Here is a 173964-nt window from a genome sequence, read left to right on the forward strand (position 1 = left end):
GAACACAGAAGTTAAGCTCACTTGTGCCGAAGATAGTTGGCTGGACACGGCCTGTGAAAATAGGTAGATGCCGGCTTCTCTCAAAACAAGACCCCTGAGGCGTATGCCTTGGGGGTTTTTGTGCTGCAAATCATTCACCTGGGGCGGGGGCGCAGTCCGGTTTCCGGAACGAGTAGTTCCGGCCGGCGGTGCCGCGGAGGCGGGCCTGATAGAGGACACCGTCCCGGGCGTGCAGCAGGGGAGCCAGGCGGTCCAGCCGGCGGGCCAGGGTCTGGCCGGTATCCACCGGGCAGCTGCCGCAGGCGGCCTTGCAGGCGTCCAGAAAACCCTTGGCGTTGGTCTGCCATTTGCCGCCGCCGGCCTCGAGCTGCTGCAAAATGGTCTTTACCAGAGGGTCGTTGGCGTAGTCTGCGGCCAGGACGGCTTCTTCCGCCTCATCCGGGGCGCCCAGACTGTGCCAGCGGCAGCTTGCCTTGTCAAAGCGAAGCACCAGCCGCTGTTCCTCCACATCCCGGCCGGCCAGGTCCAGGATGGTGCGCGGGTCCTCCCGCTTGGCCCTTGTCAGCACCAGCGCCGCATCCGCCGCGCCAAAGATGCCGTTGGAGCCCGCGATGCGGTTGAACGGGTCGGTCTCATCGCTCATCTTGCGCAGATGATGCACCAGCACCAGACACAGCCCGAACCGGTCGGCAAAGGCTTTCAGATGCCCCATGTCGGTGTAGTCCGACGCGTAGAGGCTGCTGCTGTTTTCGCCGCTGCCGCGTACTTTTTGCAGGGTATCGATGACCACCAGCCTGCAATCGGGGTGCTGGGACAGAAAGCCCTCCAGGTAGAGCAGCAGACCCTCGCCCAGGGTGATGGCGCGGGTCTCGAAGTAAAGGCTGCGGTTCTGGAGCTGCTGGTCGTCCAGGCGGGCCAGGCGCTTTTGCAGCCGCTGTTTGCCGTCCTCCAAAGCCAGATACAGGCAGGTGGACGGATGGCAGGGCATCCCCAGAAAGGGCTCCCCCTGGCTGACCGCCAGACACAGCTGGAGCGCCAGCCAGCTTTTGCCGTATTTGGGGGGCGAGGCCAGCACCACCAGGCCCTGGGGCAGAAAGCCTTCCACGACGTAGTACAGCTCCGGCAGGGTCTGGGCCATCAGGCAGGCCGCCGAGAACCAGCTGCCGCTCTCGAGGTTTTGCTCCAGAAAGGCGGTGGGGTCCTCTTTCCAGGCGGCGCGGCAGGCCGTCCAGGCCGCTTTGAAGCGTTCCGCGTCGAGGGCAAAGCCGCCCGACCCCAGCGGGTCCACCGCCAGATGGTAAAGCTTTTGGTCCCGCCTGCGGCGTTCGTCCAGGTCGGGGGTATCCCAGCACAGGGCGAAGGAGCGGGGCAGCAGGGCCTTGTCGGGCGACAGCACCCGCATCTCCTGGTCAAAATATTCGTTTGTGGTCATGTCGTTCTCCTTTCGGTGTTCCTTTGCCACTACAATAACACCTCTGCGCGCCCCGGGACAGTGCGTCCTTTTGGGGCTTCTTTTTTGTGCTTTGCCGCGAAGGTTTTTGTTCGATGTCTTACAAAGTGAATGATTTGAATGAAATGAATGGTTTGAATGATTTCTCGGGCCTGAGAAAATGAATCCTCTTGCGCTTAGCCGATTTTTGCGGCGCGGGTCGGAGCCCGCTTGCAAAAACCGGAGCGCGGCGCCACTCACGGCTCCCTGTTTCGTCCGCAGGACGCGGTCGCTGTTCGTGTAAATCATTCAAATCATGCAGTTGGTACGGTATCAAACAATAGACATGGCTTGTCAAGAGGGGAAAAAGCGCTAAAAAGCGTCGCAGCACAGGATGCAAAAAGTCCCGACCGGACGATATGCGTACAGTCGGGACAGCGATTCGTGCGGCGCTTTTTGCGGCACGCTTTAGTATTCCTTCTTGTTCAGGATCGCGCAGGCGATACGGCCAAGGGCGGCGCCGGCCGCCAGGGCGACGAGGGGGGAGGCGCAGAACAGGGCGACCGCCAGCTCGTCGGTGAGGGTCACGCCGGCGGCCGACAGGATGCCGCCCACCGCCAGGATCAGCATGACCGGGATCATGAAGGCTCCCACCAGGATGATCCGGGCCTTCTCGGCCCCGAACCGCAGCAGCAGCGGGATGGACGCGCTGCCGGTGAGGTAGGCCAGCGCCCAGCCGAACAGCAGCAGCGCCGCCATCTCACCCAGCGGCGGCAGCGGCTGGCCCAGCAGCACCATCACCAGCGCGCCGGCTGCGCCGCCCAGCAGGTCGCCGACGGTGCAGAAGATGGCCAGGACCAGGTACTTGGCCCAGACGATCTCCCGCCGGCTGACCGGCAGCACCAGGGCGTAGCTCATCCAGCCCGCCATATCGTCAAAGCTGAAGGTGGTCACCACCATCATGGCGCACATCAGCGCGCAGGTGGTCTGGTAGCCCGTCAAGCCGGTGGTGGGGGCCAGACACACCCCCAGCACCACCAGGACCAACAGCATGGTCCTGGCGTTGTGGCCGATGTTGTACAGGTCCTTCAAAATCAGGCCCTTCATTGCACACACTCTCCTTTCACATACAGCAGCATGATCTCGTCGATGGTGGCATCGTCCACCACAGCGCCGGGGTGGGCGCGGCGTGCCTGCTCTTTGTCGGGCACCAGGACGTCCCATTGGTAGTCCTCCCGCCGCCAGGCCAGCATTTCCTGGGGCTTCAGCTGGCCGAACAGCGCTGCGCCGCACCGCAGCACCCCCCACTGATACCGCAGTTCATCCTTGGCCCTGGTGAACAGCACCCGGCCGGCATGGATGAAGGTGATATAATCCGCCACCTTTTCCAGGTCGGCGCTGATGTGGGAGGACATCAGGATGCTGTGCTCCTCGTCCTGTACGAAATCCAGGAACACGTCCAGGATATCGTCCCGCATCACCGGGTCCAGGCCGCTGGTGGCTTCGTCCAAAATCAGCAGCCGGGGCCGGTGGCTGAGGGCTGCCGCAATGGACAGCTTGGCTTTCATCCCCTTGGACAGCCCCTTGATCTCCTTTTGGGCCGGCACGGCGAACCGCTCCAGGTAGGACCGGTACAGCCCATCGTCCCACTGGCTGTACGTATGGCGCAGGATGCTGCCCACCTGGGCGGGGGTCAGGGTCTCATAAAAGCTCCCCCCGTCGAACACCACGCCCAGGTCCTCTTTCAGCCGGGGCGCGGCGGCCAGGTCCTGCCCCCAGAAGGCCGCGCTGCCCTCGTCGGGGCGCACCAGGCCCAGCAGGGCCTTGATGGTGGTGCTTTTGCCCGCGCCGTTCTCGCCGATCAGCCCCATGATGCTGCCCCCCGGCACCGAGAAAGAGACATGGTCCAGGGTGAACCCGGGGTAGTGCTTGGTCAGACCGCTCACTGTGAGGATGGTATCCATATCATTCGCCCTCCTGATAGAATAAGGTCAGCACATCCACCAGCGTTTGCAGCGCAATGCCGCTGGCGCGTGCGATATCGGCGGCAGCCTGCAGGTGTTCTTCGGCCCGCCGCTGCTGTTCTTCCTGATAGAACTCCTTGTTCCGGGCCGCCACAAAGCTGCCCCGCCCCACCGTCGTCTCGATGAAACCATCCCGCTGCAGGTCCTCATAGGCCTTCTGCACCGTGATGACGCTGACGTGGATGGACTTGGCCAGCGCCCGCATGGACGGGATGGGGTCGCCTGTCTTGAGCTCCCCGCTCATGATCATGGCCTTGATCTGGCTGGTGATCTGCTCGTAGATCGGCTTGCCGGTGTTGGAGCTGATGATGATCTCCACGTGCTCCCTCCTTTGTGCTTGAGTGTACTTATTAACTAAGTACATTATAGTCAATCAGTACGGCTTTGTCAAGCTTAAATGCATGATTTGAATGATTTGCATGAACGGCGACCGCGTCCTGCGGACGAAACAGGGAGCCGTGAGTGGCGCCGCGCTCCGGTTTTTGCAAGCGGGTGCCATCCCGCGCCGCAAAAATCGGCTAAGCGCAAGAGGATTCATTTTCTCAGGGTAGGGAAATCATTCACTTTGTACGACGCCAAATAAAAAAGCCCCCGGCGACCGAGCCGGAGGCGATGGCGGGAAACGGGGAAGGCGGGGCTTATACGCCGGTGCTGTCCCGGCCCCAGACCTCAAACTGGGTCAGGGCGGGGAAGGGAGAGGGGTCGTCGGCCTGGATCAGCTGGCCCAGCCGGATCCAGGTGATCCCCTTGCGGGCGATGGACAGACGGTGGGGCTCATAGCTCTTTTCCAGGCTGACGGTCTGGCTGGTGCCGTCCGAGAAGGTGAGGGTGACCTGGGTCCACCAGTTGTCGTGGGGGAAGTCGGCGCGGGTGTACAGCACGATGGTGTCAAAGTCCACCGGCCGGCCAAAGTGCAGGGTCCATTCGGCGTCGTCCTGCTGGTTGATGCCCCAGGAGGAGAAGGGCCACTTGCCGTGGGAGCGGTTGGCCAGCAGGCCGTCGATGGCGTTGCGGGCGGCGAAAACGCTTTCGCCCCGGGTCTCCACATTGGCGGTGGCGTGGGGGTAGCAGCCCTCCACGTCGTGCTGGTCGGCGGGATTGAGAGCCAGATTGCGGTAACCCAGCTCCCAGGGCCAGGCGGGGCGCACCATCAGATAGTGGCGGTCGCCGGCAAAGGCCTTGGGATTGTGGGCGAGTTTCTTTTCATCGAACAGGACCGGATACCGCAGGGTGGTGCCGGTCAGATAGACCAGGGCCTCGTCGATGCAGTCATCCACCCGCACCTTGTAATAGCCGGGCTTCGATACCGTAAAGACGATCACGTCCCCCGGGGCGTATTCGCCGTATTTCCAGCCCAGGACCACTTCGCCGCTGCCGCTCAGCTCGGCTTTGGTCTGGCCGTCGGCGTCCAGAATGCAGATCTTGTTTTCCATATCGTTCCCTCCCGGTGATCAGGTTTTCAGGCGGATGCGCTCCAGCAGGGCGCCGTCGGCGTCCCGGTGCAGCACCACCGCCTTGCCATAGACGGGTATATCGTGGCAGAGGTACATTTTGCCGCCCCGGAAGGTCTCCCGGTGCCAGAGCAGGGCGGTCCAGGTGGTGCCGTCCGGCATCCGGAAATCCCAGGCGGTGAGACAGTCGGGGCTGACCGGCTGCGGTTTGCCGAACTGGAACACCGGGGCGCAGCTGGCCTCGATGCCTTCGGCGGTCAGCAGGGCGGCCCAGGTCTGACGGCCGTCCATCACGCCCCGCTTGCGCAGCACCGGCGCGTCGGTCTTTTCGTTGTAGCGCTTGGAGTGGACGGCGGTGCCCAGGGTGAGGGGCGCGTCCGAGAACAGGTTCAGCCGGACGCCGCCGTTTTGCAGGGTGAAGGTCCGGTCTTTGCCCGTGACCTGTACGGCCTCGTCCAGATGGAAGGATTCCTCCAGGACATGGGCTCCGGCGCAGCTGACATCCTGCACCGACAGCCATACGCCCCCCGGCAGGACCAGCACCTTGCGGACGATCAGATAGGGCGTGCCGTCGGCCAGGGTCCCGCGCAGGGGCATTTCGGCATAGGATGCGGCGCCCCGGGTGCAGGTGTAGCTCTTGAGCACCTCGCCGCAGGCGTCGTTGGTCCAGGAGCTGTCCGCGTGGCCCCCCGACTGGCCGTCGATGACGCAGACCGAGTGGGCCTGGGGATCTTTCAGGGCCATCCGCAGGGGATCGTCCTCCCGGTAGGTGTAGCGGCCGCTGTCCACCAGGAAGGGCCGGCCCTTGTGGTACAGGCAGAGCTGGGTCTGGTCCAGATGACCGTGACCGCTGCCCAGGGTGCTGTTTTTGAGCCAGGTGAAGTCGGCGTCCTCCTCCCAGCTGCTGCGCCAGAAGAAGTTGCCCGCATGGTCGCAGTCCCATTGCAGATGGCCGGGGACGCAGGGGGCGCGGTCCAGAAAGCGCTGCCGGCCCGACGCGCCCAGCAGCCAGGCGCTGTCCATGTCCAGACGGCTGCCGGCGGCAAAGCGGTAGATGCCGCCGCCGTCCAGCAGCGCGGCCGACCGTGCCAGCACGTCCCGCACGTCGGTGACGTCGCTGTCGCACTGGGGCAGCTGTAAATGGGCCGGGTCGGCGGTGTAGAGCACATGGCGACTGAGCACCCGCACGGCGCCCCACAGCCAGCCGGGCTGGCCCCGGTCATAGCCCTGCCCGGGGGCTGCGGCGGCTTCCTCCGCGTCGGTCCACAGGTGGGCCCCGGCCAGGGCGCGCCGGGCCCGGGAACACAGCGGCTGGCCGGCGGCCTGCGCGTAGAGCAGGTGGGCCAGCAGCTTCACGCAGGTGTTGAGCACCTCCACATGGTACATGGCCGACTGCTCCCAGTGGGCGCCGTCCTCCAGGATCTGCAGCTCCAGTTCCTGCTCCAGCTCGTCCCAGGCCCACGCCTCCAGCCCGTCGGGCAAAAAGTCCCCGAACCAGGCATAGCCGGCGCAGATGGCGGTGGTCTGCAGCACGCCCCAGTTGCTCAGGGTGTATTTGCCGATGTACCGCGCCCGCATATTTTCAAACTGCCGGGCCATGCAGTCCAGCAGCCGGCCGGCCTGCCCGTCATCCAGGACGTTCCGGGCCAGCAGAGGCAGCAGCAGTCCGCACCAGTTCATGCAGCGGATGCCGGTGTCGATGGTGCGGGTGGCGTCGGTGCCCGCAAGGGTGATGGGGTTTCGCTCCGCCCAGTCCAGCAGGTAATCCCGCAGCGACGCCAGATACCGCTCCTCGCCGGTGAGCTGGGCGGCCTGCCAGAGCTTGAGCAGCAGGTCGTGGCGGTTGAGCATAAAGACCCACTCGGGGTCCCCGTTGGGACTGTACAGCCATTGGCCGGGCTCCAGGGTGTAGGGGGTGGGGCAGGGCTCCATGTCCCATTTGTCCTGGAACCGGAAGGTATGGGCCAGCAGCTGGTCGGCCTGGCGCAGCAGCCCGGCGGCCTCGTCGGGACAGTGGCTGCGGATGTAGCGGGCGGTGCCGGCGGGGTCATAGCACTGGACAAAGCGCTGGCAAAGGGCCCGCAGGGCGGTGAGATCCGGTCGTTCCATGATGTTCCCTCCATAGAAAAAGACGGGGATGCACAGCGCATCCCCGCCCAAAGGTTGGTTTGCAGAGGTCAGGCCAGGATGCCCAGCACCGACAGCAGGACGCCCACGATGATGGTCAGGATGACCAGCTTGTAGGTGGTCCACTTCTTCTTCTTGATGAGATAGAACATCAGAGCGGTGTACAGCACGGGCAGCAGCTTGGGCGCAATGGCGTCCATCATGCTCTGGATCGATACCACCGACTGCTCGCCGGTGGGCATGGTGGAGACGTATTGCAGCGCACAGTTGATCTTGACGAAGTTGACCGCCAGACCCGAGATGACGGCGACGCCGATCATGCTGGCCACGTTGGAGATCTGGGCCATCTTCTCGGACAGGGTGGAAATGACGCTGGTGCCCAGCTTATAGCCCAGATTGCCGGTGAGGAGCTTGATGATCAGCAGGGTGATGTTCATGCCCAGCCAGAAGAACAGGGGTCCCAGCATCAGACCGTCGGCGGCCAGAGACGCGCCGATGGTGCCGAACAGGGGAGCCAGGCAGAACTGGGACAGAGAGTCGCCGATGCCGGCCAGAGGGCCCATCAGGGCCATCTTGATGTTGCGGATCTCAGCGCCGGGGGTCTTGTTCTGCAGCATCACCAGGTGCAGCGAGGTGATGAAGGGGGTGAAGTGGATGTTCGAGTTGAAGAACTCGATGTTGTCCTTCAGGGCAGCCTGCAGAGCGTCATCGTCGTCCTTGTACATCTTGCGCAGGGTGGGGTAGAGCATATTGGCGTAGCCCAGGCCCTGGTAGTTGCCGTAGTTGAAGCCGTTCTGCAAAAAGTAGGAGCGCAGCGACGTTTTGACGATGTCGCCCTTGGTGATCTGATAATTAGATGCCATCTTCGAATTCAACCTCCGATTCTTCCTCTTTGTTGGAGCTGCCGCTGTGCCAGAAAACGATCAGCGCAACGCAGGCGGCCAGGAACGTGACGCCCATGGTGGGCAGGCCCAGGTATGCAATGGCGATGTAGCCCAGCAGCACGAAGGGGATCAGCTCCTTCTTGGCCATGACGTTCAGGATCATGGCAAAGCCGATGGCGGGCAGCATCTGACCGGCGACGCTCAGGCCGGCGTTCAGCCAGTCGGGGATCAGGGCGATGACGGCGCTCAGGCCTTCCGAGCTGAACGCGGCGGCAAAGCCGATGATGAAGCCCACGATGGCAAAGACCGCCACGGTGGCGTTGGCGGCAATGCGGAACAGGGTGAAATTCTTGTTGTCCAGCGCCTTGATGGCGGTGCCGGTCAGGGTGGTGGCAAAGGTGTAAGTAGCGGTGATGACGAACTGGAAGGCCACGGCGAAGGGGATGCTCAGAGCCAGCGCGGTGTTGACGTCAACGCCGGCGGTGATGCACATGATGGCGCCCACGATGCCAGGGCCCATGTGGTTGGGGGGCACCGAGCCTCCCTGGGAGACGCCGTAGCCCATGAAGGCCAGCTCACCCACGGCGCCCATGGCCAGGCCGTTGATGGGGTCGCCCAGGATGATGCCCACGCCGGTGGCCATCACCAGGCAGCGGTTGGTGTAGATGCCCAGCAGGTTGCCGGCCAGGCAGACGGCGGTCCACAGACCGATCAAAAGACATTGTACAATGCTGATTTCCACAAAAGGTTCCTCCCTTACAGATACTGGTTCAGATCGACCTGCTTGCCGCCGTCGTCGCCGGCCGCGGTGGTCTGGGTATTGAAGGTGATGCCGTACTGGTCACGCAGCGTCCGCAGGGCTTCCTTGTCCTCGGGACCCAGAGCGATGTACTTGCTGATCTCCTCCTTGCCGGGCGCGTGGTGGATGTTGCCCACGTTGATCTCCTTGGCAGGCACGCCGCCGGCCACCAGCTTCAGAGCATCCGCAGGGCTCTTGCAGACCAGGAAGATGACCTGTTTGGGCGAAGCCTTGTGGATGATGTCGCAGGTGTGCTGGATCGAGAAGAAGCGCATGGCGATGGTCTTGGGGACCACGGCCTTCATCAGCTGCTGCTGCATCGGATCTGCCGCGGCAGAATCGTTTGCAACGATCACGGTGTTGCAGCCAAGGGCTTTGATCCAAAGCTGCCCCTGCCCGTGGATCAGGCGCTCGTCGATACGGAATGCGACAATGTTGGGTGTCATGACGATTGTTCCTCCTTCATCATAAATCTATTTATACCGGGGACCGCACAGCGGCTCACCAGTACAAATCCCAATCCTTCCAGAACCGGACCAGGGCTTCCATATAATAGTAGTCGCCCCAGATGTTGCCCTCGTCCACGCCCTTGCCGCTGTGCCAGGAGTAAACGCCGTGGTACAGCACAGGGCTGCCGGGGGCAGCCTCATGGCCCTGGTAATTCTGGATCAGAGAGCGCAGGATGCGGTGGGCGGCGTGCTTGTAGGTGTCCTTTTCGGGGTCCACCTCAGGCAGGTATTTGCCCATCTCGTGCATCCCGCATACCGCGATGGCGGCGGCGGAAGAATCCCGCGACTGTCCCGAGCCGTCGCCGAAGATCAGGTCCCAATAGCAGACGTCGTCCTCCGGCAGGCGGTTGAGGAAATAGTTGGTCATCCCCTCGTACAGGTTGATGGATGCGGGGTTGTGGTTCTGGATGTAGTTGAGGGGGATGCCGTAGATGCCCCAGGCCTGTCCGCGGGCCCAGGCGGAATCGTCGCTGTACCCCTGCCGGGTGGCGCCCCGCAGCGGCTCGCCGGTCTTGGCGTCAAAGTAATAGGTGTGGAACGCCGACGCATCGTCCCGGATGACGTAGTTGGCCGCCTTTTCAAAGTGCTTGTCGGCCGCCTGGGCGTACTTGGCATCGCCGGTGATCCGGGTGGCCCAGTACAGCAGAGGGATGTTCATAAAGCAGTCGATGATCAGACGGTAGTTGTCCTGGGCGCCCACAGCGCCCCAGGCCTGGATGAAGCCGTCCCGGGGGTTGTAGCGCTCCATCAGCTTGTCCGCAGCCAGGATGCCGGCCCGCTTGCCCTTTTCCGAGCCCACCAGCTTGTAGCCGGCCACACAGGAGGGCGAATACAAAAAGCCCAGGTCGTGGTGGTCCAGCTCGATGCGGTTCTCCACCCGGTGCAGGAAGGAGTCGATGTTCTCCTCGGCCCGCACCCGGAACGCCTCGTCCCCGGTGTATTCATAGCACAGCCACAGCAGGCCGGTCCAGAAGCCGTCGGTCCACTCGATGTTCTCGATGATGGGGTATTTCAGGCCCTTGGTGGCCGACCAGGGGAACTTTTTGCCAAAGTATTCCATGTTGGCCCGGGTCTGCCGGACCACATAGTCCATGGCCTGCTCCACCTCCGCTTTGGTCAGCAGGGGGGTGGACAGGTACTTGTCACGGAACCGGATGGGTTCCACAGCGATCTTTTTGATCATGATGTTCTCCTTTGTGCACAGGGCGTCAGATGCCGTCCTCGAACCCGGCGGTTTCGGCCTCCTCCTCCCCGGCGCCCAGAGCGTCCAGGTCCACAAAGCCCTCGGTGCCGGTCTGGATCACGTCGGCGGTCAGCTCGTCCAGGTCCATGTCGCCGCTGGAGAAAGCGGCCTCCACCACGGCGGGCATATTGGCGCCTGCCACCACCCGCATCCGCTTGCCGGTATACACGGCTTTGATCTCGGCAGCCGTGCGGAAGGGGGTGCCCCCGGCCAGGTCGGTCAGGACCAGGATCTCCTCCTGCTCCATCCCGTCCAGGGCCGCAAGCATCTTGGCCTTCAGCTCGTCGGTGCTCATGCCCTCCACAAAGTCTACGGCGGTCACGTTGCCGGGATTGCCGGCCACCAGGTTGACCGCGCTGAGCACGCCGCTGGGAAAGCCGCCGTGCCCTGCAATCAAGATTCCTACCATGTTATTTCTCCTTCTCCATACTTATTTCCACCTGCGGCCGTCCGGGGCCTGGACCCCGCCCGTCCACAGGAGGTAAAACGCTTTCGAAAAAAGAACAACCACGCGACGGTTTTTCTTTTGGACACAGATTGTTTACAGATCATACAAATCTGATCCATCACAACTATAATTATGCACAGTTTTTTTCTGGTTTTCAATAGGTTTTGAGCGTTTGTTACAAATTCGGCGATTTATACAAGAAAACCGAGGGGATTGTAGAATAAATGGAAAAGTGCCACAAGCCGGCCTAGACCGCTTTCGCGTGATTTTGGCTTGTATGCACAAATGGAGACGGAACTTTTGACGGAAATGCCAAAACGCCCCCGCCCTTCCTTTTATAAAAGGTTCGCGCCGCCCCCCGCTTTTTTCTCCCCGCACGAATATTCCGCCCGCAAGTGTCAAAACTAAGCACAACACCCGTACACAGGTTACCGAAGGAGAAACAAGAGCATGGAGCATATCAGGAATTTTTTGCGGGGCAAGGGCTTTGCGCTGGCCCTGCTGGCCTGCGTGGCGGCGGCTGCGGCCGTCGGCGTGTGGGCCGTGCGGACCGTCCGCGACCAGATGGCAAGGGACCTGGGGCAGGACCCCGGGCAGAGCGTCACCGGGGAGGAGAGCTACCCGGGCGTGGAAGAAGGAATGGACAAGGAGGAAGCGATATGGCAGCAGCAGGCGGCGGACGCAGCCCGGGCGGCGGAGGATGTGCCCGAGCCTGGCGGATCCAAAGGATCTTCTGGTGCGCCGTCTGGGTCTGGTTCGGTGTCCGAACCCTCCGAACTGCAAACCGGATCGCCCGCTGCCAGCGCCTCGGCCGGGCCGGGCTATACGCGGCCTGTCTCTGGACGGGTGCTGGCGGTGTGGACCGGGGACGAACTGGTCTACCATGAGACCCTGGGGGACTGGCGCACCCACAACGGCGTGGATTACGCCTGCGAGGAAGGGGAGGACATCCTCTGCCCGGTGAGCGGCACGGTGGAGAGTCTGGCCGCCGAGGGCAACTGGGGGGTGGTGGCCTCCATCCGTGACGCCGAAGGCCGGCTGTGGCGGATCGCGGCGGTGGAGGACCCGGCCGTCCGGCAGGGCGAGCAGGTGACGTCGGGCCAGCGCCTGGGCCGGGCCGGCTCCATCACCGGCGAGAGCGCCCAGGACCCCCATATCCACCTGGAGGTGCTGGACCAGGACCAATATCTGGACCCGGTCAAGCTGATCGGCAGCTGACAGGGAAGGGCGCGGCGCGCATCCGGGGCGCCGTGCCTTTGTTTTTGTCCCGCCCAAACGGCAGAGCGGGACTTTTTTGCGTCCCGGGGCGGCGGGGGCCGATTTTTCATAATTGCTTTTGCCGCGGGATTCTGGTATTATTAAAAAGTACGGAATCTGACGAAAAAGGGAGTGTCGCCGATGGCGCAAATCGTGATCGTGGGTGCGGGGGCCGCCGGGCTGATGGCTGCGGGCGCCGCTGTCCGCCGGGGACATACCGTCACGCTGCTGGAACACGCCCCCCGGCCCGCCCAGAAGATCCTGGTCACCGGCAAGGGGCGCTGCAACCTGACCAATGCCTGCGGCGAGGAGGAATTTCTGCGCCATGTGCGCACCAATCCCCGGTTTTTGTATTCTTCCCTCCACGCTTTCCCGCCGTCCGCGACCATGGACCTGTTCGAGTCCCTGGGGGTGGCGCTGAAGGTGGAGCGGGGCCGCCGGGTGTTCCCGGTGTCGGACAAGGCCGCCGAGGTCCGCCAGGCCCTGCTGGACTACGCCGCCGGGGCCGAGCTCGTGTACGACGGGGCCGCCTCGCTGCTGCTCGAACCGCTGGAAACGGAGCCGCCGCCGGGGAAAAAGAAAGGCCCCGCCTGCCGCTGTGTGGGGGTTCGGGGGGACTCGGGCCGGCGGTATCCGGCCGACTGCGTCCTGGTGGCCACCGGCGGGGTCAGCTACCCGGGGACCGGGTCCACCGGAGACGGCTACAAGCTGGCCCGGCAGGCCGGCCATACCATCGTGGAGCCGGTGCCCAGCCTGGTCAGCCTGGTCAGCAGCGACCCGGACTGCAAAAAGATGATGGGCCTGGCCCTGAAAAACGTGGTCCTCACCCTCTATGAGGACGGCAGGGCCATCTTTTCCGAGCAGGGGGAGATGCTGTTCACCCACTTTGGCATCAGCGGCCCCCTGACCCTCAGCGCGTCAAGCCATCTGGGGGATATGGACCGGCACCGCTACCGGGTGGAGATCGACCTGAAACCGGCCCTCAGCGAGCCCCAGCTGTACGACCGGATCACCCGGGACTTCGCCCTGCTGTCCAACCATGCGGCCCAGGGCGCCCTCGTCAAGCTGCTGCCCGCCAGTATGCAGCCGGTGATGGTCCAGCGGTGGGGCATCGACCCCGCCACCCGCGCCAACCAGATCACCCGGGAACAAAAGCGGGAGCTGGTGCGGCTGTGCAAGCACTGGGCGGTGCCCATCGACGCACGGGGCGACCTGGCCCACGCCGTCATCACGGCGGGGGGCGTGCCGGTGCGGGAGGTGGACCCCCGGACCATGGCCAGCAAAAAGGCCGCAGGGCTGTATTTTGCCGGGGAGGTGCTGGATGTGGACGCCTACACCGGCGGCTACAATCTGCAGATCGCCTTCTGCACGGCCCAGGCGTTCGCGGCCCATCTGGAACAGGATACCAAAGGAGGAAATGCTGTATGATCGTTACCACTACCCCCTCCATCGAGGGAATGCGCATCACCGAATACAAGGGCGTCGTCTGCGGCGAGGTCATCTCGGGGGTCAACTTTGTCCGGGATATCGCCGCGTCTTTCACCAACTTCCTGGGCGGGCGCTCGGGCAGCTACGAGGATGAGCTGATCGGCGCCCGGCAGAGCGCGATGGAGGAGATGCAGCAGCGGGCCGCCGCGATGGGGGCCAACGCCGTGGTGGGCGTGGACATCGACTATGAGGTCCTGGGCGCCGACAACGGGATGCTGATGGTCACCGTCAGCGGCACCGCCGTGGTGGCGGAATAAAAAGGAAAGTGCGGGCGGGCAGGCCCTCTCTGCCCGTCAAAAGGAGAAATGGGAATATGATATCGGTTGCGATCGACGGCCCCGCCGGGGCGGGCAAATCCACTCTGGCCAGGCAGCTGGCCAGGGATCTGGGCTACATCTATGTGGATACCGGCGCCATGTACCGGGCGGTGGGGCTGTACGCCCTGCGGGCCGGCATCGACCCGGCGGACCAGGCCGGGGTGGAGGCCCTGCTGCCGGGCATCCGCCTGCGTCTGGCGGTTCTGGACGGCCAGCAGCATATCTATTTAAATGAGGAGGACGTCAGCGGCCTCATCCGCACCGAACAGGTGGGGATGGCGGCGTCCGCCGTGGGGGCAAACCCCGCCGTCCGCGCCTTCCTGCTGGACCTGCAGCGGGACATGGCCCGCACCGGCAACGTCCTGATGGACGGGCGGGACATCGGCACGGTGATCCTGCCCGACGCCACCGTCAAGATCTTTCTGACGGCCAGCCCCGAGGCCCGGGCCCGCCGCCGCTGGCTGGAATACCAGGCCGCAGGCCGCCCCGACCGCTACGAAGCGGTGCTGGCCGACGTCAAGCAGCGGGACGAGCAGGACAGCGGCCGGGCCGCCGCCCCCCTCCGCCGCGCCGCGGACGCGGTCCTGCTGGATACTTCTGCCATGGACCTGGCCCAGAGCCTGGCCGCCATGAAGCAGATCATCAAAGAGCGTGTGGGGGAATAATCATGTTGTATCCTGTTATCATTGCCGGTGCCTGGCTGATCTGGCACATCCTGTTCCGCATCCAGGTGATCGGGAAGGAGAACCTGAAAAAGATCCAGTCGCCGGGGTTCATCCTGGCCCCCACCCATATCTCGGCCATCGACCCGGTGTTCATCGCCATCGCGCGCTTTTGGGGCAAGCGGATGGTGGTCTTCGGCAAAAAGGAGCTGTTCGAGATCAACCCCGTCGTCACCTGGTTTTTGGGCCAGTGCGGCTGCGTGATGGTCCGGGGGACCAAGGATGAGATGGAGACCCTCAACCACACCATCGAGGAGTGCAAAAAGGGCCGCGGGCTGCTGCTGTTCCCCGAGGGCACCCGGGAAAAGGAGGGCAAACTGCTCCCCCCCAAGAGCGGGCTGTTCGTGGTGGCGGCGGGGGCCGGCACCGACGTCATCCCCTGCCGGGTGCTGTACGATACCCCCGACGGCCGGATGAAGCTGTTCTGCCGGGTGCGGGTCATCTTCGGGGAGCCCATGCCGGCGGCCCAGTTCCAGATGGAAAGCCGGCGGGACATCAAGAAGCTCAAGGCCAACAAGCAGGCCCTCACCGCCGCGTGGGTCGATCTGGGCGAGCGCTACGGCTTTGAGGGCCGCACCGCCAGCGCTTAAAACTGCACCAAACAGGAGGGGAACTTTATGGAGATACGTTTGGCCCGCACCGCCGGCTTCTGCTTCGGGGTGGACCGGGCCGTCCAGCTCACCCGCAGCCTGCTGGACCAGGGCGAGAAGGTGGCCACCCTCGGCCCCCTCATCCACAACCCCCAGGTGGTGGCGGACCTGGCCCGGCGGGGCGCGTTGGTGGCCGACAGCCCGCAGCAGGTGCCCCCCGGCTACAAGGTGGTCATCCGCAGCCACGGGGTGCCCCGCAGCGTCTACGACCAGCTGCAAGCGCTAAACCTGCCCTGGCAGGACGCCACCTGCCCCTTCGTGGCCAAGATCCACGCCATCGCCCGGCGGGCCGAACAGGAGGGCGCGTGCCTGGCCGTGGCCGGGGACAGCGCCCATCCCGAGGTCCAGGGGATCGTGGGACATACCCGCGGGGAGTCCTTCGTCTTTGCCGATCTGGCCCAGCTGCGGGCCTGGAAAGGGCCTGAAAATCCCGAAAAACGGATGTTTGTGGTTGCTCAGACCACATTTCAAGCAACAAAATGGCAAGAATGTTCGGAGTTTCTGAAAAAAGCCTATACAAACGCCGAAATTTTTGATACAATATGTAATGCGACGTGGGCGAGGCAACAGGAAGCGGAAGACCTCAGCCGGCAGTGCGATCTCGTGGTCGTGATTGGCGGTCATCATTCTTCCAATACCCAGAAGCTGGTCGCAGTCGCCGCAAAACATACGCGGGCCGTTACGGTTGAAACAGCAAGCGAGCTTCAGCCCGAGTGGTTTGCAGATGTGAGGACGGCGGGCGTGACAGCAGGGGCTTCAACGCCATCGTCTATTATTGAGGAGGTACTTAACAGTATGACAGAAATCAATGACAGCATGAGCTTCGAGGAGATGCTGAACGCATCCGAGGAAAAACGTGTTCATGCAGGCAGTATTGTGAAAGGAGTCGTGACCAGCATTTCCGCCAACGAGATCCAGGTCGACATCGGCGCCAAGCAGACCGGCGTTGTCCGTCTGAGCGAGCTGACCGACGATTCCTCCGCAAAGGTCGAGGATCTGGTCAAGGTTGGCGATGAGCTGGACCTCATCGTCGAGAAGGTTATGGATCAGGACGGCATCATCCAGCTCTCCCGCAAGAAGCTCGCCTCGCGCAAGGGCATGGAGGAGATCGCCAAGGCCGCTGAGTCCGGCGAGGTCGTCGAGGGCGACGTCACCGAGTACAACAAGGGCGGCGTCGTTGTGAACGTCAAGGGCGTCAAGGTGTTCGTCCCCCGTTCCCAGGCCACCATGCGCCGTGACGAGGATTACACCGCCCTGGTGGGCAAGCACGTCCGTCTGGTCGTCACCGAGTGCTCCGGCCGCAAGATCGTGGGCAGCATCAACAAGGTCACCGCGGAGGAGAACAAGGTCCGCCGCGAGGAGTTCTGGTCCAACGTCGAGGTCGGCAAGACCTACACCGGCGTGGTCAAGAGCCTGACTTCCTACGGCGCCTTTGTGGACATCGGCGGCGTGGACGGCCTGTGCCACATCAGCGAGCTGAGCTGGAACCGCATCAAGCATCCCTCCGAGGTGGTCAGCGTGGGCGACACCATCGAGGTGTATGTGAAGGATATCGACCGCGACAACCACAAGGTCTCTCTGGGCTACAAGAAGAGCGAGGACAACCCCTGGGAGCAGCTGCGCAGCAGCTACCCCGTGGGCAGCGTCTTCCACGCTCCCGTGGTGTCCCTGACCAAGTTTGGCGCCTTCGTCCGCATCCTGCCGGGTGTGGATGGCCTGGTGCACATCAGCGAGATCAGCAACGAGCGCGTTGAGAAGGTCTCGGATGTGCTGAAGGTGGGCGACATGGTGGACGTCAAGCTGCTGGATGTGGACTTCGACAAGAAGCGCATCAGCCTGTCCATGAAGGCCCTGCTGAAGGATAAGGACAACGAGGAGTAAGCTCCTTGTCCTGACTGTTCAAGGAAAAGACTGCCCCGTTGCCGGTAAAAGGCGGCGGGGCGTTTTTGTTCCATTCCCCCGGCCGCCGGCAGGGAGGATGGGGATCGGGTGCTGTATGTCTGCTGTCAAGAAAGTATGGGCCGGGGCCCGGGCCCACGGCGAGGCGCTGCGCTATCTGGTGTTCGGCGTCCTGACCACCCTGCTGAATATGGTCCTGTACGGGCTGTTCCAGGCCCTGTTCGGCTACCGTGCCGCCAACAGCTGGGGCAATGTGCTGGACAACATCCTGTGCATCCTCTTTGCCTATGCCACCAACCGGCGGTTCGTCTTTGGCAGCCATACCCGCGGCCGGGCCGCCGCCGTGGAGTTCGGCCGCTTTGTGGGCTGCCGCCTGGGCACCATGCTGCTGGATACCGTGCTGATGGCGGCGGTGGGCAACGGCCTGGCCCTGTGGGGGCAGGCTGCGGTGCAGACGGTGCTGGACGGCCTGTTCGGCGGGGCGCTGTGGGGGGCCGTGGCCCTGTGGCAGGGCGGCGGCGCCGCCTTGGATCACCCGGCCGCCGCGCTGGCGCTGTGGGGCCTGGGCGTCAAGGCGTTTTCCAATGTGCTGGTCATCGTGCTGAACTACCTGTTCAGCAAGCTGTTGATCTTCAGGGACCCCGCCCGTCGGGGCCCGCAATGAACGGAGGTAACGAGTATGGTTCACAAGTTGAAAGGTTTTGGCTTTCTGGTGTCGGGCCTGGTGCTGGGCATCATCGGGGCGCTGGCGTCCATCGTCGCCATCGTGCTCAGCGGCGTGGGCATCGGCCTGGTGAAGAAGGCCAAAAAGCAGCATTAACGGAGGTTGAACAATGGATCACAAGGAAATCCTGTCCCACGTGGACCACACCCTGCTCAAGCCCGAGGCGACCTGGCCCCAGGTGCAGGCGCTGTGCGATGAGGCGGTGGCCTACGGCACCGCTTCGGTCTGCATCAATACCTGCTACGTCCGGCAGGCCGCGGCGTATCTGGCAGGCCGCTGCAAGGTCTGCTGCGTGGTGGGCTTCCCTCTGGGCGCCATGGACACCGCGTCCAAGGCCTTTGAGGCCCGCACCGCCATTGCCAACGGCGCCGACGAGGTGGATATGGTCATCAACATCGGCCGGCTGAAAAACGGCGAGTACGACGCCGTGCGGGAGGACATCCGGGCCGTCAAGGAGGCGGTGGGGGACAAGGTCCTCAAGGTCATCATCGAGACCTGCCTGCTGACCGACGAGGAAAAGCGCAGGATGTGCGACATCGTCTGCGAGGCCGGGGCCGACTATATCAAGACCAGCACCGGCTTTTCCACCGGCGGGGCTACCTTTGAGGACGTGGCCCTCATGGTCAAGGGGGTGGCGGGCCGCTGCAAGGTCAAGGCCGCCGGCGGCATCTCCACCATCCAGGATATGGAAAAATTCCTCGAGCTGGGCGCAGACCGCCTGGGCACCAGCCGCGCCGTCAAGCTGATCCGGGGCGAGCAGGCCAGGGGCTACTGAGCCTTTTGGCCGCAGCGCCGCTTTGCGCTTGACAATCGGACGAAGGGATGCTATACTACTCTTTGCAACAAATTGAATACCGTGCTTATCAAGAGCGGCTGAGGGGACAGGCCCTGTGAAGCCCGACAACCTGCGCGCAAGCGTAAGGTGCCAAATCCTGCGGGAAACCGAAAGATAAGAGTGGGACACTCGGAGCCTTCCGGTTCCGGGTGTCTTTTTGTTTGGAACCGTTTGCGATATACCTGTAAGAGAGGAGCATACTATGGCAAGACATCTGTTTACATCCGAATCCGTCACCGAGGGGCATCCCGACAAGATCTGCGATCAGATCTCGGACGCCGTCCTGGACGCCATCCTGGAGCAGGACCCCGGCGCCCGGGTGGCCTGTGAGACCTGCGTGTCCACCGGCCTGGTCCACATCATGGGGGAGATCACCACCAGCTGCTATGTGGACTTCCAGAAGCTGGTGCGGGAGGTGGTGGCCGACATCGGCTACACCCGCGCCAAGTACGGCTTTGACGCCGACACCTGCGCCGTCATCTCCAACATCGACGGCCAGAGCCCCGACATCGCCCTGGGCACCAACGACCAGGTGGGCGGCGCCGGCGACCAGGGCATGATGTTCGGCTATGCCTGCGACGAGACCCCCGAGCGGATGCCCCTGCCCATCAGCCTGGCCCACAAGCTGGCCCGCCGCCTGACCGAGGTGCGCAAGAGCGGCCTGCTGGATTACCTGCGCCCCGACGGCAAGAGCCAGGTGACGGTGGAGTACGAGGGCGACCGCCCCGTCCGTGTGGACACGGTGGTGGTCTCCACCCAGCACCGGGAGGACGTGGATATGGAGACCCTGCGGGCCGATGTGATGGAGCAGGTGATCCGGGCCGTCATCCCCGCCGATCTGCTGGACGAGAACACCAAGTATTTCATCAACCCCACCGGCCGGTTCGTCATCGGCGGGCCCCAGGGCGACAGCGGCCTGACCGGGCGCAAGATCATCGTGGATACCTACGGCGGCTACGCCCGCCACGGCGGCGGCGCCTTCTCGGGCAAGGACCCCAGCAAGGTGGACCGCAGCGCCGCCTACGCCGCCCGCTGGGTGGCCAAGAATGTGGTGGCCGCCGGCCTGGCACGCCGCTGCGAGGTGCAGCTGGCCTATGCCATCGGCGTGGCCCAGCCGGTGTCCATCATGGTGGATACCTTCGGCACCGGCACGGTGGAGGACGACAAGATCGAGCAGGCCGTGGAACAGGTCTTTGACCTGACCCCCGCCGCCATCATCCGGGACCTGGATCTGCGCAAGCCCATCTACCGGAAACTGGCGGCCTACGGCCACATGGGCCGCGAGGATCTGGGGGTGCGCTGGGAAAACACCGACCGCGTGGAACAGCTGAAAGCCGCTGTGGCCAGCTTGTGAGAACAACTTTGTGAAAACCGGCCTGCCGGGATTTGTCAATAACGAACAGACCTGGGCGAATTTTGGTATAACTGCTGTGCAAGGCGCAGAAATTTGAAAATCCTGCTGGCAGCAGGGCCAAAATGTGATAAAATGAAAATGGCATGATCCTTTTCGTATGAAATAGGCATAACACTGGTAAAGAGGAATTAAAGGAGCCGTAAAAATGTCCAATGTGATCGAAGCCAAGGATATCTTCGTCCAGGGCGGCAGCGTTGCAGACCTGCGCCTGCTGTGCTGCCCCGGTGCGGAGGAGCTGACCAACCTGATCGACCGCCACCTGATGCGGTGGGCTGCACAAAGCGGCATGGAGCAGGGCAGTTTCATCATCCCCTGCGAGTGCCCCCGCTTCCAGAGCGGCGACGCAAAAGGTCTGGTCAAGGATTCGGTGCGGGGCGATGACATCTTCATCGTGGTTGACCCGGGCAACTACAGCGTCACCTACAAGCTGTTCGGGTATGAGAACCATATGTCCCCGGACGACCACTTCTCCAACCTCAAGCGTCTGATCCAGGCCGTGGCAGGCAAGGCACACCGCGTGTCGGTGATCATGCCCAGCCTGTACGGCGGCCGTCAGCATCGCCGTGAGGTCCGGGAGAGCCTTGACTGCGCTGTGGCCCTGCAGGAGCTGCAGAATATGGGCGTGAAGAACATCATCACCTTTGACGCCCACGACCCCCGCGTCCAGAACGCCGTCCCCCTGCTCAGCTTTGACAACGCCATGCCCACCTATCAGGTGCTCAAGAGCCTGCTGCAGAAGATGCCCGGCCTGTCGTTCGACAAGAACGATTTCATGGTGGTCAGCCCCGACGAAGGCGCCATGAACCGGAATATGTACTTCTCCAGCGTGCTGGGCTGCAACCTGGGTATGTTCTACAAGCGCCGCGACTACACCACGGTGGTCAACGGCCGCAACCCCATCGTGGCCCACGAGTATCTGGGTGAATCGGTGGAAGGCAAGACGGTGTTCGTGGCCGACGATATCGTCGCATCGGGCGACAGTATGCTGGAAGTGGCCCGCGAGCTGAAGAAGCGCGGCGCCGCCCACATCATCGCCGACGCCACCTTCCCCCTGTTCACCGCCGGCCTTGGCAAGTTCGACGCCGCCGTGGAGGAGGGCGCACTGGACTTTGTGGTGGGCACCAACCTGACCTACCGCAAGCCCGAGCTGCTCCAGCGCGACTGGTATCTGGACGTGGACGTCTCGAAGTACGCGGCTTACTTCGTGCTGGCTCTGAACCACGACGTGTCGGTCTCGGCCATCGCGGACCCCATCCGCAAGATCGAGGCCCTGCTGGCCAAGCATCGCGCCGAACAGGCCCAGTAACCTGTTCCCCCGGCCTTATAGGATGCAAAAACGCCCCCGTCTCTCTCACAGCGAGAAAGGCGGGGGCGACATTTTTTGCTTTTACAGACGGCTGCGCTTACTGGGGCTGCTTGCCGATGTAAGCCAGGATGCCGCCGTCCACATACAGGATGTGGCCGTTGACAAAGTCGGAAGCCTCGGAGGCCAGGAAGACGGCGGGGCCGCCCAGGTCCTCGGCGTTGCCCCAGCGGCCGGCCGGGGTCTTGGAGACGATGAACTGGTCGAAGGGATGACGGCTGCCGTCGGGCTGACGCTCACGCAGGGGAGCGGTCTGCGGGGTGGCGATGTAGCCGGGTCCGATGCCGTTGCACTGGATGTTGTACTCGCCGTACTCGGAGGCGATGTTCTTGGTCAGCATCTTCAGGCCGCCCTTGGCTGCGGCGTAGGCCGACACGGTCTCGCGGCCCAGCTCGCTCATCATCGAGCAGATGTTGATGATCTTGCCGCCGCCCTGCTGGATCATGTCGGGGATGACCGCCTTGGAGACGATGAAGGGGGCGTTCAGGTCCACGTCGATGACCTGGCGGAACTGGGCTGCGGTCATCTCGCACATGGGGATGCGCTTGATGATGCCGGCGTTGTTGACCAGGATGTTGATGTGGCCCACTTCCTCGGTGACCTGCTTGATGAAGGCGTTGACGGCGTCCTCGTCGGTGACGTCGCAGACATAGCCGTGGGCGTCGATGCCGGCCTCTTTGTAGGCGGCCAGGCCCTTGTCCACCAGCTCCTGCTTGATGTCGTTGAAGACGATGGTGGCGCCGCAGTTTGCCATGGCGGTGGCGATGGCAAAGCCGATGCCGTAAGAAGCGCCGGTGATCAGGGCGATCTTGCCGGTCAGATCAAAGGATTTCGGGGTGCAGACAGACATTGATATTTACCTCCTGTCATGCCCAGGGCCAAACAGGCGCCTGTGCAAGTCGATGTTGCAGCGCTCGGAGCGCCGCTCTTATTTGTATGATACAGCCCCGCCGGCTGGATGTCAAGGCAAAAACGGCACCTTGTACACTAAGTGCACAAACTGCTGGAAAAAAGACAAAAGCCGCCGGCAAAAAAGCCCTGCACTGCGGCAAAGCAAACACAGTGCAGGGCGGCGATCGCGTTGGGTTTGGAGGGATCAGCGGGCGGAAACGTACTTGTGGAGGGTCTTGCGGACGGCGCCGGGGCCGGCATACAGCTCGGCTGCCATCCCCTCGATCTTCTCACCCAGGCCGGCTTCGTACAGGTCCAGGCCAAAGACGTCCTTGCGGGTGTACAGCTGTTTCAGGCAGCTGAAATCCTGCGGGCCTTCCTTGACCTCCAGGGGCGCCACGATGGCGCTCAGCTCGGCCAGCAGCGGGTCGGGAGAGGGCTCGAACGCCTTGCCCGCGTCGTCGATGCCCTTCAGGTAGCGGGCATAGCCTGCCAGCACCAGCGGGATGAGGACCAGCTCATGCAGATCCAGACCCTGGGCGATGTAGGCCTTGATGGTCTCGCCAAAGCGGATGGACAGCTTCTGGGAGGTGTCGGTGGCGATGCGCTGGGGCGCGTCGGGCATGAAGGGATTGGGCAGGCGGCGGTTGAGCACGGCGCCGATGAAGTCGGCGGGTTTCAGCACGCCGGGGTCCACCACCACGGGCATGGCCTCGATGTAGCCCATCTTGGTGATCAGGCCGCGGATATCCTCGTCGGCCATCTCGGCGCTGATGAGGGTGTAGTCCAGCAGGCAGCCGTAGATGGACATGGCGGTGTGCAGGGGGTTCAGGCAGGTGCAGACCTTCATCTTCTCCACCTTGTCCACCGTCTCGCGGTCGGCGTACATGACGCCGCCCAGCTCCAGCGGGGGACGGCCGTTGGTGTACTTGTCCTCGATGACCAGATACTCGGTCTCCTCGGCGTTGACGAAGGGCGCGGTGAAGGTGTGGCGCTCGGTGACGATGGTGTAGTTGTCCTCGAAGCCGTCCTCCTCCAGCCTCTTCTGGACCTTGGCGTCGGGGCGCGGGGTGATCTTGTCGATCATGCTCCAGGGATAGGAGATCTTGCTCTCGTCCTTGACGTAGTCCACAAAGCCGGCGGGGACGATCCCCATTTCGGCCCACTTCTCGGCATAGGCCCAGACGCCGGCCTTGACCTTGTCGCCGTTGTGGGAGCAGTTGTCCATGCTCTGCAGCGTCAGAGGCATGGCGCCCGCCTTGTAGCGCTCATACAGCAGGGCGGTGATCTTGCCCATGGCGAACTGTGCGCCCATCCCCTTTTCCAGGTCGGCAGGGGAGAAGCCGTAGCCCTTCTCGGTGATGGTGAAGGACACCATCTCCAGGCTGGGCGCGCAGAATACCTCCACCAGCCGGGCCCAGTCCTCCGCGAACTGGGGGTCGGCCTTGAGGCTCTCGGTCACCGAGGCGATGACCTTTTTCTGGATGCTGCCGTCCGACTGCAGGCAGACCAGCAGGCTCAGGTTGTCGTAGGGACGGTAGGCCTTGTCGATGATCTCGTAGTCAAAGCTCTCGGCCACGATGACGCCCCGGTCGTACTTGCCCGAATCCAGCACCTGCTGCAGAATGGCCGCAGGGAAGGCGCGGAAAATGTTGCCTGCGCCAAAGTGGACCCAGGTGGGCTGGGCCGCGGTCTTGGCCTTGACGGCCTCCCGGTCGAATTGGGGCAGCTGATAACCCTTTTCCTCCCACACGGGGCTGATGGGGCCGTGTTCGATGTCAGTCAGTTTCATGGATCATACGCTCCCTTTCCTAGTGTGCGGGTGTGCGGACATGGCTCAGTCCTTGCCGGCCTTTTCGGCGTCGAGCTTGTCCAGCATATCCCAGATGCCCCACATATACATGATGCCCAGGGCACGGTCGTACAGGCCATAGCCGGGCCGGACGGTGCCGGGACCTTCGCCCCACAGATGACGGCCGTGGTCGGGGCGGATGTAGCCCTCGTAGCGGCAGTCGTGGTAGGCCTTGAGGATGTCCAGGATGTGGGTGTCGCCGTCGCAGTCCCGATGGCTGGCTTCCGAGAAGTCGCCGTTGGGGAAATGCTTGACGTTGCGGATGTGCGCGAACGCGATGCGGTCGCAGTGCTTGTAGATGATGTCGGCCACGTTGTTGTTGGGGTCGGCGTTCAGGCTGCCCGAGCACAAAGTCAGGCAGTTGTAGGGATCGTCCACCATGGACAGGAACCGGTCGATGTTCTCGGCGCTGGTCAGCAGGCGGGGCAGGCCGAAGATGTCCCAGGGGGGATCGTCCATGTGGATGGCCATCTTGATGTCGCACTCGTGGCAGACCGGCATCAGGGCCTCCAGGAAGTACTTGAGGTTCTCCCACAGCTTTTCCTTGGTGACCGGCTTGTATGCCTTGAACAGCTCGTCGAGCTTGGCCATCCGCTCAGGCTCCCAGCCGGGGAAGGTCATGTTGTACTTCTCGGTGAAGCTCATGATGTACTCGGCCATGGCGTTGTAGTCGTCCTGGATCATGTCCTTCTGGTAATACAGCGCTGTGGAGCCGTCCCCCACCGGGTGGAACAGGTCGGTGCGGGTCCAGTCGAAGATGGGCATGAAGTTGTAGCAGATGACCTTCACCCCGAACTTGGACAGGTTGCGGATGGTCTGGATGTAGTTCTGGATGTACTTGTCCCGGGTGGGCAGGCCGATCTTGATGTCGTCGTGGACATTGACCGACTCCACCACGTCCATGTTGAAGCCATAGGGCTCGAGCTGCTTTTGCACCTCGGCGATCTCATCCACCTCCCACACTTCGCCGGGCATCTTGCTGTGGAGCGCCCACACGATGCTTGTCACGCCGGGGATCTGCTTGATGTCGGACAGGGTGATCTTGTCGTTGCCTTCGCCGTACCAACGGAAACCCATTTGCATTGGCATAGTCTTCTCTCCTTTGTGTCTGGATTTGCAAACGCCGCGCCCTGGCCGGGACGCCGCCGGCAAGCGCGGCTTTGCAGCCGCTCCGGACTGCCCGGGGCACAGAGGGACATTCTTGATTGATTTCATTCTAGTATATCAATCCCTTTTTGACAAGTGGTAAACCCTCCATTCTTTTTCCGAGGTTTTTGTGGAACCTTTCCAAAAAAGAAAAACCGTGAGAAAAATTTTATGTTTCTCACGGTTTATTTTACTATTTTGGCCTGATATTTTAAAAAATGCAGGTCTCAGCCCTCGATGAAATAATCGGGATGGGCCTTGCGGGCCTGCTGCACCGACAGCTTGTAGCGGTCCAGATGTTCCCGCAGCGCCTGGGCCAGCTGCCCGGCGGTGCCGTGTTCGAGGGCTTCCACGATCTGGCGGTGCTGGCTGGGCACCGACTCGTTTTCGCCCAGCATCAGGCTGAACAGGCGCAGCCGCTCGATGTGCTTGAAGGTGGAGATCATATGGTCGAAATGGTCCTCCATGCCGCAGAACGTGAAAGCCAGCCGGTGGAACTGGTTGTCCACTTCCAGCATACGGCTGTTTTTCTGGGGGCCCCGGGAGGCGGCCGCCTTTTCATAGGCCCGGATGTTGGCCTGGTAGGCTTCGATGTAGGCGGGCTGGCAGTGGTCATAGACTTGCAGCAGCATCTCCTTTTCGAGGGTGAAGCGCGCGAACTGCTCCAGCCGCATCAGCTTCAGATCCATGGGGGCCACATAGGTGCCGCTCTGGGGCTTGATCACCACCATGTGGGCGATGTTCAGCATGATCAGGGCTTCCCGCACGGGGGTGCGGCTGATGCCCATTTCCTCAGCCAGCTGCCGGTCGTTGAGCGGGTCCCCGGGCTTCAATTCCATGGTGACGATCCGGTTCCATAGGGTCTGATAGGCGGCCTCCCGCGCACTGGATGATGCGGCCATAGGGCGCGTCTCCTTTCTTGTTTCCGCCGTGCGGAAGCTTTCTTGAACTTGCCTCTATTGTAGACTGATATTCCAGCTGCGTCAATGGGCCATTTGTTCAAACTTTGACAATGAAATTTTACATTTTGGGGGCTGCGGCGGTTTTCCGGCGGCCGTAGAGGGGGTAATACCACACGGCCACCAGAGCCAGCCCGCAGACGACGTCGATGACCGAGTGCTGCTTGGTAAAAACGGTGGAGATGCAGATGAGCGCCGCCCAGCCGTAAGCCAGCGCCTTGCGCCAGGGACGGCCCGCGGCCAGCTTGCTCTTGGCGAAGGCCAGGGCCATGCAGCCCGAGCTCTGGCAGTGGATGGAGGGGCAGACGTTGTTGGAGGCGTCGGCCCGCCAGATCAGCTGCATCAGGTCCATGGCGATGTTGTCCCGGCCCACCTGTTCGGCGGTGGGGCGCAGGTCCACCCCGTTGGGCAGCAGCATATAGAGGATAAGGCAGAAGGTCATGCCCGAGAACATCATCAGGCACAGCTTGTCGTAGGCGGGGGTATCGTACCACCACAGCAGGGCCGTCACCGCGGCTAGCAGCACAAACCAGCTGCAATAGGGGAAGATGAACCACTCGCAGAAGGGGATCCGGTCGTCGAGGGGGCTGTGGATGATATAGGCAGGGTCGGTGATGGTCCAGTCCAGGGTGAAAAACCATACCAGGTAGATCACCCAGTACAGCTGGAACCAGAGATGGGGCCGAAGCCGGCATAGTTTCAGCATGGCGTACTCCTTACAATAAAAACACGGTGGCGCGCCCGGTCCGGCGGGCGCGGGTACCGTATCATTCTACCACATCCGCCGCCCTTGCGCAAACGGAGAAAGTACAGTAAAATAGTGGGGAGCGCCCCGCTTGCTCTGGGACGGCGCGCAAGGCGCCCCGGCGGCCTGTCTGCCGGGAACACAAAAACCATTGGGAAAATCGAGGCTTTTTATGGATACTTCACCCATTCGTCTGATCGCGGTGGACCTGGACGGCACCGTCCTGGACGACCGCAAACAGCTCACTCCGCGCACCCTCGAGGCCCTGCGGGCGGCCGGGAGGCAGGGGGTGCTGATCGTGCCCGCCACCGGCCGCACCCACGCCGGCCTGCCCCCCGAGCTGCTGGCACTGCCGGGGGTGCGCTACGCCATCACATCCAACGGGGCCCGTGTCATGGACCTGGCCGCCGGCAAGGCCCTGCGGGAACTGTACATCCCCCGGGGCACCGCCCTGGCCGCCTACGACGCCCTGTCCGCCTTTGACTGCATGACCGACCTGTTCCAGGACGGCCAGGGCTACACCACCCCCGCCAACCGGGCCGCTTCCTACCGCTTTGTGCCCGATAACCTCCGGGACTATGTCCTGAATACCCGCATCGCGCTGCCCGGCCTGCACAGCTTCATCGCCGGCCAGAAGCGGGGCATCGAAAAGCTGACCCTGTTCTTTCTGGAGGAGGCCGAGCGCCGGCGCGCCTGGACCGCCATGGAGGACCTGGGCCTGGAGGTGGTGTCCAGCCTGCCCCTCAACATGGAGCTGAACGCCCGCGGCGTCAACAAGGGCGCCGGGCTGCTGGCCCTGGCCGATGCGCTGGGCCTGCCGGTCTCGTCCCTGATGGCCTGCGGGGACGGCGGCAACGACACCGCCATGGTGCGGGCCGCAGGGCTGGGGGTGGCCATGGCCAACGCCTTCCCCGAGGTAAAGGAGGCCGCCGACTACATCACCGCATCCAACAACCAGGACGGCGTGGGCCGTGCCGTGGAAAAATTTGTGCTGGGCATGGAGGAGGAAACGCTATGAACACACCTGCCATCCAACTGGCCGCCCTGGACCTGGACGGCACCCTGCTGGACCGCACCAGCCGGATCACCCCCCGCACCCTGGACGCCATCGGCCAGGCGGTCCGCCGGGGGGTGGTGGTGCTGCCTGCCACCGGCCGGGGCCTGTCCGCCCTGCCCCGGGTGGCCGCCGCCCTCCCCGGGGTCCGCTACGCCATCACATCCAACGGCGCGGCGGTGTGGGACATGGGGGACGACCCCGCCGCCGCCATCCGCAGCTGCTACGGCGACCCCGGCCCCGAGCCGGTCAAGCAGCCGGTCTGCCTCCATTACAGCCCGCTGGCCCCCGCTACCGCCCGGGCCGTCTACGACCTGTTGGAGCGCTGCCAGGGGGAACTGAGCTATTTTGCGCACGGACGCACCTTCAAGACCCCCGCGGGCATGGCCTGGAGCAAGGCCCGGATGGCCCGGCTGCTCTCCACCGAGGCCAAGCAGGCGGATGACGGCCGGTTCACCGTCCTGCCCGACCTGCGCACCTATTTTGAGGCGCACGCCGGGGAGATCGAAAAGTTCTGCATGTTCTTTGATTCCCCGGCCGCCGCCCGGCAGATGCTGCCCCTGCTGGAGGCCATCCCCGGGGTGGAGGCCACCCAGGGCTCCCCCGACAACGTGGAGGCCACCGCCGCCGGCGTGAACAAGGGCTCCGCCCTGCTGGCCCTGGCCCGCAGCCTCGGCATCCCCCGGGAAGGGGTGCTGGCCGTCGGGGACAGCGAGAACGACCGCCGGATGCTGGAAGCCGCCGGGGTGGCCGCCGTCATGGCCAACGGGATGCCGTCCATCAAGGCCCTGGCCGACATCGTTTCCGACCGGGACTGCGACCACGACGGGGTGGCCGAGCTGTTTGACCGGCTGGGCCTGACGGGGATGTAAAGGCCGGTCCTCGTGCAGTTTTATGCAATGTATACAAGATGTGTTTACAAACATTGTGCTATGTGAGTATTACCAAACGGGCGTCCTTGGTTTATACTAGTAATATACAACAGTGTGCCTGGACAAGCCATGCCCATGGCTCCAGGGCGCTCCCGAAGGCCCCCTGCGGCGTTCCCGGGCGTCCTGGTCATACTGCGCAAGCCTGAAAGTAAAGGAGAATGCGTTTATGTTTACGAATCCTACCCTGGAGCGTGTTTACGAGATCGGCATTATCCCCGTCATCGCCTTCAACAGCGTGGACGAGGCCCTGCCCCTGTGCAAGGCCCTGTCGGACGGCGGCCTGCCCGCCGCCGAGGTCACCTTCCGCACCGCCTGCGCCGAGGAGTGCATCCGCCTGATCCACAAGGAGATGCCCGAGATGCTGCTGGGCGCCGGCACCGTGCTGACCAAGGAGCAGGTGGACCGCGCCATCGATGCGGGCGCCTCCTTCATCGTCGCTCCCGGCTTCGATCCCAACATCACCCAGTATGTCATTGACAAGGGCTGCCTGGCCATGCCCGGCACCGCCACCGCAGGCGAGATGCAGCAGGCCATGAACATGGGCTGCGAGGCCCTCAAGTTCTTCCCCGCCGAGGCCAACGGCGGCGTGGGGATGCTGAAGAACATCGGCGGCGCCCTCAAGACCGCCAAGTGGATGTGCACCGGCGGCGTCAACGCCAAGAACGTCAACGATTACCTGAACTACGACCAGATCTTTGCCGTGGGCGGCACCTGGATGTGCAAGAGCGACGTGATCAAGGCCGGCGAGTGGGACAAGATCACCTCGATGTGCAAAGAGGCCGTCGATACCATGCTGGGCCTCAAGCTGGTGCACGTGGGCATCAACACCGCCAACGAGGAGGAGGCCAAGTCCACCGCCAACGCCCTGGCCGCCCTGCTGAACATGAAGGTCACCCCGGGCAACTCCAGCATCTTTGTGGGCAACAAGGAGTTTGAGATCATGAAGAAGCCCGGCCGCGGCACCAACGGCCACATCGCCATCGGCACCAACAACGTGGACCGCGCCATCTACCACCTGAGCCGCCGCGGCGTCAAGTTCGACCTCGAGTCCAAGGGCGTCAAGAACGGCAAGACCATGTCCTGCTACATGGCAGACGAGATCGGCGGCTTTGCCATCCACCTGGTCAAGGTCTGATCCGTCCCCCTTTCCGCATTCTCCCGCCGGGGCCCGCGCCCTGCGGCGGGTCGTTTGAAGTCCATCCACAAACCATAGATTGAAGGAGAACAGTACAATGAAAGTCGTTACCTTTGGCGAACTGATGGTCCGTCTGCAGCCGTACAACTACGAGCGCTTCGTCCAGGCAAGCACCCTCGAGTTTACCTTTGGCGGCGGTGAGGCAAACGTTGCCGTTTCGCTGGCCAACTACGGCGTGGACGCCGCCTTCGTCACCAAGCTCCCCGCTCACGCCATTGGCCAGTGCGCCATCAACAGCCTGCGCCGCTACGGCGTGGATACCAGCATGATCGTCCGCGGCGGCGACCGTGTGGGCATCTACTACAACGAGAAGGGCGCTTCCCAGCGCGGCTCGGTCTGCATCTACGACCGCGCCAACAGCGCCATCCAGCTGGCCCAGCCCTCCGATTTCGACTGGGAGAAGATCTTTGAGGGCGTGGACTGGTTCCACTTCACCGGCATCACCCCGGCTCTGGGCGAGAACGTGGTGGAGATCTGCCGTCAGGCCTGCAAGGCCGCCAAGAAGGCCGGGGTCAAGATCAGCTGCGACCTGAACTACCGCGGCAAGCTGTGGACCCGTGAGCAGGCCCGCGCCGCCATGACCGACCTGTGCCAGTATGTGGATGTGTGCATCTCCAACGAGGAGGACGCCAAGGACGTGTTCGGCATCGAGGCCGAGGCCACCGATATCTACGGCGGCACCCTGAACCACGAGGGCTACAAGAGCGTGGCCAAGCAGCTGGCCGACAAGTTCCACTTCGAGAAGGTGGCCATCACCCTGCGTGAGAGCCACAGCGCCTCGGACAACGGCTGGAGCGCCATGCTGTACGATGCAGCCACCAACGAGTACTGCTTCTCCAAGAAATATGAGCTGCGCATCATCGACCGCGTGGGCGGCGGCGACAGCTTCGGCGGCGGTCTGATCTACGCTCTGCTGAACGGCAAGAGCACCCAGGATGCCGTGGAGTTCGCCGTGGCGGCTTCCGCCCTGAAGCACTCCATCGAGGGCGACTACAACATGGTCACCGTCTCCGAGGTGGAGAAGCTGGCCGGCGGCGACGGCTCCGGCCGGATCCAGCGCTGAGCTGCGTTCCACAGGAGGCAGAAGATGGAGATCCGTTATTCCTGCAACCAGAAGGACTTCAAGCGCTACACCACCGAGGAAATGCGGGACGAAATGCTCATCACCGGCCTGTACAAGGCGGATGAGGTGGTGGCCGTTTACAGCCATGTGGACCGGATGGTCACCCTGGGCTGTATGCCGGTGCACGAGGTGGTGCCCATCGACAAGGGCATCGACGTGTGGGCCAATTTCGGCACCCACTATTTCCTGGAGCGCCGCGAGATCGGTATGTTCAACATCGGCAAGGGTTCCACCGGCATCGTGATGGTGGACGGCGTCCGGTACGAGCTGGGCTACAAGGACTGCCTGTACATCACCCAGGGCACCCGGGAGGTCACCTTTGCGTCGGCCGACCCCGCCTGCCCCGCCAAGTTCTACATGGTGTCGGCCCCGGCCCACTGTGCCTATGAGACCCGCCTGATCAAGATGGCGGACGCCAACCACCGGCCGCTGGGCAGCACCGAGACCTGCAACAAGCGCACCATCAACCAGTTCATCCACCCCGACGTGCTCAGGACCTGCCAGCTGAGCATGGGTATGACCGAGCTGGAGCCCGGCTCCAACTGGAATACCATGCCCAGCCACACCCACGAGCGCCGGATGGAGATCTACACCTATTTTGAGCTGCCCGAGGGGCAGGTGGTCTTCCATATGTGCGGCGAGCCCACCCAGACCCGCCACATCGTCATGCACAACGAGGACGCTGTCATCAGCCCCTCCTGGAGCATCCACAGCGGCGTGGGCACCTCGAACTACACCTTCATCTGGGCTATGGGCGGCGAGAACATGGAGTTCGACGACATGGACAACATCGCCACCACCGACCTGCGCTGAGCCCCGGCGCCGGACAGGCCGTAACTTTGGATGACAAGGCCCCGCATCTGGTCCACTGGGCCGGGGGCGGGGCCTTTTGTTCAGGCTGTAACTAGGATACAACATAGGATACATCTGTGCATCGGATAGAAAGGAGCTTCCCATGGAACTTTCTGCATTTGACCTCCACGGCAAGGTCGCCCTGATCACCGGCGGCGCCCACGGCATCGGCTTTTCCATCGCGGAGGGGATGGCCCGCTGCGGGGCCAAGGTCTGCTTCAACTGCTCGTCCCAGTCCAGCTATGAGAAAGGCGTGGCCGCCTACCAGGCCGCCGGCATCGACGCCCACGGCTACATCGCAGACGTCACCGACTGGGCGGCGGTGCAGGCCATGGTGGCCCGGATCAAGCAGGATGTGGGCCCGGTGGATATCCTGGTGAACAACGCCGGCATCATCCAGCGCAAGCCCATGCTGGAGACCGACACCGAGGATTTCAGGAAGGTGCTGGACGTCCACATCGTGGGCGCGTTCAACTGCTCCAAGGCGGTGCTGCCCGACATGATCCAGAAGCGGGCGGGCAAGATCATCAACATCTGCTCGATGATGAGCGAGCTGGGCCGCGAGACCGTCTCGGGCTATGCGGCGGCCAAGGGCGGCCTGAAGATGCTGACCAAGAACATCGCCTCGGAGTTCGGCGGGTACAACATCCAGTGCAACGGCATGGGCCCCGGCTACATCGCCACCCCCCAGACCGCGCCTTTGCGTGAGCGCCAGCCCGACGGCAGCCGCAGCCCCTTCGACGCCTTCATCATCTCCAAGACCCCGGCCGGCCGCTGGGGCGAGGCCGAGGATATGGTGGGCCCCTGCGTCTTTTTGGCGTCGGACGCCTCCAACTTCGTCAACGGCCAGATCCTCTATGCCGACGGCGGCATCCTGGCCTACCTGGGCCATCAGCCCCAGTAAACCATACCCGTAAAAAGCAAAGCCCCCGTCTCTCTTTGAGGAGAGGCGGGGGTTTTTGCGCCGGCTGGTCAGAATTCGCCGTCCTTCATGAGACGCGCCAGCAGGGGCAGCTCGTAGATCAGCATACAGACCCAGCCCACGGCGTAGCTCCAGGGCAGGGCCTCGATGTCCATATGGAATACAAAGACGAACAGGGCCGCCGCAGCCACCCGTCCGCCCATGTTCAGCAGGCTGCTGTTGAGGGTGACCTGCAGCCGCTCCACCCCGCGGAAGCCGCCCTGGATGCCGTTGGTGGCCGAGGGCAGCAGATAGAACAGGGACACCAGCCGCAAAAAGCGCACCCCCAGCCCGATCACTTCGGGCTCGTCCACAAAGAGGCGCATGATGGGCTCGGCCCCCAAAAAGCAGACTGCCATGATGAGCAGGCCGTACACCGCCTCGATGCGCATCCCGGCAAAGAAGCCCTGCCGGACCCGGTCCCGCTGGCCGGCGCCCCGGTTCTGGGCCATCAGAGTGGTCATGGCGTGGCCGATGTTCTGTTGGGGGGTATAGGCAAAGTCGTCCACCCGGCTGGCCGCCGTGAAGGCCGCCATGGCGCTGACCCCCATGGTGTTCACCACAGCCTGGATGGTGATCTTCCCCAGCTGGACGGTGGCCTGCTGCATGGCGCTGGTCCAGCCGTACCGGACGGTCTGGCGCAGCATGGAAGGCTCGAACACCAGCCACTTGCGCCCCAGACAGAGCACCGGCACCCGGCGCCGGATGTAGACGGCGCAGCACAGGCAGCACAGCGCCTCACTGAGGACGGTGGACAGGGCCGCGCCCCGCACCCCCCAGTCCAGGACCGCCACGCACAGCAGGTCTCCAAAGACGTTGAGCAGGGCGCTGAGCATCAGGAAATACAGGGCGCTTTTGCTGTCGCCCAGGGCCCGCAGGGTGGCCGCCAGGAAGTTGTAAAAGAAGGTGAAGATCAGCCCTGCGAACACCACCTGCAAATAGGCCACCGCGATGGGGAGCACTTCGTCGGGCACCTGCATCAGCCGCAGCAGAGGGGTGGCCAGCAGGATGCACAACAGCGAGAAGGCCAGGGAGAAGGCCCCGCCTGCAATGGCGGTGGTGGATACCTGCTTTTCCAGCCGGTCGGTGTCCTGGGCGCCAAAGGCGTTGCTCACCAGGATGCCCGCCCCCAGGCACATCCCGTTGATAAAGAGGATGGCCAGGGTCATCAGGGGGTTGGAGGTGCCTACGGCGGCCAGGGCGTCCTCGCCCACAAAGCGCCCCACGATGACGCTGTCGGCGGCGTTGTAGGTGAGCTGGAACAGGTTGCCCAGCACCAGGGGGATGGTGAATCGGACCAGCAGCGGGGTGATGGGCCCGCTGGTCATGTTGTGGGTCATGCAAAACGCTTCTTTCTGTTTGGATTTGGCAGGTTCAGGCGAGAAGGCCGGTCCGGCCGGGAATCAGGCAGAGGGCGGCCCGGCTGCGGCCCTGGGCCAGGAACCGTGCCGCCGCCGCGATGGCAGCCCCGCCGCTGGGCGAGGCGGGCACGGCGTCGGTCAGCAGGACGGTGCGGGCGGCCCGGGCGGCCTCGGCGCTGGTGACGGCGGCGATCTTGTCCACGACGTAGGGGTTGTAGTTGTCGGGCACCAGGCCAAAGCCCATGTCGGGGATGCCGTGCTGCCCGATGAAACCGCCCCCCAGGGCCTGGCATTCATAGGGCTCCACCGCGATGATCTGTACGTCGTTGGTCCAGGCCTTGATGCATTCGCCCACCCCGGTGATGGTCCCGCCGCTGCCCACGCTGACCGCAATGGCGTCCACCAGGCTTTCCCCCTCCCGCACGATGGCCTGGGCAATGGCCGGGCCGGTCACGCGGCGGTGGTATTCGGGGTTGTCGTCGCAGGCCAGCCAGTCCGTGTAGTACCAGCCCCGCTTTCCGGCCCAGGTGCGCGCCAGGTCCCGTGCGCCTGCCGGCCCCTCCCGCGCCGGGGAAAAGAGCAGCTGCGCCCCCAGCTCCGACAGCAGTTCCTGGCGGCCGGCGGGGGTGTTGTCGGGCATGGCCAGACAGACCGGGTGGCCGCTGGTCCGGCCCGCCAGGGCCAGGGCGGTCGCAAAGGCGCCGCTGCCCGCTTCGATCAGGGTCTGGCCGGGCGCCAGTACCCCGCGCTGGGCGGCCAGGGCCAGCATCCCTTCGGCCAGGCCGTCCCGGGCGGTGCCGGTGGGGCCGCTGTAATCCAGGCAGGCATACAGCTTGCCGGGCAGCTTGCAGGCGCAGGCGTAGCCCCGCAGCTCCACGATGGGCCCGGGGGCGATGCTCTGGTAGATGTTGGGGTAGACGGTCATGGCTGCGGCTCCTTTCTGTGAGGGATACATCATGCGGGATCTACCTTATCCTAACGCAAAGCGGGCCGCCCGTCAAGCGGGCAGGGGAAGGGGGAACCATGTGCACAAAAATCAGAGCAAAAAATCTCTTTCTTCCACAAAAAAGATGTCCCTTTCCGGTTGACAGCCGGCCGCAAGTCTGGTATAATCATCTGCGTCCGTAAAGCAAAATGCCTTTACAAAGACGCTGGAGGGAGAGCGGTGGCGTCAAAGAATCTGGAGATGGGCTACCTGCTGGACTTTTACGGCGAGGTGCTGACAGACAAACAGCGGGAGATGATGTCCCAGTATTACCACGACGATCTGTCGCTGAGCGAGATCGGGGAGAACTTTGGCATCACCCGCCAGGGCGCCCGGGACGCCATCAAGCACGGGGAGAGCGCCCTGCTGGAGCTGGAGCAGAAAGTCGGGTTCGCGGCCCGCTACCGCCGGGTGCAGCAGACGCTGGAGCAGCTGGAACAGCTGGTCATCGACGCCCGGTTCGAGTGCACCGGCCCCCACGCCCGCCTGACCACCAGCGAGTATGTCAAGACCCTCAACAAGATCCTGGCCCTGCTGCGGTCGATCGATGAGGTGAACGAGAGCTGAACCGGGCCGCGGCCTGCGGACCTGGTAGAAAGGACAGCCGAACATGGCATTTCAATCCCTATCCGAGCGCCTTGCCGGCGTGTTCAAAAAGCTGAAAGGACACGGCAAGCTCACCGAGGCCGACATCAAGGCCGCCATGCGGGAAGTGCGCATGGCCCTGCTGGAGGCCGACGTCAACTATAAGGTGGCCCGGGACTTCTGCAACAAGGTGTCCGAGCGCGCCATGGGCCAGGAGGTCATGGAGAGCCTGACCCCGGCCCAGCAGGTGGTCAAGATCGTCAACGAGGAGCTGACCGCTCTGATGGGCGGCGAGGAAGCCCCCCGCCTGAACATCAAGAACAAGGGCCAGACCGTCCTGATGCTGTGCGGCCTGCAGGGCAACGGCAAGACCACCCACGCCGCCAAGCTGGCCAAGTACTACATCAAGCAGGGCCGCCGGCCTCTGCTGGTGGCCTGCGACATCTACCGCCCCGCTGCCATCGAGCAGCTGAAGGTGGTGGGCGGCCAGGCCGGCGCCCAGGTGTTCACCCTGGAGGGAGCCAAGCCCCCCGAGATCGCCCGCAAAGCCCTGGCCCACGCCCGCGACTATGGCAACGACATCGTCATCCTGGATACGGCCGGCCGCCTGCAGATCGACGAAGTGCTGATGGACGAGCTGGTGGACATCAAGAAGGCGGTCCCGGTGGACGAGACGCTGCTGGTGGTGGACGCCATGGCCGGCCAGGACGCGGTGAACGTGGCCCAGACCTTCAATGAGAAGGTCGGGGTGGACGGGATCATCCTCACCAAGACCGACGGCGATACCCGGGGCGGCGCAGCCCTGTCGGTGCTGGCTGTCACCGGCAAGCCCATCAAGTTCCAGGGCACCGGCGAAAAGCTGGACGACCTGGAACCCTTCCATCCCTCCCGGATGGCCAGCCGCATTTTGGGCATGGGCGATGTGCTGAGCCTGATCGAAAAGGCCCAGGAGGCCGCCGACGAGAAGGTCGCAGAGGAGACCGCCCGCCGGATGATGGAAAACAAGTTCGATATGAACGACCTGCTGGCCCAGTTCGCCCAGATCCGCAAGATGGGCGGCGCCTCGGCCATGCTGAGTATGCTGCCCGGCGGGGCCAACATCGACCCCAGCCAGGTGGACGAGAAGGGCTTTGCCCAGATCGAGGCCATCATCTACTCGATGACCAAGGAGGAGCGGGAAAAGCCCTCCATCATCAACCCCAAGCGCAAGCGCCGCATCGCGGCAGGCAGCGGCACCCGGGTGGAAGACGTCAACCGGCTGCTGCGCCAGTATGAGACCATGCAGAAGCTGATGAAGCAGATGCGCAAAAGCCCCAAGGGCTTTGCCCGGAGGCTGGGCGGCATGCTGGGCGGCCTGCGCGGCTGAGAACGATCAAGGTACAAATCCAACCGCCCCGGCGGCATGGCTTTGGCATAGAATCACACGCCCCCGACCCGGGCGGCGTACAATCCAATGTTCAGGAGGAAAATTTATTATGGCAGTGAAGATCAGACTGCGCCGTATGGGCGCCAAGAAGTCCCCGTTCTACCGTGTGGTGGTGGCTGACAGCCGCTTCCCCCGCGACGGCCGTTTCATCGAGGAGATCGGCACCTACAACCCCATGCGTGACCCCGCCGAGATCAACATCGACGCCGAGAAGGCCAAGGCATGGATCGCCAACGGCGCCCAGCCCACCGATACCGTCCGCTACCTGCTCAAGAAGTCTGAGATTCTGTAAGCGGAGGGCGGTCACATGCAGGAGCTGTTGCTGACAGTAGCCCGCGGCCTGGTTGAGGACAAGGATGCCGTCACCGTAACGGTGGATCCCCCTCGTGAGGATGGCACCGTCGTCTACCACCTGCGGGTGGCAGAGGGTGACATGGGCCGCGTCATCGGCAAGCAGGGCCGGATCGCCAAGGCCATTCGCGTGGTCATGCGCGCCGCCGCCGTGCGGGTCGATGAGAAGATCCTTGTGGAGATCGACTGAACCGCTTTTCTGGGCCGTCCGCCGCTTTGGGCCGGGCGGCCCCTTTTTTGCAAAGGAGTAACTATGCAGCAGTATCTGGAAGCCGGCCGGGTGGTCACCACCCACGGCGTCAGGGGCGAAGTAAAGATGGAACTGTGGTGCGACGGGGTGGACTTCCTGCGGCCCGCAGGCAAGCTGTATCTGTCCCCGGCGGGAGGCCGCAGCCTGGCCATCGAGAGCATCCGCCCCCAGGGCCGGATGGCCCTGGTCAAGTTTGCGGGGGTGGATGACATGGACGCCGCCCGGGCGCTGCGGGGCCAGGCCTTCTATTTTGACCGGGACGATGTGCAGCTGGCCCCCGGCCGGTGGTATGTGGCCGACCTGATCGGCTGCGAGGTGCGGGATGCGGACACCGGCAAGGTATACGGCGTGGTCACCGGGGTGGACCGCCCGGGTCCCCAGGACATCTATACCGTCAAGGCGCCCAATGGCAAGGAGTATATGTTCCCCGGGGTGGATGCCTTTTTGAAGGAGCGCAACCCGCCCGAGGGCTATATCACGGTGACGCCCATCCCCGGCCTGCTGGATGACGGCACGGTGAGCGAGCGGGAGGACGGCTGACCATGGGGATGCGCGTGGACATTGCGACCCTGTTTCCCGAGATGTGCCAGCGGGTGCTGGATGAGAGCATTTTGGGCCGGGCCGCCCGGCGGGGGCACATCGAGACCCACTGTCACCAGATCCGGGATTACACCCTCAACCGTCAGAAACAGACCGACGACTATCCCTACGGGGGCGGCTGCGGGATGGTGCTGTACGCCCAGCCCATTGCCGACTGCATCCGGGAGATTCGGCGGCAGGTGGAACAGCAGGGCCGCCCCGCCCCGCATATCGTGTTTATGACGGCGGGAGGCCAGCGCTACACCGAGGAGCACGCCCGCCGCCTGGCCCAATACGACAGCCTGCTTTTGGTGTGCGGCCACTATGAGGGGATCGACGAGCGGGTGATCGAGGCGTTTGCCGACGAGGAGATCTCGATCGGGGACTATATCCTCACCGGCGGCGAGCTGGCCAGCCTGGTGGTGGCCGACAGCGTGCTGCGGCTGCAGCCGGGGGTGCTGGCCGAGCAGAAGGGCTACGAGGAGGAGAGCTACTGGAACGGCCTGCTGGAGTACCCCCAGTACACCCGGCCCGAGGTGTGGGAGGGCCGCGCTGTGCCTCCCATCCTCCTCAGCGGCAACCACAAGGCGGTGGACGACTGGCGGGCCGAACAGAGCCGCCAGCGCACCCGCCAGCGCCGGCCCGACCTGTGGGAAGCTTATCTGGCGGCCGGCGGCTGGGACGGCACCCCGCTGCCCAAAAAGCCCTCCCGCCGGCGCAGAAAGAAGCTTGCAGAAGAGCCTCTTTTGCCCGGAACGGACGGCGGACAGACCCCGCCCGACGCCCCGCAGAAAGAGGAATGAACCCCCTTGCCTGTCTGAACGTGTTGAAAACTTTTGTATGTACAACCAATAGCAATGGATATGTTTTATGAAAAGGGTACAAATTGTAAAAAATGTCCCTGTTTGGATTGGGAAAACCGCCAAAATTCCAAAAAAGGCTGTACAACCATGTCCCCTTGCGATAAAATAAGAAAAGACAGCAGGTGTTAATGCATTGCATCATTCCATTACGACAATAGATAGGAGCGTTTTACTATGTATGTAAAAGAAGTTACCGTTGAAAATCAGGTCGGTCTGCATGCACGCCCCGCCACCTTCTTTATCCAGAAGGCCAATGAGTTCAAGTCCTCAATCTGGGTCGAGAAGGAAGAGCGCCGTGTGAATGCAAAGAGCCTGCTGGGTGTGCTCTCGCTGGGCATCGTGGGTGGCACCACCATCCGCATCATTGCCGACGGCGCAGATGAGCAGGCCGCTGTGGAGGCTCTGATCAAGCTGGTGGAGTCCGGCTTTGCAGAGTAAGCGGCATTTTGCTGGATCGGATTTGAGGGACGATCGAAGGACCTCTATCTCGTTGGAGGGTTTTCAGATGCACCCTTGGGGCGGACGCAGGTTCCGCCCTTTTTGTTTGCCCGTACAGGAGGTGAGACGATGACCAAAGCGGAGCTGTACCAAAAGGCCTGTATGCTGCCTTTGCTGCCGGGGGTGTATATCATCCGGGACAAGGCCGATACCATCATCTACATCGGCAAGGCCAAGCGGCTGCGCACCCGGGTCAGCCAGTATTTCCGGGAGGGCGTGCCCCATGACAACAAGGTCAGCCAGATGATCGCCCATGCCTTCAGCTTTGACGTGATCGTCTGCCAGAGCGAGTTTGAAGCCCTGGTGCTGGAGGCCAGCCAGATCAAGGCCCATACCCCCAAATACAACATCCTGCTGAAGGATGACAAGGGCTATTCCTATATCAAGGTGACCAAAGAGGACTGGCCCCGGCTGTCCTTCACCCTGCAGAAAGAGGAGGACGGGGCCGAGTACATCGGGCCGTATACCTCCAGCTTTGCCGCCCGCGAGATGGCCGAGAGCGCCCAGGACGCCTTTCTGCTGCCCCGGTGCAGCCGCCGTTTCCCACAGGACATCGGCAAGGGGCGGCCCTGCCTCAACGCCCACATCGGCAAGTGCATGGGGGTGTGCAGCGGCAAGATCAGCTGTGAGGCGTACAACCAGGCGGTGAAAGGGGCGGTGCACCTGATCCGCTACGGCAAAAAGGACATCCTCAAGACGCTGACCCGCCGGATGGAGGAGGCCTCCGAGCGGCTGGAGTTCGAGACGGCCGCCCTGCTGCGGGACCAGATCGCCGCCATCACCAAGGTGACCGAAGGGCAGAAGGTGGTGGTGGACGAGGAACTGGAGATGGACGTGGTGGCCCTGGCAGGCACCCCGGACAGCGTCTGCGCGGCCGTGCTGCGCTACCGCCGCGGCCGCCTGACCGACAAGCGGGAATTTGTGTTCCACGACCGGTCGGACACCGACGGGGTGCGGGAGGAATTCCTGCCCCGCTATTACCTGGATGACGAGGAGATCCCGCGGATCATCGCGGTGGACGCCCTCCCCGCCGACGCCGACGCCCTGCGCCAGGTCCTGAGCCAGAAGCGGGGCAGCGAGGTGCAGCTGTACCAGCCCCAGCGGGGGGACAAGGCCCGCCTGGTGGAGATGGCCCACACCAACGCGGTGGAGCGGCTGGCCCGGGAACGGGGCCGCACCGCCCGGGAACAGAAGCTGCTGGACGAGCTTGCCCAGGTGCTGGGGCTGCCGGCTGCGCCCCGCCGCATCGAGAGCTACGACATCTCCAACTGGGGGGACGGCACCAGCGTCTGCGGCATGGTGGTGTTCCGGGACGGCAAGCCCAGCAAGGCCGATTACCGCCGGTTCCGGATGCGGACGGTGGCGGGCACCGACGACTACGCCTCCCTGGCCGAGACATTGAGCCGCCGGGCCGGGGAATACCAGACCCGCACCGGGGCAGGGGAGAGCACCGGCTTTGCCGAGAAGCCCGACCTGCTGCTGATGGACGGCGGCCGGGGCCAGGTGAACGCCGCCCGGGCGGCCCTGGCCGGCACTGCGCTGGCCGATGTGCCCCTCTACGGCATGGTCAAGGATGACCACCACCGCACCCGGGCCATCGTGGACGGGGATGGCCGGGAGATCGCCATCCAGATGAACCGGGGAACCTTCACCTTCATCACCTCCATCCAGGACGAGACCCACCGCTTTGCCAACGCCTACCGCAAGCAGCAGATGCGCCAAAAGAGCTACTCCTCCACCCTGGTGCAGATCCCGGGGGTGGGGCCCAAACTGGCCAAGGCGCTGATGACGCAGTTCGGCAGCGTGGGGGCGGTGCGCCAGGCCAGCTGCGAGGCCCTGGCCCAGACCCCCGGCGTGGGCCCCAGGCTGGCCGGGGAGATCTACGCCTGGTTCCGCCGGGAAGAAACCTGACAAACAAAAACCGCCCGGACGCATTGGCATCCGGGCGGGATCTTTTTGCGGGGTCAGTCGAACAGCTTGGACAGGGCGTCCTCCTCTTCCTCCAGGCTGCCGGCCAGGTCGGGCAGGGTGAGGGTCTCGTCCGAGTGGGGGCCGGCCTTGGCCTTTTGGGGGGCCTGCTGGGCCTTGCGGGTCAGCTCGCACACCTCGTCGCAGAGGGTGTAAATGGCCCCGCAGTCCCCGGGCATATCGGTCAGGTTGCGCCCGTAGTGGGTGAACAGGATGGCCCCTTCCTCCCCCAGCACCAGGGTCAGCGGGAGCAGCTGGGGGGCCTTGTGGTCGTAGCGCATCCCCTTGGCCTGGGCGCTGCGCAGGATGCGCTGGGCCTCAAAGCTCCAGTTCAGCAGGCCGGCGGTCTCCACCCCCATAAAGTTGTACAGCACCCCCGGCTGGTCGCAGATGAGGTCGAAGGGCAGCTGCCGGCCCTCCAGGGCCTGGGCCACCTGACGGGGCCCGCTGCGCACCACGCAGGCCAGCTTGACCCCTTTCAGGTCGTCCAGGGTCTTGAGGTAGCGGGAGATGTAGGTGCGGGTGATGGGATGGTCGAATGCGGGCAGGAAGATCATGGCCAGAGGCTTGTCCCCGGCGCACAGCCGGTAAAAGTCGTTGCCGGGGGACGAGGGGGTGTCGTAGGTGAAACGTGGGATGGAAGTCCCCACCAGGTGGTCTTCGGTCCGCATACTGCACACATCCTTTCCGGTTTTCGGGCCAGGATGCATCTGAAAACGACCGCCGTTCGGCAGGTCTTCCCCCTATGCTGCATTTTCAGATACACCCCGGCAAGGGGGGAAACAAAAAAGCCGGACCAAGAGTCCGGCTGTTATCATAAAAAAGATCCCGCCCGGTCGTCTGCGGATGAATCAAACCTACCCTTACGGACAGGTGGGTGCCCTGCCAATGGTTTCATGCTCCCGCATCGATCCTCCAGGGTGGACCCTGACGGGGCGGTCTGCAATCCCCCACCGGACTCCAGGCTCCCGATGGATGATTAGTAGGATCATATATTCCGCAACAAATCGTGCCGGGCAGGATACTGCCGGTTTGGGGGCCGGCCCGCAAAGGGTCAGCCGATGTCGAAGTTGTCGCTCAGCCGCTTTTCGAACAGAGCGCCCACTTCCATCAAGGTCTCGTCGTCATCGACCACGTCCAGGTACTCGCCTTCGGCGTCCTTGCCAACGCTCAGGATCACCAGCTGGGCGTCCTCGTCCAGGTCTTCTTCGTCCTCGACGTATTCGACGACGGCCAGATAATGCACGCCCTTGTGGTCCAGCGCGTCGATCACCTCAAAGGTGATCTCGTTGCCGTCCTCGTCCTGCAATGTCATCAGGTCGGGCTGGTATGCATTTTCTTCCTGAGGGATCTTGTTTTCGTCTGCCATCGGTATAACTCCAGTCTGTTTCACATCTGGGGGCCGGTGCAGGCCCTCGTCTTGCCTATAGTGTAGCGTTTTTTTGCCGCCTCGTCAAGATGCTAAATCAGGAAAAAGCGTTTTTTGCAGTTTTCACTTCTCTTCCCTCGCCTGGCGGGCGGTTCTGTGGTATACTGAACGGTGAACCCCATGCCCGCCCGGCGGGTATGGTATAGGATATGATACAAGGAGAAGCAATATGTCTGGTAAATTCAAACGGGCCGCGCTGGTCCTGGCGGCGGCCCTGGCCCTTGCGCTGGCCGGATGCCTGGGGGGCGGCGCGCCCTCCGGCGACGGTGTCAGCCGCCCCGAAGCGGTCCAGTCGGCCGAACTGCAGTTCACCCACCCTGCGGCGGGGGATACGGTGGCTGTGTTCGATACGTCGGCGGGGGTGTTCCGGGCGGTGCTGTTTCCCCAGCAGGCGCCCCAGGCCTGCGCCAACTTTGTGGGCCTGGCGCAGGCGGGCTATTACAACGGCCTGACCTTTACCCGGGTGGAACAGGGCTTTGTGGTGGAGGCCGGCCAGGCCGCCGACGGCAGCGCCACCACCATCTGGAACGGCAGCGGCTATCCCGCCGAGTATACCGACCAGCTGCACCACTATTCGGGCGCCCTGTGCGCCGCCATGAGCGAGGAGGGCCAGGGGGCCAGCGTCTTTTACGTCATGCAGACCGCCCCGGGCCTGGAACAGGAGCTGGCCGATCGGATGGCGGCCCAGGGCTGGCGGCAGGAGATCATCGACGCCTACGCCGCCGCCGGGGGCGCGCCTTATCTGGACTACACCGACACCGTCTTTGGCCAGGTGTACGAGGGGATGGACGTGGTGGACGCCATCGGCGCCGCCCAGGTGGACGAGGCCCTGGCGCCTGTGGAAGCCATCACCATCCACAGCGTCACCATCGAGACCTACCAGTGACCGGTCACTGTTCGCCGGGATGGTTTTTGCGCCAGGCCAGGTAATTTTCCAGGATCACCGAGGCGCTCACCGCATCCAGCATGGCCTTGCGCTTTTTGCCGAAGGTGCCGCTCTCGCTCAGAAAGCCTGCGGCGGTGATGGTGGTCTGCCGCTCGTCCCACATACGGACGGGCAGGCCGCTGGCCTGCTCCACCAGGGCGGCCAGCTTGCGGCTTTTCTGGGCGCGGGCCCCCTCGGTGCCGTCCATGTTCCGGGGCAGCCCCACCACGATCAGTTCGGCGCGGTTGTCCCGGGCGGCCTGGCAGATCCGGTCGGCCACCTTGGCCATGGCCTTTTCCTCGATCTGGGGCTTGAGAGGTGTGGCCAGGATCTCGCCGGGGTCGCACACCGCAAGACCGGTGCGGCTGTCGCCGTAATCCACTGCTAAGATTTTCATACAAACGCTCCTTTGCTTTTGCTTTACAGGCTCATTCTACCATATTCCCGGTCCAGAGCGCAATGGGGCGTATTTTTTCTGTACAAAGGAGGGAGTCGATCCATGCTGAAACTGGTCCTGGGAGGCTCCGGCAGCGGCAAGACCAGCTGGCTGTACGATCAGCTGGCCCAGCGGGCGGCCCAGGGGCAGCCCAGCATCCTGCTGGTGCCGGAGCAGTTCACCTCGTCCACCGAAGGGCGCATCTACCGCCAGCTGGGGGATCGGGGCTCGGGCTGGGTGGAGAGTTTTTCCTTCACCAGCCTGGCCGAACGGATCCTCTCGGAGGAGGGGGGCGCGGCCATCCAGACCCTCACCGACGCGGGGCGGGTGGCCCTGGTGCGCCGCGCCCTGGAGGAGCTGCAGGACAACGTCCGTTTTTATTACCGCCACCGGCATTCGGCCGCCTTCTGCCAGCTGGCCGCCGAGACCATCGACGAGCTCAAGAGCGCCGGCGTGACGGGGGAGGAGCTGGCCCGGCTGGCCGGAGGCTGCGGCCCCGAGAGCGGCCGCCTGTCCGAGCTGGCCATGATCTACCAGGGCTATGAGACCCTGCTGGCCCAGACCGGCATGGACCCCTCCGACCGGATCAAGCTGGCCGCCCAGCGGCTGGAAGCCGCCCTGGCCCAGGGGCGGGTGCCCGCTTTCCTGGAGGGCCGGGCGGTCTTTATCGACGAGTTCGATACCTTCAACGCCCCCAAACAGCAGCTGATGGGGGCCATGCTGGCCGCCCTGCCCCAGGTGACGGTGGCCCTGTGCGACGACGGCGCGCCCGCCCGGCCGGGGGATCTGGGGCTGTTCGCGGGGGCCAAGGCGGTGGGCGCCCAGCTGCGCCGTCTGGCCCGGAAAAACGGGGCCGAGGTGGCGGCGCCCCTGCTGCTGCGCCGGGACCTGCGCCATCGGGATGCCCCCGGGCTGGCCCGGCTGGAACAGCTTTTGGCCGCCGGCAGCTGCGACCCCGGCCCGGCGGCGGAGATCCGGCTGTACGCCGCCCCCAGCCGGGAGGAGGAAGCCCGGGCCGCCGCGGGCGCCATCCGCCGCCTGATGGCCCAGGGGGTGCGCTGCGGCAAGATCGCGGTGGTCTGCCGGGACCTGGACCACTACCGGGCCGCCGTCCGGTACGAGTTCCGGATGGCGGAGATCCCCCTCTGGTGCGATGAGGCCACCACCCCGGCGTTCAGCGCCCCGGCAGCGGCGGTCACCGCCCTGCTGGAACTGGTCCGGGGCGCGGACTACACCGAACAGCTGTCCGCCCTGGTCAAGACCGGCCTGACCGGCCTGACTGAGGCCCAGGTGTGCGCACTGGAGAACTACGCCTATACCTGGTCCCCCCGGGCCGCCGAGTGGCGGCAGCCCTTCACCAAGAGCCCCCGGGGCTTTGGGGGCGGCGAGCTGACCGAAGAAGAACGGCAGGCCCTGCACGACGCCGAGGAGGCCCGCGCTTTCCTGATGGGGCCGCTGGAGACCCTGCGCAGCCGCTGCCGGGAGGCCGGCGCGGAACAGATCAGCCGGGCGCTGTGGTTCTGCCTGGACGGGCTGGGGGCCGAACAGGCCCAGCAGGAGCAGGTGGAAGCCCTGCGCGCCGCCCGCGGCATCCCCGCCGCCGAGGAGGCCGCCCGGGAGTGGAACGTGGTGATGGACCTGCTGGACCAGATGGCCCGGCTGCTGGGGGACGAGACGGTCCCGCCCGCCGAATACGCCGAACTGTTCGGCCTGCTGCTGCGCTCGTCCGATCTGGGGCACATCCCCCAGACTCTGGACGCAGTGATGCTGGCCCCGGCGGGCAAGATGCGGCTGGACCAGCCCGACTACGTCTTTGTGCTGGGGGTGGCGGAAGGGGAATTCCCCGCCGCGCCGGGCCAGACCGGCCTGCTGACCCATGCCGACCGGGACGCCCTGATGCGCCAGCAGGTGGACCTGCCCGACTGCTTTGAGAACCGGGTGGTCCGGGAACAGGTCTGCTTTTACAAGGCCATGACCGCCCCCGCCAAAGGGCTGTGGATCAGCTGGCCCGAGGGGGCCGGACTGACGCTGTCGGCGGCGGCCCAGCCCATCGCCGACCTGCTGGCCCCGCCCCCGCCCGACCTGACGCTGCTGGATATGGCGGCCACCCCGGGCAGCGCGCTGGACTGTCTGGGGGGCGGCTGGACCCTCACCGGGACCCAGCGCTCCAGCCTGACCCGGGCTCTGGAGGGGGAGGGCGGACCGGGCCTGGCCCTGCTGGACCGGATGGCCCAAAACCCGCCCCACCATCTGGAGGACCTGGAGGCCCTGGGCAGCCTGCTGGGGCGGCAGCTGTGGATCTCGCCCAGCCAGATGGAAGCCTACGCCAACTGTCCGTATGGATATTTTCTGCGGTATGTGCTGGGGCTGCGGCCCCGCAAAAAGGCCCGTCTCACGGCGGACCAGAGCGGCACGCTGATGCACTGGGTGCTCCAGATGGCCCTGGACCCCGACCCCGGCCCCGACAACCCCTGCAAAGGGGTCATGCCGGCCCCCTTTGCCCGGCTGACCGACAGCCAGCTGGCCGCCCTGGCGGCCGGCCTGGTGGACGAGTACGCCCGGCGCTTCCTGCCCGAGAACACCGCCCGGCTGCGGTATCTGCTGTCCCGGCTGAAAAAGAGCATGGCCGCCCTGCTGTGCTATCTGCGGGACGAGCAGGCCCAGAGCAGCTTTGCTCCCGCCGCCTGTGAGCTGAAGATCGGCCCGGAGCCCGACGCGGTCCGGCCGCAGGTCTACCGCCTGTCGGATGGGCGCACCGTCCGGCTGGTCGGCACGGTGGACCGGGCCGACGAGTGGGTGGAGGACGACGGCACCCGCTGGGTGCGAGTGGTGGACTACAAGACCGGGACCAGGAAGCTGGACCTGAAAGAGGTCTATTGCGGGCTGGACTGCCAGATGCTGCTGTATCTGTTCAGCCTGACCCGGGACAGCAAAGGCCGCTTTGCCGGGGCGGAGCCGGCGGGGGTGCTGTACCTGCTGGCCGATCCCAACCCCGCCACCACCGCCCGGGCGGCGGCCGGGCAGGCGGCGCCCTGCCAGCTGGACGGCCTGGTGCGGGACGACGAAAAGCTCTTTGAGGCGATGGACCCGGGCAAGACCGGGCGGTATCTGCCCTTTGGCTGGGTGAACGGCAAGCCCAGCCCCTATCAGAAAAACCGCCGGGCCGACGCGGACAAGCTGGGCCGCATCCAGGCCCATCTGGACGGTCTGGTGACCGGCATGGGGGAGCGGCTGTGCCACGGCGCGATCGAGGCCGCCCCCCTGATCTCGGGGCGCACCCCCTGCCAGTGGTGCGACTACGGCTTTATCTGCTGCCACGAGGCGGGCAGCGGGGAGCGTCTGGTCCGGGAGCTGGCCCCCGAACGCCCCTTTGAGGCGGAACCGGAGACCAGCGGGAAGGAGGAACAGCCATGAGTACGACCAACTGGACCCCGGCCCAGCGGGCCGCCATCGAGGACCGGGGCGGAGGATTGCTGGTCAGCGCGGCGGCGGGCAGCGGCAAGACCGCCGTCCTCACCGAGCGGGCGGTGCGGCTCATCACCGACCCGGCAAAGCCGGTGGACGCCGACCGTCTGCTGATCGTTACCTTTACCAATGCGGCCGCCGCCGAACTGCGGGCCCGCATCGGGGAAAAACTGCTGCGCCTGAGCCGGGAGGACCCGTCCAACGGCTGGCTGCGCCGCCAGCGGGTGCTGCTGCAGCGCGCCCCCATCTGCACCATCGACGCATTCTGTCTGGACCTGCTGCGGCGCCACTTTGAAGCTCTGGACATCCCCCCCGACTTCATCCCGGCCGACGCGGGCAGCGTCCAGATGCTGCGGGAGGCCGCCCTGGCCGACACCCTGGAGTGCGCCTGCCAGGACCCGGACTTCTGCGCCTTTGCGGACCTGTACGGCAAGGGCCGCAGCGACGACGCGGCGGGCCGTGCCATCCTGCAGGTCTACGATTTCCTGCGGGCCCTGCCCGACTACGACCGGGAGATCGACCGGATGCTGGAGCCCTGGCAGCGGGAAAACAGTTTCCCCGCATCCCGGTGGCACGATCTGCTGCTGGAACAGGCGGCCCGGCGGGCGAAGGCAGCCTGCGGATTGCTGGATGCCGCCAGGACCGACTGCCAGCTGGACCTGGCGGAGGAGCGGGCCCGGGCGGAAGAAAGCAAAAAGACCGCCGCCGCACGGGCCGCGGCGGCAGCCAAGGTGAACGACCGGTTTGCCGAGCCTCTGGAGCGGCTGGAGACCGCCCTGACGCTGCTGCGGCGGGTGGAAGCGCTGGCCCGGGAAAGGGCCTGGGAGCCTCTGTACGACCTGCTGACCCCCTATGTGCTGGGGGCGGAGCCGATGCCCGGGTTCAAGGGGATGAAGGCGAGGCTGGCCGGCCCCCGCAAGTCGGCGGTCAGGACCCGGGCGGGGGAGGCTGCCGGCCTGTTTGAGGAGATCCTGGACCTGATCCCCTGCAGCGAGGCGGAAGCGGAGGCGGACCGGGCCCTGGCGGCCCCCCGGCTGGCCGCCCTCTTTCGGGCGGTGCGGGATTTCGACGCCCGCTTTGCCGCCAAAAAGAAGGAGCGCAAGCTGCTGGAGTTCAGCGATTTCGAGCACCTGGCCCTCAAGCTGCTGCGCGGGGCCGACGGCCGGCCTACTGCCCTGTGCCAGGGACTGCGGGCCGGCTTTGGGGCGGTGATGGTGGACGAATACCAGGACACCAACGCCTTGCAGGACGCCCTGTACTCCTGCCTGGCCGCCCCCGGCGGCAGCAACCTGTTCCTGGTGGGGGACCTCAAACAGAGCATCTACCGGTTCCGCCAGGCCGACCCGGCCATCTTCCGGGAAAAGCTGGAGAGCTGGCCCCCGCTGCCCGGCGGGCAGGCCCGGCCCGCGCTGCCGGACGGGAGCGCCGGGCAAAACGCCATGCTGGCCCTGGACGCCAACTTCCGCTCGGCCCCGGCGGTGGTGGAGGGGGTCAACTTCTTCTTTGAACAGCTGATGAGCCCCGATCTGGGGGACACCGCCTATGGACCGGGCCAGCGGCTGGTCTGCGGGGCCCCGGGTCAGTACCAGGGGGCGGTGGAAGCCTGCCTTCTGCCCGACGACGAGCAGGAGACGGACGCCGCCTGGATCGCCGCCCGGATCCAAGCTCTGGTGGCCGAAAAGGCCCCAGTGCGGGACAAGGACGGCACGCGCCCGGTGCAGTACGAGGACTGCTGCATCCTGCTGGCGGCCCGCACCAGCTTCCCGGTGTACACCCGGGCGCTGGCCCAGCGGGGCATCCCGGTGTACGCCGATGCCCGGGAGAACCTGTTTGAAGCGCCCCACATCCGGCCCCTGGTGGCGCTGCTCAAGATCATCGACAACCCTGCCCAGGACATCTGCCTGGCGGCGGCCATGCTGGGGCCGGTGTTTGGCTTCACCGACGACGAGCTGGTGCGGCTGCGGGCCCGCAGGAAAGGGGGCAGCCTGTACGGCGCGGTGGTGGCTGCCGCGTCGGAGGAGGGGGACGACCCCTTCACCGGCCGGGTGAAGCGGTTTTACACCCATCTGACCGAGCTGCGGCGGCTGGCCCGCAGCCTGCCCGCCGAGCGTCTGCTGGAGGAGATCTTTGCGTCCACCGGCTATCTGGCGGCCCTGGGCGCGATGGAAAACGGCCAGCGCCGCCGGGAGGACGCCCGCCGGTTTGCCATCTTCTGCGCCGGAGCGGGGGCCGGGGGCATCTCGGCCCTGGTGCGGGCCATCGACGCGGCCAGCGCCGCCGGGGGCGAGACAGGGGACACCACTCCCGGCGCGGCCCGGCCGGGGTGCGTCACCATCATGACCATCCACCGCTCCAAGGGCCTGCAGTTCCCGGTGGTGTTCCTGGCGGATACGGCACGCCGCTTCAATGCCGCCGACCTGCGGGAGCCGGTGCTGCTGCACCGGGTATGGGGCGCCGGGCTGCGGCTGCGCCAGGAAGGGGGAGAGCTGTACAAGACCGCCCCCTATACCGCCCTGGCCGCCGTCCATGAGCGGGAGATGCGCAGCGAGCAGATGCGCCTTTTGTATGTGGCCCTGACCCGGGCCCAGGACCGTCTGATCCTCACCATGCCGCTGGGCGTCAGCCGCACCTCCAACCCGCTGGAAAAGGCTGCGGCCTTTTTGGCGGCAGGGGCGGGGCAGGTGCTGTACAGCCAGTGCAATTCCTTCGGGGCGTGGCTGCGGGCGGCGCTGCTGGTCCATCCCAACGGCGGCCCGCTGCGGCGGCTGGCGGGGGACCTCCAGCTGCCCTTTGTCCGCACCGGGAGCACCCTGACCCTCTGTCTGCCCGACGCGGCCCAGCCGCCCGAAGCGATCGAACCGCCCGCTGCGGCCCCCGCCGACCCGGCGCTGGTGGAAGCCCTGCGGGCAAACTTTGCCTGGCAGTACCCGGCGGCGGGACTGGCGGAGGTGCCGGCCAAGGTCAGCGTCACCAGCATCGTCCACAAGGCGGGGGAAGTCACCCTGGAGCGGCCCGCCTTCCTGTCCAGGGACGGCCTGTCCGCCGCCGAGATGGGCTCTGCCCTGCACGCCTTTCTGGAGCACGCCGATTTTGCCGCACTGGCCGCCCCGGCCCGGCAGGGCGGCGCTGCCCTGGAACAGGCCCTGGCCGACGAACGGGACCGCCAGGCTGCCGCCCGCCTGACCACCCCCCAGATCGCCCAGAAGCTGGATCTGGGCCGGCTGGCCCGGTTCTTTGGAGGAGAGGCGTTCCGGCGGGTGCTGGGGGCCCGGCAGGTGCTGCGGGAATACGATTTCATCACGGCGCTGCCCGCCGCCGCCGTGCTGGCGGCCCAGGGACAAAGCCCCGAAGAAATGCCCCCCGCCGCCAAAGGGGAGCAGGTGCTGGTGCAGGGCATCGCCGATATCCTGCTGGTGTTTGAGGACCATCTGGAGCTGCTGGACTACAAGACCGACCGGGGCAAGACCGAGGCGGACTTCCTGGCGGCCTACCGGCCCCAGCTCAACCTCTATGCGCTGGCCATCGAAAAGCGCTTTGCCCCCAAAAAGGTCACCTACAAGGGGATCTATTCCTTCAGCCTGGGCAGGCTGATCGACGCGAACTGAAACAAAAAAGCCGCCCGCGGAGTGTTCCGCCGGCGGCTTTCTTTAGGGTGTATCTGAGAAGTCAAAAATGCTGAACCATTCGCCAGAAAGGTGTAGATGCAAGGCGCATGAGCGCTGCACTCCTTTGTGGAATGCAAGCGAATGCAACGCGGCAGATGCGCCTTTCTGGTAGAATTGGACAGTATTGAGGAGTTTTCAGATACACCCTAAGACAGATACGAAAAATTTCAGCTCTGGTGGGGCTGGGGGCGGAAGGTGATCTGGCCGGTGGCGGCGTCCATCGAATCCACGATGGCCAAAGATTCCAGCTGGATGCCCCGGGCGCGCACCAGGTCGCCGCCGTGCTGGAAGCCTTTTTCCACCGCGATGCCGATGCCCTCCACCGTGGCGCCGGCCCGGTCGGCCAGCTCCAGCAGGCCCATCAGGGCGCAGCCGTTGGCCAGGAAGTCGTCGATGATCAGCAGGTGGTCCTCAGGGCCGAGGAACTTCTTGGAGACGATGACGTTGTAGATCTTTTTGTGGGTGAAGGACTGGATCTGGGTCTCGTAGTTGTCGTAGTCCAGGTTGATGCTCATGGCCTTTTTGGCAAACACCACCGGCACGTCCCACTCGCTGGCCACGATGGCCGCAATGCCGATGCCGCTGGCCTCGATGGTCAGCACCTTGTTGATGGGCTTGCCTGCAAACAGGCGCTTCCACTCCCGGGCCATCTGACGGAACAGGGGGATGTCCATCTGGTGGTTGATAAAGCTGTCTACCTTCAGCACGCCGCCCTCGCGCACGATGCCGTCCTTGCGGATGCGATCTTCCAAAAGTTTCATGGCTGATTCCTTCCTCCGCCCTGGGGCGGCTCACAGATGTTATTATCAAACAGTATAGCGGCAGGGGCCGCCGTTGGCAATATCTTTGGGTCAAAAATTGTAAAAAGAAGGGGGAAGGAGACCGGGGCCGCGGACAGGTTTTTTCCTGTTTCCCCTTGTGCTTTTGCCGTTTTTTGATTATACTTTGTGGTACGGGGCCCGCAGGGGCGGGCAGCCACACCAGCCGCCGGGCGTGCCGGGCGGCCGTATACGAGCCGGCGGGCAGCACCGCCGCGACCGAGGGGGAGGGCAGATCATGAAAACCGGATTGATTTTGGAAGGCGGCGCCATGCGCGGGATGTTCACTGCGGGCGTCACCGACGTACTGATGGAACAGGGCGTGACCTTTGACGGTGCGGTGGGGGTCTCGGCAGGGGCCGTGTTTGGCTGCAATTACAAGTCCCACCAGCCGGGCCGGGCCATCCGCTACAACCTGGCGTACTGCAGCGACAAGCGGTATGCCAGCTTTCACAACCTGGTGCACACCGGCGATTTGTATGGCGAGCAGTTCTGCTACCACGACATCCCGGAAAAGCTGGACCCCTTCGACGCGGAGACTTTTGCGGCTTCGCCCATGGAGTTTTTTGTGGTCTGCACCGAGCTGCGCACCGGGGACCCGGTCTACCACAAGTGCCGCACCGGCGGCCCCGAAGACCTGAAATGGATGCAGGCTTCGGCCTCCATGCCCCTGGCAGCCAAGACCGTGCGGATCGGTCCCCACAGGCTGCTGGACGGAGGCATCGCGGACTCGATCCCGGTGCGCTTTCTGGAGTCCATCGGCTATAAGCGCAACCTGCTGATCCTGACCCAGCCCAGGGACTACCAGAAAAAGAAAAACAAGCTGCTGCCCCTCATCCGGGCCCGCTATGCCCGCTATCCCGCCTTTGTGGCGGCGGTGGCCGACCGGCATGAGCGGTACAACGAGACCCTGGCGTATATCTCGATGCTGGAGGAAGCGGGGGAAGCCTATGTGATCCGCCCGCCCATCCCCCTGGAGATCGGCGCCATGGAGCGGGACCCCCGGGAACTGCAGCGGGTATACGACACCGGCCGTGCGGTGGCGGAAAAGCAGCTGGACCAGATCCAGCGCTTTCTGGCCCAGGCGAAGGCCGAGGTCTGAACGACAGCCGGATCTATAAAAAAGCCGGCCTGTGCATGGAGCACGGGCCGGTTTTGTTTTGGTCAGAAGATGGTTCAGCGGTTGTTGGTCATCTTGCTCAGCAGCATGACCACCAGGATGATGACCGCGATGACCAGGAAGATGCCCACCATGCCGATCAGCATGATCGGCAGAGTCTGGGCCAGAGAAGCGATGTTCATAGCAAAGCCCTTTCTACACAGCAGTAAGGGTCCCATGGGGCGTTGTGCCCGCAGGAGGGACCGTTTGAAATAACGTCCAAAAGCAGGCCAGGCCGTGCGCTCAGGCGCCCATCAGGGTCAGCAGCAGGCCGCCCGCGATGACCGAGGCGATCTGGCCCGAGACGTTGACGCTGATGGAGTACATCAGCAGGAAGTTCTGGTTGTCCTCTGCCAGGCCCATCTGGTTGACCACGCGGCCGCTCATGGGGAAGGCCGAGATGCCGGCGGCGCCGATCATGGGGTTGAGCTTCTTGCCCTCGGGCAGGAACAGGTTGAGCAGCTTGGCAAACAGGACGCCGCCTGCGGTGTCGAACACGAAAGCGAACAGGCCCAGAGCCAGGATCAGGATGGTGTCGGGACGGACGAATTTGTCTGCGGTCATCTGGCTGGCGACGGTCATGCCCAGCATGATGGTGATCAGGTTGGCCAGCACGTTCTGGGCCGTCTCGCTCAGGGAGTTCAGCACGCCGCACTCACGCAGCAGGTTGCCGAACATCAGGAAACCGACCAGGGCCACGCTGGCAGGGGCCACCAGGCCCGCCACGATGGTGACCACGATGGGGAACAGGATGCGGGTGGTCTGGGTGACGCTGCCCTTCTGGTAGGCCATCCGGATCCGCCGCTCCTTCTTGGTGGTGATGGCGCGGATGACGGGGGGCTGCACGATGGGGACCAGGGCCATATAGCTGTAAGCCGCCACCATGATGGCGCCCAGATACTGGGAACCCAGGGTGTTGGCCACGAAGATGGCGGTGGGGCCGTCGGCGGCGCCGATGATGCCGATCGAAACGGCGTCGTTCAGGTCAAAGAAGATGCCCGCCAGGCAGACCGTGAAGAAGATGCCGAACTGGGCGGCTGCGCCGAACAGCATCAGCCAGGGCTTTTCCAGCAGGGGGCCAAAGTCGATCATGGCGCCGATGCCGATGAACAGCAGCAAGGGGAACAGCTCATTGGACATACCTGCCGCAAACAGTACGGACAGGGGCCCTTCGGTGTCCCCCTGGGTGATGGCGCCCGACAGGGGCAGGTTGACAAGGATGGCGCCGAAGCCCATGGGCAGCAGCAGGCTGGGCTCCATTTTCTTGGCGATGGCCAGATAGATCAGCAGTCCGCCTACGATCCACATGACCAGCATCTGCCAGGTCAGGTTCCCGAAGTTCGAGAACAGACTTGTAAATTGTCCGATGATATCCATGATTTGTAAAATACCTCCTTCACAGGTTTGGCCGGACCGCGGCCCGCAGATCCTGCCCGAAAGGTCCGCTGCGCTGTTGTCTGTGCCGCAAAGCAGCCGCTTTGGGACAAAAAGTCCAGCCGGACGGGTCGGATGGATCGGCCAGAGGCCGCTTGGCGAAGGCCGGGCCGGCGCACAAAAGCCCCTTGCCCCACCCGTGCCAATGTCACTATTATAAAATACAGCCTGAAAAAAGACAAGAGGAATAAAAAAATTTGTCACAGAACCACACTCTTGGCCGCAAAGCGAAAAGAATGGAAATTGGCCGTTGACAAAACCCCATCGGGATGATACAATAAGCAGGCGGTCGAGGCCAGGAGCCCGGCGGCACACAGCAGCCAGGCGGTGGCCGGCAGAAAAAAGCTTCCAAAAAATCCGAAAAACCGGTTGACAAACCCCGGACGCTGTGGTAAAATAAACAAGTCGCCAGCCGATACGGCCGGATGACAAAAACAAAATAAGGGCGTGTTCCCGAGTGGCCAATGGGGACAGACTGTAAATCTGCTGCTTAATGCTTCGGTGGTTCGAATCCACCCGCGCCCACCAAAAGGACCGGATCTTCCCAGTGGAAGGTCCGGTCCTTTTTTGTCTGCAAAAAGTGCGGCGCGCGGCACGAAGAAAACCGGACTTGCCCTGCGGCAGGTCCGGTTTTTGCAGGGGAGCGGCGGGGATCAGGCGCCGAAATAATCTGCGATCTGGCGCATCCGGGCCATCTGGTCCACATGGAAGGGACAGCGGCGGTTGCAGTGGCCGCAGGCCAGGCAGGCGGAAGCCTTGCCGCCCAGGTTGGCGTAGTGGTCCCGGGCCAGGGCGTCACCGGCCTGGGCCAGATCGTAATAGCGGCTGCATACGTTTTTTCTATGGGCCGCCGGTCACAGGGTGTGCAGATGCTCCGGGGCCAGGCGGCGCTGCAGCATGGCCCACAGGGCGTCGGCGCCCTCCCGCACCTGGCTGTGGGGCAGCAGGTAGGCATGGTCCCCTACATAGAGATAGGTGGTATCGCTGCGGCGGTAGACTTCGGTCACGTCGGTCCAGGGCACCAGGGTCGAGGTCTTGCCCAGGTCCTGGCTGACCTGGATGCCGTCCTCCTGAAAGACCAGGGTATAGACCCGGCGCGGGCTGCGCAGCAGCCCCATCCGTTTGGCCTGGGTGTGCAGGCTGTGCTCGTAGCTCAGATACCACACCAGCGGCATGCCCAGACCCAGCACCACCAGGACGGTGCCCAGCAGCAGCGCCCCCTCCTGGGGATAGCGGGAATAACACAGCACCGAGGAAAGGGTGAGGATGGCGGCGAACAGGACAGGCCGGCGCCACAGCTTCTGACGCCGGAAGGTGTCAAACAGGGCAAAGCTGCGGAATGCGGCCCCGTCCAGCTGCACCGGAACATAGATGGAAGCTTGTTTCATGGGGGTTCTCCTTACAGGCTGCGGCCCGCCGGCGCGCAGCGCAAGATGTATCTGTTTAAGAGTAAACGCAAACGGCAGAATTTGCAAGTCCGTTCCGGGAGAATTAGGGATGTATACAAAAATTGGCCATAAAATTGGTGAAAAAACTCAATAGTTTTGAACAAAGAAATGTGATATATTACTAGCAGAACACAGGGGCGGCAGTGCGGCCGCCTGCCTGAAAGGAAAAAAGTCCACTTTGTTGGAAAGAGAAGGAGGAACTTATCCTATGAAAAAGATCTCTCGTCGTTCGTTCCTGGCAGTTTCTGCAGCCTTGGGCGCAGCCGGCGTCCTGACTGCCTGCGGCGGCGGCACCTCGTCCAGCACCGCAGCCAGCACAGCCACCAGCACCGCTGGCAGTGCAGCCGCCGGCGACGCTGCATCCGACCCCAAGGTCACCCTGGTCTATGCCGAGGTCAACCCTCTGGACACCATCGTGGGCCAGACCGCCTCTTACTTTAAGGAGCAGGTGGAGTCCCTGTCCGGCGACTCGATCCTGATCGACCTGCAGGCTTCCGGCGTCCTGGGCTCCGAGAACGACGTCCTGGACAACATCCTGGCGGGCGGCGACACCATCGACCTGTCCCGTATCTCCGCATTCGCTTTGACCAGCTATGGCTGCAAGAAGTCCATGCTGCTGAGCCTGCCCTACACCTTCGTCACCCGTGAGCACTGGTGGAACTTCGCCAACAGCGACCTGGCTCCCGATTTCCTGAACGAGCCCCAGGAGCTGGGCCTGCCTGTCCGCGGCATCTTCTACGGCGAGGAGGGCTTCCGCCACTTCTTCACCGTTGAGCCGGTGTCCGGCATCGAGGACCTGGCCGGCATGAAGCTGCGCGTGTCCAACGACCCCGTCATGAACGGCCTGGTGGAAGGCCTGGGCGCCACCCCCACCGTCGTCTCGTTCAATGAGCTGTACAGCGCGCTGCAGACCGGCGTCGTGGACGGCGCCGAGCAGCCCATCGCCAACTACGCATCCAACGCCTTCCCCGAAGTGGCCAACAACCTGATCCTGGACGGCCACACCCTGGGCGCCGTGCAGGTGATCATCACCGACAACGCATGGGCCAAGCTGACCGCCAACCAGCAGAACGTCATCCTGGAGGCCGGCAAGGCCGCCCAGGAGTTCAACGCGGGCCTGTCGGAGGACGAGGAGAACCGCGTGCTGGAGGAGCTGAAGGCCGAGGGCTGCAACGTGGTGGATGTGCCCGACAAGACCGCATGGCAGGAAGCCTGCGCCCAGGTCATCACCGACAACACCGCCGGCCTGGAGGATCTGTACCAGCAGCTGGTGGATATGGCCTGAGGACCAGCCTGACGATCCGATGAGTGGGGCGGGGCAGCCCGCGGCGCTGCCCCGCCCATTTTGATAAAGGGGGGAATCCTGCATGAAAAACTTTTTTGCTACCATGGATAAGCTCCGCCCCATCTACGACGTGACGGATAAGATCGTGATGACCATCTGCAAGCTGCTGCTGATCGCGGATATCATCATCACCGGCTATTCGGTGCTGGGGCGCTATATCCCGTTCATCACCTCCCCGTCCTGGACGGAAGAAGTGGTGCTGACCCTGATGAGTTACATGGCCGTGCTTTCGGCGGCCATCGCCATCCGCCACAAGGAACATATCCGGATGGACGCCTTTGACCGCTACATCCCCAAGCCCATGCTCCATTTCCTGAACCTGCTGTCGAATGTGGCAGTGCTGGCTCTGGGCGTGGTCATGCTGGTGATCGGCCTGCAGTACGCTACCACCATCGGTGCGCGCGGCACCTACGTTTCGATGCCCAACGTCTCCCGTTTCTGGATGTACTTCCCGGTGCCTCTGGCCGGCCTGGCCATGATCGTCTTCGAGCTGGAGTGCATCTACGAGGAGATCCGTGATATTCTGTTGAAGGAGGATGTGTGATATGGTCATCAATACGCCTGCGATCCTGATCCTTCTGCTGTCGTTCCTGGCGATGATCCTTCTGCGTTTCCCCATCGCCTATTCGGTGGCCCTGTCCTCCATCTTCTGCCTGATGTACCAGGGTCTGAGCCTGGCGACCGTCTGCCAGCAGATGGTCAAAGGCATCAGCTCTTACAGCCTGATGGCCGTGCCCTTCTTCATCACCATGGGTATGCTGATGGGTTCGGGCGGCCTGTCTGACAAGCTGGTCGCCCTGGCCAACGCCTGCGTCGGCTGGATGCGGGGCGGCCTGGGCATGGTCAACGTGCTGGATTCCTACTTCTTCGGCGGCATTTCCGGTTCCGCCGCCGCCGATACCGCTTCGCTGGGCGCCATCCTGATCCCCATGATGGTGGACCAGGGCTACGACGCCGACTTCTCCACCGCCATCACCATCACCTCCTCGGTGGAGGGCATCCTGGTGCCCCCCAGCCACAACATGGTCATCTACGCCACCACAGCCGGCGGCATCTCGGTGGGCAGCCTGTTCCTGGCTGGCTACATCCCCGGCGGCGTCCTGGCGGTCAGCCTGATGGTGGGCGTGTACATCCTGTCCGTGAAAAACAACTATCCCCGCGGTGACAAGTTCAGCATCAAGAACCTGATCCGTCAGCTGGGCCAGTCCATCTGGGCCGCAGGCGCCATCATCATCGTGGTGGTGGGCGTGGCCGCCGGCTGGTTCACCGCGACCGAGTCGGCCGCCATCGCCGTCTTCTACTCCCTGTTCGTGGCACTGTTCGTCTACAAGGGCCTGGACCTGAAGGGCGTCTGGAAAGAGCTGGACAGCGCGGTCCACACCCTGTCCATCGTCCTGATCCTGATCGCCACCTCCAACGTGTTCGGCTACTGCATGACCGCCCTGCACGTGCCGGATCTGGCGGCCAACGCCATCACCAGCGTCACCGATAACCCCATCCTGCTGGCGCTGCTGATCAACCTGATCCTGCTGTTCCTGGGCTGCATCATGGATATGGCCCCCATCATCCTGATCGCCACCCCCATCCTGCTGCCCATCGCCACCTCCATCGGCATCGATCCCATCCAGTTCGGTATCATCGTCATGCTGAACTGTGGTATCGGCCTGCTGACCCCCCCGGTCGGCTCGGTGCTGTTCATCGGCGCTGCCGTTGCCAAGCGTCCCATGGGTTCCGTGGTCAAGGCTACCATGCCGTTCTATCTGTGCATGGTGCTGGCCCTGCTGCTCATCACCTTTATCCCCGACATCAGCCTGTTCATCCCCAAGATGTTCGGCTATGTCCCCCAGGTCACACCGGCATGGTTCTGACGTCATAACCCGCAGTCACACGACGCGGACGGGCAGGTCCCGTCCGCGTTTTTTAGTTCAGGAGGCATGATACGATGAAACTGACCGAGAAAAAGCAGCGCTGGGTCCCCCACCAGGAGGTCCAGCCCCAGAGCGGCGGCCCCGGCGTGACCCGGCGGGTGCTGGCCTACAACGACGGGCTGATGTGTGTGGAGAACACCTTTGAAAAGGGCGCGGTGGGCGCGCTGCACAGCCACCCCCATACCCAGATCACCTATGTGGTGTCGGGGGTGTTCCGCTTCACCATCGACGGCGAGACCCACACCGTCCGGGCAGGGGACACCATGCTCAAAGAGGACGGCGTGGTCCATGGATGCACCTGCCTGGAGGCCGGGGTGCTTCTGGATATCTTCACCCCCATGCGGGAGGATTTTGTGTAAAGTCCGGCCTTTTTAAAGGATTTGCGCGGCGCGCCGAACGGCGTGCCGCGTTTTGCGTTCTTGGGCAGACGGTTGCAGAAACGAAAAAACAACGCACGATTTGCACAAAGGAAGGGCCGAAATAACAAAAAATTCATCAGATGTACAAAAATTGTACATGATTTTGGTGAAGGTTTGCCTCTGGTTTTTGCGATACAAATGTGATATGTTACTTTTATAACATATGCGGCGGAAGGCAGGGCCGCCCGCATCCGGAAAATAAGGAGGAGAGAATGCTTATGAAGAAAATATCCCGCCGTTCGTTCCTGGCGGCAATGGCCGTGCTGGCAGCGGGCGGGCTGGCCGGCTGCGGCGCTGCGGACAACGGCTTGCAGATCATCCGCATCGGCCACAACCAGTCCACCAACCACCCCACCCACACCGGTCTGACGGCTTTTGAGACGTACATCGAGGAGCAGCTGGGGGACAAGTACGATGTCCAGATCTTCCCCAGCGAGCTGCTGGGCTCCCAGAATGAGATGGTGCAGCTGACCCAGACCGGCGCCATCACCTTCTGTGTGGCGTCCAACTCCCTGCTGGAGACGTTCTCTGAGAACTACACCCTGTTCAACCTGCCCTATCTGTTCTCCAGCGCCGAGGCCTACCATGCCTCGATGGACGACCCCGCCATCGTGGGCCCCATCTTTGAGTCCACCAAGCAGGCCGGTTTTGAGGCGGTCACCTGGCTGGACGCCGGCACCCGCAATTTCTATACGGTCAAGACCCCCATCAACACCCCCGCCGACCTGCGCGGCCTCAAGATCCGTGTGCAGCAGTCTCCCACCAACGTGCGGATGATGGAGCTGCTGGGCGGCTCGGCCACCCCCATGGGCTTCGGCGATGTGTATACCGCCCTCCAGGCCCAGATGCTGGACGGCGCCGAGAACAATGAGCTGGCCCTGACCGACAACGGCCACGGCGACGTGTGCAAATACTACTCCTATACCATGCACCAGATGATCCCCGATATCCTGATCGGCAATCTGGGCTTCATGGAAGGGCTGAGCGAGGAAGAGCGGGCCATCTTTGACGAGGGCTTCCAGATCCTGAACCAGACCCAGCGGGAAGCCTGGGGCACGGCGGTGGAGGAGGCCAAGGACCATGCCCAGAACGTCCAGGGCGTCAACTTCATCTATCCCGATATCGCCCCCTTCCAGGAGGCAGTGGCCCCCATGCACGAGGAGATGCTGGAGGATTACCCCGATCTGGCCCCCATCTATGAGCTGATCCAGGCGCACAATGCCGAGTATGCAGCCCAAGCGTGAGAAAGGAAGTGTGCAACGTTATGCAGTCCATCCGTAAGGTGCTTAACCATATCATGAACGTGCTGGCCGGTGTCAGCCTGATCGCCATGACGGCGCTGACGGTATGGCAGGTCTTTACCCGGTACGTCCTCAACAATCCCTCCACCTGGTCGGAGGAGCTGGTGGGCTATCTGTTTGCCTGGGCCAGCCTGTTCGGGGCCTCCCTCATCACCGGCGAGCGGGGGCACATGAACATCCCCGTGGTGGTGGAGATGATGCCCGCCGCCGCCCAGAAGTTCTTTGCCATCTTTGGCGAGCTGATCGCCATGGCCTTCTCGGCCATCATCCTGGTGTATGGCGGCTATGAGATCACCCAGCTGGCCATGGGCCAGATGACCTCCTCCCTGGGGGTGGCCGTGGGCGTGTTCTATGTCACCATGCCTGTGTGCGGCATCATCAATATCCTGTACACCGCGTTGAATATCTACGATATCTGCAAAGAAAAGAAGGAGGCAGCGTAAGTTATGGCCATGCAATCTCTTGGGATGATCATTGTCATCCTTGCGGTCCTGCTGGTGGTGGGGGTGCCTATTTCCTATTCCATCGGCATTGCCTCACTGTTCACCATCCTGCAGACCGTTCCTCTGGACATCTCGGTGGTCACCGGCGCCCAGCGCATCTTCGTGGGCATGAGCAAGTTCAGCCTGACCGCCATACCGTTCTTCATCCTGGCAGGCAACCTGATGAACCAGGGCGGCATCGCCAAGCGCCTGGTCAACTTCGTCATGGCCATCCTGGGCAAACTGCCCGGCGCCCTGCTGGTCACCAACGTGGGCGCCAACGCTCTGTTCGGCGCCATCTCCGGCTCGGCCTCCGCTGCGGCGGCCGCCGTCGGCTCGATGGTGCGGGAAGGCGAGGAGGAGCAGGGCTATGACGAGGCCCTGTGCGCCGCCACCAATGGCGCGTCGGCTCCCTCCGGCCTGCTGATCCCTCCCTCCAACGCATTGATCACCTACTCGCTGGCAGCGGGCGGCACCTCGGTGGCGGCCCTGTTTATGGCGGGTTACCTGCCCGGCATCATCTGGGCTGTCTGCTGCATGGTGGTGGCCATCCTCATCGCCAGGAAAAAGGGCTATAAGGGTACCCCGGGCAAGTTCAGCTGGGCCGACTTGGGCAAAGCCACCCTGCAGGCCCTTCCTTCCCTGTCCCTGATCATTGTGGTCATCGGCGGCATCATCGCCGGCGTGTTCAGCGCCACCGAGGGCTCGGCCATCGCTGTGGTCTATGCTCTGATATTGGGCATCTGCTACCGCAACATCACCTGGAAGAGCTTCTGGAACATCGTGGTGGACAGCGCAAAAATGAGCGGCATGGTGGTCTTTTTGATCGGCGTGTCCAACATCCTGGGCTGGGTCATGGCCTTTTTGCAGATCCCCCAGGCGGTGTCCGCTGCGCTGCTGGGCATCACCGACAACCCCGTCATCATCCTGCTGATCATGAACATCATCCTGCTGATCGCAGGCACCTTCATGGACGTCACCCCCGCGATCCTGATCTTCACCCCGCTGTTTTTGCCCATCGTCCAGACCTTTGGCATGGACCCCATCCACTTCGGTCTGGTGCTGGTGTATAACCTGTGCATCGGCAACATCACCCCGCCGGTGGGCAACACCCTGTTTGTGGCCATCAAAGTGGGCCGCACCACCCTGGCCAAGACCATGCCCTATATGCTGGCCTACTACGCAGCCATTCTGGTGGGCCTGCTGCTGGTCACTTACATCCCGGCCATCAGTATGATCCTGCCTCAGCTGGCTGGCCTGGCCTAACTTGTCCCGGACATAGAAAGAGCGGCGCGCCGTTTGGCGTGCCGCTTGCTTTTTGCAGATACGATCAGGTGTGCACCACCACTTCGCACCGCTGCTGGATCGAAAAAGCCTCAAAATACCGTTCTTCCAGGGGGATCCAGCGGGTGCGGAAATTCGCAAGGTTGGCGCCGGGCCGCCGGGCCAGCCGTTCCAGCCGGGTGTCCAGGGAAGCGGTGACAAAAATATGCAGGCCGTACCGGTCCCACAGGTCGGGGTGGCAGCTGTACGAACCCTCCACCAGAACCACCGGCCGGCAGGGCGCAGTCACCGGCTGCCGCATCTGGAAGGTATGGCAGTCAAAGGGGCGGTAGACGGCATCCCGGCCGGCCAGCAGGGGGGAGAGGACCTCGGACAGAAACCGCTCCCGGTCCACATTGCCCCCGGGCTGGGCCAGACGCTGGGGGGTGCGCTGCTGGGGCTGCAAAAAGAAGTCGTCCATGTGCACAAGGGTGCAGGGCAGCCGCTGGGCCAGATGTCCGGCCAGGGTGGTTTTGCCGCTGGCGCACCGGCCGTCGATGGCCAAAAAGGCCCTGCCGTCCCGCTCCAGCAGCGCCGAAGTCTGGCGGAGAATGGCCTCCAGGGCACAGTCCAGATCGTTATATTCCATATCTGATTTCCTTTCTGTGATAGGGCGAAATGACCCTCCTACCTTATTATATAGGGCGGTATCAAAACTGCAAGGGGATTGGTCGCTTTTGCAGCAGAAGATGGCGAAAAAGAAATTGATTTTCACCCCGCCATCGTGTATCTTTATAGCAGATACACCCTAAGGAAGGAGAGCATCCCATGAGCAAGATCTTATTCATTTCCCGCGGCGGGACCGATGGACAAACCGGGAGACATATGGTATTCTTATATACAAGAGGGCCCGGATCTTGGCAGGCTGCCGCAAGCCGGAGACGGGCTTTTTTCGAGCGCCCGGTCTTTGCGCAGGGGGCGGGCGCTGCAAGAAGGAAATTGTTTGGCATTGAGAGAAAGGAAAAGGATCGAAAATGAAAAAGATTTCCCGCAAAGGTTTCCTGAAGATCGCCGCTGCGGCCGCCATGAGCGGCGTCACCGCCGGTGCGCTGGCTGCCTGTGAGTCGGCTAGCTCGGCTGTGTCGGGGGCGGCTTCGGGGGCAGGATCGGCGGCGTCGGGCGCTGCCTACATCCCCGGCACCTATGAGGGCACGGCCCAGGGCATCTCCTCCACCGTCAAGGTCACCATGACCTTCTCGGAGACCGCCGTCACCGACGTGGTGGTGGATACTTCGGGCGAGACGGCTTCCTACGGCGCAGCCGCTGCCGAGGAGCTGCAGAAGCAGCTGCTGGAGGCCGGCTCCGCCGAGATCGACGGGGTGTCCGGCTCCACCATCACCTCGGATGCGGTCATGAAGGCGGCCCAGAGCTGCTATGCCCAGGCCCGGGGCGAGGCGGTGGTCACCTCGGTGCAGCTGCCCACCGGCGACGAGAACGACTGGCTGGGCACCGAGCCCGACATCGACGAGGCCGCCATCACCGACACCTGGGATACCGATATCCTGATCGTGGGCGCGGGCAACGGCGGCATGATGGCTGCGGCCTACGCCGCCAAAAACGGCCTGAACTTCCGGGTCATCGAGCAGAACGCCGGCGTGCAGGACACCCGCCACTGGGTGGGCGCCGTGGACGGCTTCGGCGCACAGGAAAACGGCGTGGTCACCGACAAGAAGAAGCTGCTGAGCGAGATCTCCCGCTATGCTTCGGGCAAGTGCGACCAGCGTGTGGTCAAGGTCTGGCTGGATGAGTCGGCCGAGGCCATCGGCTTCATCCGGGAGGTCATGGAGGACGAGTTCGGTGTCCCGATGGTCTACACCCACGGCGAGGAGGCCCGCTGGCCTGCCGAGAACGCCGAGGAGAACACCGATTACATCTACCCCGAGATCGAGTACACCTACGACCGCAGCACCGGCGCGGAGCGCAACAAGCTGTTCCAGGAGTACATCGAGAATCTGGGCTATTCCATCGACTTCAACACCGCCCTGGCCAAGCTGGAAAAGGACGATACCGGCCGCATCACCGGCGTCATCGCCCAGAGCAACGACGACGGCCACTTCATCCGGATCAACGCGGCCCAGGGCGTGCTGCTGGCCTGCGGCGGCTACCCCGGCAACCCCTACATGATGGAGCAGCTGGACCCTCTGGGCACCAGCGTCACCACCGCCTGCTCCTACTCTCCCGCAGACCGGGGCTATGGCATCCGCGCCGCCATCTGGGCGGGCGCCAACTTTGACAAGGAAGCCGCCCCCATGCTGTTTGACCGCGGCGTGGTGCCTCCGGGACAGGACGCCGGCTATGTGGACAGCCCCAGCGCCTTCGGCGGCAAGGCGTTCCCCGGCCCCATCCGCCAGTACAACCCCGGCACCCAGCCCTTCCTGAAGGTCAACCGCCACGGCCAGCGCTTTGCAAACGAGAGCTGCCCCTACAACGACATCGTCTATGCCGCTGCCCATCAGCCGGGCCGGGTCTACGCCCAGATCCACGATGACAACTGGTATGAGGACGTGCAGCGCTTCCACACCATCGGCTGCTCGGCCCAGACCCGTGCGGGCGGCCCCGACTATGTGCTGCCCAAGATGGAGGAGGCCGAGGCCGCAGGCTGCTTCTTCCGGGCGGATACCCTGGACGAGCTGGCCGACAAGCTGGGCTTCACCGGGACCGACAAGGAAAACTTCCTGGCCACGGTGGAGCGCTACAACGAGCTGTACGACGCCCAGGAGGATGTGGATTTCGGCAAGCCGGCCTACCGCCTGAGCGCCATCCGCCAGCCGCCCTTCTACGGCTGCTGGCTGGGCGCCTCCCTGCTGACCACCGAACAGGGCATCCCCATCAACGAAAAGGGCCAGGCTCTGGACACCAACAACGAGCCGATGCCCGGCCTGTATGTCACCGGCGATATGGCGGGCAGCTTCTTTGCCAACAACTATCCCTGCCTGATGGCCGGCGTGGCCATGGGCCGCACCGTCACCTTCGCCATGAAGGCCGTCAAGCAGATGGCCGGCCTGGAGTAAGGCGCGGTCGCCCCGGCACAGGGACAAGCTGACCGCAGAAGATAAAACGTCCTGTCCAGCCGACATGCGCGGATGGACAGGACAGGGAAAAGAGCCGTGGAGCGCAAAGCCCCACGGCTCTTTTGTGCGTCAGCGGATCTGGCCGTCCCCGCGGACGATGTATTTGTAGGTGCACAGCTCGGCCAGGCCCATGGGGCCACGGGCATGGAGCTTCTGGGTGGAGATGCCCATTTCGCAGCCCAGCCCGAACTCGCCCCCGTCGGTGAAGCGGGTGGAACAGTTGACGTACACCGCCGCGCTGTCCACCGCCGCACAGAACCGGTCGATGTGGGCCTGGGTCTGGCTGAGGATGGCGTCGCTGTGGCCGGTGGAATGCGCAGCGATGTGGGCGATGGCCTGCTGCACATCGTCCACCACCCCCACCGCCAGGATGTAATCCAGAAACTCGGTGTCAAAGTCCCGGGGCCCGGCGGGGGTGCCGGGGATGAGGGCGGCGGCCCGCTCGTCCAGGCGCAGCTCCACCGGGTGCAGGCCGCGGGCGGCGCGGTCGAGGCCCAGGCACTGGGCCAGCCGGGGCAGGAAAGCCGCCGCAATGTCCTTGTGGACCAGGCAGACTTCCTCGGCGTTGCACACGCTGGGACGGCTGGCCTTGGCGTTCTCGATGATGCGCAGGGCCTTGTCCTGGTCGGCGGTGTCGTCCACATAGATGTGGCAGATGCCGGTACCGGTCTGGATGCAGGGGACCTTGGCGTTTTCCACGCAGGCCCGGATCAGGCCGGCGCCGCCCCGGGGGATCAGCAGGTCCACATAGCCCACGGCGGTCATCAGCTGATTGGCCGAGGCATGGGTGGTGTCCTCGATCAGGTTGACGGCGGTCACCGGCAGGCCGGCGCCGGCCACGCCCCGGCGCAGGGCCTCCACAATGGCCCGGCTGGAGCGCCAGGCCTCCTTGCCGCAGCGCAGAACGCAGACGTTGCCGCTTTTCAGGGCCAGGGCGGCGGCGTCGCTGGTGACGTTGGGTCGGCTCTCGTAGATGATGGCGATGACGCCCATGGGTACGGCGGTCTTTTCGATCACAAGGCCGTTGGGCCGCTCGATCCGGCGCAGCACCGCGCCCACCGGGTCGGGCAGGGCGGCCACCTCCCGGATGCCCTGGGCCATCCCTGCCAGCCGCGCCTCATTCAGGGCCAGACGGTCCAGCATCACGTCCGAGATATGCCCCCGGGCGGCCTCCAGATCCTGGGCGTTGGCGGCCAGGATGGCCTGCTGGCCGGCGGGGTCCTCCAGAGCGGCGGCCATGCCCAGCAGGGCGCTGTTGCGCTGGCTGGCGGTGGCCAGGGCCAGGGCGCCTTTGGCGTCCCGGGCGGCGGTAAGGATCTCCTGTGTGGTCATGGTGCAAGCCTCCTTTTCATCCGTGGCGCCGGGGCTTGGCCGCAAAGCGGGTGCCTGCGGGCTGGCCCTCGGCGATTTGATACAGCAGTTCGGGGTGGGCGCCGTTGGCGATCACCATTTCCACCCCGTCGGCGGTGACCATCTGGGCCGCCCGCAGTTTGGTCGCCATGCCGCCGGTGCCCAGGGCCGACCCCGCGCCGTCGGACAGGCGCAGGATATCGGGGGTGACGTCCTCCACCAGGGGGATCAGCCTGGCGTCGGGATGGGTGCGGGGGTTGGCGGTGTACAGCCCGTCGATGTCGCTGAGCAGCACCAGCAGGTCGGCCCGGGCGCAGCAGGCCACGATGGCCGCCAGGGTGTCGTTGTCTCCGATGGAGGCGATCTCCATGGTGGAGACGGTGTCGTTTTCGTTGATGATGGGCAGGGCCCCCAGCTCCAGCAGACGGTACAGGGTGTTCTCAAAATTCTGGCGGCGCTCGGTGTGCTCCACGTCCACCCCGGTGAGCAGGATCTGCGCCACGGTGTGGTTGTAATCGGCAAAGAGGCGGTCGTAGGTGTACATCAGCTCGCACTGGCCCACGGCGGCGCAGGCCTGTTTGCCGGCCATATCGGCGGGGCGGGCGGACAGGGACAGCTTGCCCACCCCCATGCCGATGGCCCCCGAGGACACCAGCACCATCTCGTGGCCCGCGTTTTTCAGGTCGCTGAGCACCTTCACCAGTTCTTCGGCCCGGCGGATGTTCAGCCGCCCGGTGGGATAGGTGAGGGTGGAGGTGCCCACCTTGACAACGATGCGCATACCCTCAGCCCTCCCGGAGCTTGCAGGTCTTTTCGTAGGCGGCGATGACCGCGTCGGTCACAGCCCCCCGGAAGCCCCGCTCCTCCAACACGCGGACGCCCTGGATGGTGGTGCCTCCGGGGCTGCACACGGCGTCTTTCAGGGCGCCGGGGTGCCGGCCGGTGTCCAGCAGCATCTTGGCGCTGCCCAGCAGCATCTGGGCCGCATACTCGGTGGCCTTGGCCCGGGGCAGCCCGCAGGCCACGCCGCCGTCGGCCAGGGCCTCGATGAACTGGTACGCCCAGGCGGGGCCGCAGCCCGACACGCAGCTGGCCGCATCAATCAGGCTTTCGGGGATGCTGTCCACCCGGCCCGCGCCCGACAGGATGCGGACGCACTCGGCCTCCTCCTCGGGGGTGAGGCCGGCGGCGCAATAGGGGATCATCCCCTCGCCGGTGGAGGAGGGGATATTGGGGTTGATGCGGAACACCGGGTAATCCCCGCCGGCCATCTGGCGGATCTGGGCCATGCTCAGGCCCGCCGCCATGGTGCACAGGATAAAGCGGTCCTTCCGGGCGGCCAGCAGCGGCTGCAAGGGCGCCAGCATCGATGCCATCATCTGGGGCTTGACCGCCAGCATCACCAGATCGCAGAGGGCGGCGTTCTCATTCGAGCCGGTGCGGCAGCCCAGCTCGGCCGCCAGCGCCTCGGCCTTGGCGGGGGTGCGGTTGGCCAGCACCATATCCTGCGGGGACACCGTGCGGCACAGAGCCCGCGCCATGGCGCCGCCCATATTGCCGCAGCCAATAAATCCAACTGTTTTCATCCGGATTGCCTCCTTATTGATCCATAAACTCAGGATACCACCATATTACCCGGATTGGCCGGCAAAATCAAGCCCCAGAAGCCATCACAAGAGGGTGGGATGCAGGTTGACAAAACCTGCCTGGACGGTGTACAATAGACATGAAAATGGGTTCGTGCGCAGCATGAGCCTGGAAAGGGGGTATCATCCGTGCGCAAAAGAGGATATTGGCTTGTGATGCTTGCAGCAGGGCTGCTGCTTTTGCTTCTGAGCGGCTGCTCGCCGCAGCAGGTGCAGGCGAAGCAGCAGGAAGCCAGAACGCGGGAAATGTCCAGTACTGCTCAGCTGATCGCCTCGATTACCCCGGAGGTGGAAGTCAACACCGGAGACAGTGAGATCAGCAGCGGCACCGCAGCGGCGGCCAACAGTCTGATCTGGGGCAGCAAGCCAAACCTGGGACCCAACAGTGAGGACCTGGGCAAGCTGGCCGAGGAGCTGCGCCAGGTCTCGGACACCGAGCGTTACCGCCCCACCAGCGCACCCACCGTGCCGGGCGTCACCCGGATGGGCCGGCTGTACATCTACACCGGCGACTGTTCCGAGGACTTTGTGGCCCGGTGCGTGTCGGAGCAGATCGCGCAGATGGATTCGGAGCTCAGCGCCAAGTCCCGCCAGGTGGTCATCGACAGCTACTACACCTATACATACACCTATTCGGTCAGTGTCCGCCAGGCATACAGCGGCGACGATATGGTGTGGCTGGTGGGCGTCGGGGTGGATCAGACCGCCAAAGAAGAGCACAAGACGTGACCGAAACAAAAATTTTACAAGTAAAATGCGCAGGATTTTGCGGTTTTTTCTGCAAAAAGGGACCAAATTTCGCACTCCGGCGGGCCTTTTACTTTGGAAACAAAAGTCAAAACCAAACAAAGCGCACCTGCCGAAAGGCAAGGGCGCTTGTTTTTATGAAATGTAAATTTTTTGAGAATATGGCCTGCCGAAAAATGGTGTGATTGACAAATCGCGGAAGTTGTACTATTATATCCATAGACGGGGTAGGGGACGTCCTTATCCCGCAAAGGTCCAAGACTCGAAACAGGTAACCCCAAGGCAAATTTACTTCTAAAGGAGGTAATAGGTCCAAATGAAACTCAAGCGTATTCTTTCTCTCGCGCTGTCCGGCGTACTGGCAGTCAGCATGCTGACTGCTTGCGGAGGCGGTTCTGGCATCTTTGGTGCAGGTGACCAGAGTTCCAACTTCGCGAGTCTGCTGAACAGCAAGCTCGATGAAGCAGCAGCTGGTGTCATTGAGTATCGTTCTAATGACTCTGATTTGAAGTCTGCGGTTCGCACTATTGCGGATCTGGTGACTGAAGCAGATGCCAACGCTGCAGCTGGTGAGAATGTTCCTTCGAACTTTGTTACCACGGTGCAGACGCTGACTGGTTATGGGAATCTGAGCACTGGTAGTGCCTGGGATCCTGCAACTCAGAGCGGTACTTATGTCAAGGTCTTTATGTACAATGCAAATAATGACAACTATAACACCCTCGATGAGGTTGCTACTGCTGTCAATAAAGTGTTGGACACGATTAAGATTGAAGGTGCCACTGGTACGACCAATAGCTATAAGGGAAATGTTGCCGCTTACAAAGTGACGGTTCCTGCCGCTAACTCTGGTGATGACGACGCCCAGGCATGGGTTATTGGTGTTGCTATTGAGCAGACTGTTGCCAACGCGTAACAGGCTTTCCATTGACCCTAGTTCCTTTTCGTGAGGAGAAAGCCCCTGACGGTGCGACGTTGGGGGCTTTTTGGTGTCAGGGATAGGGAGAAAAAGCGACTTGGTTTCATAGCCTAACAAAAACTCGCCGCACGGGGAAGCCTGTGCGGCGGGTTTTTGCTTTTGCCGCGCCGCACCCCCTCAGCAGCGCGCAAAGGGGTGCTGGTTTGCTTTTTGGCCGGACCGGGTAAACTTTTGCCCGCGGCCCGCGGAAGGCGATCTGGGCCGCCCTGCGGGCGCGTTTGGCGTTTTCCACACAAGACGCCCCGCCTGGTGGAAAGCCGGCAAGCCCCGTCCGGTGCGCCCGCAAAGGGCGTTATAGACCTTATTACACAGAATCTTCACAAACGTCCAAAGTTTATATGCGGTGGTACGTTTTATTTTTCTAAAATTTTTCTTTTTCCTCACGATTTGCCTGTTCTGCCTTGACAAAGGAAATGCTGTTGTGATAAACTATGCACAAGGAACGGGGATGGTGACCTGTTCCCCAAAAATGTTTTGGTGCGAGTTACAAACAACAACAAGGAGGAAATTTCCAAATGAAACTGAATAAGGTTATGGCTCTGGCTCTGTCCGGCCTGATGGCCGTCAGCATGCTGGCTGGCTGCGCTGGTGATCCCTCGAATGGTGACGGGGGCAACACTGAGGTTACGCCTCCTGCTAGCAATGCTGTGAGTGTTATGAATGACGCTCAGAGTGTTGTTAAGTTTGGCGCGGATAATGATTTTGAGTCTGCTGTAGTTGCTGCTGCTAAAGATGCAAAGTACACTGATGTCAATAGTGCAAACTATACGGCCAGTGGTGTAAGCAACAGCGATAAGGTGTTTGCTTCGTTGGAAGACAAACTTCCGGTTGCAGATGGTATGTATGCATCTAATTCTGCCATTATGAGCTTTAAAGCTGCTGCTCCTGGTACTGTGACTACCAAGACTACTATTTACAAGGTCAAAAACGAAGGCCTTACTGAGGAAGCAGCTCTGAAACAGGTTGCAACTAAGATGGATATGGATGATACTTATCCTACTGTTGTTTCTCAGTGGAATGCTTCTACTAGTAAGAGTGATTACTATGAGGTGTCTTATACTGGTTCGGTGAGTATCGTTACTGTAAATACCGCTGATGAGGGTAAGACTGCTTCTGCTTATTACATTGCAGTTCAGGTTACTCAGAACGTTGCTCGCGACGCTATCGTAATTGGCTAATAGCTATCTAAGCTAAAATTTTTGTACGCAACCGTTTTATTCACAAATTTGATCGTATGATGTAGCACTGCGCGGGGCAGTGGGTGGCAGGCCATTCTTCATCATCTACTGTACATCCGCAAACCTGCGCATATACTAAGCGCTTAGTATAGCACCAAAGGTTTATTACAATTATTTGTAGTTTGCCGCACCAAAAAAGAACCAGCTGGGTGCAAACCCAGTTTCCGGGGCGGGCCGAAAGGCCCGTCCTTTTTTGCACCTGTAGGATCCGGCCCATGGTCCGAACCCGGCGCCGGCGCGCCGCATAGAATGATTCAGATGCCCGGCCCCGCCAGCTTGCGATTGATTTTTTTGGCCGGAAATGGTACACTTCCTCTATGTACGAAAGGATTGGTAAAAGCAGGGGGGCGGCTTCCGGGCGCGTCTCCCCAGAAATGAGGAAGCAATCATGGTTTCAATTTTGTTGTCGATCATAGGCCAGCGCGGGGTGGATGCGCTGGCGTTCCTGCTGGCGTTCGTGCTTACGGGGCTGCTTACCGGCCTGTTCCGCAGCCGCCTGCCCCAAGACCATGGCCGGGCCTACGCGGTGGACGGCGCCCTGTCCAAGGGCAAAGCCCGGGGCGCGGGCCTGATCTTTGTGCTGTGCATCGTGCTGGTTTCCCTGGCCTTTGTGCCGTTCCATCTGGAATACTGCATCTATATGGTGCTGCTCATTGCGTCCATGCTGTCGGGCTACCTGGACGATGCCTCCGACACCGCCTGGAACGAATACAAAAAGGGCCTGATCGATTTCATCATCGCGGCGGTGGCCGGCGTCACCTATCTGAATTTCAACGGCTGCGGCGTGCAGCTGCTGGGCTGGTATTTCCAGATCCCGTACCCCTTGTACCTGCTGCTCATCATCATTCTGATCTGGGCCAGCATCAATGTGGTCAACTGCACCGACGGTGTGGACGGCCTGTCGGCCAGCGTGGCGGTGGTCAGTATGGGCACCTTTGCGCTGCTGTACGGCCAGTACATGGGAGCTTATGTCACCGCCACGGCGGTGTTTGTGGGCGCGCTGCTGGCTTATCTGTGGGGCAATGCCAAGCCCTCCAGCGTCCTGATGGGGGATGCGGGCAGCCGCGCCATGGGCTTTTTCCTGGCCCTGCTGGCGCTGAAATCGGGGCATCCCTTCGCGTTCCTGCTGGCCGCGCTGGTGTTCATCGCGGACGGCAGCCTGGGGATCCTGAAGATCAGCTTCAAGCGCTTTCTGCACATCAGCATCCTGAAAAACACCCTGACCCCCCTCCACGACCACGCCCGCAAGCGTCTGGGCTGGAGCGACGAGCAGGTGGTGATCCGCTGGGTGGTGATGCAGTGCGTGGCATCGGCGGTCCTGGCGGCTCTGGCCGGCTTTGGCGCCTGACCGGTACGGCTCCCGTCTCCTTGGGGGACGGGGGCTTTTTTGCGCCTCTATGTTGACAAGTATACTTGTCCATGCTATACTGAAACTGTAAACAAAACTTGTCAGCCCCGGGAGGTGCGCACCATGAAAAAAGAGGATATCCTGCAAAAAGCCCGCAGCGAGGGCAACGGCGAATATGAGGAGCGGGTCCAGGGCCGCATCATGACCCGCAGCGCCCTGGCGGTGGTGGCGCTGTGCGCCTTCTTCTGGCTGGCGAGGGTGTTCCAGGCCGACCGGCTGGGCCTGGCTGAGGTGGGCGCCTGGGAGCTGCCCGCCATCGCCACCGGTTACGCCGCGTTTGTCCATCTGTGGATGTATGCGCGGTTGAAGACCCGGGCCAATCTGGTGGGCGGCCTGTGCTGTCTGGTGGGATTTCTGGCTTTTACCGTGCGGTTTTTGGTCGGGTTGTGAGGAGGTTACCATGAAGGCAGAGCTTGTGCTCAAAAACCGCCTGAAAGAGACGCGCATGGCGGCGGGGCTGTCCCAGGCACAGCTGGCGGCGATGGTGGGCGTGTCCCGCAACACCATCAGCTCGATCGAGACGGGGCAGTTCAACCCCACCGCCAAGCTGGCCCTCATCCTCTGCATTGCGCTGGACAAAAAATTCGAGGAGCTGTTCTACTTTGACGACTGAAGAAAACCTCGCCTGCGCCAAGGCCGCCCAGCGGCGGCAGGGCATCGCGGCGCGGCGGGCGCTCTCGCCCGAAGCCCGGCAGGCGGCCGATGCGGCCATCTGCGCCCGGGCGGCGGCCCTGCCCCAGTGGCAGAAGGCGGGCCGGGTGCTGGCCTACGCTGCCTTTGGCGGGGAACCGGACCTGTCCGCCCTGCTGGCGGGCTGCGGCAAGCAGGTGGCCTACCCCATCTGCGGGGAGGAATGCTCCATGCGGGCGGCCTGTCCCGCCCCGGTGGACGGCTGGACGCGGGGCGCCTATGGCATCCGGACGCCGGTGGAGGCCCGGGCCCGGATCCTGCCGCCCGAGGCCCTGGACCTGGTGCTGGTGCCCTGCACCGCCTTTGACATGGACTGCCGCCGCGTGGGGATGGGCAAAGGCTATTACGACCGGTATCTGCCGCAGTGTACCGGCGCGGCCTGGTTTGGCGTCGCCTATGAGGCGCAGAAGGTGGACGCCGCCGCGGCCGGGCCGCTGGACGTGCGGCTGGATGGTGTGATCACAGAAAGGGGGATCTATTTATGGAAATGATGCAGAAAAGCTGTGGGCTGTTTGTGGACGAGCTTGCCTCCAAGGCGGCGGTGCCGGGGGGCGGGGGCGCGTCGGCTCTGGTAGGGGCCGTCGGGATCGCCTTAGGCAATATGGTGGGCTGCCTGACCCTGGGCAAAGCCAAATATGCGGCGGTGGAGCCGGATATTTTGGCCCTGAACGAAAAGGCCAGCGCCCTGCGGGCCCGCCTGAAAAGCCTGGTGGAGGCGGACGCGGTGGCTTTTGCACCCCTGGCCAAGGCGTATTCCATCCCCAAAGATGACCCGGCCCGGGCCGCCGTCATGGAGAGCGCCCTGGACGCCGCGGCCGCCGTCCCGCTGGAGATCATGGCCTGCTGCTGCCAGGCCATTGCCCTGCTGGAGGAGTATGCGGCCAAGGGCAGCGTGCTGGCGCTGTCGGACGCGGGCTGCGGGGCTCTGTTCTGCGCGGCCGCCTTGCAGGCCGCCGGCCTGAACGTGACCGTCAATACCCGTCTGATGGCCGACCGGGCCAAGGCCGCCCGCCTGGACGCCCAGGTGGAGGAGATGCTGCGGGAATACCCGGCCCGCGCCAACGCTGTGTATGAGCGGGTCAGGGCCCGCCTGGGAGGGAAATGAAAATGGCAATGCTACTGAAAGGCGCGCAGGCTGCTGCCGCCATGAACGAAAAGACCGCCGCCCGTGTCGCCCGGCTGGAGGCGGCCGGGGTCCGGCCCACCCTGGCCGTGGTGCGGGTGGGGGAGCGCCCCGATGACCTCTCCTATGAAAAGGGCGTGATGAACCGCTGTTCAAAGCTGGGCATCCAGGTGCAGCTCGATGCGCTGCCCGCCGATGCGACTCAGGAGGAGCTGCTGGCCGTGCTGGACCGGATCAACCGGGACGCGGCAGTCCATGGCTGCCTGCTGTTCCGGCCTCTGCCGCCCCAGATGGAGGATGGTGCCATCCGTGCGGCCCTGGGCCCCGAAAAGGACGTGGACGGCATCACCGACGCGTCGCTGGCGGGGGTGTTCACCGGTAGCGGGGTGGGGTATCCGCCCTGCACCGCACAGGCCTGCGTCGAGATCCTGGAACACTACGGCATCTCGCTGGAGGGCAGGCGGGTGACGGTGGTGGGCCGCAGTCTGGTGGTGGGCAAGCCCGCGGCCATGCTGCTGGACCGCAAAAACGCCACCGTGACCATCTGCAATTCCCGCACGCAGGGTCTGGAGCAGCTGTGCCGTCAGGCCGATGTGCTGGTGGTGGCCATGGGCCGGCGCGGGGCCATTGGTTCCGGCTGCTTTGCCCCGGGGCAGGCGGTGGTGGATGTGGGCATCCACACCGACGAGGCCGGCAAACTCTGCGGCGACGTCCGCTTTGACGAGGCTGAGCCGGTGGTGGCTGCCATCACTCCGGTGCCGGGCGGCGTGGGCGCCATGACTACTTCGGTGCTGGCCGCCCATGTAGTGGAGGCCGCTGCCCGGGCTTCCGGCCTGTAAAGCACACATCTTCGCATAAAAATGCAAAAGCCCCCGGCCCATCAAAAAAGTCCCGTCCAGCCGACATGTGCGGATGGACGGGACACATACAGGGAAATTTAGTGCTGAGAGTGTGCGAGGCCGCAAGGCCGAGTGCGCGGTTCAGCGCTAAATTTTGTCCCCAGGGGGATACCAGGGGGAAGGAATTTCTGACGCGCGGCTGCGCGCAGAAATGGGTTCCCCCTGGAGCGTGGCGCTTTTGCGACACGCTAACCCCCGGTCACTGACCGGGGGCGCGTCCAAACCACAAAGAGCCGCTGGCATAACCAGCGGCTCTCTGTGTTAGGAGAAGCTTACGTCTCTATGATGAGGGGATCTATGACGGTGAGCCCTCCCGGCGTACCAGAGAAATTGGGGGGCAAGCTCGCAGCACGCCGGACAGGCCCATAGGTCAACACATTAGTTGAGGACAGTCAGCTCGGTGTCGATGTCGAAGACATGGACCTTGTGGGGATCGAAGGCAACGCGGACGGTATCGCCATGACGAGCCTTGGAGGTGGGAGAAACGCGGGCGGTCATCTTGTTGCCCTTGTAATCCAGGTACAGGTAGATCTCGGCGCCCATCATTTCGGAAACCTCGACCTGAGCATCCAGCTGGCAGTCGGGGTGCTTTGCCATGAACTCGGGCTCGTCGTCGATGTCCTCGGGACGGATGCCCATCTTGACCTTCTTGCCGACATAAGCGTCCAGCTTGCCGTCAGCGGTCTTTTCCTTGGGCAGGGGGATCATGTCGCCGCCCAGATCGATGGCGTACTGGTCGCCCTTCTTGGCCACGGTGCCGTCCAGGAAGTTCATCTGGGGGCTGCCGATGAAGCCTGCAACGAACATATTGCAGGGATAATCGTACAGGTTCTGCGGGGTATCGACCTGCTGGATGATGCCGTCCTTCATGACGACGATGCGGTCGCCCATGGTCATGGCCTCGGTCTGGTCGTGGGTAACGTAGATGAAGGTGGTAGCCAGCTTCTTGTGCAGCTTGATGATCTCAGTGCGCATGCTGGTACGCAGCTTGGCGTCCAGGTTGGACAGAGGCTCGTCCAGCAGGAAGACGGCCGGGTTACGGACCATGGCGCGGCCCAGGGCAACACGCTGGCGCTGGCCGCCCGACAGAGCCTTGGGCTTGCGGTCCAGCAGGTGCTCGATCTCCAGGATCTTGGCAGCCTCATGCACGCGCTTGTCGATCTCGTCCTTGGGAGTCTTGCGCAGCTCCAGGCCGAAAGCGATGTTCTTGTAAACGGTCATGTGGGGGTACAGAGCGTAGCTCTGGAAGACCATGGCGATATCACGATCTTTGGGGGGGACGTCGTTGATCAGACGGCCGCCGATGTACATCTCGCCCTTGGAGATCTCCTCCAGACCGGCGATCATGCGCAGGGTGGTGGACTTACCGCAGCCGGAGGGGCCGACGAAGATGATGAACTCTTTGTCCTTGATCTCCAGGTTGAAGTCGGTAACGGACGGAGCGGTAGCGCCCGGATAGATCTTGTAAATGTGCTGGCAGCTAATCGAAGCCATGTGTGTGCCTCCTACTATGTGTTGTGTGGTGTATGTGCGGGGATTTTGCTGACCCTTGACGGGTCCCTCACTTGCTGGTACTATAATAGCAGATATTTTTGTGTTATGGAATAGCATTTTATTGATTAGAGGTGTCGGATATTGATTTATCATTGGGAGGCCACCGCCGCACTGGCGTCGGTGCGGGACGAGCAGACCGCCCAGCCCTTCACGCTGACGGGGGAGGGGCTGTGGGTGTGCCTGCTTTCCAGCGGCAGCTGCACCGCCGCGCTGGGGGACGCCCCGGGCGCCCTGCCATCCCTGCCGCCCAAGGAAGTGGAGGCCGGCGGGCTGATCCTCAGCCGCAGCCCCCTGCAGCTGACCCCCGCGGGGGAGAGCCATATCCTGTGCCTGCTGCTCACCGGTTCGGCCCCGGCCCAGCTGCTGGCGGGACTGCCCATCCAGCCGTTCCCTGCACGGGGCGAGAGCTGCCCCGGCGCCGCCGAGCTGATGGACCGTCTGGCCGGCGGGGAGTTCAACGGCAGCCGGGCCCGCAGTCAGATGGTGTTTGCCCTGCTGTGCGAACTGGCCAACGCCGACAGCGCCGCCCCGCCCCTGCCGCCCCTGGCCGCCGCGGCCATTGAGGATATCCGGGCCAACTACGCCGGCCTGTATGGCGTGGAGGAGCTGAGCGAGCGTCTGGGGGTGTCCAAAAGCCACCTGATCCGCGTGTTTACGGCGGCAGTGGGGGTGCCCCCGGGGCGCTATTTGACCAGCGTGCGGATCGAGGCGGCCATGAAGCTGCTGCTCCACCGGGAGTACAGTTTGGATGTGGTGGCCAGCCTGTGCGGCTTCTCGGGGGCCAACTACCTGTGCCGGGTGTTCAAAAAGGAGACGGGCCAGACCCCCGCCCAGTGGCGCGCCGCGGCCGCCCGCACCGCCATGGCGGACCTGTCTGCCGACGAGCGTACCCGGGAGCAGGCGATGTATATATAAACCCCGCCTGCAAGCTTACAGGCGGGGCGATGCGCGGTGTTTGGAAATCTATACCTTTCCGGTTTGCGGTCAAATCGTCCCTTTTGCGGAAAAATGCTTGATTGACAGCCTTATTTACGGTATACTAAAATTGCATAAAGTGGCAAATCGAAGGTTTATTTGGGTATACTTTTTTGTGCAAAGGAGGTCAAGTCATGCGTATCAGACGGCCCATCGCTCTTATCCTGTCGGCGGCGCTGGCCGCCGGCGCTCTCACCGGGTGCAGCTGGGAGGAATTTTTGGAGTGGCTCAACAGCTCCTCCAGCAGTTCTTCTTCCAGCTCCTCCAGCCAGGCCAGCAGGCCCAATCACGACGACGCCCCTTCTTCCAGCCAGGGCGAGGCAGTTCATACGGTAAACATCAATGGTAACAATATAAATATCAAAATCAATACCATCGGCCAGCCTCAGACATTCAATTTAAATGACGGCAGTACATTGGAAGTAACGATCAAATCGGACGGCACTGTCTCCGGCTCGATCACGCCTACGGATGGTATGGCCATAAAGTCCATTGAAGTCGGTGGTCGGGCTATCACTATCGATGACCGGAATAATTACACATTTTCTTTCGAGAATGTTACTGAACTGTCCAGTCTTGGTGATGTAAACATCACTTTCGCAGCCTGGCAGACCGTCACTGTCAATGGGCCAGCCCAAGACCAAACTGGATGCAAAATCGAAGTGTCCGCAGTTCAAGTGATTGAAGGTGACAAATTGTCCGTCACAGTCACAGCCGGGCGCAGCCACGAAATCACAAGCGTTACGGTCGGCAGTGAAACGACTGAAAGTACCAACGAACAGAAAAGAGAAATGACCGTTGAATACAACGTCCCCGCCGCCAACAATGGCGTGGCCGCGCTGTTCTCATCGAGTAACACCACCATTGTAGTATCTGCCGCTTTTACGAGTAGACTCGATGAGGATGACCCCGATACATGGCCGCTTGATGACCAGAACAATCTGGTCGCACCCAATTCACTCACTACATTACCAATCAATATTGGCAGCTATATTACGGGTGACATTACCGGCATCGACCTGAGTGCCACAGAAATAAACGCCATTGAAGATTTTGCATTTTCCTCATGTGATAACTTGCAAAGCATCACCCTGCCGGAAGGTTTGACCACCATTGGCGACAGTGCGTTTTTTCTCTGTGGAAACTTGCAAACCGTCACCCTGCCCAGGACCGTGACAGAGATTGCCGATAGTGCATTTTGGTACTGCGACAACCTCACCTCGATCAACCTGGAGGATACCAATATAAACACCATTGCAACCCAGACATTTTCCCTCTGCACCAGTCTGAAAACCGTTATCCTGCCCGCCAATTTGAAAACAATTGGAGGCATCGCATTCCAGAGCACCGGCCTGACCGATCTATTTTTACGGGCGATGTTGTTCCGACCATTGTAGAGGAAGACTCCGATCATATGGGCGCATTTAGAAACGTCGATGCAAGTAAAAATAACCTCACCATTCATTACCCCAACTCGTGGGGAAATGATAACCTTCAAAAGCTCAAGGATGAAATCAAAGAAAGCGGCATGACAGGGAAACCAAACTATTCAGCTGACTCTCCCACCGTGACCCCGTCGCTGCTGGACGCCGCACGGCTCTTTGGGCTGTGACCCACCCTCAGAACAATACCCCCGCCTCTGCAATGAGGCGGGGGCGTTTTTGTGCCTTTTTACAGTCGCTGCACGCCGTCCTGGGTGACGATGGCGTAGATCAGGGGCAGCTCCGCGGGCCGGTCGGGACCGATGCGCAGTCCGGACCGGTAGCAGGCTTCGGCGGCGGCAAAGCGGCTGGCCTGGCCGCAGAAGGTGGCCAGGCTCTCGCCCCTGCGCACATAATCCCCGCGCTTTTTGTGCAGGATGATGCCGGCGGCGTAGTCGATGGGGTCGCCCTTCTTCTCCCGGCCGGCCCCCAGCAGAACGCTGGCGGTGCCGATCTTTTCGGCGTCGTTCTCCACAATGTAGCCCTCGGCGTCGGCCAGAAGCTCATAGCGGGCGGCGGGCTGGGCGAACAGGCTGTAATCCTCCAGGACCCGCACGTCGCCTCCCTGGGCGGCAAACATCTCCCTGCACTTGGCAAAGGCGCTGCCGTCCCGGATGGCCTGCTGGGCCATGGCGCGGCAGGCGCTGGGACTGCCCTTGCCCGCCAGCACCAGCATATAGCTTGCCAGCTGCAAACATACCTCGGTCAGGTCGGCGGGGCCGCGGCCTTTCAGCACCTCCATGCTCTCGATCACTTCCAGGCTGTTGCCGATGTTGTGGCCCAGGGGGGTGTCCATGTCGGTGATCATAGCGGCCACCTGCCGGCCGTGGTGGGCCCCGATGGACACCATCAGCCGGGCCAGCTGGATGCTCTCCTCCACCGTTTTCATAAAGGCGCCGGTGCCGGTGGTGACGTCCAGCAAAATGGCGTCCGAGCCCGAGGCCAGCTTTTTGGACATGATGCTGGAGGCGATGAGGGGGATGCAGCTGACGGTGGCGGTGACGTCCCGCAGGGCGTACATCTTTTTGTCCGCCACCGCGATGTTTTCACTTTGGCCGATCACCGAAATGCCGATGCGGTTCACCTGTGCGAAAAATTCTTCCTGGCTGAGGGCGGTGCGGGTGCCGGGCACGCTCTCCATCTTGTCGATGGTGCCGCCGGTGTGGCCCAGGCCGCGGCCGCTCATCTTGGCGATCTTGACCCCGCAGGCGGCTGCGATGGGCGCAATGACCAGGGTGGTCTTGTCGCCCACCCCGCCGGTGGAATGTTTGTCCACCTTGATGCCCTGGATGGGGGACAGGTCCACCATCTCGCCGCTGTGGGCCATGATGTCGGTCAAAACGGCGGTCTCCTGGTCGGTCATCCCCCGCAGATAGACCGCCATCATCCAGGCGGCCATCTGGTAATCAGGCACCTGGCCCGATACATAGCCGTTGATGAGGGTCTCCAGCTCGGCGCGGGTGTGGGTGCCGCCGTCCCGCTTTTTGGCGATGAGATCGTAGATACGCATATGGGTTCACTCCTGTCTGTGCGGTAGGTTTGGATGGTTCCAGTATAGTATGACTTTTGCCGAAAGGCAAGGCCCCGGCCCGAAAGTTGGCAGAAACTTCACAAATCTGCGCTTTTTTCCATTGCATAGTTGGCCAGGCGCACCCCCCGGCGCTCCACCTGCTGTGCCCGCAGCACCCGGTAGCCCCGCCTTGCAAAGAAGGGCCGCGCCGTCACGGAGGCGTGGGTGGTGACCGGGCCGGCCGCCGCCTGTTCCAGCGCGCCGCAAAGGGCGGTGGCAACGCCCCGGCCCTGGAAGTCCTTATGGACGTACAGCCGGTCCAGGTAGCCGCAGGCGGTGTCCATGTCCCCAAAGCCGGCCAGCTTCCCGTCCAGCTCGGCTATAAGGGTCAGGTGCGCCCGGAAGCTCTCGTCCCAGGCAGCGAGGTCCGGACCGCCGGCGGGCGCCCAGGCGTCCAGCTGCGCCGGGGTGTAATGGGCCGCGTTGACGGTGTGGACCGTCTGGTAAAAGAGGGCCGCCAGCGCGGGGCAGTCGTCGGGACGGTAGGGCCGGAGGGTCACGGCTAGCGCGTTGAGCCAGGCGTCCGCCTCGGCCCGGCTGTGAAAGGTGAAGATCTGCCGGCGGCCCCGGTAAGACTCCAGCATGGCGCGGATGGCGGGCATCTGGGTCTGTCCGAAGTCGAGGATGTATTGCAGGAACTCGGCGTCCAGCTCCTCCTCCACCCAGGGCATATCGGGGCGCAGGCAGCCGCGGCGGTTCTCCGCCCCCGCCAGGCAGACGTCCAGCGGGTAATCCAGGAGAAAGACGGTGTCGCAGGCCTCCAGACGGCCGGGCAGGGTGCGGCTGTAATTGCCGTCGATGATCCAGGCCGGCCGGGTCAGCAGGCCAGCCAGCGCGGCGTCAAAAGCTTCCCGGGTGACGTTGGTGCGGTCGGGGCGGTGCCACAGCCGGTCCAGATAATAGAGGGGCAGGCCGGTGATATCCCGCAGGCGGCGGGCAAAGGTGCTTTTGCCGGCGCCCGGGCAGCCGATGATCAGGACTTTCTGCATGGGTGACCTCCTTGGGAACAAAAACGGCGGCAAGCCGTGTGCCTGCCGCCGCCTGTCGGGTACGATCAACGGGAACCCTTGTCGTAGGGGATGCCCTCGGCCTTGGGCGCCATGCTGTTCTTGGACGTGAAAGCCAGAATGATCATGGACGCGATAAAGGGCATCATGTTGTAGATGTTGCTGGACCAGCCCAGGTTCGCCAGGAAGGTGGAGTCCGCGATGTTGGCCAGGCTCTTGAAGACGGCAAAGAACATGGCCGCCCCAAAGATGTGGAAGGGCTTCCACTGACCAAAGATCATGACGGCCAGGGCCAAAAAGCCGGCGCCTGCCACGCCCACCTCAAAGTTCCAGGTCTGGACCGGCGGCACGATGTAGGCCATGCCGCCGATGGCGCCCAGCGCCCCCGAGATCAGGACGCCGGCGTAGCGCATCTTGTACACGTTGATGCCCACCGAGTCGGCCGCCTGGGGATGCTCGCCGCAGGAGCGCAGCCGCAGGCCAAAGCGGGTCTTGTACATGACGATATAGCTGATGATCAGCAGGGCGATGCCCAGCGGCACAAAGACGCTCATCTCCAGCCCGCCGATGGAAAACAGGAAGGGGCGGTTGGAGTAGTTCAGCTTGGCGCTGCCGCTCTCGCTGAAGTATTTGGACAACACCACCGCCACGGCGGTGGCCAGCAGGTTCAGGGCGGTGCCGCCGATGGTCTGGTCCGCCTTGAGGTTGATGGAGGCAAAAGCCAGCAGCAGGGAATAGACCATGCCCGCCACGGCCGCGGCCAAAATCGAGATGACCACGATCATCCAGGCCGGAGTGCTGGCCGGCAGCAGGGTCAGGGTCAGGACGCCGGCCACGCCGCCGATGACCATGATGCCCTCCAGGGCGATGTTGATGATGCCCGAGTGCTCGCTGAACATACCGCCCAGGGCCACCAGCATCAGGACGATGCCATAAAGCAGGGTGTATTTGATCAGTAACAGCATAGCTTAGCCCTCCTTTTTGCTCTCGGCCGCGGCCTTTTCGGCGCGCTTGCCGCCGGCCAGCAGCTTGGCGATCCTGCCCCGGAACAGCATCGAGAAGGCGCACAGGTAGATGATGATGCCGCTGATCAGGTCGGCCACCTCAGTGGGGTAGTACCGGGTGGACAGGAACGAGCCGCCCACCGTGATGTGGGAGATGAACAGCGCCGAGAAGATGGTGCCGATGGGGTTGGAGCTGGCCAGCAGGGCCACCGAGATGCCGTTGAAACCCATGGCCGGCAGGGTGGTGGAGTTCAGGGGGTTCCACTCCGACACGCCGGACAGGTAGTACAGGCCGGCGCCGAAGCCGGCCAGGGCGCCTGCGATGACCATGGACAGGACCAGGTTCTTTTTCTCGTTGATGCCGGCGTAGCGGGCCGCGTTCTTGTTCAGGCCCACCGCTTTCAGCTCGTAGCCAAAGGTGGTCTTGTCCAGGACGACCCAGATCACGATGGCCACCACGATGGCCAGGAAGATGGCGATGGTGGTGCTGTTGGTCTGGAACATATCGTTCAGGCCGAAGTCGGGGATGGTGGTGCCTTCGGCGCCTTCCAGGCGGCGCAGGTTCCAGGTGCGGGTGTTGCGGGAATCGTACATGACGCCGGTGCCGTTGCCATAGATGATCTCGTTGACCAGGTACAGGCCGATCCAGTTGAACATGATGGAGGTGATGACCTCATTGATGTTCAGGTAGGCCTTGAACAGGCCGGGGATGGCGCCCCACAGCCCGCCCAGGATGGCGGAAGCCACCAGGCCCACATACCAGGGCAGATGCAGCACGATGGCGCAGTACAGCGCGCCGTAGGCGCCCAGGGTGTACTGCCCGGCGGCGCCGATGTTGAACAGGCCGGTCTTGAAAGCAAAGGCCACCGAAAGGCCGGTCATCACCAGGGGGGCGGCGTTGGCCAGGGTGCGGCCCACGCCGTAGGGGGCGTCATAGAAGCCGCCCTTCAAAATGCGGACGAAGCCGTCGGCCCAGGCGTGCTCGGCGTTGATGGCCAGCAGCACCAGGTAGCCGCACACCAGGCCGATCAGGATGCACAGCAGCGCCGCCAGCACGCTGACAAAGGCGGACCGGCCCTTGCCGCTGTGGGAAAGCATCTTTTTCTTGGAATCCATAAAGCCGATCATTCTCCTTTCCCTTGCTTGCGGGCGCCGGCCATATAGAGGCCCAGCTCCTGGACGGTGGTGGTCTTGGGATCGAATTCGCCCACGACCTCACCCTCGTACATGACCAGGATGCGGTCGGACAGGTTCATCACTTCGTCCAGCTCCAGGCTGACCAGCAGCACGGCCTTGCCGGCATCCCGCTGGGCCACGATCTGGCGGTGGATATACTCGATGGCGCCCACGTCCAGGCCGCGGGTAGGCTGCACAGCCACCAGCAGCTTGGGGTCGCGGTCGATCTCACGGGCGATGATGGCCTTCTGCTGGTTGCCGCCCGACATACTGCGGACGATGGTGGAGCTGCCCTGGCCGCTGCGCACGTCGTACTGCTCGATCAGCCGGTCCGAGTATTCCCGGACCTTGTCCTTGCGGATGAAGCCGTGGCTTTGGAAGTCGGGCTGCCAGTACCGCTGCAGGACCATGTTGTTCTCCAGGGTGTAGTCCAGCACCAGGCCATGCTTGTGACGGTCCTCCGGGATGTGGCTCATGCCCTCCTTGGAGCGCTCGCGGATGGAGGCGTGGGTGATGTCCTTGCCGCAGAAAGAGATGGAGCCGCTGCTCACCTTTTCCAGGCCGGTCAGGCCATAGACGAACTCGGTCTGGCCGTTGCCTTCGATGCCGGCCAGGCAGACGATCTCGCCCGCCCGCACCTGGAAGGACACGTCCTTGACGGCGTTCTTCTTGTGGGTGGAGCTGGGGATGGTGACGCCCTTCACGTCCAGGATCACCTCGCCGGGTTTGGCGGGGGCCTTCTCGATCTCCAGCTGGACATCGCGGCCCACCATCATGCGGGAGAGCTCTTCCTTGGTGGTGTGGGCGATGTCGGTGACGCCGACGTATTTGCCCTTGCGCAGGACGGTGCAGCGGTCTGCGACGGCCATGATCTCGTTGAGCTTGTGGGTGATGAACAGGATGCTCTTGCCCTCTTTCTTGAAGCCCCGCATGATCTCCATCAGCTCGTCGATCTCCTGGGGGGTCAGCACGGCGGTGGGCTCGTCAAAGATCAGGATCTCGTTGTCGCGGTACAGCATCTTGAGGATCTCCACACGCTGCTGCATACCCACCGAGATATCGCTGACCAGGGCGTCCGGGTCCACCCGCAGGCCGTACTTCTCACTGAGGGCCATGACCTTTTTGCGGGCTTCCGCTTTCTGCAAAAAGCCCAGTTTGTTGGGCTCCACACCCAGGATGATATTGTCCAGCACGGTGAAGCATTCCACCAGCTTGAAGTGCTGATGGACCATGCCGATCCCCAGCGCATTGGCATCGTTGGGGTTGCGGATCTGGACTTCCTTTCCGTTTTTGAGGATCTTGCCCTGCTCCGGCTGGTACAGGCCGAACAGCACGCTCATCAGCGTGCTCTTGCCGGCGCCGTTCTCACCCAGAAGCGCGTGGACCTCACCTCTGCGCAGTTGGAGGGTAATATCATCGTTTGCCTTGATCCCAGGGAATTCCTTGGTAATGTGGAGCATCTCGATCACATAATCCTCGGCCAATCTGCTCACTCTCCTTTCAGACGGTGGTGACGCATTCTTCTAACTCTACCCATTATAACGTATTTTGGTGATACTTTGCAAGGAAAAAAGGTCTAAAAATCCGGCATTTTGCAAAAAAGAAAAGGAATGTGCAGCGAATGCGCCCTGTGTGGGACGCACCATCGAAAAAATGTATTTTTACACAAAAAAGCAGGGCGCCTTTTGGGCACCCTGCCGGACGATATGGGATAATGCAGCAGACCGCAGTTTACTGGACGTAGGTGACAGTGACCAGGTCGCTGGTGGTGGGCTTGACGCTGTCCTCGCTGGAGTTGTCCACGACGATCTCGCCGGAAGCGATCTTCTCCTTGACCGCCTCGTACTCCTCCACGGTGAAGGTGCGGAAGTTCCAGCTGCCCTCAGCGGTGGGCAGGCCGACGTAGTCGCCCTCCTGCAGGCCGAAGTTGCCGTTGGTCGCAGCGATGTTGACCCACTCGCCGCCGTCGATGTCGCCCAGGGCGGCCTCAACGGCCACGGTCAGCTGCTTCATGGCAGAGGTGATGAAGGGGTTGTAGCTGTAGGTGCCGTCGGCCACGCCGTTGGCGCCGATGTAGTTCTGGTCCACGTCCACGCCGATGATGTAGCCGTTGGACTTGATGGCAGCCTCCAGAGCGGAGGTGTAGATGCCGCCGCCGCAGGCAAAGACCACTTCGGTGCCGCTGGTGTACCAGCCCTCCATACGGGAGGTGATGTTGGCGTCGCCGTAGAACTGGCCGCCGTAGAAGTAGTTGACCTCGACCGCATTGCCGGTCTCCTGAGCAGCTGCGTCGATGCCCTGGATGTAGCCGTAGCCGTAGCGGATGACGGCGGGAACAGCCATGCCGCCCAGGAAGCCCAGCTTGGTGAAGCCGTCCTTGGCGATGGCGTAGCCTGCCAGATAGCCTGCCTGCTCCTCCTTGAAGGTGATGCAGTAGCAGTTGGAGGGGATGGCGTCGGTGCCGATGTCGGCCTGGGTCACGTCGATGGCGATGAAGCGGATGTCGGGGTACTGCTCGGCAGCCCAGGCCAGGGAAGCGCCGTACAGGTAGCCCACGCAGACCACGGTGTCAGCGCCGTCGTTGACAGCCTGGCGGATCATGGTCTCGCGGTCCTCATCGGAAGCGTCTGCCTCGGGGATGTAGTACTGGCAGTTGTCGCCCATGTAGTTCTGGACAGCGGTCCAGCAGGCCTGGTTGAAGCTCTCGTCATCGATGGTGCCGGTGTCGCAGCACAGGGCCACATACGAGACGGTAGCGCCCTCGGCAGCCTCGGAAGCGGCGCTGGAAGCGCTGGAGGCAGCGGAAGAAGCGGTGCTGGTGGCGGTGCTGCTGGAAGAGCTGCCGCCGCAGGCGGACAGAACAGAAACGGCAGCGGCTGCGCCAGCCACGGCCATGAACTTACGACGGGAAATCATATTCATAAGAATTCTCTCCTTTTTCACAGTTGTCTGCAACCATTCACGGACAGATCGGGGACGCGGACACATAGGTCCACATTCTCTACTCTTTCAGTATAGCTGCAAATCGTGTACGGCGCAAGCGGGATAACATTACAAATTCTTTACAATATTTCCGTTAAATTGTCAAAAACCGACACAAGGCATCCACCTTGCGCCGGCTTTTTGGATGGTTTTATTCGATGTTCGCGGCGCCGAAGCCCAGCGGCAGCAGCTCGCCCAGGCTCATCTCGATGTAATCCTCGGGCGTTTTGGCCATGATGACGTTGAGGCCGGGCCCGCAGAACTCATACAGGGCCTGGCGGCATACGCCGCAGGGGGCGGTGACCAGCTTGTTCACCTCGCCCATCTTGGCGCCCACCACCGCAATGTCGGTGAAGCGGGTGACCCCCTGGCTGACAGCCGTAAAGAGAGCAGTGCGCTCGGCGCAGCTGGTGGGGGTGAAGGCGGCGTTCTCGATGTTGCAGCCGGTGAACACCTGGCCGTCGATGCTGCGCAGGGCCGCCCCCACCGCAAAGCGGCTGTACGGGGCCACGGCCCGGGTGCGGGCATCCAGGGCGGCGCGGATCAAGGCCTGCTTTTCCGCCTGCGAAAGGTCAGACATGGGGCGTCCTCCTCAGTAGTCGGCGCCCAGGGCCACCTTCATCATGTCGGTAAAGCTCTTCTGGCGCTGTTCGGCGGTGGTGATCTCGGGAGAGACGAAGCTGTCCGAGATGGTCAGCAGGCAGGCAGCGTGCTTGCCCAGCACCTGGGCGTTGGCAAACAGAGCGAAGCTCTCCATCTCCACGCAGACGCAGCCCTGCTCGTCCCGCAGCTTTTCCCAGTAGGTGGGTTTGGCGTCGGAGGGCTGGCGGTAGAACACGTCGGAGGAGTGGATGTTGCCCTCGATCAGGGGGATGCCCAGCTTCTGGGCCGAGGCGCGCAGCTTCTTGTTCAGCTCGCGGCTGGGGAAGGTGATGTGGCCCTCAAAGCCGCTCTGGGTCCTGGCGTAGCTGGACTCGCTGACGGCGCCGGCGGCCAGCACCACGTCGAACAGCTTGGCCTTGTCGGTGTAGCTGCCGGCCGAGCCGATGCGCACGATGTTTTCCACGCCGTAGAACTTGAACAGCTCGTAGGAATAGATGCCGATGGAGGGCATCCCCATGCCGCTGCCCATCACGCTGATGGGCCGGCCTTCATAGGTGCCGGTGAAGCCCAGCATCCCGCGGACGGCGGTCACCTGCCGGACATCCTGCAAAAAGGTGTCGGCGATGAACTGGGCCCGCAGGGGATCCCCGGGCATCAGGACGGTTTTGGCGAAATCGCCCGGCTGGGCGGCAATGTGCGGGGTGGACATGGTAAAAACCTCCTTCTGATGTGGATGCAAAAGGGCAGCGGGCGGCTGCCCGGGTCACCGGTTGAAGTAGTTCTGGGGGGGCAGGTAACGGCCGTTCTGGCGGATCTCGAAGTGGCAGTGGTTGCCGCTGGAGCGTCCGGTGGAGCCCACATAGCCGATCAGCTGGCCCTGGCTGACGGCTTGTCCGGCGCTGACGGTCAGGGACAGGCAGTGGGCGTACAGGGTACTGTAACCGTTGCCGTGGTTGATGATGAGGGAGTTGCCGTAGCCGCTGCCCGCGCCCGCCCGTTCATAGCCGGCCTTGGATACCACGCCGCTGGCCGACGCATAGATGGGGGTGCCGGCGGGGGCGCAGATGTCCACGCCCTTGTGGCTGCTGGAATACCAGCGGGAGCAGTAAGTATACTGGGGCACCGGCCAGATGAAGGTGCCGTTGCCCACCTGGGCCACGCTGCCGCTGGGCAGCCTGGTGCCCACCACGATCTCCCGGTCCACCGGCTCCTTGGTGATCTCGCTGCTCAGGATGGTCTGGTTGAGCAGGTTGCCGTCGGTGTCGTAGAGGTTCTGGGCGGTGATGGTACGCACGCCGTTCTCGCCCTCCTGGACGGTGCGGGTGGTGCCGAAGGCATACTCGCTGGACTGGGTCTGTTTGGTGGAGAAGGGGATCTCCTCGGTCCAGCTGACGGTGCGGGTGATCTGCACCTCCAGCATGGCCTCCTCCCGGGTGACGATCAGCTCGTCCCCGGGGAAGATGGCCGCATCGGGGGTGATGTTGTTCAGCTCGCACAGCTCGGCGGTGGTCAGGTTGTTCTTGGTGGCGATCAGGCTGATGCTGTCGCCGGCCACGACGGTGTATACCCGCTCCGCCTGGCGCACGCCGGACAAAAGGGACACGATATCGGCATAATCCTTGAAACTGTCGGTGAAGTAGAGGCCGTCCTCCAGGGTGACCTCCCGGCTGAAGCTGACCGAAACATTGGGGTCGCCGGGGTCCTCATAGGGCTCCAGCAGGCCGCTCAGGTAGAGCTGCAGCTGGTCGCCGTCGGCGCATACCGCCGTCAATTCCCCGTCCAGATAGAGGGCGGTGCCCTCGGAGATCTCGTCGCTGACCGCCGACAGGATGGCGTCGGCCATTTCGCTCTCGTTCAGCACGTCGCTGGAGATGGCCAGCCGGTAGGTGGGCTGGATGGACAGCTCGGTCTCCCCGGTGGTGCCCGCATAGCTGACGCGCTGCAGCACATCTTCCCGGGCCGAGTCGAATACGTCCTCGTTGGCCACGCACCCCACCGTCATGCCGTTGACCTCCACGGCCAGGGTATAGGGGCTGCCCATCATGGTCTGGACCACCGCCAGCAGGATGGCCAGCGCGCCCAGGGGCATCAGGTAGACCGCCATCCGGGGCAGCAGCCCCATATAGCGCACCACGCCCCGGCCTAAGTACTGCAGGTCGGCCACGATGCCGGCCCAGAAGCCCCTTTCCCGGCGCACCTGGCCGCCGTGGACCCAGATGTTCCGCACGCCGCGGCAGAATACGTACAGGGGACCGAAGAATTCCCGCAGCACCACCCGCGCCTCGGGGAAGGCGATGTCCGCGATGCTGTGCCATGCCCCCAGAAAGGCGGCTGCCAGCCAGAGGGCTGCCGACCGGACGGCGCGCCCGGCGCGGATCAGGGCGTATTCGCTCGAAAAGCCAAGGGAGTACAGCCAGTCGCCCACCTGTCCGACCAGGGGCAGGGTGCACACAAGGGCGCCCAGGCTGTCCATATGACGGCGGGTACGGCGCTGGAACCGGTGCCGGCGCAGCAGGCTGCTGCACTGGACGTGGGCCCAGGCGGCCCGCATCCGGCCTTTTATTGTCAGGGGAGGCGGGGCGGGGGAAAGCTCGTCCTGCGGCTCCTGGATCTTCTCGTCAATCAAAAGCGTGGTTCTCCTTCCGATAGAGTGTGGGTAGGTCTATCCAAAAAGCAGAGATGCTTGCAGGCATAAAAGAACGGCCCGGCCAGACCAGCGGCTGCCAGGCCCTTTGCATTCTCTTTAAATTATACACTCCCTGGGCCATGAGGCAAGGTTTTGCACAGAATTTGGATGAACCTTTCACCGACTTTTCACGAAAATAACGCAATCATGTCGGCGGGCAGGGGGCTTTCCACCGTCACCGGGACCAGCCGGAGAGGGGTGTCGAACCAGAAGCCGTCCGCCTCGGCCCGGCCTGCGGGGACCTGGAACTGCTGGCGCGCACAGTGCAGCGCCTGCCGGCCGATCCGGTCCCGGTGCCCGCCGTAGAGGTCGTCCCCGGCCAGGGGGCAGCCGATGGAGGCAAAGTGCACCCGGATCTGGTGGGTGCGCCCGGTGACCGGCACGCAGGCCGCCAGACTGAGGCCGTCCTGCGCTCTTATAATGGTATACTCGGTGCGGCTGGGCTTGCCCTCCGGGGTGACGCACCGGCCGATGATGCTGTCGGGCCGGCGGCCGATGGGGGCGTCGATGACGCCGGGGCCCAAAGGCAGCTCCCCCTCCACCACCGCGTAGTAGAGCTTTTCCACGTGCTGGGCCAGCAGGGGGGCGGCGTAGGGGTGCTGGGCCGCCAGCACCAGGCCGCTGGTGTCCTTGTCGATGCGGTTGACCGGGCGGAAAACGGTGCTGGCGCCGGAAGCCTGCCGCCAGGCCGCGTAGCCGTTGGCCAGGGTGCCCCCGGGATAGTTGAGGGTGGGGTGGACCGCAATGCCCGCCGGCTTGTCCAGCACCAGGGCGAAAAAGTCCTGATAGGCCACCCGGAAGGGGATGCCCTGCTGGGGCAGACAGCCCTCCCCTTCGGGGGGCAGGTCAAAGGAGACCACCTGACCGGGCATGACCCGGCGATCAGCCAGGATGGGGGCGCCGTCGGCGAAAAAGCCCCCGCTCTGGAACTTGACCGCCCGCATCAGGTCGGTGGAAAGCCGGCAGCTGCGCAAAAAGCTGCGCAGCACGACGCCCTCTGGTCCCGCCTGGGCCGGCACCGGGAAATACAGCCGCACGGCACGGCCCCCTTTCGCTGGATCGTAGTAACCAAATAAGTATACCAGAAAAGAGCCGCGCTTGCAAATTGTTTGCGGTTATGGTATCATGGACTGCGGAAAACGAGTGGAACATACGGCGGCGGGGCGGCCTGGTCCGCCCTGAGGAAAGTCCGGGCTTCACAGAGCACGGTAACTGCTAACGGCAGCCGGGGGTGACCCCAGGGAAAGTGCAACAGAAAGGAAACCGCCGCGCCCACGGCGCGGTAAGGATGAAAGGGCGAGGTAAGAGCTCACCAGCGGATGGGTGACCATCCGGCTTTGTAAACCCTACCGGAAGCAACGCCTATATGGGACATACAAACGCTGCTCGCGTGTCCTGAAGGCGGCACGAGCCCGTCAGCAATGGCGGGCCTAGACAGATCGTCGTTTAATACAGAACCCGGCTTACGGTCTATCTCGTTTTCCTCTTTTTGCAAAAACGCCGGCCGCGGCTTTGCCGGCCGGTATCTGTCCCGACTGTGCGCGTATGCCGCCCGGCCGGGGCTTTTTTGTGTCCCGGCCCGGGGGTAAATGTGCGGTTTTTACAAATTGTTTCTTTTCGTTTTGGGCACTCTGTGGTATACTGAAAAAGCTCTGACCGGCTCTGTATGCCCGCCCCATCGACAAAAAACGGGCCGGAGCCCGGGTTTAACCACTTTTTTGCTGAAATTGGACAGGATGTGTCTTGTATGAAGGATGGCTTTCTGAAAGCGGCCGCCCTGTCGCCCGCGCTGCGGGTGGCGGACTGTGCCTATAATGCCGGGCAGATGGTCTCGGCCCTCAACGACTGCGCCGCCCGGGGCGTCAAGCTGGCCGTGTTCCCCGAGCTGGCCCTGACCGGCTACACCTGCGGGGACCTGTTTTTCCAGCAGGCTTTGCAGCAGGCTGCTCTGGACGGCCTTGCGCAGATGCTGGCCGCCAGCGCCCCGCTGGATCTGGTGGGCCTGGTGGGCCTGCCGCTGCAGGTGGACGGCAAGCTGTACAACTGTGCCGCCGTATTCTGCCGGGGACGGCTGCTGGGCGTGGTGCCCAAGACCTTCCTGCCCAACTACGGCGAGTTCTACGAAAAACGGCACTTCACCCCCGGGCCCGGGGGCGCACGTACCATCCGCCTGTGCGGGCAGGAGACCCTGTTCGGCACCGGGCTGCTGTTCAGCTGCCGGGAGATGCCCTCCTTCGTGCTGGGGGTGGAGCTGTGCGAGGACCTGTGGAGCGCCCTGCCGCCCTCCACCTTCCATGCCCTGGCGGGGGCCACGGTGATCGCCAACCTGTCGGCCAGCGATGAGACGGTGGGCAAGGCGGAGTACCGCCGGGCCCTGGTGGAAAACCAGTCGGCCCGTCTGCTGTGCGGGTATCTGTACGCCTCGGCCGGCCATGGGGAGAGCACCCAGGACATGGTCTTTTCGGGCCACGACCTCATTGCGGAGAACGGCGCTTTGCTGGCCGAGGCCAAACCCTTTGCAGGGGGCAACGCCGAGACCGAGCTGGACTGCGCCCGGATGCAGGCCGAGCGGGCCCGCAACACCAGCTTTGTGCCCCGGGAGGAGGGATACCGGAGGGTGGAGTTCAGCCTGGAGCTGACCGTCACCCCGCTGACCCGCCGGGTGGACCCGGCCCCCTTTGTGCCGGGCGACCCCCGCCGCCGCGCCCAGCGGTGCGAGCTGATCCTGCGGATGCAGGCGGACGGCCTGGCCAAGCGCCTGGAGCACACCCACGCCAAAACGGCGGTGATCGGCATTTCGGGCGGGCTGGACAGCTGTCTGGCCCTGCTGGTGACGGCGCGGGCCATGGCTCAGCTGGGCCGCCCCGCCTCGGATGTGCTGGCGGTGACCATGCCCTGCTTCGGCACCACCCGGCGCACCCGCAGCAATGCCGAGATCCTCTGCCAGGAGCTGGGGGTCACCTTCCGGGAAGTGAACATCACCAACACGGTCCGCAGCCATTTTGCGGACATCGGCCACGACGGCCAGACCCCCGACGTCACCTTTGAAAACAGCCAGGCCCGGGTGCGCACCCTGGAGCTGATGGACATTGCCAACCTCCAGGGGGGCTTTGTGGTGGGCACCGGCGACCTGTCCGAGCTGGCGCTGGGCTGGGCCACCTACAACGGGGACCACATGAGCATGTACGGGGTCAATGCCGGTGTGCCCAAGACCCTGGTGCGCCATCTGGTGCGCTACGAGGCCGACACCGCCCCAAGGGACGCTTTGCGCCGGGTGCTGCTGGATATTTTGGATACCCCCGTCTCGCCTGAGCTGCTGCCCGCCAAGGACGGGGAGATCGCCCAGCGCACCGAGGAGCTGGTAGGCCCCTACGAGCTGCACGATTTTTACCTGTACTATGTGCTGCGGTTCGGCTTCGGGCCCCGCAAGATCTTCCGCCTGGCACAGGCCGCTTTTGCGGGCCGGCCCGAATACCCCGACGAGGTGCTGTACCGGTGGCTGCGCAGCTTCTACTGGCGGTTCTTTGCCCAGCAGTTCAAGCGCAGCTGCCTGCCCGACGGCCCCAAGGTGGGCAGCGTCACCCTGTCCCCCCGTGGAGACTGGCGTATGCCCAGCGACGCGGCGGCGGCAGCCTGGCTGGCAGAACTGGAGACCCTGAACGATGCGTGAGAAACGACCTGAAAGCCGCCGGAAATGGCTGGTCAACGTCCTGTTTGCGGCGGTGATCCTGGCGGTGGCGGGGGCGCTGGTGCTGCTGCGCGGCGCCGGCCGGGACGCTGAGGTCCCCCTGAAGGCCCAGCTGATCTACGGCGATCAGAACACCGTGCTGGACCTGCCCCTGGACGTCGACCGGACCTATGATGTGGATACCGGTTACCTGACCGTCCACATCCAGGTGGAGGACGGGGCGGCCCGCTTTGTGGATTCCCCCTGTCCCGACCATGTGTGCGAGAGCTTTGGCTGGCTGCGCATCGAGGACCAGACCGCCACCTGTCTGCCCGCCCGGGCCGTGCTGACCATCGCGCCCGATCAGTAACAGAGGAGATTGTCCTATGGATTTTGACTTTGAACCGGAGGAGCAGGCCCCGGCAGGGCATAAGCCCCAGCGGCCCCGGAAGATCCGGCGCAGCGACGATGCGCCGCCTGCCGGGCCGGTGCCGGTGGACGGGGCGGATTTTTTCCGGCCCAGCCATCAGGAACCGCCCCCTCCCCCTGCGCCGCCCTGCCATGAGGAGCCGGGGCGGCCCCAACATCCCATCCAACGAGGCTTGTTTATGCTGATCCTGCTTGTGCAGGCGGCTCTGAGCGCAGCGGCTGTCATCCAGCTGTACCGCACCCGGATGCTGCCCAACTATTACCTGGCCATCCTGGGGGCGCTGCTGGCCCTGGTGTGGCTGCTGTTCTTCAAATGCCAGCGGTATAAGGTGCGGGGCGCCTTGACCCGGCTGCTCTCCCTTGTGCTCAGCGCTGCCATGGCGGTGGGCTGCGTCTGGGCCCAGCAGGGCCTGGACGCCCTGGACAAGGTGACGATGGGGGACGAGGAGACTGACTATGAGGCCCAGGCCATCACCACCCAGCCCTTTGTGGTCTACCTCAGCGGGGTGGACAACCGGGGCGAGCTGACCGAGGATGCCCGCAGCGATGTGAACATCCTGGCGGTGGTCAACCCGGTGACCAAACGGGTGGCCCTGGTCAACACCCCCCGGGACTACTATGTGGACCTGGCCGGCACCGACAGCAAGGACAAGCTGACCCATGCCGGCCTGTATGGGGTGGAGACTTCCATGCAGACGCTGGGCGACCTCTACGGCATCCAGGTGGACGAGTATGTCCGGATCAACTTTGCGGGCTTCATCGACATCGTGGACGCTTTGGGCGGCATCGACGTCTACTCCGATACGGCCTTCACCTCGGTGGGCAGCCCCGGCTACTATGACCCCACCGACTTTGTGGAAGGGTGGAACCACCTGGACGGCGCGGCCGCCCTGGCCTTTGCCCGGGAACGGCACGCCTTTGCCACCGGCGATATCCAGCGGGGCATCAACCAGATGAAGGTGATCGACGCCATGCTGGAGAAGATCAAGAGCCCCGCCCTGCTGACCAATTACAGCCGGCTGCTGGAGGCGGTGTCCGACAACTTTGTCACCAGCCTGTCCTCGGGACAGATCGCGGCGCTGGTGCGGATGCAGCTGTCGGACTTCGCCGCCTGGGACATCGAGAACTGCAGCGTCACAGGCACCAGTTCTTCCAGCACCCACTGCTATTCGGCCCAGGGCCAGAAACTGTATGTCATGACGCCCGACGAGGCGTCGGTGGCCGCGGCCCAGGCGGTGATCCAGTCGGTGCTCAGCGGGGAGCCGGCCCCCGCCCCGGAGGACGCCGGCGCCTCCAGTGCCGGGAGCGGGTCCTCCCAGCCGGCCGCCTGACTTCTGAAAACCATGCGGATACCCAGGGCAGCACCTAAAGCGCTGCCCTGTTTTTGTGCCTTTTGCCGGTTTTAAGCCCCTAATCTTGTTGCATATTATAGAATTGACAGACCTGTCCCCAGAGCATAAACTATAAATAGAGTTCTGTAATATCCAAGGGGGGAATCTGCCCTCCCGCATATGAAAGCAAAGGTAAGGTGTTCACAATGTATCTGGATGAATACAAGCGCTGGATGGCGGCCGATCTGGAGGACGCCGATCTCAAGCCCGAGCTGGCAAAGATCGAGGGGAACGATGCGGAGATCAAGGACCGCTTTGCTGTTGCACTGAAGTTCGGTACCGCCGGCCTGCGGGGCGTGCTGGGTGCCGGCACCAACCGGATGAATATTTATGTGGTGCGTCAGGCCACCCAGGGCCTGGCCAACTGGGTCAAGACCCAGGGCGGCACCCAGACTGTGGCCATCAGCTACGACAGCCGCATCAAGAGCGACGTCTTTGCCAAGACGGCTGCCGGCGTCCTGGCGGCCAACGGCATCCAGGTGCGGATCTACGACGCCCTGATGCCCGTGCCGGCTCTGAGCTTCGCCACCCGGTACTATAACTGCAATGCGGGCATCATGGTGACCGCTTCCCACAACCCCGCCAAGTACAACGGCTACAAGGCCTACGGTCCCGACGGCTGCCAGATGACCGATGACGCCGCCGCCATCGTCTACGACGAGATCCAGAAGACCGACGTGCTCACCGGCGCCAAGTACATCTCCTTTGCCCAGGGCGTGGAGCAGGGTCTGATCCGCTTTGTGGGGGATGACTGCAAGCAGGCCCTCTACGAGGCCATCGAGGCCCGCCAGGTGCGGCCCGGCCTGTGCAAGACCGCCGGCCTCAAGCTGGTGTACAGCCCGCTGAACGGTTCCGGCCTGGTGCCCGTCACCCATGTGCTGAACGACATCGGCATCACCGATATCACCATCGTGCCCGAGCAGGAGTACCCCAACGGTTACTTCACCACCTGCTCCTACCCCAACCCCGAGATCTTCGAGGCCCTCAAGCTGGGCCTGGAGCTGGCCGAGAAGTCGGACGCAGACCTGATGCTGGCCACCGACCCCGACGCCGACCGCGTGGGCATCGCCATGAAGTGCCCCGACGGCAGCTATGAGCTGGTGACCGGCAACGAGATGGGCGCTCTGCTGCTGGATTATATCTGCGCGGGCCGCATCGAGAAGGGCACCATGCCCAAGAACCCGGTGGCGGTCAAGTCCATCGTCTCCACCCCCCTGGCGGATGCCATTGCCGCCCACTACGGCGTGGAGATGCGCAGCGTGCTGACCGGCTTCAAGTGGATCGGCGACCAGATCGCCGGCCTGGAGGCCGCCGGTGAAGTGGACCGCTTCATCTTTGGCTTTGAGGAGAGCTACGGCTATCTGGCCGGCCCCTATGTGCGGGACAAGGATGCGGTCATCGGCTCGATGCTGATCTGTGAGATGGCTGCCTACTACCGCAGCATCGGTTCTTCCATCAAGCAGCGCCTGGAGGAAATCTACGCCCAGTACGGCCGTTACCTGAACAAGGTGGACAGCTACGAATTCCCCGGCCTGACCGGCATGGACAAGATGGCCGGCATCATGAAGAGCCTGCGGGAGAATCCCCCGGCAGACTTTGCAGGCCACAAGGTGGTCAAGGTGACCGACTACGAGAAGCCCGAGGAGACCGGCCTGCCCGCAGCCAACGTGCTGATCTACACCCTGGAAGGCGGTGCCACCGTAGTGGTGCGTCCCTCCGGCACCGAGCCCAAGATCAAGACCTATTTCACCACGCTGGGCAAGGATCTGGCCGAAGCCCAGGCCCAGAAGGATGCCCTGGCGGCAGCCCTGAAGCCCCTGCTGGCCTGAGAGAAACGAGCCAACAAATGACCCCAAACTGAATTTGTTGCAGCGCCCCCGCAGCCGCGGGGGCGTTTTTCTTGTGTGGATGCGGTGAAATGGTTGCAGTTTACAGGGCGATGCGCTATAATAATAATCGGATTTTTGTAAGATATGCTGGGCCTTTGCCGCTTTGGGGCGGGGCAGGCGCAAGGATAGGAACAAGCAGATGAAAAAGAGAGCATCGGCAGTCATACTGGCGGCAGGCACATCCAGCCGGATGGGCTTTGATAAACTGGCCTTTGACCTGGGCGGGGAGACCGTGCTGGGCCGCAGCATCCGGGCCTTTGATACATGTCCCCAGATCGGGGAGATCATCCTGGTGACCGGGGAGGACTGTGCCCTGGCCCAAAAGGAAGCGGCCCGCTGCCGCAAGCCGGTCCATCTGGTGACGGGAGGCGCCACCCGCGCAGAGAGCGCCCGCAGGGGAGTGGCTGCGGCGTCGGGACAGATGGTGGCCATCCACGACGGGGCCCGGCCGTTTGTCAGCCATGCCGTCATCCAGGAGGCCCTTGCCGGGGCGGAGGAGTGGGGCGCGGCGATCCCGGCCGTACCGGTCAAGGATACGGTCAAACTCGGCGCCGCGGGGGATGGCCGGTCCGTCCCGCTCCAGTGCCTGGTCCACTATACCCCCAACCGCAGCACCCTGTACGCGGTGCAGACCCCCCAGTGCTTTGACCGTGACACGTATCTGCGGGTGTCGCAGCAGCTGGAGGAAGGGGAGGCCAGCCAGGTCACCGACGACGCCAGCCTGTTTGAGCTGGCGGGGCTGCCGGTGCTGCTGACCCAGGGGGACTACGCCAACTACAAGATCACCACCCGGGAGGACCTGCCCGCTTCGGCCCGCCCCAGACAAGGAGGAAACACCATGCGCATCGGTCACGGTTATGACGTCCACCGCCTGGTGGAGGGCCGGCCCCTGATTTTGGGCGGGGTGACGGTCCCGTTTGAGAAGGGCCTGCTGGGCCATTCGGACGCCGACGTGCTGACCCACGCGGTGATGGACGCGGTGCTGGGCGCCGCGGCCCTGGGGGACATCGGCCGGCACTTCCCCGACACCGACCCCGCCTATGCGGGGGCGGACAGCCTGGCGCTGGCCCGGCAGGTCCGCCGGATCCTGGCCCAGGCGGGCTGGCAGGTGGTCAACATCGACGCCACCATCCTCTGCCAGCGGCCCAAACTGGCCCCCTATATCCTCACCATGGGCCAGAACCTGGCCGACGCCTTTGGCCTGCCCGCAGGGGCGGTCAGCGTCAAGGCCACCACGGAGGAGCATCTGGGCTTTACGGGGGAGGGACTGGGCATTGCCGCTCACGCCGTCGCCCTGATCCGGCCCTATGGACAGGAGTGATATCCCATGAACTGGAGTTCCATCATAGCCAATTTTCAGACCTTCAATCTGGCAGACCTGCTGGATGTGCTGGTGGTGACCTTTGTGATCTACCAGATCTTCGGCATCGTCAGCCGCACCCGGGCGGGACAGGTGGCCCGGGGCGCGCTGGTGGTGGCCCTGATCTATTTGATCGCCACCACCGCCCATATGCGCACCGTCACCTGGATCATGAACTCGCTGCTGCAAGTGGGCCTGCTGACCCTGGTGGTCATCTTTCAGCCTGAGATCCGCCGGGCCCTGGAGCGGATGGGCCAGACCGACAAATGGTTTTTGAAGCTGTTCCGTGTGCGCCATGTGGACCCTGCCACGCGGGGCAGCTGGCGCAGCGCCATCATTGCCATCTGCGACGCGGCCGAACGCTTTTCGGAGACCAAGACCGGCGCGCTGATCGTGCTGGAACGGCGCACCGACCTGTCCGAGATCGAGCGCACCGGCACCCCGGTGGACTGTGAGGTCAATCCCGAGGTGCTGGGCACCATCTTCTATGAGGGCACCCCCCTGCATGACGGCGCGGCCATCATCGAGGACGGCCGCATCAAGGCGGCGGGGTGCGTGCTGCCCTTGTCCAACAACCTGGACCTGGGCAAGGATATGGGCACCCGGCACCGGGCCTGCCTGGGCATTGCGGAAAATTCGGACGCCATCGCCATCGTGGTCAGCGAGGAGACCGGCATCATCTCGATGGCCAAAAACGGCGTGCTGATCCGCCACTTTGACCGTCAGACCCTGTACACCCGCCTGGTGGATGAGATGATCCCCAAGGAAGCCGCCTCGGACAAGGGACGCAGCTTCGATACCTTCAAGGGTCAGGTGCTGTCCCTGATGGACTGGCGGAAAAAGGAGGGTGAAGGCAAATGAATCCCATCAAGAAAAAGACCTTCCGGCTGGAGAGCCTGCTCCAGAACCGCTCGATCCTGGAGGACCGCCGCGTGCGGCTGGTCCTGTCGGCTCTGCTGGCGGTGGCGCTGTGGGTGGTCATCACCACGGTGGTCCAGCCCGGCACCGCCATCACCCTCAGCGGGGTGCCGGTGGACTACAATTACGACGCCAGCGTCTACACATCCCGGGGCCTGAGCATCGTCCAGGCCCCCAGCAAGACGGTGAACCTGACCGTCTCGGGGGACGGCTATACCATCGGCCAGCTGCGGGCCGAGGACTTTGTGGTCTATCCCGACTGCTCGTCGGTGCGCTCCAGCGGCACCAAGACCCTGCAGCTGCGGGTCCGCTGCATCAACAGCGCGGTGGCGGGGAATATTTCGGTCTCGATCGCCAATACCGATAGTACGGTGGACATCGTTTTTGACGTTGTGGAGGAAAAGACCCTCCCGGTCCAGGTGAACACCCGCTATCTGACCATCGAGGATGGCTACATCCTGTACAGCACCGCGGCCTCCAATGAGACGGTCACCCTGACCGGCCCCTCCAGCGAACTGGCCGATGTGGCCTCCTGCACTGCGGAGGTCAGTTACAACGACCCGCTGAACGACAGCGTGACGGTGGATACCCACCTGCGCTTTTACAACGAGAGCGGCCATGAGCTCACCTTTGACTATGTCACCCTGGACCATGACACGGTGGAAGTCACCCTGACTGTATACAAAACGGCACAGCTGCCTGTCAATGTACGGTTTGTAAACACACCTCCCAACTTTGATGACTCGGTGCTGATCTACAGCCTGAGCCAGACCGAGCTGCGGGTGGCCGGCCCGGCGGATGTGGTGGACAACCTCTCGGAGCTGGCGGTGGGCACCATCGACCTGTCCACCTTTGCGCTGGACAAGGTGTATGAAATGCCCATCACCCTGCCTTCGGGCCTGGTGTCTTTGGACAATGTGGACACGGTGACGGTCAGCTTCAACTGCAGCGCCATGGCCACCAAGACCCTGAACATCCCGGCCGAGAACATCGAGGTGATCAACCTGCCCTCCACCTACCAGCTGACGGTGGAGAGCGACCGGCTGATGAACGTGACCCTCTGCGGCCCCGCCTCGGTGCTGGAGAGCCTGACCGCCGACCAGGTGGTGGCCCAGATCGACGCCGATGACTTTGCTGTGTCCCTGGGTCAGCAGAACATTGCGTGCAGCATCTATGTGCCCGCGGACGGGCGGATCTTTGTGCTGGGCAGCTACACGGTCCCCTGCCGGATCGAGAGCAACTGACGCCCCGTCCATCCATCACGACAGAAACGGAAAAAGAAAGAATGATCCTGGTCAGAGATATCCGTCTGCCCCTCTCCGCCGGGGAGGAGCAGGCTTTCGGGCAGGCTCTGCGCATCCTGCGCCTGCCCCTGGGCAAGGTCCGGCAGATGGGGGTGTCCCGCCTGTCGGTGGACGCCCGCCACGGCCGGCCCAAGCTGGTCTATACCATTGCGGTAACGCTGAAAAATGAGGGTGAGGAACCTGCTTTTGCGGGGGCCTCGCCCTGCGTTGCTCTACGTCAGGAGCCGCAGTTCTGCATCACGCCGGGCATCCGGCCCCTGGAAGGGCGCCCTGTGGTGTGCGGCCTGGGCCCTGCGGGCCTGTTCGCGGCCCTGGCTCTGGCCCAGCAGGGGTTTGCCCCCATCGTGCTGGAGCGCGGCCCCGCCCTGGAGGACCGGGTGCGGGCGGTGGAACACTTTTCCGCCACGGGAGAGCTGGACGAAAACGCCAACATCCAGTTTGGCGAGGGAGGCGCGGGCACCTTCTCGGACGGCAAGCTCACCACCCGGATTGGAGACTCCCTGTGCGGCTATGTGACCCGGGTGTTTTTGGCCCACGGGGCTCCGCCCGAGATCGCCTGGCAGCAAAAGCCCCATATGGGCACCGACCTGCTGCGGGGCGTGATCACCTCCATCCGGAAAGAGATCGAGGCGCTGGGGGGCCAGGTGCGGTTCAACACCGCCCTCGCCGGCCTCAAGGTGCAAAACGGCGCCCTGGCCGGCGTCAGCACCACCGCAGGGGACATCCCCTGCAAGGCTCTGGTGCTGGCGGTGGGGCATTCGGCGCGGGATACCTTCGAGGCCCTGATGGACGGGGGGCTGGCTTTCAGCTGCAAGCCCTTCAGCGTGGGATTCCGGGCCGAGCACCTGCAAAGCGAGATCGAAAAGAGCCTCTATCACGACGCCGCCGGCCATCCGGCCCTGCCCCGGGGGGAGTATCAGCTCTCCCAGCAGGTGGATGGGCGGGGGGTGTATACCTTCTGTATGTGTCCGGGAGGCCAGGTGGTGGCGGCGGCCAGCGAAGCGGGCCGGGTGGTCACCAACGGCATGAGCTACCACGCCCGGGATGGCAGGAACGCCAACGCCGCCGTGGTGGTAGGGGTGGGCTCCGAGGACTTCGGGGGCGACCCGCGGCGGGCCATCGCCTTCCAGCGGGAGCTGGAGGCCCGGGCGTTCCAGGCCGGGCGGGCCGGCGGGCTTTATGCGGCGCCGGCTGAAAATGTGACCAGCTTCCTGGAGGGAGAGGGCCGGCTCAGGATCGGCCGGGTGGAACCCACCTACGACCGCGGCGTGGTGCCTGCCGATCTGGGCAGCCTGCTGCCGGCCGGGCTGGCCGGAGCGCTGCGGGCCGGGCTGCGGGCCTTCGACCGCAAGCTGGCGGGATACGCTTCTCCCGAGGCCATCCTCACCGGCCTTGAGACCCGGACTTCCAGCCCGGTGCGGCTGGCCCGGGGAGAGACCTACGAATGTACCCAGCTGCCCGGCCTTTACCCCTGCGGCGAGGGGGCGGGCTACGCGGGCGGCATCATGAGCGCCGCCGTGGATGGTCTGCGGGTGGCAGCAGCGATAGCAAGCCGGTATTGCCCGGCGGGAGATTGAGGGGAAAAGGCATGGACGAACAGGATAAGAAGGACAAGCAGAATCAGAAAAGGGACACGGCTGCCGTCCAGGAGGAACTGGAGCAGCAGCTGCGGGACTTGGGAGTGGGCGTGAACGAGCTGAAGGACGCCGTCAACGACGCCTTTCGCCACGGCTTTGAGGGCCGGGGAGACGAACTGGGCCGCCATGTGAACCATGTGGCCAGCGATGTCACCGCCGTGCTGAACAGCGTGGTGGGGGAGGTGGCCGGCGCCTTTCAGGATGCCATGGACCTGGAGAGCGGGGCCGACAAGGAAGAACGGGCCGAACGCCGCCGCCAGCGGGAACACCGCCGGTGGCAGCAGCGGGAAGCCCGCCGCGCCGCCCGCCGGGACAGCCCGGAGAGTCAGGCCTACGACTATGCCCAGGACTGGCAGACCGGCTCCGGCAAGATCAGCTGGGGGCGCTGCCGCTCGGACGGAAAGCGCGGACAGAGCCCCGACCCCGGGGACAACTACGACCGCGCCATCCGCTGGAGCGCCAGAAAGCGCTGCGGCATCGGCCTGGCGCTGTCCATCACCTTCGGCATTCTGGCTTTCAGCTTTTTTGTGGGAGGGATCGCCTGCTTCATCAGCACCGAAGCGCTGGTGGTGAGCAGCATCCCCGTGGCGGAGGCGGCCCTGGCCTGGACCGGCATCGGCCTGATGGTGGGCGGCGGCCTGTGCACCGGCGGGGCCCTGTACGGGTGCGAACAGCTGGAAGCCTCCAGGCTGCTCAACCGCTGCGCCGACGCCTTTGCGGGGCTGGATGTGTCGGAGGGGGTGGACCTGGACGACCTGGCCGGCCTGCTGCAAATGAAAAAGAAAAAGCTGCGCAAGCAGCTGCGGGAACTGATCAACCGGGGCTGGCTGACCGGCTGGATGGATGAGCGCAGCAACCTGCTGTTTTTGAGCGCCGCCGACTACCGTGCGGCCCACAACATTGCGGCTCCCCAGCCCGCGCCGGAGCAGCCCAAGCCTCAGGAGGAAGAGGAGGCAAAGCCCCTCCATCTGGAGACGGCCCGGCGGTTTGCCCAGGTGCTGGCCAAGGAGCGCCGGCTGATGACCGACCCCACCGCGGCCGACGAACTGGAAAAGATGCAAAAGACCACCGAGGCCATCTGCGCCTGGCTGGAGAGCCACCCCGAGAGCGCGCCCCGGGCCCGGCGGTTTGCGGAATATTATATCCCCACCACCCTCAAGCTGCTGCACACCTACAACGATGTGCAGGGCCAGAAGGGGGACAACGCCGAGGCCATCCGGCGGGATATCGGCGGCATCCTTCACACCCTGAATACCGCCTATGAGAACCTGTACGACAACCTGCTCAGCGATGCGGCCCTGGATGTGTCCAGCGAGATCGCGGCCCTGGAAGGGATGCTGGCCAGCGATGGCCTGACCGGGGAGGGGCTGCTATGACGGGCCGTCCGTGGGAACTGCGCCCGCTGGACCGGGAAGCGGTGGCCGGACTGCAGGAGGCCATTGCCGAGGAACGCACCGACCAGCTGGAGATGGAGGCCGCCTATGAGGGGAACGAGTGGGACGACGCCAAGCACGACGCCGTCCTGAACGCCCAGCTGAAAGAAGCTTCCCTGCTGGCGGGGCTGCTGGCGGCCCGGGGCCTGACCCAGCCGGAGGAGGCTTTGTCCTTTCTGGCGGGGGAGGATACCCTCAGCGACCCCATGCTGATGCAGGATATGGACAAGGCCTGCGCCCGCATCCGCCAGGCTCTGGACAGCGGCGAGACCATCGTGGTGTATGGGGACTACGACGTGGACGGCGTCACCGCCACCTCTCTGCTGTACGAACAGCTGAAAGGGCTGGGCGGGACGGTCAAATGTATGCTGCCCAGCCGGGAAGGGGACGGCTACGGCCTGTCCAAGCGGGCCATCGACCGCATCCACAATAAGGGCTATACTCTGATCGTCACGGTGGACAACGGCATCTCGGCGGTGGAGGAGGCGTCCTATGCGGCCTCTCTGGGCATCGACGTGGTGATCACCGACCACCATGTGCCCCCCAGTGTGCTGCCCCAGGCGGTGGCCGTGGTGGACCCCAAGCGCCGGGATGACGAAAGCCCCTTCAAGGACCTGTGCGGCGCAGGAGTGGCCTTCAAGCTGTGCGCCGCTTTGGAGAACTGTATGCCCGAGGAGCTGCTGGAGTTTTGCAGCGACCTGGCCGCCATCGGCACGGTGGCCGATGTGATGCCCCTCACAGGGGAGAACCGCACCATCGTCAAGGCGGGACTGCAAAGCTTGCAGCACACCCAGCGGCCCGGCCTGTGCGCCCTGCTGGAGGAAACGGGGCTGGCGGGCAAGACGGTGAGCGCCGACAACGTCAGCTTTGGCATTGCGCCCCGGCTGAACGCGGCGGGCCGGATGGACAGCGCCGTCACGGCCCTGCAGCTGGTGCTCTGCCAGGACCCCGCCCGCGCCGCCGGCCTGGCCCGCCAGCTGAATGAGGTCAACGCCCAGCGTCAGGAGACCGAACAGAAGATCGAGCACGCGGTGGAGGAGATGCTGGCCGCCGACCCGGCCCGCACCGAGGACCGCATCATGCTGCTGTGGGGCCAGGGCTGGCACCAGGGAGTCATCGGCATCGTGGCGTCCCGGCTGGTGGAAAAATACGGCCGGCCGGTGATGGTGGTGTCGGTGGCCGAAAACGGCGAGGCCAAGGGCAGCGGGCGCAGCGTGCCCGGCTTTGACCTGCACGCCTGCATCACCGCCTGTGCCGACCTGCTGATCCGCTTTGGGGGCCACCCCATGGCGGCGGGGCTTCTGGTGCGGGAGGAGAACCTGCCCGAACTGCGCCGCCGGATGAACGAGTGGGCCGCCCGGGAATGCCCGGTGATCCATGTGCCGCCCCTGATCTGCGATCTGTCCCTCCGGCTTGGCCGGGTGACGGTGGAGGAGGTGCGGGCGGTGGAGCGGATGGCCCCCTTTGGGGCCGACAACCCCGCCCCGGTGTTCCTTTTGGAGAATGCGGTGGTGGAGGGCGTCTACCCCGTGTCCGACGGCAAGCACAGCCGGCTGCGGCTGAACCAGGGGGGCGCAGGACTGTATGCGGTCTGGTTCGGGATGTCCCCCGAGCGGGTGCCCTACCAGCCGGGGGATGCGGTGGACGCAGCCCTCAGCCTGTCGGTGTACGAAGGGGCCCGCGGGGCCCAGCTGTCCGGGCGGATCATCGACCTGCACCCGGCGGGTCTGGGTCCGGACGCGGCCCGGCAGGCGGCGTTGGTGGAAGCGCTGCGCCGCGGCGCGTCCCTGACGGCGGAGGAGCGGCAGCTGGTCCGCCCCACCCGTGAGGAGACGGCCGCCGTCTATCGTGAGCTGAAGACCCGGCGCTGGCACGCCGAGGATCTGCAGCCTCTGTATGCAAAAATGGGCACCGCCAACACAGGCAAGACCCTGGTGGCCCTCACCGCGCTGATGCAGGTGGGCCTTGTGGAAGTGGTCCACCGGGGGGACGTGCCCTTTCTGGAGCTGGTGCGGGTCAAGGAGAAGAAGAACCTGGCCGACGCGCCCATCCTGAGATGTCTGGAGGATTTGGAGGAGAAGTAATATGCCAGAGGGAAAGAAAACAGCAGTTCCTGCCCCTGCGCAGGATTCCTATACCGCCAAGAGCCATTTGCAGCATCAGGTGCGGGAGATCGGCACGGTGGCGGCCACAGCCCGCCCCGCCGAGGCGGTGGACTATATGGTCCCCTCCGAGGCCCGGCCCGAGATCATCACCTATGACAAGCTGATGGAGGCCATCCAGGCCAGCGGCCGGCCCTACAACATGGAGATGATCGAAAAGGCCTATCACACCGCCGACCAGGCCCATCAGAACGTCCGCCGCCGCAGCGGGGAACCCTATATCTGTCATCCTTTGGCGGTGGCCCGGCTGGTGCTGGATCTGGGCATGGACAGTGAGAGCGTCGCCGCCGCCCTGCTGCACGATGTGGTGGAGGATACCCCCATCACGGTGGACGAGATCAAGTCGTCCTTCGGGGCCGATGTGGCCCTTCTGGTGGACGGCGTCACCAAGCTGACCAAGATCCAGTTCTCCAGCATCGAGGAGCAGCAGGCCGAGAACCTGCGCAAAATGCTGTTGGCCATGAGCCAGGATGTGCGGGTCATGATCATCAAACTGTGCGACCGTCTGCACAATATGCGGACCGGGGACGCCTGGCCCGAACAGAAGCGCCGGGACAAGGCCCGGGAGACGATGGAGGTGTATGCCCCCATCGCCAACCGCCTGGGCATCCTGAACATCAAGGAGGAACTGGAGGACCGCAGCCTGCACTACCTGGACCCCGTGGGCTATGAGGAGATCAGCAAGCTGCTGAGCGAGAGAGCGGGGGAGGAGTTTTTGGCCGGGGTGTCCAGCCTGATCGAAAAGCGGCTGGAGGAAAGCGGCATCAAGGGCGCCGCCATGAAGCGCCGGGTCAAGAGCATCTATGGCATCTACCGCAAAATGTTCATCCAGAACAAGTCCTTTGACGAGATCTATGACATCTATGCGGTGCGGATCATCCTGGACACCATCACCGAGTGTTACAGTGCCCTGGGGCTGATCCACGATATGTACCATCCGCTGCCCAACCGGTTCAAGGACTATATCTCCACCCCCAAGCCCAACGGCTACCAGAGCCTGCATACCACCGTCATCGGGCATGAGGGCATCCCCTTTGAGGTGCAGATCCGTACCCGCCAGATGGATGAGCAGGCGGAATACGGCGTGGCGGCCCACTGGAAGTACAAGGAGGGCATCGGCGGCCATGACAAGCTGGACGAACGCCTGGCCTGGGTGCGCCAGCTGCTGGAGAACCAGCGGGTGTCGGAGGATTCGGGCAACCTGCTGCACGACCTCAAGAGCGACCTGCTGCCCGAGGAAGTGTTCGCCTTCACCCCCAAGGGGGATGTGATCAATCTGCCTGCGGGGGCTACCTGCATCGACTTTGCCTACGCCATCCATTCGGCGGTGGGCAACCGGATGGTGGGCTGCAAGGTGAACAACCGGATGGTTCCCATCGACCATGTGGTGGCCACCGGCGAGATCATCGAGGTGATCCTGGGCCCGGCCGACAAGGGCCCCAGCCGGGACTGGCTGAAGATCGTCAAGACCAGCGAGGCCAAGAGCAAGATCCGCAACTGGTTCAAAAAGATGCGCCGGGACGAGAATATCTCGGAGGGCCGGGACGCTTTGGCCAAGGAACTGCGCCGGGAGGGCATCCTGATCCCGGACGACAAGCTGGACGAGTTCGTGGGGGGCTGCTGCCGCCGGATGCGCCAGAACAGCGCCGAGGACCTGTACGCAGCCATCGGCTATGGGGGCATCACCATCGCCAACTGCATCCCCAAGTTCAAAGAGGAATACCAGAAGCTGCGGGCAGCCGAGAACCCGCCGGTGGAACTGCCCAAGGTGGACCTGCGCAAGGTGCATTCCACCGACGGGGTGGTGGTGGAGGGCTTTGACAATACCCCCATCAAATTTGCCAAGTGCTGCAACCCCCTGCCCGGGGACCCCATCGTCGGCTTCCTCACCCGGGGCTTCGGGGTGTCCATCCACAAGGCCAACTGCGTCAACGCGGTGGCCAGCCAGAAGGACCCCGCCAACGCCCCCCGCTGGGTCAAGGCCTACTGGGCCGACAGCGTCAAGGACAGCTATAAGGCGGGGCTGGAGATCGTGGCGCTGGACCGCAACGACCTGCTGAAGGACGTGCTGAACGCGCTGTCGGATATGCGGGTGCCCATCTACACCATGAACGCCCGCCAGACAGACAACTATGGCGTCGTCAACCTGACCATCGGCATCAACAACACCGATCATCTGGACCGGGTGGTGGCCAGGCTGGCCAAGATCAAGGACGTGCTGAAGGTGACCAGAGGCTGACAGAAAAAGGAGACAAGATGAGAGCAGTGATTCAGGCCGTATCCTCCGCCAGCGTGCGGGTGAACGGCGGAGACCCCCGGGCCATCGGCCCCGGGCTGGTGATCCTGTTTGGGGTCAAGGACACCGACACCCTGGATATGGTGCCCCGCTTTGCAGAAAAATGCGCCGGCCTGCGTATCTTCCACGATGCGGACGGCAAGCTCAACCGCAGCGCCAGGGACAACGGCTATTCGGCCCTGGTGGTGTCCCAGTTCACCCTGTACGGGGACACCAAGAAGGGGATGCGCCCCAGCTTCATCCGGGCGGCCAAGCCCCCGCTGTCGGTGCAGGCTTACGAGCTGTTTGTGGCCGAGATGGAAAAGCAGGGCCTGAAAGAGGTCAAGCACGGGGAGTTTGGGGCGGATATGCAGGTGGCCCTTGTGAACGAGGGCCCCTGCACCATCGTAATGGATACCGACGAGTGGAAGAAGGGAGACTGAGATGAAGGCATACCATGTTGTGGGGCAGGCCCCCATGTATACCAATACCTTCCTGCTGATCTCGGAGGCGGGCCATGGGGTGGTCATCGACCCGGCGGCGGCCGCAGCCGATTACGGCCAGCTGCTGCGCAAGGAGGGAGCCTCCCTCACCCATATCTTTTGCACCCACGGCCACTTTGACCATGTGGGCAGCGCCGCCGAACTCAAAGAGGAGTGGAACGCAAAGCTCTGGTGCGAGTCCGCCGACCTGGAAGGCGGGCAGTTCTACCCCCTGACCCAGGCCGACAGCGGCTACCAGGAGGGGGGCGTCATCCAGGTGGATGAGATGTCCTTCACGGTGTGGCACACCCCGGGGCACACCCCCGGCAGCGTCTGCCTGCTGTGCGGGGAATACCTGTTCACCGGGGACACCCTGTTTGCGGGCAGTGTGGGCCGCACCGACCTGCCCGGCGGCAGTACCCGCCAGCTGTCGGATTCGCTGCGCAAGCTCGCGGGGCTGCCCATCCCGCCCACGGCTCAGGTCCTGCCCGGCCACGGGGACCTGTCCACCTTTGGGGAAGAGCTGAAGAACAACTGGTATATCCGCAAGAGCGTATCCAGACAGGATTGGTAAACGTATGAAGATCTATATCACAGGGCTGCCCTCGGGCTACGATGTGGAGCATCTGGTCCGGCTGTTCTATCCGATGGCGCCCCTTACCCTGACCCCGCCTGCCGACGGGGAGGACTGCGTCTGGGCCAGCAAAGGGGAGGACGGCCTCTCGGTGCTGGTGCGGGAACAGGGCCGGAGCCGGACTGCCTCTGCCCCTCTGCCCCGGGACGATACCCCCGAGTTTGCCCTGGCCAGCCTGGCCTATGGGCTGCTGCGCAGCTGGACCGGCCTGCGGCCCCCCTGGGGCAAAATGACCGGGGTACGGCCGGTGCGGCTGATCCATGACAAGCGGGCCGCCGGCTGGACCGCAGAGCAGATCGACCGGTATTTTCTGGAGCGGTTCGACTGTTCCCCCGAAAAATACCAGATGGCCCGGGCCATTGCCGACTTGCAGGAACCCATCCTGCGCCGGGGCGCCGAGCCCCGGGCGTACAGCCTCTACATCGGCATCCCCTTCTGCCCCTCCCGGTGCAGCTATTGCAGCTTTGTCAGCTGCAACCTGGACCGGGACCGCAAGCTGGTGCAGCCCTATGTGGACTGCCTGTGCCGGGAACTGGAGGCCATCCGGGCCCAGGCGGATCAGGCCGGATTGCATTTGCAGACCATCTACATCGGCGGAGGCACCCCCACCAGCCTGTCGGCCGGGCAGCTGCGCCAGCTGATGGGCGCCGTGCGGGATCTCTTTCCCCTGGAAGGACTGGCGGAGTACACGGTGGAGGCGGGCCGCCCCGACTGCACCGACGCCGAAAAGCTGGCGGTCATCAAGGAGTACGGGGCCACCCGCATCTCCATCAATCCCCAGACCTTCTCGGACCAGGTGCTGGCCAACATCGGCCGCCGCCACACCGCCCGGGACATCCTGGACTGCTACGCGGCCGCCCGGGCGGCGGGGCACACCGACATCAATATGGACCTGATCGCCGGCCTGCCCGGGGACACGGTGGAGGGCTTTGCGCACAGCTTGCGCACCGCCATCGACCTGGACCCCGAAAACATCACGGTGCACACTTTGACCCTCAAACGGGCTTCCCGCATCGTGATGGAGGACCAGGAGGACAACCGCTACGCCGATGTGGCCGCCATGCTGGAGCGCTGCGGCCTGCTGGCCCAGGCGGGCTATCGGCCCTACTATCTCTACCGGCAGAAGAACACCCTGCAGAACCTGGAGAACGTGGGCTGGTGCAAGCCGGGCCGGGAAGGCTATTACAACATTTATATCATGGAGGAAGTGCAGACCATCCTTTCGGCCGGCGCGGGGGGCAGCACCAAGCTGGTGGATGCCGGCGGCCACAGGATGCAGCGCATCTTTAATTTCAAGTACCCCAATGAATACATCCAGCGCTTCGACCAGGTGTTGGAGCGCAAAAAAGGAGTGTCTGCGTTTTATGATCACGATTTGGGTACCTAAGCGCCTGGTGGAGATCGACCTGCTGAATGTGGCGGCCCGCAGCGGCCCCCAGCTGGTCCAGGTCTGCGAGGACAGCTATGCCCGGCGGCTGCAGTATGCCGCCCAGAAAGTGCGCCAGTCGGGGGCCAAGATCATCATGCTGACAGGTCCCTCGGCCAGCGGCAAGACCACCACCGCCCACAAGCTGGCGGCCGCCCTGACCGAGATGGGCACGCCGGCCCAGGTCATCAGCCTGGACAACTTCTTCCGCGGCTCCCAGTATTACCCCCGGATGCCGGACGGCACCCTGGACTACGAGCACCCCGACACTTTGGATATGCCCCTGATCCGCCAGTGCCTGCAGGAGCTGAGCCAGACCGACAAGACGGTGCTGCCCATCTATGACTTTGTGCGGGAAGAGCGGTCGGAGCAGACCGAGGCCATCGACCTGGCGGGAGGCGTCTGCATCGTGGAGGGCATCCACGCCCTCAATCCCATGCTGACCAGCCTGGTGCCCTCGGGCCATGTCTACCGCATCTATGCGGGCCTGCGGGAGGAATACTGCCAGGAGGGCCGCCGCCTGATCAACACCCAGAACATCCGGCTGTGCCGCCGGGTACTGCGGGACGCCGCCGCCCGGGGCCGCAGCCCCGAGCAGACCCTGGCCATGTGGGATCGGGTGCTGGACGGCGAGACCCGGTATATCAAGGGCTTCAAAAATACGGCCGACTTTTTGCTGGATACCGCTTTCAGCTACGAGCTGGGGATCATCGCGGGGCTGCTGCCCGAGGTGGGCCGCAGGATGTCCCCCGACAGCCGCTACACCGAAATGTGGGACGAGGCGGCCCGCCGCTTTGAGCATGTGCAGCCTCTGGACCGTCAGCTCATCCCCCCGGGAGCCATGCTGCGGGAGTTCTACGCCGGCGTGGGCGGGGATGGGAGCAAGGTGTAAAAATTTTTGGCTGGAAGGCCCATCAATTTGTAAAAGCTGCGGCCGGATTGTTGCATCATGCTGCAAAGTGCGGTATACTGAATCTATACCGGACCCGCTGCCCGGCGGGCAGAGGGCGCCGGAAACGATGGAGAAGCGAGGTGTCTCAATGATGGATGCAGAGAAATGGAAGGATACCATCCTGGCCAAGAGCCGTGAATACATGGAGATCGGCGTCAGCGTGGCCAGCGACCTGACCGAAAAGGGCAAGACCCAGGCCAAGATCCTGTCCAACCAGGCCAAGATCAGCCGGGCGCAGCGGCAGCTGGGCGCGCTGGTGTACAGCCTGGCCAAGGGCAACGAGGAAAACCAGCCCCTGGTCGATAAGTATATCGATATGATCGACTCGATCGAGCAGGAGAACCGTCAGCTGAAAGCAAAGCTGACCCCCACCGAGGCCGACGAGGTGGAGCACGTGGTCCAGACCGAGGCCGACCTGGCGGACGTCATGGCAGACCCCGCCGGGGAGGAACAGCCCGCCGATGAGCCGGCTGACGCGCAGGACGGCCAGGAGGCCGGACCCGCCAAAAAGTTCTGTCCCCAGTGCGGCGCCGAGGTGGCGCCCGACGCGCTGTTCTGCAACAAGTGCGGCGCGCAGCTGTAACAGGGCACAGGCAAGGGACCACGGGCGCTCCCGCACAGGGGGCGCCTTTTGCATCCCGTCCGGCCCGGCGGTGAAAATTGGGGAAAATCGGCGCAAACACTTGAAAATCCGCGCTGTATAAGGTACAATGATTTGGGATTTGCGCCGCAAAGCGGCGGGAAGGAGGGCGCCTGGATGACCGACTGGCCCGAGAAGGAACACTATACGGCAGAGGATCTGGTGCAGATCATCCGCATCCTGCGGGACCCGGAGCAGGGGTGCCCCTGGGATAAGGTGCAGACCCATCGGTCCATCCGCAAAAATTTCCTGGAGGAGACCTGCGAGGTGCTGGAAGCCATCGACGCGGATGACCCCGGGATGCTGCGGGAAGAACTGGGGGATGTGCTGATGCAGGTGGCCTTCCACGCGGTGCTGGAGGAAGAACAGGGCCGCAGTGACTTTTCGGACATCTGCCGGGAAGTGTGCCAAAAGCTCGTGTTCCGCCACCCCCATGTGTTTGCTTCCTCCGCGGCGCAGAATGCCGGAATAAACGGCTGGGACGCGCTCAAAAATAAGGAAAAGGGCCGCCGTACCCTGGCCGACGAGCTGGACACGGTACCGGCCACCCTGCCGGCGCTGATGCGCGCGCAGAAGATGCAAAAGCGGGCGGCAGCCCACGGCTGCGGCCCCGCAGGCCAGCAGGAAGCCCTGGACGCATTGGCCGGGGCCTGGGAGCGCTGGCAGGATGCCGCCCGTGCCCCCGCCGCAGAGGAGCAGCGGGCCCAGGCAGCAGGACAGCTGCTGTTTGCCGCGGTGGATTCCATCCGGCTGGCGGGCCTGGACGCCGAGGAGGCATTGACATTCACATCCAAAGCGTTCTGCCGCACCCTCGAGCAGGGGCAGGGCGCCGAGAAAGACAAATGAATCATTGGGAGGTACCATTATGACCAAGGCTGATCTGACCGCACAGGTTGCGGCAAATACCGACATGACCAAAAAGGACGCCGACAAGGCGGTCAACGCTGTCTTCGAGGCCCTCAGCCGGGCCCTGGCGAACGGCGAAAAGGTCACCATCTCGGGCTTTGGCACGTTTGAGGTCCGGGAGCGCGCCGAGCGGCAGGGCATCAACCCCCGCACCCAGGAGCCCATCACCATCGCTGCATCCCGCAGCATCGTTTTCAAGCAGGGCAAGGCGCTGAAGGATTCGCTGTGAGCCTGTTCTGACCATCACCGCTGCCGGAAGGGTCCGCCCTGTGCGGATGTGCCGGCAGCTTTTTTGTGCAAAGGAGCAATGTATGCGTCTGGATAAATACCTCAAGGTCTCCCGCCTCATCAAGCGGCGGACGGTGGCAAACGAAGTGGCCGACGCCGGCCGCATCCTGATCAACGGAAAAGTGGCCAAGGCCAGCGCCGCTGTGGCCCCCGGGGATGTGATCGAGATCACCTTCGGCAACCGGCCGGTCAAGGTACGGGTGCTGTCGGATGCCGAGCCCCGCACCAAGGACGTGGCCCGGGAGATGTACGAGATCGTTTCGGAAGGGGAATAAACCCGCCGCCCCGCCGCATACAACATAGCGGAGGGGATCACTATGTCAATGGAAAAACAGGCCGCCCGCCCCGCGGAAGCCGAGCCCCACACCCTGATCCTGGAGCAGCGGTCCAGCCTGACGGTGACGGGGGTGCGCCGGGTGATCCGGTGTGACCCGGACAGCGCGGCCCTGGAGACAGGGGACTGCGTGCTGAACCTTTCGGGGGCGCAGCTCAGTGTCACCGCTCTGGACCTGGACCGGGGCGAGGCCAGGCTTTCGGGGCGGATCGATGCGCTGGAATACACCGAGGCCCGGACCCCAGGCGGCTTTCTGCGCCGCCTGACCCGCTGATGGCCCCGGTCCTGGCCCCCTGGCAGGCTGGGTGGGATCTGGCCTGCTGCCTGTACCTGGGCGGCCTGGTGGGGGCTCTGCGCGCGGTGGCCCCCGGCCGGGGCAGGGGGGCTTTTCTGCCCGATATGGCCCTGGTGGGGATGCTGCTGCTGTTTTTGCAGAGCTATGCCGCCGGTTACAGCCAGGCGGGGAGCCTGCGCTGGTACATGGTGGCCGGAGGGGCTGCGGGAGCCCTGGCCGCCCAAAGCCTGCTGGGGCCTCTGGCCGCAAGGGTTTGGCGTGTGGTGCTGTGGCCCTGGCGGGCTGCGGTGAAGCGGACGCGGCCGGCGCTGCGGGCAGCCCGGGCCGCTCTGGCGGCCCGCCGCAAAACGAAACCGGCCCGCACAGCAAAAAATCCCAAAAAGAGCTTGCAAAATACCGCGCACCTGTTGTATAATTCAAACGTATAACGAATCGGTTGTACGCGGTTTTATCCATGGAACGGAGGCGGGCGAAATGGCGCGGACCCGTAAAAAGTCAAAGACCCTGTGGTGGGGCGTCACCAGGCTGTTTTTTGTGCTGCTGCTGTTGAGCATGCTGGCGGCTTACATTTCCAATCAGGTGACCATCAGCTCCAAACAGGCCGAGCTGGACGCACTGAACGATCAGATCGCCCAGCAGCAGGCCGAGAACGAGGAGCTGGAGCGGATCCTCAGCGGCGACCCCGACGAGGTGGCCGAGTGGATCGCCCGGGACTCTTACGGCTATGCGGCGCCCAACGAGCGGATCATCGTGGATATATCGGGCAACTGAGGCGACTGTTTGCGGCGGGCCGCTTTTGCGGGTTGCGGGCGGCCCGGAAGATTCCAGGGCAGAAGAAAGGGTATGAGCTTTGATAGAGGTTGGTAATATTTTCGAAGGCCGGGTCACCGGCATCAAGCCGTTTGGCGCTTTTGTGGCCCTTCCGGAAGGACGGGTGGGCATGGTGCACATTTCGGAGGTGTCCAATTCCTTTGTGCAGGATATCGCCGCAGTGCTGCATGAAGGGGAGACCGTCAAGGTCAAGGTGATCAACGTTTCCCCCGAGGGCAAGATCGCCCTGTCCATCAAGCAGCTGCTGCCTGCGCCCGAGCGCCCCGCCCGGGAAGGCGGCCGCGGCGGCCGGCCAGCAGGGTCCAAAGAAGGCCGGGGCGGTGGCCGCGGCCCCCGGCGTCCCAAAGAGGACGGACCCCGGGTATGGCAGCCCAAGCCGCCGGCCAGGAGCGATAACCTCTCCTTTGAGGATATGATGAGCCGCTTCAAGAGCCAGAGCGAGGCCAAGCTGGCCGACCTGGACCATGAGTCGGGCGGACGCCGGGGCGGGTATGCCTCCCGCGGGCGCCGGGGCGGCGGCCGCTGAGCGCCTTTTGGCCAGAACCGAACCAGGAAACACCGGGCCTGCCCCACAGTCAGGGGGCGGGCCTGTTTTGCTGTGATAAAAAGAAAGGATATGATTATGCCTGCAACCTTTGAATTGATCGCACCCTGCTTTTTCGGCTGCGAATCCACCGCCGGCTTTGAGCTGCGGCGGCTGGGCGCCGAAGACCTGCGGGTCACCGACGGGCGGCTGACCTTCCGGGGCGGCGCCGACCTGATCGCCGCAGCCAACCTCAATCTGCGCACGGTGGAACGGGTGCTGCTGCTGCTGGCCAGCTATCGGGCCGATACCTTTGACGAGCTGTTTGACGGGGTGTACGCCATCCCCTGGGAGGAGCTGCTGCCTGCCGACGCGGCCTTCCCGGTGAAGGGCTCCTCTTTGAACAGCAAGCTGTCCAGCGTGCCCGCCTGCCAGAGCATCATCAAAAAGGCCATCGTCAAGCGGCTGATGCGGGGCCACCGCACCTCGGTGCTGCCCGAGACAGGCAGCGAATACCGGGTGCAGTTTCTGCTGCGGAAGGACCAGTGTGAGATCATGCTGGATACCAGCGGCGAGGGCCTGCACAAGCGCGGTTACCGCCGCAACGCCATGGAGGCCCCGCTGCGGGAAACGCTGGCCGCTACCATCGCCGACCTGGGCCGGGTGCGCCGGGACAGCCTGGTGGAGGACCCCTTCTGCGGCAGCGGCACGCTGGTGATCGAGGCGGCCCAGAAGGCGCTGAACATTGCGCCGGGCCTGCACCGCCGGTTTGCGGCAGAGCATTACAGCTTTGTGCCCGCCCAGGTGTGGGCACGGCAGCGGCAGAAAGCCCTGGAGGAGATCAAGCAGGACGCGGCCTTTGAGGGGTACGGTTACGACATCGACCCCGCCGCCATCCAACTGGCCCAGGCCAATGCCCGTCTGGCCGGCGTGGACAAGCGCTGCCGCTTTGAGGTGGCGGATGTGGCCGGGTTTGCCCCCCGGCCCCAGGCCATCGTGCTGACCAACCCGCCCTATGGGGAGCGGATGAGCACCATCGACGGGGCGGCTCGCCTGGCCAGGACCTTTGGCCGCCAGATGGAAGCGAACCCCTGCGCCGGGGTGTATGTCATCACGGCGGATATGGAGTTCGAAGCCCACTATGGCCGCCGCGCCACCAAGCGCCGCAAGATGTACAACGGCATGATCCCCTGCCAGGTCTATATGTATTACGATGCACCCGCAGCCAAAACGGCCCGTCCCATGCCCAAAGAGGGCTTTGACGGCCGCCGGGCCCGCCCCAAAGGGCAGGAACAGGACCGCTGAGGGTACAGATGGGGGCGCTGCGGGCTGCAGACGCCCCCTTTTCTCACCGCAGGGCAGGCTTTCCGGGTGCGGGCCGTGCCGCTTTTTGAGAGAAAAGGGCCTTCCAGATACCTGTTTGAGAGAAATGATATTGAAAAACGCCTAACAATGAGCCAAGAAACTGATATGCAAGAGAATGACGTCCATACATCAAAAAGCGGGTCGTTTCAGCAGGCGGACGGAATCTTTTCAGGGACAAATGGAAAGAGTTTTCAAATAGGAATTGCATCTGAAGGCAAAATCGATTATACTAGGGACGATAAGCGGCTGCTGCGGCCCGCAGGACGCCGGCCCGGCGCCCGGCGGCCTGTTTTTTGGGACCTGCAGGGGCACAGCAGACAGACGGGGCCACAGCCCGCCCGGGAAAGAAAGGCGCGGCAGAAGCTTCAAATGCGCCCCGGGCGGGCATATAGTATAATGGAGGCGGTGGGCCATGATAACAGGTAGACTCCACCCATATCTGCCGGAGCTTTCCATCCGGGATTATAATACCTATCTGCGCTATTCGCGCGGCGTGAGCTATCAGCTGTATCTGGATTACGGCCTGTTTTCCTATGGGATACTGCCCCACAAAGGGAGCGGCGCGCTGGCGCTGCTGGCCGACAGTCTGGCGGGCCGGCAGGCCACCTGCCGCACCGTGCGGATGCCTGGCAGCCTGGCCCGGATGCCGGTGATGTGCCAGACCCGGGGCATCGCTCTGGCGGCCCAGATCGAGGTGCTGATGAGCTGGCACCGGCTGCAGGACCGCCGCAATGAGGAACTGCCCTTCCGTCAGCGGGTGCAGCGGATGGCCCAGAAGGTGATGCTGATCCGGGCTTACCGCAAAGCGGCGCTGGAAGAACCCGCCCTGGAGCGGATCTTCTGCCAGCAGAAAGCCCAGGCGGCCGCCCAGCAGCAGCTGCGGGGCCAGAACTATGCGGTGGCGTCGGAGCCCATGAGCAACGTATATGGCGCGCTGTTCTCGGTGCTGGCCCCCGACGACCCGGTCCAGCGCAAGAATATGCGGTACATCGGCAGCTGCATCGGCAAGGCGTTCTACCTGCTGGATAAGGCGGACCGCCACGACCAGGACCGGAAAGAGGACCGCTACAACGTTTTTCTGGCCAACGGGCTGAGCAGGGAGGCTGCCCAGGAGAATGCCCGCCGCCAGGCCATTGCAGCCATCAACGACCTGTCCCGCGTCTATACTTTAATGGATATCAAACTGAACCGCACCCTGCTGGACAACATCATGATCCTGGGGCTGCGGGACGTGGTAGACCCCCTGGAGCACGGGGCGTGGGACCTGAAATGGGAGCTGCCTTCCTCATGAAACAGAACAAGAATCCAAGCTGGGCGGTGGCTCTGTGCGGGATGGCGGTGGCCTTCTCGGTGGTGCTGATGCTCTTGGGCACCATCCTGCCGGTGGCTATGTTCATCGCCCCCGCCCTCGGGGGCATTTTGATCGCTGTGGTCCAGGCGGAGTGCGGCGCACGCCCGGCCTGGACAGCCTATGCAGCCGCCAGCGTGCTGGGGGTGCTGCTGGTGCCCGACAAGGAGACGGCCCTGTTCTTTGTGGCCCTGCTGGGCTATTATCCCCTGGTCAAGCCGTGGTTCGACCGGCTGCGGCCCGCTGTGCTGCGGGTGGGGGCCAAACTGCTGCTGTGCAATGGGGCGGTGGCGGTGCTGTATGGGGTGCTGCTGCTGTTGTTCCCCGTGGCGGAGTCGGAGGCGCTGGAGACCGCAGCCCTGGTGCTGGGCGCGGTGACCCTGCTGATCGGCAATGTGGCCTTTTTGCTGCTGGACCGGGCCCTGGCCAACCTGATGCGCGTGTATAAGCTGCTGTGGCAGCCCCGGCTGCACCGGATGCTGGGCCGCCGCTGAGCAGTTCCAAAGATGAGATCGAAAGGTGGGATGCCCGCTATATCGTTGACGCCAAGCGCCGGGCCACACGGGTGACAGCCGTGAGGGTGACGAGGAGAAGGATCATCGAAAGATTCGGCGGATGTTCTTCCGGCTGATGGCTCACCAGCCGATAGAGAAGGGCAAAAAACGGCAGTAATACCGCAACAGATCCCTTTAAAAGGAAGCCATGCTGTAAAAAGAAGTTCACCGGGCGGCCGTCTGTGCCGCCCCGCGAGGCTGAGCGGCCCTGCAAGAAGGCGCTGCCGGCATGGAGGTATTTTGCTTATGTGTGGAATCGTAGGCTATGTGGGCGCCCGCTGCGCCCAGGATGTGCTGCTGGACGGTCTGACCAAACTGGAGTACCGCGGATACGACTCGGCAGGGGTGGCCCTGGCCGCAGGGGACTCCATCCGGGTCATCAAGACCAAAGGGAGGCTGACCGCCCTCAGGGCCTGCCTGGAGCAGGCCACCGCCCAGGGATTGCCGGTCTGCCATTGCGGCATCGGGCATACCCGTTGGGCCACCCACGGGGAGCCCAGCGACGTGAACAGCCATCCCCACTCCACCCCCTATGTGAGCATCGTCCACAACGGCATCATTGAGAATTATGGGGCCCTGAAAGAGATGCTGCAGGCCAGGGGATACACCTTTGTCAGCGAGACCGATACCGAGGTGCTGGTCAAGCTGATCGACAGCTGCTACGAAGGGGAGCCCCTCAAGGCGCTGTCCCAGGCTTTGGCCCGGGTGCGGGGCAGCTATGCTCTGGCGGTGCTGTTCAAGGACTGGCCCGACACCCTGTTTGCGGTCCGCCGGGAAAGTCCCCTCATCGTGGGCTATGGGGAGGGGGAGAACTTCCTGGCATCGGATATCCCGGCCATCCTCAAGTATACCCGCAGTTACAGCGTGCTGGAGGAAGGGGACATGGCGGTGTGCCGGGCGGACGGCGTGGCCATCTATGACGAGTTCGGCCAGCCCGTCCAGCGGGAAAAGCTGACCGCCGATTGGGACATCGAGGCCGCAGAGAAGGGCGGCTATCCCCATTTTATGCTCAAGGAGATCCATGAGCAGCCCGCCGCCATCGCCGCCACCGTCAGCCCCCGGGTGGAGGCAGGGATGCCCGACCTGCGCATCCCGGACCTCAGCGACCAAAAGCTGGCCTCCATCCGGCGGGTGCACCTGGTGGGCTGCGGCACCGCCATGCATGCCGGCATGGTGGGGAAGGCCGCCATCGAAAAGCTGGCCCGCCTGCCCGCCGAGGTGGACATCGCCAGCGAGTTCCGCTACCGGGACCCCATCCTGAGCCCGGACGACCTGGTGATCATCATCAGTCAGTCGGGGGAGACCAGTGACACCCTGGCCGCCCTCAAGCTGGCCAGGAGCCGCGGGGTCCCGGTGCTGGCCATCGTCAATGTGGTGGGCAGCTCGATCGCCCGGGCGGCGGACTATGTGCTGTACACCTACGCCGGTCCCGAGATCGCGGTGGCGTCCACCAAGGCGTATATGGTGCAGATGTGCGTGCTGTATCTGTTTGCCCTGCGTCTGGCCTATGCCCGTGGCCGGCTGACCGAGGAACAGACCCGCAGCTATACCGCAAAATTGCAGCAGGCGCCCCAGATGGTGCGGGCCCGCCTGAATGACTGCGAGTATATCAAGTATCTGGCAAGCCTGTTTGTAAACACCCAGAGCTGCTTTTTCATTGGACGGGGGTTCGACTACGCCCTGTCCCTGGAGGGCAGCCTGAAACTGAAAGAGATCAGCTATGTCCACTCGGACGCCTACGCCGCCGGCGAGCTCAAGCACGGCACCATCAGCCTGGTGACCGACGGCGTGCCGGTCATCGCCCTGGCCACCCAGCGCAGCGTCTACGAAAAGACCCTCTCCAACGCCAAGGAGACCAAGAGCCGCGGGGCAAGGGTGATCCTGTTCACCACAAAGGATGCGACCGTGCCCGAGGGCATCGCCGACCATGTTGTCCGGCTGGAGGAGTATGAGGATGTCTTCATGCCCCTGCAGCTGATCGTCCCCTTGCAGCTGTTCGCCTACTATATGGCGGTGCTGCGGGGCTGCGACGTGGATAAACCCCGCAACCTGGCCAAGAGCGTGACGGTGGAATAAGCGTCCCGCAAAACGACAGCACAAAGGCCCGCCTCCTGTAAGGGAGACGGGCCTTTATGCGCAAAAGGGAAGGTAAGATTCTTTATTGGATGGCCTGCATCACCAGAACCAGTACCGTTTCTTTACCACGATGTACACCACCACGATGGCGACAAGCGCGGCCCCTGCGGCCAGCAGGGCGTAAACATTCATATGGATGAAGGTGAGGGTATCGTTGGTCAGCAGATAGCGGCCGGCGGTGTCGGTGGTGACCACCTCGCCGCTGTAACTGTTGAGGTACTGCCACTGACCGGTGGCCTCGTTGTAGAGGTACAGCCGGCTGTATCCGGCGTTGTCTCCGGTCAGGGTCAGGTCAACGGTGCAGGGCATGGCCCCGCCCTGGTTCAGGGTGAACTCCACCCCGTTCTCGGTGGCGCTGGGGGTGAAGGTGACCGCCGTATCGATGACGTTCTGGGTGTTGCGGATATCGCTGCCCGCCACCGTCAGGATGTAGCCATCGCCGGTGACACTCATGGTCTTGCCGGTGCGGCGCAGGGCGTTGAGCATCTCGGAGGTGATCACCGGGACGTCGGCCTGATGCAGGTTGACAAGCTCTCCCTGGGCGTCGTTGATCTGCTGGAGGATGGGGTCACCGGAAGCGTCCGGCTCGGGGGAAGAGCTGCCGGAGCCGCCCTGGGAACTGCTGCCTGAGCTGCTGCCCGAAGCGGAGCCCCGGTTGACGATGACCGTCACCATGCTGGAGGAATCCCCGTTGGAGACGATGATGGAGGTGGAGCCGGTGCCCACCGCCGTGACGGTGCCGCCGCCGCTGACGGTGGCTACACCGGTATCACTGGAGCGGAAAGTAAGGGCCTGGGGCGCCGTAGAAGGGGAGACGCTGCCCCGGATCTGGGCGGTCTCGCCGGGCTTGAGCACCAGGTAATTGGTGTTGAGGTGGATGCCGTCGGTGGGGATATAGACGGTGACGTCCACCGTGCGCACGATATCCCCGCAGGTGACGGTGATGGTGGCGCTGCCCTTGCCCACGGCGGTGACGCGGCCAAAGTTGTTGACGGTGGCCACCGCCTCATTGGAGGAAGTGAAACTGACGGTGGCGCTGGCCGCCGCCGAACTGGGGCTGACCGACACCGAGATGTTGGCCACCTCGCCCACGGCCAGCTCGTTGGAGGAAAGGGCCGCGTCGATATCGGCCACGACGGTGGCCGGGTCGGGGACCACGGTGATGTCATAGTAGATGGTCACATCCCCGGCGGTGGCGGATACCCGGGTGGTGCCCACCGACAGCGCGCCGATCAGGCCGCTCTGGTCCACCTGGACGATGCTGATATCCTCCGAGGCCAGCACGACGGTCTTGTCGCTGGCGTCTTCGGGGAGAACGACGGGCTTGAGCTGCTGGGTGGAACCCACCACCATCTGTGCGTCGTATTCACCGGGCTCGATGCTCTCGACCGCTACCCGGCGAAAGGGCCACTGGATGGAAGGCAGGTTGATGGCGCCGGCAGGCAGGGCCGCGCCGACTGTCAGGGCGGCCAGCAGCAAACCTGCCGCCAGCCGTTTTGTAAAAAGCTTCATATTCTAACCTCGCTGTATAGAAACGGAACAGCTGGAGTTTCAAAACCCGTCCCGGCCAGCAGACATCCGTCACGCGGCCGGGACACATACAGGAAAAAGCAGGGGGTCAGCGCGTCAGGACGCCCAGAGCCTCCAGGGCGTACTGGAAGTAGGTCACCTCGTCGTACTGCACCCGGGCGGTGACGCTCATACCGTTGGCAAGGTCCACCTGGTCGCCGCTCTTGCTGACCAGATAGGTGCTGTCGGGCCGGACGGTCACGCGGTAGAACGCATTGCCGTTGCTGGAGCTGGTCACGTCGCTGTCAATGGCGGTGACGGTGCCGGTCAGGGTGCCGTAGGCGGTCTGCGCCAGGCCGGTGATGGCGATGGTGCAGGGGTCGCCCACATCCAGCAGGGGACGGTCGCTGAGGGAGGCATAGGCCACGATCTCATAATCCGAGTTCTCGCTGGCGACGGTGGCCAGCACCGACCCGGCCGACAGCACCATGCCCACGCTGTAAGGGTTATCCATATGGATGACGCCCGAGGTGGGGGCATAGATGTAGTAGTCGTTGGCGCCGGTCTGCAGGGCGTCCAGCTGGCTTTGCAGGTTTTCGATGTTGGCCTGCACGCTGCTGACGTTCTGGGCGGCCGACTGGAGCGCCGAGTAATAGATCTGCTCCAGCTCGCTCTGGTTCTGCTCCATCATGGACTGGATCTGGGCTTCGCTGTAACCCGCCGCCCGATAGGCCGAGGAATCAAAGGTGTGCTGGGCCACCTGGCTCTGGTAGCTTTCGTACTGGTAATAGTAGGTCTGGTCGGCGGGGTCCGACTCGCTGAAATAGTTGGTGTTGTCCTGGATGGACTGGATCAGCTTATTGTACTGGGACAGCTGGGTCTGGTAGATGGCGAGCTGGTTTTCCAGCTGGCTCCTTTGCAGGTCCAGGTCGGTGCTCTTGATGTGGGCGATCAGGTCGCCTTCCTCCACATAGCTGCCCTCCGAGATGGTCAGTTCGGTGATCTGGCCCGAATAGCTGGACATGATATAGGTCTTGTTGGCAGACTGCACCGTGCCGGACAGCTGGCTGATGTAGATACGGGGGGTGACGGTGCTCCAGACCACAAGACCGATCATCAGCGCCGCCACGATGAGCAGCAGAGCATACCCGTAGGGGGGCAGCTTCTTTTCCATCATGATGCGGCGGTCCTGCAGATCGTACAGGTTTGTGACGTGCACGTTGGTCATGGCTTATTCCTTCTCCATAAAGACGTCTACGGTGCCCTCATCGTCGTCCTGATTGACAAAGATGGTGTAGACGCTGTTTGCGAGCTTGATATCGTGCTCGAACGCATAGATGTTCAGTTTCTGGCTGGCCAGATCGTTGCGGTTCATGGGGCCGACGTAGTGGGCGTACAGGCAGTCCTTGACGCGCAGCACGGCGTCCATGTGGTACTGCGGATCAAGCCGGGTGATCATCTGGTTGGCCTGACGCAGCAGGTACATCTGGGGCTCGGGCTTGGGGCCTTTGGTCACCACGATGTGCTGCACCAGAGGGCCGATGGGCTGGGCGTCGTGGCTGCGGACGAAGTTCTCCATCTGGGTCACGATCAGATTGATATTGGCAAATTCCTCGGGCATGATGCGCCGGGACAGCACGTTGGTGAGTTTGAGGGTCTTGCTTTCTGCAACTAAAATTTCCTTCATCGTTTCCACCTGTTTTCTAAAAATTTTGCCCTGCACTTGCTGGCCGCAAATGGCCGCAGGCCGCGCGGGGCGCAGCAGGCAAAAGCAGACCGTGGATGAGGAGCATACATTGTGGGGCTCCGTATCGCTTTGGACGCATTCAGGGGGAAGTCAAACCTGAATGCATAGACCCCATCCACAGCCTGCTTTTGCCTGTTGCATCCGGGCGGATGGCAACAGACATTGCGCAGGAATATGCTAAAAAATAAGGTGCGCCAGGAGGTACTTGCCTCCTGGCACACCATAACGAGGCATTTTAACTGCCCCGACCCCGTGGGGCGGGGTCAGTTTAAAACACACTTGCAATCGAGATTAGAGCTGAAAAACCAGCTTAGGCAGCAGCAGGCACAACCTTGCCGTCAACGCCCAAGATCTTGTCAGCGGGCAGGACCTTGGCATCGTTGGTGCCCAGAGTGTAGATCGCAGCCAGACCACCGAGAGCCTGCATCAGACCATTGATGCCGGTGTACTTGTTCAGCTGACCGTTGATGGCGTCAACAATGCCGCCAACAGCGTAGTTGGTGCCGAAAGCAGTACCCAGAATGGTGCCAATGAAGTTGCCCAGGAAGGTGTTGCCAACGATCTTGATCATGTTGACACTAAAGGTGCGCCAGTTTTCGCTGGTCATGACAGCGGGCAGAACGTTAGCGATCACGCCGCCGCCGGTGACATAAGTCAGCTCATCCTCTGCAATTACTGCGTAATTTGCAGGAAAGGTCATGATGAACCACCTTTCTTAATCTGGAATGAATGCTGACTTAAAAGTTAGGCCCAAGCCTTACCAGAAACGGTCATGACCTTGTCGTTGTGCAGGGTCTTGGCATCGTTGGTGCCCAGGGTGTAGATGGCAGCCAGGCCGCCGACAACGCTCAGAACGGTGTTCAGAGCATTGTTGACGCTGTCGAAACCATGCCAATAGGTGTTAGCCAGAGGATCGAACATGGTGTCGACATCCAGGTTGCCGCTGAACAGAACGCCAACGGTGCTGCTCAGGAAGCTAGCCATGGAAGAGTTGCCGATGATCTTGATCAGGTTGGTGTTAAAGGTCTTCCAGTTGTTGCTGTTCATGATGGGGGCGAAGCAGTCGATCAGAGCGCCGCCGTTGACGTAGGTCAGTTCGTTCTCTGCGATAACAGAGTAGTTTGCAGGCATCATCATAATGAATTACTCCCTTCAAATGATTGAAACGAAAAATGTGTCGGTCGCCACACGGTTGCGCAACCGTCTGGAAACCATTTATGTAACCGGGTGCGCACCCGGTTGCACCTTAGTAAGTCATCGAGTCATCATCGTCCTCGTCCGAGGCGGCGACGGTCTCGACAACGGGTTTGGGCTCCTCCCGCTTGCGGAAGATACCCTGCTGCAGGTTCCACAGAGCGTAATACTTGCCCTGTTTGGCCATCAGCTCATCGTGGGTGCCTTGCTCCACGATGCGGCCTTCTTCCATGACCAGGATCTGGTCACAGCCCCGCACGGTGGACAGGCGATGGGCGACGATCAGCATCGAACGGTCTGCCAGCTGGTTGTAGATCATGTCAAAAATGGCATTCTCGGTGGCAAAGTCCAGATTCGATGTGGATTCGTCCAGAATATAGAGGTTGGAGTCTTTCAGGAAGGCCCGAGCCAGCGCGATGCGCTGCTTTTCACCGCCCGACAGGCCGTTGCCGGCTTCTTCCAGGTAGGTGTAATATTGCAGCGGCAGCTTGCGGATGAACTCATGGGCGTCCGCCTTTTTGGCAGCCTCTTTGACCTCATCGATGGTCGCGTCAGGGCGCGAGATACGGATGTTGTCAAAGATGGTCTTGCTGAAAAGCTCGATGTTCTGCGGCACATAGGAAATGGCACGGCGGACCGAATCATTGGTGTATTCGTCCAGACCGACGCCGCCCACCCGGATCTCACCCGATTCCGGCTCGTAATACTTGAGCAGGAGCTTGGTGATGGTGGACTTGCCGCTGCCCGAGGAACCGACCAGCGCCACCTTTTTCCCCGCAGGGATGGTGAAGGAGATGTGGTCCAGGGCAGGGGTACGGTTGCCATAACGGAAGGTGACATCCCGGAACTCGATATCGCCTTCGACCTGTTCCAGTTCGCTGCGCTCCCGGTCCTCCTCCCCGGCCTGCTCGGCGGGGTAATCCATGATCTCGGTCAGACGCTTCATGGAGATGGAAGCCTCCTGGATCTGCAGCTGCAGATTGACCAGGTTGCTGACGGGATTGGTAAAGTAACCGGACAGGGTGCTGAAGGCCATAAAAGAACCCAGGGTGATCTCCCCATTCAGGACCTGTGTGATGCCCACATAGGTGGTCAACATACTGAACCCGGTGGAGATCAGAGAGGTGATGAGAGTCTGTGTTGTGGACAGCTTGCTGGAGCGGATGCTGATCTTGAGGCTCTTGATGTACTCGCGCTCAAGCCGTTCCAGCTCGTTGGCCTCGCCCGCATTGCACTTGATGGTCTCGATGCCCCGCAGCCCTTCGATCATCTGGCTGTTCAGGATGGAGGCTTGCTGCATCGACTCCTCGTTGATCTTCTTGTACGGACGCTTATACACCAGCACCAGAAGGATGCTGACCAGCGTCATGAACAAGGCGATGGAAAAGAGGCTGGCATTCATCCGGAACAGGATGATGCCGGTGATGACCGCCATCGAGATATCCATGATCAGACTCAGCGCAACGCTGGTGAAGATGGACTTGATGGTGTTGGCATCGGAGTAGCGGGTGGTGATATCGCCCGTCTTGCGTGTGGCAAAGAACTTCATGGGCAGCTCGTAGATGTGCCCGAAGTAGCCCAGCATCATGGGGATATCTATTTTGATGGACAGATGGACCAGGATCCACTGCCGCACGAAGGTGACAAAAGCGGAGGTGACACTGACCACCGTAAATACAAGGATCAGCGTGACCAGCAGATTTTGCAGCCCGTAGGGCAGCACCTCATCCATCAATATCTTATTGAACAGGGAGGATGCGATGCCCAATATGGTCAGGATGACCGAGCTGAGGATGGCATAGGCAAACAGCTTTTTCTGCGGCAGCAGCAAATTGACGTACCGCTTGAAGATGCTGCCCTGCTCCACCTTGCCGGACTGGAAATCGGACGTGGGGTTGAGCAGCAGAAGCACGCCGGTAAAGTTCTTGTAGAACTCGTCAAGGGTCATCTTGCGCAGCTCGGTACCCGGGTCGCCCACGACGACGTATTCCTTGTCCTTGTACTTCTTGCCGGTCTTGTCGGCCTCTTCCTTGTCGGCGGCCACCTTCAGCATATGCTTGCGGCGGGCGCCTTCGTCCGGGATGGTAGTCTTTTTGAATACGACCACAAAGTGGGTCAAGCCCTGGTCGGTGATCTCCTGCGCGATGCAGGGAAGGGAAAAGTCACTTAAAAAGTTTTCGCGGTCCACGCGGACGGCGGCGGTGGTAAAGCCAAGCTCGTTGGCGGCCTTCTGCAGGCCGAGAAGATTGGTGCCCTTCAGGTCGGTGCCCATCATATCGCGCAGCCGCGTGATGGTGATTTCTTTTTTGTAATGGAGGCACACCATTGCGAGGCAGGCAGCCGCGCAGTCAGTGGTGTCGTGCTGCCGCACATAAGTATAACGCATAGATGGTTCCTTTACAAGAGCGCTCGCTGGCCTGTGGGCCATGGGCTCTCCACGGTGTATTTTGCATTTATCCGCACCAGACTATGCACACATTCTATCATATTCTGCCCAAATTCACAAGAGGAAAATTGCCCCTTGCACTGCAAATGCAGTGCGAAATAGATAAAAATGCGGCCCGGTCGGGCGAAATAAAAGGGAAAATCCCATATAGCAGCACGCAGTCCTCTGCTTTGCCCTGCCCTGCGGAGAAACAGGACAAAGCAGAGGTCAGCTGCTATCAAAAGAAGGGAGCGCCTACCCTTTGATCAAGGTGCTGCGGCTTTAAGAGCTTCTGGCTCTTAAAGCTCAAGTGTAGTTTACCACAATGCGACAGTTTCTTCAAGGGGCAGGGGGCAAATTTCAAAGAAAAAACGGCGGTTTTCAAACCAAAAAGAGAGCCGGATTCTGTGCTGGATGCACAAAAAAGGCACAAACCGAACCGGTTTGTACCCCATTGGCGCCTCTTGCCTGACTCGAACAGGCGACACCCTGATTAACAGTCAGGTGCTCTAACCGACTGAGCTAAAGAGGCATATGCTGTTTGGTCCATGCGCATTGGACGGATGTTATTATACTCTAATGGAAAAGGATTTGCAAGGGTTTTTTGAAATTTTTTTGCCGCATGGGGGCGGAAGGCGTGGTTCGCGCCCTTTCATCCCCGGCGCGCGGTAGGCTGGTGGTCAGGGGCGATGGGCTTGAAAGTGCTGTACATAGACCAGCTTCTGCTGGTGAATTTTGCGGCTGCCGCGGCATTCCTGCTGGCGGCGGGGCTGCTGGCCGGGGTGCGCTGCACCGGGCCGCGGCTGGTGCTGGGATCGGCCTTTGGGGCGGCGTGCTGCCTGGTGCTGCTGGCGCCGGCCCTGCCCTGGCCGGCCGCCCTGCTCTACAAGGGGGCCACCGGAGCGGCGTGTGCCGCCCTGACCTTCGGCTGGCCGGACGCCAGGGTGTTTTTGCGGCTGTGCGGGTGGTTTTTGACCCTCAATCTGCTGCTCACCGGGGCCGCCGCGGCCCTGCCGGGGGGCCATGCGGCCAACCTCACCGCCTATCTGGACATCACGCCGGGCCGGCTGCTGCTGGCGGTGGCGGGGGTCTATCTGGGGGTGCGGGCTTTGCTGCGCTTTTTGGGCAAGCCGGGCCAGACGGCGGTCCCTGCCCAGTTGGAACTGCTGGGGGTCAGGATGGATGTTCTGGCCTTCTACGACAGCGGTTTCACGCTGGCCGACCCGGTATCGGGGCGTGCGGTGGTGCTGGTGCGCTACGACGCGGTGCGCTCCGCGCTGCCCGCCGGCTGCCAAAAGAGCCTGGACGGGGCCCTGGGCCGCACCGATGCCCTGCCCGATCCTGGCCTGGGGCTGCGGTATCTGGTCTGCGGCACCATCGCGGGGCGCACTCTGCTGCCCGCTGTGCCCGGGGCCGTCCTGACGCGGCGGGCCGGGGGCCGCACCTGGCGGGAGGAAGGGCTGCTGGCCGCCTTCTGCACCGGGGGCGCCGGGGAGGGCTGGACGCTGCTGCTGGGGAGCGGGCTGGCTGGTCGAATGGGCCTGTAACAGGAAAAAGGGGGTATTTGTCGGATGCTGCGCTGGATCAGGGAATTTGTTGTTTTTTGCAGGGGGCTGCTGGACCGGGCCGCGGCCTTTGGCTCGGTCCACTATCTCAACGGGGGACCCAGCCTGCCGGTGCCGCTGCTGCCCGAGGAAGAAAAGGCCCTGCTGGACCGGATGGCCGCCGGGGACCGGGACGCCCGGGACGCGCTGATCACCCACAACCTGCGGCTGGTGGTGTACCTGTCCCGGAAGTTCGAGTCCAGCGGGGTGCCCCCCGAGGACCTGGTGTCCATCGGCACCATCGGGCTGATCAAGGCGGTCAACACCTTCACCCCGGGCCGGAACATCAAGCTGGCCACCTATGCCAGCCGCTGCATTGGCAACGAGATCCTGATGTACCTGCGCAAGACCTCCAACCGCCGCCAGGAGGCCAGCATCGACGAGCCGCTCAATGTGGACAGCGACGGCAACGAGCTGCTTTTGTCCGACGTGCTGGGCACCGACGAGAACCAGGTGGGCCAGCGCCTGGAACAGGACGCCGAGCGGGCGATGCTGCGGCAGTCTGTGGCGCGGCTGTCCGACCGGGAACGGCAGATCATGGAGCTGCGCTTCGGTCTGGTGGACGGAGTGGAGCGCACCCAGAAGGAGGCGGCCGACGCCATCGGCATCAGCCAGAGCTATATCTCCCGGCTGGAAAAGCGGATCATCCGGGATCTGCGCCGCCAGCTGGAACAGTATTGAACGACCCTGCCGTGATTTCCCATGCATGAACCCCGGCCCCCCCGGCCATACTTCCCGCAGGAAGCAGACCGGGAGGTGCAGGATGTATCACAAAGTGGAACTGTGCGGCGTGGACACTGCCGCGCTGCCGGTGCTGGATGAAGAAGAAAAGCGGGCCCTGCTCACCGCCGCCCGGGCAGGGGACAAGGAAGCCCGCCGCCGGATGATCGAGGGCAACCTGCGGCTGGTGCTGGCGGTGGTGCAGCGGTTTGCCCAGCGGGGCGAGAACCTGGATGACCTGTTCCAGGTGGGCTGCATCGGTCTCATCAAGGCCATCGACCACTTCGACCCCGCCCAGGAGGTGCGGTTTTCCACCTACGGCGTGCCCATGATCCTGGGGGAGATACGGCGGTTCCTGCGGGACAACAATACGCTGCGGGTCAGCCGTTCCCTGCGGGATACCGCCTGCCGCGCCATGCAGGCCCGGGAACAGCTGGAAAAGCAGCTGGGCCGGGAACCCACCCTGAACGAGATCAGCACCGCCCTGGGTCTGTCCCGCCGGGAAGTCACCGCCGCCCTGGAATCCGTGGTGGAACCGGTCAGCCTGGAAGAACCCCTTTACAGCGACGGCGGGGACGCGGTGTACCTGATGGACCAGGTGAAGGCCCCCGATGGGGAGGACAGCTGGATCAGCGGGCTGGAGTTCCGACAGACGGTCCACAGCCTGTCTGTCCGGGAACGCAGGATCATGGAGCTGCGCTATCTGATGGGCAAAACCCAGATGGAGGTGGCCCGGGAGATCGGGATCAGCCAGGCCCAGGTCAGCCGCCTGGAAAAAAGCGCCCTGGACCAGTTCCGCCAGGGACAGAGCAGCTGAATGCCTGTCCGCCGCCGATCCGATCCCATATCATGGACCAAACTGCACCCGGCCGGGAGGCTCTGCCGCCCCAGCCGGGGCTTTTTCATTTGTAAAGGGCAAAAAACGCATGACGAATGGTAATACTAACGACAAAAATTACAAGATTGCAGGACAGGCGGCGAAAACTGCCGCCCGGCGGGTAAGCTGGGCGGCAGCGGTTCAGTGTGCAGGATGGGCCGTGTGGTGCAGACGGCTGTATTTTTCCCGGGTGGCCGCGCCGCCCCGCAGGTGACGCTCAGCCTTGTTGCGGGCCAATATGGCCTGTACCTGCCGGAACAGGGTGGGACTGATCCCCCTCAGCCGCCAGGACACGTCCTTGTGTACCGTGGATTTGCTGCACCCGAAAGCAGCGGCAGCCGCCCGCACGGTGGCGCCGTGCTGTACGATGTATTCCCCCAGCAGGACCGCCCGCTGGACCGGATCACCTTTCATACCTTTCCCTCCCCCTCTCCTTTTTATAAGGTATGCGGGGAGAGAAAACGGTATGCGGACCGCGCAGGGGGAGGTGGGGGCGTCCGGCAGGCAATCAGCCGGAACGTTCTGTGTGCTTCCGCTTCCATCGACGCAAAAGGCCCCCGGAGGCTCTCCGGGGGCGCAGCATGGATAAAATCGACCGGCAGGTGGCTCGATCACAGAGCGGCCAGGGTCTTGGCGATGTTGTAGCCAAAGGTCACACAGCGGCTGTGGCTCAGGCAGTTCTCGTTGTGGGGGTAGGTGCCGGAGAACATACTGCCGGACACGTTGCCGATGGCGTACAGGCCGGGGATGGGCTGGGCGCTGGTGTCCAGCACTTCGCTGGACGGCGTGATCTGGAGGCCGCCGGCGGTGCACAGGCAGGACGCCATCTCCTTGGTGGCATAGAAGGGAGCCGTGTCGATGCGATGCATCATCCGGCCGGGGAAGTGGAAGTCGCTGTCCTCGCCGGCATCGCACATCTCGTTCCAGTGCTCGATGGAGGCGACAAAGGCGTCCACCGGCACGCCCATCTTTTCGGCCAGTTCTTCCAGGGTATCGGCGGTCAGGGCGTTTTCGCTGGTGGCGGCGCCGGCCCAGACTTCCTTGGGACCGTAGCAGCTGGACGAGGGGGTCCAGATGCTGTCCACGATCTCGTTGACGTTGGCGTCCACGATGTAATAGCAGTAAGCGCCGGGCTGCGCCTGGATGGCGTTGGCCAGATGGTTGTAAGCCTCGTACTCCGCGGTGAAGCGGACGCCCCGCTTATTGACCCGCAGGTAGGGCATCAGCTGCTGGGGATCCAGCATCAGAGGATGGGGGTATTCATCTTCCATTGCGCCGATGGCCTTGGCCATTTCGTGGCCGTCGCCGGTGTTGGTCTTGGTGCCGTTCATCCAGTCGCCCAGGGCCAGGTCACGGGGACGGCAGCAGGCGGCCAGCTTGGCCGGGTTGAATTCGTAGCCGCCGGTGGCCAGCACGACGCCCTTGGCGGTCAGGTATTTGACATAGCCGCTCTCGCCCTTGGCAATGGCGCCGATGACCTTGTCGCCCTCGGTCACCAGCTGGACTACGGGGGTATTGAACAGGACGGTGGCGCCTGCCGCAGTGATCTTCTCCTGCAGCTTGGCCGCGATCTCGTCGGTGGCCAGAGGGATATTGATGGAGGTGTTCCAGCTGCGGCTCAGGCTCAGCACATCGTAAGCGTCGGTAAAATCCGGGAAATCCCCCGCATTGAAGGTCAGGCGGTACTGCTCGATGGGGATCTCCAGCTCATCCAGGAACCAGTCCACCGCCTCGTCGCAGGTATCGATCCACTTCTGGTAGACGCTCTGCTCGCCGCGGTAGGCGCAGTTGACCATGGCGTCATCCAGCCACTCTCGGGTATCGAACTGCACGCCGTACATCTGGTGCACTTTGTCGTGGAAGGCGCCCATCGTGGCGCTGCGCCAGGTGGGGGAAGCGCCCTTTTCCAGAGCGACCACGTCCAGACCCTGCTCTGCGCAGGCCAGGGCGGCCGCCATGCCCGCAGGCCCCTGGCCGCAGACCAGCACGTCGATGTTCACGGTCTCTGCAATGTCGCTGTCCGCAATGGGATCGGCCACAAAGGCGATCTCGCCCTGGCCGGCTGCAGGGACGCCCTCCAGGTTTTCCTCACAGGAGGGGAAGCCGTTTACCACTTCCTGGGCCGGGGCGGTCTGGGCGGGCTGCTCGGAGGCGACCCCCATGGCCTGGCTGATGCAGTCGGCGGCAGCCTGCTTGACGGCGTCGGAGGTGAAGGTGGCCCCGGCGACGGTATCGATCTCGGCGCTCTGGGCGTCCAGCAGGGCCTGCTGGAAATCGGCGGCAGAGTCGCGGGCCAGGTCGATGGTCTCGTTGGAGGTGTCCACCGTGACCTCTGTGATGGAAGTCTCGGTGAAGGTCATGGTGACGGTCACTTCCGCCATGCCGGTCGCCTTGGCGGTGTAGGTGCCGGGCGTGTAAACGGCTGCGCCCGAAGGCGAGGAAGCGGCCGTCGAACTGGCGCTTTCACAGGCGCTGATGGCGCCGGCGGTGACACCGCTCATGGCCGCAGCCGCTGCGATTTTCAAAAAGCCTTTGCGGGAAACTTTTTTCATCTTGCAATCGTCCTTTCTGTTTCTCTTTCCGGCGGCTCCCATTGCGTCTTTGCGGCAAAGGGAGTATACTGATACCATCAGTATATCCTGATTGATAAGCTTTTGACAAACACTTTTTTCTTTCATGGTTACAATTTGCGGTTGTAGCCATCTGCGGCTTTCTTTTCTTGCCCCCGCTGCCCGTTTTTTGCTGCCGATGCCGGCTACAGGAGGCCTTTTCATGGACCACAAGCAGCTCAGATTTTTCCGGAAGATCTGTGAAGAAAAAAGCATCAACCGCGCCGCGCAAAAACTTTTCATCAGCCAGCAGGCTCTGAGCAAATCCATTGCGAAGCTGGAGAAAGAGGTAGGGGTCCCTCTATTGGTGCGCACCCCCGAGGGGGTGCGGCTGACCGTTGCGGGCCAGCTGCTGGAACAGCGCGCCGGGCTGTATCTGGAGGAGCACGACGATATCCTGCGCCAGCTGCGCGCCACGCAGGAAGGACCCCACCTGCGGATCGGCTACTTTATGGGGCTGCTGCAGGAACTGCCGCCCCGGTTTTTCGGCCGCTTCATGGACGCCCACCCGGAGGTGAAGTTCCACTTTCACAGCTATACGGATACCGAACGCAGCCGTGCCTACCAGAACGACAACTGCGATCTGGTGATCAGCACCGCCCCTTTGGGGCAGGGGTTTGTGGAGCTGGCCTGCCTGAAAAACCCCATCGGCATCATCTTTTCCCGCTCCCATATCCTGCACGGCATCCCCGCGCCCTGCCTTTCGGACCTGAAAGACCTGCCCTTGATCACGCTGAACACCGAAAACCGCGCCCAGACCCAGCTTCTGGAGCTTCTGCAGGCCCATGGCCTCGTGGTGGATACGGTGCTTGGCGATGCGGACGGTGACCTTCTGGAGGAACTGCTCCAGCGTGGGTTCGTCTCCTTTTACGCGGGCAAGCGCAGCGCTTTGCCCGCCTGGACGGAATTCCGCTTTCTGACGGACCTGGATCTTGTTTGGGAGTTCTACATCTACGGCCGCCGGGGCCGCCGCCTCCTGCCGGTGGAAAAAGAACTGATCCGCTCCATCCTTGCGGCGGTGAGACCGGAAGAAGAACAGAGATGACAGGCTTTATGCGAGCTGCAAAAAAGCGCCGTGCGAATGCTGGATACCAGTTTTTGCACGGCGTTTTCAGGTCGTTTTTTGTTTTTCCGGAACATGCAGAGGGTGAAATTTATCTTGTGTACAGAAGGCGTCCCGGCCGCCGCTCATGATGTCTTTACACCCACGTTTTTGGTGGCGATGACGTCCACCCCTGTGCCGGCCACGTTTTCAGCCAGCACCTGGCCGATGCAGACCGGCGCGCGGACGGTGACGTCCTTGAGGGCGCGGGCCACGTCGAAGATCTTGCCCTTGGGTACGTCGGTGCGGGTCTTGCAGGAGACCATGGGAAGGGTGCCGCCTGCCACACGCACCGTGCTGGTCACGATGCGGGTGGGGTTGGTGACCTCCTTGCGGCCATAGGCGTCGCCCCGGGGACAGGTGTTGCCCTTCACCTGGAGGACGGCGCCCCCTTCCATCTCCACCGTCAGGGGGCAGCCCATCGGGCAGCCGATGCAGATCAGTTCTTTCTTTTCCATCGTTTATGCCTCCTCCAAGGTCACGGTGATGCAGCCGGCGGCGGGATTTTGCCGCAGCAGCTCGCCCTTGAGCTGGACGGTCTCCATCTCGCCGGGGGCCAGGACCGGCCGGCGGCGGGTGAAAATACAGGTGTCGCCCAGATAGACGGCGATCTTTTTGCTTTTGTATACGGCCCCCACCCGGAAGCGGAGGGTCAGCTTATCGCCCACGCAGGCGGGGCGGACGGCGGTGGGCACGGTATAGCGGACGCCGTTCTCCCCCCGGACGGGCAGCACGACGGTCTGCTGCTCCCGGCCGTCGTTTTGGATGTAGGCGGCGGCCTGGGCGCCGGCGGCGCCGGCCTCCTCCGAGACGTAGTCCACCAGGTCGTGGACGTGCAGCACATTGCCCGCCGCAAAGACGCCGGGGATGCTGGTCTCCAGGCTCTCATTGACGACGGGGCCGCCTGTCACCGGGTTGAGCTGGACCCCGGCGGCGCGGCTCAGCTCGTTCTCGGGCAGAAGGCCGCAGGACAGCAGCAGGGTGTCGCAGTCGTAGTGCTCCTCGGTGCCGGGGATGGGTTTGCCGTTTTCCACCTGGGCCAGGGTGATGCCCTCCACCCGCTCCTTGCCCTGGATGTCCACCACGGTATGGCTCAGCTTGAGGGGGATGCCGTAGTCATCCAGGCACTGGACGATGTTGCGCTTCAGGCCGCCGGAGTAGGGCATCAGCTCGGCCACCACCTGCACCTGCGCCCCCTCCAGGGTCATCCGGCGGGCCATGATCAGGCCGATGTCGCCCGAGCCCAGGATGACCACCTTGCGGCCGGGCAGATAGCCCTCCATATTGACCAGGCGCTGGGCGGTGCCGGCGGTGAAGATGCCGGCGGGCCGGTAGCCGGGGATGTTCAAAGCGCCCCGGGGCCGCTCACGGCAGCCCATCGCCAGGACGACCGCTTTGGGATGGAGCTGGAACAGCCCGTCCTCGCGGTTCATGGCGGTGACGGTCTTGTCGGCCGCCAGGTCCAGCACCATGGTGTTGAGTTTGTAGGGGATCTCCAGCTCTTTGGCCATCGCGATAAAGCGGGCGGCGTATTCGGGACCGGTGAGTTCTTCCTTGAAGGTGTGCAGCCCAAAGCCGTTGTGGATGCATTGGTTGAGGATGCCGCCCAGCTCGTTGTCCCGCTCCAGGATCAGCAGGTCCTCCACGCCCTGCCTGCGGGCCTCCACAGCGGCCGCCAGCCCGGCGGGGCCGCCGCCGATGATAACAAGATCTACGTTTTTCATGGTATTTCCCCCTTACAGCGCGTCCTTGTTGGTGCCGACGATGATCTTTGAGCTGCCGCCGGACTTGGTGATCTCACAAAGCGGCAGTCCCAGCTCCCGTGCAAGGATCTCCATGACGCGGGGGCTGCAGAAGCCGGCCTGGCAGCGGCCCATGCCGGCGCGGGTGCGCCGCTTGACACCGTCCAGGCTGCGGGCGCCGGGTACCCGGTGGATGGCGTCGATGATCTCCCCCTCGGTGATGCTCTCACAGCGGCAGATGATCTGGCCGTAAGCGGGCTGGCGGCGGATCAGGTCGGCGCACTCTTCCAGGGAGAGGGTCTTGGGATCAAGGATGCCCTTGCGGGTGGGGTCGAAGTCGGTCTTTTTCTCCAGGTGCAGGCTGCCGGCCGCAATGTCTGCCACCATGGCGCCGATGGCCGGCGCGCTGGACAGGCCGGGGGACTCGATGGCGGCGCAGTCCACAAAGCCGGGGGCGATCTCGCCGATGAAGAAATCGTGCCGGGGCTCGTGGGCGCGCAGGCCCGCAAAGCTGGTGATGGTCTGGCGCATGGGCAGATCCTTGACCGCCAGGCCGGCCTTGGCGCGGATCTCGTCCAGGCCCGCGGCCGTGGTGGCGGTGGCCTCTTTGTCCTCCACGTCGATGGCGGTGGGGCCGATCAGCAGGTTGCCGTGGACGGTGGGGGTGACCAGGACCCCCTTGCCGTACCTGCCGGGCAGCTGGAAAACGGTGTGGCGGACATGATCCCCGGCGGCATGGTCCAGCAGGAAGTAGTCGCCCCGGCGGGCGATGATCTGCATGGGCTGGGCCGGTGCGGCCATGTTGTGCAGCACGTCGGCATAGACGCCGGCGGCATTGACCACCAGCCGCGCGTCGCAGCTGCCGCGGTCGGTCTCAACACGCCAGCCGCCCTGGATGGGATAGACCTTTTGGACGGCGGTGCCGAACTGGAACCGGACGCCGTTTTTGGCGGCGTTCTCGGCGAAAGCGTAGGTCATCCCGAAGGGACAGACGATGGCGCCGGTGGGGGCCCACAGGGCGGCGATGGCGTCGTCCGAGATGTTGGGCTCCATGGCTTTCAGCTCGTCCCGCCGGATGATCCGCAGCCCTTCGACGCCGTTGGCGGTACCGTTCTCATACAGCTGCTGCAGTTTGGGCAGGTCCTCCTCCTGCAGACAGACCACCAGGCTGCCGCAGGGGTCATAGGCAAAGTCCAGTTCCCTGGCCAGGACGGGCATCCGCTTGCTGCCCTCCACATTCAGCCTGGCCATCAGGGTGCCGTGGGCCGCGTCAAAGCCGGCATGGACAATGGCGCTGTTGGCTTTGCTGGTGCCGCAGCAGACGTCCTCTTCTTTTTCCAGCACCAGGATATCGGCCTTGTAACGGGCGAGCTCCCGCGCACTGGCGCAGCCGGACACGCCGGCGCCGATGATGATTACATCCGTCATAGATCCATCTCTCTCTTTCTTGTCACATGGGGGCGGCTGCGCTCATTCCTCGTCGAGGGCCCAGTGATAGGCGCAGCGGACGGCTTTGTTCCAGCCGCGCAGCCGTTTGGCCCGTTCTTCTTCGGTGATGGAAGGCTGGTAGGTGCAGTCCACCGACCAGTTGCGGGCCACCTCCCCGGTGGATTTCCAGTAGCCCACGGCCAGGCCCGCCAGATAGGCGGCGCCCAGGGCGGTGGTCTCGAGGCACTTGGGCCGCTTGACCGGCACATTGCTGATGTCGGCCATGGTCTGCAGCAGGTAGTTGTTGGCGGAAGCGCCGCCGTCCACCCGCAGGCTGCGCATCTGGATGCCGGAATCCGCCTCCATGGCATGCAGCACGTCGTTGACCTGGTAGCACAGGCTGTCCAGGGTGGCCCGGATGATGTGGTATTTGTTGCACCCGCGGGTCAGGCCCACGATGGCGCCCCGGGCGTACTGGTCCCAATGGGGCGCGCCCAGGCCGGTAAAGGCGGGCACCACATAGCAGCCGTTGGTGTCCTTGACCTTGTTGGCCATGTACTCGGAGTCCTTGGCCTCCTCCAGCAGCCGCAGCTCATCCCGCAGCCACTGGATGGCGGCCCCGGCCACAAAGATGGAACCTTCCAGCGCATAGTTGACCCGGCCGTCCAGACCCCAGGCGATGGTGGTCACCAGGCCGTTGCGGGAAAATACCGGCTTCTCCCCGGTGTTCATCAGCATGAAGCCGCCGGTGCCAAAGGTGTTTTTGGCCTCGCCGGGGGCAAAGCAGGTCTGTCCGAACAAAGCCGCCTGCTGGTCTCCGGCCGCCCCCGCGATCTTGATCTCGCCGCCGAAATGCATGGGGTCGGCGTACTCATAAAAGCAGCTGGAGGGCATGGGCTGGGGCAGCATACACCGGGGGATGTCCAGCTCCTGGAGGATCTCGTCATCCCAGTCCAGCGTGTGGATGTTGAACAGCATGGTACGGCTGGCGTTGGAATAGTCGGTGACATGGACCTTGCCGCAGGTCAATTTCCAGATCAGCCAGGTCTCCACCGTCCCGAACAGCAGCTGTCCCGCTTCGGCCTTCTGCCGTGCGTTTGGCACATGGTCCAGGATCCATTTCAGCTTGGTGGCCGAAAAATAAGCGTCGATCACAAGGCCGGTCTTTTGACGGAACTTCTCGGTCAGGCCGCGGGCCTTCAGCTCGTCGCAGTAGGCGCTGGTGCGCCGGCACTGCCAGACGATGGCGTGGCAGACCGGTTCGCCGGTGTCGCGGTCCCATACGATGGTGGTCTCCCGCTGGTTGGTGATGCCGATGGCTGCAATGTCCTCGGCGCTGGCCCCGATCTGGTTCATGGCCGACAGGGCTACGCCCAGCTGGGTGGTCCAGATCTCGTTGGCGTCGTGCTCCACCCACCCGGGCCGGGGGAAATACTGGGTGAATTCCTTCTGTGCAACGCTGCACATCTCTCCCGCCTGATTGAACAGGATGCAGCGATTGGATGTGGTGCCTGCATCCAGTGCCATGATGTAGGACATCGATGTAGCCTCCTTTATCTTTCGCCTGGGACAGGTGGCCCTGCCCGAAAAAAATGCAGAACGAAAAGCCAGGGGGAGAAAGCTCCGCCGAAAGCGTGGTTCGTTCTGCACGGTTCCAATGGGGTATGTTTGCTCCTTTGGCGCGCAGGAACGAGCGTTTTTGCTTGGATGTCTGCCGGGCTTTCCGCCCGTGATCCATTTTCATTATACCAGCCTGCGCCCAGCCCTGCAACCGCCGCTGCCTCTGCCGGACCGGGCAAAAATTTTTCCAAAAAATTTTTCCCGTGACCCCGGTTTCAGCCCCCTGCCGCCGTATTCTATAAACAAAGCAGCAAACACACCCACACAAACGATCAAAGGAGACAACTACTATGAAGAAGATGAACCGCAAGCAGATCCTGACCCTCACCGCCGCCCTGGCTCTGACCGCCCTGACCGCATGCAGCTCTCTGCCTGCTTCGGCTGCCTCCGTGGACTATGACACCGCTGTCAAGATCGCCGCCGATCACCTGGGCTGCGATGTGAGCGACCTGAAAGTCATCGAGCGGGACTACGACGACGGCAAGTACGAGCTGGATATCCTGGTGGGCGACGTTAAGTACGAGTACGAGATCGGCGCTTCCTCCGGCAAGGTGCTGAAGGCCGAGCGGGACCGCCGCGACTGGGACGACCGTTACGATGACGACTGGGACGACCGTTACGATGACGACTGGGACGATCGTTACGACGATGACTGGGATGACCGCTACGACGACGATTGGGACGACGACCGCTGGGACGACGACCGCTGGGACGACTGATCCCGTCTGACGGCAAAATAAAGCCCCGGGCTGTGGGTTCCTTTCAAAGGAGCCTTCAAGCCCGGGGCTTTTCCGGTGGGGTGTTCAGTTTGTGTGCGGCTGGTCCAGCCAGTCCAGCAGGGCGGCTTTGGCGGCCTCGGGGCCGGGCGCGGGCGGCCCGCCGGTAAGGTAGGCCACCGCGTCATCCCATTCCCGCTGGGGCGCGCAGTCGGGCGCAAGTTCGGCCAGCGCCCGGCACAGCCTCGCCCGCTGGCCGGGCCCCGGCCGGTGCAGGTCGCTCAAGTATGTGCAGCCTGCCCGCAGGGCCAGGTAGTCCAAAAGATGTACTTCCACTTGCATCATCATGCACAGGAGAGGCTTGTCTCCACATAGACTTTTCCGCCTGACTCCACCAATGCACCCATCAGGGAAAGGGTTTTGCCATGCATAGCTTCCCACTGTGCATCGGTAAGGGTGCTCAGAGCATTGTAAGCGGCATCGATCTGGCGCTGCCAAACCGGCAGATATTCCTCGATCGTCCGGCCGCTCTCGGCATAGGTGCACAGCTTATGCCGGGGATTTTGGGCCCAGCTATCCAGAGCAGCCTGAGTGAAGGCGGTATCTGTCACATTGCCATCGGGGCGGCCCAGGCTGCCGTCCTCAAACTGGGCAAAAGCGCCGTACAATTCCACATCGTGGCTGTTCACAAGGGTCTCTACCCGGCCCAGGCTGGCCGAAATGCTGCGCATGGCCGCTTCGGCGGCAGCAGAATATTGATCGTCATCAAAGTGGTGCTCCACCGTTGCGCCGCAGCCCGCCAGCCCGCACGCCAGGACAGCCGCCGCCAGGAAAAGAGCCAGAAATTTTTTGATGTACATATAGGGCCTCCAACTATTTATCTGAATCAAATATTAGTGGTAAGGATCTGACGAAAAGGCTGTTTCTAGGTATAAGTTATTATTGTTCTGAACGAACACACCTATGACATATAAAGTTTCTATATTACTTAATTTGCTCCATTGCTCGTCAGTAAGTTGAAGGAAGGCCTGGTAGATCATATTTGTGTGATTGAGCAATCCGTTTACAAAGTCTAATGCTTTTGTACTCGGATCAAACTCTTTATACAAACAGTATTCCACACTGGGCTTATCTAGCCAATTAACGAAATCATCTTGAGTTATGGATATATTATTAATATCTCCTTGTGCATCTTGCGGAAAAGACTGCATATTATTTATCGTTATAATTAATTTTATACCATGTTCATTTAACAGCTTTTCCAGGTTCTGGATTTCGATTGGTGAGCCGCTTTCGATGATTTCCGTGATATACTCAGTATTTGTTTCTGTGTTCGTATGAAACTGATGCTCGATGATTGTTCTGTTGCACCCTGAAAGTGCACTGACTGACAGCATTCCTGTAAGTAGCAGGGCCATACATTTTTTCACTTGCATACGTTTACCTCCATACTCAAAGTAGAATTTCAGCTTGAGGTTTGGAAGGGTATACAATTCCAGACTGGTATTTTTGGATGGTGTGCAGCAGGTTTTCGATTGCAGAGAATACGATTTTGTGATATAATTTTTCACAAAGAATGGACGCTCAGGCCGGTTTGGAAAGGTATACTTTTCCAAACCGGTCTGTTTGCTTTTGCGCCGGGGACATTTCCGGACAGGCAGGCACAAAAAATCCCCGGCCTGCTGGCCGGGGATCTTTCAGGAGCGGCTGTCCTGCCGCAAGCGGCGGGCCCTGTCATAAAAGGTGCTGGGCGGCAGACCGCAGGCTGCTGCAGCCTGCCGGAGGGTCAGCTGCCCGTCCTGCCAGGCCCGGCAGAGGGTGGGGAACTGCTGGGGCAGGGGCCGCAGCGGGCGGCCAAAGCGCACGCCCCGGGCCCTGGCGGAGGCGATGCCCTCGGCCTGGCGCTGACGGATGTTCTCACGCTCGTTTTCGGCGGCAAAGGACAGCACCTGCAATACCACGTCGGCCAGAAAAGACCCGATCAGGTCCCGGCCCAGGCGTGTGTCCAGCAGGGGCATATCCAGGACCACCAGATCGATGCCCTTCTCTTTGGTCAAAAAGCGCCATTGCTCCAGCACCTCCTGGTAGCTGCGCCCCAGCCGGTCGATGCTCAGGATATAGAGCAGGTCATCCCGTTTCAGCCTGCGCAGCAGTTTGCGGTACTGGGGCCGGTCGAAGTCCTTGCCCGACTGCTTGTCGATGTAGATGTTTTTCTCCGGCACCGACACCCGGCGCAGAGCGTCCAGCTGGCGGTCCTCGTTCTGTTCCCGGGTGCTGACCCGGACATAGCCGTATAGATTCAACTCGCTTCCTCCTTTCCGGACGGCTTTTTCGACCATTGTAACGTCCGCCCGGCCGGAGGAACAGCGCGCACTTATACGCGCATTTTTCTGCGCACAAAAACCCCCGGCCTTCTCGCGGAAGAAAGCCGGGGGCGGGGCAAATCAGGGATTATTCAAAGTTGGGGTCGTCCTTCAGCAGGTGGATGTTGTTGATGAAGGCGCTCTGCTCGGGGTCGGTGAACGGGGCAGAGGAAACGTACTTGTTCAGCTGCACCGCAGTGCGGTTGGGATCGGCAATGGTGCCGGCGCCGCCGATGCAGCCGCCGGGGCAGCCCATGCCCTCCAGCAGGTAGCCGTTGTACTTGCCGGCTTTGGCCATCATCAGCAGCTTCTTGCACTCTGCCAGGCCCTGGGCCGAGGCGATCTTGACCTCGCGGTCGGGATACCACTCGTGGATCTTGTCGGCCACAGCCTTGGCCACGCCGCCCGACTGGGCAAAGCCGCGGCCTGCCGCCGAGCCGTAGTGCAGCTCCTCCTCCTCTGCGGGCAGGGAAGCATAGTCGATGCCTCTGGCCTCCATGACGCCGGCCAGCTCCTCAAAGGTGAGCACGAAATCCACGTCGCTGCGCACATGCCGGCGGGAAGCCTCCAGCTTTTTGGCGGCGCAAGGTCCGATGAAGCACATCCGGGCCTCGGGATCGGCGGCCTTGATCATCCGCGCGGTAAAGACCATGGGGGTCATGGTCATCGAGATGTTCTTGGCCATGTCGGGGAACAGGGTCTTGGCCATCATGCTCCAGGCGGGGCAGCAGGAAGTGGCCATGAAGTTCAGCTTCTCGGGCACTTCGTTCAGGAAGTCGTGGGCCTCGTCCACCGTGCACAGGTCGGCGCCGATGGCCACTTCCACCGTGTCGCAGAAGCCCACCTGCTGCAGGGCGGCCTGCAGCTTGGCGGTGGTGTTCAGGGCGGGGAACTGGTTGATGAAGGCGGGGGCCACCAGGGCATACACGCGGTCGCCGCGGTTGAAGCTCTGGATCAGCTGATAGATCTGGCCCTTGTCGGCAATGGCGCCGAAGGGGCAGTTGACCAGGCACTGGCCGCAGGACACGCACTTGGAATAGTCGATCTCAGCGCGGCCCAGCGTATCCGAGTGGATGGCGCCCATGCCGCAGGCCGACGAGCAGGGACGCTCGGTCTTGACGATGGCGTGGTAGGGGCAGACGTCCACACAGCGGCCGCACTTGATGCACTTGTCCTGGTCGATGGTGGAACGGCCGGACTCCCACACGATGGCGTTCTTGGGGCACACTTCCATACAGGGATGGGCAAGGCAGCCCTGGCACAGGTCGGAGACCTTGACCATCTTTTCGGGGCAGCGGTTGCAGGCGAACTTGATGACGTTGATGAGGGGGGGATCGTAGTACTTGGCGGCGATGTTGGCGTCTTCCAGGCCGGACACCACGCTGTTGTGCTCGTCCATGCGGCGGGTGGGCAGGCCGATGGCCAGGCGGACGCGCTCCTCAACGATGGCGCGCTCCAGGAAGATATCTTTGCGCAGCTTGCCTTCCTCACCGGGGATGATGGTGTAGGGGATCTTGCGCATCATGCTGTTGGCCTTCTCGCCCTTCACATTGGCATAGGCCATCCGGGCGACTTCGGTGAATACCGCCCGCCGGATCTGGATGACGGTGGTATTGATGCCTCTGAAGCTCATTCCAAACTCTCCTTTGCTTTGCAGAAACCTGGCCTGCGGGCCGTGCCCGTGCCATGGGTCGTGGCGGCGCCTGTCTGCGGGGAAAGACCGTCCCCCGGCGCCGCCTCATACAATTTTATTCTAGCACATTTTGCGCCCCTTGAAAAGGGATAGCCCGAAAAATCTGTCAAGAAAATAACGAATCCAAAGGGTGAAGCCGTCTTGCCTCAGACCCGGCCCAGGAACGCCGCCTGGACCCGGGCGCCGTCGTAGCGGCCCAGCCGCACCCGCACGATATCCCCGGCGGCACAGCCCGGCGCCGACACGCTGACCGGCACATACAGCCGGGTATAGCCGGTGAAGACGGTGGCCGAGGCGGGGGTCTCCAGCAGCACCTGGTCCTCGGAGCCTTCCAGGCCGGCCAGCACGGCGCGGCGGACCTCCTCGGCCCGGTCGTGCATCCGGCGGCTGCGGGCCTGCTTTTCCCGCTCGTGGACCTGCTGGGGGAAATCGTAGGCCGGGGTGCCCTCCCGCCGGGAATAGGGGAAAACGTGCACCCGCAGAAAGCCCACTTCCTCCAAAAAGCCGCAGCTGCGCACAAAATCTTCCTCGCTCTCCCCGGGGAAGCCGCAGATGCAGTCGGTGGTGAAGCTGACCGGGCGCCCCGCATAGGCCTGCCGCAGCTGCCGGACGACGTCCAGATACTGGGCGGTGGTGTAGGGCCGGCGCATCCGGCGCAGCGTGGCGTCGCAGCCGCTCTGGAGGCTGAGGTGGAACTGGGGGCAGAGCTTGTCCACGGCGGCCAGCCGGCGGATGCCCTCCGGGGTGAGCATATCGGGGTCCAGGCTGCCCAGGCGGATGCGCTGGATGCCCTCCACCCCGGCGCACTGCTCCACCAGCTCGTAGAGGTCGGTGCCGGTGTCGGTGCCGTAGCTGGGCAGGGAGATGGCGCTGAGCACCACTTCCCGGTAGCCCGCGCCGGCCAGCTGGCGCAGCTCGGCCAGGATGCTGGAGATGGGACGGCTGCGCACCGGGCCCCGGGCCTTGGGGATGATGCAGTAGGCGCACCGGCGGTTGCAGCCGTCCTCCACCTTGATAAAGGCGCGGGTGTGGGTCTCGAACCGGTCCACCGGCATCTCCTCGAAGGCCTCCCCCCGGGTGTGGGGGGTGACGGCCACGATCCGCTCATGGCCGTTCAGCAGCTGCATCACATGGTCCAGGATGGCGCGGCGGTCGGTGTTGCCGCAGACCAGGTCCGCTTCCAGCAGGCCGGCAGCCTGCTCGGGGAACGCCTGGGGGTAGCAGCCGGTGAGGACGGTGACGGCGCCGGGGTTCTCCCGTTTGGCGTGGCGCAGCCATTTGCGGCTTTTCTGGTCCCCGAAATTGGTGACGGTGCAGCTGTTGACGATGTAGACGTCGGCGGGCTGGCCGTCGGGCACCACCGTGAACCCGCTGCGCCGGAACAGCTGCTCCAGGGCTTCGGTCTCATTGAGGTTCACCTTGCAGCCAAGGGTATAAAAACAAACACGCATGGATGATCCTTTCACACACAGGGCAGAATAAAACACACCTGAGTATAGCGAATCAGAGCGAAAAAGGCAAGATGCAATCCTGCCGTGCTGGACAGCCGTCCCGGCGCATAAAATCACACCAGAGGCCGCCGGGTGCGGCGGCACAGGAAAACGGGATGGAGGCAGAAAGCATGGTTTGCAGAAGTTTGGCTCTTGGGTGCGCGGCGGCGCTGTGTCTGTGGCTGGGGATGGCTGCCCCGGCCGCCGCCGCGCAGACGCCCGCCCTTTTGGCTGCGGCGCAGCAGACCGCCGTGCAGGCGCCCGAGCTGTCGCTGCCCTGCCGGGCGGCGGTACTGATCGACCAGGGCACCGGCACGGTGCTGTATGAGAAAAACGCCAGCCAGCGGGTGCCCATCGCCTCGATCACCAAGGTGATGACCCTGCTGCTGACCTTTGAGGCCATCCATGACGGGCGGCTGACCCTGGATACCCCGGTGCCGGTGAGCGAACACGCCGCCAGCATGGGAGGCAGCCAGATCTGGATCGAGCCGGGGGAGCATTTTACCCTGGACGAGATGCTGCGGGCCATCTGTGTGTCCAGCGCCAACGACGCGGCCGTGGCGGTGGCCGAGCTGGTGGGAGGCAGCGAGGAAGCCTTTGTGGCCCAGATGAACGCCAAAGCCGCCCAGCTGGGGATGGAGGATACGACCTTTAAGAATGCCTGCGGCCTGGACACCGAGGGACACCTGTCCACCGCCCGGGATGTGGCCGTCATGAGCCGGGCCATCCTGAACGAGTGCCCCGAGGTGCTGCATTACAGCGGCATCTGGACCGACACGCTGCGGGGCGGCGAGACCATGCTGGTGAACACCAACAAGCTGCTGCGCCGCTATGAGGGGATCACCGGGCTCAAGACCGGCACCACCGGGGGCGCAGGGGTGTGCATTTCGGCGTCGGCCAGCCGGGACGGGCTGGATCTCATCGCGGTGGTGCTGGGGTCCAGCTCCAGCGCCGAGCGGTTCGAGGCGGCCACCACCCTGCTGGACTACGGTTTTTCCGCCTATGAGGCGGCGCCCCTGCCCGATCTGGGCGGCCGGCCCCTCTACCTGGATGTGACGGGCAGCACCGTGGAGGACGTTCCCCTGGACTATACCGCCCTGCCCGAGCGCCTTCTGGTGCCCAAAGGGGGCGCCGGGGCCCTGACGGCCCGGGTGGACCTGCCCGCCGTCAGCGGCGCGCCCCTGGAGCGGGGCAGCCAGGTGGGCAGCGTCACCATCCTGAGCGGGGAACAGCCTGTGGGCAGCTGGCCCGTCCGGGCTGCGGCAGACGCCGCCGTGCTGGATCTGGCGGGTGCGGTGCGGCTGATGGCCGAGACTTTTTTATAAGACAGGCGCCGGCCGCCGGGGCATTTTGGACGGCAAACCCACCCCGGGACGCGGCCTGCGGAAAAGGAAATTGCAGTTTGACGCGAAAATTAACAGAATTTACAAGGACGCCCGGCGGGGGCTTGTTAAAATTGTATGAATCCCGGGGATTTTGGCCTTGACTTTATCCGGGCGGAACGGTACACTTAGAGAAAGAATCTCTGCTGTAAGCGGCCAGGGGCCTGTGGCCCTGCCGGCCGGCAGCGAAGAACATACAGGAAGGAACAGTTTGGAGGCCATAGATCATGAGCGTTTCGTTTAACACCAGGCACCTTTCTCCGTTTGTCAAAGAGGATGAGTTTGCGGCCATCTATCCCCAGGTGGCGGCGGCCCATCAGATGCTGGAATCCAAGACCGGCCCTGGCAATGACTTCCTGGGCTGGATGTACCTGCCCCGGGACTATGATAAGGAAGAGTTTGCCCGCATCCAGGCCGCTGCACAGCAGATCCGCAGCGACTCGGACGTGCTGGTGGTGGCCGGCATCGGCGGCAGCTACCTGGGCGCACGGGCCGTGGTGGAGGCTGTCAAGGGCGTCTACCACAACGAGCTGGAGCCGGGCCTGAAGATCTACTTCTGCGGCAATAGCATCAGCCCCACGGCGCTGAACGATATCATCGCCCTGTGCAAGGGGAAACGCTTCTCGATCAACGTGATCTCGAAATCCGGCACCACCACCGAGACCAGCCTGGCATTCCGCGTGCTGCGCAAGCTGCTGGAGGACCAGGTGGGCGCTGAGGAAGCCAACAAGCGGATCTATGCCACCACCGACCGGGCCCGCGGCACCCTCAAGCAGCTGGCGGACAGCCAGGGCTGGCCCACCTTTGTGGTGCCGGACGATGTGGGCGGCCGCTATTCGGTGCTGTCGGCTGTGGGCCTGCTGCCCATCGCCGCCGCCGGCATCGACATCGCCGAGCTGATGCAGGGCGCTGCCGACGCCATGGACCGCTTCTCCCAGCTGAGCCCCGACAACGACGCTTACAAGTATGCCGCAGCCCGCAACATCCTCAGCCGCAAGGGCAAGCAGATCGAGATCCTCGAGTGCTACGAGCCCAACTTCGCGCTGATGAACGAGTGGTACAAGCAGCTGTTCGGCGAGAGCGAGGGCAAGGACAACAAGGGCCTGTTCCCCGCCAGCTGCATCTTCTCCACCGACCTGCACTCCATGGGCCAGTTCATCCAGGAGGGCACCCGCAATATGTTCGAGACCATCGTCAATGTCAAGACGCCGGCCCGCGACCTCTACATCGAGGAGCTGGAAGGCAACTTTGACGGTCTGAACTTCCTGGCGGGCCAGAACATGAGCGTGGTCAACCGCAAGGCGATGGAGGGCACCATCCTGGCCCACACCGACGGCGGCGTGCCCCAGCTGCTGATCGACGTGGACGACCTGTCGGCCTACAATGTGGGTTACCTGATCTACTTCTTCTGGCGTGCCTGCGCCTGCAGCGGCTATCTGCTGGGGGTCAACCCCTTCAACCAGCCGGGCGTCGAGAGCTACAAGAAGAATATGTTCGCGCTGCTGGGCAAGCCTGGCTATGAGAGCCTGACCGCCGAGCTGGAGGCTAAGCTCAAGTAAACACCCCGGTCGGCTTTGGCGGAACGGCCGAAGCCAAACGAAAGGAACTCTCCCGCCGCGAGGCGAGGAAAATACAGGAGGCATTATTATGATTAGACTGATTGTTGGCACCAAGGGTTCGGGCAAGACCAAGGCTATGATCGATATGATCAACGAATCGGTCCGCACCAGCAAGGGCAGCGTCGTTGTCGTGGAAAAGGGCATGAAGCTCACCTATGACATCGCCTCGGCTGCACGCCTCATCGACCTCGACGAGTACAAGATCCAGGGCGGCGAGATGCTCTACGGCTTTGTGGCAGGTCTGATGGCCAGCAACTATGACATCACCGATATCTACATCGACGGCATCCTGAAGGTGCTGGACCACGACGTCAACCGTCTGGGCGTGGTGCTGGACGAGATGGCCGCCATCGCAGGGGATTCGGTGCGGGTGACCGTCACCGTCAGCGCCGACGAGGCGACCCTGCCCCACAACGTCAAGAAGTATCTGTAAAAAAGATGCAAGCTCTGTAAAGCAGGGACGGGAGCCGGTGCGCCGGACAGCGCGCCGGCTTTCGCCGTGTTTTGAGCCCGGCAAGAAAATTTCTCCACTTGTACGCAATTTGGGGCTTGACACAAGCCCCCTTTGGCGCTATACTTACAAGGCAGCTTTTTAGAGGTGTACTATGCAATTTGACCTGAGGAGGTTCATGGCGTCCGGCCGCGCCGACTGGCAGCAGACATTCGACTGCGATCTGTCGGGGCGTGATTTTGCCGGCGCCCGTATCGAGGACCCTGTCACAGCCGGCTTTGCCGCCAGGGCGGAAGGGGACGAGGTGCATATGACTTTGCGGGCCAAGGCATCGGTGCATGGCGAATGCGCACGCTGTCTCGACCCTGTCTGCCTGGACGTGCAGGTGGACGCGGAGTGGACAGCCCGGGAACGGGACCTGGACGACCCTGATTTTGAGCTGCCCCTCAACGCAGAGGGGTGCCTTGATCTGGACGACTGGCTGTACCAGGAGTTCTGCTTCCAGATCCCCACGGTGCTGCTGTGCAGTGCCGACTGCCTGGGGCTGTGTCCCCAGTGCGGGCGCAAACGTCCCTGCTCCTGCCCGGCTGCGCCGGAAGAAAGCGCACAGCCGGACGCGAGGCTGAGCGTGCTGAGATCACTGCTGAATTGATATTCCATCCAAGGAGGTGCAAACTATGGCAGTACCCAAGAGACATCTTTCCAAGGCCCGCCGCGACAAGCGTCGCAGCAATGTCTGGAAGCTGGAGGCCCCCACGCTGGTGAAGTGCAGCAACTGCGGCTCTTTCAAGCTCCCCCACCAGGCCTGCGGCAACTGCGGCTACTACAAGGGCGAGGAAGTCATCAAGAAGGGCTGATTTGCATTTTACTTGGTGGCATAATGGATGTATGACAGAAGGGGAGGGCGTGTTATGCCTTCCCCTTCTTCTTTGCTTTCGCTCCGGGGGGCCGCTGTGCCCGCCCTGTTTTGCGACGAGAAAGGAGACGGCCTATGGCCATCAAGATCGACACAGTGGCCCCGGGCAGCGACGCCCAGGCGCTTGGCCTGGGCCCGGGGGACGAGCTGGTGGCGGTGGACGGCAACGCCATCAACGACGCGCTGGACTACCAGTTTTACACCGACAGCCCCGGCTTTCACCTGACCGCCCGCGTACAGGGCGCCATCCGGGAGCTGGAGGTGGCCCGTCAGCCCGGCGAGGACTTTGGGTGTAATTTTGCCACCTACCTGGGGGACAAAAAGCATTCCTGCGCCAACCGCTGCATCTTCTGCTTCATCGACCAGATGCCCCCGGGGATGCGGGAGAGCCTCTACTTCAAGGACGACGACGAGCGGCTGTCCTTTTTGTTCGGCAACTATATCACCATGACCAATATGCACCAGAGGGAGATCGACCGGATCATCCGGATGCATATTTCCCCCATCAATATCTCGGTGCATACCACCAACCCCCAGCTGCGCTCGATGATGCTGGCCAACCGCCGGGGCGGCGAGACCCTGCAATATCTGCGCCGCCTGACCGAGGCGGGCATCGCGGTGAACTGCCAGCTGGTGCTGTGCCGCGGCATCAACGACGGGGAAGAACTGCGCCGCACCCTGACCGACCTGCTCGAGCTGGGTCCTGCCGTCCAGAGCATCGCGGCGGTGCCCTGCGGCATCACCGACTACCGCCAGGGTCTGTACCCGCAGACGCCCTACGACGGCCCCTCCAGCGCCGCGGTGATCGACCTGATGGAGGACTTTGGCGAACAGGCCAAAGCCCGCTATGGCAGCCGTATCGTCTATCCCAGCGACGAGTGGTATCTGAACGCCGGGCGGCCCATCCCGCCGGCGTCGTTCTATGAGGATTTTGCCCAGCTGGAAAACGGCGTGGGGATGTGGCGGCTGTATGAGGACAGCTTCCGGGCTGAGCTGGAGCGCGCCCACGCGGTCTATCGGGAAAAGAAGATGGATGTGGTCACCGGCACCATGGCGGCGCCCCTGATCACCGCCATGATGGAGGAGCTGCACCGCCAGTATCCCATGATCACGGTGACGGTGCACCCCATCCGGAACCGCTTTTTTGGCGGCAACGTGGGGGTGGCGGGCCTGGTGACCGCCACGGACATCATCGAGCAGTGCGCGGGCAAGCTGACCAGCGATGTGCTGGGGGTGCCCGAAGTGATGCTGCGCAGCGAACGGGATATGTTCCTGGACAGCATCACGGTGGAGCAGCTGGCCCAGCGGCTGGGGGTGAAGGTGGAGATCCTGCCGGCCGACGGCGGCAAAGAGGCCCGGGCCCTGCTGCGCAGCGGGCTGCATATCTCCCGCCGCAAAAAGCCCCAGAAGGAGGAAACAAGCCATGAGTAAACCCATTGTCGCAGTGGTGGGCCGGCCCAATGTGGGCAAGTCCACCCTGTTCAATAAACTGTGCGGCCAGCGTCTGGCCATTGTGGAGGATACCCCGGGCATCACCCGGGACCGCATCTTTGCGCCCTGCGAGTGGCAGGGCAGGGAACTGCTGCTGGTGGACACCGGCGGCATCGAGCCCAAGGCCACCGAGGGCATCCTGGCCCATATGCGCCAGCAGGCCCAGATCGCCATTGATACCGCCGACTGCATCGTCTTTGTGGTGGATGTGCGCTCGGGCCTGACCGCCTCGGACGAGGAGGTGGCCCATATGCTGCGCCGCAGCCGCAAGCCGGTGATCCTGGCGGTGAACAAGTGCGACAGCGTAGGCGATCCCCCGATGGAGCTGTACGAGTTCTACAACCTGGGCTTTGACGAGGTGATGCCGGTATCTGCCGTCCATGGCCATGGCACCGGCGACCTGCTGGACGCGGTCTGCGCCCACCTGGATTTCTCCGAAACGGTGGTGGAGGAGGACCGGATCCCGGTGGCCATCATCGGACGGCCCAACGTGGGCAAATCCAGCCTGACCAACCGCATCCTGGGGGAAAACCGGATGATCGTGGCCGACGAGGCGGGCACCACCCGGGACACCATCGACACCCCGGTGGACAACCAGTTCGGCAAGTTCATCTTTACCGATACCGCGGGCCTGCGCCGCCGCTCCAACATCGGCGAGGGGCTGGAGCGCTACATGGTGGTGCGCGCCCTGGCGGCGGTGGAGCGCAGCCGTGTGGCCCTGATCCTGGTGGACGCCACGGTGGGCTTTACCGAGCAGGACAGCAAGATCGCGGGCTATGCCCACGAGCAGGGCAAGGCCTGCATCATTGTGGTGAACAAGTGGGACGCCGTGGAGGGCAAGGAGACCAACACCATGGAGCTGCAGCGCCGGGGCTATGCCGAGTGCTTCAGCTTTATGAGCTATGCGCCCATCCTCTTCATCTCGGCCCAGACCGGCTACAACATCGACCGGCTGATGCGGCTGATCCGGGATGTGGATACCCAGAACGGCGCCCGTGTGCCCACCGGCGTGCTGAACGAGATGCTGGCACGGGCCACGGCCCGGGTGCAGCCGCCCACGGACAAGGGCCGCCGGCTGAAGATCTTCTATCTGACCCAGGCCTCCACCCGGCCTCCCACGTTTGTGGCCTTTGTCAACTCCAAGCCCCTGTTCCACTTCAGCTACCAGCGATATCTGATCAACCAGATCCGGGAGAGTTTCAGTCTGGAGCATACCCCCATCCGCCTGGTGGTCCGTGAGCGCGGCACCGGTCAGGTGGGCGCAAAAGATGTCTGATACTTGCAAAAAGCCGCGCACTGTGGTAAGGTAAGGCTGACAGGCGCCGGGCATACCGGCCCGGCGGCAAGATGAGGAGGTAAAATTCCATGTGGATGGACCTGGCGATCGTTCTGGCTGCGGCCCTGCAGGCATACCTGCTGGGCAGCATCGACACCGGCATTCTGGTGTCCAAGTTTATTTATCACGATGACGTGCGCAACCACGGCAGCGGCGCGGCGGGCATGACCAATATGCTGCGCACCTTTGGCAAGCGGGCCGCGGCCATGACGGCGGCAGGGGACGTGCTGAAGGGCGTCCTGGCGGTCTGCATCGGCCGGTGGCTGTTTACCTTTCTGTCCGGGGAGACTTTTTCGGCTTACCTGGGGGTGTATCTGGCGGCCATCCTGGCGGTGGTGGGCCATCTCAAACCCCTGTACTTCGGCTTCAAGGGCGGCAAGGGCGTGCTGGTGGCAGGCGGCGCCATCCTGGCTGTGCAGCCGGCCCTGATCCCCTTCCTGCTGGTGATCTTTCTGGCCTGTCTGATCCCCACTGGTATGGTGTCCCTGGGCAGCATCGTCATGGCGGTGAGCTATCCCTTTTTGACGCTGGGCTATGGCCTGCTGACCGGCCTGCCCGGCCGCGACCTGGCGGTGACCACCATCGGCGCGGCCATCATGGGAGCCATGGTGTTCTATATGCACCGCTCCAACCTGCAGCGCATCCGCGACGGCAAAGAATACCGCTTTGGCCGCAAGGGCAAGGACGGCGGCGCCCAAAACTGAATGCTACATCGAAAGAAAAGCCCCTGCTTTTGCAGGGGCTTTTTAGCGTGTCGAAAATCGACACGCTCCAGGGGGAACCCATTTCTGCGCGCAGTCGCGCAACAGAAATTCCTTCCCCCTGGTATCCCCCTGGGGACAAAATTTGGCGCTGAACCGCGCACTCGGCCTTACGGCCTCGCACACTCTCAGCGCAAAATTTCCCTGTATGTGTCCCGTCCATCCGCACATGTCGGCTGGACGGGACTTTTTTGACAGTCTGAAAAGTCCCTGCTTTTGCAGGGGCTTTTGCTGTTGGATCCGATGGGCGATGACCGGCCGTCAGTCATACGCCAGCAGCCACACCGCGATGTAGACCAGGCCGTAGGTGGCATGGTATTGCTGCAGGCGTGCATCGGGTAAGTGCTCTTTAAAGCAACATAAATAAGAGAGCAGAAAGCCGCCCCACTGTTTCGTAAAATATTTTGTGGATGACCGGTAGAAATATCATTCCAAGGATGCTAAAATGAATCGCAGGCAGGAATGAGCGATGAAGGAAAATTTGTGAGAAGAAAGGAGTCTGCTGAAATGGAATTGAGGAAAGCTAAAGCAAATGAGGCTGAAATATGTTACCAATGTATAGAGGACGCGAGAGCCTATCATAAATCTTTAGGGTTTGAGCAGTGGCGACCTGATTATCCTACGCGGGAGACCATTCTCGAGGATATTGCTCAAAATATGGGATATACCTTTGTGGATGAACAAGGGATCATTGGATATTGTTGCATTATCATTGGCGATGAACCTGCGTATCGCAAAATAGAGGGGGCTTGGAAAACGAATAGACCCTATGCTGTGGTTCATAGAATGGCTTTCAATAAAAAGGCAAGAGGCGGCGGACGATCGAAGGAAGCGTTTGACTTGATAAAAGAGCTATGTCTGTCAAAGAATATCCATGCTATCAGAGTGGATACGCAAGATGAAAACAAAGGAATGCAGCACATACTGGTCCGAGAAGGATTTGCGTATTGTGGTCTCATTCAATTTGGCGGCGGACCAAAACTGGCGTATGAGTGGGATAACGAGCTTCCCGTTTATAGGGGAGATGGCAAAGCCAGCCGAGCCAGCGGGCGGACAAGATGAACGCCGCTGGAATGGGGTGATGGCGACGGCTCCGGCTCGAATGATGGTATGCCGTAAAGAAATGCACAGGAAAAATAGACAACGGACCACAATCTTGTATGACTTCTTCGTTGCAGCTGTTCACTCTCTTGCGGCTGAGATGTAGAATGAAAAAACGCGAAAAATCGTATGCAACGCATGGTTGCAACTGCACGTTGCGGAAAAGAAACCGCATGTTGGTGGTGCTCTATCAGCAAAAAGTGTATACTGATAGCGAAAGGAGGAGCACAGAATGACCTTTGGAGAAAAAATACAAAAATTGAGAAAGGAAGCTGGACTATCGCAAGAGGAACTTTCTTATCAGTTAGGAGTATCCAGACAAGCAATCAGCAAATGGGAGCGTGAAGTTTTCCTTAATAAAGATACCTCCCACCCATGCTCCTGCTTCCACTATCATTATTACTGAACCATAAAAGAGCCGCTATGCCAGCATCCTACTGGCATGGCAGCTCTTTTTGTTGGCGTCTCCTACTTCACACGAGACCTTTAGTCTATCATATGACCCTGAAAAATGCCTGTTTTAGCCATTCAATGAGTCCACTGGGCCCCCGATGCTAGGCGAATTGTGTCCCTGCAATCAGAGTGTTGAAATCTTAACAGAAAAAACGGGAGTATGACATCCTCCGCCAGAACAGCAGTATATTGCCGGCAAAGGATGTTGTACTCCCGAAAAATGAACGAGCTTAATAAACTTGAATGGATAAAATCATGAACCCAGCCTCCACTGGGCGCTCTCGGTCTGGAGCTCCACCATGCGGCGGTAAAGGCCGCCCTGCTCCATCAGCTCTGCCGGGGTGCCCTGCTGGACCACATGGCCGTCCTCCAGCACCACGATGTGGTCGGCTCCGGCCACGGTGCGCATCCGATGGGCAATGACCAGCACCGTCTTGCCCCGGAGCAGGCGGGAGAGGGCGGTTTGGACGGCGCTTTCATTTTCCACATCCAGGCTGGCGGTGGCCTCGTCCAGCAGCACCACCGGCGCGTCCTTTAGAAGTGCCCGGGCAATGGAGATCCGCTGCCGCTCCCCGCCGGAGAGGGTGGAACCGTTCTCCCCGATCACCGTCTGGTAGCCCTGGGGCAGTTTGCGGATAAATTCGTCGCATTGGGCGGCCTTGGCGGCTTCCAGCACCTCCTCGTCGGTGGCGCCCCGGCGGCCCAGGCGGATGTTCTCCATCACCGTATCCCGGAACAACACCACGTCCTGGAACACCATGGAGTAGAAACGCAGGAGGGTCTCCGGGTCCACCGTGGACACGTCCGTTCCGCCCAGGGACACCTTCCCGCCGGTGACGTCCCAGAATCGGGCGGCCAGCTTACAGGCGGTAGATTTCCCGCCCCCGGAGGGGCCGATGAGGGCGGTGACCTCTCCCTGGCGGGCGGTGAAGCTCACATCTTCCAGTACCCCAGTGCCCTCCCGGTAGGCAAAGGAGACATGGTCAAAGGTGATGTCGTAGCGGTCGGGGTGGAAGTCCTCTGTTCCCGTCTGCACCGGCTGCTCCAGGATGGAGCGCATCCGTTCAATTTGCAGCTTGGTATTGAAGGTGGCGGCGATGTTCTGGAGCACCACCCCCAGAGGATCGTACAGCCGGGCGGCAGCGAACAGGAAGCCCAGGAAATAGAGGAAGGACAGCTCCCCAGTCAGCAGCAGCGACCCACCGGTGAGCACCGTAGTGGCAAGCCCCAGACGCAGGAATGCCTGAGCGGAGCACACGAACACGCCGGTGGCCAGCTCGGACCGGATGGAACTGCCCTCCATAGCGGCCAGCTTTGCCTCCAGATCGCTCAAGTAGCGCTCCTGCCGGTGGCAGGCCTTGATGTCCCGGATGGTCTCCAGTCCCTCCTGGATGCAGTCGGCCACCGCCCGCTTGTTCAGGATGTTTTTCGTCCCAAAGGCGTCCTGGATCTTCTTACTTCCCGCCGTCAGCGCTACCGCCACGGGCACCACCCACAGCACCGCCAGGGCCATGCGCCAGTCGCAGGCAAACATACACACCCCGATCACCAGCGTGGAGCCGATGGAGGCAAACAGCTGGGGCACATAGTGGGAAAACATCTGGTCCAGGCTGGAGCAGTCGGCGATCATGGTGGAGGTCAGGTCGCTGAGGTCACGGTTCCCAAAAAAGGACAGGGGGAGCCTGCGCAGGGTCTCCGCCAGGCTCACCCGGCGGTTGGCGCTCTCCCGGTAGGTGGCGATGTAGAGGGAAGCGTACTGGAACCAGTGGAGGACGAACAGTAGTACCAGTACCACCAGAGCAAAACCCACATAGAGCCAGAACCTGTCCGTGGGACTGCCGCCACTCACCAGACAGCCAAGCAGATGTTGGATGGTAAACAGAACCGCCCCGACGGGGAACATGAGGGCCAGATTGCACACAAAGCACCAAATCACGGCCTTCACCAGGTCTTTGGCTCCCTTCTCGCTGAGGGCGAAGATGTGCTGTAATTTCTTTGTCATACCGCTGCCTCCTTTCCAACCTTCCACTGGGCGCTGCGCTGATAGTCCGCCCACATGGCGGCGTAGACACCGTTTTTCTCCAATAGGGCGCTGTGGCTGCCCTGCTCTGCGATCTTTCCTTCGTTTAAGACGATGATGTTGTCCGCGTTCTGCACCGTGGACAGCCGGTGGGCGATCATCAGCACCGTTTTGTTCCGGGTCAGGGTCTCAAAGGCCTTTTGGATCTGATGCTCATTCTCCGGGTCGGCAAAGGCGGTGGCCTCGTCCAGCACCACGATGGGAGCGTCCTTTAAAATGGCCCGGGCCAGGGCAATGCGCTGCTGTTCCCCGCCGGAGAGGTAGACACCCCTGGCACCCACCACCGTGTCCAGCCCCTGGGGCAGCTTTTCCAGGATGTCATCGCACTGGGCGGCATGGGCGGCGGCAAGCACCTCCTCCCGGGAGGCATCCGGCCGGGCAGCCCGGATATTTTCCAACAAGCTCTCCTTGAACAGACGGGTATCCTGGAACACAAAGGCCACCTGCCCCATGAGGGCAGCGCTGTCCAGCTCCCGTACGTCCGCACCGCCCACAGTGACGCTGCCGCTGTCCACATCCCAGAACCGGGGGATCAGGCTGGCAGCGGTGGTTTTGCCCCCGCCGGAGGGTCCCACCAGAGCCACCACTTCACCGGGCTGGACCGAAAAGTTCACATCCTCCAGCGCGGGCCTGTCCGCGCCGGGGTAGGTGAAGGTCACATGGTCAAAGGCCACGGCGGCATTGACCGGCCGCTTTTGCGTTTCTGGCTCCGGCATGGGCTGCTGGCTCAGGATCTCATCCAGCCGGCCAATGGCCTCGTCGGCTTCCATCACCGCCTCGCTCATATACATGATGCGGTTGATCATCTGACCGCAGGCAGGAGCGAACAGGGCGTAGAAAATCAGGTTCACCAGCGTGGTACGCACATCTCCGCCGGAGGCGATGAGCAGCGCCGCCGGGATCAGCAGAGCAAAGGCCCCGTTGATCGATGTGAGGAAACAGGTCTGTCCTGTCCGACAGCTCATGGCATACTGGCTGGCCAGATTGCTGTAATCCTGGATGGCGGCGTAGAAGGCCTTGAAGGAGTAGACCGTCTGCTGGAACATCTTCACCACCGGGATGCCCCGGACATACTCCACCGCCTCTCCGCTCATGCGCTCGATCTCTTTTTGATAGCGGTGGAAGAAGCCAGCGTTCTTGCCGCCCATCATCAGGCACATGGACAGCAAAGCCAGCACCATGGTCAGCAGGCACAGAAGGCCCATCCGCCAGTCAAAGAGGAACAGCACGACGATGGCGGCGATGGGCGTCACTGCCGTGGCGGCCAGATCGGGCAGCTTATGAGCCAGCAGATCCTCGGTAAGCCCGGCATTGTCGTCGATGAGCTTGCGCAGCCGTCCCGACTGGTTTCCGGTGAAAAAGCCCAAAGGGAGCTTTAGCACATGGGTCATGGCGGCGCGCCGGATGTTTCGGGCGGTGCGGAAGGCGGCAATATGGGTGGACATAAGGGCGGCAAAGTACAGCAGGATGCTGCCAATGGCAAACCACACCGCCATCCAACCAAAACGGCCCAGGTCACCGGCCCCGTCCAGGCTGGGCCAGGCGGCCAGCACGCTCCTGGCCACCAGCCAGACGCACAGGTAGGGAGCCAGCCCCAGCACCGCCGACAGGGCGGACAGGATACAGCCCAGGATCGTCAGGTTCTTGTGCCTGCCCGCATAACCCAGGATGCGGGCAAGACTGCTCGGTTTCTTTTGGTTCAAAATAATCCCTCCTTGCAAAATAGTTAGAAATAACTAACTTTTATCCCAAAAAGACAGGGGTCAAGCCCCCATCAATTTCAGCCATCCGGCGGTGTAGAACTCCCGCAGCTGCGCCACATCCCGCAGCGCCTGCTCCCGGGGCATATCGTGGACCACGATCTCAAACACCCCATTGAACATCCCGCTCGCAATGATATGACACAGGGATTTGTCCAGCATGGGAATGTCCTTCCCCAGGCGGCGGAGCACCTCCATGTACTGGAGGGTATACTCCACCTCGATCTCCACCATGTTGTGGACAAAGTGCTCATAACTGGTACCCTCCGCCCGGCACAACAGCAGTTTTACGGGTTCCCGGTGCTGGCAGATGTAGTCCACCATCCAGTCCAGATAGGTCCCGGATTCCACCCCCATGTGGGCGGGCTGCTGCTCCTCGGGCAGCTCGGCAAAGGTGATCTGAGCCTCCATGAACTTACCCATGAGAGCGGCGGCGTGAGGCTCCACCAGGGCATTGAACAGGGCCTCCTTGCTGGAGAAGTAGCCGTAAAAGGCCCCGGTGGTCACCCCGGCGTTCTTCACGATCTGCCGCAGGGAAGCACCCAGAAACCCCTTGTCCAGGAATTCGCCCAGAGCGGCCTCCTGGATTTTTTCCAAGGTTGCGGTAGACTTTTCTTCCATAGAAAGGCCTCCTTATAGCACCGTTACATAACACTGTTATAATACATTCTTTTCCATGTTCTGTCAAGATGGCAAAGGAAATAAATTGTATGTATTTTGCCAGCGCCTGCCAAATCCTATCAGACTTGGAAATCGAACAGGTTCCGATCGCCTACCAGAATTTGCGCCTGCTCACATAACCACCCAGGTAACCATACACCTGCAAGCACTTATTCTGGGCTGAACAGGCTACGCCATCTGACTGTTGTTTTCTTCTTCAATTTGTCTAGATAAATGAGATATACCTTCTACCTTCAGCGTTTTGCAGGAACGCGCAGCCGCAGAAGGAACTTCTGCGTTCCATGGGGTTTGGGGCGAGCACCAACAAACATCGTCTGGCAAAATGGATAGCCAGACGAATTGCTTGCTGGAACATTTGGTACCAGCAAGCACTGCTTGCGACAACCACGTTCGCTTTTGAACATTTACAGCCAGTGAGCGATGCAGTGCTCAAACGCAAACCACTAATTAAAATTTGTTGACATGATTTTTCTTTTGGCGTTTTGGCAAAATTTTCAGTTTCTTTTATTGCAGCCTGCTGAAATTCACTCATTGGTGTAAGAAACGGTTGACGTTTTATATCATCTCATGGTATACTCGCCAAACAACTGAATATAGAAAATTCATTATAGATATTTCAGCTCGATTCTCAAAGCATTCAGAGTGATCGGAGCAGTTTTAGAACAAATCGAATCGCTACATAAAACAGAACTGGGAACCTCCCGAGAAAGGAGAGCTTTTCCGGTCTGTTTGTGTAGCGTTTTTTGCTTCCATTGCCTGTTTGCACTTTGAGAACCGAACGACCGTCTGCATGGAATACCCGGCCAGGACCTCCTGAAGGAGCGAGCCGGACAACGCCGCCGGAAGGGGGCAGGAAGCTCATGCAGGGAGAACGGCAAATCTGCCCGGCTGTTACAGCTTTGTAGGCGTGGGCTTTTTGCCCACACCTAGATAGCCGTAACGCTTCACGGAAAGAGCGTTACAACTATGTGGTTCTGGTCATTTTGACCACAGCCACATAACCGTAACAAGGCCGCATTACATTTATGTGCTTGTTCCCTTTTTGGGAACAAGCAACCTCAACCATGTTACAGAAAAACGGTAGTGACCGTTTCGTTCACAACCGCATACCTGTAACACTCTACCCGGAAAGGAGGACTCCTGCTATGACGACCGAACAATGGGAACGTGAAAACCAGGACATCTTAAAGACCATGTATGAAACAGGCGGCTACGGCGTCCGGCAATTCCGCTGCGGATACTGCCGCAAGCTGCTTTATACCCAGACCTACAACCGAAAATATTGCCGCTACGAGACCTGCGGCCACAAGGCTCTCAACCTCCGCAACAGCATCCGGCGGCGTCGGGTGCGGGGTGAGTTGACCTGCGCCTGTTGTGGTAAAACTTTTGACCCTGTACGAGCTGACACCAGGTTCTGCTCAAACGCCTGCCGGCAAAAGAGCTACCGGCAGCGCGTCGCAGAAGCCGCGGCTCAATGAGTCTCCCCCTCTTGGGACCGGTGATTTCGTATATGGGAGAACTTGGCCTTTTTGCTATGTACGTATGTACGAAGTCTGTACGCACGTACATAGCAAATCATCTGAAACGCACTATACACGCCATTCTTTATGAAGCTAAAGTAGTCTGGGTCAAAGTAGCTCAGACCAACCGGTCCCGATCAAGTCCTCCTTGAAATCAACGGACAGATTTTGTCCGTTGAATAGCATTTTACCCAAAACGCACCATATAAAAAATTACTCACTTTCATATTACCACAGAAAAGAATTTCGGTAGCGGCTACCGAAATTCTTTTTTCTTGCCTGCCAATACAACCTTTTCAGAAAAAAAGAAGGGATCGCGTGACGAACTTTTTTGAATCCGAACTCTTTGAACCCATCGACCTGTGTTCCTGCTTTGAGCCTATCTTCGACCCGCCTCCCGAACAGGAGGCCGCATGGAATTTTTCTGAACCAGAACCCACTCTGGAAAACACCTCCTTTTATGCCACTGACCCCGACGGCACTGAGTATTTCTACTGCGGCGGCACCCGCATCAAGATCCGTGAGCATTTCACTCCACGGGGCAAGGAAATGGAGCACCTTGTGGAGGACGCCATCCAGTTTGCGGCCAGGCTTGCCTGACACCCCCCGATTGTTTTCGCCAACAAATTCTTGCAAAGACGTTGATTTCAGCCCACGCTTACGGTACAATAAAGCTGGAAGTATGGTAAGCGTGGGTTGTTTCAGCACAAAGGAGGATTTTCGGATGAAACAACCGAACAACGCAAAAATCTACAACACTGCCCTGTATATGCGCCTCAGCCGGGACGATGAGAACTACGGCGACAGTGTCAGCATTGAGACCCAACGCACCATCTTACGGCAATACGCCAAGGAACAAGGCCTTCCTGTGGTCGGCGAGTATGTGGACGATGGCTGGAGCGGCACCAATTTTGAGCGGCCCGGTTTCCAGCGGATGATGGACGATGTGGAGGCCGGCAAGGTCAACTGTATCGTGACTAAAGACCTGAGCCGTTTTGGACGCGAGCACGTCATGATGGACTACTATCTGGAGTTCATTTTCCCGGAAAAGCAGGTCCGCTATATCTCTATCACTGAGAACGAGGACACCGAAAAGGGACTGTCCGATTTCGTCCCCTTCAAGAATCTGTTCAACGAGTGGTTCGCCAAGGATACCAGCCGCAAGGTCAAAGCTGCCCTTCACGCCAAATTCGCCGCCGGACAGCGCACCTTCGCCTACGCGCCCCTCGGCTATAAGCGGCACCCAGAAGTCAAAAACGCACTTGCCATTGACGAGGAGACCCGCTGGATCGTGGAGAAGATCTTTGACCTGGCTGTACACGGCACGGGAGCCGCCAGGATCACCCGCATTCTCGTCAACGAGAAAGTGCCGACTCCTGGCTGGATCAATTATAAACGGGACGGGACCTTCGCCAATATCTATGCCGGCGCGCCCGAAGAAAAAGCCTATGCCTGGACGATCGCGCAAGTCAAATCCATCTTGAAGGATGAAACTTATATCGGCAACAGCATCCACAATAAGCAGACCAATATCTCTTATAAGAACAAGAAAAAGGTCCGCAAACCGAAAGAGGAATGGTTCCGGGTGGAGAACACGCATGAACCGCTTGTCAGCAAAGAGGACTTTGCCAGGGTACAGGAACTGATCGCGACGCGCCGCCGCCAGCAGAAGGACGGCTCTACTCAGATCTTCTCGGGCTTAGTGAAATGCGCGGACTGCGGCTGGTCCCTGGCATTTAGTACCAACCGGCAAAACAAGAAGCCTTACAGCTACTACCACTGCAGCAAAAACGGTCAGGGCCTGCACCAGTGCACCATGCACTATATCCGCTATGATGTTCTGTACACCTATGTCCTGGCGCGGGTCCAATATTGGGCCGGACAAGCTGCTCTCAACGAGGAGCACTTGGTACAGCGGCTTCTCCGATCCGGCGACAAGGAGCGGACAGCAAGCCAGAAAAAGCAGACAACAGAGCTGAACAAGGCAGAAAAGCGCAAAGCCGAACTCGACCACCTGTTTGCCAAGATGTACGAGGATTGGGTCGCAGGGCGTATTACAGAGTACAACTTTAATATGCTGTCTCAGAAGTATCAGGCGGAACAGCAAGAGCTGGCCCAGAAAATAGAAACGCTGCAAGCAGCTCTTGCCACTCAGCAACAGAGCGCCGCCGATGCTGAAAAGTGGGTACACCTCGTCAAGCAATACACCAACCCCACAGAACTGACAGCGGAATTGCTCAATGCCCTGATCGAAAAGATCCTGGTCCACGAAGCCGTCAAGAACCCAGACGGCACCAAAGACCAGGAAATCGAAATTTACTATCGCTTTATTGGCAAGGTAGAATGATTTTTTGAAAAATACACTCGGTGTCTTTAGATGGGGGAAACCGATAATGGATACCCTGAAACTGAAAAAATTGTCCGAATGAGTAAATTGTTTCATGTATCTTTAGACTATCTTCTCAACGAAGAAGATACAGAAAAGCCAGAGATAAGCCCAGATGAAAAAGGAATTTATGTCAGTCGAGAAATGGCAAATGGTTTTCTTTTGTACCAAAAGTGGAAACATCTTAGAATTGCGCTTGCCGTAGGTATCATGGTCGGAAGCCTTTCATTCTCGTTTATGTGGTCAGATATTTTCACACTTCTGTTTATGCTGGTATGGATTGTGGGGATCGTTCTTCTATTCTCTGTCAAAATAGCAGATAATCCATATAGAAAACTCTGGAATGAGCCACTACTATTTGACAAAGCCGTAGAGGCTGAATTAAATACAGCATACGCAGAAAAAAAGAAATTTCTTCAACTATTTAACTTGATCGGAATTGCCTTCATTGCATTGGGCTTTCTGTTTTTCCCTTTAATTGTTCCAGCAGAATTAACCTTAGAAAATAATATTTCTTTAGCTGCGGGAATGATTGTTGCAGGAATTGGAATATTTTTCTGTATTTATATGTCTGGTCTTGTTCGTGCCTATCGACTGCTAATTATGAATGAAGCCTATCAACAGAAAGGAAAGTGAGAATATTATGAAAAAAACATTGATTGCATTCGTGGCAATACTGACGCTTCTTTGCGGCTGTCAAGCCAAGGAAAACACAAATGCTTTTGATTATGGCGATGATATTGCAAAAGCGCAGGAAATAGCAGTTATTTCCGCTGATACATCGGAAGTGGTTGATACGATTACTGACACAGAGAAAATCGAGGATTTTGTTTCGGCGCTGAATTTAGACCAATGGGAATTAAAAACGCTGCCAGATAATGCGGTGGAAATTGGTTCTTTCAATTTGGCGCAAGAGGAAACCATCAAACTGGGGCAGACGGATACGGATGGAACGCTATATGATATTGCTACCATTACCCTATACAATGGAGCGTATGTCAGCTTTGAAATTGGCGGATTCGATATGACGTTTGAAGTGAGCAAGGATACGGCTGATTATTTGAATGGATATTTTGGATAAAGGGAATTGTCTAAAATAGCAAACCCAGCCGAGCCAGCGGGCTAAAGCAAGAAATACCCAATTTCTATCTACGCTCCCCGCGAGGGGAGCGACCAAAAGGCGCTCATGGACAATCAAATCACCTAAAATTTCTATCCACGCTCCCCGCGAGGGGAGCGACATTGCCGGACGCGGGGTGCCCTTGCTGGACAACGATATTTCTATCCACGCTCCCCGCGAGGGGAGCGACCGCCAGCGCTGCAAGGGCTGCAGCGCGCTGCGGGCATTGTAGATCTTACCCAACAGAAACCCTTTGGCGTAGCGGCAGCTGACACTGGGATCATCCGCTGCGCGGAACTGCTGTTGGCGAAGTAAAACGTTTCCCTTGGTTTCTCCGACAGAGCGGGCTAAAAACCTCCCGCGCGGCGTGAAGAATGCCAGGTCTGCATTCCGTTGGGCACAGGCGCCCATCAAAGCGGGGGAGGCGCCCGCGTAGGAAAAGCAGAGGATGCCTTCCAGAGTATGCAGCGGAAACCGCGCAGCTTCGGCGTTCCCCTGCTTGACCACAACGTTTTCGCCGTCCAAAGTCAGATAGCTGCTTTCAGTCAAAACAAATGAAGATGCCCTTCGGCAGTGCGCAGGTTTTCGGCCCATTGCTGTTCCAGATGGATGAGCGCCCACTGGCGCCGGCAAAAGCAGAAATGCTGGATGCCGGACATCTGCAGGAAACGGTCAGGGCCCATCAGGTCAGCCTCTGGCAGGTGACGCCGGCGGGCAGATCGGTATCGACGGTCACCTGATAGTCGCTGTACTTGCGGGGGACCGTCACGCCCTCCACACGCTGGACGTGGACCGCGTCAAGCAGCTTGTAGGCGGGGGCGTTGCCCAGCTCGGAATCATGCCGGAAAACGATCAGCTCGCGCACGGCCATTTTGCCCCGTGCCGCGCTGTGGTCGTTTTCGAACAGATTCAGGATCGCTTCCCACAGGAGCTGCAGATCCTCCTCCGAAAAGCCGGTGACCTTGCGGGCCAGATTGGCCGAAACAAAGCCTTCTGCGCGGTACAGGCCGTAGGGGACGATGTACTTGCGGCCCATCTCGGTACCCTTCTTCTCCGCGTCCGATTCGGTGGTGATGGCGATGCGGGTGATGGTGATCTCCTGGGGCAGGATGGGATCGATGCTGCGGGCAAAGCCCAGCTGCACCGGGCCCCGCACCTGGCCGCAATTCAGCGCGCCTTTGACAAAAGTGGTCATCACCGCGCCGAAAGTGCGGATGTCATAAAAGTTCCGGCACATGAAGTCGCGGATCCTGCCGTCCAGGGTGGGGTCGTCCTTTTTGGCGGCCTTCAGGTCCTTGTCCACACCCAGGTAGGTCAGGGCCTCGGCGTCGCTGCGCTGGAGGGGTACCTGGTCCTTGATGTAGATGCGGTAGCCGGGGGCGTCCTCTTTGGCGTCCTCCACATAGTTGCGGATCTTCCGCTTGAGGCAGACGTCCGTCACCAGGCCGCAGCCGGTCTCGGGGTCCACGCGGGGCATATTGCCGGCATCGGGATCGCCGTTGGGGTTGCCGTTTTCCACATCGAACAGGATGACGAAATCGTAGCGGTTCTTGATGGCTTCGGACATGATCACTTCTCCTCCTTTTTGACGTAGCGGTTCTGGGTCTCGTGGTAGTACCCGATCTGGAAGGCGCTCTGTTCGTCCAGGGTCATCCGGGCGGGCAGGGTCTGGGTGATGCGGCTGTGCAGGTCGGCAAGCCGTTTTTCATAGTAGGCGGCCAGTCCGCCATCCAGTTTGTTCAGATGTTTCTGCGCGAGGTTGACGAGGGTGGGGAACACAAGGGCCGGGGTGGCCGACGCTGCGTTGAAATAGCGGTTTCTGATGGAGGTGTTGATGTTGGGGCTGGCGCTCCGCTGGATCGCCTCCAGCACCGAAAACAGCCGGCCCAGCACATAGGGCAGATAGGTGCTCTGTTCGTTCAGTTCCATGGTCATGACCTCCTTGCATTGTTCGTTGGTGGAATTGCGGCTGTAATAAGCTTTGAGGATGGCCGCCTGTCCCCAGGTGATGTCCTGCTGGGCCCGGATGCGCAGCTGGACGCCGTTTTGCAGAGTGGCGGGGTAGGGGGCGTCGTTCAGGACGGCCAGCAGCAGGTCGCCTGCCAGGCGCTGGACCGGATCGGGGGGCCTGGAACCGGGGGCGGGTTTGCGGACCGTTTCAAGGGCCATGCGCCAGATGGTCAGCAGTGTATTCTGGACGTACGCGGGGCGGATGATGTTCAGCCGCTCGTAATGGCGGGACAGGTTCTTGGCCAGTTCGCCGAAGCTGTTCTGCCAGAAAAAGCGGACCGACAGGCGGGCGGCATTGGGGGCAAGCCCTAAAATGCAGAATCGGGTGCCGGGATCAAGGCGGCTGCCGTCCCAGTCGACAGGCTGCCCCCTGGACAACTGTCTGAGCACGTTGAAAAGATCGGCTTCCCGATAAGCGGTGCTTTCCTCTATCCCGCCGCCGAACAGGGCAAACATGGCGCAGTCCTGATAAGCGGTGTCGGAGCCGTCGGCCCAGAACACGATGGTGGTGTCTCCCACCCGGCAGACGTGGTTCCGATCGGTCAGCAGGGTGTTGAGCGCGGTGGTATACGCAAAAGCGGCGTATTCGCTGGTGGGCGCATTGCTGCCCTGTTCATGCTCGTAAGAGCAGAATGCCGGCCCATTGAAGGAGACCAGCGCCGCGCCGGTGGGCTGGGCTCCGGCGACCCCCTTGATATTGGGGTGCAGCCGGGCGAGGGGTGCATGGCGGCCGGTCACCAGGCAGAGGATATCCTCTGCGCCTTCGGAATTGCCTGCGTCGTAACGGCTTTGCCAGGCGTCGCGGACGGCGGGATCTTCCACAGCCGGCCGGCCGCTGTAAAAGAAGGTCAGATTGCCGCCCTTCATCAGATCCTCCCAGTCTTCCTGCAGCAGGGGGCAGGCAGAGGCCTGAGCGGGGTCCCAGCGCGCAAAAAAGCGAACGATGGCTTTGGCCGCCGGGGAACCGGCATTCTGCAAAAGTTCTGTGTGCAGGAATTTGGCAGCGGCAAAGCAGTCGGCGGTGCGCCCCGGCTTGCCCTTGCTGTCTGCGCCCAGCAAATAGCCGCTGTTGTCGCACAGGAAGTTGGGCGCAACGGCGGCGCTTCGCTTCACCTGCGCGGGCAGCAGGAGCTCGCGGGGGACCAGGGCCTTCTTTTTGCCGCGGGTGACTTCCTGCTGCAAATGGAGCAGCTGGACAAGGTTGCCTTCTTCATCCAGATCCAGCCCGTAGGACACTTTGACCTGGCTCCATCCGGGGCGGCCGATTTTGCCCTGTTCCAGCAGATCTTCATAGTAATGGGTCAATGCCTGCAGGATCATCGAAACACCTCACAATTCCGGACGTCAAGGACACCGTTTTCCAGCCTGGCACGGAAATAGGTGGGCGTGATGTTTTGCGGGTCGGTATAATCGAAGTCGTACAGCATCAAGCCGAGATCTCGGGTCTCGTCGATGGTCCTGATCTGTCCGCCCGGCCAGCGGCGGAACGAAGCGGGAAACTCCTTGCAGCCGAGATAGGGGGTCGAAAAACACTGCCCTTTTTCCATCCGCCGCGTCACGATATCCTGGAACTTGCCAGGGTTGTCCGACGGCGCGGCCTTGCCGGTCATCTCAAAGTGGGCCTCGATGACGTAGTGCACGTCCTGCAGCAGCAGCGAAGAACGCTGTACGATCTCCTGGGGCGCGGCGAGGTACAGCTCCTGCCGTCCGCCCTGCGCGGTCTGCCGGACATTGCGGGCGGAGATCTTGCTCAGGACCTCATTTCGGCGTATGTTGGTAAAAGAAATGGGGTTCAGGATATAGATGCGGTCGATGTGCCAGCGCAGCCCGGGATGAAAATAGACAGCTTCCACCATGCCCCGCGCCGCAGAGGGCGTGGGGACATCATAGGAAACCTTTTCCACCTTCAATTCCGGCCTGCTGAACAGGGCATAAGGCCCCCAGACCTCCAGTCGGATCACGGTTCAAGTCTCCTTTCAATGAAATTTTCTATACTTTGCATGTTTCTGCTCTTTTGCCGCCCTTTTCGCGGCGTTTCAGATCAAAAGCGCACTGCCGGTGTCCGCTTCCAGAGAAAGGCCGATATTCCGGTCGTACAGGGAAGGATCGGTCAGACGATAGGAAGCGCCGTCCAGGAGCTCCGCCGCGCCGGCATCTAAAAGCGCCTGCAGGTGGCTGGGATAAATTTGGACGGCATACTGGCCCAACTTTCGGTAAAGCGCCCGGCTGGCCAGCCCCGCCTGCAGCTGGGCGATGAGGGGCTGACTCTCTTGCAGGGAGAGATACAGGGTGACGGTGGGGGAGTCGATCAGATGAAACTGCTCCGCCACAGTGGCAAACGGGAAGGCGCAGCCCTGGTAACCGCGGCGGAAAGCGTCCAGGATCCCCTTTTGATCCAGAGCGGCGTCGCCCTTCAGGGTACGGTAAAAGGAAAAATAAGCTTCAATGGCCGGCAGGCTGGCCGGATCGGAAAAGTGCGACAGCACATTGCGGGTGGAATCTACATTGGGCCGGATCATGGCAGGGGCGCGCTGGCCTTCCAGACGGAAAATGGTGACAAGGCTTTCGGCGGCAGGACGGCGCCCTTCCCGGTTGCAGCGGCCCGCTGTCTGCAAAATGGAATCGAGGCCGGCTTCTTCCCGCCAGGCGGCAGGAAAATCCACGTCCACGCCGGCTTCGACCAAAGAGGTGGAGACCACCCGGCAGGGCTTGCCTTCCTGCAGGCGGGCGCGGATCTCGTCCAGAAGGCGCTTGCGGTCGGCAGGACAGAGCAGGGTGGTCAGGCAATAACGCCCCTCTGCTTCCAGCATGGCATGGAGTTTTTGCGCTGTGGAGCGGCGATTGACCACACACAGGGTCTGCGGCTGGGTGTTCAGCCGGCTGGCAAGCGATTCTTCGGACAGAGCGCCGGCCTGGCACAGGGTGGTGCGGCGGAAAAAGGCATAGAGGGACTGGGTGTCCGGGCAAAGTTCCTGCATCGAGAGGCGGGGCGCCAGCTGCGCAAACAGAGGCTGCAGGGCTGGCTGCGTGGCGGTGCAGAGCACGGCAGTGACGCGGTAGGACTGCACCAGCTGGCCGATGGCTTCCACACAGGGCAGCAGAGAATGGACGGGCAATGTCTGAGCTTCATCAAAAATCACAACGCTGTTGGCCATGTTGTGCAGTTTGCGGCAGCGGGAAGGCCGATTGCTGTAGAGGGATTCAAAAAACTGCACTGCTGTGGTGACGATCACGGGCGCATCCCAATTCTCTGCCGCGAGAAACTTGCGGTAAAGAGCGGCATCCACAGAATCGTCGCTGGCGGAATCGTCTGCGCCGGAGTGGTGCTCAAGGACATTTTCATCCCCCAGGATGGTCCGGAAGGTATCGGCGGTCTGGTCGATGATGGACGTGTAGGGGATGACATAGATGACCCGGGACATTTTGCGGGCCTCGGCGTGTGCAAGGGCGAAGGCCAGAGAGGAAACGGTTTTGCCGCCGCCGGTGGGGACCGTCAGAGTATAAAGGCCGGCGGGCCGTTCCCGACCGGCAGCAAGGCAGTGCTGCAGGATCTCACAGCGCTTGCGGTTCAGCGCATTGGAAGGAGTCAGCCAGGGGGCAATGTACTGCCGCAGTTTCTGAAGCAAGTCGGAAAGAGACGCATACCCGCCGCGCGGCGCTGGATCTTCCTGCATAAAGGCTTCGGTGTCCAAAAAGTCGGCGTCTACCAGGCAGGAATAGAGCATTCGGGTGTAAAAGGCTTCACTGAGATGGTCGGGCGCGATCTGTGCCGGACGTTTGGCGTTTGGGAGGCTGGGCTGGACCTCCCGGGACCAGGCTTCGTAAGGCTCGACTGCTTTTTTGAGCCGTCCGCATAGGGTCGGCATCTCGCTGCGGTCGGTGGAAGAACCTCCGTCCGGCAGGCCGCTGTGGTGGCCGGCAATGGCGAAAGCCGCTTCCGGCTGCCGCAGGCGGGACGCTTCCTGCGCACCGGCAGTGGAATGATCCACCGTGCAGCTGCTGCCCTGCAGCCGCCTTTGAAAGGCCTCGCTGTATTTGCCGATGTCGTGGAGCATCCCGGCCAGGCGGGCCTGTTCGCCGCCTCCGAAGGGGAGAGCAAACTGCTCGGCCAGGGCTGCGGTGCCCTCCAGGTGTTCCAGCACCGTCTGAACGCGGCTCTTATCCTCAGACTGATGCGCAAGAAATGCAGTCGGATGATGACTTTGCATGGTGATCTTCACCCTTTCGGATACGTCGGAAGGAACAGAAGCTTTTCTGTGCATAGAATAACACTTTAAAAGGGCTATAAAAAGGACTTTTTATGAGAAAATGGAATGGAAAGCGATCCATACAACTTTACAGTGAAAATCGGCATTTCCATGGACGATCTCGCCTGCTGGGAAAAAGGATGCGATCAATAAAGCGTAGGATTCATTTATCTTCATTGTAACAGCTTCTGAAGGCTGGCAAACAAAAAAGACCCGAAGCAGTTGCTTCAGGTCTTTGTCTTGGTGGAGATAAGCGGGATCGAACCGCTGACCTCTTGAATGCCATTCAAGCGCTCTCCCAAGCTATGAGGCAACGCGCCCCCGAAACCGAGGCTTGGGAGATGCGATCCATACGAGGAATGCAAATGAACGATGCGGCATTCGTCCGAGCGGGGATTTTTTGCATGGATTTCGGTCAGGGATGGGCGGGCGTTTCTTTCCAGAGCCACCGGAAGCCAAAGGGCTCCAGAGGGACGTTTCCGGCATCGGCGGCTTCACCGGTGACAAGATCCGTATAGAGGCCAGTTTCGCCGGTGCAGACTGTGCACCGCTCGCCGCCGAAGTTGTACAGGCCGATGAACTTCTCGTTCTCGTTCTCGCGGACAAGGCCGAGGACCGCCCGGTTTTGGGTGTCGATGGTGTGAAACGGCACCCCGGCGTCAAAGACGCTGTGGCTGCGGCGCGCTTCCTCGATCCGGCGCAGGGCC

At 62.5% G+C, this 173964-nt stretch carries 163 protein-coding genes, 2 tRNA genes, 2 other RNA genes, 1 pseudogene and 1 riboswitch; of the genes and pseudogenes, 98 read left to right on the top strand and 70 right to left on the bottom strand.

Going from position 1 to position 173964, the window contains the following annotated elements:
* Positions 1–130: 130 nt before the first annotated feature.
* The 11 genes from B5G12_RS04755 to B5G12_RS04805 all read right to left on the bottom strand — a co-directional run bounded on the left by B5G12_RS04755 (position 131) and on the right by B5G12_RS04805 (position 10875).
* Complete coding sequence (locus B5G12_RS04755; protein WP_158099679.1) at positions 131–1432, bottom strand: AAA family ATPase; 1302 nt, start codon at positions 1430–1432, stop codon at positions 131–133.
* 465 nt (positions 1433–1897) lie between these two features.
* On the bottom strand, positions 1898–2536 hold the full coding sequence (locus B5G12_RS04760; protein WP_087324095.1) for an ABC-2 transporter permease: 639 nt from the start codon (positions 2534–2536) through the stop codon (positions 1898–1900).
* Positions 2533–3393, bottom strand: coding sequence for an ABC transporter ATP-binding protein (locus tag B5G12_RS04765; protein WP_087324096.1), 861 nt, complete (start codon positions 3391–3393; stop codon positions 2533–2535). Before B5G12_RS04765 ends, B5G12_RS04760 begins: the two co-directional genes overlap by 4 nt.
* 1 nt (position 3394) lies before the next feature.
* Positions 3395–3772, bottom strand: a complete 378-nt coding sequence (locus B5G12_RS04770) for a GntR family transcriptional regulator (protein ID WP_087324097.1) — start codon at positions 3770–3772, stop codon at positions 3395–3397.
* A 319-nt stretch (positions 3773–4091) separates the two neighbouring features.
* A complete protein-coding gene (locus B5G12_RS04775; RefSeq protein ID WP_087324098.1) occupies positions 4092–4886 on the bottom strand; it encodes a DUF7402 domain-containing protein in 795 nt (264 codons plus the stop codon).
* An 18-nt stretch (positions 4887–4904) separates the two neighbouring features.
* A complete protein-coding gene (locus tag B5G12_RS04780) occupies positions 4905–7013 on the bottom strand; it encodes a heparinase II/III family protein (protein WP_087324099.1) in 2109 nt (702 codons plus the stop codon).
* A gap of 68 nt (positions 7014–7081) precedes the next feature.
* Complete coding sequence (locus B5G12_RS04785; protein ID WP_087228332.1) at positions 7082–7894, bottom strand: PTS system mannose/fructose/sorbose family transporter subunit IID; 813 nt, start codon at positions 7892–7894, stop codon at positions 7082–7084.
* Entirely contained in the window at positions 7884–8657 is a 774-nt protein-coding gene (locus B5G12_RS04790) for a PTS mannose/fructose/sorbose/N-acetylgalactosamine transporter subunit IIC (protein WP_087228333.1), read from the bottom strand. The genes B5G12_RS04785 and B5G12_RS04790 overlap by 11 nt, the downstream gene beginning before the upstream one ends.
* Positions 8658–8671: 14 nt before the next feature.
* Positions 8672–9160, bottom strand: coding sequence for a PTS sugar transporter subunit IIB (locus B5G12_RS04795; RefSeq protein WP_087324100.1), 489 nt, complete (start codon positions 9158–9160; stop codon positions 8672–8674).
* Between the two features lie 55 nt (positions 9161–9215).
* The gene (locus tag B5G12_RS04800) at positions 9216–10406 is read right to left on the bottom strand and encodes a glycoside hydrolase family 88 protein (protein WP_087324101.1); all 1191 of its coding nucleotides are present in this window, start codon (positions 10404–10406) and stop codon (positions 9216–9218) included.
* Between the two features lie 25 nt (positions 10407–10431).
* Positions 10432–10875: a PTS sugar transporter subunit IIA gene (locus B5G12_RS04805; RefSeq protein WP_087324102.1), complete on the bottom strand. Its 444-nt coding sequence runs from the start codon at positions 10873–10875 to the stop codon at positions 10432–10434.
* 489 nt (positions 10876–11364) lie between these two features.
* Between B5G12_RS04805 and B5G12_RS04810 the strand changes: the two genes are divergently transcribed.
* From B5G12_RS04810 to B5G12_RS04855, 11 genes are all read left to right on the top strand, one after another.
* Positions 11365–12132, top strand: a complete 768-nt coding sequence (locus tag B5G12_RS04810) for a M23 family metallopeptidase (RefSeq protein ID WP_087324103.1) — start codon at positions 11365–11367, stop codon at positions 12130–12132.
* A gap of 180 nt (positions 12133–12312) precedes the next feature.
* Complete coding sequence (locus tag B5G12_RS04815; protein WP_087324104.1) at positions 12313–13599, top strand: BaiN/RdsA family NAD(P)/FAD-dependent oxidoreductase; 1287 nt, start codon at positions 12313–12315, stop codon at positions 13597–13599.
* Complete coding sequence (locus tag B5G12_RS04820) at positions 13596–13916, top strand: putative heavy metal-binding protein (protein ID WP_087228339.1); 321 nt, start codon at positions 13596–13598, stop codon at positions 13914–13916. The genes B5G12_RS04815 and B5G12_RS04820 overlap by 4 nt, the downstream gene beginning before the upstream one ends.
* 56 nt (positions 13917–13972) lie before the next feature.
* Positions 13973–14641 carry a (d)CMP kinase gene (cmk, locus tag B5G12_RS04825; protein ID WP_087324105.1) on the top strand — a complete coding sequence of 223 codons (669 nt, stop codon included), beginning with the start codon at positions 13973–13975 and terminating at the stop codon, positions 14639–14641.
* Positions 14642–14643: 2 nt separating this feature from the next.
* Entirely contained in the window at positions 14644–15288 is a 645-nt protein-coding gene (locus tag B5G12_RS04830; RefSeq protein ID WP_242955938.1) for a lysophospholipid acyltransferase family protein, read from the top strand.
* 27 nt (positions 15289–15315) lie between these two features.
* Positions 15316–17229: a bifunctional 4-hydroxy-3-methylbut-2-enyl diphosphate reductase/30S ribosomal protein S1 gene (locus B5G12_RS04835; RefSeq protein ID WP_087324106.1), complete on the top strand. Its 1914-nt coding sequence runs from the start codon at positions 15316–15318 to the stop codon at positions 17227–17229.
* A gap of 115 nt (positions 17230–17344) precedes the next feature.
* A complete protein-coding gene (locus B5G12_RS04840) occupies positions 17345–17911 on the top strand; it encodes a GtrA family protein (RefSeq protein WP_087324107.1) in 567 nt (188 codons plus the stop codon).
* A gap of 15 nt (positions 17912–17926) precedes the next feature.
* The gene (locus B5G12_RS14765) at positions 17927–18067 is read left to right on the top strand and encodes a hypothetical protein (protein ID WP_164474857.1); all 141 of its coding nucleotides are present in this window, start codon (positions 17927–17929) and stop codon (positions 18065–18067) included.
* 13 nt (positions 18068–18080) lie between these two features.
* Complete coding sequence (deoC, locus tag B5G12_RS04845) at positions 18081–18746, top strand: deoxyribose-phosphate aldolase (protein ID WP_087324108.1); 666 nt, start codon at positions 18081–18083, stop codon at positions 18744–18746.
* Between the two features lie 82 nt (positions 18747–18828).
* A riboswitch (SAM riboswitch) is annotated at positions 18829–18927 on the top strand.
* An 81-nt stretch (positions 18928–19008) separates the two neighbouring features.
* Positions 19009–20160 carry a methionine adenosyltransferase gene (gene metK / locus B5G12_RS04850; protein ID WP_087324109.1) on the top strand — a complete coding sequence of 384 codons (1152 nt, stop codon included), beginning with the start codon at positions 19009–19011 and terminating at the stop codon, positions 20158–20160.
* A 205-nt stretch (positions 20161–20365) separates the two neighbouring features.
* Entirely contained in the window at positions 20366–21526 is a 1161-nt protein-coding gene (locus B5G12_RS04855) for a ribose-phosphate pyrophosphokinase (RefSeq protein ID WP_087324110.1), read from the top strand.
* Between the two features lie 97 nt (positions 21527–21623).
* On the opposite strand, the gene B5G12_RS04860 is transcribed toward B5G12_RS04855, so the two are convergent.
* From B5G12_RS04860 to B5G12_RS04880, 5 genes are all read right to left on the bottom strand, one after another.
* On the bottom strand, positions 21624–22433 hold the full coding sequence (locus tag B5G12_RS04860; RefSeq protein ID WP_087228347.1) for a gluconate 5-dehydrogenase: 810 nt from the start codon (positions 22431–22433) through the stop codon (positions 21624–21626).
* A gap of 246 nt (positions 22434–22679) precedes the next feature.
* Positions 22680–24266, bottom strand: coding sequence for a mannitol dehydrogenase family protein (locus B5G12_RS04865; RefSeq protein WP_087324111.1), 1587 nt, complete (start codon positions 24264–24266; stop codon positions 22680–22682).
* A gap of 45 nt (positions 24267–24311) precedes the next feature.
* A complete protein-coding gene (gene uxuA / locus B5G12_RS04870; protein WP_087324112.1) occupies positions 24312–25415 on the bottom strand; it encodes a mannonate dehydratase in 1104 nt (367 codons plus the stop codon).
* 284 nt (positions 25416–25699) lie between these two features.
* Complete coding sequence (locus B5G12_RS04875) at positions 25700–26374, bottom strand: GntR family transcriptional regulator (protein WP_087324113.1); 675 nt, start codon at positions 26372–26374, stop codon at positions 25700–25702.
* Between the two features lie 118 nt (positions 26375–26492).
* Positions 26493–27137: a phosphatase PAP2 family protein gene (locus B5G12_RS04880; RefSeq protein ID WP_204245658.1), complete on the bottom strand. Its 645-nt coding sequence runs from the start codon at positions 27135–27137 to the stop codon at positions 26493–26495.
* A 211-nt stretch (positions 27138–27348) separates the two neighbouring features.
* Between B5G12_RS04880 and B5G12_RS04885 the strand changes: the two genes are divergently transcribed.
* The 6 genes from B5G12_RS04885 to B5G12_RS04910 all read left to right on the top strand — a co-directional run bounded on the left by B5G12_RS04885 (position 27349) and on the right by B5G12_RS04910 (position 33236).
* Complete coding sequence (locus B5G12_RS04885) at positions 27349–28194, top strand: Cof-type HAD-IIB family hydrolase (RefSeq protein ID WP_087324114.1); 846 nt, start codon at positions 27349–27351, stop codon at positions 28192–28194.
* Positions 28191–29102: an HAD hydrolase family protein gene (locus B5G12_RS04890; protein WP_087324115.1), complete on the top strand. Its 912-nt coding sequence runs from the start codon at positions 28191–28193 to the stop codon at positions 29100–29102. Before B5G12_RS04885 ends, B5G12_RS04890 begins: the two co-directional genes overlap by 4 nt.
* Positions 29103–29328: 226 nt before the next feature.
* Positions 29329–30297: a bifunctional 4-hydroxy-2-oxoglutarate aldolase/2-dehydro-3-deoxy-phosphogluconate aldolase gene (gene eda, locus B5G12_RS04895; protein ID WP_087228353.1), complete on the top strand. Its 969-nt coding sequence runs from the start codon at positions 29329–29331 to the stop codon at positions 30295–30297.
* 97 nt (positions 30298–30394) lie between these two features.
* Complete coding sequence (locus B5G12_RS04900) at positions 30395–31420, top strand: sugar kinase (protein WP_087324116.1); 1026 nt, start codon at positions 30395–30397, stop codon at positions 31418–31420.
* A 24-nt stretch (positions 31421–31444) separates the two neighbouring features.
* On the top strand, positions 31445–32293 hold the full coding sequence (gene kduI / locus B5G12_RS04905) for a 5-dehydro-4-deoxy-D-glucuronate isomerase (RefSeq protein ID WP_087324117.1): 849 nt from the start codon (positions 31445–31447) through the stop codon (positions 32291–32293).
* 142 nt (positions 32294–32435) lie between these two features.
* Positions 32436–33236 (top strand): gluconate 5-dehydrogenase, encoded by an 801-nt coding sequence (locus tag B5G12_RS04910; RefSeq protein WP_087228356.1) that lies wholly within the window; start codon positions 32436–32438, stop codon positions 33234–33236.
* Positions 33237–33304: 68 nt separating this feature from the next.
* On the opposite strand, the gene B5G12_RS04915 is transcribed toward B5G12_RS04910, so the two are convergent.
* Both B5G12_RS04915 and B5G12_RS04920 read right to left on the bottom strand, forming a co-directional pair.
* Entirely contained in the window at positions 33305–34633 is a 1329-nt protein-coding gene (locus B5G12_RS04915; protein WP_087324118.1) for an MATE family efflux transporter, read from the bottom strand.
* A gap of 34 nt (positions 34634–34667) precedes the next feature.
* A complete protein-coding gene (locus B5G12_RS04920) occupies positions 34668–35579 on the bottom strand; it encodes a PLP-dependent cysteine synthase family protein (RefSeq protein ID WP_087324119.1) in 912 nt (303 codons plus the stop codon).
* Positions 35580–35840: 261 nt separating this feature from the next.
* Here B5G12_RS04920 and B5G12_RS04925 point away from each other — a divergent pair, with 261 nt between their 5' ends.
* From B5G12_RS04925 to uvrC, 8 genes are all read left to right on the top strand, one after another.
* Positions 35841–36206, top strand: a complete 366-nt coding sequence (locus B5G12_RS04925) for a sigma factor-like helix-turn-helix DNA-binding protein (RefSeq protein ID WP_087228359.1) — start codon at positions 35841–35843, stop codon at positions 36204–36206.
* 43 nt (positions 36207–36249) lie between these two features.
* Entirely contained in the window at positions 36250–37590 is a 1341-nt protein-coding gene (ffh, locus tag B5G12_RS04930; protein WP_087228360.1) for a signal recognition particle protein, read from the top strand.
* Positions 37591–37699: 109 nt separating this feature from the next.
* Positions 37700–37942 carry a 30S ribosomal protein S16 gene (gene rpsP / locus B5G12_RS04935; protein ID WP_087228361.1) on the top strand — a complete coding sequence of 81 codons (243 nt, stop codon included), beginning with the start codon at positions 37700–37702 and terminating at the stop codon, positions 37940–37942.
* Positions 37943–37957: 15 nt separating this feature from the next.
* Positions 37958–38191 carry a KH domain-containing protein gene (locus B5G12_RS04940; RefSeq protein ID WP_087228362.1) on the top strand — a complete coding sequence of 78 codons (234 nt, stop codon included), beginning with the start codon at positions 37958–37960 and terminating at the stop codon, positions 38189–38191.
* Positions 38192–38254: 63 nt separating this feature from the next.
* Positions 38255–38791, top strand: coding sequence for a ribosome maturation factor RimM (rimM, locus tag B5G12_RS04945; RefSeq protein ID WP_087228363.1), 537 nt, complete (start codon positions 38255–38257; stop codon positions 38789–38791).
* A gap of 2 nt (positions 38792–38793) precedes the next feature.
* Entirely contained in the window at positions 38794–39633 is an 840-nt protein-coding gene (trmD, locus tag B5G12_RS04950; RefSeq protein WP_242955940.1) for a tRNA (guanosine(37)-N1)-methyltransferase TrmD, read from the top strand.
* Positions 39634–39867: 234 nt separating this feature from the next.
* A complete protein-coding gene (locus tag B5G12_RS04955) occupies positions 39868–40131 on the top strand; it encodes an HPr family phosphocarrier protein (RefSeq protein ID WP_087228364.1) in 264 nt (87 codons plus the stop codon).
* A 129-nt stretch (positions 40132–40260) separates the two neighbouring features.
* Positions 40261–42102 carry an excinuclease ABC subunit UvrC gene (gene uvrC / locus B5G12_RS04960; RefSeq protein ID WP_087324120.1) on the top strand — a complete coding sequence of 614 codons (1842 nt, stop codon included), beginning with the start codon at positions 40261–40263 and terminating at the stop codon, positions 42100–42102.
* A 53-nt stretch (positions 42103–42155) separates the two neighbouring features.
* On the opposite strand, the gene B5G12_RS04965 is transcribed toward uvrC, so the two are convergent.
* The 3 genes from B5G12_RS04965 to B5G12_RS04975 form a co-directional block, all read right to left on the bottom strand.
* Positions 42156–42830, bottom strand: coding sequence for a thioredoxin domain-containing protein (locus tag B5G12_RS04965; protein WP_087324121.1), 675 nt, complete (start codon positions 42828–42830; stop codon positions 42156–42158).
* 150 nt (positions 42831–42980) lie between these two features.
* A non-coding RNA gene (ssrS, locus tag B5G12_RS04970) (6S RNA) lies at positions 42981–43185 on the bottom strand.
* 28 nt (positions 43186–43213) lie between these two features.
* The gene (locus B5G12_RS04975) at positions 43214–43528 is read right to left on the bottom strand and encodes a DUF1292 domain-containing protein (protein WP_087228367.1); all 315 of its coding nucleotides are present in this window, start codon (positions 43526–43528) and stop codon (positions 43214–43216) included.
* A gap of 229 nt (positions 43529–43757) precedes the next feature.
* Here B5G12_RS04975 and B5G12_RS04980 point away from each other — a divergent pair, with 229 nt between their 5' ends.
* A complete protein-coding gene (locus tag B5G12_RS04980) occupies positions 43758–44474 on the top strand; it encodes a peptidylprolyl isomerase (RefSeq protein ID WP_087324122.1) in 717 nt (238 codons plus the stop codon).
* Between the two features lie 4 nt (positions 44475–44478).
* On the opposite strand, the gene ruvX is transcribed toward B5G12_RS04980, so the two are convergent.
* Positions 44479–44910: a Holliday junction resolvase RuvX gene (gene ruvX, locus B5G12_RS04985; protein ID WP_087324123.1), complete on the bottom strand. Its 432-nt coding sequence runs from the start codon at positions 44908–44910 to the stop codon at positions 44479–44481.
* Positions 44911–45012: 102 nt separating this feature from the next.
* On the opposite strand from ruvX, the gene B5G12_RS15080 reads away from it, so the two are divergent.
* Positions 45013–48363 carry a PD-(D/E)XK nuclease family protein gene (locus tag B5G12_RS15080; protein ID WP_087324124.1) on the top strand — a complete coding sequence of 1117 codons (3351 nt, stop codon included), beginning with the start codon at positions 45013–45015 and terminating at the stop codon, positions 48361–48363.
* Positions 48360–52019, top strand: a complete 3660-nt coding sequence (locus B5G12_RS04995; protein WP_087324125.1) for a UvrD-helicase domain-containing protein — start codon at positions 48360–48362, stop codon at positions 52017–52019. The genes B5G12_RS15080 and B5G12_RS04995 overlap by 4 nt, the downstream gene beginning before the upstream one ends.
* Before the next feature lie 227 nt (positions 52020–52246).
* Here B5G12_RS04995 and B5G12_RS05000 read toward each other — a convergent pair whose 3' ends face one another.
* Complete coding sequence (locus tag B5G12_RS05000) at positions 52247–52840, bottom strand: xanthine phosphoribosyltransferase (RefSeq protein ID WP_087228372.1); 594 nt, start codon at positions 52838–52840, stop codon at positions 52247–52249.
* Between the two features lie 295 nt (positions 52841–53135).
* On the opposite strand from B5G12_RS05000, the gene B5G12_RS05005 reads away from it, so the two are divergent.
* Positions 53136–53999: a patatin-like phospholipase family protein gene (locus B5G12_RS05005; protein ID WP_087228373.1), complete on the top strand. Its 864-nt coding sequence runs from the start codon at positions 53136–53138 to the stop codon at positions 53997–53999.
* Positions 54000–54073: 74 nt separating this feature from the next.
* On the opposite strand, the gene B5G12_RS05010 is transcribed toward B5G12_RS05005, so the two are convergent.
* Entirely contained in the window at positions 54074–54199 is a 126-nt protein-coding gene (locus B5G12_RS05010; protein WP_087228374.1) for an OadG-related small transporter subunit, read from the bottom strand.
* A gap of 100 nt (positions 54200–54299) precedes the next feature.
* Entirely contained in the window at positions 54300–55433 is a 1134-nt protein-coding gene (locus tag B5G12_RS05015; RefSeq protein WP_087228375.1) for a sodium ion-translocating decarboxylase subunit beta, read from the bottom strand.
* A gap of 500 nt (positions 55434–55933) precedes the next feature.
* Between B5G12_RS05015 and B5G12_RS05020 the strand changes: the two genes are divergently transcribed.
* Positions 55934–56018: transfer RNA gene (locus B5G12_RS05020), tRNA-Tyr, on the top strand.
* A gap of 326 nt (positions 56019–56344) precedes the next feature.
* Here the strand turns inward: B5G12_RS05020 and B5G12_RS05025 are convergent.
* Positions 56345–56878: a YcxB family protein gene (locus tag B5G12_RS05025; RefSeq protein ID WP_087324126.1), complete on the bottom strand. Its 534-nt coding sequence runs from the start codon at positions 56876–56878 to the stop codon at positions 56345–56347.
* Between the two features lie 268 nt (positions 56879–57146).
* Between B5G12_RS05025 and dctP the strand changes: the two genes are divergently transcribed.
* The 7 genes from dctP (at position 57147) to B5G12_RS05060 (ending at position 63679) form a co-directional block, all read left to right on the top strand.
* Complete coding sequence (dctP, locus tag B5G12_RS05030) at positions 57147–58223, top strand: TRAP transporter substrate-binding protein DctP (protein WP_087324127.1); 1077 nt, start codon at positions 57147–57149, stop codon at positions 58221–58223.
* 82 nt (positions 58224–58305) lie between these two features.
* Positions 58306–58827, top strand: coding sequence for a TRAP transporter small permease (locus tag B5G12_RS05035; RefSeq protein WP_087228378.1), 522 nt, complete (start codon positions 58306–58308; stop codon positions 58825–58827).
* A gap of 1 nt (position 58828) precedes the next feature.
* The gene (locus B5G12_RS05040) at positions 58829–60151 is read left to right on the top strand and encodes a TRAP transporter large permease (protein WP_087228379.1); all 1323 of its coding nucleotides are present in this window, start codon (positions 58829–58831) and stop codon (positions 60149–60151) included.
* Positions 60152–60225: 74 nt separating this feature from the next.
* Positions 60226–60570 (top strand): cupin domain-containing protein, encoded by a 345-nt coding sequence (locus tag B5G12_RS05045; RefSeq protein WP_087324128.1) that lies wholly within the window; start codon positions 60226–60228, stop codon positions 60568–60570.
* 278 nt (positions 60571–60848) lie between these two features.
* Positions 60849–61874: a TRAP transporter substrate-binding protein gene (locus B5G12_RS05050; RefSeq protein WP_087324129.1), complete on the top strand. Its 1026-nt coding sequence runs from the start codon at positions 60849–60851 to the stop codon at positions 61872–61874.
* A 20-nt stretch (positions 61875–61894) separates the two neighbouring features.
* Positions 61895–62374, top strand: a complete 480-nt coding sequence (locus B5G12_RS05055; RefSeq protein ID WP_087228382.1) for a TRAP transporter small permease — start codon at positions 61895–61897, stop codon at positions 62372–62374.
* Positions 62375–62377: 3 nt separating this feature from the next.
* Positions 62378–63679 (top strand): TRAP transporter large permease, encoded by a 1302-nt coding sequence (locus B5G12_RS05060; protein WP_087324130.1) that lies wholly within the window; start codon positions 62378–62380, stop codon positions 63677–63679.
* Between the two features lie 64 nt (positions 63680–63743).
* On the opposite strand, the gene B5G12_RS05065 is transcribed toward B5G12_RS05060, so the two are convergent.
* Entirely contained in the window at positions 63744–64325 is a 582-nt protein-coding gene (locus B5G12_RS05065) for a uridine kinase family protein (RefSeq protein ID WP_087324131.1), read from the bottom strand.
* A 385-nt stretch (positions 64326–64710) separates the two neighbouring features.
* Between B5G12_RS05065 and B5G12_RS05075 the strand changes: the two genes are divergently transcribed.
* Positions 64711–66747 carry an FAD-binding protein gene (locus B5G12_RS05075; RefSeq protein ID WP_087228386.1) on the top strand — a complete coding sequence of 679 codons (2037 nt, stop codon included), beginning with the start codon at positions 64711–64713 and terminating at the stop codon, positions 66745–66747.
* Positions 66748–66876: 129 nt separating this feature from the next.
* Here the strand turns inward: B5G12_RS05075 and B5G12_RS05080 are convergent, their stop codons facing one another.
* The 3 genes from B5G12_RS05080 to proC are packed head-to-tail and all read right to left on the bottom strand — an operon-like array spanning position 66877 to position 69743.
* Entirely contained in the window at positions 66877–68139 is a 1263-nt protein-coding gene (locus tag B5G12_RS05080) for a glutamate-5-semialdehyde dehydrogenase (protein WP_087324133.1), read from the bottom strand.
* Positions 68140–68155: 16 nt separating this feature from the next.
* Positions 68156–68938 (bottom strand): glutamate 5-kinase, encoded by a 783-nt coding sequence (proB, locus tag B5G12_RS05085; RefSeq protein ID WP_087228388.1) that lies wholly within the window; start codon positions 68936–68938, stop codon positions 68156–68158.
* Between the two features lie 4 nt (positions 68939–68942).
* Positions 68943–69743 (bottom strand): pyrroline-5-carboxylate reductase, encoded by an 801-nt coding sequence (gene proC, locus B5G12_RS05090; RefSeq protein ID WP_087228389.1) that lies wholly within the window; start codon positions 69741–69743, stop codon positions 68943–68945.
* Positions 69744–69956: 213 nt separating this feature from the next.
* On the opposite strand from proC, the gene B5G12_RS05095 reads away from it, so the two are divergent.
* From B5G12_RS05095 to B5G12_RS05135, 9 genes are all read left to right on the top strand, one after another.
* The gene (locus tag B5G12_RS05095; protein ID WP_144064096.1) at positions 69957–70532 is read left to right on the top strand and encodes a hypothetical protein; all 576 of its coding nucleotides are present in this window, start codon (positions 69957–69959) and stop codon (positions 70530–70532) included.
* Positions 70533–70866: 334 nt separating this feature from the next.
* Positions 70867–71466: a hypothetical protein gene (locus B5G12_RS05100; protein ID WP_087324135.1), complete on the top strand. Its 600-nt coding sequence runs from the start codon at positions 70867–70869 to the stop codon at positions 71464–71466.
* A 578-nt stretch (positions 71467–72044) separates the two neighbouring features.
* Positions 72045–72707 (top strand): hypothetical protein, encoded by a 663-nt coding sequence (locus B5G12_RS05105; RefSeq protein ID WP_087324136.1) that lies wholly within the window; start codon positions 72045–72047, stop codon positions 72705–72707.
* 448 nt (positions 72708–73155) lie between these two features.
* Positions 73156–74115 (top strand): MraY family glycosyltransferase, encoded by a 960-nt coding sequence (locus tag B5G12_RS05110; RefSeq protein ID WP_087324137.1) that lies wholly within the window; start codon positions 73156–73158, stop codon positions 74113–74115.
* A 123-nt stretch (positions 74116–74238) separates the two neighbouring features.
* Positions 74239–74565: a DUF6442 family protein gene (locus B5G12_RS05115; RefSeq protein ID WP_087228394.1), complete on the top strand. Its 327-nt coding sequence runs from the start codon at positions 74239–74241 to the stop codon at positions 74563–74565.
* A 10-nt stretch (positions 74566–74575) separates the two neighbouring features.
* A complete protein-coding gene (relB, locus tag B5G12_RS05120) occupies positions 74576–74788 on the top strand; it encodes a type II toxin-antitoxin system RelB family anti-toxin (protein WP_087324138.1) in 213 nt (70 codons plus the stop codon).
* A complete protein-coding gene (locus B5G12_RS05125; protein WP_087324139.1) occupies positions 74778–75356 on the top strand; it encodes a 5-formyltetrahydrofolate cyclo-ligase in 579 nt (192 codons plus the stop codon). Before relB (B5G12_RS05120) ends, B5G12_RS05125 begins: the two co-directional genes overlap by 11 nt.
* Positions 75347–75970 (top strand): cyclodeaminase/cyclohydrolase family protein, encoded by a 624-nt coding sequence (locus B5G12_RS05130; protein ID WP_087324140.1) that lies wholly within the window; start codon positions 75347–75349, stop codon positions 75968–75970. The genes B5G12_RS05125 and B5G12_RS05130 overlap by 10 nt, the downstream gene beginning before the upstream one ends.
* Before the next feature lie 2 nt (positions 75971–75972).
* Entirely contained in the window at positions 75973–76827 is an 855-nt protein-coding gene (locus B5G12_RS05135; RefSeq protein ID WP_087324141.1) for a bifunctional 5,10-methylenetetrahydrofolate dehydrogenase/5,10-methenyltetrahydrofolate cyclohydrolase, read from the top strand.
* 438 nt (positions 76828–77265) lie between these two features.
* On the opposite strand, the gene B5G12_RS05140 is transcribed toward B5G12_RS05135, so the two are convergent.
* The gene (locus tag B5G12_RS05140) at positions 77266–78381 is read right to left on the bottom strand and encodes an ABC transporter ATP-binding protein (protein ID WP_087228399.1); all 1116 of its coding nucleotides are present in this window, start codon (positions 78379–78381) and stop codon (positions 77266–77268) included.
* Positions 78382–78522: 141 nt separating this feature from the next.
* Here B5G12_RS05140 and B5G12_RS05145 point away from each other — a divergent pair, with 141 nt between their 5' ends.
* The 3 genes from B5G12_RS05145 to B5G12_RS14315 all read left to right on the top strand — a co-directional run bounded on the left by B5G12_RS05145 (position 78523) and on the right by B5G12_RS14315 (position 81028).
* The gene (locus B5G12_RS05145) at positions 78523–79356 is read left to right on the top strand and encodes an AraC family transcriptional regulator (protein WP_087324142.1); all 834 of its coding nucleotides are present in this window, start codon (positions 78523–78525) and stop codon (positions 79354–79356) included.
* Positions 79357–79550: 194 nt separating this feature from the next.
* The gene (locus B5G12_RS05150) at positions 79551–80813 is read left to right on the top strand and encodes a leucine-rich repeat domain-containing protein (RefSeq protein WP_087324143.1); all 1263 of its coding nucleotides are present in this window, start codon (positions 79551–79553) and stop codon (positions 80811–80813) included.
* Positions 80814–80830: 17 nt separating this feature from the next.
* The gene (locus B5G12_RS14315) at positions 80831–81028 is read left to right on the top strand and encodes a hypothetical protein (RefSeq protein WP_144064097.1); all 198 of its coding nucleotides are present in this window, start codon (positions 80831–80833) and stop codon (positions 81026–81028) included.
* Between the two features lie 59 nt (positions 81029–81087).
* Here B5G12_RS14315 and B5G12_RS05155 read toward each other — a convergent pair whose 3' ends face one another.
* The 10 genes from B5G12_RS05155 to B5G12_RS05200 form a co-directional block, all read right to left on the bottom strand.
* Complete coding sequence (locus B5G12_RS05155) at positions 81088–82407, bottom strand: thymidine phosphorylase (protein WP_087324144.1); 1320 nt, start codon at positions 82405–82407, stop codon at positions 81088–81090.
* A gap of 98 nt (positions 82408–82505) precedes the next feature.
* Positions 82506–82967, bottom strand: coding sequence for a GNAT family N-acetyltransferase (locus tag B5G12_RS05160; RefSeq protein WP_087324205.1), 462 nt, complete (start codon positions 82965–82967; stop codon positions 82506–82508).
* A 554-nt stretch (positions 82968–83521) separates the two neighbouring features.
* Positions 83522–84439, bottom strand: a complete 918-nt coding sequence (locus tag B5G12_RS05165) for an ABC transporter permease (protein WP_087324145.1) — start codon at positions 84437–84439, stop codon at positions 83522–83524.
* 3 nt (positions 84440–84442) lie between these two features.
* A complete protein-coding gene (locus B5G12_RS05170; protein ID WP_087324206.1) occupies positions 84443–85594 on the bottom strand; it encodes an ABC transporter permease in 1152 nt (383 codons plus the stop codon).
* A gap of 8 nt (positions 85595–85602) precedes the next feature.
* Positions 85603–87114: an ABC transporter ATP-binding protein gene (locus B5G12_RS05175; RefSeq protein ID WP_087228473.1), complete on the bottom strand. Its 1512-nt coding sequence runs from the start codon at positions 87112–87114 to the stop codon at positions 85603–85605.
* 271 nt (positions 87115–87385) lie between these two features.
* Complete coding sequence (locus B5G12_RS05180) at positions 87386–88576, bottom strand: BMP family lipoprotein (protein ID WP_242955941.1); 1191 nt, start codon at positions 88574–88576, stop codon at positions 87386–87388.
* 211 nt (positions 88577–88787) lie between these two features.
* Entirely contained in the window at positions 88788–89216 is a 429-nt protein-coding gene (locus B5G12_RS05185) for a cytidine deaminase (RefSeq protein ID WP_087228405.1), read from the bottom strand.
* Between the two features lie 12 nt (positions 89217–89228).
* A complete protein-coding gene (gene deoD, locus B5G12_RS05190; protein ID WP_087324147.1) occupies positions 89229–89948 on the bottom strand; it encodes a purine-nucleoside phosphorylase in 720 nt (239 codons plus the stop codon).
* A gap of 54 nt (positions 89949–90002) precedes the next feature.
* Positions 90003–91865, bottom strand: a complete 1863-nt coding sequence (locus B5G12_RS05195; RefSeq protein WP_087324148.1) for a M23 family metallopeptidase — start codon at positions 91863–91865, stop codon at positions 90003–90005.
* Positions 91866–92053: 188 nt separating this feature from the next.
* Positions 92054–92962 (bottom strand): RluA family pseudouridine synthase, encoded by a 909-nt coding sequence (locus B5G12_RS05200; RefSeq protein ID WP_087324149.1) that lies wholly within the window; start codon positions 92960–92962, stop codon positions 92054–92056.
* Between the two features lie 103 nt (positions 92963–93065).
* Here B5G12_RS05200 and rnpB point away from each other — a divergent pair.
* From rnpB to glmS, 28 genes are all read left to right on the top strand, one after another.
* An RNA gene (gene rnpB, locus B5G12_RS05205) (RNase P RNA component class A) lies at positions 93066–93407 on the top strand.
* A gap of 265 nt (positions 93408–93672) precedes the next feature.
* Positions 93673–95595 (top strand): NAD(+) synthase, encoded by a 1923-nt coding sequence (locus B5G12_RS05210; RefSeq protein ID WP_087228409.1) that lies wholly within the window; start codon positions 93673–93675, stop codon positions 95593–95595.
* On the top strand, positions 95588–95962 hold the full coding sequence (locus B5G12_RS05215) for a NusG domain II-containing protein (protein WP_087324150.1): 375 nt from the start codon (positions 95588–95590) through the stop codon (positions 95960–95962). The genes B5G12_RS05210 and B5G12_RS05215 overlap by 8 nt, the downstream gene beginning before the upstream one ends.
* A 16-nt stretch (positions 95963–95978) precedes the next feature.
* Positions 95979–97352, top strand: a complete 1374-nt coding sequence (locus tag B5G12_RS05220) for an LCP family protein (RefSeq protein WP_087324151.1) — start codon at positions 95979–95981, stop codon at positions 97350–97352.
* 206 nt (positions 97353–97558) lie between these two features.
* Positions 97559–99241, top strand: coding sequence for a phospho-sugar mutase (locus tag B5G12_RS05225; RefSeq protein WP_087324152.1), 1683 nt, complete (start codon positions 97559–97561; stop codon positions 99239–99241).
* Positions 99242–99440: 199 nt separating this feature from the next.
* Positions 99441–100622 (top strand): 2-C-methyl-D-erythritol 2,4-cyclodiphosphate synthase, encoded by a 1182-nt coding sequence (ispF, locus tag B5G12_RS05230; RefSeq protein WP_087324153.1) that lies wholly within the window; start codon positions 99441–99443, stop codon positions 100620–100622.
* A 6-nt stretch (positions 100623–100628) separates the two neighbouring features.
* Positions 100629–101522 (top strand): diadenylate cyclase CdaA, encoded by an 894-nt coding sequence (gene cdaA / locus B5G12_RS05235; protein WP_087228414.1) that lies wholly within the window; start codon positions 100629–100631, stop codon positions 101520–101522.
* Positions 101519–102823, top strand: coding sequence for a CdaR family protein (locus B5G12_RS05240; RefSeq protein ID WP_087324154.1), 1305 nt, complete (start codon positions 101519–101521; stop codon positions 102821–102823). The genes cdaA and B5G12_RS05240 overlap by 4 nt, the downstream gene beginning before the upstream one ends.
* 41 nt (positions 102824–102864) lie before the next feature.
* Positions 102865–104460 carry an NAD(P)/FAD-dependent oxidoreductase gene (locus B5G12_RS05245; protein WP_087324155.1) on the top strand — a complete coding sequence of 532 codons (1596 nt, stop codon included), beginning with the start codon at positions 102865–102867 and terminating at the stop codon, positions 104458–104460.
* An 11-nt stretch (positions 104461–104471) separates the two neighbouring features.
* Positions 104472–105896 (top strand): 5-bromo-4-chloroindolyl phosphate hydrolysis family protein, encoded by a 1425-nt coding sequence (locus B5G12_RS05250; RefSeq protein WP_087324156.1) that lies wholly within the window; start codon positions 104472–104474, stop codon positions 105894–105896.
* Complete coding sequence (gene recJ, locus B5G12_RS05255) at positions 105893–108037, top strand: single-stranded-DNA-specific exonuclease RecJ (protein WP_087324157.1); 2145 nt, start codon at positions 105893–105895, stop codon at positions 108035–108037. Before B5G12_RS05250 ends, recJ begins: the two co-directional genes overlap by 4 nt.
* Before the next feature lies 1 nt (position 108038).
* Positions 108039–110354: a RelA/SpoT family protein gene (locus tag B5G12_RS05260; protein WP_087324158.1), complete on the top strand. Its 2316-nt coding sequence runs from the start codon at positions 108039–108041 to the stop codon at positions 110352–110354.
* A 17-nt stretch (positions 110355–110371) separates the two neighbouring features.
* Positions 110372–110833: a D-aminoacyl-tRNA deacylase gene (gene dtd, locus B5G12_RS05265; protein WP_087228420.1), complete on the top strand. Its 462-nt coding sequence runs from the start codon at positions 110372–110374 to the stop codon at positions 110831–110833.
* 1 nt (position 110834) lies between these two features.
* On the top strand, positions 110835–111446 hold the full coding sequence (locus tag B5G12_RS05270) for an MBL fold metallo-hydrolase (protein WP_087324159.1): 612 nt from the start codon (positions 110835–110837) through the stop codon (positions 111444–111446).
* 4 nt (positions 111447–111450) lie between these two features.
* Complete coding sequence (gene hemZ / locus B5G12_RS05275; protein WP_087324160.1) at positions 111451–112893, top strand: coproporphyrinogen dehydrogenase HemZ; 1443 nt, start codon at positions 111451–111453, stop codon at positions 112891–112893.
* Complete coding sequence (locus B5G12_RS05280; RefSeq protein WP_087324161.1) at positions 112871–113824, top strand: uridine kinase family protein; 954 nt, start codon at positions 112871–112873, stop codon at positions 113822–113824. Before hemZ ends, B5G12_RS05280 begins: the two co-directional genes overlap by 23 nt.
* A 148-nt stretch (positions 113825–113972) precedes the next feature.
* On the top strand, positions 113973–114467 hold the full coding sequence (locus B5G12_RS05285) for a zinc ribbon domain-containing protein (protein WP_242955942.1): 495 nt from the start codon (positions 113973–113975) through the stop codon (positions 114465–114467).
* Positions 114468–114641: 174 nt separating this feature from the next.
* Positions 114642–115370, top strand: coding sequence for a MazG family protein (locus B5G12_RS05290; RefSeq protein ID WP_087228424.1), 729 nt, complete (start codon positions 114642–114644; stop codon positions 115368–115370).
* Positions 115371–115389: 19 nt separating this feature from the next.
* Positions 115390–115659: an HU family DNA-binding protein gene (locus tag B5G12_RS05295; protein ID WP_087228425.1), complete on the top strand. Its 270-nt coding sequence runs from the start codon at positions 115390–115392 to the stop codon at positions 115657–115659.
* Positions 115660–115741: 82 nt separating this feature from the next.
* Entirely contained in the window at positions 115742–115993 is a 252-nt protein-coding gene (locus tag B5G12_RS05300; protein WP_087228426.1) for an RNA-binding S4 domain-containing protein, read from the top strand.
* 42 nt (positions 115994–116035) lie between these two features.
* Entirely contained in the window at positions 116036–116326 is a 291-nt protein-coding gene (locus B5G12_RS05305; protein WP_242955943.1) for a YabP/YqfC family sporulation protein, read from the top strand.
* On the top strand, positions 116326–116775 hold the full coding sequence (locus B5G12_RS05310) for a hypothetical protein (protein ID WP_087324162.1): 450 nt from the start codon (positions 116326–116328) through the stop codon (positions 116773–116775). The genes B5G12_RS05305 and B5G12_RS05310 overlap by 1 nt, the downstream gene beginning before the upstream one ends.
* A 46-nt stretch (positions 116776–116821) precedes the next feature.
* Positions 116822–117118, top strand: coding sequence for a septum formation initiator family protein (locus B5G12_RS05315; RefSeq protein WP_087228429.1), 297 nt, complete (start codon positions 116822–116824; stop codon positions 117116–117118).
* 79 nt (positions 117119–117197) lie between these two features.
* Positions 117198–117704: a S1 RNA-binding domain-containing protein gene (locus tag B5G12_RS05320; RefSeq protein WP_087228430.1), complete on the top strand. Its 507-nt coding sequence runs from the start codon at positions 117198–117200 to the stop codon at positions 117702–117704.
* A 96-nt stretch (positions 117705–117800) separates the two neighbouring features.
* A complete protein-coding gene (locus B5G12_RS05325; protein WP_087228431.1) occupies positions 117801–119006 on the top strand; it encodes a THUMP domain-containing class I SAM-dependent RNA methyltransferase in 1206 nt (401 codons plus the stop codon).
* Positions 119007–119478: 472 nt separating this feature from the next.
* Positions 119479–120357, top strand: a complete 879-nt coding sequence (locus tag B5G12_RS05330) for a DUF5685 family protein (protein ID WP_242955944.1) — start codon at positions 119479–119481, stop codon at positions 120355–120357.
* Positions 120354–120908 carry a hypothetical protein gene (locus B5G12_RS05335; protein ID WP_087324163.1) on the top strand — a complete coding sequence of 185 codons (555 nt, stop codon included), beginning with the start codon at positions 120354–120356 and terminating at the stop codon, positions 120906–120908. The genes B5G12_RS05330 and B5G12_RS05335 overlap by 4 nt, the downstream gene beginning before the upstream one ends.
* Before the next feature lie 306 nt (positions 120909–121214).
* On the top strand, positions 121215–123044 hold the full coding sequence (glmS, locus tag B5G12_RS05340) for a glutamine--fructose-6-phosphate transaminase (isomerizing) (protein ID WP_087324164.1): 1830 nt from the start codon (positions 121215–121217) through the stop codon (positions 123042–123044).
* A 99-nt stretch (positions 123045–123143) separates the two neighbouring features.
* Here the strand turns inward: glmS and B5G12_RS05345 are convergent, their stop codons facing one another.
* From B5G12_RS05345 to B5G12_RS05375, 7 genes are all read right to left on the bottom strand, one after another.
* Positions 123144–124616, bottom strand: a complete 1473-nt coding sequence (locus B5G12_RS05345; RefSeq protein WP_087324165.1) for an Ig-like domain-containing protein — start codon at positions 124614–124616, stop codon at positions 123144–123146.
* 106 nt (positions 124617–124722) lie between these two features.
* Positions 124723–125841 (bottom strand): HlyD family secretion protein, encoded by a 1119-nt coding sequence (locus B5G12_RS05350; RefSeq protein WP_087324166.1) that lies wholly within the window; start codon positions 125839–125841, stop codon positions 124723–124725.
* A gap of 3 nt (positions 125842–125844) precedes the next feature.
* Positions 125845–126300 (bottom strand): hypothetical protein, encoded by a 456-nt coding sequence (locus tag B5G12_RS05355; protein WP_087228436.1) that lies wholly within the window; start codon positions 126298–126300, stop codon positions 125845–125847.
* A gap of 370 nt (positions 126301–126670) precedes the next feature.
* The gene (locus B5G12_RS05360; RefSeq protein ID WP_087324167.1) at positions 126671–127060 is read right to left on the bottom strand and encodes a hypothetical protein; all 390 of its coding nucleotides are present in this window, start codon (positions 127058–127060) and stop codon (positions 126671–126673) included.
* A 44-nt stretch (positions 127061–127104) separates the two neighbouring features.
* Complete coding sequence (locus B5G12_RS05365; RefSeq protein WP_087324168.1) at positions 127105–127497, bottom strand: hypothetical protein; 393 nt, start codon at positions 127495–127497, stop codon at positions 127105–127107.
* A gap of 109 nt (positions 127498–127606) precedes the next feature.
* Positions 127607–129940, bottom strand: coding sequence for a peptidase domain-containing ABC transporter (locus B5G12_RS05370; protein WP_087324169.1), 2334 nt, complete (start codon positions 129938–129940; stop codon positions 127607–127609).
* 494 nt (positions 129941–130434) lie between these two features.
* Positions 130435–130511, bottom strand: a tRNA-Asn gene (locus B5G12_RS05375).
* A gap of 157 nt (positions 130512–130668) precedes the next feature.
* Between B5G12_RS05375 and B5G12_RS05380 the strand changes: the two genes are divergently transcribed.
* The 3 genes from B5G12_RS05380 (at position 130669) to B5G12_RS05390 (ending at position 133120) form a co-directional block, all read left to right on the top strand.
* A complete protein-coding gene (locus B5G12_RS05380; protein ID WP_242955945.1) occupies positions 130669–131526 on the top strand; it encodes a sigma-E processing peptidase SpoIIGA in 858 nt (285 codons plus the stop codon).
* A 24-nt stretch (positions 131527–131550) separates the two neighbouring features.
* Positions 131551–132264: a sigma-70 family RNA polymerase sigma factor gene (locus B5G12_RS05385; RefSeq protein WP_087324171.1), complete on the top strand. Its 714-nt coding sequence runs from the start codon at positions 131551–131553 to the stop codon at positions 132262–132264.
* Positions 132265–132346: 82 nt separating this feature from the next.
* Positions 132347–133120 carry a SigB/SigF/SigG family RNA polymerase sigma factor gene (locus B5G12_RS05390; protein ID WP_087324172.1) on the top strand — a complete coding sequence of 258 codons (774 nt, stop codon included), beginning with the start codon at positions 132347–132349 and terminating at the stop codon, positions 133118–133120.
* A gap of 201 nt (positions 133121–133321) precedes the next feature.
* Here B5G12_RS05390 and B5G12_RS05395 read toward each other — a convergent pair whose 3' ends face one another.
* Together B5G12_RS05395 and B5G12_RS05400 are read right to left on the bottom strand one after the other, a co-directional pair.
* Positions 133322–133594, bottom strand: a complete 273-nt coding sequence (locus B5G12_RS05395; RefSeq protein WP_087228443.1) for a sporulation transcriptional regulator SpoIIID — start codon at positions 133592–133594, stop codon at positions 133322–133324.
* Positions 133595–133791: 197 nt separating this feature from the next.
* Positions 133792–135732 (bottom strand): FAD-binding protein, encoded by a 1941-nt coding sequence (locus tag B5G12_RS05400; protein WP_242955946.1) that lies wholly within the window; start codon positions 135730–135732, stop codon positions 133792–133794.
* A 220-nt stretch (positions 135733–135952) separates the two neighbouring features.
* Between B5G12_RS05400 and B5G12_RS05405 the strand changes: the two genes are divergently transcribed.
* Complete coding sequence (locus B5G12_RS05405) at positions 135953–136834, top strand: LysR family transcriptional regulator (RefSeq protein ID WP_158099680.1); 882 nt, start codon at positions 135953–135955, stop codon at positions 136832–136834.
* 143 nt (positions 136835–136977) lie between these two features.
* Here the strand turns inward: B5G12_RS05405 and B5G12_RS05410 are convergent, their stop codons facing one another.
* From B5G12_RS05410 to glpK, 4 genes are read right to left on the bottom strand one after another with little or no spacing between them, the layout of a single operon-like run.
* The gene (locus B5G12_RS05410) at positions 136978–137349 is read right to left on the bottom strand and encodes a DUF1667 domain-containing protein (protein WP_087324175.1); all 372 of its coding nucleotides are present in this window, start codon (positions 137347–137349) and stop codon (positions 136978–136980) included.
* A 3-nt stretch (positions 137350–137352) separates the two neighbouring features.
* On the bottom strand, positions 137353–138615 hold the full coding sequence (locus tag B5G12_RS05415; protein ID WP_087324176.1) for an NAD(P)/FAD-dependent oxidoreductase: 1263 nt from the start codon (positions 138613–138615) through the stop codon (positions 137353–137355).
* Positions 138616–138627: 12 nt separating this feature from the next.
* Complete coding sequence (locus B5G12_RS05420; protein ID WP_087324177.1) at positions 138628–140061, bottom strand: NAD(P)/FAD-dependent oxidoreductase; 1434 nt, start codon at positions 140059–140061, stop codon at positions 138628–138630.
* A 42-nt stretch (positions 140062–140103) separates the two neighbouring features.
* Positions 140104–141600, bottom strand: a complete 1497-nt coding sequence (gene glpK / locus B5G12_RS05425) for a glycerol kinase GlpK (protein ID WP_087324178.1) — start codon at positions 141598–141600, stop codon at positions 140104–140106.
* 371 nt (positions 141601–141971) lie between these two features.
* Between glpK and B5G12_RS05430 the strand changes: the two genes are divergently transcribed.
* Entirely contained in the window at positions 141972–142400 is a 429-nt protein-coding gene (locus B5G12_RS05430; RefSeq protein WP_087324179.1) for a PepSY domain-containing protein, read from the top strand.
* Between the two features lie 84 nt (positions 142401–142484).
* On the opposite strand, the gene B5G12_RS05435 is transcribed toward B5G12_RS05430, so the two are convergent.
* The 6 genes from B5G12_RS05435 to mtaB form a co-directional block, all read right to left on the bottom strand.
* On the bottom strand, positions 142485–142733 hold the full coding sequence (locus B5G12_RS05435; RefSeq protein ID WP_144064099.1) for a hypothetical protein: 249 nt from the start codon (positions 142731–142733) through the stop codon (positions 142485–142487).
* Between the two features lie 8 nt (positions 142734–142741).
* Entirely contained in the window at positions 142742–143257 is a 516-nt protein-coding gene (locus B5G12_RS05440; protein WP_087324181.1) for a hypothetical protein, read from the bottom strand.
* Between the two features lie 33 nt (positions 143258–143290).
* Positions 143291–143833 (bottom strand): hypothetical protein, encoded by a 543-nt coding sequence (locus B5G12_RS05445; RefSeq protein ID WP_087324182.1) that lies wholly within the window; start codon positions 143831–143833, stop codon positions 143291–143293.
* Between the two features lie 261 nt (positions 143834–144094).
* Positions 144095–144700, bottom strand: coding sequence for a recombinase family protein (locus tag B5G12_RS05450; RefSeq protein ID WP_242955947.1), 606 nt, complete (start codon positions 144698–144700; stop codon positions 144095–144097).
* Positions 144701–144848: 148 nt separating this feature from the next.
* Positions 144849–146393: a 4Fe-4S dicluster domain-containing protein gene (locus tag B5G12_RS05455; protein ID WP_087232415.1), complete on the bottom strand. Its 1545-nt coding sequence runs from the start codon at positions 146391–146393 to the stop codon at positions 144849–144851.
* Positions 146394–146599: 206 nt separating this feature from the next.
* A complete protein-coding gene (gene mtaB / locus B5G12_RS05460) occupies positions 146600–147904 on the bottom strand; it encodes a tRNA (N(6)-L-threonylcarbamoyladenosine(37)-C(2))-methylthiotransferase MtaB (RefSeq protein WP_087324184.1) in 1305 nt (434 codons plus the stop codon).
* Positions 147905–148074: 170 nt separating this feature from the next.
* Between mtaB and B5G12_RS05465 the strand changes: the two genes are divergently transcribed.
* The 10 genes from B5G12_RS05465 to relB (B5G12_RS05510) all read left to right on the top strand — a co-directional run bounded on the left by B5G12_RS05465 (position 148075) and on the right by relB (B5G12_RS05510) (position 157406).
* Positions 148075–149268 carry a D-alanyl-D-alanine carboxypeptidase family protein gene (locus B5G12_RS05465; protein ID WP_087324209.1) on the top strand — a complete coding sequence of 398 codons (1194 nt, stop codon included), beginning with the start codon at positions 148075–148077 and terminating at the stop codon, positions 149266–149268.
* A 284-nt stretch (positions 149269–149552) separates the two neighbouring features.
* Complete coding sequence (locus tag B5G12_RS05470; RefSeq protein WP_087324185.1) at positions 149553–150884, top strand: glucose-6-phosphate isomerase; 1332 nt, start codon at positions 149553–149555, stop codon at positions 150882–150884.
* A gap of 88 nt (positions 150885–150972) precedes the next feature.
* Positions 150973–151377 carry an ATP-binding protein gene (locus tag B5G12_RS05475; RefSeq protein ID WP_087232424.1) on the top strand — a complete coding sequence of 135 codons (405 nt, stop codon included), beginning with the start codon at positions 150973–150975 and terminating at the stop codon, positions 151375–151377.
* A 172-nt stretch (positions 151378–151549) separates the two neighbouring features.
* Entirely contained in the window at positions 151550–152047 is a 498-nt protein-coding gene (locus B5G12_RS05480) for a YceD family protein (RefSeq protein WP_087324186.1), read from the top strand.
* Positions 152048–152072: 25 nt separating this feature from the next.
* The gene (rpmF, locus tag B5G12_RS05485) at positions 152073–152252 is read left to right on the top strand and encodes a 50S ribosomal protein L32 (RefSeq protein WP_087248534.1); all 180 of its coding nucleotides are present in this window, start codon (positions 152073–152075) and stop codon (positions 152250–152252) included.
* A gap of 134 nt (positions 152253–152386) precedes the next feature.
* Positions 152387–153742 carry a DUF512 domain-containing protein gene (locus tag B5G12_RS05490; RefSeq protein WP_087324187.1) on the top strand — a complete coding sequence of 452 codons (1356 nt, stop codon included), beginning with the start codon at positions 152387–152389 and terminating at the stop codon, positions 153740–153742.
* Positions 153735–155078 (top strand): ribosome biogenesis GTPase Der, encoded by a 1344-nt coding sequence (gene der / locus B5G12_RS05495; RefSeq protein ID WP_087324188.1) that lies wholly within the window; start codon positions 153735–153737, stop codon positions 155076–155078. The genes B5G12_RS05490 and der overlap by 8 nt, the downstream gene beginning before the upstream one ends.
* An 89-nt stretch (positions 155079–155167) precedes the next feature.
* Positions 155168–155842 (top strand): glycerol-3-phosphate 1-O-acyltransferase PlsY, encoded by a 675-nt coding sequence (gene plsY / locus B5G12_RS05500; protein WP_342395002.1) that lies wholly within the window; start codon positions 155168–155170, stop codon positions 155840–155842.
* A gap of 519 nt (positions 155843–156361) precedes the next feature.
* The gene (locus B5G12_RS05505) at positions 156362–156961 is read left to right on the top strand and encodes a GNAT family N-acetyltransferase (RefSeq protein ID WP_087324189.1); all 600 of its coding nucleotides are present in this window, start codon (positions 156362–156364) and stop codon (positions 156959–156961) included.
* A 271-nt stretch (positions 156962–157232) separates the two neighbouring features.
* Positions 157233–157406 carry a type II toxin-antitoxin system RelB family anti-toxin gene (gene relB, locus B5G12_RS05510; RefSeq protein WP_087324190.1) on the top strand — a complete coding sequence of 58 codons (174 nt, stop codon included), beginning with the start codon at positions 157233–157235 and terminating at the stop codon, positions 157404–157406.
* A 300-nt stretch (positions 157407–157706) separates the two neighbouring features.
* On the opposite strand, the gene B5G12_RS05515 is transcribed toward relB (B5G12_RS05510), so the two are convergent.
* Genes B5G12_RS05515 through B5G12_RS05525 form a run of 3 tightly spaced genes read right to left on the bottom strand, consistent with a single transcriptional unit; the run spans position 157707 to position 161914 of the window.
* A complete protein-coding gene (locus B5G12_RS05515; RefSeq protein ID WP_087324191.1) occupies positions 157707–159455 on the bottom strand; it encodes an ABC transporter ATP-binding protein in 1749 nt (582 codons plus the stop codon).
* Positions 159452–161236 carry an ABC transporter ATP-binding protein gene (locus B5G12_RS05520; RefSeq protein ID WP_087324192.1) on the bottom strand — a complete coding sequence of 595 codons (1785 nt, stop codon included), beginning with the start codon at positions 161234–161236 and terminating at the stop codon, positions 159452–159454. Before B5G12_RS05520 ends, B5G12_RS05515 begins: the two co-directional genes overlap by 4 nt.
* Positions 161237–161296: 60 nt before the next feature.
* Positions 161297–161914 carry a TetR/AcrR family transcriptional regulator gene (locus B5G12_RS05525; RefSeq protein ID WP_087324193.1) on the bottom strand — a complete coding sequence of 206 codons (618 nt, stop codon included), beginning with the start codon at positions 161912–161914 and terminating at the stop codon, positions 161297–161299.
* Positions 161915–163119: 1205 nt separating this feature from the next.
* Here B5G12_RS05525 and B5G12_RS05530 point away from each other — a divergent pair.
* The 5 genes from B5G12_RS05530 (at position 163120) to B5G12_RS05550 (ending at position 166961) form a co-directional block, all read left to right on the top strand.
* Complete coding sequence (locus B5G12_RS05530; RefSeq protein ID WP_087324194.1) at positions 163120–163452, top strand: hypothetical protein; 333 nt, start codon at positions 163120–163122, stop codon at positions 163450–163452.
* 360 nt (positions 163453–163812) lie between these two features.
* Positions 163813–164094: a hypothetical protein gene (locus tag B5G12_RS05535; protein ID WP_087324195.1), complete on the top strand. Its 282-nt coding sequence runs from the start codon at positions 163813–163815 to the stop codon at positions 164092–164094.
* Between the two features lie 124 nt (positions 164095–164218).
* A complete protein-coding gene (locus B5G12_RS05540; RefSeq protein ID WP_087324196.1) occupies positions 164219–165841 on the top strand; it encodes a recombinase family protein in 1623 nt (540 codons plus the stop codon).
* A 30-nt stretch (positions 165842–165871) separates the two neighbouring features.
* Positions 165872–166516, top strand: coding sequence for a hypothetical protein (locus tag B5G12_RS05545; protein ID WP_144064100.1), 645 nt, complete (start codon positions 165872–165874; stop codon positions 166514–166516).
* A 7-nt stretch (positions 166517–166523) separates the two neighbouring features.
* Positions 166524–166961, top strand: coding sequence for a hypothetical protein (locus B5G12_RS05550; RefSeq protein ID WP_087324198.1), 438 nt, complete (start codon positions 166524–166526; stop codon positions 166959–166961).
* On the opposite strand, the gene B5G12_RS15210 is transcribed toward B5G12_RS05550, so the two are convergent.
* From B5G12_RS15210 to B5G12_RS05585, 7 genes and pseudogenes are all read right to left on the bottom strand, one after another.
* On the bottom strand, positions 166860–167594 hold the full coding sequence (locus B5G12_RS15210; protein WP_522731428.1) for a CRISPR-associated endonuclease Cas1: 735 nt from the start codon (positions 167592–167594) through the stop codon (positions 166860–166862). The genes B5G12_RS05550 and B5G12_RS15210 overlap by 102 nt on opposite strands.
* A pseudogene (locus B5G12_RS14920) lies at positions 167558–167683 on the bottom strand (CRISPR-associated protein Cas4); the annotation flags it as partial. The gene B5G12_RS15210 and the pseudogene B5G12_RS14920, both read right to left, overlap by 37 nt.
* A complete protein-coding gene (gene cas7c / locus B5G12_RS05565) occupies positions 167683–168567 on the bottom strand; it encodes a type I-C CRISPR-associated protein Cas7/Csd2 (protein WP_087324199.1) in 885 nt (294 codons plus the stop codon). The pseudogene B5G12_RS14920 and the gene cas7c, both read right to left, overlap by 1 nt.
* Positions 168568–168569: 2 nt before the next feature.
* Complete coding sequence (gene cas8c, locus B5G12_RS05570) at positions 168570–170330, bottom strand: type I-C CRISPR-associated protein Cas8c/Csd1 (protein ID WP_087324200.1); 1761 nt, start codon at positions 170328–170330, stop codon at positions 168570–168572.
* Complete coding sequence (gene cas5c, locus B5G12_RS05575; RefSeq protein ID WP_087324201.1) at positions 170327–170971, bottom strand: type I-C CRISPR-associated protein Cas5c; 645 nt, start codon at positions 170969–170971, stop codon at positions 170327–170329. The genes cas8c and cas5c overlap by 4 nt, the downstream gene beginning before the upstream one ends.
* Positions 170972–171046: 75 nt before the next feature.
* The gene (locus B5G12_RS05580) at positions 171047–173218 is read right to left on the bottom strand and encodes a CRISPR-associated endonuclease Cas3'' (RefSeq protein WP_087324202.1); all 2172 of its coding nucleotides are present in this window, start codon (positions 173216–173218) and stop codon (positions 171047–171049) included.
* Positions 173219–173672: 454 nt separating this feature from the next.
* Positions 173673–173964: Beta-galactosidase C-terminal domain (locus B5G12_RS05585; protein WP_204245659.1), on the bottom strand; the 292-nt coding region annotated here is incomplete at its 5' end.

It is taken from the genome of Faecalibacterium sp. An58, assembly GCF_002161515.1.
GTDB lineage: Bacteria > Bacillota > Clostridia > Oscillospirales > Ruminococcaceae > Faecalibacterium > Faecalibacterium avium.

Bases quoted from the DNA above. Each gene is read 5' to 3' on its own strand.
- B5G12_RS05135 (WP_087324141.1), top strand. From the start codon at position 75,973: ATGGCAATGCTACTGAAAGGCGCGCAGGCTGCTGCCGCCATGAACGAA.
- B5G12_RS05040 (WP_087228379.1), top strand. From the start codon at position 58,829: ATGGTCATCAATACGCCTGCGATCCTGATCCTTCTGCTGTCGTTCCTG.
- hemZ (WP_087324160.1), top strand. From the start codon at position 111,451: ATGAAGATCTATATCACAGGGCTGCCCTCGGGCTACGATGTGGAGCAT.
- B5G12_RS05405 (WP_158099680.1), top strand. From the start codon at position 135,953: ATGGACCACAAGCAGCTCAGATTTTTCCGGAAGATCTGTGAAGAAAAA.
- B5G12_RS05210 (WP_087228409.1), top strand. From the start codon at position 93,673: ATGAAGGATGGCTTTCTGAAAGCGGCCGCCCTGTCGCCCGCGCTGCGG.
- B5G12_RS04900 (WP_087324116.1), top strand. From the start codon at position 30,395: ATGAAAGTCGTTACCTTTGGCGAACTGATGGTCCGTCTGCAGCCGTAC.
- B5G12_RS05330 (WP_242955944.1), top strand. From the start codon at position 119,479: ATGATAACAGGTAGACTCCACCCATATCTGCCGGAGCTTTCCATCCGG.
- ispF (WP_087324153.1), top strand. From the start codon at position 99,441: ATGAAAAAGAGAGCATCGGCAGTCATACTGGCGGCAGGCACATCCAGC.
- relB (WP_087324190.1), top strand. From the start codon at position 157,233: ATGACCTTTGGAGAAAAAATACAAAAATTGAGAAAGGAAGCTGGACTA.
- B5G12_RS14315 (WP_144064097.1), top strand. From the start codon at position 80,831: ATGGGCGCATTTAGAAACGTCGATGCAAGTAAAAATAACCTCACCATT.
- B5G12_RS05545 (WP_144064100.1), top strand. From the start codon at position 165,872: ATGGGGGAAACCGATAATGGATACCCTGAAACTGAAAAAATTGTCCGA.
- B5G12_RS05000 (WP_087228372.1), bottom strand. From the start codon at position 52,840: ATGAAACTTTTGGAAGATCGCATCCGCAAGGACGGCATCGTGCGCGAG.
- kduI (WP_087324117.1), top strand. From the start codon at position 31,445: ATGGAGATCCGTTATTCCTGCAACCAGAAGGACTTCAAGCGCTACACC.
- B5G12_RS05240 (WP_087324154.1), top strand. From the start codon at position 101,519: ATGAATCCCATCAAGAAAAAGACCTTCCGGCTGGAGAGCCTGCTCCAG.
- B5G12_RS05480 (WP_087324186.1), top strand. From the start codon at position 151,550: ATGCAATTTGACCTGAGGAGGTTCATGGCGTCCGGCCGCGCCGACTGG.
- B5G12_RS05015 (WP_087228375.1), bottom strand. From the start codon at position 55,433: ATGGATATCATCGGACAATTTACAAGTCTGTTCTCGAACTTCGGGAAC.
- B5G12_RS05005 (WP_087228373.1), top strand. From the start codon at position 53,136: ATGAAAACCGGATTGATTTTGGAAGGCGGCGCCATGCGCGGGATGTTC.
- B5G12_RS05355 (WP_087228436.1), bottom strand. From the start codon at position 126,300: ATGAAGGAAATTTTAGTTGCAGAAAGCAAGACCCTCAAACTCACCAAC.
- B5G12_RS05250 (WP_087324156.1), top strand. From the start codon at position 104,472: ATGGACGAACAGGATAAGAAGGACAAGCAGAATCAGAAAAGGGACACG.
- B5G12_RS05060 (WP_087324130.1), top strand. From the start codon at position 62,378: ATGGCCATGCAATCTCTTGGGATGATCATTGTCATCCTTGCGGTCCTG.
- B5G12_RS15080 (WP_087324124.1), top strand. From the start codon at position 45,013: ATGCTGAAACTGGTCCTGGGAGGCTCCGGCAGCGGCAAGACCAGCTGG.
- B5G12_RS05010 (WP_087228374.1), bottom strand. From the start codon at position 54,199: ATGAACATCGCTTCTCTGGCCCAGACTCTGCCGATCATGCTGATCGGC.
- B5G12_RS04885 (WP_087324114.1), top strand. From the start codon at position 27,349: ATGGATACTTCACCCATTCGTCTGATCGCGGTGGACCTGGACGGCACC.
- B5G12_RS05310 (WP_087324162.1), top strand. From the start codon at position 116,326: ATGGCCCCGGTCCTGGCCCCCTGGCAGGCTGGGTGGGATCTGGCCTGC.
- B5G12_RS05445 (WP_087324182.1), bottom strand. From the start codon at position 143,833: ATGCAAGTGAAAAAATGTATGGCCCTGCTACTTACAGGAATGCTGTCA.
- B5G12_RS05325 (WP_087228431.1), top strand. From the start codon at position 117,801: ATGCCTGCAACCTTTGAATTGATCGCACCCTGCTTTTTCGGCTGCGAA.
- B5G12_RS04855 (WP_087324110.1), top strand. From the start codon at position 20,366: ATGTCCAATGTGATCGAAGCCAAGGATATCTTCGTCCAGGGCGGCAGC.
- B5G12_RS05220 (WP_087324151.1), top strand. From the start codon at position 95,979: ATGGATTTTGACTTTGAACCGGAGGAGCAGGCCCCGGCAGGGCATAAG.
- glpK (WP_087324178.1), bottom strand. From the start codon at position 141,600: ATGTCCTACATCATGGCACTGGATGCAGGCACCACATCCAATCGCTGC.
- uvrC (WP_087324120.1), top strand. From the start codon at position 40,261: ATGACCAAAGCGGAGCTGTACCAAAAGGCCTGTATGCTGCCTTTGCTG.
- B5G12_RS05390 (WP_087324172.1), top strand. From the start codon at position 132,347: ATGTATCACAAAGTGGAACTGTGCGGCGTGGACACTGCCGCGCTGCCG.
- dctP (WP_087324127.1), top strand. From the start codon at position 57,147: ATGAAAAAGATCTCTCGTCGTTCGTTCCTGGCAGTTTCTGCAGCCTTG.
- B5G12_RS04805 (WP_087324102.1), bottom strand. From the start codon at position 10,875: ATGGTAGGAATCTTGATTGCAGGGCACGGCGGCTTTCCCAGCGGCGTG.
- B5G12_RS05400 (WP_242955946.1), bottom strand. From the start codon at position 135,732: ATGAAAAAAGTTTCCCGCAAAGGCTTTTTGAAAATCGCAGCGGCTGCG.
- B5G12_RS05505 (WP_087324189.1), top strand. From the start codon at position 156,362: ATGAGCGATGAAGGAAAATTTGTGAGAAGAAAGGAGTCTGCTGAAATG.
- B5G12_RS05065 (WP_087324131.1), bottom strand. From the start codon at position 64,325: ATGGAATATAACGATCTGGACTGTGCCCTGGAGGCCATTCTCCGCCAG.
- B5G12_RS05035 (WP_087228378.1), top strand. From the start codon at position 58,306: ATGAAAAACTTTTTTGCTACCATGGATAAGCTCCGCCCCATCTACGAC.
- B5G12_RS05305 (WP_242955943.1), top strand. From the start codon at position 116,036: ATGTCAATGGAAAAACAGGCCGCCCGCCCCGCGGAAGCCGAGCCCCAC.
- cdaA (WP_087228414.1), top strand. From the start codon at position 100,629: ATGAACTGGAGTTCCATCATAGCCAATTTTCAGACCTTCAATCTGGCA.
- B5G12_RS05315 (WP_087228429.1), top strand. From the start codon at position 116,822: ATGGCGCGGACCCGTAAAAAGTCAAAGACCCTGTGGTGGGGCGTCACC.
- ruvX (WP_087324123.1), bottom strand. From the start codon at position 44,910: ATGAAAATCTTAGCAGTGGATTACGGCGACAGCCGCACCGGTCTTGCG.
- B5G12_RS05455 (WP_087232415.1), bottom strand. From the start codon at position 146,393: ATGAGCTTCAGAGGCATCAATACCACCGTCATCCAGATCCGGCGGGCG.
- B5G12_RS05395 (WP_087228443.1), bottom strand. From the start codon at position 133,594: ATGAAAGGTGATCCGGTCCAGCGGGCGGTCCTGCTGGGGGAATACATC.
- B5G12_RS04835 (WP_087324106.1), top strand. From the start codon at position 15,316: ATGGAGATACGTTTGGCCCGCACCGCCGGCTTCTGCTTCGGGGTGGAC.
- B5G12_RS04840 (WP_087324107.1), top strand. From the start codon at position 17,345: ATGTCTGCTGTCAAGAAAGTATGGGCCGGGGCCCGGGCCCACGGCGAG.
- B5G12_RS05540 (WP_087324196.1), top strand. From the start codon at position 164,219: ATGAAACAACCGAACAACGCAAAAATCTACAACACTGCCCTGTATATG.
- B5G12_RS05155 (WP_087324144.1), bottom strand. From the start codon at position 82,407: ATGCGTATCTACGATCTCATCGCCAAAAAGCGGGACGGCGGCACCCAC.
- B5G12_RS05370 (WP_087324169.1), bottom strand. From the start codon at position 129,940: ATGCGTTATACTTATGTGCGGCAGCACGACACCACTGACTGCGCGGCT.
- mtaB (WP_087324184.1), bottom strand. From the start codon at position 147,904: ATGCGTGTTTGTTTTTATACCCTTGGCTGCAAGGTGAACCTCAATGAG.
- B5G12_RS04765 (WP_087324096.1), bottom strand. From the start codon at position 3,393: ATGGATACCATCCTCACAGTGAGCGGTCTGACCAAGCACTACCCCGGG.
- B5G12_RS05420 (WP_087324177.1), bottom strand. From the start codon at position 140,061: ATGACGGATGTAATCATCATCGGCGCCGGCGTGTCCGGCTGCGCCAGT.
- B5G12_RS05525 (WP_087324193.1), bottom strand. From the start codon at position 161,914: ATGGAAGAAAAGTCTACCGCAACCTTGGAAAAAATCCAGGAGGCCGCT.
- metK (WP_087324109.1), top strand. From the start codon at position 19,009: ATGGCAAGACATCTGTTTACATCCGAATCCGTCACCGAGGGGCATCCC.
- B5G12_RS05215 (WP_087324150.1), top strand. From the start codon at position 95,588: ATGCGTGAGAAACGACCTGAAAGCCGCCGGAAATGGCTGGTCAACGTC.
- B5G12_RS05245 (WP_087324155.1), top strand. From the start codon at position 102,865: ATGATCCTGGTCAGAGATATCCGTCTGCCCCTCTCCGCCGGGGAGGAG.
- B5G12_RS05115 (WP_087228394.1), top strand. From the start codon at position 74,239: ATGAAAAAAGAGGATATCCTGCAAAAAGCCCGCAGCGAGGGCAACGGC.
- B5G12_RS05105 (WP_087324136.1), top strand. From the start codon at position 72,045: ATGAAACTGAATAAGGTTATGGCTCTGGCTCTGTCCGGCCTGATGGCC.
- relB (WP_087324138.1), top strand. From the start codon at position 74,576: ATGAAGGCAGAGCTTGTGCTCAAAAACCGCCTGAAAGAGACGCGCATG.
- B5G12_RS05045 (WP_087324128.1), top strand. From the start codon at position 60,226: ATGAAACTGACCGAGAAAAAGCAGCGCTGGGTCCCCCACCAGGAGGTC.
- B5G12_RS05140 (WP_087228399.1), bottom strand. From the start codon at position 78,381: ATGGCTTCGATTAGCTGCCAGCACATTTACAAGATCTATCCGGGCGCT.
- B5G12_RS04800 (WP_087324101.1), bottom strand. From the start codon at position 10,406: ATGATCAAAAAGATCGCTGTGGAACCCATCCGGTTCCGTGACAAGTAC.
- recJ (WP_087324157.1), top strand. From the start codon at position 105,893: ATGACGGGCCGTCCGTGGGAACTGCGCCCGCTGGACCGGGAAGCGGTG.
- B5G12_RS04925 (WP_087228359.1), top strand. From the start codon at position 35,841: ATGGGCTACCTGCTGGACTTTTACGGCGAGGTGCTGACAGACAAACAG.
- B5G12_RS05150 (WP_087324143.1), top strand. From the start codon at position 79,551: ATGCGTATCAGACGGCCCATCGCTCTTATCCTGTCGGCGGCGCTGGCC.
- B5G12_RS04860 (WP_087228347.1), bottom strand. From the start codon at position 22,433: ATGTCTGTCTGCACCCCGAAATCCTTTGATCTGACCGGCAAGATCGCC.
- B5G12_RS04785 (WP_087228332.1), bottom strand. From the start codon at position 7,894: ATGGCATCTAATTATCAGATCACCAAGGGCGACATCGTCAAAACGTCG.
- B5G12_RS04995 (WP_087324125.1), top strand. From the start codon at position 48,360: ATGAGTACGACCAACTGGACCCCGGCCCAGCGGGCCGCCATCGAGGAC.
- B5G12_RS04775 (WP_087324098.1), bottom strand. From the start codon at position 4,886: ATGGAAAACAAGATCTGCATTCTGGACGCCGACGGCCAGACCAAAGCC.
- trmD (WP_242955940.1), top strand. From the start codon at position 38,794: ATGGGGATGCGCGTGGACATTGCGACCCTGTTTCCCGAGATGTGCCAG.
- B5G12_RS04810 (WP_087324103.1), top strand. From the start codon at position 11,365: ATGGAGCATATCAGGAATTTTTTGCGGGGCAAGGGCTTTGCGCTGGCC.
- B5G12_RS15210 (WP_522731428.1), bottom strand. From the start codon at position 167,594: ATGGGCCGAAAACCTGCGCACTGCCGAAGGGCATCTTCATTTGTTTTG.
- B5G12_RS05410 (WP_087324175.1), bottom strand. From the start codon at position 137,349: ATGGAAAAGAAAGAACTGATCTGCATCGGCTGCCCGATGGGCTGCCCC.
- B5G12_RS05415 (WP_087324176.1), bottom strand. From the start codon at position 138,615: ATGAAAAACGTAGATCTTGTTATCATCGGCGGCGGCCCCGCCGGGCTG.
- B5G12_RS05170 (WP_087324206.1), bottom strand. From the start codon at position 85,594: ATGGATTCCAAGAAAAAGATGCTTTCCCACAGCGGCAAGGGCCGGTCC.
- dtd (WP_087228420.1), top strand. From the start codon at position 110,372: ATGAGAGCAGTGATTCAGGCCGTATCCTCCGCCAGCGTGCGGGTGAAC.
- B5G12_RS04940 (WP_087228362.1), top strand. From the start codon at position 37,958: ATGCAGGAGCTGTTGCTGACAGTAGCCCGCGGCCTGGTTGAGGACAAG.
- B5G12_RS05345 (WP_087324165.1), bottom strand. From the start codon at position 124,616: ATGAAGCTTTTTACAAAACGGCTGGCGGCAGGTTTGCTGCTGGCCGCC.
- B5G12_RS04755 (WP_158099679.1), bottom strand. From the start codon at position 1,432: ATGACCACAAACGAATATTTTGACCAGGAGATGCGGGTGCTGTCGCCC.
- B5G12_RS04820 (WP_087228339.1), top strand. From the start codon at position 13,596: ATGATCGTTACCACTACCCCCTCCATCGAGGGAATGCGCATCACCGAA.
- B5G12_RS04920 (WP_087324119.1), bottom strand. From the start codon at position 35,579: ATGACCGTCTACCCCAACATCTACCAGAGCATCGCCCCCGGGCCCATC.
- proC (WP_087228389.1), bottom strand. From the start codon at position 69,743: ATGAAAACAGTTGGATTTATTGGCTGCGGCAATATGGGCGGCGCCATG.
- B5G12_RS05470 (WP_087324185.1), top strand. From the start codon at position 149,553: ATGAGCGTTTCGTTTAACACCAGGCACCTTTCTCCGTTTGTCAAAGAG.
- B5G12_RS05100 (WP_087324135.1), top strand. From the start codon at position 70,867: ATGAAACTCAAGCGTATTCTTTCTCTCGCGCTGTCCGGCGTACTGGCA.
- glmS (WP_087324164.1), top strand. From the start codon at position 121,215: ATGTGTGGAATCGTAGGCTATGTGGGCGCCCGCTGCGCCCAGGATGTG.
- B5G12_RS04760 (WP_087324095.1), bottom strand. From the start codon at position 2,536: ATGAAGGGCCTGATTTTGAAGGACCTGTACAACATCGGCCACAACGCC.
- B5G12_RS05080 (WP_087324133.1), bottom strand. From the start codon at position 68,139: ATGACCACACAGGAGATCCTTACCGCCGCCCGGGACGCCAAAGGCGCC.
- B5G12_RS05270 (WP_087324159.1), top strand. From the start codon at position 110,835: ATGAAGGCATACCATGTTGTGGGGCAGGCCCCCATGTATACCAATACC.
- cas7c (WP_087324199.1), bottom strand. From the start codon at position 168,567: ATGTCCGAAGCCATCAAGAACCGCTACGATTTCGTCATCCTGTTCGAT.
- eda (WP_087228353.1), top strand. From the start codon at position 29,329: ATGTTTACGAATCCTACCCTGGAGCGTGTTTACGAGATCGGCATTATC.
- B5G12_RS04815 (WP_087324104.1), top strand. From the start codon at position 12,313: ATGGCGCAAATCGTGATCGTGGGTGCGGGGGCCGCCGGGCTGATGGCT.
- B5G12_RS05075 (WP_087228386.1), top strand. From the start codon at position 64,711: ATGAAAAAGATTTCCCGCAAAGGTTTCCTGAAGATCGCCGCTGCGGCC.
- rimM (WP_087228363.1), top strand. From the start codon at position 38,255: ATGCAGCAGTATCTGGAAGCCGGCCGGGTGGTCACCACCCACGGCGTC.
- rpmF (WP_087248534.1), top strand. From the start codon at position 152,073: ATGGCAGTACCCAAGAGACATCTTTCCAAGGCCCGCCGCGACAAGCGT.
- plsY (WP_342395002.1), top strand. From the start codon at position 155,168: ATGTGGATGGACCTGGCGATCGTTCTGGCTGCGGCCCTGCAGGCATAC.
- B5G12_RS05490 (WP_087324187.1), top strand. From the start codon at position 152,387: ATGGCCATCAAGATCGACACAGTGGCCCCGGGCAGCGACGCCCAGGCG.
- B5G12_RS05225 (WP_087324152.1), top strand. From the start codon at position 97,559: ATGTATCTGGATGAATACAAGCGCTGGATGGCGGCCGATCTGGAGGAC.
- B5G12_RS04795 (WP_087324100.1), bottom strand. From the start codon at position 9,160: ATGACACCCAACATTGTCGCATTCCGTATCGACGAGCGCCTGATCCAC.
- B5G12_RS05380 (WP_242955945.1), top strand. From the start codon at position 130,669: ATGGGCTTGAAAGTGCTGTACATAGACCAGCTTCTGCTGGTGAATTTT.
- B5G12_RS05550 (WP_087324198.1), top strand. From the start codon at position 166,524: ATGAAAAAAACATTGATTGCATTCGTGGCAATACTGACGCTTCTTTGC.
- uxuA (WP_087324112.1), bottom strand. From the start codon at position 25,415: ATGCCAATGCAAATGGGTTTCCGTTGGTACGGCGAAGGCAACGACAAG.
- B5G12_RS04875 (WP_087324113.1), bottom strand. From the start codon at position 26,374: ATGGCCGCATCATCCAGTGCGCGGGAGGCCGCCTATCAGACCCTATGG.
- B5G12_RS05185 (WP_087228405.1), bottom strand. From the start codon at position 89,216: ATGTCTGACCTTTCGCAGGCGGAAAAGCAGGCCTTGATCCGCGCCGCC.
- B5G12_RS05385 (WP_087324171.1), top strand. From the start codon at position 131,551: ATGCTGCGCTGGATCAGGGAATTTGTTGTTTTTTGCAGGGGGCTGCTG.
- B5G12_RS05350 (WP_087324166.1), bottom strand. From the start codon at position 125,841: ATGACCAACGTGCACGTCACAAACCTGTACGATCTGCAGGACCGCCGC.
- B5G12_RS05580 (WP_087324202.1), bottom strand. From the start codon at position 173,218: ATGCAAAGTCATCATCCGACTGCATTTCTTGCGCATCAGTCTGAGGAT.
- ffh (WP_087228360.1), top strand. From the start codon at position 36,250: ATGGCATTTCAATCCCTATCCGAGCGCCTTGCCGGCGTGTTCAAAAAG.
- der (WP_087324188.1), top strand. From the start codon at position 153,735: ATGAGTAAACCCATTGTCGCAGTGGTGGGCCGGCCCAATGTGGGCAAG.
- B5G12_RS05335 (WP_087324163.1), top strand. From the start codon at position 120,354: ATGAAACAGAACAAGAATCCAAGCTGGGCGGTGGCTCTGTGCGGGATG.
- B5G12_RS14765 (WP_164474857.1), top strand. From the start codon at position 17,927: ATGGTTCACAAGTTGAAAGGTTTTGGCTTTCTGGTGTCGGGCCTGGTG.
- B5G12_RS04965 (WP_087324121.1), bottom strand. From the start codon at position 42,830: ATGCGGACCGAAGACCACCTGGTGGGGACTTCCATCCCACGTTTCACC.
- B5G12_RS05175 (WP_087228473.1), bottom strand. From the start codon at position 87,114: ATGCTCCACATTACCAAGGAATTCCCTGGGATCAAGGCAAACGATGAT.
- deoC (WP_087324108.1), top strand. From the start codon at position 18,081: ATGGATCACAAGGAAATCCTGTCCCACGTGGACCACACCCTGCTCAAG.
- B5G12_RS05365 (WP_087324168.1), bottom strand. From the start codon at position 127,497: ATGATGATGCCTGCAAACTACTCTGTTATCGCAGAGAACGAACTGACC.
- proB (WP_087228388.1), bottom strand. From the start codon at position 68,938: ATGCGCATCGTTGTCAAGGTGGGCACCTCCACCCTCACCTATCCCACC.
- B5G12_RS05465 (WP_087324209.1), top strand. From the start codon at position 148,075: ATGGTTTGCAGAAGTTTGGCTCTTGGGTGCGCGGCGGCGCTGTGTCTG.
- B5G12_RS05300 (WP_087228426.1), top strand. From the start codon at position 115,742: ATGCGTCTGGATAAATACCTCAAGGTCTCCCGCCTCATCAAGCGGCGG.
- B5G12_RS04980 (WP_087324122.1), top strand. From the start codon at position 43,758: ATGTCTGGTAAATTCAAACGGGCCGCGCTGGTCCTGGCGGCGGCCCTG.
- rpsP (WP_087228361.1), top strand. From the start codon at position 37,700: ATGGCAGTGAAGATCAGACTGCGCCGTATGGGCGCCAAGAAGTCCCCG.
- B5G12_RS04915 (WP_087324118.1), bottom strand. From the start codon at position 34,633: ATGACCCACAACATGACCAGCGGGCCCATCACCCCGCTGCTGGTCCGA.
- B5G12_RS05530 (WP_087324194.1), top strand. From the start codon at position 163,120: ATGACGACCGAACAATGGGAACGTGAAAACCAGGACATCTTAAAGACC.
- B5G12_RS05360 (WP_087324167.1), bottom strand. From the start codon at position 127,060: ATGACCTTTCCTGCAAATTACGCAGTAATTGCAGAGGATGAGCTGACT.
- B5G12_RS05110 (WP_087324137.1), top strand. From the start codon at position 73,156: ATGGTTTCAATTTTGTTGTCGATCATAGGCCAGCGCGGGGTGGATGCG.
- B5G12_RS05290 (WP_087228424.1), top strand. From the start codon at position 114,642: ATGACCGACTGGCCCGAGAAGGAACACTATACGGCAGAGGATCTGGTG.
- cas8c (WP_087324200.1), bottom strand. From the start codon at position 170,330: ATGATCCTGCAGGCATTGACCCATTACTATGAAGATCTGCTGGAACAG.
- cmk (WP_087324105.1), top strand. From the start codon at position 13,973: ATGATATCGGTTGCGATCGACGGCCCCGCCGGGGCGGGCAAATCCACT.
- B5G12_RS05285 (WP_242955942.1), top strand. From the start codon at position 113,973: ATGATGGATGCAGAGAAATGGAAGGATACCATCCTGGCCAAGAGCCGT.
- B5G12_RS05180 (WP_242955941.1), bottom strand. From the start codon at position 88,576: ATGAATATGATTTCCCGTCGTAAGTTCATGGCCGTGGCTGGCGCAGCC.
- B5G12_RS04880 (WP_204245658.1), bottom strand. From the start codon at position 27,137: ATGCTGAAACTATGCCGGCTTCGGCCCCATCTCTGGTTCCAGCTGTAC.
- B5G12_RS05515 (WP_087324191.1), bottom strand. From the start codon at position 159,455: ATGACAAAGAAATTACAGCACATCTTCGCCCTCAGCGAGAAGGGAGCC.
- B5G12_RS05440 (WP_087324181.1), bottom strand. From the start codon at position 143,257: ATGTACATCAAAAAATTTCTGGCTCTTTTCCTGGCGGCGGCTGTCCTG.
- B5G12_RS04955 (WP_087228364.1), top strand. From the start codon at position 39,868: ATGTATGTAAAAGAAGTTACCGTTGAAAATCAGGTCGGTCTGCATGCA.
- B5G12_RS05130 (WP_087324140.1), top strand. From the start codon at position 75,347: ATGGAAATGATGCAGAAAAGCTGTGGGCTGTTTGTGGACGAGCTTGCC.
- B5G12_RS05295 (WP_087228425.1), top strand. From the start codon at position 115,390: ATGACCAAGGCTGATCTGACCGCACAGGTTGCGGCAAATACCGACATG.
- B5G12_RS05050 (WP_087324129.1), top strand. From the start codon at position 60,849: ATGAAGAAAATATCCCGCCGTTCGTTCCTGGCGGCAATGGCCGTGCTG.
- B5G12_RS04975 (WP_087228367.1), bottom strand. From the start codon at position 43,528: ATGGCAGACGAAAACAAGATCCCTCAGGAAGAAAATGCATACCAGCCC.
- B5G12_RS05055 (WP_087228382.1), top strand. From the start codon at position 61,895: ATGCAGTCCATCCGTAAGGTGCTTAACCATATCATGAACGTGCTGGCC.
- B5G12_RS05025 (WP_087324126.1), bottom strand. From the start codon at position 56,878: ATGAAACAAGCTTCCATCTATGTTCCGGTGCAGCTGGACGGGGCCGCA.
- deoD (WP_087324147.1), bottom strand. From the start codon at position 89,948: ATGTCCACCCCGCACATTGCCGCCCAGCCGGGCGATTTCGCCAAAACC.
- B5G12_RS04890 (WP_087324115.1), top strand. From the start codon at position 28,191: ATGAACACACCTGCCATCCAACTGGCCGCCCTGGACCTGGACGGCACC.
- B5G12_RS04865 (WP_087324111.1), bottom strand. From the start codon at position 24,266: ATGAAACTGACTGACATCGAACACGGCCCCATCAGCCCCGTGTGGGAG.
- B5G12_RS05475 (WP_087232424.1), top strand. From the start codon at position 150,973: ATGATTAGACTGATTGTTGGCACCAAGGGTTCGGGCAAGACCAAGGCT.
- B5G12_RS04830 (WP_242955938.1), top strand. From the start codon at position 14,644: ATGTTGTATCCTGTTATCATTGCCGGTGCCTGGCTGATCTGGCACATC.
- B5G12_RS05260 (WP_087324158.1), top strand. From the start codon at position 108,039: ATGCCAGAGGGAAAGAAAACAGCAGTTCCTGCCCCTGCGCAGGATTCC.
- B5G12_RS04910 (WP_087228356.1), top strand. From the start codon at position 32,436: ATGGAACTTTCTGCATTTGACCTCCACGGCAAGGTCGCCCTGATCACC.
- B5G12_RS05280 (WP_087324161.1), top strand. From the start codon at position 112,871: ATGATCACGATTTGGGTACCTAAGCGCCTGGTGGAGATCGACCTGCTG.
- B5G12_RS04780 (WP_087324099.1), bottom strand. From the start codon at position 7,013: ATGGAACGACCGGATCTCACCGCCCTGCGGGCCCTTTGCCAGCGCTTT.
- B5G12_RS05165 (WP_087324145.1), bottom strand. From the start codon at position 84,439: ATGCTGTTACTGATCAAATACACCCTGCTTTATGGCATCGTCCTGATG.
- B5G12_RS05430 (WP_087324179.1), top strand. From the start codon at position 141,972: ATGAAGAAGATGAACCGCAAGCAGATCCTGACCCTCACCGCCGCCCTG.